The organism is Desulfoprunum benzoelyticum, from assembly GCF_014201505.1.
Taxonomy (GTDB): domain Bacteria; phylum Desulfobacterota; class Desulfobulbia; order Desulfobulbales; family Desulfocapsaceae; genus Desulfoprunum; species Desulfoprunum benzoelyticum.
The window spans coordinates 57,672-287,450 of record NZ_JACHEO010000001.1; the positions used below are offsets into that span (position 1 = coordinate 57,672).

Sequence of the window (229,779 nt, forward strand, 5' to 3'; positions counted from 1 at the left end):
ATCCGCGGCAGGCGGATGTCGGTGATGATCACCGGGAACCGGCTGTCGATGCCGGACGGCGGTGGATTGCCGGTCAGACGGGCAAAGCCGATCTCGATGACCTGGCCGACCGGGATGTGGATGTATCCGAGTCCGGTGGCAATGGTGACGAGGCCGGCAAGCAGCAGCAGGAGCAGTAACAGAATGGTGAGTTGCCTGGTCATGTCAGTGCAGCACGATGCCATGGTCCGTCGCGGTCTGCTGCAGGTGGTGGAGGTAGACATCGGCAAAGGCGTCGATCTCACCCAGCCCCTTCGCAACGGTCATGACCTCGTATCCCTTGGCGCTGAGGATCGATTTCCATGCCTCCGGCTCATCCCCGGCCATGTCGTTGACGGTGTGATCGCCGGCGACGGTCATGAAGGGTTTGAGCAGCAGTTTACTGACCCCGGCATGTTCGAGCAGCGGCAGGGTGTCGTCGAGTGAGGGGTAGCCCTCGACCAGGGCGATGTAGGTCTTGACCTGCGGATAGAGGCGGTTCATGATCGATGCGAATTCAAGATAGGCGCTGCCGGAGGGCATGTAGGTGTTGCCATGGGCCATGTACAGAAGGGCCGCATTGGCTTTTTCGGCCTGGACGGCATCGTCGGCCAGGGCTCTGGCGATGAGGGCGAGATCCTCACTGTAAGGGTGCTGCTCGCCTGCCGTGCCCATTGCCGGCCTGCCGACCGCCAGTTTTTCAAACGGCCGGAACTTCGGCTTGATGGTCCTGATCGAATTGAGGCCGTCGATAGCGGCGACCAGATCCAGGTATTCCTCGCCGGCGCTGATATGGCCAGGTTGGACGATGATCGTCCGGTATCCCTGGTCCTGCAGGTTGGCGATGGTCGCCAGCGGCCCCTGGACAGTATACACGTCCGCAGGCACCGATGGGTTCGCCGTGATGAAGGCGGCATCGCCGCGTCGCCCCTGCCAGATCCTGCGGATGATGTTCGAGGTGAAGGCGATCTTCACCGGCGTCTGCGGGTATTGCCGCTGGAGGCGGTCACGGATGTTGAGGATCCCGGGCAGGGCCTTGGGAACGGTGGTGCCGAAGGCGGCGAGCACGACGGCCTGGCGGTCGGCATCAGGATTGTCGCCGGCCTGGGCCGGTTGGCAGAGAAGGAACAGGAGAAAAAGGGCGCAGACGGAGTGGATGAAACTATGCATAATCAACCTCATCGTTTCCGGTCCGGAAAAAACAGATCCCGGACCAATCGAGTCATTGATCCGGGATTCCCTGGTTATCCGTATCATCGCCATGCCATCTGTCCACGAGGCATGACCCTTCAATTCAGGCAGGTCTTCTGACTTCCGGATCACTCCTTCCCCGAGCCTTCCCATCATGAGCTGACAGTGGCGATCGTTCAGGGGCAGTCCCCGGTCACAGCGGCGGGCCCGTCTTCGAATTACACGAAGTTCCCTCTTTCACCTGCATTTTCTGGCAGAAACTGCAGGTACCTGAATCGTTTTCTCCCTATTCGATACCTTTCCCTCCTGCTGTTGTCAAGCAGGAAACGCTCCGCAGACCGGCGTCGGTCGTGAACCTCCATCCGTCGAGCCCGCATCTTCCTGATACAGCGGATGAAGATGATTGACGTCCTTAATCCTTGTCCGGCTGCCGTTTTCTGCTCAAAACGCGTAGATGAAATAGGCCGCCGCCACCAGAACAAGGCTGAAGACCCGGAAGGCCTGGTTGCAGACGATCAGTTCGGTGGCGACCTTCGGCTTGAAGATGCCTGCGTAATAGGGAAACTGATGCCGCACCGCCCGCAGCGGAGAAGAGAGGATGTTGCCGACCAGCAAGGCCAGGATGATCTCGCGGTATTCCATTTTGCCGTCCTGCAGCAGGGCACCGGCGGCGGCGACGCCGGCGGTAAGTTCGGAGGCCATCTGCAGGGTGATGATGCCCATCGCATGGGGAGTCAGTCCGGGGATGAAGGAGAGATAGGCGGCTGACGCCTGCTCGAGTTCGGTGAAGAAGCCGATGCGATTCATGATGTAGACGATGATGTAGATCGGAACCGTCACGAAGAGGATTTTGCGGATTCGCTTTTTGAATCTCAACCAGCTTTTGCGCATCGCCTGGCGCCAGTCGACGGCAGTCCCGGCGCCAGCGGGTGCCGGCCCTTCGTGAGTGTCCGGCTTCGACAGCAGGAAGCGGCTGACGATGACGATGGAGAATGTCCTGAGCAGAGCTGCCATCAGGGTCAGGCCGACATAGACGAAGGCGGCGCCCTTGATCAGCGGCACGGTGATGAAGAACATGGTCGGCAGGTGCACGAAAAAGGTGGGCAGGCTGTTGAAGAGATTGGCCAGCACCAGTTCGGCCTTGCCGATCTTCTCCTGATCGTAGGCCTCCGCCAGCAGGGTGTTGGCGGAAACGCCGGAGAAAACGGCCAACGAGAACGAGGCGCCGGTGGTGTCGGAGAGATGGCCGAACCTGATCAGCGGCCGGGCGAGAAAGGCGATCCGGCGGGTCCAGTTCAGCGACTCGATGAAATTGGCGATCATCAGACCGACCGAGATTGAGGCGATCAGCCGGAGCAACGGCCAGATGAGCCGATCCCAGAGGGTCAGGAAAGTGTCAGCGGAGAGGGTCATGTCCAGGGGCTGGTGATTGCCGATGCGCAGGCTGGTTGATCATCACAGACTGCCGGTGAGAAAACAGTACGCATAGAGGCCGCTGGGGTCGGTCAACAGAGAAAGGGGGCCGATGGTCGCACTGAATCGGCGATGCAGATCCTTCACCACTTCGGGGATGAGGGGGGAGAGGCTGGTCCAGGCCTGCTGCTCGGCGGCGAGTTTCTCCAGTATCCATTCGCCGAAGGAAGGCGTTCTGCGGATGGGGTAGGGCTCGAAATCATCGGCGATGCCGGCCAGTCCGGCGGCGGCGGCGACCGCCTCGTCGAGACCGCCGAGCTCGTCGACAAGACCGATTTCCCGGGCTGTCCGGCCGTCGAAGACCCGGCCCTCGGCGATACTCTCCAGCTGCTGCCGGTCAATCTTTCGTCCCTGTTGAACGATGGCAAGAAACTGGCGGTAGCCATGATCGACCGACAACTGGATCGTCGCCTTTACCTGCGGGCTGAGGGGCCGGGAGAGATTGAGGCCGGAGGCCAGCGGAGTCGTGCCGATGCCGTCGCTGTGGATGCCGAGTTCGGCAAGGGTGTTCTCAAAGGTCGGGATGGCACCGAAGATGCCGATCGAACCGGTGAGGGTGGTCGGGGCCGCCCAGATCTGATCGGCATCGGCGGCAATCCAGTACCCGCCCGAAGCGGCCATCGTCCCCATCGAGACGACCAGGGGCTTGCCGCTTTTCTTCAGTTCGAGCAGTTCCTGGCGGATGACCTCCGAGGCGAAGGCCGATCCGCCGCCGGAGTTGATCCGCAGCACCACCGCCTTGACCGTTGCGTCCTCCCTTGCCACCTTGATCAGTGCGGCCAGCGTATCGCCGCCGATGACCCCCGCCGGCTGCTTGCCGGGCAGGATATTGCCCTGGGCGACCAGGATGCCGATCTTGTTCAATGCCGGGCTGCCTTTTTGTGCCGTCGGACCGATCAGGCGGAGATAGTCGGCGGACGAAATCGAGGTGTAATCGCGTTCGGAACTGGTGCCGGCGATATGGGCGAGGTGGGACTGAACCTGCGGCCGGGTCCAGATCCGGTCGACCAGCCCCGTCTTCAGCGCCAGCTGTGCCGTATCGCCGTCGGCGGCGGCGAGAAGACGGTCGATGAAGTTGGTGTAGGTGTCGATACTGGCCCGTGGAATCTTCCGTTCTTTGGTGACGTCGGCGACGTAGCTGTCCCACAGCGAAGAGAGCCAGAGAGCGTTCTGGCGGCGGGCCTCGGGGGACATCGAGTCGCGGGTGATCGGTTCGATCGCCGACTTGTAGGTTCCGACCCGGAAGACATGGTAATTGATCTTCAGTTTATCGAGGGCTTCGCGGAAATAGAGGGGATAGGTGCCGAAACCGTGGAGGTCGACTCCTCCCATCGGGTTGACGGCGACAAGGTCGGCATAGGCGGCGAGGTAGTACTGTTTCTGGGTGTAGAGGTCCTCGGCGGCAATGACCTGTCGGCCGGTGGCCCGGAAGCGCTTCAGGGCAGCGCCGATGGCCTGGAGCTGATCGATGCCGGCGTCACCGAGATCCTTCAGGTCAAGCAGGATAGCGGTGATGCGGTGGTCTTCCGTCGCCTGGTCGAGGATGTGGAGGATATCCTGAAGCAGTGTTTCCGCATCTTTCGCCGGTTCTCCCTGCATTTCCTGAAACAGTTTTCCGGCGGATGAAACAGGTTGTTTTTCCTCGACAATATCTCCGGTCAGGGAGAGCACGAGGATGCTGTTGTCCTCCAGCCCGGGGCTGCCGCCGGTGAATATGGCGATGCCGGCGATAAGGATAACCAGGAGGAAGAGGAGATTGAAGGCGGTATTGCGGACAAACGTCAGCAGACGTCCGGCGAACCGGAAGATGCCGAAAATGGAACGGAGAAGGTCTCTCATGAGCGTAGTCGAAAGCTGGTACAGGGTGAATGGAGTGGTTTGCCGTCAGACTGTAAGTCATCCGCCGGCAGATGCAAGGGCAACGGTTGCCGATCCCGCTCTTGTCGGCGATGCCGGCGACGGCGGGAGAAAGGGAAGCGGCAGCTGGCGCGGAAGTCGTCTGTCTCTTGGCGTCAGCTTTGAAAGGGAGACCCCGAGAAGCCGGATCTTCCGCTTTCCGGCCTCGGTGGCATGGAGCAGGCGCGGGATATGGTCGACGATTGCCTGCCGGTCATAGATCGGGGCGGACAAGGTCAGGGAACGGGTAACGGTGACAAAATCATGGTAGCGGACCTTCAGGGTGATGGTCGATGCGCCCTGCCGGTGACGGGACAGGGCGGTTTCGATGCTTGTCGCCAGGGAGTGAAGGATGGCGAATATTTCCGTCAGATCGGCGGTGTCGCGATCGAGGGTGACCTCGCTGCCGATCGACTTGCGGAGCCGTGACGGCTGGACCGGGCGATTGTCGCGGCAACGGACGATATCGTAGAAAAACTCCCCAGCCTTGCCGAAATGCCTGATCAGTTCCTCCCGGCTTATCTGCCGCAGGTCATATCCGCTCTGGATTCCGAGCCGCCGCATCCTGTTCTCGGTGACCTGGCCGACCCCGTAGAACGTGCCGATCGGCAGGGCGTCGAGAAAGTCCTGGGCCTGATGCGGCAGAACGACCGTCAGCCCCCGCGGTTTCTCGTATCCGCTTGCCACCTTGGCCAGAAACTTGTTGCAGGAGACGCCGGCCGAGGCGGTGAGTCCGGTTTCATTATGGATGCGGCGGCAGATCTCGCGGGCGATCAAGGTTGCCGAACCCTGGCACCGTTGGCACAGCGAGACGTCGAGAAATGCCTCGTCGAGGGAGAGCGGCTCCACCAGGTCGGTATAGTCTCTGAAGATTGCCATCACCTGCCGGGAGATTTCCTTGTAGCGGGCCATCCTCGGTCTGAGGAAGACGGCCTCGGGACACAGTTGCATCGCCCTGGCGCTCGGCATCGCCGAGTGGATGCCGTGGCGGCGGGCCTCATAGGAACAGGCGGCGACGACCCCACGCCGGTCGGGAGAACCGCCGACAATGACTGCCTCACCCCGCAGTTCGGGATTGTCGAGCTGCTCTACCGAGGCGTAGAAGGCATCCATATCGATGTGGATAATCTTGCGGTGGCGGGTTGCTGTCTCGTTCACCATTATACGATTCGGAGGTGCTGGTGAGTTATGGCCTGAATGTTTGCCTCCACTATACGACACACGGCATTTTTTCTCATCACTTCAATATGGTGCTGAGAAATCGGATTATCTGGTATATATCGCTGAAAATAGGCCGGTGACGGTCATAAAGTGACATGCTAAAGGAGAAGAGATGAAAGCAAATCAGGTGATCGGCGCCAGTGTACTTTTTCAGGGACTGCCTGAGCATCAAATCAAAGAAATTGTCGACATCATTATTGAACGGACGTACGGCAAAGGGGAGTCGATATTCTTCGAAGGCGATCCCGGACACGGCTTCTACATGGTCGGGGAGGGCAAGGTCAAGATCTTCAAAATGTCGCTTGGCGGCAAGGAGCAGATCCTCCACATTTTCGGCGAGGGCGAACCTTTCGGCGAGGTCTCGGTCTTTCACGGTCATCCGTTCCCGGCATCGGCGGAGGCTCTTTCGCCCACAAAAGTGTTGTACTTTCCCCGCGACAAGTTTGTCGCCCTGGTCTCCAGGAACCCATCCATTGCCCTGAATATGCTTGCCGTCCTGTCGTTGCGGCTGCGGCGCTTCACCGTGCAGATCGAAAACCTGTCGCTCAAGGAGGTGCCGGCCCGCCTCGCCGGCTATATCCTTTATCTGCTGAAGGAACAGGGACGGGAAGACAGCGTTGAACTGGAGATCTCGAAAGGGCAGTTGGCCAGCCTGCTTGGCACCATCCCGGAAACCCTGTCGCGTATCTTTGCCAAAATGACTGAGGAGGGGCTGATCGAGGTGGTGGGCCGGAGGATCAATATTCTCGACCGCCGGGGGCTCGAGGCAAAATAGCGATGGAACTACGCCGCTGAATCGGGGACCTGGTTGTTGAGGACGATGTTTCTCAGGTGGAGGTAGCTATCGAGCTCGAGTTCGGTGAAACGAACGGCGACTCCGGCCTGGTCCTGCCTGACCGTTCTGCCCTTGATCTGCATCGACAGGGTGCTGGAGGTTCCGGAGATGGTGATGGTGACCCGGCAGGGGACGTTGATCGGCACCGGTTCGCTGGTCCGGATAAAGATCCCGTCGAGACTGATATCCCGGGACAGGGTATTGCCGGCCAGGCTGCGGTCACTGATCTGCAGGTTGGCCGAGGTCTCCAGTTTGACCCGGGTCTTGGTGCGCTGGTCTGGTCGTTCCATGGTATTATCGCCTTCTAAGGCTGTCGGGCAAGTTCGATGGTTGTCGCTTTGAAGATATACCGATCCCGGTTCACGGTCACTTCCGGCGGCGTCGCTGTGCGTTCAAAAATGTCGTAGCCTTCCTTCAGGTTGCCCCAGAAGCGCTGCCACCTGCCGTCATGGTGTCGACGCATGTTTTCCGCCGTCATCCGGAAGGGGAAGATATGGACTGCAAAGGATTCCTGGCCGTTGGCCAAGGCGGCGTCGGCGATTGTGTAGATCTCCTCCATCCGGTAGTCGGTCATCGCGAAGCAGCCGATCGATGAGCAGCGGCCGTGCACCATCAACGCGTTCCCGGTCCGGCCGTTGCACCGGTCATAGTCGTTGGGGTAGCCGAGGTTGAACGCCAGGTGAAATCTGCTCCAGGGATTGAGCTGGGCCGGTCCGACCCGGTAGAATCCCTCCGGACTCTGTTTGTCCCCCTCCTTCTCCTTGGGACCGAGGCCTCCCGAATAGTCGCAGATCGTGTAGGTCTTGAAGTGCACAAAACCGTTGTCCCGCAGGACCCAGATCTCGAGCTCATCGGATTCCTTGAAGATTCGCATGAAGATCGGTGCCCCGAGATGAAGGGCTTTTTTTGCCATGGCTTGAGCGATTTCCGGGGCCATCCGCGTCACCACTTCCAGAGAGGTCTCGCTTGCCGGAGTCTCGACAATGGTGTCGGAGTGGCAGATGCGGGTGTTGATGATTATCGTCAAGATCAGGACGCCGCAGCAAATCGAAGGTTTCATCGGTTCTGCTCTTCACCTGGTGAAAACTGTACGGAAAAATCGCGTGGAGAGGCGGAGAAAACAGCTAACAGGTTCTTAATAGAGCAAAAAATTACGTGAAAGTCCAGCAGGAAGAGGCTGAGCGACAGAATCTACCTATGTCACCGAAGATCTTTTCATCATGGATCCGTACAGGTCGGCAGCCTTATATGCATCACTTTCCAAATGCGGAAGACATCTGGAGCTGGTTCATATCTTGGGTTGTCGTGGAATCAATTGAAGTTCAACCGGTATCATGGAGAAAATCGTGACCAAGGTCGACGGTGGAGGAGGTGAGCAGGACCGGCGGTTGTCACTATTCACTTGCTCAGGAATCGGTCTGCAGGTAGTGTCAGAGCCGAATCCACGGTGAAATCATTTCATTCTGTTAAAGGAAGCAACCACGCGATGGCCCTTGATCTCCATGTCCACAGCACATTTTCGGACGGCACGATGTCACCTGCCGAGTTGGTTGAGTTGGCGCGGGTCAAGCGGCTGGTTGCCATCGCCCTCACCGACCATGATACGGTCGACGGATTTATCCCGGCGCAGCAGGCCGCTGCCGGCATGTCGCTAGAAGTCATTGCCGGTCTGGAGTTCAGTGTCCTCCACCAAGGAACCTCGATGCATATTCTTGGGTACCTGATGGATATCGCTCATGCCGATCTCAACCGGATGCTGGCTGATCTGCAGAAGGGGCGAATAGAGCGCAATGCGAAAATCCTCGATAAGCTTCAGGGGCTTGGAATATCAATTGAACCTGACGAATTGCGGCAGGTATCGGTAACCGGCCAGACCGGACGACCGCATATTGCCCGACTGCTGTTGGCGAAGGGTGCGGTCGGCAGCATGCTCCAGGCCTTCGAGCAGTATCTTGGTCGCAAGGGGTTGGCATATGTGTCGCGACCGGTACCGACTGCGGAGGACGCCATCGCTGTCCTGCGCGCCGCTGGCGGTCTCTGCGTCCTTGCCCATCCGCAGCAGATGGATCCGGACCTCAAACAATTGCCGGCGTTGCTCGATGAACTGGTGCCGATGGGGCTCGATGGTCTCGAAGCCTATTATCCGACCCATTCGTCCAGAACACGTCGCAAGATTATCGCCGCGGCCGAACACTATGGGCTGGTGCTGACGGGCGGCAGCGATTTCCACGGCGATATCCGACCGGGAACGACGCTTGCCGGCGGCCGCAATGTCTACGTTCCTGATGAATTGTTGAGCATCCTGAAAGATCGAGCGGCATCCCGGTGACCACAGCAGGCCGGATCGGGATGTCGAACTTCAACCATCCCGACAATGTTGTGGTCCGGCAGGATGTCTGCGCGATATGGTGGCGAATGGTCTGTCTTTCTCGATTCGGAAAATTTTGTTCGACATTGATTGTCCGAAGGAATTCAAGTAATTTTTAGCCTTAACAACTTTTTTGCGCATAAGGGTGGGCGTTTCATATGTATTCAATCCTGATCGTCGATGATGAACCCAATTATCTGATTGTCCTGTCGGAGTTACTACGGGACGAAGGCTTCGAGGTCTTCACCGCTGCAAACGGCCGGGAAGGGTTGCAGGTGGTCAAGGATGTCGATCTCGATCTCGTTATTACCGACATGCAGATGCCGGAGATGGATGGGATGCAGCTGCTCAATCATGTCAAGGCGCTCAACCGCGAATTGCCGGTCATAATGATCACCGCTTACGCCCAGGTGGAGAAGGCCGTGGCGGCGATGCAGGCCGGCGCTTTCAGCTATCTCGCCAAACCGTTTTCCAATGATGAACTGATTGTCACTATCCAGAAGGCGGGACAGCACTACTCGCTGGTTCGGGAAAACACCCGCCTGCGCAGTGAAATCCGTGGCAAATCAGGGTTCAGTGGCATGGTCGGTAAGAATCCGCGCATGCTCCAGGTCTACGAGCTGATCGAAAAGGTGGCGCCGACTCCGGCCTCCGTATTGATCTCCGGCGAGAGTGGCACCGGCAAGGAATTGGTGGCTAAAGCCATTCATATGAACAGCCCGCGAGAGGACAAGGCCTTTATCACAGTCAACTGTGCCGCACTGGCCGAGAACCTGCTCGAGAGCGAGCTTTTCGGCCATGAGAAGGGGGCCTTCACCGGGGCGGTGGCGATGCGCAAGGGAAGGTTCGAACTGGCCGACGGCGGCACGATCTTCCTCGATGAGGTTGGTGAGATACCGTTGGCCCTGCAGGCGAAACTCCTCAGAGCTCTGCAGGAAAGAAGTTTCGAACGGGTGGGTGGGACCAAAACCCTGACTGTCGACGTTCGGATTATCAGTGCTTCGAACCGCGATCTGAAGGAAGAGGTCATGCAGGGCCGTTTCCGTGAGGACCTCTTCTATCGTCTCAATGTCATTCACGTTACCCTCCCGGCCCTGCGCGAGCGCATGGATGATATGCCGTTACTGGTCGATTTTTTTATCGATAAATTTTCGCAAAAACTGCAGAAGAAAGATCTCGCGATCACGAAGGAGGCGTTGCGGCTGCTTATGACCCTGCCGTGGGAAGGCAATGTCCGCGAACTCGAAAATACCATCGAAAGGGCGGCGATTCTCTGCAACGGCAACTGTATCGAGGCCGAGGATGTTCAACCGGAATCGGTCAACCTGGACAACCAGGCGGCCTGGAGTCGGGAATTGGATCTGCATCAGATCATCCCTGAGTCAGCCAGTCTCAATGACGTTCTTTATGCCGTCGAGGAAAAGATGTTGGTGGAAGCGCTTGAAGAGGCGAATTTTGTTCAGGCCAGGGCGGCCGACCGTCTTGGGATAACCAAGAGTCTGCTCCAGTATAAGATGAAAAAGTACGGAATCAAGAAAAAGAAATGATTGCTTCCGGCATGGCAACGATGCATGTATGGCAGCGAACTGGAGTTGTTGTGCTTCTGTCGTCGTTTGGCAACAGGGGCCAAGAAGTTTAAGCGGTACGGGGCGACAGCTCTGTGTCAAGGGAGGGGCCAAGGTGTGGTCAGCTACCACCCTGGCTCGAAGTCTCAACCAGCAGGTGACACTCCGCCAAGGCCGACGACTCGTGATGTCGTGATAAGGAGAATTTGTCCTCGAAAAGATCGTAACCTCTTCAAGAGATCCAGATTGTCTCCGGGCTCAACCGGGGTTGAGTCGAAAAGCCCAGTCTGCTTCGGTCACGACCTCAGCCGTGTTTCTCCTGTTGCCGCAACCCTTTACTGATGCATAACCGCTCTTATGGACTATTACCCAGAGGCAATGACGATCTTTGGATGCGGAATAATCGATAGAACCTGCAGTGAAAAATGTCTCGCCCCACCAAGACGTAGCTCAAACTCCCAGTATCGCGTTTGCTCTTCGCGCTTTCAGGCCGGGTACTTCCCTTCCATGTACTCCTTCAGATACTGGTTTTCAACGTCCCTTACCTTCAGTTGCGCGTTGACCACGTCGCCGATGGAGACAATGCCCTGCAATTTGCCCTTTTCAATGATCGGGATATGCCGGATCCGGTTTTCCGTCATTACGGCCTGAATATAATCGATATTGTCATCCAGTTTGGCGACAATCATGTTTGTGCTCATAAACTGCTTGACGCTGGCGTGACGGATATTGTCCGGATCTGTGCTGACGGCCTTCAGGACATCATTGGGGGCAAAAATCCCTTTGATATCGTCATTATGATCGACAACGATCAAGGATCCAACACGATTGGCAAAGAACATACCAACGGCATCCATGATCCTGTTGTCCTGATGGATTGTAATTACCCTGCTTCCTTTGACTGCCAGAATATCCTTCGCCTTCATTGTGCTTTTCTCCTTATCTGGATTGGACTCGTATGATCAATGTCATTTCTTGTCGTTAAATCGCTACCGGATAGAGGCTCAATGCCAATACGCAAATGGCGAGTATAAAGGCGCAGACTGGGGCTGATCGCGAGCCGCTGGTTTCAAACAGGTCATCTGCCTCATGGAAATACATGGCGATGATAAGACGAAGGTAATACCACATCGAGAGGATGCTGCTGACAATACCGAGGACGGCCAGGATGACATGACCTCCCTGGTAGGCAGTAACGATTATGTAGAGCTTGCCCATAAATCCTGCGGTTGGCGGAATCCCGGCCATTGACAGGAGGAAGATGGTGATGGCCGCAGCCGAATAGGGACGTACTTTAGCCAATCCACTGAAATCGTTAAATTCCTTTCGCTTTTCGTCGGTACCTGAAAGATAGGACAGTGAAGCAAAGATTCCGAGGGTGCTGGCAGCATAGGCAGCAAGATAGTAGAGGATCACAGATCCGCTGAACTGGTCGCCGGAAACGGCAATCAATGCGATCAACAGATAACCAGTATGGACGATGCCGGATGCGGCAAGCATTCGCTTAAGACTGTTCTGGCCGATGGCGATAAGGTTCCCTGCAAACAGGGTCAGAACGGTCAGATAGAAGAGCATGTCGAGCCAGGACTCGCGGATGTCGCCAGCAAGCAGCAAGACATTGGCAAGCACGGCGATAATGGCTGTCTTCAGTGCCGTCGCCATGAAACCGGTGACGGGAATCGGTGCTCCGTCATAAACGTCAACAACCCATGAATGGAAGGGGAACACGGTGACTTTAAAGAACAGGGCGAAGAGAATGAAGAGCAGACCGCCTGCCAGGGCTGGGTTGTGCAACAAACCGTCTCTGCTGACGGATGCGGCGATTGCGGCAAAACCAGTATCACCAAGCGCACCGTAAACAAGAGCTATTCCCATCGCGAAAAACCCTCCAGCAAAAGCCCCGAGAATCAGATACTTAAGGACAGCTTCTGAGCTCAAAACGTTGCGGCGGTTGTAGCCGACCAGGACATATATCGAAAGTGAAACGGTTTCAAGGGCGATGAAAACGGTTATAAGTTCCTGGGCCATGGTGAGCAGCAGCATGCCGCTTACGGCGAAAGTCATTAGACTGAAAAACTCGAGCGACCCGAAGTTGTTCTGGCGAAAGTAGCTGATAGCGCTCATCGCTGTGAACAAACCGCAGGCGATGATGATCATTGATGCAATGCGGGTAAAATCACTGACTGCCAGCATGCCGTTAAAAATCGAGACGAACGGTAGAACGTCGGTCAGTCCGATCGGTACCAGTTGGACCAAGAATGCCAAGGCGAAGATGCCAACCGACAAGGCTGATGCCACCTCGAGACGGATAGATTCAAAGGCCGACAGCAGCATCAACAGGATGGCGCCGATGGTGACGATGAAGAGGGGGAGCAGGAATACGATATCACAGTTCATGGTCTGTCCATCCTCATTTCTGTGGCTGAATATGATCAAGAGCGACTTGGCCGGAGATCTGGCCGGTCCCCTGGACCGTGGCGATTTGAGATTGAGCTGCCGGTGTAATTCTGGCAATGAAGGGTTGCGGGAATACCCCCATAAACAGGATCAGCAGGATGACCGGCAGAAAGGCCAGGGTCTCGCAGATGCTCAGATCTGCAAAACCATTGGTCCTATCGTTACCTTTTTCAAAGAAAACACGCTGGAACATCCACAGCATGTAACAGACTCCAATGATCAGTGTGGTGGCGGCGAGGACACCTAGAGTGGTATCAAATTTGATCGCTCCCATTATGATCAGGAACTCGCCGATAAAACCGCTGGTGCCGGGAAGGCCGACCGAAGCCAGCAGGGCGATTGCAAAAAAACAGGCGAAGATTGGCGCCTGGCGGGCGATGCCGCCGAGGTCAGAGATTTCTCTTGTCTGCAATCGGTCTTCAATGATGCCGATGAGGAGGAAGAGTAGGCCTGTGCTCGTTGCGTGGGCCATGATCTGATATATCGAGCCGGTGAGCGCTTGGATATTAAGGCAAAAGAGGCCGAGGGCGAGGATGCCCATATGAGACGCTGAGGAAAAGGCGAGCAGGCGTTTGATGTCTTTTTGGCCGATGGCGGCAATGCCGCAATATATCAGGCCGATAACGGCAGCCCAGGCTAGCGGCATGGCATAACGAACAAGCTCCGGACCAAATATCGGCATGATGAAACGAATGACGGCGTAGATACCGATTTTAGCCATAATTGCAGACAGCAGAAAGGTGGCTGCGGCTGGTGCTTCCGTGTACGCATCGGGAAGCCAGGTGTGGAGAGGAAAGATCGGGATCTTGATGGCGAAGGCGATCATGAAGGCAAAGAATGATAATGCCGCAGCCTTGTCGCTGAGTTGAAGTCCGGCAAGACCGGCTGTATCGAACGACCAAACTCCGTACTGACCATGAAACGCGACGCCGAGATAGATGATTGCGGCCAGCATCAACAACGAGCCAGATACGGTATAGAGCATGATCTTGATAGTCGCAGCCTTACGGTTTGGACCACCGTAAATACCGATCATGAAAAAAATCGGCAGGAGCATAACCTCCCAGAAGGCATAGAAGAGCACCAGGTCGGCCGCACATATTGCTCCAGCCATCGCTCCCTGAGTGACCAGCAAGCTCCCGTAAAAGGCCCGTGGCCTGTCCTTGACGACTACAAAGACGATTGGAATCAGGGCAGCCCCGGTCAACAGAACGAAAAGGCTGATCCCATCGACACCGATCCGGTAAAAGATACCTACGGATTCAATCAGGGATCGAGTTTCAGTGAATTCGAGCTGTCCATTGCCAGTGAATCCAAGGTAGACCTTGATCCCGAAGAACAGGACGACCAAAGACACAATGAGTCCGATCCTTCGTGCGGTCGTGGAGCTGAACGGTATCAGCATTGCTGCCAGACCGATGACGATCGGCAGAAAAATCATGGTGGAGAGGACGTTTTCAAACATGCGGACCTCTTTCCTACTTGAATGATTGGGTGAGCAAATAGCTCATCACGCTCAGGCCAATGATCATGTAAATTGCGTAGACACGAACATAGCCAACCTGCAGCAGTTTGAAAGTGGAGCCGAACTGCCGGTAGAACCAGACGATCAACTGCACCGGCCCGTCGGTGACGTGAGCATCGATTAAGTTGCCGATCGCTGAACCTATAGCCTTGTAGGGCCGTACAAACAGTACATCATAAAGCTCGTTGATCCGGAAGGTATGATAGGCGAAACTGGAGAAACCACTGTATACCGGTTCCTCAGCCCCCTTGCCGAATTTTCGATAAGCGATGAATATGCCGATCGCGAAGGCGGCGACACTGGCGGCTATGGCTATGATCTCAATGCTGTGCGAAGCCTCGTGAGCATGCTCGGCAAGACTGGGTGCCAGCCAGTGGGTAACCTGCTGTGAACCGCCGAACAAGGAAGGAAGGTTGAGGAAACCGGCAAACAAAGCGCCGATAGCGAGTATTACCAGCGGTACAGTCATGACTGCTGGTGGTTCGTGGGCGTGCTCATAGGCATGGGCATCACGAGGACTGCCATGAAAAACGACAAAGATCATACGGAAGGTATAGTAGGCAGTCATGCCGGCAACCAGGACACCGACCACCCAGATTCCGGTATGGCCTGATGCCAGTGCCGAGTAGAGGATCTCGTCCTTGCTGAAAAATCCCGAGAAAGGAGGGCAGCCGGCAAGGGCTAATGACCCGATCAGCATCGTCTTGTAAGTCAGTGGCAGTTTGGTCTTAAGTCCACCCATTTTCCAGATGTTCTGTTCGTGGTGCAGGGCATATATGACCGAACCGGCGCCGAGAAACAGTAGGGCCTTGAAAAAGGCGTGAGTGAAGACATGAAAAATCCCGGCCGAATAGGCGGCAAGACCGACGCCGGCAAACATGTAACCGAGCTGGCTGACGGTCGAATAGGCCAACACCTTCTTGATATCATTCTGGAACATGCCGTAGATAGCCGAGACCAGGGCGGTGAGGATGCCGGTCCAGGCTACGATCAACCCGACAGTCGGGACGTGAACATAGAGAAAGCTGAAACGGGCCACCATGTAGACACCGGCAGTAACCATTGTGGCGGCATGGATCAAAGCTGAGACTGGGGTCGGACCGGCCATTGCGTCCGGCAGCCAGACGTAAAGCGGTATCTGGGCCGATTTTCCTGTGGCGCCGACAAAGAGCAGCAGGCACACCAGGGTAACGGTGGCCGGGGCCAGCATGTGCGCATTGGTTTTTAGTGAAATATAGTCAAATCCGGAATCTCCGATTGCCCAGAACAGGAAGGCCATGCCGAGGACAAAACCGAAATCACCGATACGGTTGACGATGAAAGCCTTGTTCCCGGCGAGGACGTTGCTTCGGTCCTCGCTATAGTAGCTGATCAGAAGATAGGAGCAGAGCCCGACACCTTCCCAGCCGACGAACATGACTACCGGTCCGTTACCGAGGACGAGTATCAGCATGCTGCCGAGAAACAGGTTCAGGTAGGCGAAAAATTTGGCGAAGCTTTCATCTCCGGCCATATACCCGATTGAATAAATATGGATCAGTGAAGCGGTGAAGGTGACGAAGAGCAGCATCAGGGAACTGAGAGGATCAGCGAGAAATCCCATGCTGATATTCATTTCACCGACCTCGAACCAGGTAAAGACCTCGTGTGTGAGGGCGCGGCCATCGACGGGCAAACCGTTCAGGTCGAAAAAGACCTTCACAGCCAGGACGAAGGTCAGGATCGGTGTGGAACAGGCTAGAACGGCGTAGAGTTGATCCGGTAAACGCTTTTTCTTGCAGGTAGCAAGGTGCAGGATTCCGACTACTGCCGCGCCGATGAGGGGCAACAGCGGGATCATGCCGAGATATGATACATTCTGGGCCATCTGGTCACCCCTTCAACAAGCTGAAGACATTTGTGTCGACCTTGCCGGTATGCTTGTGCAGCAGTATGACAACGGCAAGGGCGAGGGCCGCCTCCGCGGCAGCAACCGCCATTACCAGCATGGCGAGAACGTGTCCATCCATGTTCTCATGCAGCCGGGCGAGGGCGATGAAAGCAAGATTGGCGGCATTCAGCATCAGTTCGACCGACATAAAGACGGTAAAGACGTTGCGCCTCGAGATGACGCCAAGGATGCCGAGGCAGAAGAGCAGGATACTGAGGGACAGGTAGTCATGAATCATTGGGTCATCTCCTTTTTCCCGGCAAGAACAACGGCACCGACCAGGGCGACGAGTAGCAGGATCGAGACGATCTCGAACGGCAGCAGCCAGTCGCGGAACAGTACCAGACCGACCGACTTGACTTGTCCAAAGCCGTTGCCGACGATGTCGACATCTCCTTCCGGCAACGAGCTGACGATTTTCAGCAGGAGCAGGCCGATCGGAATGACCGCCAGACACCCGCCGAGGAGATAGGCCCACTTGCCTTTTTCGTCCGGGATGTCGGCAGGCTGGATATTGAGAAACATAATAATAAATATGATCAGGGACATGATCGCCCCAGCATAGACGATAAGCTGCAGGGCAAAGAGCAGCGATGCCGAGAGCAGAGAGTAGAGCCCCGCCAGCGACACCAGGGTTACCACGAACCACAATGCCCCGTTCATCGGATGCCGGCTGAGGATCAAACCAAGGGCGCCGAGCACCGACACGGTGGCGAATGCGTAGAACAGCCATTGACTGAGCATGGTATCACAGCCCCCTTTTTTTGTAGTCTTCTTCGCTGAACGCCCCTGGCGTGGCCAGCAGTTCGTCCATTCCTTTGACGACGGAACTACGCTCAGAGGAAATGACTGAGTAGATGCCGGTGTCCATACGGATGGCATCCATCGGACAAGCTTCGACACAATATCCGCAGTAAATGCATTCGAGCAGATCTATTTCAAAACGAATGGGCATCTTTTCCGATTTGCCGTCAACCCGTTCTCCCGCTTCGATCGAGATGCAGTGGGAAGGGCAATTGGTCTGGCACATGAAGCATGCGACGCATTTCATCGTCCCGTCCTCATGGGTTGTCAGCCGATGCCGTCCCCGCCAGCGCGGTGTGATTTCCGGTTTGACCTCAGGGTAGTGGCGGACATAGGATTTCGAGTTGTCGAGCAGGATCCGCCAAAAATGGCCAAAGGTCGTGCGCATCCCTCTGAACACTTCGACCAGATAGAGCTTCTCGATGAAAGTGGAACCTTGGCGTTCCAAGGTCTTGATTTTTACAGTCATGGAATTCCTCTTCAACTCAGAGCAACGACAACGGCGCTGGTGATAAAGATGTTCACGAGGGACATCGGCAGGAGAATCTGCCAACCGAGTTTCTGCAGCTGATCATAACGGAACCGCGGCAGCGTCCAGCGTACCCAGACATAAACAAAACACATTATTGTGGCTTTCAACAGGAAGGAGGCCATCTGCAGCAGCACTACAAAAATCCGAACTCCGTCTGCACTGGGGTTGATTACCACCAAGGTAAGAAGAATGAGTTCGACGGCAGCGGCGAGGATCCAACAGATCTTGATATAGACATTCGCTTCACGGACAAGGGGATCGTTTTGCCGATTGTAGTGGCTGACGTTGTTTTTCCGGATCCAGTTGGTGAAATAATAAGTTATGACCGGCAGCAGCAGCATCAGCACGATGGCAATGGGCTGGGCGTACGCGACCATGGTCTCGGTGGCGAGCCAGGGGATCTGGTAGCCGCCGAAAAAGAGAGTGACGATGATCGCACTCGAGACGAACATCGCGACATACTCACCAAGGAAAAACATGCCGAATTTCATTGAACTGTACTCTATATGGAAACCGGCGACGATTTCGCTTTCACCCTCGGCGAAGTCGAAGGGGGTGCGATTGGTCTCGGCAAAGGCAGCAACAATGAAAATGACAACGCCGAGTGGTTGGAGAATCACCCCCCACATTGGAATGAAGCCGAACAGCAGTTGTCCCTGAAATCTTGCGATCTCACTGAGATTGACCGTGCCGTAGACCACCAGCAGGCTGACAATGGCCAGACCCATCGGGATTTCGTAGGCGATAACCTGTGCAGCGGATCGTAATCCACCGAGGATGCCGTATTTATTATGCGACGACCAGCCGGCGAGGATAATTCCGTAGACTGCAAAACCAGTGCAAGCCAAGAACCAAAGTATGCCGATGTCGAGGGGGACGGTCTGCATAATGTAGCTTTTGCCGCCCAAAATCAGCGTATCAGCAAAGGGAATCACTGCGAATGAGACCAGGGCGGTGAAGAAGACCAGTACCGGCGCAAGGACAAAGTAGAACTTATGCTGTATATGCCCAGCGATCATATCCTCCTTGAAGATCAGCTTCACTCCATCGGCGAGATTCTGCACCAGTCCGCCGGCTCGGAAACCAAAAATATTGCAACGGTTTGGGCCTAGGCGGTCCTGAATAAATCCGGCACCTCGACGCTCCATCCATACCCCGATCGCGATGAAGCAGATCGGGATGAAGGCGCCGAAGGCGACCCGGAGGACGACCATGAGGATATCAAGCTGTGACATGATCAGTCTCCTTCTCCTTCAGATTCAATCCAGCAGTGGGAAAAGCGGTTGCCTCGATTCCGGCGAGGACCGGGATCGCATCCTGCATCGCCTTGGTGATAGTGACGTCATCGGTCACCGGTCCACCAAGCAGACGAACTACCTCAATCATGTTCGGAACTGGATCATTTTTAACTACCGCCGCCGTGAACCGTTGCAGTATCTGGTCCTGGTTTATGATCGTCCCGCCATATTCGCTGTATGAGGAGACAGAGAAGGCGACTGTTGCCTTGCGGGTAAGTGTGTTGTCATGGCTGCTGACGGCGATGACGGTCAAAGCAGAAAGCTTCTCAGTAAAAGTACCGCTCGCTTCGCTACGCAGCAGATCGTTGTTGAAGTTGACAAGCAGATCGGCTTCGTTCAAGGCCAGCCTGAATGCTTCCAGTGTGGTATCGATTCCAAGGGCGGCGAAGCCGGCCCTATTGGCAGACTTGTCATCCCGTATCAGGAAATCGTCTCCGTCTCCTTCCATGATATAGCTGTCGCTGTATCCCGAGACCCTCCCTTTACGGGCGGTGGCTAACCCCTTGATCGCAATCATCTGCTCGAGGGTACAATTCGGTGAGATCAGGAAAAGCGGTTTGCGGGCATTTTCGATCTTGCGGCGAGCAGTTTCCACAGCCTCGTCGATGGTGCAGTCTTTGCCGGCAAGTCGGGTGGTGCCCAGACGACCTTCATTCTCCTGATGATAACTCAATCGACCGGCGTCGCAGATGAAATAGCCATTGACCAGTCCATTATGGCGTGCACGGAAACGATAGATACGATCATCTCCACCTTTTTCGCGGTTATGGTCAATGAAAATATTGCAGCCTTTTGCGCAACCATGGCAGATTCCGGACGACCTTGACAGAAACCACGCCCGCTGTTTGAACCGGAAGTCCTTGCTAGTCATCGCCCCTACCGGGCAGAGATCGACGACATTGAGGGCGTAGCGGTTATCGAGTTTTCGGCCGGGAAACGTTGTTACCCGTGCTTCATCAGAACGATTAACGATACCGAGTTCACCGGTTTTGGTAATCAAGCGAGTGAAACGGACGCAACGGGCGCAGAGGACGCAACGCTCCTGGTCATGGATGACGCCGCAGCCGAAATCCATCTTTTTGCCTTTGAGCACCTGTGGCACACGCATTCGGCTGGCCTGGTGATCATAGGTCATATAGTAGTCCTGCAGGGTGCATTCTCCGGCCTGATCGCAGACCGGGCAATCGGTCGGATGGTTGATCAATTCCAGCTCCATGACATCATGCTGGATTTTCTTGATCTTCTCGGTGTCGAGCTGAACTTTCAGTCCCTCTGCGACCGGAGTCTTGCAGGCAGGGACGAGCGGCGGTCGGCCGTCTTCGATGCCGACCAGGCACATTCGGCAGTTGCCGTCCGCACCCAGGGCCGGATGATAGCAGAAGTGGGGAATCTCGACACCGATAACCTTGAAGGCATCGATGAGGTTCTTCCCGGATTCCACTTCGACCTCTTGTCCGTTGACAAAGAGTTTTACCGTCTCAGCCATGATGGTTCCTTCTCACGTGATTCATGCTTGTTCGGGCTTGGGCCGGTCCGTGGCGTAGGCCACAAATTCTGACCGGAATTTGTCCAGATAGCTGCGCACCGGCATAGTGCAGGCGGCCGAAAGGACGCAGACCGTCTTCATCTCGATATTGTCACAGAGTTCCCTGAGCAGTTCGATGTCGGCAATGGTCCCTTCACCACGCAGCAGCTGTTTGACAATCTTCAGCATCCAGCCGAGTCCCTCGCGGCAGGGAGTGCACTGGCCGCAGGATTCATGGTGATAGAAGTCGATGAGATTTTTTGTTAGTTCGACCACATCGACCGTTTCGTCGAGGACAACGATACCACCGGATCCGAACATCGTCTTGTGGGCCGCCATCGATTCGTAGTCAAGAGTCGCCGTTGCTGCCTCCTCCGGAGTCAGCACTGGAGTCGAACTGCCACCGGGGATGACGGCCTTCAGTTTTCTTCCCCGCCAGACACCGCCGGCCATCTTTTCGATAACTTCAAGAAGAGGCAGACCGAGAGGCAGTTCGTACATGCCAGGTTTCTCAACGTGGCCTGAGATCCCGAAGAGATGGGTTCCCGGGCTTTTTTCAGTGCCATAGGCCTTATAGGCTGCAGCACCGTTGGCGAGAATGAACGGCAGTGAGGCAATGGTCTGAACGTTGTTGATGATTGTCGGGCAGCCATAGAGTCCGGCTACGGCTGGAAACGGCGGTTTGCTGCGGGGTTGTCCTTTTCGCCCCTCGATCGACTCGAGAAGGGCGGTTTCCTCGCCGCAGACATAGGCGCCGGCGCCGCGGTGGACGGTGACGTCGAGCTTGAAATCATGACCGGCGACCTTCTCCCCGAGATAGCCGGCGGCATATGCCTCATCGATGGCGAACTGCAGAGCCTTGCGCTGAGTCGTATACTCGCCGCGAATGTATATATAGCAGTCATGACAGCCGATGGCGTAACAGCAGATGATAATGCCTTCGATGAGGAGATGGGGGTCGCGGGTGAGGATATATCGATCCTTGAATGTCGCCGGTTCCGATTCATCGGAGTTGACGGTAAGGTACACCGGTTTATCCACTCCTTTCGGGAGGAACGACCATTTGAGGCCCGCCGGAAACCCGGCGCCACCACGCCCACGCAATCCACTGTTTTTGACCTCGTCGGTGACATCAGCTGGCGGCATCGCAAAGACCTTGTCGAGCGTGGCGTAGGCGCCATGCTGTTTGGCCACTTCCAGAAGGTGGGCATCGGCGATGTCGAATTTTCGGCTGAGAATCCTTACTTCCATCGATGCTTCTCCTTTACCGCAGCCCTGACAAGAGCTGTTTCAGTTTTTCGACATCCATGTTTTCATGGAATTCGCCGTTGATCTGGACAACCGGCGCAGTGCCGCAATGGCCGAGACATTCAACCTCTTCGAGGCTGAATTGGCCGTCTTCACTTATCTCTCCAGGCCGGATGCCGATCTCATTTGCCAGATAATCAACAATTTCCTGTTTGCCCCGCAGCCAGCAGGACAGTGTCCGGCATATACAGATGTGATTTCTGCCGACCGGATGGAGATTGTACATGGTGTAGAAGGTCGCTGCCTCGTAGACCTGGCTGGCGAAGGTGCCAATCCGGTCGGCGATATAGGCGATAGCCTCTCCCGGAACCCATCCTTCCTGTTCCTGGGTCAGCCAGAGCGCCGGCAGAATCATCGATTCTCTGCTCGGATATCGTTTGACGAGGTATTCAAATTCGGCATCGCGCTCGGCGTCGAATTGAAAGGGTTTTCCGGTAAAGATCAGGTGTGAACGATCACTCATCGGTCGAGTTCCCCTCCGATAATGTTGATGCTGCCGAGATTGATGACGACGTCGGCGATCATCGACCCCTCAACCATTTCATGAAACCCACTCATGATATAAAAGCATGGTGGGCGTACCTTGACCTTATACGGTCGACCGGAACCGTCAGAGACGATATGGAAGCCGAGTTCGCCGTTGGCGGCCTCGAAGGAGTCGTACCATTCACCAGCCGGCGCCTTCACCCCATCAAAGATCAGCTTGAAGTGATTGGCCAATCCTTCGATATTATTGTAGACATTTGACTTAGGCGGCAGGCAGACCAAAGGGTTGTCGACGAAGACAGGGCCTTCCGGAATCATCTTGACTGCCTGCCGGATGATCTTGATGCTCTGAAAGATCTCCTCGAAACGGATCATCAGCCGGTCGTACAGATCGCCGGTCGATCCGATGGGTACCTCAAAATCGAAGAGATCGTAGTGATAGTATGGAGCATCCTTGCGCAGATCGTAGGGAACGCCACTTGCGCGCAGGCAGGGTCCGGTATACCCGTACGACAGGGCTTTTTCCTTGGGCATGATGCAGATGCCCTGGCTTCGGTCGTGGACAATGCGGTTTTTCAACACAAGTTTGAGGGAATCGGCGACGCCGCGCTCGATGTCCTTGAGCTGGTTCTCCAGGTCGGTTTCCCACCCCTCGTAAAAATCGCGGTACATTCCTCCTATACGGGTGAAAGTGCTGGTTAGACGGGCGCCTGTGAGGCGGCTGATGAAATCATAGGAGGCTTCTTTCTCGTCGTAAAGATAAAAGTAGTTGGTGAGTCCACCCATGTCGACCAGATTGGCGGCAAGGCAGACGAGATGATCGAGGACACGGTAGAATTCCGTGAGAATGACCCGCATAAACTTGGTCCGCTCGGTGATCTCAACTCCGAGCCATTTTTCGACCGCCTTGACATAGGCAATGTTATTGATCAGCGATGAGCAATAATTGAGACGGTCGGTAAGCGGGATCACCTGGTTATAGGTCAGGTTCTCGGCGGTTTTCTCGAACCCTCGGTGGAGGTAGCCGATTTCGTTGACGTTAGCGAGAACGGTTTCGCCGTCGAGTGCCGTCAGGATGCGGATCGCCCCATGGGTTACAGGGTGAGCGGGACCGATGTTGAGAAACATGATCTCGGTATTGAAATCCTTGAGGACAGCTGTATCAATGCCATTTACCTTCAGTCTGGCTCTGATCTCTTTTTCCAGGCTGTCGTTCTCGTAGCAGATATGACTGCGGCCGACAGGGTAGTCCTTGCGTAACGGATGTCCTTCGAACTGCCAATGGTTGAGAATCCGCCGCAGGTCGGGATGGCCTTTGAATGGGATACCGTATTGATCGTAGGCCTCGCGCTCTCCCCAGTTGGCTGAAGCCCAGATCCCAGTGGCACTGGGAATTCCCGCCTCAGGATCACTAACTGCCACCCGGACCTGCGCCACCATGTTATGCGGCAGGCTCCGCAACGTATAAACGACCACAAAGCGCTTGGCTTGGGCAACAGCGTAGTGGAGATAGTCAACGACGGTGACATCCAGCAGGAGATCGAATTGGAGGTCTGGATCGGTCCTCATCAATCCCAGGACATCGAGCATCTGTTCCTGGGGCACGTCAACAACCAGATTGCCGAGTGATTCTGAGCAAGTCGTCCCGGCAAAGGCGGTGCCAATTTTTTCCAGTACGTGAGCCTTCATCTTAACCGAGTATCCCCTTGAAATCTTTATGACGATCATGCAGTATCGTCTCGCTCGCAATTTTCTCCTGAATTTTCATCAGGGCATCGAGTATTGCTTCGGGTCGCGGCGGGCAACCGGAAATATAGACATCGACCGGGATGATGGTGTCGATACCCTGCACAGTGCAGTAATTGTCGTAAATACCGCCGGATGAGGCGCATGCACCGACAGCGACAACCCATTTCGGTTCAGCCATCTGTTCGTAGATCCGTTTCAGCGTCGGGGCCTGTTTGTAACTGACCGTACCGCAGACAAGGAGCAGGTCCGCCTGACGTGGTGAATAGCGGATAACCTCGGCGCCGAAACGCGAGATGTCGTACTGGGCGGCGGCGGTGCTCATAAACTCGATCGCACAACAGGCGGTGCCGAAGACATATGGCCAGAGTGAGTATTGCCGTCCCCAGTTGATGATTGCATCAAGCTTGGTGGTAATGACAGATTCCCCGAGTTGGGATTCGATTCCTAGCGCCAATTGAGTACCCCCTTCTGGAGAATATAGATGAGGCCGGTGAAGAGGAACAGCATGAAAACGACCATTTCGATAAAGCCGAACCATCCGAGTTCACGGACACTGACAGCCCACGGATACATGAAGACGGCCTCGATGTCGAAGATCAGAAAAAGAATGGCGAGGAGGTAGAATTTGACACTGAACTTCTGGTCGACCACACCGATGGTCGCACCGATACCGCTCTCATAGGCCTCGTCTTTTATTTTGCCCTTGGCTCTTGGCCCGAATATGGCAGTAACGAGCATCAAGGCTGGGATAAGAACAGCAAGGCCAATGAGCGCCGCCGCTGAAAGAACAAGTTCTAGATCCATCCTCCCCTCCTCTTTGATACCGTGTATGGTGTGATCTTGACCTTGGGTACGTGTATCAGTCAAGAAATGCTACAAGATTGTCCATCGATAGCAGGTTGGGGAGCTTTGTGTCAAGAAAAGAATTTTATCGGTTGCGGCAGATATTGTTAGCAATTCAAAGAGGATAATCGAAAGATAATTTTGTGCATAGTGTGCTTAGGGGGAGGTGTTGTCAGCAGGTGTTCACAATAATAATTTTTCGTCATACATGCATGTCAGAAATTAACTAAGTAATTAAATTAATATATATAAATATGACAATGAGGACTGATTCATTCCTCAGAAAACAGGAAAGCCGATTGTAGTTTATGGGTAAGTGATATGCATTGCATGCACAACATGAACTTCATTGTTATCAAATCAGGATATGAGGTTTACGTTAGATAGAGATTTGAGAAATAATCCCAAATTTCAAAAAATAACGGAGTATCGATAAAATATTACAATCTTTTGTTTTTATTCATTCGTTTGAACAAGATGATCAGAGATAATTATGGATGATGTTTGATAAAAAGAAAATAGAGCCTTTAGCAAAATGACGAGAACAAGCAACAACCGACAGGTCAATCTGCTGCAGTTTTTCTATTTTAACAACTTGAAATAATTGAGCTTCATGGCATTTTCTGGTAAAATCCTGTATCCAGCAAAAAAGAACCGAAGGAGACGCCATGAAGCTCACGGAAAAGATATCATGGTTGATGGGGCGTGTCCAAAGAAGTCCGTTTGCGCATCTCAACAATTGTTTGCCAACGCCGCTCACTGAGCAGGAACAGCGGTTGGTGTCGATTCTAGAGATCGTCGAGGTTGAGAGACATGTCCCCAGAATCGTTACCCGGTATCGATATCCCGGTCGTAAACCTCGTGACCGGCAGGCGTTGGCCCGTGCGTTCGTGGCCAAGGCACTCTATCGTTACCCGACGACCAGCGACCTGCATCGAGCCCTGCAATCGACAGCCAACCTGCGCAGGATATGTGGATTTGGAACTGCAGGTTCCTTGCCATCGGAGGCCACCTTTTCGCGGGCTTTTTGCCACATTTGCCGCCGGCAATCTGGGCAACGTGGTGCATGCATTGGTGGCAGAATACCTGTCGCAGGAGCTTGTCGGTCACATAAGTCGGTATTCTACGGCGATTGTTGGCCGCGAGAAGCCGGCAAAGAAGGCCGCCAAAGAGCCCAAGCCTCCTCGCAAACGAGGCCGGCCCGCCAAGGGCAAACAACGGGAGACGGCGACTTTGAAACGACTGGATCGCCAGGTGCACCAGACTGCTGAGGAGGCTATTGGCGAACAGCCGACGATCTGTGACCGTGGGACCAAGCAGAATGCTAAGGGCTACAAAACATCATGGAACGGCTATAAGCTGCATCTGGATACCAATGATATCGGCCTGCCGATCAGCGTCCTTGTCACCTCAGTCTCGTTGCATGATAGCCAAGTGGCTATTCCGCTGATCAAAATGACCAGCGAAAAGGTAACCTACCTATACGACCTGATGGATGCCGCCTATGACGCCCACTTGATTGAAAAGACCAGCCGGAAATTTGGTCATGTCCCGATTGCCGATAGAAATGGACGAGGCAAGGAGGTTGTCCCCATGGCGCCTCACGAAGCAGAGCGCTACAAGATTCGATCGTGTGCGGAGCGGGCGAACAGTCGGTTAAAAGAAGACTTCGGCTGGCGGCCGGATAGAATGTCAAAGATCAAAGAGAGCAGCTTGCATCCAACTTGGTCCGCTGTTCATTTTGCACGAGGCTCAATAATAACCAGAAAAAGAACGCTCCAAACTCATTCATATGATTTTGTAGATAAAAACGTAAATACGGGGTTAGTCTCGGTTAGGTGTTCCTTGAAAACCCCAATGGAGCTTAGTGCGCAGGATGGAGAAATAATCGCGTCTGGCGGAGGTGACCAGGCGGAGGGGAAGAGAGGCGGATTTGATTTCGAGGATGTCACCCTGGCGCATATCCCAGGTCGGCTGCCCATCAACGATAATTTTGGCCCTGGCGCTGTCTGAGCGGCTGTCGAAGCTGGTGGTGATGATCCGGTCGGCAGGCAGGATGATTGGACGGCTGCCGAGCATGAAGGGACAGATAGGGGTAACGAGGATTGCCGCCAACCCCGGATGGACGAGTGGCCCGCCAGCTGAGAGGTTGTAGGCCGTGGACCCGGTCGGGGTGGAAAAGATCAGGCCGTCGGCTTTGTAGGTAGTAATGGTGTTGTTGTCGGCCCTGGAGGCCAGATTAAGGAGGCGATCCTCAGCTTTCTTGTTGATGACGACTTCATTGAGGGCATATCGGTTGCCGCTGCTGACGCCACCCGATAACAGCCGAACCCGCAGCATCTGCCGGTTTTCGATGGTTACAGGCCCGGCAAGGAGTGAATGCAGGACGTTTTCCGTTTCCGTAGCCGTGAATTCTGTAAGGAAACCGAGGTAGCCAAGGTTGATACCGACTACCGGAATTGCATGGAGAGCTGCATTCTCAGCGATATGGAGCAAAGTTCCATCGCCGCCGAGCACGATCAGGATGTCGAGATCGGACGTTATGCAGTCAACGGTTGTCTCTATCTGCCGTTTCCCGAACCATTCGCCGAGACGTCCCGCATATTCAGCCGATTCCTGGTCGTCCGGTTTGGTTATGATCCCGGCCCTGCGGATGGTTATCGACGGCAGGATGCGAACAGGGGGGTAGAAGTCGCTCATCTTTTGCCGCCCAACTCCAGCGACCGCCGGGTCGCGGCCTCGACCGCATCGATGATGATACCTGAAAAACCGGCTCGTTCCAGGACATGCAGTCCGGCAATGGTCGTTCCTCCCGGCGAAGTCACCCTGGCGCGCTGAACTGCCGGATGTTCCCCGCTCTGCCGCAATAGATTGACTGATCCAAGAATTGTTTGAAGAGTGAGGGCTTCGGCGACATTGCGAGGCAGGCCGCACTTGACTCCGGCGTCGATCATCGCCTCGGTGAAAGTGAAGACATAGGCCGGTCCCGAGCCGCTGAGGCCTGTTACGGCGTCAAGATACTCCTCGGCGACGACGATCGCCTTGCCGACGGAGTTGAAGATCCCAATTGCCTGTTGCAGATCGGTTGCGGTGACGTTTTCGTTACCGCTGAGGGCCGATGCCCCTTCGAGAACGAGGGCAGGGGTGTTCGGCATAACCCTGATAATCCGGTATGCCCGTGCGTTGAGACAATCGTTGTAAAAAGACAGGGGCAGACCGGCGGCGATCGTGATGATCAGGTGCCTTTCGCTCACATGGTCTTTGTCCCGGCGGAGCAAACGGCCCATGACCTGGGGCTTGACGGCAAGGATCACCGTATCGCTTGTCAACCATACGTCGGCGCTGTTGCCGCTGGTTGCGACGGAGTAAGTCTGCTCCAGGAACTGCCGCCGATCGGCATCGGGGTCGGCGACGACGATCTGTTCCTTCGGATAGAGACCTGACTGGAGGATGCCCTTGATCAGGGCCTCTCCCATCTGTCCTCCACCGATACAACCGAGCTTGTTGGTCATTGGCTGATTTCCGAGAATTTTATGGGCTGCCTGCCCGAAGCGGATGAGACATCCTCTTGATTTCCGTCTCCAGCAGGAGGATGATCAAATTCAATTGATTATTGCACTGTACCATGTATCTTTGACGCAGTCCATACACTCAACTGTAAGTAAATCGATGATATAAGAACAAGGTACACGGCATGGATATGAAAGAACTCGCCGAGATTCTTGCCTGCCCTCAGTGCAAGGGGCCGGTGAAACTGGTGAACGAAGAAAAGGGGCTGCTCTGTGAAAAGTGCGGTCTGCTCTATGAGATAAAGGACGGCATTCCGGTGATGCTGGTCAGCGAGGCGCGGAAAGTGACACAGTAAATGCGGGCAGGCGGGGACAGACCGATGTGCCGGCCGTCCCCGCCTGTCAGTCATGGAGTGATGCCGAGTTCCTGTTCCTTCTTTAGAACCCGTAGTCTGGTCTTGACCGCCGAATCCGGAATCAGGCTGATCGAATCGATGCCGCATTCGACGAGAAATGTGGCGAATTCCGGGAAATCGGAGGGGGCCTGGCCGCAGATTCCGATCTTGCGGCCCCGCCTTTTGGCGGTGTCGATGGCCATCTTGACCAGGGTTTTGATCGCCGGATTGCGCTCGTCGAAAATGTGGGCGACCAGATCGGAGTCGCGATCGAGGCCGAGGGTCAGCTGGGTCAGATCGTTCGACCCGATCGAGAAGCCGTCGAAGATGTCGCAGAAGGCGTCGGCGGAAATGACATTCGACGGGATTTCGCACATGACGTAGACTTCGAGACCGTTCTCGCCTTGGACTAGGCCGAATTCCTTCATCGTTTCGATAACTTTTTTCCCTTCCTCAGGAGTCCGGCAGAACGGGACCATCAGCTTGATGTTGGTCAGTCCCATGTCGTTGCGGGCCTTGAGCAGTCCCTTACACTCCAGTTCGAAGGCCGCCTTGTACTTCGGGTCGTAGTAACGCGAGGCCCCGCGCCAGCCGATCATCGGGTTCGATTCCACCGGCTCGTAGAGTTTGCCGCCGACGAGGTTGGCGTATTCATTCGACTTGAAATCGGAAAGACGGACGATAACGTCCTTGGGGTAAAAGCCGGCGGCGATGCGGCCGACCCCCTCCGCCAGTTTGTCGATGAAAAACTGCCGTTTGTCGTGGGGGTAGGCGGTGGTCCGTTTGTCGATCTCGGCGACGATCTCGGCGAGATCGTCATCACCGTCTGCGGCTTTTTTCCGCAGGTCATCATAGTTATAAAGGGCGAGCGGATGGATGCCGATGTGGGCGTTGATGATGAACTCCTCCCGGGCCAACCCGACGCCGTCATTGGGGACCTGGCATTCGAAGAAGGCCTTCTCCGGGATGCCGACGTTGAGCATGATCCTGGTCCTGGTTTCCGGGACTTCGTCGAGATTGAGTCGCTCTATCGTGTATTCGAGCCTGCCGGCAAAGACATAACCGGTCTCACCCTCGGCGCAGGAGACGGTGACCTCCATCCCCGGGGCGATGCGCTCGGTTCCGTCAACAGTGCCGATCAGGCAGGGAATGCCGAGTTCGCGGGAGATGATCGCCGCATGGCAGGTCCGCCCGCCGCGGTTGGTGACGATTGCTCCGGCCCTCTTCATGATCGGTTCCCAGTCCGGGTCGGTCATATCGGTGACCAGGACCTCGCCGGGCTGGAAATCATTGATGCCGCCCACCGTACCTATTACTCGGGCCGGGCCTTGGCCGATCTTGGCGCCGACGGCCTGCCCCTTGACCAGGATCTTGCCATGGTTCTTGAGCAGGTAAGTTTCGGTGATATTTTTCGACGTCTGGGAATGGACGGTCTCGGGCCGGGCCTGGACGATGTAGAGCTGACCGTTGCCTTTGGTGACCCCGTCGCCGTCCTTGGCCCATTCCACATCCATGTTGCAGCCGTAGTGCTCCTCGATGATCATCGCCCAGCGGGCGAGCTGCAGCAGTTCGTCGTCGCTGAGAATATAGGAGTTGCGCTCGCTATCGGTCGTCGGGATATTGATCACCGGATGCCTGGCGTCGGGGCGGTTGTCATAGATCATCTTGATCTCCTTGCTGCCGAGGCGCTTGGAGACGATAGGCCGCTTGCCTTCTACCAGGGTCGGCTTGAAGACGTAGTACTCGTCGGGGGTGACGGCTCCCTGGACGATATTCTCCCCGAGCCCCCACGAGCCGGTGATATACACCGCGTTCTGGAAACCCGATTCGGTGTCGAGGGTGAAGAGCACCCCGGAACAGGCGCTGTCGGAGCGGACCATTTTCTGGACCACAATCGACAGGTAGACGTCGAACTGGCCAAAGCCCTTGTCGTGACGGTAGGAGATCGCCCGGTCAGTGAACAGACTGGCGAAGCACTGGCTGCAATAGTCGATTACCGCCTCCGCCCCCCGGACGTTGAGGTAGGTGTCCTGCTGACCGGCGAAGGAGGCGTCCGGCAGGTCTTCGGCGGTGGCCGAGGAACGGATGGCGACATCGACATTGACACCGTATTCGTCCTCCATCTTTTTATAGGCGGTGGTGATGGCCTCTCGCAGATCGGTTGGAATAGGGGCGTTCCTGATGATGCCCCGGACCTTTTTGCCCCGTTCCTGCAGATTCCGGAGGTTGTGGGTGTCGAGCCCCGCCAGCGCCTCTGTGACCGCGTTCTGCACCCCGCTGGTCTCGATGAGATGGCGGTAGGCGGAAGCGGTGATCGCAAATCCGTGCGGCACCTGGACGCCGCGGGAGGTCAGGTACTGATACATCTCGCCGAGTGATGCGTTTTTGCCGCCGACAAGGGCTACATCATCGATGCCGATGTCGTCGAACCACAGGATCAGTTCCTTTTCATGATTATGGGCCATGTATTGCTCCTGGCTGTTGGGTGAGGTGGGATTGGGGGAAATGTTGACGTGTCGATAACGGGCCTGAAAGGTCATGCAGCTGAATTTTCGCTGCGGCCGTATGAGGTTGGCGTTACGATCAGTATTGCTGTTAAAATATAGAAGAGACATTGATATCTGTCAAGCACCAGGGGGACTGGAAAAGGATGGCAACAAAACGAAAAACAAGGGAAAAATCTGTACAACTGGATGTTTCTGCCGTTAAGATACTGTACTGAGAGCGGCTGGCTGGCGGGGTTGGCTTGGAGCCCGATGTGTCAACCGCGGCAACGTCAATTCAACGGAGGACTGAGGATGGCGGCGATGGACACGACCGGGCAGCTGTTCGCCCGATATCTGGTTGCAGGAGATCATGGCGCCAGCGACTACTTTGCACTGCTCAAGGAACTGGTTGCCCGAAGAAACAGCGAAGGCCTCTCCTGGCAGCAGGAGATCGACAGAGTCTATGCCCTGGTGCATCGGGAGATCCTCGAAAACCAGGGGCAGCCGACAGAACCGGTGACCTTTGGGACCTCCGGCTGGCGCGGCCGTCTCGGCAAGGACATATTCGTCAGGTCGGTCATGGTGGTGACCGCGGCGATCGTTGAACTCTATCGGGATCTCGAACGTGACAGCGAAAGCGGTCTGTATCTCGGCGTCAACAGTTTCGACGAGGCTCAGCTGCGTGGCTGTGTCCTCGGTTTCGACAACCGCTTCGATGGCGGGGTCTTGGCGGCGGCAGCCGCCAATGTCCTGCTGGCGGCGGGGTTTACGGTCCACTACGCCGGCGAATCGACCACCGGTGTCCTGTCGGCGGCGGTCCTCGAACTGGGTGCCGCCTTCTCGGTCAACCTGACCCCTTCGCACAATCCCCTCGAGTACGGCGGATACAAATACAATGCTGCCGATGCCGGACCGGCGGCGACGATGTTAACGGAACGGATCACCGTCAATGCCAGGCGGCTGATGGCCACCGATATCTGCGCCACTGCCGGCGGCGATTTTTCCTGGCAGGTGAAGGAGTCCGCCGGGCTGCGACCGTTCGATTCGCTGGCCGCCTGGAAAAGCCTGGTCCGCCGGAATAAGGGTACGCATGGTCTTGACCTCGACCGGATCATCGAAGAATTTCACCGCCGCGACGATATCGTCGTTGCCGTCGATTCGGTCCATGGCGCCAGCCGTCTCCACATCCGCAGGCTGTTTGCCGACACGACGAGCGATCGCCTCATAACCCTGCGGGACACTGCTGATGTGACCTTCGGCGGCATCGCTCCGGAGCCCTCCAGCGCCAATATGAGAGGGGTGGTAGCGGCGATCAACGCCCGTCCGCAACGGTTGAAGCTGGGGGCGATCATCGATCCGGATGGGGACAGGATACGATTTACCGATGGCCGCAAAGAAATCGGCATGAATCAGTTTGGCGCCATGGCCTACCATTTTCTCCATGAATATCGGGGCAAGAGGGGGATGGTCGCAAAAACGGTGGCCACCTCGAATATGGCCAACCGGCTGGCTGAGGCCTTCGGCGAGGAACTGTTCGAACCGAAGGTCGGATTCAAGGAGTTCAAACCGGTCATCGGTCGTGCTCTGGTCATCTTCGAGGAGTCGGACGGCATCTCGATAGTCGGCCACACCCCGGAAAAGGACGCATATATCGGCCTCCTTCTGGCCCTCGACATGGTGACCGCAACCGGCAAAAATCTGAGCGAGTACCTGCAGGATATTGAAGATCTCTACGGCGCCTACCATCCCGACCGTGACGGGGTGGCCGTGCGGATCAAGGGAAAGGAACTGCTCGATACCCTCGCCCGCCTCGAAAAATACGCTCCCGGCGTGACCATCAACGTTGGCGGGGAGCCGAAGAGGATTACCGAAGTCATCACCCTCGATGGCCGCAAGATGATCCTCGACGACGGTTCCTGGCTGATGATCCGCCCCTCGGGGACCGAACCGAAGATCCGTTTCTACGTCGAATCGAGGACGGCCGACGGCACCGCCGACCTGGTGGCCACTGCCCGGGCGATGCTGGCCGAGATCGGGTTGCTGTAAATGCCGAGACCCGTCCTTCGCTTGCTGCCAGGGCCGTCGGCAACGGATAAAACCCGGTTGCTTTTTGCGCCCCAGGTATTATTGTCACTCTGAAAAGGCTTTTCTGATAAACAATATTCAGGAGTTACTCTATTATGTGGGAATATACGGATCTGGTAAAAGAACATTTTTTGAATCCACGCAACGTCGGCGAGGTGGAGCAGGCCGACGGGACAGGCGATGTCGGTTCTCTGGCTTGCGGCGACGCTCTGAAACTGACGATCAAGGTCGATGACAAGGGGATCATCACCGACGCCAAATTCAAGACGTTCGGCTGTGCCAGCGCCATCGCCTCTTCATCGGCGCTGACGGAGATGGTCAAGGGGATGAGTCTCGACGAGGCGAGCAAGATCACCAACGAGGACATCGCCGACTATCTCGGCGGCCTGCCGAAGGAGAAGATGCACTGTTCGGTCATGGGGCGGGAGGCTCTCGAGGCGGCGATCGCCGATTATCGCGGTCTGACGCTGCCGATGGCGGAAGGAGAGATCGTCTGTGAATGTTTCGGGGTCACCGACCTCGAGATCATCCGGGCGATCAACGAGTCCAACCTCCGGTCCGTCGAAGAGATCACCAACTTCACCAAGGCCGGCGGCGGTTGCGGAAAATGCGAGGACAAGCTCCGGGAGATCCTGCAGCGGACGGTGGAGGGCAAGCTGGAATGGATCAAACCGATGGAAAAACCGAAAAAGATGACGACGCTGCAGAAGATCAAGAAGATCGAGGATGTTCTCGAGCGGGAGATCAGACCGGGCCTGCGCAAGGATGGCGGCGATATCGAGTTGATCGACGTCGATGGCGATTTCGTCAGCGTTTCGCTGCGCGGGGCCTGCAAAAGCTGCGCGAAATCGCAGACCACGATCAAGGAATACGTGGAGAAGAAATTGCGCGAGCTCGTCCTGGATACCCTGATCGTGGAGGAAAACTGATGGAACTGCATAACGATGCGGTTATCTACATGGATAACAACGCGACAACCAGGATTGCTCCCGAGGTCCTCGAGACGATGATGCCTTTCCTGGCTGATTATTATGGCAATCCGTCGAGCATGCATACCTTCGGCGGCCAGGTCGGTCACGCGCTGGCAAAGGCCCGTGACCAGGTGGCGAATCTGATTGGTGCCGAACCGGAGGAGATCACCTTTACCAGTTGCGGCACCGAGAGCGATTCGACCGCGATTCTGTCCGCTCTCCAGACCTACCCTGAAAAACGCCATATCGTCACGACCCGGGTCGAGCATCCGGCGGTCAAGAACCTCTGCGAAAACCTTGATCGCCTGACCGGGCACAAGCACAGGGTGACCCGACTGAAGGTCGATGCGGACGGCATGCTTGACCTGGGCGAGTATGAGGAGGCGCTGACCGATGATACGGCTATCGTCAGCGTCATGTGGGCCAACAATGAGACAGGTGTCATTTTCCCGGTTGCCGAAATGGCGAAGATGGCCAAGGAGCGGGGGATTCTCTTCCATACCGATGCCGTCCAGGCGGTTGGCAAGGTGCCGATCAATCTCAAGGATCTGGAGGTCGATTTCCTCTCCCTGTCCGGTCACAAGCTCCATGCGCCGAAGGGGGTCGGGGTGCTGTACGTACGCCGGGGAACGATGTTCGTGCCTTTTTTGACCGGCGGGCATCAGGAGAAGGGGCGCCGTGGCGGCACCGAGAACGTCGCCTCGATCATCGCTCTGGGAAAGGCCTGCGATCTGGCGGCGGAGAGGATGGATGATGAAAACACCAGGGTCAGAGCCCTCAGGGACAAACTCGAAGAGGGACTGCTCGCCGCCGTGCCGAGATCGATGCGCAACGGGCACCAGACCGAACGACTGCCGAACACCAGCAATATCAGCTTCGAGTTCGTGGAAGGGGAGGCGATCCTGCTGCACATGAATCGCTATAACATCTGCGCTTCATCCGGTTCGGCCTGCACTTCGGGGTCCCTTGAGCCTTCCCATGTCCTGCGCGCCATGGGCGTCCCCTTCACCGCTGCCCATGGGTCGATCCGCTTTTCGTTGAGCTCGTACAACACCGAGGCTGAAATCGATTTCGTTCTGGCAAAGATGCCGGGCATCATCGAATCCCTCCGGCAGATGTCGCCCTTCTGGAAAGGAAACTGAGCCTATGAAAATTGTCGAACCTTCGTTTGAAATCCAGGATGATCTCGATCGATCCTCCCTGGCCGTACGCCTCGAGGCCTGCGGCAGGGTCTGTTACAAGAGCGAGGACAAGATCACGGAGGATTCGGCAATTCCCTTTGTCACGAAGGTCTCGGCCCATGGACATAATTCGGTGCTCGAGATGGCCGTGGCGACGTTTGACGTTACCTGTCGTCCGGCCCTGCTGGCGCAGCTCTTTGCCTGTCAGCCCAGGTTCCTGATAATCGACCCGACACCGGCCGGCTGCATCGTCACCGGCTCCATCAGGGCCTATCGCGAAATTTCCCTGCAGCATTGCGACAATCCGATCGTCAACGGTATCTTGGCCGTTCTTCACGGCAAGACCTCCTATCTTTTTGAAGGTGTTTTCTCGGCCGACAAGGTCCTGCCACGGGAACCGGGGCTGGATATCCGCAAAATGAGTCTCTCCGAGGTCGAAAACATGCCGATGCCTCTCCTGCGTCGGCATCGCCATGTCGGGGTCAGGTTCATCGTCAACAGGGCGGTTACCCATGAGCTGGTTCGGCACCGCCCCTGTTCCTTCCTGCAGGAAAGTCAGCGCTACTGCCGCTACAGCCAGGACAAGTTCGGCAATCAGGTGACCTTTATCAAACCGGTGTTTTTTGAGAAGGGCACAGCCGAGTACAGCCTCTGGCAGCAGGCAATGGAGGAGACCGAACGGCTGTATCTTCAGCTCCTCGAGACATCGACGCCTCAGGCGGCGCGTACCGTTCTCCCCAATTCCTGTAAGACCGAGATCATTATGTATTGTAATATTTCGGAATGGAAGCATATTTTCTCTTTGCGAACCACCCAGGCAGCAGAGCCGTCTATGCGGGAGATCATGATCCCGCTTGCCGCAGAGTTCAGAAAAAGATACCCGTTGTTGTAGATTGAGCGGGATACCAGAGGTCCTTTTATCTCGAAATGAGATGAAAGGACCTTTTTTGCCTTGCCTGACCCCTGAAAGCAATGGGCATACGGACTCATTAAATGTAATAATCAATTTCATTTTCCATGGATAAAAGGTATTTTACAGGTTTAAGGCTTTCCGGAACATAGATCGGAAGAAGAGAAGAATATACCCATTCAGGATGAATGCGAATATGGCTGCGTTAGCGAGTACGGCAGGTCGTACCGGAACTTCGATGAAAAAAACCGTCAAAGATCAGTCTGGTGCGGGTAAACTGAAGATCGGCGAGCTGTTGAGCAAGGCCGGGTATATAACGCCATCACAGTTGGAAAACGCCAAGAAGGAAATGCAGAAAACCGGTGGACGGTTGAGCACTATTCTTCGTCAACTCGACTACATCGATGAGAATACGGTTTTCAATTTTCTCAGTCGACAGCATAATTACCCTCCGGTTGTCATTCAGAACGAACCACCTTCCAAGGACGCGCTGAAACTCCTTTCTTACGAGACCGCCAAGCAGTATATGGCCTTTCCCTTACGGATGGCCGGAAATACATTGCAGATCACCATGTCCGAACCGACCGATGCCATGGCCGTGGAGGAACTGCAGAATGCCTTGAACAAGGAACTGTCGGTCTGTGTCTCGACAGAAAAAGATATCGTCGAGGCCTACAGGAAGCACTACGGTATCAGTGACGAAGAGGCGAAGAGTTTCTTCCTGGCGAAGGAAGAGTCGCACGAGGATGACAAGGTCACCGAGGTTGATGATTTCGGCTCGATCCTGGCCGAAGCGGCGGATGATTTTGAGATTGATTCCAGTGGCAACGAAGAAAATTTCGATCAGTTTGCCGCTTCCGATGCCCCTATTATCAAACTGGTTAACGGCATCCTGATCAAAGCGGTACAGGATGGGGTCTCGGATGTCCATGTCGAGCCCTATGAAAAGAACATGCAGGTTCGGTATCGCAAGGACGGCTCCCTTTTCAAGGCCATGAATCTGCCGCTGACCATCAAAAATGCCCTCGTCGCCAGACTCAAGATTCTCTCCGGTCTCGATATCACCGAACGGCGGGTGCCGCAGGACGGGCGTATCAAGATGCGGGTCGGGCGCAACCGATCGGTCGATTTTCGAGTCTCTTCCCTGCCTACCCTTTACGGTGAATCCGTCGTCCTTCGTATCCTGGACAAAAGCTCACTCAATGTCGATCTGACCAAACTGGGGTTCGAAGACAAAACCTTCGAGATGCTCAAACGCTGTCTGGCAAGACCACAGGGATTGCTGCTGGTTACCGGGCCGACGGGTTCAGGCAAGACGGTGACCCTGTATTCGGCCTTGAACTCGTTGAACAGCGAGGATATCAAAATTCTGACGGCGGAAGATCCGGTTGAATTCAATTTCAAGGGCATCAATCAGGTCAATGTCCACAACGAGGTTGGAATGACCTTCGCCGCTGCTCTCAAGGCCTTTCTCCGCCAGGATCCGGATATCATCATGGTCGGTGAGATCCGGGACATGGAGACAGCCGAGATCGCGATCAAGGCGGCCATGACCGGCCATCTGGTGTTCTCCACCCTGCACACCAACGACAGCGCCGCCACGATCGCTCGTCTGGTGGATATCGGCATCCCTCCTTACATGCTGGCCTCATCGGTGACCATGGTACTTTCGCAGCGATTGGGCCGGAGACTCTGTGCGAATTGTAAAAAAGTCGTCAAACATTCGAGAGAAGAATTGCTGCGGGCCGGCTTTCGCGAGGAAGAAGTGGATACAGTCGTCACCTACGGACCGACCGGTTGTTCGGAATGCAACGGGCTCGGCTACAAGGGACGGGTCGGATTTTTCGAGTTGATGGAAATGACCGATGAGGTCTGCAAGGCGGTCAGTGCCGAAGTCCCTGAGGATCAACTGCGCAAGGTCGCCATCCAGGAAGGAATGACGCCGCTGCGGGAAGCTGCGCTCGCCAAGGTTCGGCAGGGAATCACCAGTATCGATGAGGCGTTGCGCCGCACGGTCGCCCATAAGGAGAGCCTGCCAGCCTATCTGATCAATCCGGATGTCGAAAATTATGAAGACGGGGATATCATTATTCGGGAAGGGAACACCGATATTGATTTTTTCAAACTTATCCGCGGTGCCCTGGCGGTCATCAAGGGAGGAAAAAAGATTGCCGAGTTGACCGAACCGGGCGAATACTTCGGGGAAATGGCGTCCATCTCCGGCGAACAGCGGACGGCAACGGTCGTTTCCCAGGGACGGAGTACCATCAAACGCTATCCTGGGAACAAGATCGATGAAATAATCGAAAAATACCCGCATATTTCCAGTCATCTTTTCAAGACGATGACGAACAGGTTACAGAAAACCAGCCAGATCATTGTCAAGCTTGCCGGTGGTGGGGCACGTAAGCCGTCCTCCGGCCCTCCCCCTCAATCGCGGTAGTCCGAGGATATTTTTCTACAGTTTCATCGCCAAATCTACACCACCTGTTGCCGCCGATTGCCGTAAAAATCGAGCTTGCACGCACAACGTGAGAGTGTAAGCTGCATTCCATGACTGAAAATAAACAGCCGATGAAAGTCCTCGCCTACTTTGATGGTCGGCCGGGGCATGAGAAACAGACCAGGGGCATCCTGTATGAACTTGGCAGGCTTGTCGACCTGGAAATCATCGAGATCAAGATCAAGCGCAAGGGGGTGCCGGGCAATATTGCCGAACTCGCCGGACTTCTTGTGGCACGGGCGGCGAAAGAAACGAAGGACCATCATGGTATCGACCTGCTTATCGGCACCGGTTCTTCGACCCATGTACCGATGCTCAGGAAAAAGAAGATCGCGGGTGTTCCAGCCGTGACCTGTATGACTCCGGCCTCCTACCTGCGACCTTGTTTTGATCTCTGCTTTGTCCCACTCCATGATGGAGCCAGAGACGGCGGCAACATCGTGACCACCATCGGTCCTCCCAACTGCTCGCGACCGTGCGGTGACAAGGATCCGTCCCGCGGACTGATCCTTATCGGCGGCGTTGACAAAAAAAGTCATCGCTGGCATTCGGCAGAGACGGTCGGGCAGGTCCGGGAGATTGCACGGCGGCGACAGGATGTTTATTGGACCGTCGGTTCATCGCCGCGAACTCCCATGGATACGGTCGAAATGCTGATTGCGGCGGCACGTGCGTCCGCCAACATCGAATTCGTCAGATATGAGGCGACATCTGCAGGATGGATTGAACAACAATACGCCCGGAGCCTGCATGTCTGGGTTACCGCCGATTCGATGTCGATGGTGTACGAGGCGCTGAGCGCCGGATGCAAGGTTGGGATGTTGCCGGTGGAATGGTTGAACTCTGTCAATAAATTCAAAAAAAGTGCGGACTACCTGACAGCACACGGCATGGCCGTCGTTTATGCGGACTGGCTCTCAGGGCGAGAGGCGGTGGGGTCTGAAAATGACGAGCCTTTACATGAAGCCAGGCGCTGTGCTGAAGAGATCGTGAAGAGATGGCCTCCAAAAAACTGAATGTCGTACAGATTGTTCCCGAACTGGAAGAAGGCGGGGTCGAGGGAGAAACGGTGGAACTCGCCATCCATCTCGCCCGATGCGGTCATCGGTCGATTGTCATTTCCGGAGGGGGACGATTGGTTCCGCTGTTGGAACGCAATGGCTGCGAGCACCTGCTCTGGCCCTGCATCGGTGAAAAAAGTGCGAGATGCTTGAAATACATCAAGAAACTTCGTCATCTGTTTGTCGAGGAAAAAATTGATGTCGTCCATCTCCGCTCAAGGTTACCGGGCTGGATAGGATATCTGGCCTGGAACATGCTTCCGGATGACTCCCGTCCCGCCCTTGTTACCAGTTTCCATGGTTTTTACTCGGTCAACCAGTATTCGACGATCATGACCAAAGGCGAGAAGGTTATCGCCGTCTCGAAAACGATTCGTGACCACATCCTCCAGAATTATCATGTCGAGCCTGATAGAATCGAGTTGATTCACGGTGGGTTTGAGGTCCAATGCTTCGATCCCGACCTGGTTGAACCGGATCGGGTTGACGCCCTGCGACAACAATGGCAGCTCGTTGGCAATCATTTCCCGGTGATCGTTCTTCCAGGGCGGCTCACCCAATGGAAAGGCCAGGAGGTTTTCATCGACAGCCTCAACCTGATAAGAGATCTGCCGTTTATTGCCCTGTGTGTCGGAGATATTGATGAAAATCAGTCATTCACCAGAAGACTGCGGGACAAGATCGCCAGCTACGGTCTTGACGACAAGATACGACTGGTCGGTCACTGCGCCGATATGCCGGCGGCCATGCTGGTGGCAGACGTCGTGGTTTCCGCCTCATCCAGCCAGCCGGAGGCCTTCGGCAAGGTGGCCATCGAGGCGATGGCGATGGGACGGCCGGTCATTGCCACGGCCCATGGCGGCAGCCTGGAGACCGTCGTCGACGGGACCACCGGATGGCTGGTGCCGCCTTCCGACCCGCAGGCAATGGCCGAGGCCATACGGCAGGCACTGGCCGATCAGGCTCGGTTGCGGCGAATGGGTGCGGAGGGGAAGGAATGGGCCACCCGACATTTTACCGCGGCGCTGATGTGCAGCAAGACAGTCGATCTGTATACCCGCCTGCTCGAGGAAAAAGAGGCAAAAAGGACAGGGCGTCGTTTCACTGTCGTGCAGATGCTGCCTGAACTCGAGGGTGGCGGCGTCGAACGGGGGACCCTCGAGGTTGGCCGCTATCTGGCCGGCAAGGGGCATCGCTCGATCGTCGTCTCTGGTGGTGGACGGCTCGTCGTTCAACTCGAAAGAGAGGGAAGCCGTCATGTCACCTGGAGTGTCGGCAGCAAGAGCCCGTTGTCCCTGCGATATGTCCTTCCCCTGCGCCGTCTGTTGCAGAAGGAGAAGGTGGATATCCTGCACCTGCGCTCCCGCATGCCGGCCTGGGTCGGCTACCTGGCCTGGAAATCGCTGCCGCCACACCGGCGGCCGATTCTGGTGACGACCTTCCATGGTTTTTATTCGGTGAACGCCTACAGCGCCATCATGACCAGAGGCATGGAAGTCATCGCCGTATCGGAAAGCATAAAAAAGCATATACGGGAACGTTATGGCCGGAAAGAGGGGGTGACCCTAATCTTTCGGGGGGTCGACATCCAGCAGTTTGCCGCCGAACACGTTGATCCCATGCGCGTCGAAAGCCTGCGCCAGCAATGGGGGATAGCTGCCGGACAACCCCTCGTCATGCTGCCGGGACGGCTCACCCGGCTGAAAGGGCAGGACGTGTTCATCAAGTGTCTCGCTATGCTGCGCCATCAGGATTTCCAGGCGGTACTGGTCGGGGACACCGACGAAAATCCGGGATTTGTAGAGGAACTCAAGCAGTTGGCGACCAAATCCGGTCTGGCCGGCAAGGTCATGATGGTGGGGCATTGTTCGGACATGCCGGCAGCCTATGCTCTCGCGGATGTCGTTATTTCAGCTTCTTCCAGCGAGCCGGAGGCCTTTGGCCGGACGAGTATCGAGGCAATGGCGATGGGTAAACCGGTCATCGCCACCGCGCATGGCGGCAGCCTCGAAACCGTTGTCGATCAGGAGACCGGTTGGCTGGTGCAGCCATCCGATCCAGTTGATATGGCTCGCGCCCTTGATGAGGCGCTGTCGATGGAATCACCCCGGCTTGCAGCATTTGGTGAAAAGGGAAAACGTCGTGTTCGGGAGCATTTCACCACCGAGTCCATGTGTGAGCAGACGGAGACCCTGTATCGACAGCTGCTTGGCGAGAGGAGAGCCCTGGCGCCGGCATGAACTCAGGGAACCGGCGGTTCCGGCGGCGGGAGCATGACTGCGGGTGATTGACCGCGTTGCTGCGCCAAGCCTGGGCCGCCGACGGAGAGGGCTCCGGGCTGTCCGCTTGGATCTGTTACACTTTGTTTGCCGAAGAGGCGGAAAATCTTCCTGAAGACGGTGACGATGGCCTTCCAGAGTTGAGGAATGAGCCAGATCGCCAGCATGATAAACAGGACAAAGAGGGCAAGAAAGAGCATGGGGGAATGGAGTGCCAGCCAGAGTCCACCGATTACCGCCACATCTTCGGTGAACGAGGCCCCCCAGTTCGAGAATGGTTCGGGGGAGGTGTTGATCAGGACCCGGGTACCGGCCTTGATCATGTGACTGGTGGCGGCGACGGATCCGCCGATGATGCCGGCCGCAATTGCCAGGGCCGGATTCACCTCGCCGACGGCGCCGGCTGCAAGCATGATCCCGGCCGGGATTCTGATAAATGAATGAATCGCATCCCAGCCGGTATCCACCCCCGGGGTCTTGTCGGCGAAAAACTCGACACAGTACATCAGGGAGGCGGCCCCTATGATGAGAGGATCCTGGAGGATGACGAGGGATGAAGGCAGAACGATATTACCGGTGCTCCCCAGGATGCCGAGCATGGCGATCGTGGCATAGAGATTGATGCCGCTTGCCCAGGCCGTGCCCATCATTAGCGCGATAGTGGCGATTATCTGGCTGTACGCGTCCATCGGCAATTTCTCATGGTCAGATTTTGGTCTTCCATATCAACCAACGGCAGGTCGCGACGGAAACCTCGTTGTCCGCGCTGTTGCCATCCTGGCCGAATGAGCGCAACTGAAAGCTGGCCCACAAAAACCTATTTTCCTTCCTCCAGGATCTGACGGTTGAGAAACTCGCATTCGAGCGGGGTCAGATCGAATCTGGTTTCAACCATTTCCAGAAGACTGCGTCGATCACGTTCCGGGTGATTTTGCTTCATCTCGCAATAGGCCACGAGCGCCTTTTTTACTCTTTCTCCGGGAAGTTGTGTCGGGAGTGCGGTCATCTGTCTTGCTCCGGATAATGGTGATGGAGGGGCATCAATCAGCATGGTTTGAGGATGACGCCGGCAAGTGGCGGAATCTTCAAGGTGGTACGATACTCGGCCTGGGCATACGGATCGGCGACAGGGGTATAAATCACATCTTCATTAGCCCCGCTGCCGCCATAGACGACATCGTCCGAGCAGAAAATCTGCCGGTACGGCCTGTCGCTCGGCAGGCCGATGGTGTACTTGAAAAACGTCTGTGGGGTGAAGTTGAAAACCCCGACCAGGTGGTCTTCACGATTGCGGGCATAGCGGACGAACGAGATGATCGAGTTGTTCCGGTCATCGAGATCGATCCAGCGAAAGCCATGGGGCGAAAAGTCCTGTTGCCAGAGTGAAGGATTTCCCAGATACATCGTATTCAACGCTTCGACAAAGTCCATGGTCTGCCGATGCAGGTCGTTTTCTTCGAGAAGGTGCCAGTCGAGACTCCGTTTGCAGTACCATTCCGACCATTGCCCGAATTCCCCACCCATGAACAGGAGTTTCTTGCCCGGGTGCATCCACATGGTCAGCAGGAGAAGACGGAGGTTGGCAAATTTCTGCCACAGATCGCCCGGCATCTTATCAATGAGCGATCGTTTCCCATGCACGACCTCGTCGTGCGACATCGGCAGAATGAAATTCTCTGTGAAGGCGTACATGATCGAGAATGTCAGGGCGTTATGATGAAATTTCCTGAACAGCGGATCCTTTGAGAAATAGCTGAGGATATCGTTCATCCACCCCATGTTCCATTTGAAACCGAAGCCGAGTCCGCCGACGTCGGCAGGCTTCGAAACACCATAGAAACTGGTCGATTCCTCGGCGATCATCAGCGTGTTGGGATAATGGTTGAAGACCACGGAGTTGGTGTGGCGGAGAAATTCAATCGCTTCAAGGTTCTCTTTGCCGCCATAACAGTTCGGCAGCCATTCACCCTCGCGCCGAGCGTAGTCGCGATAGAGCATCGAAGCGACAGCATCGACCCGAAGACCGTCGATATGATATTTGTCCATCCAGAACAAGGCGTTGGCAATCAAATAGTTGCTGACTTCCTTACGCCCGTAATTGTAGATGAAGGTCCCCCATTCGGGATGGGATCCGAGCCGGGGATCCTCGTGCTCGTAGAGGGATGTGCCGTCGAAATGTCCGAGGCTGTGGTCGTCTTTGGGAAAATGGGCCGGAACCCAGTCGAGGATGACCCCGATCCCGTTCAGGTGGGCCTGGTCGACAAAGTACATGAAATCTTCCGGAAGCCCGTAACGGCTGGTGATGCTGAACGGTCCGGTCACCTGATAGCCCCAGGATTCATCGAGTGGATGTTCCATCACCGGCATCAATTCGATATGGGTGAAGCCGAGTTTCTTGACGTAGGGAATCAGCTTTTCCGCCAGTTCTCTGAAGGTGAAAAAACGGTCCGGATCATCGGGATCGCGCTGCCACGACCCTGGATGGACCTCATAGATCGACAGCGGTCGATCATAGGGCGCCACGGTTCGTTTATTCTCCTGCCATTTGTCATCCTGCCATTGGTAACGGTTGAGATCGCGGACGATCGATGCGGTTTTCGGCCGGATTTCACCATAAAATTGAAAAGGATCGGATTTGTCTATAAAATTCCCGTCGCTGGTCCTGATTCGGAATTTATAGACTTCATTCTCCTGCAGACCCGGAATGAACAATTCCCAGATGCCCGAACTGCCAAGTGAACGCATGGGGTGGATTCTGCCGTCCCAGCCATTGAAATTGCAGATGACGGCGACTGCTTCGGCGTTCGGGGCCCAGACACGGAAGATGACTCCGGCGACATGCCGTATAACCGCGCAATGACTGCCGAGGTGATCGTACAGTCGATAATTGGTTCCGAAGTTGAAAAGATACTGGTCGTCCGCGTCAAGTTGAGGGAGAAATCGATAGGGATCGTTGATGGTCTCCACGAACCCGCTGTGATAATGAATGGTAAATCGATAAGTATAGGGATCGAGATTGGTATCGGCAAGGGTGGACCGATCAATAACGGCCTCGAACATCCCTTCCTCCCGGGTCCTGGTCATCTCGGTGCTCCCGTTGCCGATCAGCAGTTCCACCTTTCGGGCATGGGGCTGAAAGGTCCGGATTGTTGCCGTCTCTTCATTCTCGCCGGAAAAGTGAACCCCAAGGACCTGAAAAGGATCGTAATGGGCGGAATGGATGATACGTTCTATGTGTTGATCAATATCCATGTTGGTTGCGGCCTGCGCTGAGGAGGGAATATTACCGGAGTGTTGTTCGCTTTTTAGAAGTGTATGGCATTGGCGTCCATTTGTCATGGTCATTTTCCCGTTCCCCTCCAAGAATCGAGAACAACAGGCAAGGCAAAACCCTGGTGAAACGGAGGGCAGGACCGGTTGACTTGACGAGTGGGAAGTTGGTCTGATACTATGCAGGGAAGGATGTTGACGACAGGAATGGCTGCAAAGTTCTGCGAACCCATTTTCACGAAGAGGGGAACACAATGTCAACGCACAGGGCCCCGATCATTGATACGCTCACCGGTTCCTTCCTGGTTTCGACGCCAAGGATGCCCGATCCCCGTTTCGAAGAGCAGGTGATTCTGGTCTGTGCTCATAACAATGAGGGGGCAATGGGAGTCGCGGTCAATAAACCCAACCCCGCCTTCAGTCTGTCGGAAATCCTCAACGGGGCGCACCTGCCGATTCCTGAAAAAAAACTCCCTCCGGTCTATGTTGGGGGGCCGGTTGAACTGGAATCGGCTTTTATCCTCTACCAATCAGATTATCAGACTGATTATCGGCTGGAGATCAGCCCTACCATTTCGTTGTCACGAGAATCCAGGGTCCTTGAGGACATAGCGCAGGGCAGGGGACCCGAGAAGTTTCTCTTTCTGCTTGGATATACCGGCTGGGGTCCCGGTCAACTCGAACAGGAACTGGTCAGTGACGGTTGGCTGACTGTTCCTGCCAGTGATCATATCATCTTCGACACCCCTGATGAGTTCAAATGGAAGGCGGCGGCGATGCAATTCGGTATCGACATTTCGACCTTTGGAGATTATATCGGCTACGCCTAGTGACGGGGCCGATCCTCTTCTCATTCCCTCGTTTCACCACAGGTCCATAGCTCAACGAAGTTGCGTCAATTTACGGTGTGACTGATACCAGTATTTTTGCGAGATATTCATGTCGGAAATTGAAAATATTTTTATCTGCCAACGCTGCGGGTTCTGCTGCCACGGGGAGACCACCGTGTCACTGGACGAAAATGACCAGCGGCAGATGGTTCAGTGTCTCAACCTTGATCGCGAAGAAGTCACGTCGAAATACTGGCGGATCACCGGGACGATCGTGCAGATGCAGACGGTTGAAGGCCATTGCATTTTTTACAGCCAGGGATGTCTCGTCCATGCCGGACGTCCCTGGCGATGCCGTCAATGGCCCCTCCATCCTTCGATTCTTGATGATGAAATGAATTTTCACATTATCGCCGAATCCTGTCCCGGGATACGGGCAGAGATCGGCTACGAGGAATTCTGTCGCATTCTTCGCCGGATCATGGCCGACACAGCCAAGGTCAGTTGCTGATTGCGATTCGACCGCTGGCTGGGCAGTGCATGAAAGAAGGGCCGATCGCTGGCAATGAAAGAGGCAAGCCCGGTTTGTCAGGAATGCAGATAAATGAGAAATTCCCTGTTTCCCTTGGGACCCAAAACAGGGGAGGGGACGGTGCCCTCAGTCTTCAGACCCAGGCCCAGAGCATAATCGGTGACAAGCTCAATGGCCTTCTGGTGCATTTCCTTCAGAAGGACGACTCCCCCGTGCGGGATATCCTCCTTCGGCAGTTCGAATTGCGGTTTAATCAGCGCCAACAGGGAAAATGGCCTGGTGAATAAAGGTAGCAGGACGGGGATGATCTTGGTGATGGAGATAAAGGAGACGTCCATTACCGCCAAATCGATCGGCTCGGGGATCTGTGCCGGTGTCAAAAGGCGGGCGTTGCACCGTTCAAGAACGACCACACGGGGATCCTGGCGGATTTTCCAGCTCAGCTGTCCATAAGCGACATCGACGGCATAGATCTTGTCGGCACCGTGCTGGAGCAGGCAGTCGGTAAATCCGCCACTCGATGCCCCGATGTCGATACACGTCAGGCCGCTTGGATCTGCTCTGAAGTGATCGAGCCCCGCCGCCAGTTTCAAGCCTCCTCGGGAGACGTAGGGGCAATGTGTTCGAAGCCGGATAGTTGCTCCGGGGTCGCAGAGGTGCCCAACCTTGTCAACCACCCTCTCGTTTACCAGAACTTCACCGGCACCGATCAACGCCCTGGCCTTGTCCTTCTGCTGAACGAGGTTTCTCTCGATCAAGAGCGCATCGAGGCGGATTTTCACGACGAGATCAACCTCTCCCTACATTTTGTTGAGTTTTTCCTGAGCCTGCGCCGCCTCCGGCGATGAGCCATAACTGGACAGGATTTTCTGGTAGATGATTTTGGCGGTTTCGTTGTCGGAAAGCTTTTCGAAGGCCATGGCCTGACGCAGCATCGCCGACGCTGCCTTCGGATGTTTGGCCTGTTGGGCGATAATCTTTTGATATTGTAGAATTGCCTGATCGAATTCTTTCTGCTGGAACAGACACTCTCCCATCATGTAGCGGGCATCGATGGCATCGTTGCCGGTGCCGTTGTCCCTGACAACCTGTTCGTACAGTGCGTAGGCTTGTTGGTATTTGCCGCTGTCGTAGAGATTTTTGGCCTCGGCCAGACTGCCACCCGTCTTGACGGCGGCAGGGGCGGGCGAAGGAGGAGGCGGCGGTGCAACTGGCTGTTGCGGAGGTGGTTCAGGCGCAATGCGCTGCTGGACCTCGGTCTGGACAGCGGCCGGTGGCGTCGGCGGTGCGACTGATGCCGTCAAGGTCGGTTTCGGCGCCACGGCGGTGGTTTCCGGCAGCGTTGAAGAGGAGAGGATTTTTTTCTGCTGCGCCGCCCCGATCTTGACGACTCCGGCGCCACCGGTCGCCAGGGCGCTGCCGGCTGCCTGTGTCCGTGCCTTGGCCTTTTCTGCCGCAAGTTTCGCTTCCCGGGCACGGCGTTCAGCCTCCTGTACCCTCGCCTCCTGCATCGCCTGGACACTTTCCTGCTGCACCTTCAGTTTTTCGGAGAGTTCGGCCAACTTGGCTTCCTTGGCTTTCTGCTCCTCCTCCATCCGCCGTATCGCCTCGTCACGTTTGGCGGATTCCTGTTGGGTGTAATTAGAAAAAGTATTCTCGAGCTGGGTGTTTTTTTCCTTCAGCTGGGAATTGAGCTGTTGCGTCTCATCGAGCTGACTTTTGAGGGTCATAATCTCCTGCTCGAGCTGGCTCATCTGGCCTGACGAATCGGCCTGCCGTTTCTGGAGATCGCTGACGGTATTGACCTTCATGTCCTCCAGTTTCTTGTTCATGATGCGCAGCTGGTACTGCAGGTTCTGAACCTCGTTCTGGGTCGCGCACTGCAGAAGGAACGGGGAAACGGCGATCATCAGTGCGAAATGGAGGATGGTTTTTTTCATAGCATTGCCAGGCTGAATTAGGGTTGAAGGTCGTTACCGCGACCACCGGGGATAGGTGTTGCTGCCCGGGAAAGAGAAGATAGGCCGCTGGAAACTGCCGTTTTTCATGATGGCATGGATCTGGTGCCTGTTGCCGCCACGTTTTGCAAAGATAATCTGGTTCCCGTCCGGGGACCAGCTCGGCATTTCATGATGACTGAGATCGGTAGTGAGCTGCTGGGCTGCACTGCCGTCGGGTTTGATCGTGCAGATCTGATACACGCCATTACGCAGGCTGGTGTAAACGATGAGATTCTCCGTAGGGGACCAGGATGGTTCGGAGTTTTCAGATCCCTCGAAGGTGAGGCGCTGAACCTGACGAGTAGAAAGATTCATCATATATATATGAGGCTTGCCGGTACGATCGGAGACGAAGACAATCTGGCTGCCGTCCGGCGACCACGACGCGGATACGTTGATTCCGGAGCGGTCGGTCAGCTGTTCAATGATTTTGGCATTGCTGTCACAGAGATACAGGTCGGGATTGCCATTGATCGACAATGTCAGAATCATGTACCGTCCGTCCGGCGACCAGGCGGGTGCGAGGTTCAGTCCCTTTCTTTTTGAAATCAAACGGGTCGTCTTGCTCTGGCTGAGATCGGTAATATAGAGGTTCTGGTTGCCGGAATGGTATGAGGTGTAGCTGAGCTTCTTGCCGTCGGGCGTAAAACGTGGGGAAACGGCGAGATTCCGGTGACGGGTCACCTGCCGCAGTTTGTGGCCCAGGATGTCGGTGAGATACACTTCCTTGGCGTTACGCGTATAGGAAACGAAGGCGATCTTGGTGGAGGCGATGCCTGGCTTGCCGGTCAGGGCTTCAATCACGCTGTCGCAGAATTTGAACAACATTTCGTCCTGCTGCTGGACCGTCCCGGTGTAGGATTTGCCGAGGAGAATCTGATTGGTTGCGATGTCGAGGACACGGATCTCTAAAGAGAGGTTCTTGCCGGACAGAGCGAACTGACCGAGAACGGCATAATCAACGCCGAGTTGCCGCCAGTTTGCCGACTGGGTACCGCCGTACTCGGCAGTGGGGGAAATACCGATGACACCGTGAAATTCGAGGGCCTTGGCCAGGGTGTCGGCCAGTTCCTTGCCCTTGCTCTGGTCCTGACCAGCCTGGGCGTTGGCGAACCACGGGACGGCAAAGTTGATCTTGCGGGTGCTGGAAGCGGTGATATCGACATATACCCGGTCGGCGGCCTGAGATGGAGATGGCAGGCTGAAGCACGACAGAAGCAGAAATATGAGCGCAAATGCTGATTTGTTCATTGTCATGGGTACACGCTGTAGGGCTGAGGTCTGGGTTGATCGGCTAATGGATTCCGCCGGGGCTGAATTTGAGCCCCATTTCAATGCGTTGCTTCCGCAAAGCAGGCGGGATCGGCGGTAATGGATTGGCCGCTTCTATACTCTTGATCACGAACTGGTCGTACAATGCGTCGCCGGAACTGGATTCGATCTGGGTATCGGCGACTTCCCCGCTCTTGCTGATGGTAATAATGACGACCGTGAGCAGGGCCGGATCGAACGTTTTGATCTCCGGCAGCTGGAAGAACGGCTGAATCCGGGCGGCCACAGCAGCATAGTACTGGGCGTCAAGGGCGCTGGTCGACCCGCCGCCCTGGGTTGCCGCGGGGCTTGACGAGGTCGAGGTGCTTGACGTGGTCGAGGAGGCGCTGCCCTGAACCGATGAGCGGATCTGCGACAGCCGTTGCCTCGTCTGTTCCATCCGATTGCGTTCGGCTTCGGCCGCTTCGGCTGCCAGCTGCGCCTCTTCGGCGGCAATCTGCTCGGCCCTCAGACTTTCGGCCAGCTGCTGACGCGTCTGTTTTTCGATCTCCCGATTGCGTTTCTGTTTCTCGATCTCTTGTTCGCGCCTTTCCGCTTCCCGTTGCACCGTATCATCCGGCGGCACCTCTTTCTTTACCTTTCGCTTGATCGGTGTCAGCGATACCGCTTTCGGCGGTGCCGGCGGAGCGACTTCTGCCGGCTGCACGACTTCTGCCGGCTTTTCGGCGGCAACTGGGACCGCCGCTTTCGGCGGAATCTTGACCGGGGCCGCGGTTTTTTCAATGACCTTGGGCGGCGCTGCCGGCGGCGGTTGAGACTGCGTCTTGGCCGGCGCCGGCGCTGGCGCTGGAGCTGGAGCCGCTGGCGCTGCCGGCTCTTCCATATTTACAAGATTGACCGAATAGATATCAACAAATTCCGGTTTGCTTTTGAAGACCATCGGAAACAGGATCGTCGACAGGGCCACCAGAATATGGAAACCGATCGCCAGATTGAGCGGCAGTTTCCAGTCGTTGTTGCTGCTCATGTATGTTACTCGGTATTCCTGGTATGTCATGCCTATTCAAGTTTTTCTGATGGCTTGGTGATCATGCCGAGCTTGTCGAAGCCGGCCGCTTTGATATCCGCCATGACCGTAACCACGCTCCCGTAGGCTGCATCCTTGTCGGCCTTCAGGTAGATAGGTTCTTTCTTTTTTTCTTCGGACATGCCATCAAGTTGCTCTTTAAGCTTTGCCGGGGCCATCTCCAACTTCCCTAAAGTGATCTTCCCCTCCTTGTCGACGGTGACGATGAGTGGCTCATCGTCCTGCCGCAGGGCCTTTGACGTGGTCTCAGGCAGGTTGACGTCAAGTCCCTGGGTCATCATCGGCGCCGTCACCATGAAGATGATCAACAGCACCAGCATGACATCAACCAGTGGCGTGACGTTGATGTCTGCGACCAACCCTTTTCGGCCTCTACCGTTCAATGGACCCATAGAATTATCTGCAATATTGGTGTGATATGATTTGAAACAGAATTACACCCGGCTTATAAAATCACGTTCGACCAGGTTGAGGAAATCGGTCGTGAAATTCTGCATGTTCCCATCGATATCGTTTACTCTGTTCGAGAAATAATTAAAGAAAATAACTGCCGGAATGGCCACGGCCAAGCCGGCGGCGGTGGCGACCAGAGCTTCGGAAATGCCGGGGGCGACGACCGCCAGGGAGGCGGAACCACGCTGGCCGATATCGTGGAAAGAAGCCATGATCCCCCAAACGGTACCGAAAAGACCGATGAACGGTGTGGCGCTGCCGGTTGTTGCCAGAAAGGCGAGCGCACTCCCGAGTTTGGTCAGTTGCTGGGCCTCGGCCTTCCTGACCGCTCTCTTCAGGTTGTCCATGGTTGCAAGCTGCATCTCCAGGGTTTCGGCAGCGGCATTCTCGTCTTTCCTGCTGCGGATCTTGTTGATCTTCTGCAATTCCGCAAACCCGGCGGTGAAGACCGACGCCTCTGGGCTGTACTCGTACTCGGTCGCTGCCTTATGGGCCTCGTTCAGGTTCGTTGAGGCCCAGAAAGTTTCGAGAAAGTCCTCGCTGTCAATGCGGACCTTGCGGAACAGTCGAGTCTTCATGAACACAATGGTCCATGAAGCTACTGAAAATATAAGTAATGTCAGCATAACCAGTTGTCCTACCGGTCCTGCGTGAAAAATCATGTCGGTGATTGAAAGCTGCACGGGTGATACCTTGCCTTGTGAAGTCAGTGCCTGGAATCCTGTGAGGGATGTCGCAGGATCCGATGTTCCATGAGTTAAAAAAATGAAAATAAATCAATGGTTATATTAAACCGATCAATTTACTTCTTCTCGATGAAAAGATCAATATTTGAGTGTTGGCGCCGTGCACTTTCCTGTTCAGGCGGGACGAGAAGGTTGAGGTGCGGCTCAGACTGTTTTCTGGAGGGTGCAGGAAAAATCGATCTGGAGGGCGAGTTTCTCCCGGACATGGAGTCTCGCTGAAAAAAACCAGGCTGAGGAGAGCATTTCGGTGAGTTTGACCGTCATGACAATGGTATCTCCCGGATACACCGATCTCTTGAATCTGGCGCCGCCGATTCGGGCGAGAACCGGGACGCAGGCTTCGATTCCCGCTTTCCCGCGTTCCTGCATTTTCGCCAGCAGCAGGGCCCCTGACTGGAATACCGCCTCGCAGAGCAGGACCCCGGGCATGATCGGATGGCCGGGATAATGTCCCAAGAAGATGTCCAGATCGGTAGGGATCATTTTTTCGGTGACGATGGTATCATCCTGATAGTCGACGATCCGGTCGACCCAGAGAAACGGCGGACGATGAGGGATAAGGGCATGTATTTCCGGATCGGGAGAAAGCATCACAGGCCTCCGTTGATTTCCAGCACTGCGCCGGTGATATAGCCGGCGTTCCTGCCGGCGAGAAAGAGAACGGCATCGGCGACCTCGGCGGTGGTGCCGAAGCGGCGCATCGGTACCAGGGCCTTGTAGCCGTCGAGTTGCTCCTTCGGCAGGCCGTGGAGGAAATCGGTCTCGATGAAACCGGGGGAGACGCAGTTGACGGTAATCTTTTTTTTCGCCGTTTCCTTCGCCAGCGACCTGGTCATGCCGATTTGCCCGGCCTTGGAGGCGGCGTAGTTGGCCTGACCGGCAAAGCCGAGATACGATATCGGGGAGGTGATGTTGATGATGCGGCCGTATTTTTTCTTCATCATCAGCAGGACCGCCTGCTTCGCCATCAGGAAGGAACCGGTAAGGTTGATGTCGATGACGGATCGCCAGTCCTCGCTCTTCATCATCGCCAGCACGGCATCGCGGCGGATTCCGGCGCAGTTGACGAGGATGTCGATGGCTGAGAATTGCCGTTCGACGGCAGCGAAGAAGGAATTGACCTGGGTCTCGTCGGCGACATCGCATTGAAAGAGATGGAGCTTGTTCGTCCCGCCGCTTTCCTGCCGCAACTGCTTCACCGCCTGATGGTTGCTGTGGTAAATGCCGGCCACCGTTGCCCCCTGCTGCAGCAGGGCAAGGGTAACCGCCTTCCCTATGCCGCGGGTTGCACCGGTGACCACGGCGACCTGGTGCAGAAAAGTATCCATGCAATTATCCTCGCAATGAACGCAGGTAGCCATCGGCGTCATTGGCGACGATGACCCCGTAGTTGATGGCCCCCAGCCAGCCGGACATGATGATCCCGACGGAGCCGACGTGAAACAGTCCGCCGATCTCCTTGAAGATCGTTCGGGAAATGTCGAGACCTTCGAATTTGGTTCCGAACGAAGTCCCGCAGGTATGCAGGGTGTAGTGGTTGAACGTGCGCGGGGTGGCCGCCTCGACCCAGTCGACCTTGGTCCGGATGTCGGGGAGATAGCGTGTGAGGTCATCGAGCGTCCGTTCTATCAGCAGCTCCTTTTCGCCGACGTACTGTTCGTCATCCATGTTTTGCCAGTCTTCGAAGCGACTGTTCATCGAGGCAACAATGGTATAACGGTCATGGCCGGGCCGGGTTTTTGGGTAGTAGAGGGAAAAGGTCTTTGACCTCGTGTGCAGATCGAGCAGTTCCCGGGAATCGAATTCCGGCGCGGACGAGGTGAACAGCAAATCGCCGATATCGTTAACCTGCTCACCCTTCCTGATGCCGATATAGACCTGGCAGCTGGAGTTGTTGACCCGGATGGCCGCCGCCTTCTCGAGAAAGGCCTCGGAAAAAGCGCGCCTGTCGGTGAGGTTGTTGATGGTATTGGTGATGCCGCTATTGGAGACCACCGCCTTTGCCGCAATGACCCTGCCGTTGGCCTCGACCCCCTTGACCCTGCCTTTTTCGACGACAATCCTTTCGACCTTCGACCTGGTGCAGATCGTCACCCCGTTTTTTTCGAGCTCGGCAGTCATCATGTCGATCAACCTGTCCGTCCCGCCTTCGAAGGTGAAAACGCCTCGACTCATGAAATTGGAGAAAACAATGCCGTAGGTGATCGCCGGGTCGTCCAGGGTCGAACCGTTGGCGTAGGTGATGGGTTCCATCAGCAGCCTGTGGATATCGGTCCGGCCGGGGAAGAACTGTTCGAACAGCTCCCGGGTGGTCATCGTCTGGTCGTCGTAGAAATTCATCGACGAGACTGCGGAGAAGAACGCCTCTATCGTCTGCCGGGGGATGCGGAAACGGTTTTCGAGAATCGAGGTGAAATCCTGCCGGTCAAAGGTCGTCTCCAGGGAAAACTGGGGATTGTCAAAAACGATTTTTTTGAGCTGGACGATGGAGTTCATGATCTCGCGGTTCCAGTACTTCTTGCAGGTCTTGACCATCCCATAAGGAAAACCGTGCAGTGACACATCGAAGATATGGCCGCGGCGCTTGAACCAGGCGGCGAGCCCGCCGAGCTTGTGGTGGTATTCGAGCAGCAGGACTTTGTGGCCGCAATAGGCAAGGCGATTGGCGGTCGTCAGTCCCCCCAGTCCCGAGCCAATGATGATCGCATCATAGGCATCGGATGCTTCAGAAAATGGCACAGGCATTGAAATAATCTGATTGCTTGCTTGAGGTTGAATGCCGGAACGAATCAAAATTTGTTGAGAATATGCTGATTTACCATGGATACACCACTGAGCATCGAGCCGACGATGCCCAGGAATCCCTGATCGGTTCCGGCAAGGAAGAGGTTGTCATAGCCAAGGTCCCCATCCTTTATTTTTTGCGGATTTCCATAAATTGCGCCTTCTTTCTTAGCAGTGTAGCGTTCGATTGTCAACGGGGTGAAGGTGTCCTGAAAGACGATCGCCTGGCCGAAATTGCCGACGATGTCCTCGAGCACCAACCTCGATCGTTCGGCTGTTTGCGTCTTCAGGGACTCATAGGCCTGGCGGTCGGCGGCGATCGTCTGCCATTGCTCGTAACTGGCGAGATGGGTGGATCGGACTTCTTTTGTGGTCGTGGCCTGGAGCCCTGCGAAATTTGACGGCAGGCAGATGACTCCACTGGAGAAGTCGACCGCCTGATCGGGGCGTCGATATCGGAACGACTCGCTATTGTTGAAGAAGATGATGGTCCGGTCGGTGGGGAGGGTCGGACCGCGGCAGGTCTGGATCTGATAGATGGTCTCGACGAAGCCGAGACGCGTCGAGTCGCTGGACAATGGCGGGCGGTGGAGCAGGGCGAGGGTCTCGTCAAGGCCGATGGTCGAAAGGATCGATCCGCAGTGGATTGTCTCTCCCGTGGTCAGAACGACGCCTTGGACCTTGCGGCCGTCGTGGAGGATCTCCCGCACTCCGGCGCTCGTGCGGATCGAACCACCGAGACCTCGGTAATGGTCGAGCAGGCGGTCGAGCAGGGTCTTGATCGATCCGCCCGGCCTGAACATCCCCTCTTGAAAAATCGACCGGAACATGATGGCGAACTGGCTGAGGTCCATATCGTCTTCGACACTCGAGCCGTAATACATCAGGGGGCAGAGCAGCATGTCGACCAGCAGGCGATCGGGGAGAATGTCGAGAAGGAACAGCCGGGCGGAGCGAAACGGGGCGATCGTGAAGGGATCGAAGCTGTCGAGCAAGGACACGAGCCGGTCGAACCCATCGCTGGAACGGGGGAATTTCGAGGCGATTTCGTCCTTGATCAACATGAAATCATTGGAGAATAAAAGACTCTCAACTCCTTTGAAGACGATTTCACTGCAGATCTGCTGATGGATATCGAGATGATCGCGATTGAACTTGAGTTGTCGCAACAGGCGATTGAGCGGCGCCCTCCTGTTGCCTGCATCGGCATAGTTGGTAATCGCGTGCAGCCCGGTTTCGAAGATTCTGTTGTTTCTGTAGAAATACGAGTTGAGACCGCCGATGCGGCTGTGTTTTTCGAGGAGGAGAACTTCGGGGTTGAATCGGGCAAATCTGATGGCGGCGGCAAGCCCGGAGAGCCCGCCGCCGATGACGAGGAACGGAACCTTCACCCCTCAGGCGTCTTGCAACAGGGGTTCCAGGTAGTCCGCGCAGCTGTTGAGGGTGGCGAGACGGGGGTAGTCGGATTCGGGGATCTGCAACTGGTGACGCTTGCGGAGTTCCATGACGATGTCGAGAAAATCCATGGAATCAAGGTCGAGTTGATCGCGGAGCGGTTTGTCGGGATCCAGATCGTCAAAATCCGCCTCGTCATCTATGTCGTGAATAATCTCCAGGATAAGAGTTTTGATATCTTCTCGCGTCATGAGTGTCTCCAGATAATATATTGATCAGTAGCGTGTGTTTGCAGGGTCGGAAGTGCTGCCGCTTTTGCGGAAAATACAATCGGCAAAGGTATCTGTATACCATAGATGCTAGAACTTTTTCATTCTTTTTTTGTCACGATCGATTTTCAGCGCCAGTGCTCACGGCTCAAATTTCTTGACGATGAGGGCCGAGTTGATGCCGACCATACCGAAGGAGTTGTTGAGGATAACTGAAATCGAGCCGGCATCGACCGGGGTATTGACGACAAGATTGGGGAGACTGCACTCCGGATCGAGTTCGTCGATGTTGATGGTCGGATGGACCAGGTGATCGTCGAAGGAGGGGAGATTGCCGGCCAGTTCGAGGACCCCGGCTGCACCCATCGCGTGGCCGATGTTGCTCTTGGTGTTGTTGACGTATGTCGATGCCGAATCTCTGAAGACCTCGCGGATCGCCTTGCACTCTTCGATATCGCCCTGCCTGGTGCCGGTGGCGTGGGTATTGATCAGATCCACATCTTCCGGTCGCAGTCCGGCCCGCCTGAGGGCAAGCCGCATGCACTCGGCCTGCCTCGGTCCGTAGGGCAGCACAAAGTCCCGGGCATCGGAGTTCATCGCGTAGCCGACGATTTCCCCAAGTATCCTGGCGTTCCTGGCAAGTGCCCGGTCCATGGATTCGATGACGTAGATGCAGCCTCCCTCGGAGATGACAATACCGTTGCGGCCGAGATCGAAGGGTCGTGACGCCCGTCGGGGATCGGTGGCCTCGGCGAGGGCGTTCTGGGCCTTGAAGCTGGCGAAGATACCGAAGGATCCGACTGATTCGGAGACACCACCGGCAAGCGCCATATCCACCTCGCCGAGTCGAATCATCTGTGCCGCCTGGATCAGGGCGGCGTTGCCGGCGGCGCAGGCGGCCCCGATCGAGTAGTGGGGACCGGTGATGCCGAGGCTCATCGTGATCTCGCCGGCGGGGTTGTTGAGGACGGTTCGCGGGTTGTGGTGGTGGGTCCAGTAGTTGGTGTCGTAGTTGTATCTGCTGATGTTGAACACTTCGTTTTCGGTCTCGACGGTGCCATGCTCGGTCAGGCCGATATAGACGCCGATACGGGCGGGATCACAGGACGAAATCTCAATTCCGGCGTTCACCAGGGCCTCGTGGGCACAATAGACACCGATACAGCCGGCGCGGGTCCCACGTTTGTTTTCCTTGTTTTTCCGATGTTTGGTCTCTGGAAAGGTGCATAAACCTGCCGCCGCCTTGCCGAAGTAGCGGAGATCGATTTCCTGGATCTCGCTGATCCCGTGCAGCAGTTTACGGCGAAACTCGACAGGATTGTCGGCATTCGGGGAGACTAGGCCGACACCGGTGATTACGATTCTGCGATCGAGGGGATTATTCATGAGTTGGATCTCGAATGTGAGGATAATGATGGGAAAAAGGTGTTATACTCTTCCGGATTTGAGGTTGCGGCGCTATTGAATCCGGCTTTTATCTTGAACCGGGAAGTGGTCGCCTGGGCAAAATGAAGCATGATCCTGTCGTCCGAAAGGCTCCCTTGAGGAGAAAGCCAATATACCTGTTGACTGGTTTTCAATAGGAGTATTTCGCCTTCTTCCTGCTGAACAGCTTTCCCGAAAACATGCCGCCAAGAAAGACCAGTGCGCCTGCCATGAACCAGTAAATAATCGTTTTTTCAGCAAGTTTATCGTTTTCTGCGGTAAGCACGGTTATCCGTTGATCCTTCGCTCGATTATCCGCAACCAGTCTTTCTTTTTCCTGAACCAGGGCGTCGATATCGATCCGGCCGTCATTGAGGCTTTCAATCTGGGCCCTGAGAGCGGTAATTTCCGTTTCCAGTTGGGTCCTTTTTTCAACCAGGACCATAATTTCCGAGGATAGAGCTTCAGGATCAGGCGGAGCGGGGGCCTCTGCCGGTTGCGCTGCCTGTGCCTGCAGCTCGGTAATACGGGTCCGGGCGGTCTCCAGTTCAAGCTGGAGTCGGTCACGTTCTTTGCGCAGTTCCGAATCCACCGCTGGTGGAGTGGCGGTACTGCCGGACTGCGGGATCTGGGTCCGCAGCGCAGCGATCTCTCTCTGCAGCCGTTCGATCACCACCGTCTTCGGCACCGTCGTGGTCAGATACTGCCTGGCAATCCACCCAATCTGCCTGTCTGCCGTTTGTATCCGGGCGTAGCCATCGTTTTCTTCCAGGACGTTGACCGCCTCGTTTGATCGCACCTTGGCTACCACCGTGTAGGGTTGTTCGAGATTGTCCTTGACGTTGATGGTCAGCTGATCGGAGACATATCGTGTTTCCGCAGGTGAGTTGGTTGCAGGCAGGAGAAAGAGGAAAAACAGCACAGGAAGGGCAATGCATTTTCGAAAATACTTTCCGGTATACTGAAAAGGAACCATATCCTGCTCCGATGTGTGCTCGAATCGTCTTTACCTTGAAGAAACCTTTGCTGCCGGGGGGAGATCGCTGACCAATCTATACAACATGAGCATGTTATGTCAATAAATTGCCGGATATCGTGATAGCGTCCGGTGAACCTGGTGCAGGTCTCCTGCTGTTTCCCGCTTGTCGTTTGAGCTGCGAGATGAGCCTGATGTCGTCCCGACATGGACTGGTAAGGACCGGTAATAAAACCCGGGTCGAATTGGCTTCGGAAAATTCCGCTGGAATCCTCTTCCACTGGTATCCGTTTACAATAATTGGGAAATGATTTGTGCGTGGTGGCAGGTCAAGGGTATAATGAACCTGTCGGGGCACCGTGCCTCGGGTGGATGTTCAGAAGCGAGTCGGAAGCGCGGACATTGAGTGACTGTGGTGGAGAGGTCGTCTGCTGATCGGCGCGAATTTCTCTATTATTCGCTGTCGATGATCATCGAGGCGATGCCGCTTCACTGCGGCATTCATCCCAGGAAAATATCTTCAAAAAGGAGATGATGGGTATGGCAGAAGGGGGGATCGGGGTGGCAATCACAAACAGCTTGGCCCTGCGTGGTCTGACGATAGCTCCGCCGCTCGCGCTTGCCCCGATGGTCGGTCTTTCGCACTCGGCCTTGCGGACGCTGGTGGTGGAGGAAGGCGGGGCAGGGTTGCTCTTTACCGAGATGCTGGCGGCACGGAAACTGCCGCAGGAAAGCGACCAGACCTCGCCCTATCTCATCCGCGGGAAAGAAGAACGGCCGCTGTTCTATCAGCTTTTCTTGACGGAAAAGGAGGATATCGCCCCGGCCGTTGACCGGCTGCATCAGCTTCATGCCCAGGGGATCGATCTCAATCTTGGCTGTCCGGCTCCACAATTGCGGCGTCATGGCGCCGGGGTTTTCCTGACCGGCGATCCACAACGGGTTCGGATCCTGATTCAGACCTTGCGGGCGGCGACCAACCTGCCGGTCAGCGCCAAGATCCGCCTCGGAGAATGTCTCGACGAGGGCAGGCTGTTGGCGTTCTGCCGGATGCTCGAGGGAGAGGGGGTCGATCTGCTGACCGTTCACGGCAGGCTGGACAAAGAGAAATTCTGTCGGCGTCCGCGCTGGGATTGGATCGGTATGGTGAAGGGGGCCGTCACCATCCCGGTTCTGGCCAACGGCGGAATCTTTTCGGTCGAAGATGCGCGGCAATGCCTGCAGGTATCAGGGGCTGACGGCCTGATGCTGGGCCGGGGGGCGGCATGCCGGCCGTGGCTGTGCGCCGAGATTGCGCGGAGGGTTTACGGACAGCAGATTGCCCCTACCGGCAGGACGGCGCAGGAGGTGTTCAATCGTTTTGCAACGCTGCTCGAGGAGCGCTTCCCGCTGGAACGCCGGCTCGGGCGGTTGAAGCAGTTCAGTCACTATTTTGCCCAAAATTTTCAGTTCGGGCACATTCTGGCGACATCAGTCCAGAACAGTCTGACGATGGATGAGGCGAAGCGGCAGGCTGAGGAATTTTTTCTCCATTCTACGGTATGACAATCGAAAAAACAGGAGGGGTGGCATGTTTGAATTGATCAAGAAAGCGATGTTTACCGGCATCGGCATGGCAGCGATGACCAAGGACAAGGTCGAGGAACTGGCCGCCGATTTTATCAAGAAAGGGAACCTCTCGGAACAGGAGGGGCGAAAGCTTGTCGACGAGCTGATGAAAAAATCGGAGGAATCCCAGACCGAGTTCAAAAAACAGCTGGACGAAATCGTCTGCTCGACCTTGGAAAAGATGGAGGTGGCGCGCAGGGGCCAGATCGACGAACTGCGGGAAGAGATCATGCAGCTTCGGCAGGCTGTCGAAAAACTGCAGAACGCCTCTGGCGCCGATCAGTTCTGAGGGCTGAGCCTTGACCTGATTCTGGCCACGGCGTCGTCGAGCTCGGGCATGCCGAGCTTGAACAACATCACCCCGTAGATCAGGGTTCCGCTGAGGATCAGGGAAAAGGTGGCGACAAGCTGCTGGAAGACGTTGCCCACCAGCCAGGCGGTCACGGGCATCCTTCCCAGATAGAGCCAGAGCGACATGATGGCGGTGGCGATGAGAATCTTGATCAGGCCGGTAGCCAGCCGGCCAAGGTTGAACCCTCCCATTTTCCAGTACAGCACGGTCGTCAGAAAGACGAAATTGAGCAGCATCGTGCACGAGGTCGAAAAGGCGATCGCCAGGTGCTGGAAACGATCGATGGTCACGGTGATGATGACGATGTTGAAGAGAATGGCGAGAAAGCTGGCGATGACCGGATATCTCGTCCTGTTGATGGCGTAGAAGGCCGGGACCAGGACCTTGTTGGCGGAGTAGGCAAACAGGCCGATGGCATAGAGAGACAGGGTGCTCGCCGTCGCCACGGTGTCGGCGGCGGTGAAGGCCCCGTGCTCGAAGATCAGGCGGATGATCGGATCTGCCAGCAGGATCAGCCCGGCGGTCGCCGGCAGGGTGAGGCAGAAGACGATGTTGAGCGAGGAGGCGAGGGTGCCCCGCATCGCTCCAATGTCCTTGTTGGCGGCATGCCGGGCCAGGACAGGCATCATCGCGATCGACAGGGCGACCCCGAACAGGCCGATCGGCAGCTGCACCAGGCGGAAGGCGTAGTTGAGCCAGGAGACCGACCCCTCGGCGCAGGACGAGGCGAAATTGGTGTTGATGAAGATGTTGATCTGGGTCGCGGAGAGGCCGATGGTCGCCGGCGCCATCAGCAGCAGGATCCGGACCAGACCGGGGTCGGTCAGGCGCAGGGCGGGACGAAAGCGGAAACCGGTGGCGGCCAATGCGGGCAGCTGGACCGCCAACTGCATGATCCCGCCGATCAGGGTCCCGCAGGCCATGCCGACAATCGCCGGCTGACCGAAGCGTGGCATCAGCCAGGCCAGGCCGACGCCGCCGATGATCGAGCCGAGATTGAAAAAGCTCGATGCCATGGCCGGAACAAAAAACCGCCCCTGGGTGTTGAGCATCCCCATCACGACCGCCGCCAGCGAGATAAAGACCAGGAAGGGGAGCATGATCCGGGTGAGCTGGACCGTCAACGCCGTTTTGCCAGCCACCAGGCTGAAATCGGGAGCGAGCAGCGCGACCACGGGTTCGGCCAGATAGATGCCGATCAGCGAGATCAGGCTGAGGGCGATGGCGAAGAAGGTCAGCACGTTCGAGGCCAGCCGCCAGGTGTCCTTTTTCCCCCTGTTGGTGTCGTAATCGGCGAAGACCGTGACGAAGGCCGCCGAAAGAGCTCCTTCGCCGAAGAGGTCCCGCAGCAGGTTGGGAATGCGGAAGGCGACGACGAAGGAATCGTAGGCAAGCCCGGCGCCGAACATCGCGGCGAACACCTGCTCTCTGATCAGGCCGAGGATGCGGCTGCACAGCACCGCCACTCCGACTGTCGCTGCCGATCGGGCAATACCCCCGCTGGTTGTTTCTGTGTTTTTCAATGAATATTGTCGGAAGTGGAAGTCTGGAACAGGAAAAATGCACGGCAACAATACCTTTTCCACACCTTTTTTTCCAGTCATTCATCTGAATTCGAACTGCAGCAATTTCCTTATGGGGTTATTTATTTTCCCGGCTTCCGGCCGATGTCGTTCATCCTTGACTTTGTCTTTTGGAATTGAATATATCTGATGTGTTTCGTTCGGAGTCAGGAGATCCTTTGATAGTGTGTTTCGGAGATTTGGAGAGGCTATTGAATAACCGTCGATTTTGAGGAGATACAGATGCAGGATACAAATTTAGTCAGGAATATCGCAATAGTAGGGCACGGAAACTGTGGTAAGACATCGCTAGCCGAGGCCATGCTGTATACTGCCGGCAAGATCAGCCGGCTCGGCAAGGTTGATGACGGCAATTCGGCAATGGATTATGACGACGAGGAAATCAGCAGAAAGATCTCCATCAACTCCTCCTTCCACAACTATTCCTGGAAAAAACACGATATCTATCTGATCGACACCCCCGGTGACGACAACTTCCTCAACGAAACCCTTTTTGCCACCCATGTCTGTGATGCCGCCGTTTTTGTCACCGATGCCATCCTCGGCGTCAAGGGACAGACGATAAAATTCGCTACCATGGTCGCCGAGCGTAACCTGCCCAGCATGATCCTCATCAATAAGATGGATCGGGAACGTGCCGATTTTTCCCGAACGCTTGGGGAGATCAGGGAATCGCTGCCGTTCAAGCCTGTCGTCATGCAGATTCCGATTGGTGCGGAAGAAAACTTTCGCGGGATCGTCGATGTCTTATCCGGCAAGGCCTATCACTTCGAAGATGGGAGCAAGGGGACGCTGAAAGAGACGGCGGTGCCGGACGATCTGGCCGACGAGCTGACATTGTACCGCGAGAATCTGATGGAGAGCGTCGCCGAGACCGATGACGATCTGATCGAAAAATTCCTCGAGGAAGGGGAGCTGACCGACGAGGAAATCCTCGACGGGCTTCGGGCAGGTATTGCCAAGGCCCTGATCACACCGGTCTGCGTCTGTTCGGCTCTGCTCAACAAGGGGACGGCGGCATTTCTCGACACCATCAACCTGTATCTCCCGTCCCCGGCTGATCGTCCGGCGCAGATCGGCACCGTTCCCGGCAGCAACGAAGAGGCTGAGAGAAAACCGTCGGTCGATGCACCATTTTCGGCCCTGGTCTTCAAGACCATGGCCGACCCCTATGCCGGCCGTCTGACGATTTTCAAGGTCTGGTCCGGGGAACTGAAGGGGGACAGCTTTTTCAACGCCACGAAGAATACGGCGGAGCGGTTCGGCCAGCTGTATGTCCTCGAGGGGAAAGAACAGAAACCGGTCGAAAGTGCCGGTCCGGGCATGATCGTCGCTGTTGCCAAACTGAAGGAAACGACGACCGGCGACACCCTCTGCGCCGCCAACGCCCCCATCGTCTACGAGGCCCCGGAGGCGTTGCAGCCGGTGATTTCCTTTGCCGTCAGCGCCAAAAAAGGGGATGAGGAAAAGCTGTTCTCGACGATCACGAAGATGCTTGACGAGGACCTGACGCTCAGGCTGACCAGAGAACAGCAGACCAAACAGGTCCTGATCTCCGGGATCGGCAAAGTTCATCTCGAGGTCGTCGGCTCGCGGATCAAAAAGAAATTCGGCGTCGAAATGGAACTGGCCCTGCCGAAAATCCCCTATATGGAGACGATTCGCGGTTCCGCCAGGGTTCAGGGCAAGCACAAGAAACAGAGTGGCGGCCGCGGCCAGTATGGCGACTGCTGGGTCGAGATTTCTCCGTTGCCCGGCGGTGGCTATGAATTCGTCGACCAGATTGTCGGCGGCGTCATCCCGCAGCAGTATCGGCCTGCCGTTGACAAGGGGATTCAGGAGGCTATGGAGAGAGGGGTTCTCGCCGGTTACCCGGTGATCGACGTCAAGATCGCCCTCGTCGACGGTTCTTATCACAACGTCGACTCTTCGGAAATGGCCTTCAAGATCGCCGGTTCGCTGGCATTCAAGAAGGGGGCCCAGGAAGCTGGGCTGGTCCTGCTCGAACCTTATATGAACATGGTGATCAAGGTCGGTAAAGACCATGTCGGTGATGTCATGGGCGACCTGAATTCGCGAAGGGGCAAGGTCATGGGGATGGATTCGGATGCCAAATCCGAGATCATCAATGCACAGGTGCCTATGGCGGAGATCCAGACCTACGCCACCGACCTGACCTCGATGACAGGTGGGCTCGGCAGCTTCACGGTATCTTTCTCCCACTACGAAGAAGTACCGGCGCAGATCGCTGAAAAGATCATCGCCGAGCGCAAGAATGAAGAATAACGGCAACGACCGGCAACTGGCGGGGCCGGTCCCCGCTCCGGCGTACTCCTTCGCGGTGCTGACCTTGAGCGACAAGGGATCCCGTGGCGAGCGGGAGGATACCAGCGGTCCCTATCTGGTGGAACGCCTGACACGGGAAGGGTATGTGCTGCAGTCTTATGCGATCATTCCCGATCAGTTGCCGGTCATTGTCGATGCCCTGATCGCCCTGGTCGACCGTCAGGCGGTAGATCTCATCGTCACGACCGGCGGCACCGGGGTGGCGCCGACCGATGTGACTCCCGAGGCGATGCTCCAGATTATCGACAAGGAAGTGCCGGGGATGGCCGAGGCAATGCGGGCCGAAAGTCTTCGGAAAACCCCGCATGCCATGCTGTCGCGAGGGAAGGTCGGAATCCGCGGCCAGACCCTGATTGTCAACCTACCCGGCAGCCTGAAGGCGGCGAGGGAGAACATCGAGGTGGTCCTGCCTGTCCTGCCGCATGCCCTGGAAAAGATTGGCGGCGGCACCGCCGACTGCGCCAGCTGAAAAAACAAGGCCTTTCATCATCGATGAAAGGCCTTGACACTGTTGCGACAACCCGTTTTTTAGTCGACCAAATCGACGTCGATGGTCTCGTTGGGGTCTCTCTGCACAATCTCTCCGATGATAAAGGCCTGTTCACCGACGGCGTTGAAATGGTGACAGATGTCGGTCGCCTGACTCTCGTCGACCATCGCCATCAGGCCGATGCCCATATTGAAGGTGCGGTACATTTCCGCGACCGGCACATTCCCCTTCTCGGCCAGAAACGTGAAGATCGGTGGTTGCGGCCAGCGGGTTGTATGGATGACGGCCTTGCAGCCGGGGGGGAGAATCCTCGGGACATTGTCGATGAATCCACCGCCGGTGTTATGGACCATCCCGTTGATCTTGTAATTTCGGAGAACCTTGAGGACGGACTGGACATAGATCCTGGTCGGCTTCAACAGTTCCTCGCCGAGGGTGCAGCCCAATTCTTCCAGGTAGTGGTCGACGGTGAGACCGACCTCGTCGAAACAGATCTTGCGCACCAGTGAATAGCCGTTGGAGTGGAGGCCGCTGGAGGCAAGGCCGATGATGGCGTTGCCGACACGAATATCGGACCCGTCGATGATGGAGTCGCGATCGACGATTCCGGTAACGAAGCCGGCAAGATCATAATCATTGCCGCGGTAAAGGCCCGGCATTTCGGCAGTCTCCCCGCCGACCAGCGAACATTTGGCCTGGCGGCATCCCTCGGCGATCCCTTTGACAACCTCCGTGGCCATTGCCACATCAAGGCGGCCGATGGCAAAATAGTCGAGGAAACACAAGGGAGTCGCACCACCGACGATGATATCGTTGACGCACATCGCCACCAGGTCGATACCGATGGTGTTGTGTTTGTTGCAGAGATGGGCAATGGCCAGTTTGGTCCCAACTCCGTCTGTCGAGGTGACGAGGACCGGCTGTCGATATTTGTTGAGGTCGATGGCGTAATGGGCGGAGAATCCGCCGATGTCGTTCAGGACCCCGGTCTGGTGAGTGGAGGCGACGATCTCTTTGATCCCTTTGACAAAGGCATTGCCCTTGTCGATATCGACGCCGGCTTCACTGTATCTGGACGGATGTGTTTCGGTCATGATGTGCGTCTTGAAAGTAAAATTGAAACCCACGGAATATGGAACAGATTATTGAAGTTTTGCAACATAGTATTAGCCCTTTGGCGAAAATGCAATGCAATTGCACCGGGTCGCGAAAAGACGGGGACAAGCCCCCCTCTCTCTTGAATTCCCTTTCCGGCTCTGGTAGAAAGCGGCCATGAAACTGTTTCTTCTCCTTGTCGGCATGGTCTTTATCCTAGAGGGACTGCCCTATGTCGCCTTTCCCGAGGCAATGCGTGGCTGGCTTGCCAAACTCAGCCAGACCCCGGCCGGCCAACTCCGGGTTGTCGGCCTGGTCGTCATGGTCGTGGGATTTTTACTGTGCTGGGTGGTCCAGAGAACCGACCTGTTTGTAGAGTAAAACCCTGGCACCGTTTTCTGGCCATCTTCATCGACCTCGTCGAATCAGCTTTGTCTCCCGCCGGTTTCGTCATACAATAAAAATAAACCAAAGGTTACGTAACCACTCTACAGATAAACAAATTTTGTCGCAGAAGGGGAAGGATATGCTAACAAAAGGGGCCTTGACCGGTATCCGGGTGCTCGATCTGTCGAGATTGCTGCCTGGTCCGTACTGTTCGATGATTCTGGCCGATCATGGAGCCGATGTCATTGCCGTCGAAGGAAAAAAATTCCAGTCCGACGGGATGTTCTTCAAAGAGATCAGCCGCAACAAACGGCATGTCTCGCTCAATCTCAAGACCCGGGAGGGAAAAGCCATTTTTCTGGCCCTGGCGAGCAAGACCGATGTCATCCTCGAAGGATTCCGTCCGGGGGTCGTCAAGACTCTCGGGGTCGATTACGAGACCGTCAAGGCCGTGAATCCAGGCGTTATCTACTGTTCGATCACCGGCTACGGCCAGACCGGGCCGATGTGGGACCGGGTCGGTCATGATGTCAACTATCTGAGCATTTCCGGGGTCCTCGATCTGATCGGCGAAAAAGGACATCCCCCTTCCATCCCCGGGGTCCAGTTCGCCGATATCGCCGGCGGCAGCATGAACGCGGTGATCGGCATTCTGCTGGCCCTGTTCGCCCGAGAAAAAAACGGCAAGGGCCAGTATATAGATATTTCGATGACCGACGGGATGATCGGCTATCTGACCCTGCCCTCGTTTTTCACCAAGCTGACCGGGCAGCGTTACGAACGATCGGAGACCAAGCTCTCGCATCGCTTCGCCTGCTACAATACCTACGAAACCTCAGACCACAAGTACATCGCCATCGGAGCGGTGGAAGAGCGGTTCTGGCGCAATCTCTGTGAACATCTGGGGGTTCCGGAATATACCAGCCTCCAGTATGACGAGGACAGGCGGCAGGAGCTCATCGCCTTCATGCGCAAAACCTTTGCCGAAAAGAGTCTGGAGGAGTGGGAGGAAGAGTTTCTCGAGGTGGAGGTCTGTCACTCACGGATCCAGGGGTATGAGGAGGTGCTGCGCGATCCGTTGTTCCTCGAGCGGGAGATGATCGTTCCGGTGCTGCAGCGTGACGGTACCCTCAGCAAGTCGCTCGGCATCCCGGTCAAAATGAGTGAGACCCCCGGCTCGTTGCGAACGCCGCCTGTCGATTTCGGGGAGCATACCCGGGAGGTCCTGGGCGAACTGGGATATACCGACGGGGAAATCGATGATTTTATGACACGAGGAATTGTCTGATCCCCAGCCGGCCGAAACCGGCCTTTCCCGCTCGAGGAAAGGCCGGACTGCCGGTAATTTCCGCTGTTACATATTCCTGCGATAGCGGCCGCCCACCTCGTAGAGGGCGCCGGTAATCTGGCCGAGGCTGCAGTGCCGTACGGTCTGCATCATCTGGGCGAAGATATTGCCGCCCTCAAGGGCCGTTCTCTGCAGTTGCCGCAACTCACCCGGCGCCTGATCCCGATGCCGTTCGTGGAATTGGGCCAGCCGCCGCAGCTGTTCGTCCTTTTCCTCGTCTGAAGAGCGGGCGAGTTCCAGTTTGGCGTTTTCCTCATCAAAGTTGGCGTCCGGATTACGGAAGGTGTTGACACCGATGATCGGATACTCGCCCGAGTGTTTCAGGGCCTCGTAATACAGCGATTCCTCCTGGATCTTGCTGCGCTGGTAGCCTGTCTCCATCGCCCCCAGCACGCCGCCGCGTTCGGTGATCCGGTCGAATTCGGCGAGGACGGCCTCCTCGACCAGGTCGGTCAGTTCCTCGACGATGAAACTTCCCTGGTTCATGTTTTCGTTTTTGGCCAGGCCCCATTCCCGGTTGATGATCAGCTGGATCGCCAGGGCCCGGCGCACCGATTCCGCACTAGGGGTGGTGATGGCCTCATCGTAGGCGTTGGTATGGAGACTGTTGCAGTTGTCGTAGATCGCGCAGAGGGCCTGGAGGGTCGTGCGGATGTCGTTGAACTGGATCTCCTGGCTGTGCAGCGATCGACCGGAGGTCTGGATATGGTACTTGAGCCGTTGGCCGCCTTCATCGGCGCCGTATTTTTCCCGCATGGCGACGGCCCAGATCCGTCGTGCCACCCGGCCGATGACGGTATACTCCGGTTCCATGCCGTTCGAGAAGAAGAACGACAGGTTGGGGGCGATCTGGTTGATGTCCATGCCCCGGGCGAGATAGTACTCGACGTAGGTGAACCCGTTGGAGAGGGTCAGGGCCAGTTGGGTGATCGGATTGGCGCCGGCCTCGGCAATATGGTAGCCGGAGACCGAGACCGAATAGAAATTGCGGACATTGTTCCTGATGAAGAACTCCTGAATATCGCCCATCATCCGCAACGCGAAATCGATCGAGAAGATGCAGGTGTTCTGCCCCTGGTCTTCCTTGAGGATATCGGCCTGCACCGTCCCACGGACATTGGAGAGCACGGTGGCGCGGATCTGCTGCAGTTCGTCGTCGTCGGGGCGGCGGCCTCTTTCGTGGACAAAGCGATCGACCTGCTGGTCGATGGCGGTGTTCATGAACATTGCCAGGATGATCGGGGCCGGGCCGTTGATCGTCATCGATACCGAGGTGGTGGGGGAACAGAGATCGAAGCCGTCATAGAGCTGCTTGACGTCGTCGAGGCTGCAGATGCTGACTCCGGATGTCCCGATTTTGCCGTAGATATCGGGGCGGATATCGGGGTCCCAACCGTACAGGGTCACAGAATCGAAGGCGGTCGACAATCGTTTGGCCGGATAGTTTGCGGAGAGCAGTTTGAAGCGCTGGTTGGTCTGCAGCGGTCCCCCCTCTCCGGCGAACATCCGGGTCGGGTCCTCGTTGGTCCTTTTCAGCGGGAAGACCCCGCCGGTGAAGGGAAAATATCCGGGGAGATTTTCGTTGCGCATCCAGGTGAAGATATCCCCCGGATCCTTGAATTTCGGCAGAGAGATCTTGGGAATACGGATGTGCGAGAGCGACTCGGTGAAGAGCGGCACCCGCAGTTCGTTCCCACGCACGGTATAGATGTAGTCGTCGCCGGAGTAGGCCTCCTGCACCTTTGGCCATGATTGCACGAGGCTGGTGGTTTCTTTGTCAAGCTCTTCGGCAATCGAATCGGCCTTCTGTTTCAGAATGGTTGTCAGCTCACTCCCGTTCTCTCTCTCTTCTTGATCTAAAATATCTGCGCTTTCAAGCAGATGCCAGCGTCTGCGGACCTTGTTCGCCTGCTCTGCGGTCTGGCGATGGTATTTCCTGATCGCCTCGGTGATCTCGGACAGGTAGCGGGACCGGTCCGGCGGGATGACAATGGCCTTCGACGACGAAGTTTTCAGGGGCGGTTTGGCGATATGCGGTTTCAGGTCGCAGCCTTTTTTGCTGTTCAGCTGCTCGACGATGCCATGATAGAGAGCGGTGACCCCATCATCGTTGAATTTCGAGGCTATGGTGCCGTACACCGGGAATTCTTCAGGCTTGATGCCGAAGGCCTTGCGGTTGCGCTGCACCTGTTTACGGATATCGCGGATTGCATCGTCGCTGCCCTTTTTCTCGAATTTGTTGACGACGATGATGTCGGCGTAGTCGAGCATGTCGATCTTCTCGAGCTGCGAAGGGGCGCCGAACTCGCTGGTCATTACGTAGATCGAGAGGTCGGCGAGCTCGGTGATCTTCGAATCCCCCTGGCCGATGCCGGCGGTCTCGACGATGATCAGGTCGAAATCGGCGGCCTTGGCGACCATGATCGCCTCCGGCAGGGCCTCGGAGATTTCGGTCGATGATTCCCGGGTGGCCAGGCTGCGCATATAGACCCGGGACGAGGTGGAGATCGAATTCATGCGGATCCGGTCGCCGAGGAGGGCGCCGCCGGTCTTGCGCCGCGACGGGTCGCAGCAGATGACGGCGATGGTGAGGTCCTGCATGTCGTGGAGAAAGCGGAGGATGATCTCGTCGGTCAGCGACGATTTGCCGGCCCCGCCGGTGCCGGTGATGCCGATGACCGGGGGATTGTGTTTGTCGGCCAGGGGCCTGATCGATTCGATCAGGCCGTCGATACCGATAACCTGGCCGGCCTTGATCTGCTGGACGGCGGTGATGAAGCCGGCGATGACCATCTCGTTGGCAGTGTGGAGGTTGTTGACATCAAAGTTATGGTAGGGCAGGGTCGAAAAGTCGAGCAGACTGATCATGTGGTCGGCCATCCCCTGCAGGCCCATGGCCGCGCCGTCCTCGGGAGAATAGATCTTGGTCACACCATAGGCCTCGAGCTCCTTGATCTCGTCGGCGACGATGACCCCGCCTCCCCCTCCGAACACCTTGATATGGGATGCTTTCTTTTCGCGCAGGAGATCGATCATATATTTGAACGACTCCATATGCCCACCCTGGTAGCTGGACATGGCAATTCCCTGGGCATCCTCTTCGATCGCGGTATCGACGAGTTCCTGCACCGAACGGTTGTGGGCGAGATGGATCACCTCAACGCCGCTGTCTTGCAGGATCCTGCGGATGATATTGGTGGAGACGTCGTGGCCGTCAAAGAGCGAGGTGGCGGTGATGACCCGGATACTGTTTTTTGGTCTGGAGGTTGTGACTTCGGTGCTCATATGCTCTCCTTGATGCAAGAGAAATTCGTGGAAACGACTGGGTTCACGGAACCTGTTGCTGGGCTTGTGCAAGTTAGAAGGCATAGCGTGACGCTTGATGACGACCCCACGGGGGCCGACATTGTCCGTTCCATTCCGGCCCGCGTCAGCTTTTCTTTTTGTCGAGATAACACATTATGAATTCAGTCTGTTGTTCGATATACTGATCTATCGTGAAATGTTTTGCGAAATACCATCGCCGGAATGCCCAGGTGTGGCCGAGGACGGAGATATTGTGACTCATCAGGTTGATCGTCGCATCGTCAAGGTGCGGGAGTTTGCCACTGCTTTTGAGTTCGGTGAGGGCTTCGACGAACAGGCCGGTGATCCGCATCTCCGCTTCGGTGACTTTCTTCTGCCATTTCTTCGGAAGAAAATGGGTCACCTGATACATCAGCAGCACGTGGTCGCTCATCCGGTCGCAAACCAGGAAATGCTCGCGAATGATGTTGGCCAAGGCCTCACGTCCATGCAGTGATCGGGCCAGGACCTCTTTCAGACCCTGTTCGACCTCAGAGTGAATGGCAATGCAGACGAGATAAAGAACGTCGTCCTTGGTCGTGACATACTCATACAACGAACCGATCGAAAGGCCAGTCGCCTTGGCCAGCGCCCTGGTCGTGGTCTTGTGGTAACCACGCTGAATGAACAATTGGACTGCGGCATCGACAATCTGCCTTCGGCGTTCTTTGACGAGTTCCTTGTTCTTGATCTGGGTCTCGACTTCACGCGAATAATCTTTTTCAATTGCCATTACCAATCGCTCCGTACAGGGGTAATTTGCCTCGATGTATTCAAAAAAATAGAAGTGAACAAAGTAACAAAATTCTTGATGAACAAAAGAAAATTATGAAAGAGCAGACCTCTCCTTCAGGGCCGTCTTCCCGGACCCGCCGGAAATTCGCGGTTCGGCTGCGATTGTAATACAGCCGTAACCGGCTAATACAACAGGAACTTACCGGCAGAGAGCCGTACCGATCACAAGGCGCTGAATCTCGCTTGTCCCCTCGTAGATTTCAGTTATCTTGGCGTCCCGCATCATCCGCTCAACAGGGAACTCGCGGGTATAGCCGTAACCGCCATGGATCTGCACGGCCTGGGTGGTGACCTTCATCGCCGTCTCGCTGGCGAAGAGCTTGGCCATCGCCGATTCGGTAGAGTAGGAGAGGCCGGCGCTGGCCCGCCATGCCGCTTTGTAGATCAGTATTCTGGCGGCCTCGACCTGGGTTGCCATGTCGGCCAACTGGAACTGCACCCCCTGGAATCTGGCGATCGGCAGATCGAACTGCTGGCGCTCCTTGGCATAGGCGACCGAGGCGTCAAGGGCTCCCTGGGCGATGCCGAGGGCCTGGGAGGCGATGCCGATGCGCCCGCCGTCAAGTGTCTTCATCGCGACCTTGAAACCGTTGCCGATCTCACCGAGAAGATTTTCGGCGGGAATACGGCAGTTTTCAAAGACCAGTTCGAAGGTGGGGGAGGAACGGATACCCATCTTCTGTTCTTTCTTGCCGAAAGAAAAGCCGGGCGCCCCCTTTTCAACGATGAAGGCGCTGATGCCGTGATGTTTCTGGGCTTCCTTGTCGGTTCGGGCGAAGACGACATACGTATCGGCCTCGCCGGCGTTGGTGATGAAGATCTTCGTCCCGTTGAGGATCCAGCTGTCGCCGTCACGGACGGCGGTCGTCCTGGTGCCTCCGGCATCGGACCCTGCCGAAGGCTCGGTGAGCCCGAAGGCCCCGAGTTTTTCCCCCTCGGCCATGGGGCGCAGGAACTGCTGTTTTTGATCTTCGGAGCCGAACAGGTAGATAGGGTTCGAGCCAAGGGATATATGGGCCGAGAGAGTTACCCCGGTCGAAGCGCAGACCCGCGACAGCTCTTCGACGGCAATGGCGTAACTGATGTAATCACTGCCGCCGCCACCGTATTGTTCGGGAAAGATGATGCCGGTAAGGCCGAGTTCTCCGAGTCGGCCGAACATCAGATCGCGGTCGAAATGTTCTTCCTCGTCTCGAATGCGTGCCGATGGGGCGATTTCCTTCTCGGCGAAATCACGGACCATGTCCCGGATCAGGTTCTGTTCTTCGGTCAGGGCAAATTGCATGATGATGGCTCCAAAAGAGAATAGCGTTGAGATAAGGAAAGAGAGCAGCAGTACGTTGCTGCTGTAATTCAACTACATGTTGTGCAGAAACCGGCCTCCGTAACTACGCTGCGAGAATATGGCATCCTGCTGTCCGGAGGCCGTGATACAACCGAATCGTCAGGATCGCAGCCCATCCTCAGTCCGGTCTGGCGGTTGAGGTGGGCTGCGATACAGCCGGCATGTGGAAGATTATTTCTTCTTCGAGCTCAGTTCGGGGAAATCCCAATAGAAATACTCGTTTTTATTCTGCTCCTGGTGTTGTTCCTTCTTGGCGACTTCCATTTCCCGCAGTTCGACCCTTCTGATCTTGCCGCTGATGGTCTTCGGCAGTTCCGGGGTGAACTCGATGATCCGTGGAATCTTGAATTTGGCGAGAATTTCGATCGTATGTTTGAAAATGGAGAGGGCAAGTTCGCGGGAAGGCTCATACCCTTCCTTGAGAATGACGCAGGCCTTGACCAACTGGTGCCGTTTGGGATCGGGGACACCAATGACGGCGGCCTCGCGGACGGATTCATGCTCGATCAGGGCGCTTTCGACCTCGAAGGGGCCGACCCGGAAATCGGAGGATTTGATGACGTCGTCGGCACGACCGACGAACCACCAGTATCCATCACCGTCGAACGAAGCGCGGTCGCCGGTATAATAATAGCCGTCCCTGAACACGCCGGCCATCTTTTCCGGGCTGCCGATATACTCGGTGAACAGGCCGATGCTTCTCCAATTGGTGAGGCGGACGGCGATGTGGCCGGGCTCGTCGGCGGTAGAGATTTCCTTGCCTTCATCATCGAGGAGGACGACGTCGTACATATAAGAGGGATAGCCGAACGAACCGCTGCGCATCTTGCCTTTGATCCATGGCGGGTTGCCGATCATCGCGGTCGATTCGGTCTGGCCGTAGAAATCTCTTATCTCGGTGCCGGTCAGTTTTTTCCACTGGGAGATGACTTCCGGATTCAGCGGTTCACCGGCGCCGATCGACTGGCGCAGCGAGGAAAGGTCATGCTTCGACACATCCAGTCCGATAAACATACGCCAGGCGGTCGGCGGGGCGCAGAATACCGAAATCTTGTTGGTGGCGATGGCCTCGAGATAACTGTTGCCGTCGAGAACCTTGAAGTTGAAACCGGTGGCGGTGGCCCCGATGTTGAGGGGGGCGAAAAAACTGCTCCATGCCCACTTGGCCCAACCGGGGGCGCCGAGGTTGTGATGGATATCGTCCGTACGGACACCGGCAATCACCGAGGTGGAAAGATGACCAACGGGGTAAGATGTCGCCGTGTGACCGACGCGTTTCGGTAGACCGGTCGTTCCGGAGGTAAAGAAACAGAACAACAGGTCTGAGGATTTTGTCTGGGCGGCGTCGGCCGTGGTGGCCTCCTTCTCCAGTTCACTGAAACTGGTCCAGCCTTTCTTGGCGCCAACCACCAGCTTGATTTTCGGTTTGGCCCCGGTCAAGGCGAGCGCCTCATCGATCAGATCGGTGAAAACTTCGTCGGCAACGATACTATCCGGGGCGTAGGTCTGGAACCTGAACTCGAGTTCACGCATCGTCATCGTTGTCGCTGTCGGTACAATGACAAGTCCGCCTTTGACGCAGGCGTAGCTGGTAAACCAGGTCTCGGGGATGATCGGGAGCATCATGTAGAGGTTGTTGCCCTTGTCGACTCCGGCCTGCCGCATGCTGTTCAGACATTGGTTGCCGCGGCCTGCGAATTCTTTGTAGGTATAACTTTTTCTTTCCTTGGTGTGGATGTCGGACCAGATCAGGGCGGTCTTATCACCACGTTCCTTGATGTGGAGCCCTTCGAATATTTCTTCCGCCCAGTTGAAATACTCGGGCATCGCCATGGCGTTCAATTTGTCGAAGAAAGCCTTGGCGGCAGCGGCTTTCTGCTCGTTGTCTTCCATCATGTTAAGGACCATTACTTCTTTGTATAGACTTTCCATACCCATAAAATGACTCCTTAATTTTTGCTTTTTGTTTTAACAGCGCCGATTTACGTCTTCCCTGCCGTTGACTTTTGCTACTGAGCGCTCGGTCGGTTTTTTGTCGACATCTTCTAGCGAGCGCTCGCTCGGACAGTCACAGCTTAAGTCTCTTTTTTTCTGTTTGTCAAAGTATTTTTCACTTCTGCGTGAAGAAATTTTCGGTATCATCACCATCTCTTTATCGATACTGCTGTTTGTAGAAAAAGAACGGCAACCCCGGAAGGTATGGTTTTGTTGCGGTTTATTGAGGTTGTTTGCCGTTTGGTAGGAAAAAAGACCAGGAAAAGAAAAATGATTGACAAAATCCGGTCAACGGTTAAACATCGCAGAAATGATTGAGCGCTTGTTCGGCAATCATTAAAGACAGTTTTACTCATTCAATATCTCTTAAACAGGAGGAATTAAAAAGTAATTAAAAATTGACTGAGCGCTCGGACACAACGGCATGACCCCCAGAAAACTGAGTTACAAAAGTATGATCATCACGGGGAAATATGGAGGAGAGTATCCGGATATCCCTGGACCAGAAGTGAAACATCTACTCACGTTTTACGAAAGGAGGAGTGTATGGCCGCAGGAGAATTGAAAGCGAAATGGGGACAACCCCTGACCGGTATTATTTCGTTTTGTGTGTTTACCGGCATTGCCTGGGTCCTCTGGTATCTGTTAAGCGATCCACGAGGCCCGATCCATAGTTTTCCCTATCCCTTCGTCATGTATCTTGCCATGATGATCCTTGTCGGTCTATGGCAGCACATGTTCCTGGGCGACTGGCCGTTCGAGAACATTCCCCAGCCGGCTAGAGGGATAATCGAAACGATCGTCAATCTTGCGCTTGTCTGGTTCGTCATCCACGTCGTCTTCTACAGGATACTCGGGCTTGGTTTTAATTTCCTGAGCCAGAGCAACCTGGAAGCGCTGGCCGCCGGCGGTTCCTATATCGCCCAGTTTACGGATGCGGCAGGTGCCGCCGTCACCTGCGGCAAGGAAATCGTCCTCGAAAAACTGGTCGCCGGCTCCGCCCGTTACGCTGAACGCGCGGTGGTCTGTTTTGTTCTGATCGGCTTTTTCAGCTACCCGTTCATCACGATTATTTTCGGCAAATGGCCGGTCCGTCCCAGTGATCTAAAGCAGCCGGCAGCCGGGCTGGCCGAATTCGCCTGGGCCTCGCTGTGGACCATGATCTTCTATACCGTACTGATCGTTCCTTTCTGGGGCCTGCTCTACGGCAAAATGTTCGGCACCTCCATCGGCCTGAATTTCCCCTGGTGGGCCAACCTTGGCGGAACACCCCATGTCCACTGGGTATTCGGCTGGTGGGAATGGATGATCGTTCTCCTGTTCATGACCGCCAACGTCTGGCGGATGAAACCCTGGTCGGCAATCAACCTGCCGCAGCCTTGGAAAGGTCTGGTATCGTTCTTCATCATTTTTGTTCTCGGTTATGCCATCGCCCTGACCCTGGTCAAACTCATTCCGGCCTGGATCCCCGATATGACCGCTGCCCTCGAGCACAACAATAAGGACAGCCTGATGCGGTTCCTGTGGTACCATGCCGCCGAGATCGCCGGCATGACCCTGACTCCCTTCCTGATCTGGCATCACTATTTCGACGACATGGTGCCGATGGATGACAAGGATTCCTGGGCCGCCTTCTGGTTCCGCACCGTCGGCGTCGGCATCGCCGCTATAGTTCTCTACATTTTCTACTATTACATCAACTTCGGTCACTGGGGACTCGGCAATCACCACATGGAGCACGATATCGCCGACAGGTTGATCCACGGCGAATCGTTGATCTGGAATTTCTGGTGGATCATCCCGTTGTTGTGGAATGAGTGGTTCTTCCATAAATGGCCGTTCTACAGCCATGAACATTGAAATAGAGCAGTAGCGACAAAACTCGGGGGGATGGATGTCGATCGATGAGATCCATCCCCCCGGGGCCTGTTGGTGTAGATGAAAATCAGTCGGCAGCGCTGGCTGGATATAACAGAGAAGAGGAGTGGTATGAGAACAGCGGTCATCGTCAGTGCGGTGCGCAGTCCCCTGGCCAGTTTCGGCGGCGCCCTGAGCACCTTCGGCGCCACCGATCTCGGGGCCCATGTTATCCGAGAAGCGTTGAATCGGGCCGGGATTGACGGAAAAGTCGTCAACGAATGCATCATGGGCATGGTCCTTCCCTGCGGCTATGGCCAGAACCCGGCAAAACAGGCCGCGATCAAGGCCGATTTGCCGCAGGAGGTCGAGGCCATCACCGTCAACAAGGTCTGCGGTTCCTCGCTCAAGGCAGTGATGCTGGCCGCCCAGGCAATCCAGTGCGGCGATGCCGAGGTTGTCGTCGCCGGCGGCATGGAAAACATGAGCATGGCCCCATATTATATTGACAAGGCCAGATGGGGTCTCCGTATGGGACCGGGGAAAATCGAGGATCACATGGTGCATGACGGCCTGTGGGATATCGTCAACGATTTCCACATGGGTATGTCGAATGAACTGATCAGCGATAAATGGCAGGTCAGCCGGGAAGACCAGGACCGCTTCGCCGCCGAGTCATACCGTCGGGCGCTGGCGGCATCGACAAGCGGGCTGTTCGACGAGGAAATCGCCCCGGTTCCGGTTCCCGGCAAGAAGGGAAGTGTAAAAATTTTTGCCCGTGACGAATGCCCGGTCGATACTCCTTATCAGACCCTGGAGAAGATGCGGCCGGTGTTCAGAAAGGATGGCATGGGGACTGCCGGTAATGCCTCGATCATCAGTGACGGCGCGGCGGCAGTAGTTGTCATGAGCCGGGAAAAGGCGGAAGAACTCGGATGCCCGATCATGGCCGAGATCGGTGCCCAGGCCTCGGCCGGCATCGAGCTGCAGTACGTGTTGATGGCCCCGATCCTTGCGATTCCTAAAGTACTGAAAAAAGAGGGGATAACGATCAATGACGTGGACATTTTCGAAATCAACGAGGCCTTCAGCGGCTCCTCCGTCGCCATCAACCGGGTACTGGGCCTCGATGATGCCAGGGTTGACGTCAACGGCGGCAGCGTCGCCCTCGGTCATCCGATCGGGGCCAGCGGCGCCCGGCTCCTGACGACCCTGCTATACCAGATGCGGCGTCAGGATGCCCGGACGGGTCTGGTGTCGCTCTGTCTCGGCGGCGGCGAGGCGGTGGCCCTCGTAGTCAAACGTTGAAATCGACCCGCACAGAGTGGTATTGCTGGTAATTTTATAACCGACAGGGGATATGCGATGGAGATCAAGACATTCGGGGTAATCGGTGCCGGCCAGATGGGCAACGGCATCGCCCAGGTGGCGGCGGCAAGCGGACTGCAGGTTGTCATGAGCGATATCAAGGAGGAGTTCACCGCCAAAGGGCTGGCCAATATCGCCCGCAATCTCGCTCGCAGTGTCGAGAAGGGGAAGCTCGATGATGCCGGCCGCGACGCCATCATGGCCCGGATCAGGACCACGACCGATCTCCAGGACATGCAGACGGTCGATTATGTCGTCGAAGCGGCGGTCGAACGTGAGGATTTGAAGTTCAAAATCTTCCGGGATCTCGATGCGATCTGCCCTGCCCATGTTATTCTGGGCTCGAATACCTCGTCGATCCCGATCGGCAGGATCGCCGCCCAGACGAGACGGCCGGAAAAGGTTATCGGCATGCACTTCATGAACCCGGTGCCGGTCATGAAGCTGGTGGAGGTCATCCGGGGGCTGGCGACGTCGCAGGAAACCTTCGACGTGACCTGGGAGCTCAGTCTCAAGTTCGGCAAGACCCCGGCCGAGGCCAACGATTATCCCGGTTTCATCGCCAACCGGATCCTGATGCCGATGATCAACGAGGCGGTGTTCTGCCTGTACCAGGGGGTTGGCAGGGCCGAGGATATCGACACCGTCATGCGTCTGGGGATGAACCATCCGCTAGGTCCTCTGGCCCTGGCCGACCTGATCGGACTCGATACCTGCCTGGCCATCATGGAGACACTCTATGACGGGTTCAAGGATTCGAAATACCGTCCATGTCCACTGCTGAGAAAGTATGTCGAGGCCGGCTGGATGGGAAGGAAAACCGGCAAAGGCTTCTATTCCTATTGAATTTCCGTTGTCACTGAGAATCATGGCGATGAAGGGACATCATGGACAGCTATGAGCAGATAACACCGGCGGTCGAACTGCAGGACCGGGTCACCGCATTCCAGGAATCGCTGCGGCAAGACGGCGTAGATGGCGCCCTCATCGTCCAGAAGACCGATCTCTTCTATTTCGCCGCCACCGCCCAGCAGGGATGGCTGTATGTTCCGGCTGCCGGGGCACCGATCCTGATGATCTTCAAGGAATTCGAACGGGCGCAGGCGGAATCGACCCTGGAGGACATCGTCTCGCTGGGTAGTCCGAAGAAAATCCCCGACATTATCAGAGAGCGGGGGCATCAACTGCCGGCGCGGCTGGGAATGGAACTCGATGTCCTGCCGGTCAACCTGTATCGCCAGTTTGACAGCATCTTCACAGACAGCACGATCGTCGATGTGTCGACGGCGATACGGTTGATCCGGGCGGTCAAATCCCCTTACGAGATCCAACTTCTCCGCAACGCCGCGGCCTGTTCCGATGCCGTGGCGGGCAAGGTTCCCGAACTGCTGCGGGAGGGCAGGACGGAGATCGAACTTGCCGGGGAACTCGAGGCCTATGCCCGCAGTCTCGGCCATCAGGGGATAGTCCGGATGCGGTTGTGGGGGAGTGAGTTGTTCTATGGCCATCTGATGGCCGGGCCAGCGGCGGCGGTACCGAGCTACCTCGCCTCACCGACCGGAGGCGCCGGTGTCAATCCTATGATCGGCCAGGGTCCCGGTTTCAGGAAGATTCAAAAGAACGAACCGGTCCTGGTCGACTACGTCTTCGCCTTGAACGGATACCTCTCCGATCATTCACGGATATTTGCCATCGGCGCCCTGCCGGACGAACTGATGCGGGCGCATGCGGCGATGCTGGAGATCCAGGAAGAGGTCAAACGGTTCGCCGTGCCGGGAGCGATCTCCGGCGAGATCTACGAGCAGATGGTGGCGTCGGCTGAAGAGAAAGGTTATGGTGAATGGTTCATGGGGGCAGGGGAGAGAAGGATACGATTTACCGGCCATGGAGTCGGTCTGGAGTTGGATGAGTTTCCCTTCCTGGCCAAAGGGCAGCAGCTGCCTTTGACCGAGGGCATGATCATCGCCCTCGAACCCAAGGTCATTCTCCCCGGTAAAGGGGTGGTGGGGATTGAGAATACCCATCTTGTCACAGCCAGCGGCCTTGAACCGCTGACAAAAATGGAGGACGAAATTGTGATACTGGCCGGTTGAGCCGGTAGAGCTCGGGAGAAACACATGCTCAAGAATGCCAACAGTCCGGATGAACTTGATAAAAAAGAAACAGCGCGCCTGGTTGTCGACCTTTTCCATCGGACGATAGTCCATCATGCCTTGTGGTTTGCAGAGGTCAAACATCAGATGGGGATGGACAGGGCCCTGGAATTTCTCCATGCGGCGACGAAGAAGAGTTATGACGTGCAGATGCATCATCTGTCGAAGCTGCTCGGGTTTTCTATGGATGATGGAATTCCGGGACCACTTCTCGCCATGGAGGACAAGGACTTGATCGCGCTTCGGGACCGGGCGGCCAAAAACTGGTTGGCAGGAGACGGTATCTGGTTCCAGACCATCGAGTCGGCTGAAGGGCTCAACGAGGCTAAACGCTGCAATGATTCCTGCTGGGCCCAGTTTTCTCCGTTTGAGGCCTCGTCGATCAAAAAGCTGCTTGATCTGCCGGAAAGCCCGGGCTTGGAAGGATTGAAAAAGGCCCTGGCCTTCAGGGTGTATGGTTTCGTCAACGAGCAGTCGTTTAACGATGAAACCCCTGACAGCTTTGTCTTCCAGATGAACGATTGTCGAGTCCAGAGCGCCAGAAAACGAAAGGGATTGCAGGATTATCCCTGCAAGTCGGCCGGTCTCGTCGAATACAGTTATTTTGCCAGGGCCGTCGACAAAAGGATCACGACCGAGTGCATCGGCTGTCCACCCGATCCGCATCCCGACGATTGGTTCTGCGCCTGGAAATTCACGCTTGGCAAGTGATCGCGCCCTGGAGAGAGCTATCGAATCCTTTTCGCTGCAGTTGAAGAAGAAACGAGGAGTTTATGGACTACGAAACAATTCTGTTTGAAAAAGATGGGGCCATTGCCACGGTGACGATCAACCGTCCGAAGGTCCTTAACGCCCTGAATCGTGCCACCCTTGAGGATCTGGATCGTTGCTTCCAGGCGATTGCCGATGACCCGGCGATACGGGTGGTGATTCTCACCGGTGCGGGGGAAAAATCCTTTGTCGCCGGTGCCGATATTGCCTATATGCAGCATCTCAATCCATTGCAGGCCCGTGAATTTGCCACCCTGGGCCAAAAGGTGATGAATGCGATCGAACAGCTCGATCGGCCGGTCATTGCCGCCGTCAACGGGTTTGCCCTGGGCGGCGGTTGTGAGCTGGCCCTCGCCTGTGACATCCGTATTGCCGGCGAAAACGCCCGCTTCGGTCAGCCGGAAGTCGGTCTCGGGGTTATCCCGGGTTTTGCCGGAACCCAGCGACTGCCGCGTCTGATCGGCAAGGGATACGCCTGCGAATTGCTGTTTTCCGGCGATATCATCGATGCCGGCGAGGCCGCCCGGATCGGTCTCGTCAACCGGACTGTGCCGCGAGAGCAATTGATGAGCTCGTGTCGGGAAATGGCTGGCCGAATTGCCGCGCGTGGCCCGATCGCCGTCAGGTTATGCAAGGATGCGGTCAATAACGGCATCGAGATGGATCTCGGCCGGGCCTGCCGGTACGAAGCCGATCTCTTTGCCATGTGTTTTTCCAGTCCCCAGCAACAGGAAGGCATGAAGGCCTTTACTGAAAAACGACCGCCACTCTTTGACAGCGACAAGGATTGAAAACATGAATCTTGATCTGACAGCGGAACAGAAGCTTATCCAGGATACAGCTCGAGAATTTGCCGCCGCTGAACTGGCGCCCATTGCCGCCGATCTGGACCGTGGTGAAAACAATGAAGCTTTTTTCTCCAATTTGAAAAAATTGGCGGAACTTGGTTTCATGGGACTCAATATTCACGATCAATACGGTGGGGCTGAGGCCGGTGCGGTTGCCTTCAGTGTCGCCGTCACTGAAATCGCCCGCGCCTGCGCCTCGACGGCGGTGACGGTGTCGGTCAACAACATGGTCAACGAGGTCATCCAGGCCCTTGGCACCGAAGAGCAGAAAAAGCGATATATCCCGATGATCTGCAGCGGTGACAGCCTCGCCGGGGCCTTCGGCCTGACCGAGACCGGAGCTGGTTCGGACCCGGCGGGGATGACGACGACGGCGGTCCTTGATGGCGACCAGTGGGTGTTGAACGGGTCGAAGATCTTCATCACCAGCGCCCCCTACGCCGGGGTGTTCGTGGTGTGGGCAGTGACAGATCAGAAGGCGCCGAAGGGCAAGGGTATCAGCCTGTTCCTGGTCGAGGCGGGGACCAAGGGGCTGACGATCGGCAAACGGGAGGCGAAGATGGGGCAGCATGCCTCATCGACCAATGAGATCCTGTTTGAAGATTGCCGGATCCCGAAGAGCGCGTTGATGGGTAAGATCAACGATGGTTTTCGGGTCGCGGTCGCCGAACTTGGCGGCGGGCGCATCGGCATCGGTTCCCTCGGGCTCGGGGTCGGCCTGGCGGCGATGGATTTTGCGACCCGCTATTCCCTTGAGCGGGTCCAGTTCGGCCGCAAGATCTCTGAGTTCCAGGCGATCCAATGGAAGATCGCCGATATCTATACCGCCCTCGAGGCCGCGCGGTTGCTGCTGATGAACGCCGCCTTCCGCAAGGAGCAGGGACGCTCCTTCGCCAAGGAGGCGTCGATGGCGAAGGTGTTTGCAACCGAGACCGCCAACCAGGCCTGCTACCAGGCGATGCAGATTCTCGGCGGCTACGGCTACACCCAGGATTTCCCGATTGAGCGCTACGCCCGCGATGCCCGTATTACCACGATCTACGAGGGAACCAGCGAGATCCAGCGCCTGATCATCTCCAGGGAAATTCTGCGCGAGCTCTCGTGATAGAAAGATTGTGCGTCAGATGCACATGGAAGTCAGCTGCAATTTCATCCACCGCAACGATTGAGGACCGATGATGCTACAACAGGAGCTGCTGCGGGCAATCAAAGAGAGAAGGAGTATCCGCCGTTTTCAGGAACAGGCCATCGAGCCCGAGAAACTTCAGGAACTCTTCGAAGCGGTGCGCTGGGCGCCATCCTGGGGCAACACCCAGTGTTGGGAGATTGTCGTCATCGAGGCCCAGGCCGACAAGGATGGGCTGGTCGAACTGCTGACCCCGAAAAATCCGGCCACTCGGGCCATTTCCCAGGCTCCGGTGGTGCTCGGGATTTGCGGACAGAAGCATAAGGCCGGGTACTACAATGGCGAACGCAAGACCAAGTTTGAGGACTGGCTGATGTACGACCTTGGTCTTGCGACCCAGAATGTCTGCCTTGCCGCCCATATCCTTGGCCTGGGATCGGTGATTGTCGGTTCCTTCGACCATGCCCGCGTTGCCGGATTGCTTGGCCTCCCTGATTCCTATGATATTGTCGCGTTGATTCCGATCGGCTATCCCGCCCATGCCCCTTCACCGCCTCCACGCCGCCCCATTGCCGAATTTGTGCATTATCGGCATTTCTGAAGAGTATCGCGTCAACGCCTCGGCGCCGGTTTATTTTGAGATTTGATCAACCGCATCACGAGGGTGAGCCAAGGTCTGCATGAATGGCGTCATTGTTGCCATCGTCATTTATATCCATCTGAATTATCTTGCTATTCATTAGCTGTGCGGTTTGGTTTTGGACCGTTGGAAATAGTTCCGACGGAAAAGTTCCGGCTGAGCGGGAAAATCGCGCGGCTTTCTTCCATGAGGGAAAATGATTGTAGCATCGCTTTGCTATAGCAGTATAATGACGTGACTTTGCCTTGAACCAGGTGAGATGCCGTAAATCATCAATCGTCGGGAATGGTTATGGAAGAAAAGGGAAAAAAAGAACTCGTCGGTAACGAGGGGATGGTCCTTTTCGATATGGTCCGCCGCCTTGCCAGGAGGGGGGCCAACGAGCATTTGATGAAGCTCGTTTCAAAAACCCATCCTGCCGATATCGCTTGGGTGTTTCGTCATCTAACCGAGGAGGAGCGCTCCAAGATCTTCACTATCATCGCCCAGACTGAACGTGTCGGGGAATTTCTGAGCGAACTCGATGATTCGCTGGTTGTCGATCTGGTCAAGGAGATGCCGCCACAGAACATGGCCGATATCCTTGCCAACATGCCGTCCGATGATGCCGTCGACCTGCTCGAGGCCCTGCCGGAGGAGATTGTCAACGATATCCGCAAGCACATGGAAAAACAGGATCGGGAAGAGATGGAGGAACTGCTCCAGTATCATCCCGAGACTGCCGGTGGACTGATGTCCCCTGATTTCATGAGCCTTGACGGAGAGCAGACCGCCGGGGAGGCGATTACCAGCATCCAGAAACGAAGCGAAGAAAAGGAGATGGTATTCTATCTCTATATCACTCACGGCGACGGCAAACTCGCCGGAGTGGTGTCGCTGCGCGAACTGCTGATGCATCCGCCGCACCGGCAGTTGAAAAACATCATGAACCCCAACGTCATCTCGGTAACGACCGATACTCCCCAGAATGACGTCGCCCATGTCGTCTCCCAGTACAACATTCTGGCCGTACCGGTCGTCGATTCCAACTATAAACTGCTGGGGATCGTCACCGTCGACGATATCATCGATGTCATCCGCGAGGAGGCGACCGAGGAGTTCCTGCAGATGGCCGGTGCCGGCAAGGACCGTGAGATCCTGCTCAAATCGATCAAGGAAAATTCCATCATCCGGGCCCCATGGCTGCTGGCGACATTCATCGGCGGGGTCATGTCGATGCTGATCGTCGGTTTTTTTTCCCACGAATTGAGCCAGATTATCGCCCTGGCCTCGTTCATGCCGATTATTGCCGGCATGGGCGGCAACATCGCCACCCAGTCGTCGACCATTATCGTCAGGGGGATCGCCACCGGCCGGGTCAATATCAACGAGTTGTTCCGTATCGTGTTCAAGGAGATGCGCGTCGGCCTGATCCTGGGCGGCCTTTATGGGATACTGCTCGGGGTGGTGTCCTATTTCGGGTATGCCGAGCCCAGGTTGCTCGGCCTCGTCGTCGGTCTGTCGATCTTTTTTTCAATGGTCATGGCGGCGACGGTCGGCTCCCTTGTCCCATTGATCCTGAAGCGGTTTGATGTCGACGCCGCTATCGCTACCGGTCCGGTGGTCACGACCTTGATCGACGTCCTCGGTGTATTGGTGTATCTGTCGGTGGCCAAACTGCTGCTGCAATTATAGATTGCCTCGATAGCGATCCGGATCGTCGCCGGTGATGTCGGCCCGGATCGGAGGCATTGATCGAACTGCCATGAAAAAACTCTCCCCCTTTCTCGTCCTTTTTCTCCTGTTGTTCGGGTTGTGGCTGATATTCGGCCAGCCGGTGCGTTCACCTCTGAATCCGGAGGCGATACCGCGAAGCGTGACCGCCCGCGGCGATCTTGCCGCCGACGAACAGAACACGATCGAGATCTTCAAGAAAAATTCCAGTTCGGTTGTCTATGTCACCAGTACCGCGTTGCGGCGAGGGTTGTTTTCACTCAATGCGGTCGAGATTCCGCAGGGCACCGGATCCGGTTTCGTCTGGGACAACGAGGGAAGGATCGTCACCAATTACCATGTGATCAGCGATGCCAACAGCGTCCAGATCACCATGGCCGATAATTCGACATGGAAGGCGGTGCTGGTTGGCGCCTCTCCCGACAAGGATATCGCCGTCCTCCAGATCAACGCTCCGAAAAAACTGCTGCAGCCGATCACGGTCGGCGAATCGGCCAATCTTCTCGTCGGTCAGAAGGTGTATGCGATCGGCAATCCCTTCGGTCTCGACCGGACCATCACCTCCGGAATCATTTCCGCCCTCGGCCGCCAGATCAAGTCTGTCAGCGGCCGCATGATCCATGGCATGATCCAGACCGATGCGGCGATCAATCCCGGAAATTCCGGGGGACCGCTGCTTGACAGTGCCGGCCGGCTGATCGGAGTCAATACCGCCATCTACAGCCCTTCCGGGGCCTACGCCGGTATCGGTTTCGCCGTCCCGGTTTCCGAAGTCAATCGGGTTGTCCCCGAACTGATCAAATTCGGACGGATTATCCGACCAGGCCTCGGGGCAACGCTGGCCGACGAAAATCTCAACGCCAACCTCGGCGTCGACGGGGTGCTGATTCTCGGTCTGGAGAAAAACGGCCCGGCCGACAAGGCAGGGTTGCGAGCCACCACCCAGTACATGGGGGAAATCATCCTCGGCGACATCATCGTCGCGATCGCCGGCAGCAAGGTCGATTCCTATGATGCCATACGCACCGAACTCGAACGGTTCAAGGTCGGAGACGAGGTCACGGTGACGGTGGTGCGGGACGGGTCTCCGGTCGATGTGCCGGTACGGCTCGGGGCGGTGGAATAATCAGGAGCAGCTTTTTCTCCTGGACGCCGATTGAAGATTTTTGGCCCGAGCGAATTCTCTCATGTCTTTGGCTCGATCGGTCTCGTCGACGATCTCCCTGCCGACGATCTCCTCGATGATGTCCTCCAGTGAGACTACTCCGGTCACCGATCCGTATTCATCGACGACGACGAAGAGATGCTGGCGCCGATCGAAAAATTCGACCAGGACGCGGTTGAGCGGTGCGGTTTCCGGCACGAAATGGACCGGATGGAGCATGCTGGAAAGAGTGTTCCCTGTTTTTCCCTCGGCTGCCGCCTGCAGGACATCGCGGCGGAGGACCATTCCGGTGATATTGTCAGGATCATGATTGAAGACCGGGAGACGGCTGTGGCTGCCAATGAGGGTCACCTTCTTCATCGCCTCGTCAACGGTCAGCTGTTCGTCAAGGGAAAAGGTCACGGTGCGGGGGGTCATGACCTCGCGGACAATCTTTCCTTTCAGGTTGAGGATGTTGATAATAACCTTCTCCTCGGCCTTTTCGATCGCCCCGGATTCAAGGGAGAGTGTGGCAATGGTCTGCAGTTCCTCAGCGCTGATGTTGCCATCCCGGGCATTGGATGGCAGGAGCCGGGTGATCAGACGGCAGAACCAGACGATGGGTTTGAGGATCAATACCATCCAGCGGATGGGGTGGGCGATGATCGGGGCGAGTCGGTAGGCGAAGCTCACGCCCAGAGTTTTGGGTATGATTTCAGAGAAGATAAGAATGGTCAGGGTGAAAATGCCGGAGAACAATATCAGATTTTCATCGCCAAAGAGCCTGGCCGCTGCCGCACCGGCAATCGCGGCGCCGACGGTGTTGGCGATGGTGTTCAGCGTCAGGATGGCGGTGATCGGCTCATTGATGTCCGCACGCAGATCCAGAAGGGTTCTGGCAGATGGATGACCGGAATTTTTGAGCAGCTCAAGTTGGCTTGTGGTCACGGAATAGAGGACGGCTTCACAGAGGGAGCACAAAGCAGAAACAAGGACCGCTGAGACGGTGGCGGTAATAAATGATTGCAGCACGAAAAAATCTCCGTTGTATCATGGAAATGTATTTATTGGCGAGAGCGCAATCGGTTCCCCATCCCGGGCAATCGATTGGGCGACTTTCCTGTGGTGAAAAATCATACCGTACCTGTCTGGTGAATAACCAGATAATTGTACACAATAGAGTGTGTTGCGAGAGGATCAGATGGATACAACAAAATTTTCGGTGAGTGGCAAGGATATTGCCGTCTATAGCGGCGACCTGCTGGTGATCTGTATGGTACAGCCGGAACAAGGTCTGCCTTCCTGTGACGAACGGTTGCGCCCCCTGGTGATCAACGCATTGGAACTTGGAGATTTCAAAGGCAAAATGGAAGAGACCCTGGTCTTGTATCCGGATCCGGCGATGGCGATAGCGTTCAGTGCCAGACGTATCATGCTGGCTGGCATGGGTAAAATTGCCACATCTGCAGACCCCGGCGATTTGAAGGAGACCTGCCGGATCGTCGGCGGTAATATCGCCCGTCACTGTGCCAGGATACAGGCTGGATCGATAATGATCAGCCTTCCCACTCTCTTTCCCCTCGAACCTGGCGGCGTCGCCGAAAGTCTGGCGGAAGGGGTGGTGCTTGGCGATTATCGTTTCCGCAAATACAAGACCGAAGATAAAAATGAGCAGCCGTATCCGGGGTTGAAAAAGGTTGTGTTCCACACCTCATCCAGGACGGGAGAGGTGCGCAAGGGGGTTGAACGCGGGGAGCGGGCTGCCAGGGCCGCAAATGCAGCGCGGGATATGGCCAATGAACCCGGCAGCGGTTGGACGCCGTCACGGTTTGGCGAATACGCCCAGGGGCTCGCCGACCGTATGGCGATGCAGGTGACGATCCTGGAGAAAGAGGATATGCAGCGCCTTGGGATGGGGGGCATCCTTGCCGTCAGCCGAGGGTCGGCCGAACCGCCGAAAATGGTCATCCTTCAATACCGGCCGGACCAGCCGGCGGAGACGATCCTCCTGGTCGGAAAAGGGCTGACCTTCGACTCCGGTGGGGTGTCGCTGAAGCCGGCGACGGGGATGCAGGACATGAAATACGACATGTGCGGCGGCGCCGCAGTCCTGTCTGCCATGCAGGTTATCGGCGAAGAACGGCCGGATGTCGGAGTGGTGGCGATCATCCCGGCCACGGAGAACATGGGCGGGGGGGCGGCAGTCAAGCCCGGCGATATCATCGCTCACTATGGCGGCGTTACATCGGAGATCGTCAATACCGACGCCGAAGGCAGGCTGATCCTGGCCGATGCGCTGGCCTACGGGATTGAAAAGTTCTCCCCCTGCTGCGTCATCGACCTGGCGACCTTGACCGGAGCGGTCATCATCGCCCTCGGCCATCATTATACCGGGATCCTAGGGAACAATGACGAACTGACGGAGAGGGTCAGGGAGGCCGGTCGCTGCAGCGGTGAACCGATGTGGCGGTTGCCCTTGGGACCGGAGTACAGCAAGCAGATCGAATCCGAGGTGGCGGATATCAAGAATACCGGCGGCAAGCCGGCGGGAACTATCACTGCCGCCGCCTATCTGCAGAAATTCGTTCAGGATGTCCCTTGGGTTCACCTTGATATCGCCGGAACGGCCTGGGAATTCACCGAAAAATCGTATATTCCGAAAGGTCCGTCAGGTATCGGTACGCGATCCCTGATCGAACTGATCAGGAACTGGTCGGCATTTTCGCCGGAAAAATAACAGAGGGGAGAAACAGCGCAACGCTTACCGGGGTCTGGGCTAAGCTGCACCACCGGTGATTGCTGTTGTGCCGATCTCTTCATTGATATCTCTGAAGGCAAGGAGCAGGTTTTTCAAATCCGTCAGTGCCGGGCAGTTGTAGACTGCCCGGCGGATATCACTGCTGCCCGGCAGGTTTTTAAAATACTTGCCGATGTGGTTCCTGATGACACTAATCGGCCGGTTGGCGCCGAGAAACTGTTCAACCAGGTTGAGGTGGCGGAGAGCCCCATCGACGATCGCCCCGAGATCACCCGGCCGTCCGGCAGCGGAGAATACCCAGGGGTTGCCCAGGGCGGCCCGGCCGATCATGACCCCGTCGCACCCTGTTTCCTCCAGCATCTCCATCGCTTCCTGATAGGTTTGGATGTCGCCGTTGCCGATGACCGGGATCGTCAGGGCCTGCTTGATCGCGGCAATGATGGTTCTATCCGCCTGGCCCGAAAACCCCTGGGCCCAGGTGCGGCCATGGACGATGACCGCGGATGCCCCCGAACCCTGAGCCATTCTGGCGAATTCCGTTCCGTTGACTTCGGAGGCCTTGATCCCGGCCCTGATCTTGACCGTCACCGGCAGAGACGTATTGGCCACGACCCGCAGGATTATTTTCTCGGCGAGTTCGGGCGAGGCCATCAGGGCGGCCCCGGCCCCGCGTTTTGTGACTTTTTTGACAGGACATCCCATGTTGATGTCGATCATGTCCGGACCAAAGGTCGAGATGATCGCCGCGGCTTCCGCCATCCGGTCGGGGTCGGCGCCGAAAAGCTGAAAGGCGACGGGGCGCTCCGCAGGTGTTGACAGAAGCATATCTATGGTCTTTTGCTGCCGATAGCACAGGCCATGACAGCTGATCATCTCCGAGACACAGAAACCGGCGCCATACTCCCGACAGAGAAGTCGAAATGGCAAATCGCTGTATCCGGCAAGTGGAGCGAGGACAAGAGGTGAGGGGAAGGCGAGCGAACCGATTGTCAGCATGGAGATAAAAAACAGGCCGATATCATCGACGATACCGGCCTGGGAAAAAAAGAGGAGATAAGCCGATTACAGTTTGGGAATCTGCACCAGCGTTCTCTGGTAAATCTTCTGGGAGAGATCTTTGATTATTATTTCCAACGCCTGCTTTTTGTTTTCCTCCTCAACCGCAGAAGAGGACGAGGTCAGAAACGATTCGGTGTAATACTCGCTCGGGGCTTCGACCAGCACCTTGCCGGTAGCGATATCCTTGAGGATATATCGTACACGGAGAGTGAGCTTGACCTCGGCCGCATCGCGGTTCGACCGGTAACTCAGACTCGGCAGAGATATCGAAACAATCTCGCCAGCAAGTATCAGATCAGATCCTTCTTTCTTTTTCGTGACGTGCAGCGATCCGGATTTCTGGTACCAGCGGGCCAGTGAGCGATAGATCTGTGAGTCAAGCCCCAGCTCGCTGGTGCGATTCTTCCATTCAGCGATGTAGATCGATTTCTCAGGACCTGAATAGACGTAGGGGTTGTGATAACCGCATGAGGTCAGGAACAGCAGCAGAAACGCTGTGACGAGCGAAGGTATGAGCCGAGGTTTCTTCAACGAAGTTCTCCTTGACAAGAAATGATGAGGCTTTCCAGATGTCCAATCTGCGGCCGCACTGGCACTATCAGGATACAGAGTATAGTGTTATATAACGATATTAACAAGTTTCTTCTTGACGACAATGGTCTTTTTCACCTCTTTGCCGCTGATGAATCTGGCGACATTATCATCAGTAAGAGCCATATCGATAAGCGGCCTGTCCTCGATATCTGCAGGAGCTTCAAGGCGGCTGCGCACCTTGCCGTTGACCTGAACCACGATCGTGAGCCGTTCTTCGGCCGCAGCCTCCGCATCCCATTGCGGCCATGAAACGGTTTCGATCGACCCTCTTTCCAGCCGTTCCCACATTTCAGAGCAGAAATGGGGGATCATCGGCGAGAGCAGCAGCAGCACGGTGTTCATCGCCTCTTTGACATAGTATGGATCAACCGTATTCCTTTTTTCCTTCTCGGTGGCGTTCGACAGGACATTGAACAGTTCCATGACGGCGCTGATAGCGGTGTTGAAATGGAAGTTGTTTTCGATATTCTCCGTCACCCGCCGTATGGTCTGGTGGGTCCGGCGGTGGAGATTGCGGTCCGCCTCGCTCAAGACCTGACCTGGGGAAGGGGTGTTGGTCAGGCTCTGGCTGTTGTTTTCAACGAACCGGTAAATCCTGTTGATGAATCGGGATGCCCCTTCAACCCCCTGTGCATTCCATTCCAGATCCTTTTCCGGAGGGGCGGCAAAAAGGCTGAACAACCGGACGGTATCGGCGCCGTATTCAGCGACGAGATCATGGGGATCAACGACATTTCCTTTTGATTTCGACATCTTGGATCCGTCTTTGATGACCATTCCCTGGGTCAGGAGATTGGTGAACGGTTCATCGATGGTGAGATAACCGAGATCCCGCAGCACCTTGGTGAAAAATCGGGAATAGAGGAGATGGAGGATGGCATGCTCGACTCCGCCGATGTACTGATCGACCGGGAGCCAATGTGAGGCCTTGTCCCGATCAATCGGCGCCTCGGTGAGCCGCGGGCAGGTGTAGCGGGCAAAGTACCACGATGATTCGACGAAGGTGTCCATCGTGTCCGTTTCCCGGCGGGCCGGGCCGTTACAGACCGGGCAGGTGGTGGTATAGAAGGATGGTCGCTGATGCAGGGGATCGCATCTGCTGTTGCCGGAATCGACATCTTCCGGGAGTACGACCGGCAGCTGTTCGCGGGGGACCGGCTGCACACCGCAGCTGTCGCAATGGATCATCGGAATCGGGGCGCCCCAGTACCGCTGCCTGGAGATGCCCCAGTCGCGGAGCCGGTATGTTACGTGGGGGGCGCCGAAACCGTGATCGACGGCATGGGCGATGATCCTCCCTTTGGCCTCCTCCGACGGCAGACCGGTAAAATCTCCCGAATTGGCAAGGGTTCCGGGGCCGGTGTAGGCCTGATCCAGTGATTCACCGATCAGCGTCATCCCTTCCGGCATGATGACCGGAATGATGTCGAGCCCGTATTTCCTGGCGAATTCAAAATCACGTTCATCATGGGCCGGTACGGCCATGACGGCGCCGGTGCCGTATTCCATCAGGACAAAATTGGCGATATACAGCGGTATCTTTTTGCCATTGAATGGATTGATACAGTATCTGCCGGTGAAGATGCCCTTTTTCTCCGGTTCTTCTTCGTTGCTCTTGCGCTGTTTCTCGGTGATGATCTGATCAATGAATTTCCGGATCTCGTCCTCATTTTCACCGCCCGGCAGAAGGGCGTCGAGGAGGGGATGCTCAGCGGCGATCGACATGAAGGTGACCCCGAAAATGGTGTCGGGACGGGTCGTGAAGATGGAGATTTTCTCGTCGCGTCCGTCGACCGGGAAATCGCAGGTGAGACCGGTCGATTTGCCGATCCAGTTGCGCTGCATCGTCACCACTTTTTCCGGCCATCCTGTCAACTTCTCGAGATCGGCGAGCAGTTCCTCCGCATAATCGGTGATCTTGAAGAACCAGCCGTTCATCTTCCGTGGCATGACCGGTTGGTCGCAACGCCAGCAGCAGCCCTCTATGACCTGTTCGTTGGCAAGGACGGTCTGGCAGGATTCACACCAGTTGACGGTCGTGACCTTCTGGTAGATGATGCCTTTTTCCCACATCTCGATGAAAAAAAGCTGCTCCCAGCGGAAATAGCCGGGATTACAGGTGGCGATCTCACGCTGCCAATCGTAGGAAAGACCAAGCTGCCGCAGCTGCTCGCGCATGTAATCAATATTGGCGTAGGTCCAGGTGGCAGGGTGGCTGTTGTTTTTCTGGGCGGCATTTTCTGCGGGCAGGCCGAAGGCATCCCATCCCATCGGGTGGAGGACGTTATAGCCCCGCATTCGCTTGTACCTGGCGACCACGTCGCCAATGGAGTAATTCCGGACATGTCCCATGTGAATTTTTCCTGAAGGATAAGGAAACATTTCCAGGACATAATATTTCTCTTTTGTGGCGTCTTCTGTAGTTCGATAGGTAGCGTTTTCGCTCCAAAAACGCTGCCATTTGTCTTCGATTGTCTTGAACTCGTATTTCTTGCCGCTCTGGCTGGTGGTCATGGTGTTGCCCCTATGCGTTTGCCTGTGCCTGGTTAGGCATGTGCGAACAGAAGATCGTTTGCATTATATTGTTTCGTATTCACTTTTTGCACTCATGTTTTCAAACATAGTGAATTCTTTAAGGAATGTCAATTTTACCATGCCTGTCGGACCGTTTCTCTGTTTGCCTATGATGACCTCGGCACTCCCCTTGTTGGGGTTGTCCTCACCTTTGTTGTAGACCTCGTCACGGTAAATGAAACAGATGACATCGGCATCCTGTTCGATGGCCCCGGATTCGCGAAGATCGGCCATCATCGGCCGCTTGTCGGTCCTGCTCTCCAGTCCCCGGTTGAGCTGGGAGAGGGCGAGGACGGGGATGTGGTGCTCCTTGGCCAGGGCCTTCAGTGATCTCGAGATATCGCTGATCTCCTGGGTCCTGTTTTCAGAGTTGCTGCGTCCCTGCATCAACTGGAGATAGTCGACGACCACCAGGCCGATATCGAACTGGGCGGCAAGACGCCTGACCTTGGCGCGCATCTCGAGCACGGAAACGGCCGGGGTGTCGTCGATGTAAATCGGGGCCTCCGAGAGCATGCCAACGGCTCTGGTCAATTTCGGCCAATCATCGTTCTGCAGCCTGCCGGTACGGATCCGCTGCGAATCGATCTTGCCGACGGAGCTGAGAAGGCGCATGACCAGTTGTTCCTTCGACATCTCGAGGCTGAAGATGGCGACGCCGATCTTCTCGATCATTGCCGCGTGCTGGGCGATGTTCATCGCGAAGGCGGTCTTGCCCATCGACGGGCGGGCAGCGAGGATAATGAGGTCAGAAGGCTGGAGACCGGCGGTGATGCGGTCGATATCATAATAACCGGTTGGAACTCCGGTGATCAGTTCCTTACGTTTAAACAGATTTTCAACCGTTTCAAATGCCTTGGGAACAATGTGTTTGACAGCGATGAAGTGCTGGTTGCTCTTGGCGCCGGCAATGTCGAAAATAGCCTGCTCCGCCTCATCGACGAGGGTATCGATGTCACCCTGTTCCTCATAGCATCTCGAGGCGATATCGGAGTTTACCTGGATCAGTTGGCGCAGGATCGATTTCTGGCGGATGATTTTGGCATAGCTGGCAATATTTGCCGTTACCGGGACGATGGAGGTCAGGCTCGTCAGATAGGCGATTCCGCCGATTTCTTCGAGTTTGTTCTGGTCATTGAGAAGGTTGGAGAGGGTCAGAAGGTCCTGCGGTTCGTTTTTCTCAAACAGATCGACAAGAGCTTCGAAGATGATCCGGTGGGCAGATTTATAAAAATCGTTCCCTTCGATGATTTCAAGAACCGTCGTGAACGCCTTGTCCTTTAAGAGGATGGAACCGAGAACGGCCTGCTCGGCTTCGATATTCTGGGGAGGGACGCGTATGCCGATTCCGTTCTGGGCCAGGATGTTCATCGATGATATGTCCGATTGGAGATGGTGTACGGATAGTGGCCGCAGTGTAAACAAAAACACACCAGGAAGGCAAGGCCCATCCTGGTGTGTCGGTGAAGAGACCAGCTCAGCCGGCGCACTCTCCGCCGAACATGCCGCCAACTGATTTCTTATATCAGATACAACTACCCCTTGGTGGTGGGAACGACATTGACCGTAATGTCGGTCGTCATCTGGAATCCGACCTTGACGGCAATGGCGGTTGTCCCGAGAGTCTTGATCGGATCGACGAGGAGGATCTGCTTCCGGTCGATGTCGATATTGTTTTCGGCCAGTTTGGCGGCGATATCGGCACTGGTGACCGAACCGAACAGTCGTCCGTCATCCCCGGCAAGTTGTTCGATCACGATCTCAAGACCGGAAATCTTTTTCGACAATTCTTCGGCAATCTTGCGCTCCGCTTCTCTTCTGGCTTCGATCTCCGCCTTGTTTTGCTCAAGAAGAGCCTTGTTAGCCGGGGTGGCCAGAACCGCTTTTCTCTGTGGAAGGAGATAATTGCGTCCATATCCCGACTTGACGGTGACAATATCGCCCTCTTGCCCCAGAGTGCTGATGGTTTGCTTGAGTATGAGTTCCATGTGTGACTCCTTGTTGATAACTCTTTCTTATCATTCTGCAGGAAAGTCCTGCTGCAGCAATATATTTTACGTATCTGCCGATTCAGTATCGGCCGGTTTTCTGATCTTTCTGAGATCGAGCCAGACATCGGCAAGCCCGGTCCCAACAAGAAGTATTGTTCCAAACGACTGAAAAACTACCATCACATAGAGGAATGAGCGCAGAAGCATCGGCAGATTCCATCTGTGCAGGAAAAAGGAGAACACCGCCAGCCCTTGAAGACAATACAGTATTCCCCCAATGATCAAGGCATTGATGCCGACAATCTGTAACCGACCGCTCGGAACGAGAGCTGCCAGGGCCGCAACGATCATCAACCAGATCAGCCTGTCCGGGATCTTCCACAATCTATACCGTGGCCACGGAGAATTTCCGGTGAATTGATACGCCATCCGGTTGCCGGCAGCCAGAGTGAACCATATGGTCAACAGTACAATGCCGGTCAATATTGACGGCATGATCAAAGGCAGAATTCTTTTTATCTGATAGAGGCTCGTTTCGAGAATGAGGAGCGTATCAGCAGGGACGGTGTCACTTTGTCGGTAGTATACCAAAGCCTCAGCGATCCCCTGATCAAGAGCCTGCAGAAATTCGACATATGGATTCATCCCATATATCGCCGCGAAAACAGCGATAAGGAGAAGCCAGCAACCACCCAGTACCGCTATCCCTTTAAGACCGGCACGTGCCGGTGAGTCCTGTCGGCGTGCAGACCAGGTGATTGCGTATCCGGATGGAATCATCGAAAACGATATCAGCAGCGGTTCCATGCGTGCCAATGCGAGTCCCGCAACTACCGCCAGTAACCCTCCCGTCAGAATCATCTTGTTGCCAACGTTCAGGCCGAAAATATACAGCAGCATAAACGCGAGCAGGGGAAGAACCCCATTCAACCAGCCGAAAACTGAAAAATTAAGTGCTGGAAGAAAAGCGGCAAGGAAGAGCAGGAAAATGTTTCGAAACACTTTTCCCAACTCTGGACCGGCTTGTTCCTCACTTGCCACCCTCTTGCCCTCTTGCAAGTTTATCCTTGGGCTGCACCGGAATAGGGCAACAAGGCAATATGCCTCGCAAGTTTGATTGCCTCGCAGAGCTGACGTTGATGTGTCGCACAGGTGCCAACAATGCGCCGCGGAATGATTTTCCCACGTTCTGAAACAAAGTTACGAAGTGTTTTTACATCTTTATAATCGATCACTGCTTCCTTGTCGGCGCAGAATCGACAAACTTTTTTACGGGAAAACAATTTTCTCTGTGGTTTTTGTGCCATGATTGAATCTCCAGTTTCAGGAAAACGCGGCGACGCGCTTATTCTTCATCGGTAGTTTCTTCTGTAGTCTCATTTTCTTCGACCACAGCAGGATTCTCATCTTCCGAGGTCTCTTGGGCCAGTGCTGCCTGTTTGGCGTCGGCGTCGGCAATCGCCTTGGCGATTTCTTCTTCAGAGATGGTATCTGCGGTCTTGATCGTCAGATACTTGAGGACGGCATCGTCAATCCGGAACTTGCGTTCGAACTCCGCAACAGATGCCGGTGTGCCGGCAAAATCACAGAAGACATACTGTCCCTGAATCTCTTTTTTGATCGTATAGGCCAGCTTTTTCATTCCCCATCTATCAAGATCGATGATGCTGCCTTGTTCGTTGAGAATGATATTTTTTGTGTTTTCAATGATTGCGTTGATCTCATCCTCGCTCTGACTGGGGCGAAGAATAAAGACCGTTTCATACCTGCGCATGGTTCCTCCTCGTGGACTCATGGTGTTTGGGCTCATGCCCTGTTGGCCCCGTCATCGCGTCAGGGGCGAGAAGGTAGATGATCCTGCAAGCAGGATCACCGGCTCCGTTCATAGTCAGTATGGAAACTGATTACGAAACAAAGCCGCTACAACGAAAACAAGCAGTATATTCTTTGAACGATATAGTGTCAATTTTATTTTGATAATTTCTCTTGCGATTTGATGGCCAGCCATTGTTGTCGCAATTCGTCATCGCTCAATATCGAAAATTTTTCGAATACATGGGGGTGGCGACGCACAAGTTTGGAGTCGACGGCATGGATGACATCGTCGATGGAAAAAAGACCATTCCTGCAGTTGATTTCGGATACCAGCAGGATGAGATACAGAAGGTCGCCAAGCTCTTCGCAGATATTCTCATGATCGCCATTGTCTATCGCGGCGATGAGTTCGTCGAGTTCGGAAGTGAGATATTTTTTCAGGGAAGTATTCGTCTGGCGTTTGTCCCATGGACAGCCTTGCTCGCCAAGCAGTTTCCTGACTGTGCCGAGGAGCTGGGCGAAGTGGCTCGATGTTGATGACATAGGTCTTGAGACGTACAATAACGATTATTGGCGAGTTGATTGAAAGCGCGTACTTCTGGCGTGAATCTTTGTGCCGGCTTTGGCGCTCAAAAAAAGGTTGACATGAATACCTGACTAAGCTAAGTAGCGTGCCCAGCGTCTATGACGCTGTGGTGGCTAAAAAATCTGCCCTTTTTATGATAGCAGTCAAAGCTTACTTTTTTCTTACACTGTTGTCATCTGGATACTTTTGTTGGATGTAGGCCGGAGAGGCCGAAGACGAGGTTGTATATGGAAGATGAGAAAAAGCAGAAGTTGCTGTTGGAAAAACATAAGGATATCGCAAGAATTGACCAGGAATCAAAAAGAACCCACGGATGGTACGTGCGTGTTCGATTCGTTGGCAAGACCCATTCAAAATTTTTCTCGGACAGAAAATGCGGTGGGCGCTATTCAAGTCTTCTCTCAGCCATTTCATGGCGTGACAAAATGGAGAAGAAACTGGGCAAGGTACGAACCAACAAGCACATGGTTACCGTCAGCAACTCCGGCACCGGTGTTGTTGGCGTGCGGTTGAACGAAAAACTCAACAGGTACGAGGTAAGTTGGGTGACGCATCAGGGGAAACAAGGGAAAACATCAGTTTCTATCAGCAAACATGGAAAAAAAGCGGCGTTCGCCAAAGCATGCGCCATTCGCCAGGAGAAAGAAAAAGCACGTCTGGAAGGGTCGGCTTGAACGCGACGCAATCGACCTCGCGATTTTCACACCATTTCATAGGCATTCATTTCAATAGACGTTTGTAAAACTGCTTGACATCTCACGAGAAAGAATGTCTAATTCCAGATTCAAAAGTATATTCAGTTCTTTGCTGAAATCGAAAAGATCTTTATAAAAAGAGGTTTATATCAATGTATGCAATAGTACGAACCGGCGGGAAACAATATCAGGTTGCCTGTGGAGATCAATTGCGTGTCGAAAAGCTGGATGGGAATGTCGGAGACGTCGTCAATCTGAACGAGGTCCTGATGGTTGTCGATGGCGATGATGTCAAGATCGGCCAGCCAGTACTTGAGTCGGCCAAGGTCGTGGCTAAAATAGCCGAACAGGGTCGGGCCAAGAAGATCATCGTGTTCAAGAAAAAACGGCGCAAGGGCTACCAGGTCAAGCGAGGTCATCGGCAGTCTTTCACTGCTCTGATGATAGAAGAAATTTCGGCATAATATTTTCATAGAATCAGGATAAAGTTCATCCTGGAAGACAAGGAGCAGGAAATGGCGCATAAGAAAGCGGGCGGCAGTTCACGAAATGGTCGTGACAGTTCCGGTCAAAGACGAGGAATCAAGCGCTTCGGTGGACAGGAAGTCAAGGCTGGCAATATTCTTGTCCGCCAGCTCGGCACCAAAATTCATCCTGGCACCAATGTCGGCTGTGGCCGTGATTACACTCTGTTCGCCACGGTTGACGGGATTGTTACATACGAAGAATTTGGAAAGGATAAGAAGAGAGTAAGTGTATATCCTGCAGTCTGATAGTGGTCAGACTCTTCTTTCGACAGCAGCAGAGGTTCAAAAACTCGAATACCGTCCAGAGGTATTCGAGTTTTTTCTTTTCTACTGAAACAATAATAAACACCATATCTTCTGACTGTGATTGACCATGGCCTTCATCGATGAAGCGAAATTTTTTGTCAAAGCCGGTGATGGCGGTGATGGATGTGTCAGTTTTCGCCGTGAAAAATACGTTGCCAAGGGTGGGCCCAATGGCGGCGATGGAGGAAAGGGCGGCGATGTAATCGTCAAGGCCAGCAAAAGGATACAATCCCTCATCGATTTCCGCTTCCGCTCACATTTCAAGGCGGATCGAGGCCGTGGCGGTCAAGGTAAAGACATGCACGGCAAAAAAGGTGAGGATTGCATCATCGAGGTCCCTGCCGGGTCGGTGATCAAGGATGACGAGAGTGGAGAGACTGTCGCCGATCTTCTCCATGATGGAGATACCTATATTGCCGCCCATGGCGGTGATGGCGGATTGGGCAACACCCGTTTTGCCACTGGGACCAATCGGACGCCGCGATTTGCATCGAAAGGCGTTCCCGGCGAGGAGCGCTGGCTCAGAATCGAACTCAAACTGATCGCCGATATCGGCCTGGTAGGAATTCCGAACGCCGGCAAATCGAGCTTGTTGTCAAAGCTCTCGGCCGCTGATCCAAAAATAGCCGATTATCCCTTCACAACCCTGGAGCCGCAGTTGGGCGTTCTCCATTTCAAGTTCAGCGAGCCGGTGATTATCGCCGATATCCCGGGTCTGATTGAAGGGGCCCACACCGGGGTCGGGTTGGGGCACAATTTCCTGAGGCATATCGAGAGGACCAGGATTCTCCTTCATGTCATTGATCTGTCTGATGACAATTTCAAAAAAAACTTTTATACCATTGAGAAAGAATTACAGGCGTACAAGGAAGAACTCTTTGAACGCACGCGCTTCCTGGTGTTGAATAAGATCGATCTGCTCGATCCGGCAAATGTGCAACGTCGAGCGAAATGGTTTCGCGAAAAAGGTCTTGCGCCTTTGCTGCTCTCGTGCTTGACGGGCCACGGTATTGAAGAACTCAAGCAGGTGCTGGAGGACTATCTTGATGCGGTCTCACGCGCCGACCTGTTGGCTGCGGAGGTCAAGGACGCTCCCTGAGTCAACAGCTACACGAAGAATCTCTACTCTGCTCTGAAATCATGACTATTCAGATGCAACGCGATGATGGGCTTTATTTTCGTCAGACATTGTTTGATAAGGCCAGAAGAGTCGTCATCAAAGTTGGCAGCGCCATCCTCACCGACAAAAATGGCATCAACCGGGCAGTCGTTCAGAACCTCGCCAGGGAGATCAGCTTTCTCCATGGCAGCGGGCGAGAGGTCATACTCGTTACCTCCGGGGCGGTGGCCGCCGGCAAGAAAAAAATCTCCTTTGTTCCCCATGGCTATATAAGTCTTCCGGAAAAACAGGCATTTGCTGCGATCGGACAGTCGTGTCTGATGCAGACCTACGAAGATGCCTTTGCCCGTCACGGCAAAAATATCGCCCAGATTCTCCTGACCTACTCTGACCTCGCCGATCGCGACAGGTTTCTCAACGTCCGCAACACCATCATGACCCTGTTCCGCTTCGGCGTCATCCCGATCATCAACGAAAATGACACCGTTTCCGTCAAGGAACTGCGGTTCGGCGACAACGACACCCTCGGCGCCCTGGTGACCAATATCATCGAGGCCGATATGTTCATCTGTCTGACCGATGTCGACGGCCTGTACAACGGCGATCCCACTGTCGATAAAGACGTCGCACCGATATATACCGTCGCCGAGATCACCCCGGAAATCGAACAGATGGTCGGTGGCAGCAGGAGCGATGTCGGGACGGGAGGCATGACGACCAAACTGAAGGCCGCGAAGATGGTGACGATTCGAGGGGGAAGCGCCTTTATCGGTCCCGGCAGACGGCAGGATATCCTCCAGGGGTTGTTCGGCGGGGAAATGGTCGGGACCTTTTTTCTTCCTCGCCGGGAAAAGATGCATAGCCGCAAACACTGGATCAGCTTTGTGTTGAAGCCGAAAGGCGCCCTGGTCCTCGACGACGGGGCAGTCCAGGCCATTGCCGGCAAGGGGAAGAGCCTTCTCCCGTCCGGAATTCAGGCGGTGGAGGGCGAATTCGGCGTCGGTGATTCTGTCCGCTGTCTCGCCGCCGACAGGACTGCCGTCGCAGTCGGGCTGATCAACTATTCTTCGCGGGATGTTGAAAAAATCAAGGGTCTGAAATCAGACCAGATCATTGGAGTCCTTGGTTTCAAGGACAGTGACGAGGTCATCCATCGCGACAACCTCGTTATCCTGTGAACCGGTTTCGCCATTATTGAGGATAAAAAAAAATGGACAGCTCCTCTCTCGTACCGATTATCGACACAATTGCCCGTCAGGCCCGTCAGGCCTCGTTTTCGCTGATGTCTCTCTCTACCGCGAAAAAGAACGCCGTGCTGCTGCGGATCGCCGCTCTCCTCGAGGCTGAAAAAGAATACATCCAGACGGAGAACGACAAGGATCTCCGGCTGGGAAAGGAGAAAGGCCTGTCGACGGCGATGCTCAATCGGCTTGAGCTTTCCGAGGCGGTCATCGCCTCGATGATAGTTGGGTTACGCGAAGTCTGCGCCCTGCCGGACCCTGTCGGTGCGATCAGAGACATGGTCAAGCGGCCGAACGGCCTGCTGGTTGGCCGGATGCAGGTGCCGCTGGGGGTCATCGCCATGATCTACGAATCACGGCCAAATGTCACGATTGACGCCGCGGCCCTGTGCCTCAAGGCCGGCAATGCCGTCATCCTGCGCGGGGGATCGGAGGCCCTGCACAGCAATATCGCCCTGGCGAGAATTCTCCAGCGGGCCTTTGCCGAGGAGGGGGTCGATGAAAACGCTGCCCAGGTCATCCCGATAACCGAGCGCAAGGCTGTCAATATCATGCTTCAGCAGGAGCAGTATATCGATCTTGTCATCCCGCGAGGAGGGGAGGGGCTGATTCGGTTCGTTACCGAAACATCAAAAATTCCGGTGCTCAAGCACTACAAAGGCGTTTGTCATATCTTTGTCGACAAGGATGCCGATCTTCACAAGGCGACCCCGATCATTCTCAATGCCAAGGTACAGAGACCAGGGGTTTGTAATGCCCTGGAAGGTCTCCTGCTGCATCAGGCTGTCGCCGAATCATATCTCCCGGTCATCGCCGATGAATTAGGTAAAAATGGTGTTGAGTTGCGCGGATGCCCCCGATGCCTGCGGATCCTGCCGCAGCTGACCGCCGCCGGGGATGACGACTGGGGGCGAGAGTATCTGGATCTGAAACTCGTGGTGCGGATCGTCGACAGTCTCGATGAGGCACGAACATATATCCAGCAGTACGGGTCGCAGCACACCGAGGCGATTATCACCGAGAACTACTCGACGGCGCAGGAGTTCATCACCACCATCGACGCCTCGGCCGTCATGGTCAACGCCTCGACGCGGTTCAACGATGGCGGACAACTGGGGCTGGGCGCGGAGATCGGCATCAGTACGACCAAACTCCATGCCTATGGTCCGATGGGACTGGAGGAACTGACCACCCGGAAATTTGTCGTTTTCGGCCAGGGCCAGGTTCGAAGTTGAGAGCAAGGATCGGCCTGTTCGGCGGGACCTTTGACCCGGTGCATTACGGACATCTTCGCCTTGCCGAAACAGCATTGATCGAATGCAGTCTCGACAGGATAGTCTTCATCCCGGCCGCGATGCCTCCGCATAAGCTGGCATCTGAACTGACTTCGTTTCACCATCGGGTCGAGATGCTCAGGCTGGCCCTGCGACATCGGCCCGAATTCGAATGTTCGTCGGTGGAAGCACACCTTCCGACTCCGACCTACACCATCGAAACCTTGCGGCATTTGTGCCGACAGTATGCCGCGGATACTGATTTCTTCTTTCTCACCGGCCTGGACGCTTTTTTAGAGATACAAACCTGGAAGGAATACAATCAACTGCTGGCCATGGCTACTTTTATCGTCTCGGAACGGCAGAGAGAACAACTCTCCCCGTTCAAGGCACAACTCGCCGGCGAACTGGGATATTCGACGGCAGGCACTATATGGAAGAGCAATGATGGCAGGTTGCCGGTCCACTTCCTGACCCAGGCCCCGCTCACAGTATCCTCATCGACAATCAGGGAAAAAATTCGCCAGGGAGAACCGATTGATGATATGGTTCCAGAGGTCATCCGCCGGTATATTCTGGAGCATCAGCTCTATCGAGGAGAAGCTGGGCGATAATCAACAGTCGAAGTTGCAGTTGGACGCGGGAATTTGGTGGAGATTGGAAAGGTTGAAACCGTAGCATGCGGCAACAACCGGTCGTGCAGACGGTTCCGGATCGGGGTGGAGAAGGGTTTTCCTTGGTATCATCAAAGTGGTTGAGCTATGGAAAAGTGAAATACTATGCAACTGTCGAGAAAGATATCGGTTCTGATCGCTGATGATTCTCTCGTTTTCCGGCGTTATCTCAGAGCCATATTTGAAAATTCAATCGGTATCGAGATCATCGGTGAAGCGAGGAATGGGATCGAGGCACTCGAACTCGTGCTGAAACTGTCGCCTGATGTCATACTCATGGACCTGGAAATGCCGGTAATGGATGGGATGACGGCCCTCCAGCATCTGATGGTCCATTGCCCAACCCCCACCATCATGTTCTCCAGTCTTACCATTGAAGGGACAGCCCGGTGCTTCGACACCCTGAAAAACGGCGCCGTCGATTTTATCTGCAAAGATTGCCTGTTCAAGGAAAAAAATGTGGAGATCTATGAACAGACACTCATCCAGAAGGTGATCAACGCCGCCGCCAACACGGTACGATCAATCGAGCCGGTTTTTACCCTGCAGAAAGGTCTTCAGGCCAGGCTGTCGCTGGAAAAGCGGATTGTTTTCTGCGAGGAATGCGGGACCCGGCAGAGTATTGACGGCGACAGGTATCTGTTCATGCGGGAGATCAGTTGTCGAAACTGCGGCGATACCATCGAAATTGGCAATCATCTTAAAAAATTCAGGAGAAACAATTTTATTTCGATTCTTGCCGGTGGTCCAGGCTGCTTTCGCAACCTGCTCGGCATTGTTTCGAGGCTGGATGCGGATATGGGGGGAGCGTTGATCGTTGTCATCATGGACGAGGATGAGGCGGTTAACTCCTTTACCGAATACCTGAACTCGATAAGTACAATGAGGGTGGTTCGGGCCCGGGAAAACATGCGAATCGATGGTGGAAATTGCTATATCGTTTCGGGAACGGAGTCGTTTGGCCTCAAACCCTATAGCGCCAATGTCAGTTTTCAGCAGTTGTCGAGCGATGATGGCAAAGACCCCCTCGATCTGCTACTGTCGTCGACCGCGACTGTCTTCAGAAACCGGACTGCGGCAGTGATCCTTTCCGGTGATGCCCATGGCGGCGTCGCGGGCGTGCAGGCGATTCTCGAGGCCCAAGGCACGGCGTTGATGCTTGATCCTGCCGAATGCTATTATAAAGGTTTGGGTACCATGATCCGCGACAGTTGTCCGTCAATCATATCGTTGGGGGAAAATGATCTGGTGGCGCAGATCCAAGCACTTCACTATGGCTCAAAGACAACGGTTACAGCAGTCTGATCATGCCCCTTCTCAAGTGATCGATACGACCCGGGCGGCGCTGCGGCGATCGGGGCCGTTATTTGGTAGAGGCTGGTGAGTAAATTGCTTTGGGAAGAACAGGTCCCGCTGATGCGGCAGGGTGTGCACAAGGAACTGGTCCAGAAGGCCTATGGACCGGCGGCCTCTGGAGAGCCGGTGTATCCTCCGCGTCAACACGTGTTCGATGCGATGCGGGTCACCAGTCTCGAGAGTGTCAAGGTGGTTATAATCGGTCAGGATCCGTATATCAATGCCCATCCCGGGAAAGGGCCGGAGGCCCACGGTCTCTGCTTTTCGGTGAGAAACGACGTTCCCCAGCCGCCGTCGCTGCGCAATATCCTCAAGGAGATCAATGCCAGCATGTACCAGGGGAAAGCCGTCAGTGTCGATAGTGATTTGACCAGACTGGCCCGACAAGGGGTGCTGCTTCTCAATGCCAGCCTGACCGTCATCGCCAAAAAGCCCAACTCCCATGCCAATCTCGGCTGGCATGAACTTACCGACGATATCATCCGGACGGTGTCACGACTCAAGGAGCACGTCGTCTTCATGCTCTGGGGCTCCTTCGCCCAGAAGAAGGAGCCGCTGATCGATCGCGGAAAACATCTGGTGCTGAAGACCAGCCACCCCTCACCCCTTTCGGCCCACAGGGGCTTTCTGGGGTCGGGTGTATTCGTTCGCTGCAATGAATATCTGATCCGGCACGGCCGGCAACCTGTCATCTGGTAGGGCCGACAGTAACCGTCCCAGCCTGTCCCGGATTAACCGGCGATAGTTTTGATGATATCTTTTTTTCCTATGATCCCTTTTATTTGCCCATCATCGACGACGGGGAGGGTGTGAACGTTTTTTTCCGACATGATGGTTGCGATCTCATCGACGGGGGTTTCAACTGAAACGGTGACCGCCGGCGAGCTATAAATATCGGCAACGGTCGCCCCGGCTATTTTCCGCATTTCCTGTTCCATCTTGTCCGGATTTTCAAGGAAGAAAAAGGAGTCGAGGATCGTGACGACCGTCGGGATGTGAACCTTCTTGTTCTGGTCGATCAGATCGCTTTCCGTCACAACCCCGAGAACCTTGCCGTCCTGGTCGATAACCGGCGCACCGCTGATCCCGTGGGCGGACAGAAGTTGCGCCAGTTGCTGAACGGTGGTTTCCAGCGTCACGGTGATAACTTCTCTGGTCATGATATCAGAAGCACTCTTCATTGCTTTTCCTCTGGCGGATATGAGTGTGGATGGTTGAGGGCAGGGTGTCGGCAAGTTCACTGGCACTGTACCCTACCCCTTGCTGCTGCAAAAGCTCATCGCCTGCCGCTCCATGCAGGTAGACCGCCATAGCCGCTGCCTGCAGCGGCTCAATGCCCTGGCAGATCAGGGCGCCGATGATCCCGCTCAATACATCTCCCATGCCGCCGGTTGCCATGCCGGGATTGCCGGTTGTATTGATCATGGCCATGCCATTATCAACGGCAACGATCGTTCCGGCTCCCTTCAGGACGACGATGATCTGATGATCGTTGCGCTTGAACAGCGTGCAGGCCTTGCGGGTCGCGGCGAGACGGTTATCCTGGATTTCCCGGACCGTGACATTGGCCAGACGGCCGAGTTCCCCGGGATGGGGGGTGAATATCCGTGGTCCGGCAGGCTCGCCGACCTGGTGGGGATGGCTGGCCAGGATGTTGAGCGCATCGGCATCGATGATCAGCGGCTGGCGGAGTTGCTGGTACAGGAACAGAACCAGTTCGGCGGTCGCAGGATTGGTGCCGAGGCCCGGTCCGAGCACGATCGCTTTTTTGTTTATAGCCGCCTCGAGAATATGGTCACGGTCGGCGATACCAATAAAAGATGGGCTGTTGCGAAGCGGGATCGTCATCGCCTCGAGCAGGGCGGTCTCGAAGATGGCGTTCAGCAGGTGCGGCACACAGAGGCTGACCAGACCACACCCGCTGCGGAGTGCCCCCCTGGCGGCCAGCAGCGCCGCCCCGGTCTTACCGGGTGATCCGGCAAGGATGAGGAGATGACCATGACTTCCCTTGTGTGACGCCTTGTCGCGGCGCAGAGGTTGCGACCACTGCCGGCATGTCGATTCGGTGATGAGCTCCGTAGCGATATCCGCCTTCTTTACCGCTTCCGGGGGGATGCCGATATCGACGATCCGCAGGGCACCGCTCATGTCCGAACTGCCGTGGATAAAGTGGCCGGGCTTGGGGCAGCCGAAGGTTATGGTGTAGTCGGCCCTGATGCATTTGCCGAGGATTCGACCGCTGTCCGAATCAAGCCCGGATGGAATATCCACCGATACGACCGGAACGGATCGGGCGAACCCGGGCTGATTGATGAGGTCGATGACGTCGGCGAAACGGCCGTCGATGTCGCGGCCGAGACCGGTCCCGAAGAGGGCGTCGACAACGGCAAAACAGGGTAGACCTCGGGATTCGATCTGCTTGAGGAGGACCGGGATGGTGCTGACCCGCACCGTGCTGTCGATGATATGGAAGGGCAGTTTGAGTTTTTCGACGATCTGGAAGTTGACCGCGGCATCGCCGGTGAGAGCATCAGGGTTGACCATGATGAAAAAGATCGGTTGGCAGCCACGCTGGTGGAGGTGACGACCAATGACAAAACCGTCGCCGCCGTTATTGCCGGGACCGATAAAGATCAGGGCGAAGGAGTTTTCGCAGGGGCCGAGATCCCTGATCATCTCATGGACGGTTCCGAGCCCGGCATTTTCCATCAGGACGATCCCGGGAATCCCGAAATCTTCGATGGCGCTGCGATCGAGAGCCCGCATTTCAACGGCTGTTGGCAATTTCATGATAATTTCCTGAAGTTGGGCAGGTCGCAGGTGAAAAAATCATCACCCTTTATGATGTATATAGGCTGCTCAACGGGTGTGTCAACGCTTGAAACAGGCAAATCGGTTCCGGGGCAAGGTTGACTTCAGTTTATTGCCCAGACTTGGCACTCCGGGCAAGTTCAATACGCTTGCGGCACGACTCGCATGGCTTGAAGCCGGCAGCGATCGCCACCTCGATATCCCTGAACTCAAGGGTGCAATGGTCGTCGTTATAGTCCTTGCAGCCGGCCAGGTGAAAGATCCGGTTCCTGGCGTCACCATGAAGCGGAAGCGGCTGGGCCGTCGAGGGGGCGGCGCCGGTCGGCGTCGCGGTCCTGATCGGTTTTATTCTCTCGATAAAGGCAATGATCGCCGACTGCAGGCGATTGAACAGAGGGGAGAAGACCTTTTTCAGGTTGATCACGATGAAACTGGTGATTTTTTCCGGAATCAGCGGCTGTTCATTCGAAACCTGGCGGATAAAGAAGAGGGCCATCAGTAGAATGACGGTGTTTGGGCCCCACATCGCCGGTCCGATCGGCAGAGTCTGATCCTTGGCCACCATTTTGGCAAATGTGAAGAGGACATAATAGAGAATAAATACTGCCAGCCCCATCGGGATGCCGATGGCCCGGCGACCGGGACCGGCCTGCAACCCGAGCGGCAGGCCGAGCAGGCAGAGGATGAGACAGCCGGTGGGCAGGACCAGACGTTTATGGTATTCAATTATCAGCACTCTCCCTTTCTCGGTCGAACTCCCCCCGAACTCTCTGGCCTTGGCGAGCAGTTCGGGCATCGTCAGGGTTCCCCGGCTGAAGGAGTTGGCCGCCGCAGCGGGGGGCTGGAGGGGGATGTTGAGCTGGTACCGGTCAAACTGGACGACCTGGGAATTGGGGGTGTCCGGCCGGTGGAGGCTGCCGTTGCGGAGGATGATGGTGACCTTCATCCGCTCGACATCGCTATTCATCTTGCCGGAGGAGGCCATGGTTATGGTCGGAATGACCTGGCCGCGCATATCGGATACCCAGACATCCTGCCATTCTCCGGTCTCCTGGTCGATTTTGCCGACGTAGACCACCAAGTCGCCCAGGGCCTCGGTAAACTGGTGTTCCTGAATCCCCTTGTCGATTTTTTCCTTGAGGAGTTGATAGGTAAGTTGTTTCATGGCAACTTCGCTCACCGGGATCAGAACGATGGAGAAGTAGCTGGTCAGCAGGGCGATAAGGAAGGCGACCACGATGACCGGCGGCAGGATCTGGTATATGCTGATCCCGCCGGCCTTGAAGGCGAGGATCTCCGAATCGTTGGCGAGCCGCGAAAATCCGATGGTGATTCCCATCATCGCCGCCATCGGAATGGAGTAGAGGAACATGTTGGGAAAGAGGTAGGAAAAGAGACGGACGAAGTCGGTGAATCCAATCTTCAGGTCAAGAACAAAATTGAGGAAGGGGATGAGCTTGACCAGGAAAAACACGCAGTTCATGATCAGAAAGCTGGCAAAAAACGGGGCCAGCATTTCGGTCGCAAGATAACTGTAGAGAAGGAACGGAAGGCGCAGTGAAGGTGATTTCATATCCAGGGAATATCAGGCTTGCTTGATCACGGTGGCCAGGAAACAGGCTGCCACTGGATCGGACGGGGAAGTATCTGGAGGACATTACTGAAAAGTGCTTTCACAAACAAGCAGTAAGTTGTCGGGGGTCGAGTTTTTGTACTCCGGCATAACAGAGATGGAACAACTATGGATGCAAGAGGCGTAGAAGCCGCTCTGCTTCAGGCCTGGGCCAGACAGTTGCAGGACGAGTTCGGTCAGATCTGTTTCCAGTATTCCCTTCATCTGGTTCACCCGGTCATCGAGATCATTGAATCAACCGAAATCCTTGGACGCTGGCAACGGCATACCAGGACCATCGGTATCAGCCGTCATATCGTCGTCAACCATGGCTGGGATGTAACCATCAACGCCCTGAAACACGAGATGGCGCATCAGATCTGCGATGAGGTCTTCGGCTGTCAGGGGGCGCCGCACGACGACCGGTTTCGCCAGGCATGCGTCATGCTCGGGCTGCCGGAGGGATTCAGCCGGGCCCGCCTTGATCCCGCCTGTTTCCATGCCCCGATGGCGGCCGCCACGAGTGGCGATGACCGCCGGAGAAAGCTGATCGAGCGGGTCCGCAAGGTCCTGGCGCTGTCTCAATCGGCCAATGAACATGAGGCCCGGTTGGCCCTGGAGACCGCGGTGCGGCTCATGAACCGGCACGACCTGGAGAGGGACGAGATTGAAAGCCCCCTCAACGAGGTCACCTACAGGATTGTCTCGCTGGCCCGGCAGCGGGTCCATCTCTACCAGCGGCTGATCGCATCGCTGCTCTCCCGCCATTTCAATGTGCGGCTCATCCATTCCCGAATCTATGATCCTGAAGTCGACGTGGTCTACAGGTCGTTTGAAATTTTAGGTCGGCGCGACAATGTGGAAATTGCCGAGTACTGCTACCATTTTCTTGAAAACAGGCTGGCGGCGCTGTGGAGTGCCCACCGCAAGGGCCTTTCCGGGATGGCGCGAGGGCTTAAAAACAGCTATTATTGCGGCGTCCTGCAAGGATTCGAACAGAACCTGACCCGGAATCGAAAAGAAGAAAAGGGGGGAGAAGGGGGGAAGGCCGGCAGCAGGGATCTCGACGAGGTTCAATCGCATCTCGTCGTCGGCGATCGCGAGGTGGAGGCCCTGGTGGCCAGAAGGCACCCGCGTCTGCAGAAGCAGGGCGGCCGAAAAACCCGGGTCAATCCAACACTGTTTTCCCAAGGTATCGATGCGGGACGGGAGATAACGCTCAGGACCGGGATCAGGGAAGGGGCGACCGATGGTTGTGGCCCCAACCTGCTGTCGGAACATTAATTATCGAGGACAAGGAGTCAACATGCACCTGTTTGAGACGAAGGATGGAGATCGCTGGGTGTGCATCACCTGTGCGGAAGAGAAAAAAGAGATCATCGAGGAGAATGGCTGGGAATGGATCCTCGATCGGGACGACATGGTCCTGCGCTGCTTCCTCTGCGGGCACCCTGATTACGATTTCGATGATTGATCGGTCACTTGCGGTAGACGTACCGTCATGGCCACGGTTTCCCGCGGTCACGACGGTACATTGCCGGCATCAACCTTTTGTTCCCGACAGCGGGGATTCGATGGTGACATCGAGCCAGTGCTCGTCCCACCATTCCTTCGGCATGGAGAAGACCCCGTTGATCAGCATCGAGAAGTGCAGGTGATCGCCGCCGGCCATTCCTGAGGTGCCGGTCAGACCGAGGATTTTGCCCTTCTCCAGGGTGTCGCCGACGGCGACGTTGATCTGGCTCAGGTGCGAATAGAGACTGAATACCCCCTGGCCATGGTCGAGGATTACCATGTTGCCGTAGATGCCGAGGTAGTCGGCGTAGACGACCCTGCCGGTGTTGGCGGCCTGAACGCCGACGCGCTCGGTCGAGGCGATATCGACGCCGAGGTGGACCTGCTTGTCGATCTCACTGTTCTGATAATAGTAGGTGCGGTGGTCGGCGAAACCGGCCTTCGGGCTGCCCAGCATGCGCAGGAATCTCCCTTTCCACAGACGATCCGGCGTCGATTTGATACAGGTCTCGGAGATGATCCTGTTGTTGGCGTCCCGGATCGCATTGTTGATGTAGAGATATTTCTCGATCGGGGTGCCCTGCATTTCCGGATAATGCTGTTCGAACTCGGGAATCTTGGCGTTGAGGAAGCCATCGCTGATATTGATGCGGTCAGACCGCTGCACGACCTTCTGGAAAACCGGGGAAAATCCCATGACCGCGGTGTTGCCTGCCTTGTCGGTGGCGCTGACCCTGGCTTCGGTGATTCCCTCGGCGTCATAGGGCAGGGCGAAGTAGGCGATGTAGGTGTTCGGGCGCTCGGGGCCGACAGGATAGCCGGGATTGGCCTGACCGTTGATGGTGACGCCATGGGAACAGTCGGGTTCGGAGACTTTATAGATGGCGATACCGGTGCCGCCGGGAGAGATGTAGCGCTCACCGTGGAGCAGTTCGACCGCCGGCGGTTTGAGATCGAGGGTGATGTCCCTGGTCACCTTCGTGCCGTTGCCGGCCAGCAACCCACGGAACGAGAAGTCCCGCGCTTCGAGGGTAACCTCGATCTTTCCTTCCTTGAATCCGAGTTTCTGGGGTTCGAAGGTGACCTCCTCCTTTTCTTCGGCGGGACCGATCCTGCCGAGATAGCCGACTCGGGGATTTTCTTTCAGCGACAGTTGTTTCGTCGTCTCGCCCTGAACGGCGGTGAGGGTCACCTTGCGGATACCGCTTTTGCCATCGGTGACCGTATAACCTATTTTTGCCTGCTTTCCTATGTAGTTGGGTTCGTCGCTGAACGAGGCGACGGGCTTCTCTCCCTCAAAAAAGAGAAAGAAGGCGGCGGCGCCGGCAACGAGCAGGACGACAGAGAAAAAAACGACAATAAATTTTACGATGTTGTGGGAACCGCTGGTCTTCTTTTTCAGTCTTCTGGTTTTCATAATCTGGGAATTTCCTTGAAACAGATCTAATGGGAAATCGAAACACGATCAGCGCTGCCAGATGATCTCGTATTTTTCGATATGGAGGTCCTTCGCCGGGGTGATGACCAACCGCTTGGAGATTTCCTGCTCCAACTGGAGGATGGTCAATTCCTCTTCCTTCAGCAGCATATCGGCGATGCGTGGATGGACCCTGATGGTCACGGTGTTGCCGGAGGCCTTGGCCGCGTTGCGGCTGAGCTTCCGAAAAATATCGTAGCAGATCGTCCGCCGCGACTTCAACATCCCTTCGCCGGCGCAATAATGACAGGGCTCGCACATCATCTGGTGAAGGTTTTCACTGTTTCTCTTCCTGGTCATCTGGACCAGGCCGAACTCGGAGAGCTTGAGGATATTGATCCTGCTCTTGTCCTTCTTGACCGCCTCCTTGAAGGTGGTGAACAGTTCCTCGCGATGGAACTCATCCTCCATGTCGATGAAGTCGATGATGATAATCCCGCCGATGTTGCGCAAGCGCAGTTGGTAGGCGATTTCCTTGGCGGCCTCGATGTTGGTCTTGAAAATCGTCTCGTTGAGGTCGTTCTTGCCGACAAACCGACCGGTGTTGACGTCGATGACGGAGAGGGCCTCGGTGCTCTCGATGATGATATACCCGCCGGAACGGAGCCAGACCTTTTTCTCTATGGCCCGGTTGATTTCGACCTCGATGCCGTGGGCCTCGAACAGGGGGCTGTCGCCCTGGTAGAGTGATATCCTGTCCTGCAGTTGGGGGGCGAAGGCGCGGACGAAATGGAGCAGCTTTTCATGAGCGGCCTTGTCGTCGATGATCAGCCGGTCGACATCGTTGGTGAACAGGTCGCGGACGGAGCGGAGGGTGATGTCGAGGTCTTCGTAGACAAGGGCAGGGGACTTCGAGCTCCTGGCGAGATCCCTGATCTCGTCCCAGAGAAGCATCAGGAATTCCATGTCGGCCTCGAGTTCCTCCACTTTGGCGTGCTCGGCGACCGTTCTGACGATGAACCCAGTGCCCTGCGGCCTGATCTCCTCGATCTGTTCCTTGAGGATGGTGCGGATTTCCTCATTTTCGATTTTCCGCGACACCCCGATGTGATCGGTCAGGGGGATGAACACCAGGTTGCGGCAGGGCAGGGTGATATGGCATGTCAGTCGGGCGCCCTTGGTGCCGATCGGATCCTTGCTGACCTGGACCAGTACGTCTTGGCCTTCGGTGAGAAGATCCTCGATATTGGAGCCGTGCACTCTGCTGCTGATTTCACCGGGCACGGGCGACAATTCGTCAATGACCGGGAACGAGTCCCGGTCGAGCATCCGATTCTCGATATCCTTTTCGGTGATGTGCACATCATCGACGTAGAGAAATCCAGTGCGTTCGAGGCCAATGTCGACGAAGGCCGCCTGCATTCCCGGCAGGACGCGGACGACACGGCCGCGGTAGATATTGCCCTTGAGACCTTTTTCCATCGGTCGCTGCATGTGGAACTCGGTCAGGACACCATTTTCGACAAGGGCCAGACGAACTTCATAGCTCCTTGAATTTATGAGAATATCAATGCTCATTGGCTGGGTAAAGCATCTTTTATTTAAACTTCTTGAGAAGAAAGGTTATAATTTTGAACTTCTCAGTATACAGCATCTCATATCTGAATCGCCATAAATATTGAAGATATAATATATTATTAAAACTGATAATCGATGCAATCCCGTATTCTCCCCGTCTCGGTCATTGTCCCGACCTACAATCGTCGGGACTTGCTTTTACGAGCGCTGCGCTCGGTCAGCCGTCAATCGGTACGATGTGAAGAGGTTGTTGTGGTCGACGACGCATCGACCGATGGCAGCAGAGAGCTCGTCGAGTCCTGCTTCGACCGGGGTGCGACCCCCGCCATCCGCTGGTTCCGACTCCCGTCAAACCGGGGCCCGGCCGCAGCGCGGAATTTCGGGATACGGCAGGCCCGGTGCGAGACCATCGCCTTTCTCGACTCCGATGATCACTGGCAACCGCAGAAACTCGAACGTCAGGCGGGAACGATGGAACGTTTTCCAGAATATCTGATCAGCCACACCAGGGAAAGGTGGCTGCGGCGGGGGCATCGTATCAACCAGAAATACAGGCATATTCCTCGTCACGGAGATATCTTTTCCCATTGTCTCGAGCTCTGCGCAGTCGGGATGTCGACGGTCATGGTCCGCCGCGGGATCTTCGCCGCGATTGGTCTGCTCGATGAAGGAATGCGCTGCTGTGAGGATTATGATTTCTGGCTGCGGGTCAGCTGTCGATACCCCTTCCTTCTCGTCGATGAGGAGTTGACCATCAAGGAAGGCGGGAGGGAAGACCAGCTTTCCCATCAGCACCGGGTTGGGATGGACCGTCTGCGCATACACTCCCTGCTTCGGCTTCTGCAATCCGGTGCCCTCAACGGCGAACAGCAGAGGCAGACCCTGCAGCAGTTGCGGCAAAAATGCGAAATCTACGGCAAGGGCTGCCGCAAGCACGGTAAAGAACAGGAAGGCCGGCGGTACCTCGCCCTTGCCGCCATGATTTCCGCAGCGGACGATAAAGGATGGACGCTATGACTGCAAGCCGATCCTGGCAGGATCCATCCCGTTACATTCGGCATATCCACGTGGAGGCGGACTGTGTCGATCTGCCGGTGACCCGGGAGATTCTCGAACGGGCACAGCTGCCATGGTCGGTTGTCACCGGGCGTCAACTCGGCGTTGATCTAGCCGGCGATTATCCGTTCAGCCTGCATCAGGGCAAGCAGCATCTCTACCTCTGCCGCAACCGCGGGCAGTTTTTCAAACCGTGCCCGGGGACGAAGGAATACCTCTGCTGCAAATACGAGGTCCTCGGTACCGGCATGAACTGCCCGATGGACTGCGTCTACTGCATTCTCCAAGCCTATCTGAACACTCCTTGGATTACCCATTATGTCAATACCGATGACCTGCTGGCGGAACTGGACCAGGTCCTCGACGCCGATCCCGGGCGACTGCATCGCATCGGCACCGGCGAGTTCACCGATTCTCTTGCCCTCGACCGCCTGACCGGGCTGAGCGGGACCCTGGTCCGATATTTCGCCGGCAAACCGAATGCCGTCCTTGAATTGAAGACCAAGAGCGCCGTCGTTGACAACCTGGCGGCGCTGCATCATCACGGCCATACGGTCATTGCCTGGTCTTTGAACAGCCCCCGGGTCATGCAGCGGGAGGAGTTGCGCTCGGCGACCCTGGAGGAGCGGATCGATGCCGCCTGCCGCTGCGCCGGCTGGGGATACAAACTGGCCTTCCATTTCGATCCGATCATCGATCATCCCGGCTGGGAGGAAGGCTACGCCGAGACGATCCGGCTCCTGTTCTCCCGGGTGCCGGCGCAATCGATCGCCTGGATTTCCCTCGGCGCCCTGCGGTTTCTGCCGAAGCTGAAGGAGATCGGGATCGGCCGATTTCCCCAATCAAGAATGTATTTTCAGGAGTTCATCGATGGACTCGACGGCAAATGCCGCTATTACCGTAAGCACAGAGTCCGATTGTACCGCTATATTTATAATCAGCTCAGGCTCTATGCCGATCCTCGGACCTGTATCTATTTCTGCATGGAGAGCAGGGAAATATGGCGCGAGGTCATGGGCTTCGATCCCGAGGAGTTCGGCGGCATTGCCGCCATGCTCGACCGGACGGTTTTTGAAAATCACGACCGGCCGCAGTGATAGCCGTTGTTTTTCGCCGACCGACGGAAAACCGATAATCACTTGTCCTTTCGGAATTCCATCGTATACTGCACCTCGGAATATATGTCACAACATCATCAGTTAAGGAGAATACACCATGTTGAATAAAGTCATGCTCATCGGCAATCTCGGCAAGGATCCTGAGATCCGCTACACCCAGGCGGGGACAGCTGTCGCCACCTTCAACGTCGCCACGACCGAGCGGTTCAAGGGCAAAGATGGACAGACGCAGGACCAGACCGAGTGGCACCGAGTCGTTGCCTGGGCCCGTCTGGCCGAGATCTGCGGCGAATACCTCCACAAAGGATCGAAGGTCTATATCGAGGGGCGATTGCAGACGAGAAAATGGACCGACCAGAACGGCAACGACAAATACACGACCGAGATCGTCGCCAGGGAGATGAAAATGCTGAGTCCGCGCGGCGGCACCGACCAGGATTCGTATGGCGGCGGCTACCAGGAACCGCCTTTTCCTGATTCCCCTCCCGGCATGATGGGAACCGGTGAGGATGTCCCGTTCTGAGATGCGGCAAGGGCTCTGTCGAAAAAAGATGGGTTGAAATGAATGAGGACGGGGACGTTGCTTGAAGGCGGCCTCTTGACCGGAGGCCCGGTCATTCCTATTGTCATTGGATAAGACCGGCCTTCGGGGGCCGCCCTCCTGCAGCGGGCAGGATCCCCTTAATCATCATGTCTGATTGTTGAATTGCAATGGATTATTACGAAACACTCGGTGTCTCCAAAACGGCTAGTCCTGACGAAATAAAGAAAGTGTATCGGAAGCTGGCCTTGAAGTACCATCCTGACCGGAACAACGGCGACAAGTCCGCTGAAGAGCGGTTCAAGCAGATCAGCGAGGCCTACGCCGTGCTCTCCGACCCCGAGAAGAAACGGCAGTATGACACCTTCGGGTCGACCCAGTTCCATCAGCGGTACTCGCAGGAGGATATTTTCCGCAATTTCGACATCAATGAAATACTGCGGCAGTTCAACTTCGGTCGCGGCTCGCAGAATTTTCAGTCACACTCCAACATGGGCGGCGGGCACGGGACGTTTTCTTTTTTCGGCAATGACATGCGAGGAGGATGTGGATCGGGCGGTTGCGGTCAGCAGGTCAAAGGACAGGACCTGACCTATCAGATCACCGTCACCCTCGAGGATGTCATGCACGGGGCTGAGCGCAATATCACCCTGCGGACCAACGGCACCCCCCAGAACGTCAGCGTCAAAATCCCGAAGGGAATCGAGGCCGGCAAGAAACTGCGGCTCAAGGACAAGGGTGCGGCCTCGCCGACCGGAGGACCTTCGGGCGACCTGTTCCTGAAGGTGGAGATCGCCCCGCACGAGCGCTTCGTCCGCGAGGGCGACGATCTGGTGATCGAGAAGCTGGTCTCGTTCAGCGAGGCTTGCCTTGGAACCAAGGTCGAGGTCGAAACGATCGAAGGCAAGAACTTCGTCGTGACGATCCCGCCGGGTTCGGTCAATGAGTCGCGCCTGCGGTTGAAGGGACACGGGCTTCCCGTGGGACCGATCGGCGATCGCGGCGACCTCTATGTCAAGCTGGGAGTGGCGGTGCCGAAGGAATTGAACCAGGAACAGGAAGACCTCATCCGCGATCTCCAGAAGGTCGGACTGTAGGCTGATAGCGGCAAAAACGAAAGGCCTTTACCTAATCCACTCGCCGGGATTGGGTAAAGGCCTTTTTTGTTGGTACGGACAGATCTGTCAATCTGTCAATATCGCTGATCGGCAAAATTGAGCCAGCCGCCGGCGGCGACGAGGTCGCGATCGAGGCTGTTCAGTGTGAAGGTGCAGGACACCGGGGACTGGTCCGCCGCGTCGGAGACGGCTGTCATTGAGTTCTGCCGCAGATCGACCCTGACCTCGATATTGCCTTCCATCGCGAACAGCCGGTCCAGATCGTTCTTGCCCAATTCGATGGCGAGGATGCCGCAGTTGAACATGTTCTGCCTGAAGATCCGGGCAAAGCTGCCGGCGATGATGAGGTTGATATCGTTGACCTCGAAGGCCCAGACCGCATGTTCCCGCGATGAACCGCAGCCGAAGTTGTCGCGGGTGATCACGACCCTGGCGCTCTGCATCGCCGGCGATCGGTTGTCAAAGGACACGCCGTCGAGCAGCAGGTCTTCGAGGAGATGCGGCTTGAGTGCCGATTTGGTTATTTCGGTAAGGTATTTCGCCGGAATTATTTCGTCGGTATTGATATCGTTTCTGTCCAGAAAAATTGCTGGACCGCCGAATTCTTTCATTGTTTTCGCCTCTCTTGCAGTATCAAAGGAATGTCCGCGGATCGGTGATCGCCCCAGTGACGGCGGCGGCGGCGGCGGAGTAGGGGCTCATCAGGTGGACCATGCCACCCTTGCCCATCCGCCCGTTGAAGTTGCGGTTGGTCGTCGAGGCGCAGACCTCGCCCTCGGCCAGAACACCTGAACTCATGCCGAGACAGGCCCCGCAGGTGGGGTTGAGGACACAGAACCCGGCATCCATGAAAATCTTGATGATGCCCTCCTGTAGCGCCTCATTGAAGATCTTCGGCGTTGCCGGGGTGACGATGCCCCTGACCCCCGCCGCCAGCCGGCGGTCCTTGAGCAGCGCCGCGGCATCGCGCAGGTCTTCGATCCGGCCGTTGGTGCAGGAACCGATATAGACCTGGTCGATCGGGGTTCCGGCCATCTCACCGATATCCTTGACCTGATCGGGCTTGTAGCCGAAGGTGACCTGGGGGGGAAGATCGGTGACGTCGACCTGTATCGTCCCGGCATAGACGGCATCAGCATCGGAATGCCATCTGGTGAAATCGGCAACCGCGGCATCGATATCGGCATACTGGTCTTTGATGAAGGGCCACAGGTATTCGGCCGTCACCCGGTCGGGCAGGCAGATGCCGCAGGTGGCGCCGGCCTCGACCGCCATGTTGCAGATCGTCATGCGTGCCGCCATGCCCATCGCGTCGATCACCGGACCGACAAACTCGATGACCTTGTCGGTGGCGCCGTTGACGGTCAGTCGCTTGATGATCGCGAGGATGACGTCCTTGGCGGTGACGCCGGGCTGGAGTTTGCCGTCGATGGCAATCTTCAGCGTCTGCGGCAGGCGGAAGGAGCAGACGCCCTTGTATATGCCGACCTGAAGATCAGTGGTGCCGACCCCGGCGGCGAAGGCGCCGAAGGCGCCATGGGTGCAGGTATGGGAATCGCCCATGATGACAGTGTAGCCGGGGCGGACAAAACCCTTTTCCGGAAAGAGGGCGTGACAGACGCCGTTGGCGCCGACGTCGAAAAAGTCCTTGATGCCGTGCCGCCTGGCCCAGTCGCGCATGATCTTGCCCTGGGTCGCGGTCTTGGAGTCCTTGGCCGGGGTGACGTGATCGATGACCGCCTTGATCCTGTCAGGGTCAAAGACCTTGTCCATGCCCTTGGCCATCAGGTCCATGATGGCGATCGGGGTGGTGATCTCATGGCACATCACGACATCGAGATCGAGCACCATGTTTTCGGCGGAGGGGGTGTCTCGAAGGTGGGCCGCGAAAATTTTTTCAGCAATGGTCTTTCCCATTGATCAGCTCCAGAATGAAAATGATAGAAATGTATGCAGGATAGGTTGGATTTGCTTCTCGTGACGAACATGGTAGAATGGCTGCTGCCCCGGCAGTGTGCCAGCGCTGCCGGCATCGCCAAAGACTATATATTCTACTCGAAAAACAGCATGGTTGCGAGTCCTTAATTGTTCCGGCCGCCATGGATCTTCGCCGCCTTCAATCTTCCTTCGTTGAGGAGCCACCACCATGACCGCGCTTCGCCGCATCCTCCTGTCCGCGCTTCTTCTCCTCCTCCTGCCGCATACCGGTCAGGCGGCGCATGGCATCTCCCTCTCCGAGACCCTCAAATACCCGCCGGGCTTCACCCATGTCGACTATGTCGATCCGGACGCGCCGAAAGGCGGCAGGCTCATCCTCCACAGCATCGGCAGTTTCGATCAGATGAACCCTTTCATCCTCAAGGGAACGGCGCCGCTCGCCATCGACAGTCTGGTCTTCGAACCGCTCGCCGAGGGCAGCCTCGATGAACCGTTTGCCCAGTACGGCCTGATCGTCAAGGATATCGAGAAGGCCGCCGACAATCTTTCGGTGATCTTCACTCTCAACGACAAGGCTGAATTTTCCGACGGCAGTCCGGTCACCGTCGACGACATCGCCTTCTCGCTCGAAACACTGAAGAGCGACAAGGTCCACCCCTTCTATTCGTATTATTACAAAGACATCGTCGGCGCCGATATCGTTGACAAGCAGCGTATCAGGTTCCGGTTCGCCCAGAAAAACCGGGAACTGCTGATGATCGCCACCCAGATCCCGGTGCTTTCCAAGGCATACTACACGACCTACGGTTTCGGTGACGAGACCGGGAGCGGGGATATGCTCCGACCGCCGGTAGCCACCGGACCCTATACCATCGCCGCCGTCAATCCGGGCAAATCGATCACCTACAAGCGCAATCCCCGGTACTGGGGCCAGGATCACCCGATGCGTAAAGGGATGTTCAACTTCGACGAGATCACCGTCAAGTACTACAAAGACCCGGTCGTGGCGCTCGAGGCCTTCAAGGCCGGGGAATTCGATTTCATGATGGTCAATATCGCCAAACAGTGGGTGCGCGACATGCAGGGGGAAAAATTCGGCCCCGAGGGGATAGTCAAAAAGATCTATCCGCACTCGAACAACGCCGGAATGCAGGGTTTTCTGATGAATACCCGCCGGCCTTTTTTTGCCGACTACAGGGTCCGACAGGCGATGGGGCTGGCCTTTGATTTTGAATGGACCAACGCCTCGCTGTTTTTCGGCCAGTACACCCGCAGCACTTCGTACTTCAGCAACTCCTATCTGGCCGCGACGGGTTTACCGTCCACAGCCGAACTGGCGCTGCTCGACACGTTTCGCAACGATGTACCGCCGGAGGTGTTCACGACCCCGCTGCAGGCGCCGGTCGTGCAGGGCAAGGCCGGGCTGCGCGACAACCTGCGCCGGGCCAAAGACCTGCTGACGGAGGCCGGCTGGACCATCCGTGACGGCAAGCTGGTCAACGGCGAGGGCAAGGCGTTCAGTTTCGAGATCCTGCTGTCGTCGGCGACATTCGAACGGGTCATGGCCCCGTATGTGAAAAATCTTCAGAAACTCGGGATGGATGTGCGATATCGGACGATCGATCCCGCCCTTTATGAACAGCGGATGCAGAAGTTCGATTTCGACATGATCGTTCATGTCTATGGGCAATCGCAATCGCCGGGAAACGAGCAGCGCAATTTCTGGCATTCAGAATCCGCCAATCGCCCCGGATCGAGCAACTATGCCGGTATCTCCTCGCCAGTCGTCGATTTCCTGGTGGACAAGATCATCTACGCTCAATCCCAGGAAGAGCTGACCGTCGCCTGCAAGGCTCTTGACCGGGTTCTGTGGTACGGCTACTATCTCGTTCCGAACTGGTACATGGCCGGCCATCGGCTCAGTTATTATCAAAAATTTTCACAACCTGAGAAACATCCCTTGTATTACAATTATCTTCAACTCCTGATGACGTGGTGGAGCAAGACCGATAAATGACCGATACTGTTTATGATTACGCGACATTGTCTCGCTCGGGGACTGGCCGGGTTCTGCATGGGGGCTAAATAACTGTTTCTTGGTGAGAAATTGTTCTTTTCCCTTGACTACCGGAAATTCAATCTGATAAAAATGAAACAGGTTCTCCGAAGCCGGGAGAGATGTACTGCGGGGAGGTGCACGTTTTTTCATTGACAGGAGCATGTTTCTTGTCGCTACGCTGGAGGTTGGTTGGTATGTCTGAACGTGTTCAAGGAAAGGTCAAATGGTTCAACGCGAGCAAGGGATACGGATTTTTGGAAAGACCTGATGGAGAGGCCGATGTTTTCGTCCACTTCAGCGCCATCCAGGGAGAAGGGTTCAGGAGTCTTGAAGAAGGTCAGGCCGTAGAGTTTTCCGTGACCAAAACGGACAAGGGACTGCAAGCCGAGAATGTGGTCAAGCTGAGCTGACCGCAGGAACGTGAATTGTCACAACCCGACCGACAGTCAGCTGTTGGTCGGGTTTTTTTATGGAATCGGAAACAGGCTGTCAACTGCCCGGGATGGACAAGGGTGATGGCGTGAGCGACATGGGCGGACAGATCAGCATCTATTTGAAGAACCTGGAAGAAACACGATTATTCGGCTGTGAATTGGGGAAATTGGCACTCCCAGGCGACGTGATCTGTCTCGACGGCGACCTCGGGGCGGGGAAAACGACCTTGACCCAGGCTATCGCCCAGGGCCTGCAGGTGCCGGATTCCGAGTACGTGACCAGTCCCTCCTTCGCCGTTCTGCATCAATATCCAGGCCGCATTCCCCTCTACCATATGGACTTTTACCGCCTGCACGATGCCGCGGAGATACTCGATCTCGGCCTCGATGAGTACTTTTCCCTGTCTGGGTTGACGGTGATCGAATGGCCGATCCGGGCGGCCGGGATTCTGCCGGCCCATCGTCTGGACCTGACGCTTGAAAATCCGGGCGACGACAGCCGGATCATCCGCTGCACCTGCCCGCCCGAATGGGAAGCGCGACTTGCCGTGCTGTTCAGCCAACATCCCGGTCTTCTGCCTGCATCAACTCCGGAGCACTGACGTTGGAACGGCTGCCCCCGACGGTCGCTTCCCTCCTCGTTTTCGCTTGACGCCGGCAAGGAAACTGCTATGCTGCAGGGCCGCGCGTGCCACCAATCAGACCACCGTTTTCTTGCCGATAAACATCATAATTCATATAGATAAATGAAAAAATCAAACATAGTTCTCAAGGATTGTCCAAAGACCTTCACGGTCGATCAGGACAAGGCGATCCGGCCTGAGGATACGCTCGCCAGATTTTATGCCCAGGTCAACAAACTTGACTGCGTCATCGTCAACGAAGTGAAGAGGATCGACAACGGCCGGCTCGACATCCCCGTCTATTTCAGCATCTGCGGCGAGGCGGCAAGCAGGCTCACCGGAACCAGGAAACAGATGGGCAAAGGTGCGCATCCGGTGCAGGCCGAGGCTTCGGCCTGCATGGAACTGGCCGAGCGTTTTTCGTTCTTCGCGTTCAAAAACAACGCCGAACATTTCATCACCGGTGATTACAAGACGATGCGGGAGCAGGGCTATCCACTGCTGGATATCCGGCTGCTGCTGAAATCGGTCCATGACGAGAAAACGACGACGGCGCAACTGGAGTCGCTGCTGGAAAATATCCCGATGCAATGGACCTGGGCCACCAACATGACCAGGGGAGAGGAGGTGCTGGTCCCGTTTTCCTGGTTTTTCGCGATCAACGAGTTCAACGGACCATCGGCCGGCAACACCTGCGAGGAGGCTGCCCTGCAAGGGGTCTGCGAGATTGTCGAGCGTCACGTCTGTTCCCGTATAAATCGTGAACAGATAGCGACGCCGGCCATCGATCCCGATTCGGTGCAGGATCCGGTCGCCAGGGAACTGCTGGCAAAATTCGCCCGCAACGGCATCGAGCTCTACCTCCACGATTTTTCCCTTGATACCGGTATCTGTACGGTCGGGGCGCTGGCGATCGACCGCTCGACCTTCCCGGAAAAAAGCGAGATCGTCTATACCGCCGGGACCACCCCGAATCCGGAAAAATCGCTGATTCGGGCGGTGACCGAGATCGCCCAGCTGGCCGGCGACTTCAACAGCGGCTCGAACTACGTCGCCTCCGGCCTTCCGAAACCGCTCGACATGAAAGAGGTGGCATACCTGACGCAATCGACCGCAAAGATCAGCATCGAAGAGATGGTCGATCTTTCCGACGACAATATCCGGGTCGAGGTTGAGCGTTGCGTCGCCGCCCTCAAAAATATCGGCATGGAGGTCTATATGATCGATGTCCGCCATGAACAGCTGGATATCCCGGCATTGTACACGATCGTTCCCGGCGCCCATTTCCGCGAACGATCGATGATTCGGGATGCCGGACTGTTCTCGGCCAAACTGGTCGAAGAACTGATCAGCGATCCCTCCCGCAAGGAAATGAAGTTCCGGCAGATGGAGGAACAGCTGCCCGGCGCCTATTATCTTTCATTTTACCGGGGAAAAAACGCCGTTGATGCCGGAAATTTTGAGGCGGCGATCAGCTATTTCGATCGCGCCCTGGCCCTCGAACCGGAAGCGGAGGATCTGCCGTATATCTTTTCCTACAAGGGCAGTTGCCTGAAGGAATTGGGAAAATACGAAGAGGCGATCGCCGTCCTGGGCCAGGGACTGGCCGAGGACGAGGAACGACCGGATATCCACAACCTGATCGGGGTCTGCATGTTCAAGCAGGAGCGATACGACGAGGCCATCGGCCATTTCAAGCGCGCCGTTGCCCTCAACCCCGCCTCCGGCATTGATTATGCCAATATCGGGGTCAACTACAACCGGCTGGGAGAGCGGGAGCAGGCGATCCATTTCTTTACCATCGCCTTGACCATCGACCCCTCGCTTCATTTCGCTCAGGAACAGCTGGCCGGGTTGCTGGAAAGCGATGGACAGTGACCGTCCGCCCTCGGACGACCTGGGGAAATCGTTGTCAACTGTCCCCGTCTCCGATTGCAGTGGCGGGAGGGATGGTCTGTCGCGCCCGTTGCCAGGATTCCCGGGCCGGGATGCCGGTCAACGCCCTGCTGTCAGGCCGGAATCAGGCAGGCCAGCCCTGCCTCGAGGCTGTCAAAGACGAGAACCTTGTTGACGTGTTCCTGATCAGGTTCTCCCGGGAATTCCTTGCCGCCGCCTGATTCGTTGATTACTCCGAAGCGTTTGAGGATATCCTCGACGGCCGGTTGCAGATTGCAGAGGCAGAGGAGGCGGATATTCCGGTCCATGATGATCGACCCGAATATGCCGATGAGAGTGGAGTTGATTCTGTTGAACCGGGCAAGATCGACAAAAAGATAGGTGTCAAGATCGCTCTCCTGCCGTCTGCTGCTGGCGATGAAATCGATCAGGGTGCTCTTCATTGTCTCGAGGCCGTCCTTGATAGCCTCGAGTTTCACCACTTTGACAATACATACTCTTCCATTGCTGATTTTGATCTCGGCCATTTCCCCCCCTTGTTTCTGAACAACAAATCTCCGATTGTTCTCCTTCCACTTCAAGCTGTATCATGATCCCACCGAAGGGGATTGAATCGAATCGGCAACGCTGTGTGCAGTTCATCGCCATACTGTCATGCACTGTCCTTCGCTTCCCTGGTGCGTTTGCCTCCATCCCGTGCAGAGACGATATCATGCCGTGGAAAAGACCATCACGGATGATTTGAGACGCGATCGAACCGGGACAGAGACCGCATACGACTATCCTGCCTGGTTTTATTGAGCATGTATTCCTGAAAATAGCAAGCCGTGAAGTGGTCGACCATCGTAACGACCCGCCATCGCTTTGAGCCGATCGACGCAGGACAACAAGTGGCGATGCCGTTAATTGACGTTTGCCTTCAATTCCGCTCTGTGCTATCCTCGTCGTTCTGGTGTGGTTGTCAACCGGTTTTCAGTCGTATCCATACTGTGACAGAATGAAAATATCAATTTTTTCGGTATCTTCCGGAGGCGGGATGCTGGCGGCGCATCTCACCGCCGCCCTTGGTGACGAGGCCTGCCGCCATCCCGAAAAAGCGACGCTGGAGATCCTGCGCCAGGCCTTTGTTTGTGCCGATGCCCTGGTCTGCATCATGGCCGCCGGCATCGTGGTGCGGGCCATCGGCCCGATCTGCCGGGACAAATGGGTTGACCCCTGTGTCATCGTAGTCGACGAGCGCGGGGAGTACGTCATCAGCCTGCTCTCGGGCCATCATGGCGGCGGCAACGACCTGGCAAGGCGGATCGCCGCGATCACCGGCGGCCAGGCGGTGATTACGACTGCCTCCGACGTCCTCGGCCGGACGGCGGTCGATCTGTGGGCGGAACGCAACGGCCTCCTGGTTCGTTCACAGCGGAAAAAATTGACGACGGTCGCCGCCCGGCTGGTCAACCATGGCGTGATCAATTTTTTCTCCAATTGCCGGTGCACAGAGGTGCCGAAAGATTTCCATGTCGTCGACAATCCGGCCGAGGCCGATATTGTGCTGACCTGCAACGAACACCTCCCCGCCGGCGCCCTCTGTTTCTCCCCTCGCAATCTCGTCGTCGGCATTGGTTGCAACCGGGGAACGTCGGTGGAGGAGATCGGTGCGGCGGTGACTCAGACCTGCCGGCAGCACGACCTGCACGAGGGATCGATCGGAGGGGTAGCGACCATCGACGCCAAGATCGGGGAAGAGGGATTGGTGCGCTTTGCAGCGCGTAACGGGCTGCCTTTACACTGTTTTTCCAAGGAGCGGCTCAACCGGATTCCGGGAATCAGCGAATCCGTCCATGCCCTGGCCGCAGTCGGGGCGAAAGGGGTGGCTGAACCGGCGGCGATGCTCGCCGCGGCAAGCGGGGAAGTTCCCGGACAATTGATCGTGGGGAAGATGAAATGGAGCAATGTCACGACGGCCGTAGCGGTCAGAAAGATAGAATGCATGGGATGATAACTGTCGTCGGCACCGGCCCCGGCAGTACCGATCATATTACACCGGCGGCACTCAGGAGCATCTGTGAAGCGGATGTCGTCATCGGCTACAGCACCTACCTCGATCTGCTGCCCGATCTCCTCGTCGGCAAGGAGGTTATCTCCTCGTCGATGATGCAGGAGGTCAACCGCTGCAGGGCGGCCTTCGATGAGGCCGAAAAGGGCCGCCGGGTGGTCATGGTCTCCGGCGGTGATCCGGGAATCTATGCCATGGCCGGGCTGATTTTCGAGATTGCCGCCGAAAGAAATTCTTCGATCGAAATCGAAGTCGTTCCCGGCATCGCCGCCGTCAACAGTTGCGCCGCCCGTCTCGGGGCGCCGCTGATGCATGATTTCGCCACCGTCAGCCTTTCCGATCTGCTGACTCCCTGGGAGACCATCGAACGACGGCTGCATGCCGTGGCGGCCGCCGATTTCGTCATCGCCATCTACAACCCGAAATCGAAAAAGCGGGCCGAACATATCGCCCTGGCGCGGGACATCCTGCTCCAATACAGGAATCCCGAAACGCCGGTCGGCATCGTCAAGGCCGCCACCCGCAGCGACGAACGGATCATTCTCTCTGACCTTGGGCATATGCTTGACGCCGAGATCACGATGCAGACGACGATTATCGTCGGCAACAGCCTGACCTTCACCTGGCACGGCAAGATGATCACGCCGCGGGGCTACAGAGGAAAGTACAGGTTGGGCGAAGAACAGCCGAAATCAGAATGACGATGAGGCAACGGCTCTATCTGCTGCGTCATGGCAGCACCGGCGCCGGCAACCGTTATATCGGCTCGACCGACCTGCCGCTGAGCCCGGAAGGGGTGGCCGACCTGGAAGGCGCGGCTGACCTGCTGCAGCGGCAGGAACTCGATGCCGTGTTCTGCAGCCCGATGCGGCGGTGCCGGCAGACTCTTGACCGCCTCGGTCTTCACCTCCGGCCGGAAATCGTCGACGACCTGCGCGAGATCGATTTCGGCCGCTGGGAGGGCCTGAGCTTTGCCGAGATCTGCGCCACGGACGGCGATCTGGTCGATCGCTGGGCGCAAGGAGAAAAGGATTTCGCCTTTCCGGAGGGAGAATCGCTCCGGGGTTTTCTCCTCCGGATCGACAGGATCCGCTTGATGCTGACGACAATGCCGGCCCGGCGGCCGCTGCTGGTGACCCACGGCGGCATCATCCGCCATCTGGTCTGTGCCTGTCTCGGCATCGAGCCGGAAAAATCGCTGCTGTTCGCGGTTAAGCCCGGCCGCTGCACCGTCATCGACCTCCACTCGGCCGGCGGCGTACTTGCCGGAATGAACCTGGGAGAGCGCTGATGGGGACCTTGATTCTGGTCACCGGCGGGGCAAGGAGCGGCAAGAGTTCCTATGCCCTGGCGCGGGCCGAGGCGGTGTCGACAATCCGGCACTTTCTGGCCACCTGCCCGGTTACCGACACCGAGATGGGACAACGTATCGACCGCCACCGCCGGGAGAGGGAAGGGCGCGGCTGGACCAGCTGCGAGGAGGAAATCGCCCTCGTTTCCCGCATCGCCGCCCTCCAAGGCCCGGGGGTCGTCCTCGTCGACTGCCTGACCCTGTGGGTCAACAATCTGCTGTTCCAGGCCGACCGCCACGACGAGGTTTTCGACGAACAGGCGCTGCGACGGGAGATCGGCCAGTTGCTGGCAGCGATCAGCGGATATCCGGGAACGGTCATCGTCGTCAGCAACGAAGTCGGCATGGGGATCGTCCCCGACAATCAACTCGCCCGCCACTACCGGGATCTCGTCGGCACCTGCAACCGGCTGATCGCCGCCGCCGCCGACGAGGTCGTGCTGGTCAGCTGCGGTCTGCCGCTGTTTCTGAAAACGGCGCGACCGGGCGGGATTTAAATATATTAAAGACAACAGGAAACAACGATGGGAGCTCTGGAGAGAACGCTGAAGGATATTTTTCCGCAGGATACCGATTACCGGGTAAAGGCCAAGGCCCGCCTCGACCAGCTGGCCTTGCCGCACTGGGCCCTGGGCGATCTGATGGACCTGGCGATCGACCTTGCTGGCATGACCCGGTCGCTGACGCCGCCGGTCGGCCGCAAGGCGATCGTGACGATGGCCGGCGACCACGGGGTGACGGTCGAGGGGGTGAGCAAGTTTCCCAGGGAGGTGACGCCGCAGATGGTCGTCAACTTCGTCAACGGCGGGGCCGGCATCAACGCCCTCGCCCGCCAGGCCGGGGCCAGCGTCTTCGTCGTCGACATGGGGGTCGATGCCGATCTGCGTAACCTTGCCGATGCCGGCAAGATTATCAACAAGAAGGTCGGCATGGGAACCGCCAATATCGCCGCCGGTCCGGCGATGAGCCCGGCGATGGCCCGGCGGGCGGTCGAATCGGGCATCGATGTGGCCGAGATGCTGGCCGACGACTACGATATCTTCGGCACCGGCGATATGGGGATCGGCAACACGACGCCGTCCACCGCCATCGCCGCCGTCTGCACCGGCCGCTCGGCCGAGGAACTGACCGGCCGGGGAACCGGGCTCGACGACGGCCAGTTGCAGCAAAAGGTCAAGATCATCGAGCGGATCCTCGCGGTCAACCAGCCTGATCCCAAAGACGGCCTCGATATCCTCGCCAAGGTCGGCGGATTCGAGATCGGCGGCATCGCCGGCCTGATCATCGGCGCCGCCGCTCGACGCAAGCCGGTCCTCATCGACGGTTTCATCTCCACCGCCGGGGCCCTCATCGCCTACAAGATCGAACCGTTTGTCCGCGATTATCTGATCTTCGCCCATCGTTCGGTCGAGCGCGGCCATCGCTACATGCAGGAGATGCTCGGCTGCAAACAGCCGCTGCTCGATCTCAACTTCCGTCTCGGCGAGGGAACCGGGGCGGCGGTGGCGATGAATCTGGTCGAGGGCGCCGTCGCCATCCTCACCGAGGTGGCGACCTTCGCCGAAGCGGCCGTCGCCGCCGCCGACAAGTAAACCGTAATCGGGAAATCCTCCGATGCTGACAACTCCTCCTCTGCTGGCCCCGCTGCTGGCGGCACTGCGATTTCTGACGGTGTTGCCGATCCGCCGGGGCGCCGAATTCGACGGCCTGCATTTCCAGGCCGGGTTATTTTTCTTCCCACTGATCGGCCTGGGGATCGGTGGTGTCGCGCTGATGGTGGCTGCGCTGCTCGGTTGGATCCTGCCGCCGTCACTGACCGCCCTGACCGGGATGGTCGTGCTGGCGGCGATTTCCGGCTGCCTCCATCTCGACGGCCTGGCCGACAGCGCCGACGGCATGCTCAGCAGCCGGGCCCGGGCGGAAAAACTGGTCATCATGCGCGACAGCCGGACCGGGGCGATGGGAGTGATCGCCATCGTCATCATCCTGCTCGGCAAATATGCCGCCCTCAGCACCGCACCCCCGGCGCAGCTGGGCGTGCTGTTGCTGCTGATGCCGCTGGCCGGCCGCTGCGCCATTGTCCTGACGATGGCGCAGTTGCCCTATGCCCGGCCGGAAGGGGGACTGGGCACCCTGTTCTATTCGCCCGACACCCGCCAGGCGGCGCTGCTGGCGGCGGCGCTGTGGCTGGTGGTGGTGATCGTCGTGGTTCCGCTGGCGGGACTCGGTTTACCGGCGCTGCTGGCGACGCTCGTGGTTCCGGCCGGAACTGTGCTGCTGTTTGCGGCCTGGTGCCGCCGCAGCCTTGGCGGCGCCACCGGCGACACGCTCGGGGCGGTGTGTGAATTAAGCGAACTGATGGCTGCCGTGGCGTTGACCGTCGGCAGTTGAGCGCTCCGGTGACTCGCCCGGAACGCAAGATACAACGGCTGAAATATGTCGGAGAGGAGGGTGAGGATGAGCAACGTCGCCGATAACTGCCTATTGACCGGATCAGGACACGGCGGCAACGTCCATGCCTTCCGCCGCCGGGTGCAGGCCGCCGGGATCATCGACTTCAGCGCCAATATCAATCCGCTGGGGCCGCCGGAATGGCTGCGCGGGGTGATCAGCCGCAGCGTCGAGGACCTGGGCCACTATCCCGATCCCGAATGCCACGATCTCGTCGCCGCCATTGCCGATCGCGGCGGCTATCCGCTCTCGTCGATCGTGGTCGCCAACGGCTCGACCGAACTGCTCTATCTGCTGAGCCGCATCCTGCTCAACAGCCGGGTGCTGATCCCGGTTCCGGCCTACATCGACTATGCCCGGGCGGCCCGACTCGCCGGTAAGCCGGTCGAGACCGTGGCGATGCGCGAGGAGGGCGGCTTCCGCCTCGATCCGGACCTCATCGCCGCGCGGATCCAGCCGGAAGACCTGGTGATCATCGGCAGCCCCAACAACCCGACCGGGGCGATGCTGCCGGCCGCCGCCATCCTCGACCTGGCCGATGAATTCCCGGACTCCGATTTCCTGGTCGACGAGGCCTTCCTCGACTTCGTCCCGGACGGCATATCGGTGGGCGGCTCGCGCGACAACATCTCTACCCTCAATTCATTGACCAAGTTTTATGCCATTCCCGGCCTCCGCCTCGGCTTCGGGGTGTTTCACGAGACGGTGGCGGATGCGCTGCGCGAACTCCTGCCGCCCTGGACCGTCAACACCCTGGCCCAGGCCGTCGGCGCCCGGGCCCTGCGGGACCGGGAGTACCAGGAACACTCGCGGACCGCCTGCCTCGCCTTGCGGGAGAGTCTGGCCCGGGGTCTTGCCGGCTTCAACCAGATCCAGGTCTTTGCCGGCGCCGCCAACTATCTCTTCCTCCGTCTGACTGGATCGACCACTGCGGTTCAGCTCGCCGGGGCGCTGGCGGACAAGGGCATCCTGATCCGTCGCTGCGACAACTATGCCGGCCTCGATTCGAGCTACGCCCGGGTCGCCGTCCGGACCGAAGAGGAAAACGCCCGGCTTGTCGCCGCCATCGGCGAGATCCTGGAACCCGGGACCGCCCGGCCGCGGCCACAGCGGAAGACCGCCGCCCTGATGTTCCAGGGAACCTCGTCGAACGCCGGCAAATCGGTGCTGACCGCCGCCCTGTGCCGGATCCTGCTGCAGGACGGGGTGCGGGTGGCGCCGTTCAAGGCCCAGAACATGTCGCTCAACTCCTTCGTCACCCTGCAGGGCGAGGAAATGGGCCGGGCCCAGGTGGTGCAGGCCCAGGCCGCCCGCCTCGATCCCGATGTGCGGATGAATCCGATCCTGCTCAAGCCCAGTTCCGACACCGGCAGCCAGGTCATCGTCCGCGGGAAGCCGGTGCGCAACATGTCGGTCGGGCAGTACCACGCCTACAAGGACCAGGCCTGGGCGGCGGCCACCGCCTGCTACGACAGCCTGGCTGCTGAGTACCAGGTCATCATCCTCGAGGGCGCCGGCTCGCCGGGCGAGGTCAACCTCAAGCGCCACGATATCGTCAACATGCGGATGGCCCGGTATGCCGGCAGCCCGGTGCTGCTGGTCGGCGACATCGATCGCGGCGGGATTTACGCCTCCTTCGTCGGCACCATGGAAGTCCTGGCGGAGTGGGAGCGGCGGCTGGTCGCCGGTTTCGTCGTCAACCGCTTCCGCGGCCAGTCCTCGCTGCTGGCCGCGGCCCACGACTATGTCGCCGCCCACACCGGCCGCGAGGTCTTCGGCGTCGTGCCTTATTTTCACGATCTCGATCTGCCCGAGGAGGACTCGGTGTCGTTCAAGGAGGGGATCTACCGGCGGCCGCAACCGGGACAGCCGCATGTCGACATCGCCGTCGTCAGTCTGCCGCATATCTCCAATTTCACCGATGTCGAACCATTCCTGGCCGAGCCCGATGTCCACCTGCGGGTCGTGTCCCGGGTCGATGACCTCGGCACCCCCGACGCCCTGATCCTGCCGGGATCGAAGAACGTCATGAGTGATCTCCGCTTCCTGCACGATTCCGGCTTTGCCGCCAGGATCGCCGGGTTGGCCGGCCGAGGCTGCACCATTGTCGGCATCTGCGGCGGCTACCAACTCCTCGGCCGCGAGATCGCCGACCCGCTGGGGCTGGAATCGCCGGCCGGGAAGACGGCGGCCGGCCTCGGCCTCCTCGATATCGCCACCGAATTGAAGGGGGACAAGACCCTGCTGCGGCGGACCGGGATCCATATCGCCTCGACGCTGCCGGTTGCCGGCTACGAGATCCATCACGGCATCTCGACCGGACCGCTGCCGCCGGCGCTGCGGTTTGCCGACGGCAGCGGCTGCGGGGCGACGGCCGGTGCCGGCCGGATCTGGGGCTGCTACCTGCACGGGATCTTCGACGAGGACCGTTTCCGCCGCCATTTCATCGACGGCCTGCTGACTCACAAAGGACTGCCGGCGAAGCAGATCATCCTTGCCCCCTACAATCTCGAGGCGGCCTTTGACCGGCTGGCGGCCCGGGTCCGCGCCAGTCTCGACATGGACCGGATCTACGCCCTGTTGCGCTTGTAGCCCCTCAACCAATGCGATTTCAATCACGATGTATACCCTCCAGGTTCTGACCGCCATTGCCGCCGATTTTCTGTTCGGCGATCCGCGCTTCCTGCCCCACCCGGTGCGGTTGATCGGCCGGTTGTGCACTTTTTCTGAAAAGCAAACCCGCTCGTCAATTACTAGTCCAGCCACCGCCGGGACCCTGACGACTGCCGCGGTCCTGCTGGCCACCGGACTGACGCTGATGCTGGCGCTGTGGGCCTGCGCCGCTGTCTCGCCGCTGCTGGCCGATATCGTCGCGGTCATCCTGCTCTACACCACGGTCGCCGCCCATGACCTGGCGAGCCACAGCCGCGCTGTTTATCGCCGCCTGATCGTCGACGATCTCGACGGGGCGCGGCAGGCGGTGGCGATGATCGTCGGTCGCGACACGACCCGGCTCGACCGCCAGGGAATCTGCCGGGCGGCGATCGAGACGGTAGCGGAGAATACGGTCGACGGGGTCACCGCGCCGTTGTTCTGGGGAATCGGCTTCAGCCTGCTGGCGCTACCGATCGGCGCCGATCCCATCGCCCTGACCGCGCTCGGGGCGATGCTGTATAAGGCGATCAACACCATGGACTCGATGTTCGGCTACAAAAACGAGAGGTACCTTGAGTTCGGCCGGACCGCGGCCCGGCTCGACGATCTCGCCAATTTTCTGCCGGCCCGGCTGACCCCGGTCTTTCTGATCTTCGCCGCCGCCATCCAGCGGCTGGACTGGCGGGCGGCGGCCCGGATCTGCCGCCGTGACCGGCTGCGCCATGCCAGTCCCAACTCCGGCCATCCCGAGGCGACAGTGGCCGGGGCGCTCGGCGTCCGCCTCGGTGGGCCGTCGGTCTACTTCGGCACGATCATCGACAAGCCCTGGCTCGGCGACGAGCGGCGGGCCATCGACGCCGAAGACATCCTCCGCACCAACCGGCTGATGTACCTCGGCGCCCTGCTGTTTGTCATTTTCCTGCTGGGATGCAGGGCAGTTGTGATGGAGGGGTAAATGAAAGAGCGATCGGCCTTTGTCATCGCCGCCACCAAGAGCGGCTCCGGCAAGACCCTGCTGGCGCTCGGGCTGCTGGCCGCCCTGGTCCGACGCGGGCTGGCGGTTCAACCGTTCAAGTGCGGCCCGGACTTCATCGATCCGACCCTGCACAAGATGGTGGCGAACCGGATGTCGCACAATCTCGATCTGTTCATGATGGGGGAGGAATGCTGCCGCCGGATCTTCGCCCGGGCCGAGGCTGAGGCCGACGTCCGCATCGTCGAAGGGGTCATGGGGCTGTTCGACGGCGGCGTGGCCAGTACCGCCGCCCTGGCCCGGGTCCTCGACCTGCCGGTGCTGCTGGTCGTCGACGCCCGCTCGGCGGCCGAGAGCGTGGCCGCCGTGGTCAAGGGCTTCGAGGTCTACGATCCGCAGATCCGTCTGTGCGGGGTCGTGCTCAACCAGACCGGGTCAGCGCGGCATGTCGAGCTGATCCGCGGGGCCCTGGCCCAATCCTGCGCCACCCCGTTGCTCGGCGCCTTTCCGCGCGAGCAGCAGTTCGCGATGCCGGAGCGTCATCTCGGCCTGCACATGGGCGAGGAGAATCCGTTGTCGGCGGGGCAGCTTGCTCGGCTGGCGGCGGCGGTCGAGAACCATATCGACATCCCGGCGCTGCTGGCCGCGACCGTCCGTCCGCTGCAGCCACCCAGCCAGGTTCCGCCCCCGGTCCGCCCCGTCCAGCCGCGGCTGCGCCTGGCGGTCGCCCGCGATGCCGCCTTCTGCTTTTACTACCAGGAAAATCTGGCGCTGCTGGCCGCCGCCGGCTTCGATATCGTGCCCTTCAGCCCGCTGTCCGACCTGACACTGCCGCCGGCTATAGCCGCCGTCTATATCGGCGGCGGCTATCCCGAGCTGCACGCGGCGGCGTTGACAGCCAACGAGTCGATGCGGACGGCGCTTCGGCAGTGGGCAGAGAAGGGCGGTCTACTTTACTGCGAGTGCGGCGGTCTGATGTACATGGCCGAAGAGTTGACCGACACCGAGGGTCGGGTGCATCCGATGGTCGGGGTCTTTGCGCTGCAGATGGCCATGCGGCCACGCTTCAGCCGGCTCGGCTACCGCCGGGTGCGTTTGCGGCGCGACTGTTTTCTCGGCCGGCAGGGCGATGAGCTCTACGGCCACGAATTCCACTATTCGGAACCGGCCGGGAAGGCCCCGGCAATCGAATGCCTCTACGATCTCGACGACGGCCGGCAGGAGGGGTACACCCGGCACAACGCCATCGGCAGTTACGTCCACCTCCACTTCGGCAGAACGACAGGCAGTGTGGACCATTTTTTTCGCCATGCGCTCAGCATGCAGACCAGAAGGGAGGAAAGGGAATGATTCAGGATATACGACCGGAAGACATCGAGCGGGAGAGCTTCCGCATCATCGAAGAGGAGTTTTTCGCCCGCACCGGCCGCCACCCCGTGGACTTCGACGCCCGGGAATTCGCCATTCTCCAGCGGGTGATCCACGCCACCGGTGATTTTTCCCTGACCGACAGCATCCGCTTCCACCCGCAGGCGATCGACCGGGGTCTCGCCGCCATCCGTGGCGGCCGCAACCTCTACGCCGATGTCGGAATGGTGGCGGCGGGGATCGGCAGCAAACTGCAGAGCGCCTTCTGCGGCCGGGTGCTCTGCCGTGTCGGCGACGCGGAGGTGGCACGACGGGCCCGCGAGACCGGCCGGACCCGGTCCGAGACCGCCCTGGAGATGGCAAGCGGCGACAACGTCGGCATCGTCGCCGTCGGCAACGCCCCGACGGCCCTGCTGGCCGCCATCGACCTGGTGCGGCAAGGGACCTTCGCCCCCGACCTGATCGTCGGCGTCCCGGTCGGTTTCGTCAACGCCGCCGAATCGAAGGAGCTGCTGGTGGCCGCCGGCATCCCGGCGATCACCGTCCTCGGCCGGCGGGGCGGCAGCCCGATCGCCGCCGCCATCGTCAACGCCCTGTTGAAGATGGCCTGACGAACGGCCGCGCCGGTCCTTGACTTTTTGCCGGCGTGATGCTACTGATGAGCCGGTTTTTCACTACTCACCCATTGCCGAGAGGATACCCGTATGGAACGAACATTTGCGATCATCAAACCGGACGCCTTCGCCGCCGGTCATGCCGGAAAGATTCTGAGCCGGATCTATGAGGAAGGCTTCACCGTCGTCGGCCTGAAGAAGCTCTACCTGAGCAAGATCGAGGCCGAGGGCTTCTATGACGTCCACAGGAACCGGCCGTTCTTCGGCGAGCTGACCGATTTCATGAGCAGCGGCCCCTGCATCGTCATGGTCCTCCAGGCCGAGGGCGCGATCAAGAAGTGGCGGGACCTGATGGGCGCCACCAATCCGGCCGAGGCCGCCGAAGGGACGCTGCGCCGCCAGTTCGGTTCCTCCGTCGGCGAGAACGCCACCCACGGCTCGGACGCCCCCGAGACCGCCGCCTTCGAGATCGGCTACTTCTTCTCCGGCCTCGAACTGCTGTAATCCTCCCTGTACCCTGTCGTTCCGTCCCGTGATGGGGGCGGAACGGCGGCTCCCGTTTCTCCCGCCCCATCTCTTCCCCCTTGTGCCCGGTGCGACACCGGCATTTCGTCCGGGCGATCCATGCCGGATGCAAAAATGTATATTGACAAATCCTGTTGTACATGTACATTTACAGCAAATGTCCATATACATTGGAGGAGCGATGGAGCTGAGCGGAACCCAGAAACGGCTGTACGATTATCTCGCCGAGCGCCTTGCCCGGAACGGCAAGGCCCCGAGCCTGCGGCAGACCGCCGCCGACCTGGGGGTCAGCCACACGGCGATAGCCCAGCTGCTCGGGCAACTGGAGAAGAAGGGGGCGGTCGAGCGCGACGGCCGCTACAGCCGGTCGCTCCGCCTCGTTACCGGCAACGATCGCCGGCAACAAGGCGACCGCAGCCGGGAACTGCCGATCATCGGTCAGATTGCCGCCGGCCTGCCGATGTACGCCCAGCAGGAATGGGACGGCTCGGTGGTCGTCGATCGCCGCCTGTTCCCCGGCGACAACCTCTTCTGTCTCCGGGTCAGGGGCGAGTCGATGCAGGGCGCCGGCATCCTCCACGGCGACCTGGCGATCTGCGAGCCCCGCCAGTACGCCGCCAACGGTGAGATCGTGGCGGTGCTGATCCAGGGTGAGGAGGCGACGGTCAAGCGTTTCTTCCTCCAGCCCGACCATATCGAACTGCGGCCGGAGAATCCCGGGTTCCCGGTCATGCGCTACCCCTTCGGCGAGGTGCTGGTGCAGGGCAAGGTCATCGGGGTGATCCGAGGGTCCGGCGGCATCCTCGCGACGGGGCAGCGAGTGGCATGAACCGGCTGCCGGCGATACTGACCGTAGGCGAAACCGACGATGCCGGCCGGGGCAGGGACTGCCGCCTCGCCGTCGGCACCTGCGGCTATTCCTATACCGAATGGGTCGACAGCGGCTTTTATCCGCCCGGCACCAGGACCGCGACGATGCTGCCGCTCTATGGCCGTTCGTTCTCGGTGGTCGAGCTCAACTACACCTGGTACCAGATGGCCCGGGCCGAGGCGATCGCCCGGATGATCGACAAGGCCCCGCCGCACCTGCGCTTTGCCGCCAAACTGACCCGGACGATCACCCATGAGCGGGATCAGGACTGGCGCGACCAGCTGCAGCAGTTCCGCCGCGGCATCGCCCCGCTCGGGAACCGTCTGCTCGCCGTGCTGATCCAGCTGCCGCCGGATTTCGAGCGCAGCCCCGACAACCGCCGCCATCTCGCCGTCCTCCTCGACGGCCTGCAGGGCCTGCCGGTGGCGGTGGAGTTCCGTCACGGTTCCTGGGCCGTCGATCGGGTCTTTGCCGAGCTTCAACGGCGGGCGGTGAGCCTGGTGACGGTCGACGCCCCGTCGCTGCCCGGCCTGTTTCCGCCCCTCGATGTGGTCACCAATCCGCAATTGCTCTATGTCCGCCTGCATGGGCGCAACGGCGCCGGCTGGCGCTCCGGCAACATGCAGAGAAAATTCGATTACGACTACAGCCCCGCCGAGCTGCGGCAGTGGAGCGACGCGATCCTGCGGCCGATGGCGACCCGGGCAGCGCGGGGAGTCGTTTTCTTCAACAACCATGTCCGGGCCCAGGCGCCGCGCAACGCCCGACTGCTGGTCGAGATCCTGGGCGGGGCAGCCGCCTGAGACGAGGCTGTCATGTTCAGGGAACGTTCGATCCTCCACCTCAACATCACCGATTTCGCCGTCGCCGTCGAGCAGGCGGCCGCGGCGCCGCGGCGGGGGCGGCCGCTGATCATCGCCCCGGCCGGCACCTCCAGGGCGGTGGTCTACGATATGAGCGAGGAGGCCTATCGGGCCGGGGTCCGCAAGGGGATGGCGCTGTCGCAGGCGACCCGTGTCTGCCGTGGTGCCGAGCTCCGGCCGCCGCGGCCGGAGCTGTACCGCCGGGCGATGGAGAACTTCCTGCGGCAGGTGCGGAGCTATTCGCCACGGCTGGAGCATGGCAGCGAGGATGGCCATGTCTTCGTCGACCTCACCGGCACCCATCGCCTGTTCGGGCCGGCGATGGATGTCGGTCTGCGGCTGCGGCGGGAAGTGCGACGGCAGCTCGGCTTCAATCCGATCTGGACCCTGGCGACCAGCAAGCTGGTGGCCAAGGTCGCCTCGCGGCTGGTCAAGCCGATCGGCGAGTATATCGTCAGTGCCGGTGACGAGATCGATTTCCTCGCCCCCCTGCCGGTTTCTCTGCTGCCGGGACTGGCGCCAGGGGAGATGCGGCGGCTGGGCGAGTTTCGGATTGTCACGGTCGGCCAACTAGCCGGCCTCAGCCGGGGCCAGCTGCTGGTACCGTTCGGCCGTCGCGGCGACTATCTGTACGAGGCCAGTCGCGGCATCGACACCGCCCCGGTGTCGGCCGGAATCGGGACGGCAACAGTCGCGGTCGAGCATGTCTTTGCCGGCGACACCAACGACCGGCAGGAGGTCACGGCGGCGATCGCCGACATGACCAGCCGGGTCGGCATGGAGCTGCGACAGCGACGGCAGGAGGCACGCCGGGTCGGAATCTGGATCCGCTATGCCGACGGTCTTCAGGTGGTCCGTTCGGCTACGGCCCGGCGGCGCACGGCCAGTGATTTCCAACTGCAGCACCTGGCCGACCAGGCCCTGTCCCGGGCCTGGCTGCGGCGGGGGCGACTGCGCTCCTGCCGCCTGGTCTGCGACGATCTGTGCCGGCAATCACCGCAGCTGCCGCTCTTTGCCGAAACGCATCACCAGGAACGGCGGCAGGCCGGATTGCTGGCGGCGATGGACACCATTCGCAACCGTTACGGCCATGCCCTGATCGCCACCGGTCGGCAGCGGTTGTCCCCGGCGCCGGCCGGGGAGGCCGCCTGAGACCGGCAACCGCCGCCCCGAGACCGCCCCATGTTTCCTCTCCGTGTCCGTTCTTCCTACTCCCTGCTCGAAGGTACTGCGCCGCCGGCAACCCTCTGTCGTCTGGCACGGCAGCACGGCTATCCGGGTCTGGCACTGACCGACGGCGACAATCTCTACGGCCTGTGGCCTTTTCTCGCCGCCTGTCGGGGGGAGGGCCTGCGGCCGGTGGTCGGGGCCGAGATCTCCGAGCCCGGCACCACGCGCCGGGTCACCTGCCTGGTCGAAGACGAGGCAGGTTACCGCAGTCTCTGCCGGCTGCTGAGCCGGCGCCACGCTCCTGCCGGTTTTGATCTCGCCGCCGCCCTGGTCGCCGGGAGCCAGGGGTTGACCATCCTTGGCGAGGATCTGCCGCTGCTCGACGAATTGCGGGAAGGCGGGCTGCAACCGGTCGTCGATCTCGGCCCGCAGCCGACCGCAATCGGCCGCCGGCTCAGAAACTGGGCCCGCAGCCGGGGCGTGACGGCCGTCGCCACCCCGGTCAGCCGGCTCGCCGGCGACGATCAGCGCGAACTGTATCGCCTGCTGCGGGCGATCGCCCGCAATACCACTCTCAGTCGCCTGGAAACGCTGGAGTCACCGGTCGGGGTCCAGCCGCTGTGGGGGCCGGAGGTGTACCGTCGCCGCTTCGCCGTGTGGCCGGAGGTCGTGACGGCGACGATGGCGGTGGCCGAGCGCTGCACCTTCACCGGGCCGGCCTTCGGCATCGTCATGCCGCCCTGGCGAGGAGGGGGGGATAACGAGGCGGGCCGAGTACTGCGGCAGAAGGCCTACGCGGGGGCCCGCCGCCGCTACGGCGACGACCTCGGCGAAACGGTGGTCGATCGGCTCGAGCATGAGCTGCGGATCATCGCGGCGATGGGCTATTCCGCCTACTTCCTGGTCGTCCGCGACATCGTCCACCGCAAGGGGGCGGACGGCCGCCGCCACAAGCGACGGATCTGCGGCCGCGGTTCGGCCGCCGCCTCGCTGGTCGCCTACTGTCTCGACATCACCAACGTCTGCCCGATCCGCTACAACCTCTACTTCGAGCGCTTTCTCAACCCCGGTCGCCGCGATCCCCCGGATATCGATATCGATTTCGCCTGGGACGAGCGTGATGAGGTCCTGGCCGACATCCTGAGTGACCACGGCGGCCAGGCGGCGATGGTCTGCAACCATATCCGCTTCCAGCCGCGGATGGCGATCCGCGAGACCGCCAAGGTCTTCGGCCTGCCGGAGGGCGAGATCGCACGGCTGACCCGCCGCCTGCCCTGGATCTCTCGCGGCGACGGCGAAGGGTTGCAGCAACGGCTGCAGGGTCTGCCGTCGCTGGCCGGCCAGGATTTCTCAGAGCCTTGGCCGACGATCCTCCGTCTGGCGACGCGGCTGATCGGCCTGCCGCGCCATCTGTCGGTCCATTCCGGCGGGGTAATCATCACCCCCGGGCCGATCACCGACTATGTCCCGGTCGAATACGCCGCCAAGGGGGTGCCGATCATCCAGTGGGACAAGGACGGCGCCGAGGAGGCAGGACTGGTCAAGATCGACATCCTCGGCAACCGCAGCCTCGGCGTCATCCGTGACTGCATTGCGGCAGTGCGGCAAAACGGGGCGCCGCCCCCCGAGTCCGGCTGGAACCCGGAAGACGATCCGCCGACCCGGGAGACCATCGCCTGCGGCCGGACCATGGGCTGTTTCTATATCGAGAGCCCGGCCATGCGCCTCCTGGAGCAGAAGGCCGGCAGCGGCGACTTCGAGCAGCTGGTGATCCAGTCGTCGATCATCCGCCCGGCCGCCAACGAGTTCGTCCGTGAATACGTCCGGCGCCTGCATGGCGGCAGCTGGCAGCCGCTGCATCCGGCGGTCGGCGACATCCTCGACGAAACCTACGGCCTGATGGTCTATCAGGAGGACGTGTCGCGGGTGGCGGTGGCCCTGGCCGGTTTCAGCCATGCCGATGCCGACGGCCTGCGCAAGGTCATGGCGAAGAAAGACAAGGCGCTGCAACTGAGGGACTACGAACAGCGTTTCCGGGACGGCTGCCGGCGGCGGGGCGTCGAGGCGGCCGATATCGACCGGGTCTGGGAAATGATGCTGAGTTTCGACGGCTACTCCTTCTGCAAACCCCACTCCGCCTCCTACGCCCGGGTCTCGTTCCAGGCCGCCTATCTCAAGCGCCACCACCCGGCCGAGTTCATGGCGGCGGTGATCTCCAACCAGGGCGGCTACTATTCGACCTTTGCCTATGTCTCCGAGGCGAAACGGCTGGGGCTTGCGGTCCTGCCGCCCGACGTCAACGCCAGCGACTGGCGGTGGCGGGGACAGGGCGGGTGGGTGCGGGTCGGCCTGCAGTCGGTCGCCGGGTTCTCCGCCGCCTGTCTCGACCGGCTGCTGGCGGCCCGGCGGCAGGGGCGGTTCACCACTGCCGCCGACTGCTGGCACCGGACCCGGCCGGCCGACGACGAGGCCCGGGCCCTGATCCATGCCGGGGCGCTGGACAGCCTCGACGCCGGCGGCAACCGTACCACCCTGCTCTGGCAATGGGCGGTGTTCATGCGCCGGCGGGAGATGGCGGCAGCCGCTTCGCTCTTCCCGCCGGTGCTGCCAGAGCCGCCGATCCTGCCGCCACCGGACCGATTGACCCTGTTGCGCCGCGAGTTCGCGGTGCTCGGTTTTCTCTGCAGCGAACACCCGGTGACCCTGATCGGCCGCTTGCCGTCGGGCCTGGTCAAGGTCGCCCGGCTCGGCGATCATGTCGGCCGGCGGGTGCGCTGCGCCGTCTGGCTGCTGACCGGCAAACTGGTCTCCACCAGAAGCGGCGAGGCCATGGAGTTCCTGACCTTCGAGGATGAAACCGGGATCGTCGAGGCCACCTTCTTTCCACTCGTCTACCGCCGCTACGCCCACCTGCTGCAGAGCGGCCGGGCCTATGTCCTGGCCGGCGCCGTCGACCAGGATTACGGGGCGATCACCCTGACGGTGGAGCAGGCGGCACCGCTTGGGATCTCAGGATGACGGCGACCATCGTCTGCTCACTCGGGTGTTTCCGGGTCTGACCGCTCGCCGGGGGGAAAACTTTGCCGTTCATCGGTTGCCCTGTCCGCTTCAGGCGGGATATCCGCCCCGGGTGGAGGCAATCCGGCGGTGGCCGCGACCACCTCGCAGATCAGGCCGCCCTTGCCGAGCAGGATGTCCAACCGGTCGCCCCGAGCCACCTCGCCGCTTTCCGTAACGACGGTCCAGCGCAAGGTCTCGCTGTCCTTTTTCCTGACAATCGCGTAGCCTCTGGCGAGGGTCGCCAGCGGGCTGACGGAATGGAGCAAGGCCGCCGCCGCGGCAAGGCGGGACTCCAAGGTGTCGAGGATGGCGGCGATGCCGCGCGTCAACCGTTGCCGCAGATGTTCGAGGCGCAGGCTCTTGAGCTGCAGCTGGTGCAATGGCGTCTGGGTCTCGAGACGGGCGAGAAGCTGGGCCAGCCGCCGCTCCCGGAAACGGAGAAAGGCAACGGCGGCCCGGCTGAAGCGATGGACGGTGAGGTCGAGTTGGAGGGCCAAACGTTCGAGGTTGTCGGGAAATGCTTTCAGTGTCTTGCGGCATGCGGCCAGACGCTGTTCTTCGACGGCGAGATGGCGGATCAGCAAGTGCCGCAGCCGACTGTGCAGGGCATCGATTCTTTCGAGCAGGAGGGTGCAGTCGGGTATGATCCGTTCGGCGGCGCCGGTCGGTGTCGGGGCGCGCAGGTCGGCACAGAAATCGGCAATGGTAAAATCAATTTCGTGACCGATGCCGGTGACTATCGGGATCGAAGAGCGGACAATCGCCCGGGCGACGCATTCTTCGTTGAAGGCCCACAGGTCCTCGATCGATCCGCCGCCGCGGCAGAGGACGATGAGGTCGGCGGCGGCGAGACGGTTCGCGGTATCGATGGCCCGGGCGATCTCCTCGCCGGCGCCCTTGCCCTGAACCCGGACCGGCAGCAGACGGATCGCGGCGACCGAACGGCGCCGGCGCCAGACCGTCAGGAAATCATGGATTGCCGCCCCGGTCGGCGACGAGATCATCACGATCGACTCCGGGAAGGCCGGAACCGGTCGTTTGCGCCCCGGATCGAAGAGCCCTTCGGCGGCGAGCCGGTTTTTCAACTTCTCGAAGGCAAGCTGCAGCGCCCCTGAACCGGCCTGTTCGACGGTGTCGACGATCAGCTGATACTCGCCGCGCTGTTCGTAGACCGAGATCCGCCCGTGGCAGATGACCTGCTGTCCGTCCTTGATCGGCCGGTCGAGGTAGCGCTCCTGCTGCTTGAACAGCACCGCCCGGAGTTGGGCGGTGCTGTCCTTGAGAACAAAATAGCGGTGGCCGGAATAGGGGATGCGGAGGTTCGAGATTTCTCCCCGGATATGGACAAAGCGATAATTCCCCTCGAGCAGGTCCCTGATCGATTGGGTAATCTGGGTGACGGTCAGAACTTCATCGGGATGGGGGATGGACATGGAGTGATCGCCGATCAGCGGCTGGACGCTGAGAAAGGGGGATTGTGGATGGACAGCAGCCTTGGCATATATTATACTTTACGGCTTGATTTGGAAAGTTTACCGCACCGGGAAATGAAAAGAGCAAGGAGATATTGAATGGGCGGAGAGAGCGTTTTCGACAAAAAACATGTGGAACCCAGCGCCATGGGTGATGTGGAAGGGCTGTTGGAACATTTCAATCTGCCGCCGGCCGTCATCAGCTATATCCGCAGAAACAAAAGGGTGATCCAGGTGACTGTCGCCGCGATCCTGATCACCGTCGTTGCCCTGGCCCTGTATGACTCCTATCGCCAGAAACGGATCGAAGAGGCGACATCGGCCCTCACCACGGCCATGCAGAAGGCCGGTGACGACAAGGAAAAGGCCCTTGGCGCAGTAGCGGCGGAATTTGCCGGAACAGCCTCGGCCCGCTGGGCGGAAGTCGAACTGGCCCATCTCACCATGGCCGGATCCAAGTTCAAGGAGGCGGCTGAACAGTATCGCCGTATCCGCAACGATCTTGACAGGTCCGATCCGCTCTATGCCTTGACATCCTTCGGCTTCGCTCAGGCCAAAGAGGCCGGCCATGAATATGACGAGGCCTCGGCCGCCTATCAGGAATTAAAGGACATCGACGGCTATCAGGCCATCGGCTACACCGGGATCGCGAGAATTCTCGAATCTCAGGGAAAAACCGACAAGGCCATCGAGACCCTCACAACCTATCTCTCGACCCTGGCCGACAAGGCCCCGACCGATCCTGGAAAACGGATTATCGAAGATAGAATCGCCCGTCTGAAGGTCAAACAGTGAAACTGATAAAGAAGAGTGAGGAGGTCGTCCAGGTCACCGGCGGCTGGAGAGAAGAGGGGCAGCGCATCGTTCTCGTGCCCACCATGGGATGGTTCCACGAAGGGCATCTGTCGCTGATGCGGTTGGCGCGATCGCTCGGCACGAAAATCATTGTCAGTCTCTTTGTCAATCCGATCCAGTTCGGGCCGCGCGAGGACCTCGCCGCCTATCCGCGCGACCTTGACCGGGATCGCCGACTGGCCGAACAGGAAGGGGTCGATGCCCTGTTCGCCCCGGCGGTGGAGGAGATGTTCGAACCGGAATTCCAGACCAGGGTGGTGCTGAGCAAGGTGTCCCAGGGGCTGTGCGGCGCCGGTCGGCCCGGGCATTTCGATGGGGTGGCGACGATCGTCACCAAGCTGTTTCATCTGATGGTTCCCCATGTCGCCGTTTTCGGCGAGAAGGATCTGCAGCAGCTGGCACTGATTCGGCGGATGGTCCGCGACCTCAATTTCCAGATAGAGATTGTCGGCCATCCAATCGTCCGGGAGCACGACGGTCTGGCCCTGAGTTCCAGAAACAGCTATCTGACGGAGGTGGAGCGGCAGACGGCCCTGTGTCTGTCGCAGGCGATCGGCCAGGCCCGTGACACCATCCGAGACTCGAGCAACACAGCCTCCGTCGTCGACCTGATTGCCGCCGCCACTGCCTACATCGAGGCCCATGAAGGCTGTCAGGTCGACTACGTCAGCATCGTCGACCGGTGGACCCTTCTCCCCGGCACGGCAATCGACCAGGACAGCGTCATGGCGCTGGCAGTGAAGATCAACGGCAGGGTGCGCCTGATCGACAACGGCCTGCTGCTGTAAGACACGGCCAAGGTTTTCGTTCCCGCCGGGATCACGATATTTTTCAGATACAGCCAATTTTGAGAGGGTGATATGCCAGGATTCGAGGTCTTCGGTGAAGAGGAAAAACGAGAGATTCAGGATGTGCTCGATACCGGGGTGCTGTTTCGCTATGAGTTCGCCGAGCAGCGCCAGGGTGTCTACAAGGTCAGGGAGTTCGAGGAAAAATTTGCCGGCTATTGCGGCGCCAGCTATGCCCAGGCGGTGACCTCGGGGACCGCGGCCCTGAAGGTCGCCCTTGCCGCCCTTGGTATCGGCCCCGGCGATGAGGTCATCACCCAGGGATTCACCTTCGTCGCCACCTGGGAAGCGATATTGGAACTGGGGGCCATCCCGGTATTCACCGAGGTCGATGCGACAATGAATATGGACCCCGAAGATCTGCGGAAAAAAATCAACCCGAAGACCCGCTGCATCGTCCCGGTCCATATGCTCGGGGCCCAGGCGCGGATCGCCGAGATCGTCGAGATTGCCGACAGCCATTCCATCCCGGTCCTTGAGGATACGGCCCAGGCGGCAGGCGGCCGGATCAAGGGCCGCCATCTCGGCACCTTCGGCAGATGCGGCACCTTCTCTTTCGATCCGGTGAAGACCCTGACGACCGGCGAGGGCGGCATGGTCATTACCGCCGACGAGGGGCTGTGGCGAACGATGTCGGAGTACCATGACCATGGCCATGACCATGTCGTCAATCCCGGAGGCAGGGGCGGCGAGGGGCGCCGATTCATCGGCTCCAACTACCGGATGATGGAGATCCAGGGGGCGATCGGTATTGCCCAGTTGGCCAAGCTCGATATGATGCTCGCCGAACAGCGGAAGAACAAGGCCCGTCTCAGGGAGGCGGCCGCCGCGATCCCCGGGGTCAGCTTCCGGCAGCTGGTCGATCCGGAAGGCGATACGGCCACCCACTTCAGTTTCTTCCTCCAGGATCAGGAGCACTGCCGCCGGGTCAATGCCCTGCTGCAGGAGAAAGGCTGCGGGGCGATCTGTTTTGCCGACAATACCTGGCATTACTATCCGCAATGGGAGCATCTGTTGCACGGCCGGTCGGTGGCGGCCGGCGGCTGGCCGTTCACCGGGCCCGACGGTCGGCGACGGGTCGTCTACGATTCCGCCGCCCTGCCGGCCTCGGCCGCCCTGATGAACCGCAACCTGGTATATCCCGTCTCGATCAAAATGCCGGAAGAGCGGTTGACCGCCATCTGCGACGCCTTGACCAAGGCGGCAGCTGTCTGACCGGCCGGCAAAACCTCGCAACGGTCAAGGGTCGATGCGGGGTTTGTGTTGCAATGGTTGAATTCGTCGGGGCGGATCGGGTTACCGGCCGATAGCGACGATGGAACCGAGGCGAATACAGTCGGAGACCCGATGAAAAGCTACCGCAAGGAGTTGTGGTTCGAGATCCCCGCCCGCCGCGGGTTCAGAAATATCACCGGCCAGGTGGAGGAGTGCCTGCGGGAAAGCGGAATCAGAGAGGGCCTGCTGCTGTGCAACGCCATGCACATCACGGCCTCGGTGTTCATCAATGACGACGAATCCGGCCTGCACCACGATTACGAGGTATGGCTCGAAAAGCTCGCTCCCCATGCCCCGGTCGCGCAATACCGCCATAACGGCTATGAAGACAATGCCGACGCCCACATGAAGCGCCAGATCATGGGCCGTGAGGTCGTCGTGGCGATCACCGGCGGCAAACTCGATTTCGGGACCTGGGAGCAGATCTTCTACGGTGAGTTCGATGGCCGGAGGAAAAAACGAGTCCTGGTCAAGATCATCGGCGAATAGCGACGAGGGGGCATTGTCCCAATCCCCGGGCCGCAAGGGTTGCGGCGGGTGCAGGCAACCCGTCGCTCGGCTCATCTCATTTCAAATCGATCGATGCTCCTCGCGGCCAGGAGCGATCCCCAAGGTCTGCCGGAGATAAACAGGTAAGCCGTCATCGGTGTCGAATCGAGTTTTCAATGGCAGCAGCGGCAGCGCCGCCTGCAGCCGTTCGAGCTTGATCATATCCTTTTCGGTCGTGATCAATGCCCGTGCTCCGGATGCCTCCGCCCGCCGGCAGATGGCATCGACATCGTTCTGACTGTAGCGATGATGATCCCGGAACCAGGTCTTGCCGGTGACATGCAGGTTCATGCCGTACAGGGTGGTGAAAAACCGATCCGGATGGGCGATGGCGCAGAAGGCGAAGAGGGGCGGCAATGAATCGGCCGTCGGCTTCAGATTGGGTGGGGCTGGGAGATCAGCCGCGATGGTCGAATAATATACCGATTTTCCTTGAAAACGATTGGAAAGTAGTGCGGCGAATCGTTCCGCCCGCCCCCGGTTGCCGTCGTCGACGCCGGTGAGCAGGAAGGCGGTGCAGCGGTGCAGGGCGGCGACCGGTTCCCGCAACTCACCGCCTGGAAATACGCGGCTGTTGCCGGCCAGGGTGGTGGCGTTGAACAGGACCAGGTTGATATCACGGGCGATGGCGAGATGCTGAAAGCCGTCATCGAGGATCAGGATCGTGCTGCGCAGGCGTTCAATCGCATGCCGGCATGGATGCAGACGGGTTTTTCCTGTCAGGACCGGGATTTCCGGGAGCTGCCGGGCGAGCATCGCCGGCTCGTCACCGGCCTGTTCGGCGTTCAGCAGCACCTGGTTGCCGTCGGACACGAGATTGACGGCGTCCCTGGCTGTCCCGCCGTACCCCCGGCTGATGATCGCCGGCCGGTGCCCTGCTGAATGCAGGAACCTGGCGATCCAGGCGACGGTCGGGGTTTTACCGGTACCACCGAGGGTCAGGTTGCCGACCGAGATCACCGGAACGGCGAGACGATGGACGGTGAGGATATTTTTGCGATACAGATTCTGCCGTATCGACATCGCCAGGCTGTACAGCGGGCTGAATGGTCGGCCGATGGCAAAGAGGGTGGAGGGCGATGGTGTCATCGAATGTCGAAATGATTGACGATAAGCATGATGAGGAAGATTTTTCACTTCCAATTTTACGCAATGCTGCGTAATAAAAGACTACTATCATTTTTAACTGGTTTCAGCCCGTTTTTTCACGTTTTCGACAGAAGATCTCGAGCGGGCGGAGGCACCATTCAATCTTTCCGATGGAGGAAAAATGAAACTGATGAGAAGCAAAAAAATCCTTGCGGCAGCAGCAATCATGATGCTGGCTTTCTCGGCTCCTGTAGCCGGCATGGCGGCCGACACCATCAAATTCGGGGTCGCCGGAGCCCACAGCGGCGACCTGGCCTCTTACGGCCTGCCGACAGTCAACGCCGCCAAACTGGTGATCGACCAGGTCAACGCCAAGGGCGGCATCAACGGCAAGAAGATCGAACTGCTGATCGAAGACGATGTCTGCAAGCCCGAAGTCGCCACCAATACCGCTACCAAGCTGGTGTCGCAGGGGGCCGAAGTCGTGCTCGGACATATCTGCTCCGGCGCCACCAAATCAGCCCTGCCGATTTACACCAACGCCAATATTCTCGTCATGTCGCCATCGGCCACCAATCCCGATCTGACCTACAGCGGCGAGTATCCCAATTTCTTCCGTACCATCGCCCCGGATGACATGCAGGCCAAGGTCGATGTCGACTATGCTCTCGACAAGCTCGGCCACACCAAGATCGCGGTTATCCACGACAAGGGTGATTATGGCAAGGGTTTCGCCGAGTTCGCCAAGTCGTTCGTCGAGAAATCCGGCAAGGCCGAAGTCGTTCTGTTCGAAGGCGTCACCCCGGGGGCGGTCGACTACTCGGCCATCGTCCAGAAAATCAAGAAATCCGGGGCCCAGGCCGTCATATTCGGCGGATATCATCCTGAGGCGGCAAAGATTGTCGGCATGATCAAAAAGAAAAGACTGAAGGTCGACTTCCTCTCCGATGACGGCGTCAAGGACGACACCTTCATCAAGGTCGCCGGCGCCGATGCCGAGGGTGTCTACGCCTCGGGACCGAAAGATACGACCGGCAACCCCCTGTCCAAGGCCGCCTTCGCCGAACACAAGAAGGTCTTCAACGCCGATGCCGGCGCCTTCTTTGAAAATGCCTATACCGCAACCTTGGCGATGGTCAATGCCATCGAGAAGGCCGGGTCGACCGATCTGGCGGCGCTGAAGAAGGCCCTGCAGACCGAAAAAGTCGACACCCCGTTGGGAAACATCTATTTTGATGACAAGGGCGATGCCGTTGGTATCGGCTTCTCCGTCTATCAGGTCCAGAACGGCGCTTTCGTCGAGATGAAATAGATTTCTTTCTTTTTGATTCAGAACACCTGGAGCAGGAGAAACGGCCTTTGTGGCCGCCTGCTTCAGGTTCTTTTTTCGTGATCCCGGTATGGATTATTTCATCGAACTGTTCTGCAGCGGGCTGACCCGCGGCGCGATCTACGCCCTTATCGCCCTGGGCTATACGATGGTCTACGGCATCATCGGGCTGATCAACTTCGCTCACGGCGAGATCTATATGATCGGGGCCTTCACTGCGTTCATTGTCGCCACGGTGCTGTCGATCTATGGCTTCCCGCTGCTGGCGATCGTCATACTGGCGGGCTTTGCCGCAGTCATCTGGTCGAGCGCCTACGGCTACACCGTCGAGAAGATCGCCTACCGGCCGCTGCGCCACGCCCCTCGGCTCTCCCCCCTGATCAGTGCCATCGGCATGTCGATCTTCCTGCAGAACTACGTGCTCCTGGCGCAGACCTCCAATTTTCTGCCGTTTCCCGAATTGATCCCCGAGTTCGCCTTCATGGAACCGATAGCCCACATCGTCGGCTCCACCGATATCGTTATCCTGATCACCACCGCCGTCATTATGCTGATCCTCACGATCGTCATCAAGGGAACCAAGGTCGGCAAGGCCATGCGGGCGACTTCACAGGACCGGACGATGGCAATGCTCGTCGGCATCAACGTCAACCGGATCATCTCCGCCACCTTTATCATCGGCTCGGCCCTGGCGGCGGTCGGCGGACTGCTGATCGCCTCCCATATCGGCCAGATCAATTTCTACATCGGCTTTCTGGCCGGGATCAAGGCCTTCACCGCCGCCGTCCTCGGCGGCATCGGCTCGATCCCCGGGGCGGTCCTTGGCGGCCTGGTGCTGGGGCTGACGGAAAGTTTCGCCACCGGCTATGTTTCGAGTGACTATGAAGACGTCTTCGCCTTTTCCCTGCTGGTCCTCATCCTGATCTTCAAGCCGTCCGGCCTGCTCGGCAAGGCGGAAACCAAGAAAGTCTGAGACGGTGGCACTCATGTTGGGTTTCAAAGAGATAAAAAACGGCCTGCTCGTCTCGCTGTGGTTCGTCTTCCTGACCTTCCCGCTGATGGTCGTCAAGGTCGATCCGGTTGAGCGTATCGTCAGGTGGCGCTGGGAAAATTCGCTCTACGTCGCGATCGGGACCTTTGCCGTCTTTCTTCTGGTCAAGATCATCATTCAGCGCCGGAGCAGAAACGCTGCCGTCGACAAAGAGGCCGAACAGAAAAAGGAATCGTTCATCCACCGTGTCCTGGCATCGCCACGGCAGAAATTTACGCTGATCGCGCTCCTGCTGGCCGTGGCCATCGTCTTTCCGCTGTTCTCCTCGTCCTATCAGACCAATGTCATGACCACCGCCCTGATGTATGTCGTTCTCGGCCTTGGCTTGAACATTGTCGTCGGCATGGCCGGTCTGCTCGATCTCGGCTATGTCGCCTTCTACGCCGTCGGCGCCTATTCCTATGCGCTGCTCAATCATCATTTCGATCTCGGCTTCTGGGCGGTGTTGCCGATCGGCGGCGGACTGGCGGCGATCTTCGGCATCCTTCTCGGTTTTCCGGTATTGCGCCTGCGCGGCGATTACCTGGCCATCGTCACTCTCGGTTTCGGCGAGATTATCCGCCTGGTCCTGGAAAACTGGAGTGAATTTTCAAAGGGGCCGAGCGGCATCTCCAATATCTCCCGCCCGGGCCTGTTCGGCATCGAGTTCGGTCTGGACGGAGCAATCATTTATATTTATTACCTGATGATCGTCTTCATGATCGTGACGATCTTCATTGTCAACCGCCTCCAGGATTCACGACTGGGCCGGGCCTGGATCGCCCTGCGGGAAGATGAAATCGCCTGCCAGGCGATGGGGATCGACAAGCGCAAGACCAAACTGGTCGCCTTCTCTCTGGGCGCCTTCTGGGCCGGAATCATCGGCGTGGTCTTCGCCGCCAAGACGACCTTCATCAACCCGGCCAGTTTTACCTTCCTCGAATCCGCCATCATCCTGGCCATCGTCGTTCTCGGCGGCATGGGCTCGATCGTCGGGGTCATCTTCGGCGCCCTGATCCTGATTCTCCTCCCCGAATACCTGCGCGCCCTGTCCGAATACCGGATGCTCGCCTTCGGCGCCATCCTCGTGGCGATGATGGTATTCCGGCCGCAGGGACTGATCTCGAATATCCGCCGAACCTATCATTCCGATAAAAAGTTTCCTTCTCCGACACAGCAATGATGGCTACTCCAATTCTCCAGATCAGCGGTTTGACGATGGATTTCGGCGGGATTCGCGCCCTCAACCGGCTCGATCTCGAGGTCCATGCCGGCGAGATCGTCGCCCTCATCGGGCCGAACGGGGCGGGAAAAACGACCTTTTTCAATTGTCTGACCGGAATTTATACGCCGACGGCGGGAGAAATTCTTCTTACTCCCCCCGGCAGCACGAAAAACGTCAGTCTCAAGGGGCTGAAGCCAAACCATGTGACGGAAAAGGGTCTGGCCAGAACGTTTCAGAATATCCGTCTCTTTTCCCAGATGACGGTGCTGGAAAATGTCATGATCGGCCGCCATTGCCGCACCAAGGCCTTCATCCTCGGGGCGATACTCCGCAATGCCGCGACCCGGCGGGAAGAACGGCAGATTGTCGAGATGAGCTACGCCATTCTCGACAAGGTCGGCCTTGCCCATCTGGCCAATGAATTCGCCAGGAATCTGCCGTACGGGGCCCAGCGGCGGCTCGAAATCGCCCGCGCTCTCGCGACCGAGCCGTTCCTCCTCCTCCTTGACGAACCGGCGGCCGGCATGAACCCCCAGGAGACACAGGAACTTGATCGGTTAATCAAGGAAATCTCCACCGATGGCCACTCCATCCTCCTCATCGAACATGACATGAAGCTGGTCATGAGCCTGTCCGACCGGATCTTCGTGATGGACTACGGCAAGAAGATCGCCCAGGGAAAACCTTCAGAAATTCGTTCAAATCCAGCCGTTATCAAGGCGTATTTAGGTGAAGATGTCGATGCTTAAACTCGAAAACATCCAGGCCGGGTATGGGAATATCCTGGCCATCAAGGATATCGATCTCGAGATCAACGAAGGGGAGATCATCACCCTGATCGGCGCCAATGGGGCAGGGAAGAGCACGACCCTGATGACCATTTCCGGCATCGTGCCGAGCCGCTCCGGCAGAATTCTTTTCGACGATCGGGAGATCCAGCGGAAAGAACCTGATGAAATCGTGCGACTGGGGATCTGCCAGGTACCCGAGGGCCGCCACATCTTCCCGGAACTGACGGTGCAGGAAAATCTCGACATGGGGGCCTTTCTGCGCCGCGATAAAAAGGAGATCAAACGCGACATCGACTACGTCTTTTCTCTCTTTCCGATCCTTGCCGAGCGGCGGGGGCAGGATGGGGGGACGTTGAGCGGCGGTGAGCAGCAGATGCTGGCGATGTCGCGGGCCTTGATGGCCCGGCCGCGGCTGCTCCTTCTCGATGAGCCTTCGATGGGTCTGGCCCCGCTCGTGATCAGACAGATCTTCGAGATCATCAAACAGATCAATGCCGAAAACCGGACCACCATTTTCCTGGTCGAACAGAATGCCAACCAGGCGCTGCATATTGCCCACCGGGGCTATGTCATCGAAAACGGCCGGATCGTATTTTCCGGAAAGGCTGAAGAACTCCTGAAAAACACCGATATCCAGAAGGCCTATCTCGGCATCTGAGTCCCTTGGCAGCATCCCCTGAATGACGTGTTCTCCGGCCAATTGCCGGTAACTGACGGCAAGACTTTGCCGGTCGAAAACTGAGATTATATATAAGTGAACAACGCAATGAAGAATATCAGAGCAGGTGTGATCGGGGTCGGCTATCTCGGTCGATTCCACGCCCAGAAATATGCGGCGATGGACGGGGTCGAACTCGTCGGCGTCGCCGATATCGATCCCCGGCAGGGACAGCGGGTCGCCGAAGAATGCAGGTGTACATACTACGACGACCATCAGGCCCTGTTGCAGGAGGTCGATGCGGTATCGATTGTCGTGCCCACCAGCCTCCATCACCGGATCGCCTCGGACTGTATCGTCGCCGGGGTCGATATCCTGCTCGAAAAGCCGATGACCGTCACCCTCGCCGAGGCCGACGACCTGATTGCCCGCTGTGCCGAGAAAAACCTGGTACTCCAGGTCGGGCACCTCGAGCGCTTCAATCCGGCGATTGTGGCGCTGGAGCCGTATCTCAGCCTGCCGGTCTTCATCGAGAGCAACCGGCTCTCGACCTTCAAGAACCGTGGCGTCGACGTCGACGTCGTCCTCGACCTGATGATCCATGATATCGACATCATCCTCAACATCATCCAGTCGCCGCTGCAGTCGATCCACACCGCCGGGGCGCCGGTGGTGACCGCCACCACCGACATCGCCAACGCCAGGCTGATCTTTGAAAACGGGGCGACCGCCAACGTCACCGCCAGCCGGATTTCGCGCACCAACGTCCGCAAGATGCGGATATTCCAGCCGGGATCCTATATCAACGTTGATTTCGCCCAGAGAAAATTCATGACCATCACCCTGACCGATGAACTGCTCGAATCGGGAATGCCGCGCCAGGATATCCATGTGCATTCGTTTGCGGCCGGCGATGCGTTGCGCAGCGAGATCGAACACTTCATCGGCCATGTCCGCAACCGCACCCGGCCGCTGGTGTCGGGACATGAAGGGCGCCGGGCCCTCGAAGTGGCCCTGCAGGTCATGGCGCAGATCCGGGAACACAAGGATCTCGAGGTCTTCCGCAAAGTCTCTGAAGTCTTTGGGAAACAATGACGATGGAGGTAATGATCGTCGCCGGCGAGGCCTCCGGCGATCTTCATGCCGCCAATCTGCTGCGGGCCATGCAGCGGCAGGATTCCAGTCTCGCCTTCTGTGGCATGGGTGGCAATGAACTGGCGGCCGCCGGCATGGAGATCCTCTTCGACGCGGCGAAGGTTTCCGTCGTCGGCCTTACCGAGGTCTTTTCCCATCTCGGCGATATCATCGCCGCCCAGAGCACCCTGCGCCGCCGGCTGCAACGGCGGCCGCCGGCCCTGCTGATCATCGTCGACCTGCCCGATTTCAACCTGTGGCTGGCAAAAAAAGCCAAAGTCCTCGGCATCCCGGTTTTTTACTACATCACCCCGCAGGTCTGGGCCTGGCGCAGCGGCCGGGTCAAGACTATCGGCGACCGGGTCGACAAGGTCGGGGTGATCCTGCCGTTCGAAGAGCAGTTCTTCCGACAGCGGGGAGTTAATGCCCACTATGTCGGCCACCCCCTGCTTGATTCCGTCAGCGTCAGGATGACGCCGGAACAATTCTGTGCCAAACACGGCATTGCCCCGACAAGCCGACGGATATGCATTCTTCCCGGCAGCAGAAAGCGGGAGATCACCTGTCTGCTGCCGCGCTTTCTCGGGGCGGCACGGCTGCTGCAGCAGGCCGTGGCCGACGATCTGGTGTTCCTGTTGCCGCTCGCCTCGACCGTCAGCGCCCGGGATCTGTACGCCAACGGCCTGGCGGAGGCCGGCGATCTCGATGTCAGGATCATTGCCGATGAACGCTACGAGGTCATGGCCGCCAGTGACATGGCAATGGCCGCCTCCGGCACGGTGACGCTCGAACTGGCGCTGCTCGACGTGCCGATGGTCGTCGCCTACCGATTTTCACCGCTGACCTATCGTCTCGGTCGCCTGCTGGTCAGGCTTCACCATTTTTCACTCGTCAATCTCATCGCCGGCCATGAGGTCGTGCCGGAACTGCTGCAGGATCAGGTGGAACCGGAACCCATTGCCGGGCTGCTGCAGCGGTTGCTCGACGATGACGGCTACCGGCAGGGTATGATGTGCGGTCTGGCGGACGTCAGGAGGAGTCTCGGCGAGCACGGGGCATCGGAGCGGGCCGCCCGGCTGGCCCTGACCATGCTGCAGGAAGGAATGCAAAATGGATGATGAACTGTTCGACGACGGCGAACCCGTCGAGGTGGAGATCAACGGGGTCCTCGATCTGCACGCCTTCTCTCCCAGGGATATCAAGCACCTGGTTCCCGACTATCTCGAGCTGTGCCATGCCGCCGGAATACTCCAGGTGCGGATCATCCACGGCAAGGGGATCGGCAACCTCAGGCGGACGGTGCATGCCATCCTCGCCGCCCACCCACTGGTCAAAAGCTACCGGTTGGCAGGTGCCGAGGCCGGGTCCTGGGGAGCGACCCTGGTCGATCTGCTGGATCGCAGCTGAGCACATTTGCCGACCCGTCATTGTCGAGGGAGTAGCGGCGCTGCCGGCCGGTGAAGGGGCAGATGAAGGCCAGCGACCAGGCGACCAGCTGCAGTTCGGCGCTGTCATTGCCGGCGCCATAGCGGCGGTCGCCGACCAGGGGGTGGCCGAGCGAGCTCAGATGACGGCGGATCTGGTGATACCTGCCGGTCTCGAGGACGATATCGACCCGGCTCGTCCCCCGCTCCGCGCAGATCTCCTGCACCGTCACCACGGTGCGGGAGGTCTTGCCGTCGAGCGGGGCGTCACAGACCATGACCTCTCCGACAGGACCGAGGATGCCGTGAATCTCGGCCCGGTATCTCTTTTCGATCTCCCGCGTCTGAAACATACGCGAAAGGGCAGCGGCGGCCGACCGGCCATGGGCCAGCAACACCAGGCCGCGCGCCTCCCGGTCAAGGCGGTGGAGAAGACGGGCGGCCGCCCCGATCTCCTTGAGTTTTTCCGCATGACGGAGCAGGGAACAGTGGTCGCCGAAACGGCTGCCCTGACTGAGAAGGCCTGCCGGCTTGTACCAGACGCTGTAGTACCGTTCGGCGGCCAGCAGGAGCGGTGGGGGCGGAGCGAGGGCGAGAATCGCCGGATCGTAGTACAGGGCGAGGTGGTCACCAGCACGCAGGGCAACGGCGGCCTTACGGATACGCCGTTCTTTGCTGCCGGAGCGCTGCAGCCACACGGCCCCCTTGGCCATCGCCTCCTTGACCGCGGTCTTCGACAGACCTGTCGCCGCCGCCAACAGGTCAGGAGCGGTGGCGGTCGTCTCGGCGACCGTCAGCCGTGCAATAATGGGCGCCGGATTATTTGCCAAAGCTGCAGGCAGGGTAATGACAGGTCGGACAGTTGCGGCACAGGCCGCCGTGACCGAGGGCCGCCAGTTCCCGCCGCCCGATCGGTTCGCCGGTCAGGATCCGCGGCAGCACGAGATCGAGGACGGTGATCTTGTGATACATGCCGCAGGCGGGAACGCCGAGAACCGGCACGTCACCGATCCGGCCGGTGAAGAACATCGCCCCCGGCAGCACCGGGCTGCCGTAGGCGGTGTCGACAGCCCCGGCGGCGAGTATGCCGGTCCGGGTGACATCGTCGGGGTCGACCGACATGCCGCCGCTGGTGACGATGAGGTCGGCGCCGCCTGCCAGCGCCCGGTTGATCGCCGCGGTAATGGCAGCCGGATCGTCGGGGGCGAACTCCACCGACTGAACGGTCGAACCGAACTGGTCGAGTTTCCGGCGCAGCACCTCCTCGAAGCGGTCCTTGATCCGGCCGTAGTAGATCTCGCTGCCGGTGATCACCAGCCCACAGCGAGCCTGCCGCAGCGGCAGGACCTGGAGCACATGGCCGTCCCGGCCGGCGATCGCCGCCGCCTGGTCGACGACGGCGCGCAGACCGACGAGTGGAATGAGGCGGGTTCCGGCAATGATATCCCCCTCTTTGACCGGGGTGTTGTCATGCAGAGTCGCACACATGACCTCACCGAGGAGGTTGAACTGGAACAGGGTTTCGATGTTGACCCGCAGCAGTCCGTCCCGGGCCGCAGCGAGGGTGATTTTACCCTCGTCGGGGGCGGCATTCAACCGCACCCCCCGGCCGGCCAGGGCCTGGGCAAGGATGGCGGCCGCCTCGTTCTCGTGGATTTCGTCGGCTGTAAGCGACAGAATATAGATATGATCCTTGCCCAACCTTTTGAGGTGGGGAATGTCCTCGGCACGGATGATATGGCCTTTCTTGAAGGCGCTTTTCTTGTGGCTGTCCCGGACTATTTCAGTGATGTCATGAGGCAGGACCATGCCGACGGAATCCTCAACGGGGACTGTTTTCATCATTTCAGCAACCGCCTTACCTGAATCGATCAGAGACAGCCGTCGGCCAGGCCGACGGGCAGGATGTTCTTGACATCGTAGATGACGGCATTGCCGCGGCAGAGTCGGCGGAAATCGGCGGCCTGCATGGCCACGAACTGCCGATGGGCGACGGCGACGACAATGCCGTCATAGCTCTGCTCTGACAGCGTGTCTGTCAGTCTGATCCGATATTCCCGCAGGGCCTCCGTGCCATTGACCCACGGGTCATGGACGTCGACGGCCATGCCGTACTCCTCCAGTTCGCCGATAATGTCGATGACCCTGGTGTTGCGCAGGTCCGGGCAGTTCTCCTTGAAGGACAGGCCGAGCACCAGAACCCTGGCCTTCGAGGTGTCGATCCCCTTGCGCGACATCAACTTGATCATCGACGCCGCGATATGGTGCCCCATATTGTCGTTGACTCGTCGTCCGGCAAGGATCATATCCGGGTGGAAGCCGACCTCCTGGGCCTTGTGGGTGAGATAGTAGGGGTCGACGCCGATGCAGTGGCCGCCGACCAGCCCCGGCTGGAACGGCAGAAAATTCCATTTGGTTCCTGCTGCCTGCAGCACTTCACGGGTGTTGATGTTCAGACGATCGAAAATGAGGGCGAGCTCATTGACCAGGGCGATATTGACGTCGCGCTGGGTGTTTTCGATGACCTTGGCCGCCTCGGCGACCTTGATCGAACTGGCAGGGAAGGTGCCGGCGGTGACAATCGTTCCGTACAGTCGGTCAACGAAGTCGGCGATTGCCGGCGTCGATCCGGAGGTGATTTTGACGATATTGGGGAGCCGGTGTTTTTTGTCCCCCGGATTGATCCTCTCCGGGCTGTAACCGCAGTAAAAATCCGTATTGAAGACCAAACCGGAGATCTGCTCCAGCACCGGCACGCAGACCTCCTCCGTCGCCCCGGGATACACGGTCGATTCATAAACGACGACATCACCTTTTTTCAGCACCGAGCCGACGGTTCTCGAGGCGCCGACCAGCGGTTGGAGATTGGGGCGTTTCGAGGCATCGATCGGTGTCGGCACCGCCACGATAAAGACATTGCAGCCGGCGATCGCCGCCGGATCGGTCGTGTAGCGCAGGTACGGACAGGCGCGAAGCTCGTCCTCGCCGACCTCCAGTGTCGAGTCCCGCCCCTCCGCCAGTTCGGCGATGCGGGCGGTGTTGAGATCGAAACCCATTGTGTCGAAGTATTTTCCAAATTCAACGGCCAGCGGCAGCCCGACATAACCGAGGCCGATGACGGCAATCCGTGTCTGTTCGCGTGAAAGCATGGTAATTTCCGGTAAAGGGATGACGGTAACGGCAAAAAATCAGCAAAATACCGAGATGATGTTCAATGGTCTAGCCGGCACTTCAGAAAAAGTCAAACCCCTCGTGTCTGCTCGGGCCAGATGAGGGTATGCAGCTGCAGCTGCAGCCGGACGGGCAGGCGGTCCTGAAGAACGGCTGCGGCCAGGGCTGCCGGCGTTATCCGGCTGCGAACCGGGGAAAAAAGCACGGGAGCATGGGTCGACAGATCATGTTCGCGTATAAAGTCCCTCGCAAACCGATAATCAAGCAGGCTGCTGACAACAAACTTCACCTCCGTACCATTCGGTCTCTGGGCAGCCCGACGGCGAATCGCGGTCAGATTGTCCGGGAGCCAGGAGGCGGCCATGCCGCTGTCCGGACACTTGACATCGAGGATGACGTGAACACCGGCGGGAAGATCGGCGATCGGCAGGGAACCGTTGGTCTCCAGAAGAACGGTGCGGTTCCTGGCCACCAACCTGTCGAGCAACTGCAGGCTGCCGGCCTGCAATAAAGGCTCGCCGCCGGTCAGTTCGACCATGGTGGCCGGGTATTCATCAACAAAGTCAAGGAGACTGTCGATGGACACCTTGCGTCCGGGTTCCTCGTAGCTGTAGGCGGCGTCACAGTAGCTGCAGCGCAGGTTGCAGCCGGCAAGGCGGATGAACACACAGGGCATCCCGGCGAAGGTCGATTCTCCCTGGATCGAGTAGAACAGCTCCGACACCAGGAGCTGTCCATCACGGACCATAGTAGGTCAGGCCCGAGGAATCCGTTTCGAGGACGGTGACGCTGTACAGTGAGTAGCGGTCATGGGTGAGCGGTCCCTTGAGCTCGCTGAACAGAAATTTGGCGATATTCTCGGACGAGGGGTTGACGTCCTTGAAGATCGCCATGTTGTTGAGATCCCGGTGATCGAGTTTATCGATTGCCACTTTAACGATATTTTTCAATATCTTGAAGTCAATTCCCATGCCGAGCTCGTCGAGTTCGGTGGCGCGGACCGCAACTTCGACCTTCCAGTTATGACCGTGCGGATTTTCGCATTCTCCGGGATAATCGCGCAGATGATGGGCTCCGGCAAAATGGGTCTTGACGAATATGTCGAACATTATGAACTCCTGGGGATTCTAAAGAGATTTATGAAGGGGGTGGTGACCGGTAAAATGTTATGGACAGATGAATGATTGAGCTTTATTTCATAGATTGAACGCGGCACACCGATTGCTTTTCAAGCATCGCAGCCGTGTTGCGTAGTTCAAAAAGAATATAGGTATTTGATTCGCTTTAGTCTAGCAGGAAAGGAGTAAAAGAGCATGGCTTTTATTGCACCGTTGAAGGGGGTCCGTTTCAACACCGACAAGGCCGGGAGGCTGGACGACATCGTCACTCCACCCTATGACGTGATCAGAGAACAATCGGTCGAGGCGTTCCTGTCCAAAACGCCCTACAGCATGGTTCGTCTCGATATCACCAAATCCCCCGGGACCGGGGCTGCCGAGCGCAACAGATATGTGGCGGCGGCAGACCTCTTCAAGCAGTGGCGGGAGGAGGGAATCCTGATCCGTGACCAGGAGGAGGCCCTCTACCTCTATGAAACCAGGTACACCCTGCATTCGGGGAAAAACCTGGTGCGGCGGGGCCTGCTGTGCCTCGTCGGCCTGGCCGAATTTTCGGAAGGAGTCGTCAAGCCTCACGAACATACCTTCGACACGGTCATTGCCGATCGGCTGCAGCTGCTCCAGCACTGCAGCGCCCAGTTCAGCCAGATCTTTTCGCTCTACTCCGACCGCGACAACACGGTCATCACCCTGCTCGAAAGCGCCGACTCGGAGCCCGCCGGATCGGTCACCGATGCAGACGGCTGCGTGCACAGCATCCGCCGGGTCACCGATCCGACGGTCATCCGCCAGGTTCAGCTTTTTTTCAGGGATCAATCGCTGTATATCGCTGACGGTCATCATCGCTATGCCACCGCCCTCGGGTATCGCCGCTACCTGCGCGAGCAGAAGGGGCAGTTGCCGGAGACCCACCCGGCCAACCATATCATGATGTATCTCTGCCCGATGGAGGACCCGGGACTCTCGGTGCTGCCGACCCACCGCCTGCTGTACTGGCCCGGCGTGCTGAATGTGGACGAATTGACCACGCGGCTGCAGCCGGGATTTGATCTTCAGGAGATCCATGCCGGCAGCCGCGAGAGCCTGATCGAGGAGGCCCTGTCGCGGATGGATGAGATAGAGCGGCGGACGAAGGAAAAGTCATCAACGAGTTTCGGCGTGTACCATCCCGGAGAAGATCGCTGTTTCGTCATGACGATGAAAGATCAGGGATATGACCAATTCGAGATCGACGACCCGTGTCTGAAGGATCTCGATGTCGTCGTTTTGTCAGAACTCATCGTTAAGAAGTACTTTGGCCTTGACCACAAACGATGTGAAAACGAGAATCTCATCCACTTTTACAGTGATCCTGATGAAGCTCTCGATACGGCCGTCAAAGACAGTGCCGAAGATGATGACATCACGCCGCTGCTGTTTCTGATGAATCCGACCCGGGTCGAACAGGTCAAGAAGGTGGCCGACGCCAATCACATCATGCCGCATAAATCCACGTATTTCTACCCAAAAATAATGACCGGGCTGCTCTTTTACCAGCTTGTCGACAACGAGGTGATCAACCGTCTTGATTGAGCAGGAACGCCGGCTGGCAACCGATGCCGTCACCCGTGACAGCCTCTTCGACGGCCGTCTGTCATGTCTCCAGCACCGACAGGGGTACCGGTTCTCGGTCGATGCCGTGCTCGTCGCCCATTTCCTTCCGCCGGCGCGGGGAGCCGCCATCCTCGATCTCGGCGCCGGTTGCGGCATCATCGGCCTCATCATGATGTATCGTTGGGGCGAACGGATCAAGGAGTTGACGGCCCTCGAAATCCAATCACGTCTGGCCGACCTTGCCCGACGCAACTTTGAGGCAAACGCCTTCCAGGACAAATGCCGCGTCGTCGAAGGCGACCTGCGGCAGATCACCGCCATTCTTGCGCCGGAATCCTGCTCCCAGGTGGTCTGCAACCCACCTTTCTACCGGCACGGGTCGGGGAGAAGAAGCGTCAACCAGGAAACCCTCGCCGCCAGGCATCAGATCCTGTGTGGACTCGACCAGATTATCGGCGCCGCCGCGTTCGCCCTGAAAACCGGAGGCAGCCTGGTGCTGATCTATCCGGCGGAGGGCCTGGCCGAACTGACGGTCGCCCTTGCCACGAGTAAGCTTGAGATCAAACGGCTGCAATGCGTCTACAGTTATCCCGATCCGGAAGCGCCGGCGCGGCTGGTTCTGATCCAGGCGGTCAAAAGGGCCGGCAAGGGAGGACGGATCCTGGCGCCATGGTATATCTATACGCAAAAACATGGCGGTTATAGCGAGGAAATGCGACAACTGTATCAGGACCGTGACAACGATCCGGGCCTGAACCCAAGGCCTGCGACGGGGAAAAAATAGCAATGCTCTCCTTTATCAGGAGTTGCACGGTCTTCGGCATCGATGGCATGCTGGTCGAGGTGGAGGTCGATGTGGTCCACGGTCTGCCGATATTTTCCACCGTCGGTCTTCCCGATGGGGCCGTCCGGGAGAGCCGCGAGCGGGTCCGGGCGGCGATCAAGAACTGCGGATATGATTTCCCCCAGGAGAAAATCACCGTCAACCTCGCCCCGGCCGACATCAGGAAAGAGGGCACCGGGTTCGATCTGCCGATCGCCATCGGTATCCTCGCCGCGGCCGGACTATTCAACAATCGCGAACTGTCATCGTTCTGTGTGGTGGGGGAGCTGTCGCTGGATGGCCGGATCCGCAGGGTCAACGGGGTGCTGCCGATGGTCCTCGCCGCCGCCGAGGCCGGCATCAAGGCGATCATCATTCCCGCAGAGAATGCCGCCGAGGCCTCTATCGCCGCCGCCGGAATCAAGGTTTACCCCGCCGCCTACCTGCCGGAGGTCGTGGAATTTCTGCTGGGAATGGCGGAGATTGCGCCGCTCGAGCCCTATCGCCTCGATGACCTGCGCCAGTCCCGGCAGTGTGAAGTCGATTTCTCCGATGTCCGAGGTCAGGCCCATGTCAAGAGGGCACTGGAAATCGCTGCCTGCGGCGGCCACAATATACTTATGAAAGGGCCGCCGGGATCGGGCAAGACCATGCTGGCGCGGCGTCTGGCGACGATTCTGCCGGCGATGAGTTTCGACGAGATCATCGAGACAACCAAGATCTACAGCATTTCCGGTCGGCACCATGGCGTCCAGGTCTTCCGGCCGTTCCGCGCCCCGCACCACACCATCTCCGATGCCGGCCTGATCGGCGGCGGCAACACCCCGCGTCCGGGCGAGGTGTCGATGGCCCATAACGGGGTTCTTTTTCTCGACGAACTGCCTGAATTCAAAAAGCATGTGCTCGAAGTCCTGCGTCAGCCGCTCGAAGACGAGTCCGTCACCATTGCCCGGGCCAATATGACCCTGACCTTCCCGGCCCGTTTTGTGCTCGTGGTGGCGATGAATCCCTGTCCCTGCGGTTTTCTCGGCGACACCCGTAACAGCTGCAGCTGCAACCCGGCCCAGATCCAACGATACGAAAGTCGAATTTCCGGGCCGCTCCTCGACAGGATCGACATGCATCTCGAGGTCCCGGTCGTCCCCATCGAGGATATGCGCGGGACCCGAACCGGGGAACCATCGGTCGTCATCAAGGAACGGGTCGACCGGGCCAGGGAGATCCAGAAAAGCCGCTTCACGGCCCACAACCGGATCTATTTCAACAGCCAGATGGGGCCGAAGGAGATCGAACGCCACTGCAGCCTCGATCCCCCCAGTTTGTCGCTGCTGGAAAGAGGAGTAAAGAAGCTCGGCCTCTCGGCCCGGGCCTATCACCGCATTCTCAAAATCGCCAGGACGATAGCGGACATGGACGGCGCGGAGAAGATATCGAGCGCCAATATCGCCGAGGCTATCCAATATCGGCGTTTCGACCGAAAGCCGCCCGCCTCCTGATCTTTTTCTCCCCAGTGCCACTGAATCCGGAACCGGTTCCCAGCCTGCGATCGACCCCGGTGCAGGGGGAATTCCTTGCCGCTCTGAATCGTTCATGATAAATATGGTTGTTCGCCACCTCCACTTCCGCCCAGATATCCGTTCGAAGGATGCATCTATGAAAATCAAATATCTCGTCGGCCTCACCGGCTGTCTGCTGCTCGTTGTCCTTTGGTACATCTGGGGCAGCGGGCGGTTCGAGAAACAAGTCGACCCCGCGGCACTCGTTTCTGACAAGGCCCTGCTGTATGTCGAGCAGGACGATGTCGGCAGGCTGATCGATACCATCAAGGCCTCGCATTTCGGCAAGACCGTGGCCGCGATGGACATCGGGAAGATTGCGGCCGGCCTGGAATTGAATGCGGATCAGACCCGGACAATTGAACAGGCGGTCGAATCCGTTGCCAAACTCGGCAATGATCCGGTCTTCAGAGAGCTGTGCGGGAGATCGTTGTCTGTGGCACTCCTGCCCGGAGAGGGCGAAATCGTCGTGGCCGACGCCAGACAGGTTCCTCCTGTTCAGCTGCTGCTGGTCGCCATTCCCGAACACAAGGCCGAACTGCTGGAAGTGCTGTCCCGCGCCTTTACCGGCAAGATCAAACAGAGTGTGATATCCCATGGCGACATCGAGATCATCCAGTTCGACCTCGATGGAACGACCTTTTTCGCGGCGGTGTCCGACGGGCTGTTCGTCTTCAGCCTGAACCAAAAGACCATTGAGACCGCCCTCGATCTTCAGAGAACCTCACAGGGGTCCCTGGCGGCGCTGGAGGAGTTTGCCGAACTGAAACAGCAATTGCCGATGGTAGATTTTTTTGCCTTTTCCGCTCCGGAAAAACTGGGCGCCGCAATGGCGGCAACACTAGGGGAGCAGCAGACCGCTGCAAAACTCGCGGGACTGCGCTACAGCATCTATGGAATCTGGCACGAGGGCTCGGGATTCAAGGACCGGACGATCACCCTGATCGATCGGAACAGACTCGATCCACTGCTCGGCAGGGTTCTGGCAGTGCCATCTGAGGACAATGATTCCCTCGCCTTTGTCTCTCCCGATGTTCAGATCTATACCTGGACGAATGCCCTTGCCCTCGACGCCATCTGGGAGAGTATCAACAGGGAGGGCGGTGAAGAGGCGGTCTCAACCGAGCCGTTCACCCGTAAATTCAGAGAATTGACCGGCAGCGATATCGAACAGGTCCTCACCCTGTTCGAACCGGGGATCAGTCTGCAGATCCAGAAGGGCAGCGTCAATGGCCTCATTCCGCTGCCGCGGATCACGCTCATGTTCAAGGTGAAGGACAGGGTGTCACTGGAGAAGGTTCTCGAACAGGGAGTGACCGGTCTCGGTATCCGGATGGAGGACCAGCAGTACCGGAACATTGGCTACAGGTCCTACAATCCGGGCCTTCCCGGCGATATCGAGGCCCTCTACGGTTTTTACGACCACTATCTCCTGGTCGGCAACAGCCGGAAGATGTTAGAACAGATTATTGATGCCGCCGAAGACCACAGCGGATTCAGGCAGAGCGAGAAGTATGCCGCCCTCGGCATGGATCTGGAGCATGGCAGCAATTCGGTGTTTTTCATCAAGGTCGCCGATATCGCCGATGGGGTTATCGAACTGGCGACCTGGACCGGGGCGATACTGGCGCTTCAGGACCGCAATCTGGCGCTGCGATCGCAGGTGGCGATCGAAGAGGTCATCAAACCGCTGCTCAACGGTATGACCACGATCTCGTCGGTTGCGACCAGAACCTTCTTTGCCGAGGACAGGGTCACGGTGGAATCAACGATTGAAGTCAGACCGGACCAGCTCGCAGCAGCGGGGCGGTGAAATTATGGAAAAAATCGTCAACGAATTGAAAAAACTGGTGGATTTCAAAGATACGACCGATATCGGCGATATCGTTCTTATTGCCGCAAAAGATCCGCAATTCGTCGTTTTCGCCGTGGTGACCGATATCGAGAGGGATTCGAGCCGCAAGGACGAATGGTGGCATCTTTATTTTTCGGTACTGTCGATCCCGATCCAGAAAATGACCTGGACCCTGCGGACGCCGCAGATGAGCGGCATGGAAATCTTCACCATGGACGGCAAGGAGCGCTTCGTCAAAGCCGTCAATATGGGCGGACCGCAGCTCAAGCCGGTCGCATCGATAACGGTGCCGCGGCCCGGAGGTCTGAAGCGGATAAAATAGGGTTATTTTTCCCCGGGCGGGACGAAATGAACAGTAAGAAATTCCAGCGAAGTCTGCATCTGCCGATAGGTGATATTCGGTGATTTGTCGAGCATGATCCTGGCGGCTTTGACCTGATCGGTCTCCCGGTACTTGTCGGAGAGGTAGATGATCTCCGAAATCCCCGACTGGATGATGACCTTCGTGCATTCATTGCAGGGAAAAAGGCCGACATAGATCCGACAGCGGCGCAGGTCGGTGGTGATTGCGTTCAGGACCGCATTCAACTCGGCGTGACAGACATAGGGATACTTGGTGTCGAGATAGGCCCCTTCGCGGTCCCAGGGAAGTTCATCGTCCGAACAGCCCCAGGGGAAACCGTTGTAGCCGACCCCGACGATCTTGTTCTGGTCGTTGGCGACGCAGGCCCCGACCTGGGTGTTGGGGTCCTTGCTGCGCTGGGCCGAGAGAAGGGCCACAGCCATGAAATACTCATCCCAGGAAAGATAGTTTTGCCGCTTCATCAGTCTCGATTGTTTTGGTTTTCCTTGAATTGCCTGCGCCGCTTTCTCCAGGTGTTGAGGCCGCAGATCTCGTCGATAAACTTCCTGATGCATTGAAAATACTGGACGCCGGCCATGGCGATCAGGGAATTGTGATCGGCGCCGGGGATCAGCAGAAACTGCTTGTTTTTCGCCCCGCTCTGCATCTGCAGTTTTTCCGCCTGATAAGGTGGAATCAGTTGATCCTGTGCCCCGTGAAGGATCAGGGTCGGCAGTTTGATATCGGCGATCTTGCCACCGTTGTTGAAACAATCTTCTTCCCGCACGTCGAGTCCGTCAAGGCCGATCCCCAGCGCCGCGGCGAGGGGCAGGGTGTCGGCGAAACCACTTTCGAGGATCATCCCCTTGTAGTGTTGCCCATGGTGAAGGGCGATTTCGATGGCGCTGGCCGAACCGAGCGACCTTCCCATGACAATGAGGGGGCCGCCGAACTTCTTTTCCGCCAGCCATCCCGTGACAAAGCTGCTGATGGCGAGGGCATCGCCGAACATCGCCGCCACGGTCGGAGTCCCATCGCTCCAGCCATAGCCGCGGTAGGTGGCGACGAACAGGTTGAGCCCCTGGCGGCGATAGTCGTCGGCTATCTCGTCATAATCGCTGACCGCCTCACCGTTGCCGTGAAAATAGAGAATGGTCGGACTGTCCGGTTCAACCGCATACAACCGGCAACCGAGCCGGACTCCATCGGTCATCGTGATGAACACGTCCTCGGCGTTTTCCGGCAGGGGGGACCTGGCGGCCGGCATCGGAGAAAATATATGGGCGAGGTATTCGGGACGGTCGAGAAGGCTGTGTTCTGTCATGGTGATCGCTGTCGTACCGGTTGTTGGTGTTGGTGATCGAGACGGGCAGTGTAATTGATGTCGATGAAAAACGCCAGCACCGGGAACGCAGCCGGACAAGGCACTGGGAAGACTGCAGCGGAATGGACCCGCCGGCACGGGGGACCTGGCAGACAATAAAAAAGGTTGCAGACCTACGCCTGCAACCTCGAAATGAATGGGGTGGACAATGGGACTCGAACCCACGGCCTCCTGGGCCACAACCAGGTGCTCTAACCGACTGAGCTACGTCCACCACCTGTATCACCTTGAAAAAACGCCCTCCTTATACCCACTCGCCTCCGGTTTTGCAAGCGCAAAGTTATTTCAGGATCTCACCGCAGTGCATGCATTTTACCGCCTGGGCCTTGACGATCTCGAAGCAGGAAGGGCATTCCTTTTTGAAGTTCGCCTTGAGAATACTGTTTATTGCGAGATTGCACTCGTTTTCGAAGGCGATGTCCCGGAACGCATGGTTGCGGAGCGGGTCGATACACTGAAGGTCGTTGAGCTTGACCATGAATTCCAGAGCCCGGGTGCGATTCGCCCGGTCGGCCGCCTCGTCGAGCAGCAGCACCATGACCGGTTCCAGATTCTTGTCGGCAACGCAGGTGTCGAGCGCCTGGACGGCCTCTTTTTCCTTCTGGTAACGGAGGTTCTGGCTTCTCAAAACCTCCGGATTGATGACCGCGGCCTTGAACGCGTCGACATTGCCGACCATCATGACATTGCGTTCCTTGCTGCCCGGCAGTTCCATGTAGCGATACGAGGCATGATGGCCGTACTGGTTTTCAATCTGCGCCCAGCCGTTCAAAAACAGCGGGCACTCGTCATTGAGACAGATGAAGAGGATTTCCGACCCCCAGCCAAGTCCATCGCCGACATGGATCGGTGGCGATTCGCAACAGGACATCCGCTGCGAACAGTGCGGACAGGTATGTTCCTCTTCGATGAATTTCTCTACTTGTGGATGCATATATTCACAGCTCCTTACTGCACATTAATTGCCTCTGGCGTACCGCCAGGGGATGACGTTGTTTCTGCAGCTAACAATACACCTGATGGGAAAGAAGGTAAAGATGTACCGGTTGCCATGACCTCAACTGTCCCAATCTCCCTTGAGAGCGGAGAGGGAGAGCATTTCGTCGACCGCCTTGGCCTGTTTCATCCGCTTCTGGAGGAAGGCCGGCGGCATGAAATTCCTGTTGGCCTCCATAATCCGACACAGCTGATCGATATCACCTGATTCGGCGAGGTCGATCAGGTGAAGAAGATTCTCGGCGAAACTGCGCACGATCTTGCGGCCGTCGCCGGAGGTCGCCATGATCTCGGCATAGGTCCTGGGATTCTGGTTGTGGACCCTGGCCATCGCCAGGATGCCGTAGAGCGAGGTCAGGGTCGAATGACTGCTGATGTCGAGGCAGTCGATCTCGTGCCGGGTGAGGGTCATCGCCAGAGCCACCGAGATCGTCGTCGGCAGTTTCTGCCCCACCCCCATCAGCAGGTCATGTTTGGACGGACTGTCATGAAAGATATCGGCCCCATGCTTATAGAGAAACGCCTCGAACTCGCTGCAGAAGGCTCCGCTTCTGGCAGTCCGTACAACGGAGGCGTTCTTGTCTTTCATGGTCAGAGCCTGGGGGCCCCAGAGGTTGTGGACCAGCATCAGCTCGACGCCCGGGCTGGTGGCGGCAAAGGCGGTGTTGATGGTGTTTTCCGATTCCCCGGCAAGCAGGATCAGGGCCTGGCCGTCATGCAGGTGCCGGCCGTATTGCCTGATGGTATCGGCGGTGACCGAGATCGGGACGCAGATCACCACCACATCGACCATCTCGATCATCGCCTCGGGGCGAAGGGCTGAGGTTCTCCCGGTCAGGTAGGTCGTGTAGCCCTCGTTTTCAAGGCGACTGGCAAACCACCGGCTCATCGCGCCGGAGCCGATGAAACCGAAGGCCTTGATCTGCTTGACCCGCATGTCGACCCGGGGGAAAGAGCCAAGCAGCTTGATCGCATTGTCCTCCTGGATGACGCGCTTTTCCAGTCGGGTCAGGGCCTCGCGCAGCAGGGTGTCGTCGATGTGCCCCTCCGCCTCGATATAGATCCTGAGCTTCTGGGTCTTGATATCGTTTTCGGTCTGCAGATCGAGGATGTTGATCCCCCGGCGGGTGAATTCGCCGAGGATATCGGCGAGCATCCCGACCCGGTCACGCAGCGGCCTGGTGATGATCGCCGTCGCATCGTATCCGGAGGACTTGGCGAGATCCTTGCCCAGGACGGCGAACCGGGTACGGTTATGGGGTACGACCTCCCTGGCGATCAACGGAATGCCGTGCTTCTTCAGCAGTTCTTCAGATTCTATGACCGCATGGCTGGTCCGGTTGCTGCTCCGGATATCGGCCAGCGCGGCTTCGATATCCTGCACCGCCATCATGGTGGCCAGGGGAAAATGGCGGTCAAGGTATTCGTCACACTGCCGCAACACCGAACTCCTGCCGACGATGGTCTTTATCGTCGACAGATCGAGACCGCCGCCGGAAACCGCTCCCAGCGAGAGATGAATCGGCAGGACGACGTTGTCGATCCAGTACCCCTGTTCCAATTGTGAAACGAGCCTGAAGGACTCCTTGATCTCTCCTTCGCGGGTATTGTAGACCGGGACCAGGGCCTGGTCGGCCTGGCCGCTGAGGAAGGCTTCAAGGATGTCGGCGATCCGGTTGAACAGAAGGAGGCGGGCATCGGGAGCATACTGTCGTGCGGCCTGGCAACTGTCGGAACCGGCGGGCCCCTGGGTGGCGATGCTGATCATTTTTTTCTGCGGCTGTCCCGGGGAAAAACCGGTACTATCTGTGTATCGACTGCATGTCTGCAATCAATTTCGCCGGCTGCGGAGAAGATCTCGCAAGTGCCGGCGCCAAAAGGGCAACAAAGGTTTTTATTATACATTTTTTTGTGTGAAAGCAAGAAATTAAATCGGAGATCATGTCTGCATCCCATGATCCTGTCGCAGGAACGGGCAGTATCGTTGAATATCTCGCCGCCCTGGAGAGTTCGAGGAAATTCGGCCCTCAGGTCGTATGCCATCGTGTCTTTCCCGCCACGGCGCAACGTCTTGCCGCCGCTGATCCGGCACTGAGCCCGGCAACGCTCGAACTATTGCGCACCAGGGGCATAGATCGTCTCTACACCCACCAGGCCGAAGCGATCGGCCACCTCCTGGCCGGCAACCATGTCGTTGTCGCCACGCCCACCGCCTCCGGCAAGAGCATGATCTTCAATCTTCCGGTCCTCGACGGCATAGGCGCAGGCTCCGGCGACCACGCCCTTTATCTCTATCCGCTCAAAGCCCTGGCCCAGGACCAGTTGCGGGTTGTCGAGGATCTGGCAGGGCAGTTGCGAGTTGGGCCGGCGGACAGCGGCGGAGAGATTGCGGCGATCTACGACGGCGACAGCAGCAGCTATCAACGGCGACGGATCAGGGACCACCTGCCGCCGATCCTGATGACCAATCCCGATATGCTGCACCTGTCGATCCTGCCCTATCACGGCAACTGGTCGACCCTGTTCAAGGGGCTGAGGTATGTCGTGATCGACGAGATCCATACCTACCGCGGGGTGTTCGGATCGCACATGGCCTGGGTCATTCGGCGGCTGAAGCGGATCGCCGAAAATTACGGCGCTGCCCCCCGATTCGTCCTGCTCTCCGCCACGATCGGCAATGCCGGAGCATTCGCCCGGCAACTGATCGACGCCGAGGTCGAGGCCGTCTCCGTCTCCGGGGCGCCCCAGGCGGAAAAACACTTTCTCTTCCTCAACCCCTGGGACAATGCGGCGACGATCGCCAGCCAGCTCCTTGAGGCGGCGCTCAAACGGGGGCTGCGCACCATCGTCTACACCAAATCGCGGCGGATGACCGAACTGATCCATCTCTGGACCGCCCCCCGTCTCGGTCCGCTGCAGGGCAAGCTCAGTTCCTATCGGGCCGGTTTTCTGCCGGAAGAGCGGCGGGAGATCGAACAGCGGCTCAACTGCGGCAGCCTGCTCGGAGTGGTCTCGACCTCGGCCCTGGAACTGGGTATCGACATCGGCGATCTCGATCTCTGCATCCTCGTCGGCTACCCCGGCTCGATCATGGCCTCGTGGCAGCGCGGCGGCCGGGTCGGCCGGCAGCAGCGGACCTCGGCGATCATCATGATCGCTCAGGAAGATGCCCTCGATCAGCACTTCATGCGCCAACCCGAAGATTTCTTCAGCCGGGCGCCGGAGTCGGCGGTCGTCAATCCACTCAACGAGTCCATCCTCCACCGCCATCTCCATTGCGCCGCCGCCGAACTGCCGCTGGCGGCGGCGGAACCGCTGCTGCAAAACCCGGATGTGACCGCCGCCGTCGATGCCCTGGTTCGCTCGGCGACTCTGCTCCAGGACGCCGACGGCCGGTTCTGGCATGCCAGCCGCAAGTATCCGCAACGGCACGTCAACCTGCGGGGCGGCGGGCTGCAGCTGGCCCTGATAAACTGCGACAGCGGCGAGATCTTCGGCGAGGTCGACAGCGGCAGGGCGCTGAAGGAGTGCCACCCCGGGGCGGTGTATATCCACCGGGCCACCTCCTGGCTGGTCGAAGATCTCGACCTGGTGGCCCGGGAGGTCACCTGCCGGCGCCAGACCCCGCCGTACTATACCCGCCCCATCTCCGGCAAGGAGACGGAGATTCTCCAGGTCCTGGACCAAAAAACCGCCTTCGGCTGCCGGGTGTCGTTCGGCCGGCTTAAGGTCACCGAAAAGGTCACCGGTTACCAGCGGCTGAATAACGCCACGCGCCGAGTCATCGCCACCATGCCCCTGGACCTGCCGGAGCAGATCATCGAAACGGAAGGGCTGTGGCTGGAGATAGCAGAGGACCTCCAGCGCCGGCTGGAGACCCGGCAACTCCACTTCATGGGCGCAATCCACGCCCTCGAACACGCGATGATCTCGCTCTTTCCCCTCCTGGTCCTGTGCGACCGCAACGATATCGGCGGGATCTCCTGCCCCCGCCATCCCCAGACCCCGTGGGCGGCCGTTTTCATCTACGACGGCCACGATGGCGGTATTGGCCTGGCGGCGGAGGCCTATCGCAACATCGATGAACTGCTGACCCAGACCGAGCGGACGATCAGGCTTTGCTCCTGCGACAACGGCTGCCCTTCCTGCGTTCATTCCCCGAAATGCGGTTCCGGCAACCGGCCGATCGACAAGGGGGCCTGTCGCGCCCTCCTTGAAATGATCCTCGCCGGGAACCAGTTGCAGGCATCGGTCAAGAGCCTGGCAGCACCGGAAGCAAGGGCAGGGGACGAGCCTGTGGCAGCAGAAAACGTCGGCGCAGTCGGCCGTTCTTCCGGGGAGCGCTTGGGGATCGGGGCGTTGCCGCGCCATTACGGCGTGTTCGACCTTGAAACGATCCGGTCGGCGGCGGAGGTCGGCGGCTGGAACAGGTGTGAGCGGATGGGGATCTCGGTGGCGGTGGTCTGGGATTCAGTGCTCGGCGAGTGCGTCACCTATCTCGAACATGAGATTGACGGCCTGGTCGAGCATCTGTTTGCTCTCGACCTGGTGGTCGGCTTCAACTCGCGCCGGTTCGATTACCGCGTCCTGAACGGGTATAGCCCCCGGGACTTCAGCCGTCTGCCGACCCTCGACCTGCTGGAGGAAGTCTCCAACCATCTCGGATATCGTCTCAGCCTCGACCGGCTGGCCGAACATACCCTGGGAGAAAAGAAGAGTGCCGACGGTCTGCAAGCGCTCAAATGGTACCGGGAGGGCAGGATCGATCTGATCGCGCAGTACTGCAGAAAAGATGTGGAGATTACGCGGGATCTGTTGCACTTCGCCCTGGAGAAGGGCTATCTGCTTTTCCAGAACAAGGCGGCAAAGACCGTCCGGTTGCCGCTTGCTCTGGAAAAGATTATCGGTGCGGAAAGCGCCAAAGGCGATCAGGGCCAGATCAGCGGCTGAAAGATCCAGCCGACGGTGCCGCCGCTGTGTTTGACCTTGACCCATTGGCCCTCGGCCGACAGTTTGGTCAGCACGACCCCCCGTTCGACATCGGCGACTATCGGGGCCGTGGTGTTCGGTTCGGAGCGCATATTGGCACTTTTCTTGGCATTGACGATGACCGTATCGCCCTTTTTCACCAGGGACGAATGAATGAATCCGGTATCATTCTCATAGTCGGTTACCTTCAGCCAGACACCTTCCTTTCCCTGCACCTGCAGCGGGTAGCCCTGGAACAGTTCCATCAGGATCGGAGAATCGGTGGTCGGAGCCGTCCTGACATTGACCCCATCTTTGACAACACTGACATATTCGGCGGCGATGGCCGGAGCTGCAAGCATGGTGCAGAGGGAACCGGCAACGATGATCGTACGAGAAAATTTTTTCAGGTTTTGTATAAAAGTCATAGCAATATTTTATGGTTGAATTGATAAGAGAGAGGTGGAGCGTGGTGTCTTCTCAACGGTTTCGACTCTCATCTATAGCACTATTGGCGGTTGAAGTCAAAGGCTTCGCACCCCAAAATCCATCGCTTTCCCATCCCTATTACCCGATACGACAAGAAAATTTAACAAAAGAAGAGGCTCCTGCGATTGCTGTTGACGACAACGTCGGCGCCGATCGGCAGGGTCAGGTTTTCGGGTCCGTGTCCTGCCGGCAGACCGGCCCAGACGGGTATCCCCGATGCCGCGGTCAGATCGAGGACCCTTTGCCATAGCCATTCCTGATCGACCGGGCCGGTATCGTACAGCCTGGCGTCGGCAAGGGAAAAATCGCCGAGAAGGATCGCCGCCGCTTGATTGAATTTGCCGGCGATGGCGAGTTGGGTCAGCATCCGGTCAAGACGGTACGGGGGTTCATTGACATCCTCGAGGACAACGACCAGCCCCTGCCAGGAAAAGTCGTACGGGGTACCGAGAAGGGACGCCAGACTGGTGAGATTGCCGCCGGCCAGGATTCCCTCGACCTTCGCCCCTCCCCGGAGGATTTCGATACCGGGAAGGGCGAAGGCATTGCGCCATGAACCGGTCAGGCAGCGATAGAGGCGCATCACGGAGTCCGGGGTCGAGGCGGCGAGGGAGGTCAGGACCGGGCCGTGCAGACCGACCAGGCCGAGCGAAGCCAGGAGATGGTTGTGGATGACCGTGATATCGGAAAAGCCGACGATGATCTTCGGATGGGCCCGCACCAGGTCGAGATCGATACCGCCCAGGATTCGCAGGCTGCCGTAACCTCCGCGCACGGTCATGATGGCGGCGGATCGATCATCGGCAAAGGCCCGGTTCAGTTCCTCCGCCCGGGCGGTATCACTGTCGGCGAGGAATCCGCTGCCGGGCCACAGCCGCTCGGGATAACGGACCACGAAACCCATCTGCTCGAGGACGGCGAGTCCTGACCGGAACGGCTCGACTGCCGAAGGTCGACCGGCGGGGGCGACGACCTGAATCACATCGCCCTTGTGCAGAGCGGGTGGGATGATCCGGGCCCTCATCGGTTTCTTATCTTTTCATAGATGATGCGTAGTCCTTCCAGGGTGAGATTGGGCTCGATATGGGTGATCAATTCGGCGTAGGGTGAGATGAGCTCGGCCATGCCGCCGGTGGCGATCACCTCGACCGTGTTTCCCTCCCCGGCCATTTCCCGGCCGATCCCTTTGACCAGGCCGTCGATCATCGCCCCATAGCCGAAGAGAATGCCGCTCCGCATCGCCTCGACGGTCGTGGTGCCGATGAGTTTCTCCGATCTCGCCGCCACGTCGATGTGCGGCAGTTTGGCGGTCCTGGTGGCCAACGCTTCGAGCGAGATGCCGATCCCCGGGAAGATGATGCCGCCGATGTATTCACAGCGGGCGGTGACACAGTCAAAGGTGATGGCCGTGCCGAAGTCGATGACGATCAGGTCGCTGCGGTAATGGTCCCAGGCGGCGATGCCGTTGACGAGCCGGTCGGCCCCGACTTCACCGGGGTTGTCGGTCCGGATGGTGATCAGACCGCCAACCGTTGCCGCTGAAATGATCAACGGCGACTGACGAAGGTTTGCCGCCAGATGTTCACGACAGCAATTGACCCAGGCGGTTTCGAGTTTGGGGACGACGCTGGCGATGACGATGTCGGTGATACGGCGGGCATCGATGCCGGCCATGGCAAAGAGCGTGCTGTAGCTGATCGCCAGTTCGTCGGCGGTGTTGTTCCGGTCCGATTTGAGCCGCCATTGACCGACGAGCCGATCATCTTCGTACAGACCGGCCACCGTATGTGAGTTGCCGATATCGATTACAAAGAGCATGGGATTCCTGTGCTGATGGATTGAGGATGGTTCATGCGATCATTCCGTTTCGCCACAATAGACCAAGGCGGTGAAAAAGAAAAGATACAGCGATTGGTGGAGCGAAAAAGTCTTCACCACCCCTCTACTGCGGCACATCGTCGGCGGGAGAAAACCGCACCGTATTTGATTGTCAATGCCCCAAGGATATTATAATATGTCGGCATGTCACGGTTTTCGTGACAAATCCGGAAAGCGGCATCATATCAGAAGGAGGGAGTCATCATGACAGTGCCGAGGCTGGTCGCCAAAATTGAGTCAGAGGAGCCGACCCTGCGACTGGCGGTGCTGATCGATGCCGACAACGCCCAGGCCGCGGTCATTGAAAACCTCCTCGCCGAGATCGCCCGTTATGGGGAGGCGACCGTCAAACGGATCTACGGCGACTTCACCGCCCCGACGAGCGCTTCCTGGAAAAAAGTGCTGCAGCGCTACGCCATCAAACCGGTGCAGCAGTTTGCCTACACGACCGGCAAAAACGCCACCGACAGCACGCTGATCATCGATGCGATGGATCTCCTCTATACCCGGAAATTTGATGGCTTCTGCCTGATCACCAGTGACAGTGACTTTACCGGCCTGGCGATGCGCCTGCGCGAAGAGGGTCTTACGGTGCTTGGATTCGGGGAGAAGAAAACCCCGGAAGCATTCCGCAACGCCTGCCACAAATTCGTCTTTACCGAGGTGCTCCGCCGTGATGCGGCGGTCCATGGCGAAAAGCAACACCCTGCCGACCACGATAAAAAGTCAGGAACGACCGCCAAAGCGGCCGCCCCCAGCGAGCCCACGAGTGATGGGGCCGGTCCGACAAGTGAATTCCCGAGGGATTTTGTCCTGGCGGCGCTGGAGCAGTCAACCGACGATGCCGGCTGGGCCCAGCTCGGCACCTTCGGCAGCTATCTCACCAAACTCCAGCCTGACTTCGATTCCCGGCTCTACGGATACAAAAAGCTCTCCGACCTGGTCAAGGCCAGAAGCGATCTGTTTGAGACGGAAGAGCGGAAGGTCAGCGGCGCCACCCAGAAGGTTCTGTACCTCCGGGCCAAATGATACGGGATTCCGGCGGTCACGCTGATGCCGTGTGCTACTTACATCAAATCAAATGTTTATAATACAATGGCGACCCCGATCCTGATCACGACAACCTTCGAAAACGAACCTGACGCCGAGAGGCTCGCCAGGATGCTCTTGGAACAGCGACTGGTCGCCTGTGCCCGGATTTCAGTTGTCGGCAAAAGTATGTACTGGTGGCAGGGACAGATCAGCGAGACGAAGGAGTACGAGCTTGGGCTGAAAAGCACCCGGGACCTGTATCCGGAGATCGAGGCCCTGATTCGCACTGAACACCCTTACGAGACGCCGGAGATCGTCGCCACCGCCTTTGTTGCCGGCAGTGCCGCCTATCTGGCCTGGCTGGAGGAGGAACTGCGGCGATGACCGACAAGCCTCAAGGCCCACGCCCGGCCGGCTACCGCAAACGCAAGCTCGGCGAATACCGGTGCCATTGCTGCAAGGAAAAAAAACCGTTCTGTTGGAGCTGTCCCTGCGGTTTTCAGATCTGCGACGCATGCTTTCAGGAGAACAAATGGGGGATCAGCAACGGTCCCACCTGGATCTGTCCCGACTGCGAGCGCATCCGGATGACCTGATCCGTAACGACCTCGCAACACCCCTCGCCGGTCCCTGTCGTTGACAAACGATCTCGCCCCGGATTGGGCCATTCATAGCAGTCGATGCCGCTGAAATCGAGCTGAAAGCCTGGAACCGGACCCGCCGGATAGAGCGGATTTATCGCGGTTGCCAAACCGGTTGAAATGAAATAGTATGGCTTCCACATCTCAACCAAGCCCTGCGCCAACAGCAAAATATGAACGTATCTACGCATAATTACGACGAAAGCAAAATCAAGACCCTGAGTTCTTTGGAGCATATCCGCAAGCGTCCGGGGATGTATATCGGTCGCCTCGGCGACGGCTCGAATCAGGACGATGGGGTCTATATCCTGCTGAAAGAGATCGTCGATAACGCCGTCGATGAGTTCATCATGGGGTTCGGCAAACGGGTCAACATCACCATCGCCGAGGATGGACTGGTCAAGGTGCGCGATTTCGGCCGCGGCATCCCGCTCGGCAAGATCATCGACTGCGTGTCGGTCATCAATACCGGGGCCAAATACAATACCGACGTCTTCCAGTTTTCCGTCGGCCTGAACGGGGTCGGAACCAAGGCGGTCAATGCCCTGTCCGAACATTTTCAGGTAACGGCCTATCGGGAAGGCCAGTTTGCGTCGGCACGGTTTTGCCGCGGAATTCTTGCCGGACAATCTGAAGGGGAGACCGCGGAGAAGAACGGCACCATGATCGAGTTCCTGCCGGATCGGCAGATCTTCCCTGGATTTGTCTTCGATCCTTCTTTCATCGACAAGAGAATGTGGCGCTACGCCTACCTCAACGCCGGATTGAAGATGTACGTCGGCAAGAATCTCTATCACTCCGCCAACGGCCTCCTCGATCTGCTGGCAAAAGAACTGGCGGAGGAGAACCTGTACACCCCGATCTACTACAAGGACGAGACCCTCGAGTTCGCCTTCTCCCATACCGATTCCTACAGCGACAACTACTTCACCTTCGTCAACGGCACCTTCACCAGTGAAGGCGGAACGCACCTCTCCGCCTTCCGCGAAGGGGTGTTGAAAGGGATCAACGAGTACGCCAAGAAGGTGTTCGTCAATACCGATGTCCGCGACGGTCTCGTCGGCACCCTGGCGATCAAGGTCAAGGAACCGGTGTTCGAATCGCAGACGAAGAACAAACTGGGCAACACCGAGGTGCGGTCGTGGATCGTCGCCAAGGTCAAGGACGCCGTCTGCAGTTCGCTGTACAAGGATACCGAGGCGGCGGAAATCCTGATCGACAAGATCCATCGCAACGAAAAAGTCCGCAAGGAACTGCACAGCGTCAGGCTGGAGGCGAGGGCCAAGGCCAAGAAGGTGGCGCTGAAAATCCCGCAGCTCAAGGACTGCAAGCATCACCCAGCGAGGGGCAAGCCGTCGCCGGAAGGGCGCCGGAACATGATGTTCATCACCGAGGGCCAGTCGGCCTCCGGCTCGATCGTCTCGGCCCGCGATCCGATGACCCAGGCCGTCTTTTCCCTCAGGGGCAAGCCGATGAACGTCGTCGGCCAGAAGATGGCGATGCTCTACAAAAACGAAGAGTTGTATTCGCTGATGCGGGCCCTCGATATAGAGGAATCGATCTCCAATCTCCGCTTTGACCAGGTCATTCTGGCCACCGATGCCGATGTTGACGGCCTCCATATCCGCAACCTGCTGCTGACCTATTTCCTGCATTATTTCGAACCGCTGGTCAAACTGGGGTACGTCTATATCCTCGAAACCCCGATCTTCAGGGTCCGCAATCAGCAGCAGACGATCTACTGTTATTCGGAAAAGGAAAAAATCGAGGCGACCAGACTGCTGAAAGGGCAGGGGAGCCGGCAATTGGCGGTCGAGACCACCAGGTTCAAGGGTTTGGGCGAGATCTCGCCGAAGGAATTCAAACAGTTCATCGGTCCGGATATTCGCCTGAAAAATGTCACCCTCGATTCCATCAGCGAGGTCAACAAGGTGCTTTCCTTTTATATGGGCAAGAATACACCGGACAGAAAACAATATATCATGGACAACCTGCTCTGATCAGACTGGCCATGCCTTGCCTTGTCCCAACGAGGCCCATCGTTCAATCAGTGTGCAAACTCAGCCATGGAATTCAGTCCGGGAAAACTGCAGAAGCTCTTCGAATACAATTTTCTTGAATATACATCGTATGTTATCAGGGAAAGGGCGATCCCATCGATCGAGGACGGGCTGAAGCCGGTTCAGCGCCGCCTCCTCCAGACCTTGATCAATATGGAGGACGGCCGTTATCACAAGGTCGCCAACGTCGTCGGCGAAACGATGAAGCTGCACCCGCATGGCGACGCCTCCATCTTCGCCGCCCTGGTCAATCTTGCCAACAAGGGCTATCTCATTGATCGCCAAGGGAATTTCGGCAACATCTTTACCGGCGACCAGGCCTCGGCGGCCCGGTATATCGAATGCCGGTTGTCGCCGTTGGCCAAAGAGGTCATCTTCAATAAAGATCTCACCGAATTTATCGATTCCTACGATGGGAGAACGGTCGAACCGGTGACCCTGCCGGCAAAAATTCCGCTCCTCCTGCTGCAGGGAGCCGATGGAATCGCCGTCGGCATGGCGACCAAGATCCTGCCCCATAATTTCTGCGAACTGCTCGAGGCCCAGAAAAAAATCCTGCGCCACCAGGATTTCGTTATCTATCCGGACTTTCAACAGAAAGGATTCATCGATGTCACCGACTACGACGACGGCAATGGCCGGGTCCGTTGTCGGGCGAAAATCGAAGAGGTCAATGACAAGACCATCGTCATCCGCGATATCCCGTACTCCACGACCACCCAGTCTCTGACCGATTCGATCGAACGGGCGGCCAAGGCCGGGAAGATCAAAATTGTCTCGATCAACGACTATACCGCCGAAAATGTCGAGATCGAGATCAAACTGGCGCGTGGTGTTTACGCCAAAGACACCATCAAGGCATTGTACGCCTTTACCGACTGTGAAATCCCGATTTCACCAAATCTGACGCTGATCCGCGGCAATACTCCTGAAACATCGACTGTCAGTGAAGTTCTCAGGTACAACACGGAAAAACTTCAGACCGATCTGACCCGGGAGTTGACAATAGACCTGGGGCGCCTGCAGGAAAAATTGCATGCCCGGCTGCTCGAGCAGATCTTCATTGAAGAGCGTCTTTACAAGAATATCGAAGAAGAGACGAGTTATGCGGCGGTTATAAAGTCTGTGGAAAAATCTCTGACGCCGTTCGCCGGGGAACTGGTGCGGGCAGTAACGAGGGAGGATGTTGAGAAACTGCTGGAAATCAGAATCAAGCGCATCTCGCGATACGATATCAATCGGCAACAGAAAGAGATCCGGGATATTCGCAAGGAAATTGCATCGATCGAGAAAAGCCTCAAGGATATGGTGGCGTATACGATCTCCTATCTCGACCGACTACTGGAAAAATATGGCCCTCTCTACCCCCGCAATACCGAAATCCGTGCCTTTTCCGAGGTCAGTGTGCGCAAGGTGGCGCCTGCCAATCTGCTGGTCAGCTACAACCGTGAATCCGGCTTCATGGGCCATCAGATCAAGAACGAGGAGGAAAGCCAGGACCAGGCGATTGCCTGTTCCGAATACGATCGCCTGCTTCTTTTATTCAGCAACGGCGTGTACAAGGTTATTCCGGTGACGGACAAACTCTTTGTCGGCCATGAATTGCAATGGTTCGGCAAGGTTGAAAAGGATCTCATTTTTAATGTAATATATAGAGATGGCCAGGAAAATCTCGTTTATGCGAAACGATTCAAAACTCCAAGCTTTATTCTAGAGAAAGAATACCGGATATTTCCCGAGCATAAACGATCGAAGATCCTGCTGCTGACGTTCGGCGAAGGGAAAAACGCCCATATCAGCCTGATGTCGTCACCACGTGCGAAAAGCAACGTCCTCGATGTCTGTTTTGATGATTACCTCGTCAAAAATCCTTCCGCCCGGGGAAAGAGGATATCAAACAGAGTTGTCAGAAAGGTTGTCGAAGGAGCACCCGACCAACGAATCGATGAGGTGAAGAGGCAGATGCCCACACTGCCTGGATTCGCCATTGAACCGCCCGAGGACGCTGACCAGACGGACGATGAGTTCGTGGGCGACAGGGACGGGGAGGATATCATCTGATTCGCTGCGATCAATCCGCTGGTCGACATGCGGCAGCAAATCATTAGCAGATAAATTGTGATCATTAAAACGATAGGTTGTTGCCAACACTTAATGCATTGAATCAACTTTTCCCTTAAGGGAATGCTGCCCCGCATGAACTATCTCAACCTCTAACAGATCTCCGGGGGCGAGATCTGTTTTCTCGTCGACATGGACAATGTGGTTGGTTCCGGTCCTGCCCTGAAAAGCGTTTTCGCTCGTCCTTTCAATCATTATTTCCAGAAGTGATCCCACATAGGCGCTGTTGCGCGCCAGGCTGATTTCATCCTGCCTCCTCTGGAAGATGGCGAGGCGTTCAGATTTCACTTCTTCGCTGATTTTTCCATCGAAATCACATGAGCGAACACCTGGACGATCCGAATACTTAAAGGAAAATGATCCGTGAAAGCGGACACGTTCCAGCAAGTCCATGGTCAAGGCAAAATCATCATCGGTTTCACCTGGGAATCCAACAATGATATCGGTCGTCAAAGCGAGATCCGGCCGGCAGGAAAATAGAGCCTCGACCCTTTCGAGATAATTGGCGATCGTATAATGCCGGTTCATCCGCTTCAACACCGCGTCTGAACCGGATTGGACGGGAAGATGAAACTGCGGACAAAGGATGGCGATATCACGGAAACATCCGATCAGTTCATCTGACAGATCCTTGGGATGGGAGGTCGTGAAGCGCAACCGTTGCAACCCTCTGATTTCGGCAACTTGATGAAGAAGCTCGGGGAACGTGCAGGGGAGGGCGGTTCCGTTGAGCTTCCGGCCATAGGAGTTGACGTTTTGGCCAAGCAGGGTGACCTCCCTCACCCCCTGAGCGACGAGTTTTCTGACCTCCTCAACAACATCCTGCGCACGACGGGAAATCTCCCGTCCCCTGGTGTATGGCACAACGCAGTATGAACAGTAGTTGTCACAACCCTGCATAATCGTGACAAAGCGCTTGAAGGAATACAGCTCGTCCGCCGGCTCGCTGTTCTTCCTGTCAGCGGGAAGAAACGCAGGTATCCGGAATGCCTTGCTCATGGTGGTCGCAACCACCGGTCGATCGGTCCCGGCAACACGGTCGATATATGTGCCCAGATCATAGATGTTCTGAGTCCCCAGAACCAGATCGACATGAGGCATACGCTGCAGGAGGTGATCGCCCTCCTGCTGGGCGACACAACCGGCTACACAGATCTTCATCCCTGGTCGCTGTACCTTGATCTTCCTCAAGGCGCCGAGCATGCTCATTACTTTCTGCTCAGCCTTGGCTCGAATCGTGCAAGTGTTGAGAATTACGAGATCAGCCGATTCCATGTCATGGCTTTCAGCATAGCCATGGGTCGAGAGAATCTGGCTCATGATCTCCGAATCCCGCTCGTTCATCTGGCAGCCAAATGTCTTTATGAAAACTTTTTTCACCATTATACTAGACACATAATTAAAGGTATTAATGCTTTTTCAATACTTCAGAGAGACTTCCAAGCAATTCCAGGATCTCCTTTTTCAAACCGGGGCTGAATCGCAGTACAACCACTCCATGCTTTTCAGGGCAACTCGTGAGAACACCGAAATTGTCGTAGCCCTCGAGGATGCTTTTTAAATAATGAAATTTTTCCTCAGAGATACGGAGAAACAGCTGGTCCAATGTGTTAAGATTTGGCTTCATCGTTATACGGTAATTATTGAATCCTGCGTCCCGAATTGCCCCTCGTACCTGTCAAGAAGAGGGTAGACCGCTTCTCTGAGATATTCTTCGGTCTGCTCGGGAGCGCGCCCGATAAAGCCACTCTGATCAGCAATGATATCTTCGAGTTCGTCGATGGAAAATGGAACCCGATCGTCATCTGCCAACCGCTGCATCAAGTCATTGTCCCTGCCTTGTTCCTTCACTGTTCTTCCAGCAGCAATGGAATGTTCTTTGACGATCTCATGAATATCCTGTCGGCTCATACCTCGGCTCACTGCCTCCATCAGGATTTTCTCAGTGGCCATAAACGGAAGTTCAGCCAAAATATGACGACTGGCTTGTTTCGGAAAAACAACCATATCCGAAGTTATATTCATATACAGCTTAAGTATTGCATCAGTCAGCAGAAAACACTGGGGGATGTCCATTCGGCGGATCGCGGAATCGTCGAGGGTCCGTTCAAACCACTGATTGCTGAAGGTAACTCCAAAATTCGGCGCCAGTCCCATAAGCTTTCGGGCCAATCCGGTCATCCGTTCCGCCCGCATCGGGTTTCTCTTGTAGGCCATGGCCGAAGAACCGGTCTGATTCTTTTCAAACGGTTCCTCCAGAACTTTGAGATTTGAAAGCAAACGGAGATCGACGGCAAATTTATGGGCCGATGCGCCGATCCCGGCCAATGTCTCCGCCATCTTCATGTCCAGTTTGCGGGTATAGGTCTGGCTGGTGACGGCAAAAGTATCGCTGAATCCGAGCTTTTCCGCCACTCTCTGATCCATGAGGCGAACTTTTTCGTGATCTCCCTTGAAAAGTTCAAGAAAGGTCGCCTGAGTGCCAACAGTCCCTTTCGCGCCCCTGGCCTTCAACTGGGACAGAAACATCTCGATATAGTCAAGATCCATGATCAAATCTTGAATATACAAGGTCATTCTTTTGCCGATCGTGACCGGTTGAGCCGGTTGGTAGTGGGTGTAGCCAAGAGTCGGTAATTGACGATACTTGTAGGCAAAATCGGCCAGGTTTTTGATAACTTGGAGCAGGGCGCTCCTGATGAGCGCAAACGCTTCCCGCTGGATGATCAGATCGGTATTACAGACAACAAATTGCGACGTGGCCCCAAGGTGGATGATGCCACTGGCCTTGGGGCATTTAAGTCCGTACTCGTAGACATGGGCCATAACGTCGTGACGGATCTCACGTTCCTTGGCAGCGGCGATGTCATAGTCGATGTTTTCGCAATTGGCACGCATTTCGTGAAGCATTTCGGCAGTGATGATATCAGTCAGGCCGTACTCATATTGGGATTCCGCCAAGGCTATCCAGCATTTACGCCAGGTTGTGAACTTCTTTTTTTCAGAGAAGAGCTGCTGCATGGCCTTGCTGGTGTATCTGCTTACAAGGGGTTCCTGGTAGATATCCCTGTTCATGTACGACTCCTTGAAGTATGCCAAAACGGATGATTTGTTTTGTCTATCTTACTGAAAATGCGTTATTCATCAATCGCCATAAAGACCCAACCGATGTCCTCGAAGAGAAATATGCTTATACCATTTTTCCTGCCAAAGAAAAACCTTCCACTAATTTTCACGATATTTTAAATGTCGCATAATGTATATTATGTTTACCAATGTAATATGCTGTTTTTCATACTGATTTCCATTCAAATCTCTTTTCCTCTCAGTGATTTGGAATTTTTAAATCAAGAACCAGCACCTGCCATCGCAGATTGCCGTTGAATCTGTTCGGGGCAAGCGAATACACCACCTCACACCCCCTGCCCTCTCTGGCGATCTTGATCTTGTCGCCGAGGTGAAAACCGATACCCTTGCATGGCCTGCCATTTGTCCTGAAGGAAATCTGCAGATGTTCCTTTCTACTGCCGACCTGTCGTACGTCTATTATGACAGCTTCTTTGTCGACAAAAATGGGTCGTTCATTTCCCTGACCGAACGGTTCACAAAGAGAGAGGATATTCAGATAGCTTGGGCTGAAGATTTCCTGGATTGAAATTTCGTCTTCAGGAACGACTTCGGTGATCGATTTTTCAACTGGCGAGGACTTCACAGCCAAATAAACTTTGTTCTTAAATTCCTTTAAATTACCTTCCTTTAAGGACAGTCCGGCAGCCGCCTTGTGACCTCCGTAGGACTCCAAAAGATCCTTGCAAAAATGCAAAATATTCGTGATATCGATATGTTCAGGACTTCTACAGGATCCCTTCAAGACCTTGTTATCACCGCAGTCACCACCGTCAATGTCAATCGCCGAAAGAACGATAGTCGGCGTCTTGAACAATTCCATCAATCTTGACGCCAGGATACCGAGAATACCATGATGAAAATCACCATTGACGATGCAACAACGCGTTGATTCAACTTCAAATTGATCGATCAAAGCTAAAGCTTTTTCTAGATCTTTTTCGCATGTTGATTTTCTCAACGTATTTAATTGATCCAGTTTTCTTGCCATTTTTTTTGCTTCAAGCTCCCCTCTGCAGGTAAGAAGCTCAACCGCAAGTTTTGCGTTCGCCATTCGGCCCGCCGCGTTGAGCTTGGGTCCAAGCTGAAATCCGACATCATCGGCAAATATTTTTCCATCGGCAATACCCGAGGTCTCGAGCAGTGATCGCAAACCTGGAAACTCTGTTTTTCCCAGTACTTCTAGACCGGCTCTAACCAGTACCCTGTTCGATCTCCGTAACGGCACCATATCGGCAATCGATCCCAATGCGGCAAAAGAGAGAAAATGTTTCAGATTCGGCACTGCTTGATTCTCGAAGTAGCCATGCTCTCTCAGGAAGGAGCGCAAGCCTGCTGCCAGATAGAAAGCGACGCCGACTCCGGCGAGATGCTCACCACAAAAACCACAGTCTGGTTGATTGGGGTTGATGACGATACAGGGCGGCAGGCTGTCGGATGAAATCCGGTGATGATCCGTTATGATCGCCGCAGCACCCCATCGTTGCAGTTCGACAATTTCGCTGCTATTCGCTATCCCGCAATCGACTGTTATCAATAGGTAACTGAAATCATTGATTGTCTCGCCAATTTTTCGCAGATTTTGAATATTCAGGCCGTACCCTTCCGTCAGGCGATCGGGGACATGCCAATACACTTCCTTCCCAAGGCAACGGAAGAACGAAATCAGCAGGGCGATGCCGGTCGTCCCGTCGACATCGTAATCGCCCCACAGGACGATGTTGCGGTTGGTATCGAGGGCGGCGACGATGCATTTGACCGCTTCCTCCATTCCCTTCATCAAAAACGGGGATGGAAGATCACTGAGATGCGGGTAGAGAAAGCCCTCAACCTGGTTTTTGCCTTCGAGCCCCCTTCTCTCCAGGATGTTAACCAGGGCCTCGGGGATATCTTCGTAACGGATGGAATTATTTCCGGCCATCGGTGCTCAGCGATACGTTGTTGCGCGTGGTGAAAGTTCATCGCGCCAGGAGGCGATCCTCTCGATTATTGGTGCGCCAGTTGCAACCTCGTACCACTCGATCTGATCCATACCGTTGAACCAGGTGAACTGCCGCTTGGCGTACCGCCGTGTATCCCTCGACAAATAGGTTAGCATCTGTTCCGATGTCCATGTACTATCGATATATTTGATCATATGTTTGTAACCGATGGATTGAAGGGACGGCAGATCTTGACGGTACCCACGCGCCAGCAATCCCCGTACCTCCTCCTCCAGGCCATCGGCGATCATCTGCCGGCAACGTTCGTTTATCCGGGCATACAGCGTTTGCCGATCGCACCTGAGGCCGAGCAGCAGGATGCTGCCCCAGACCGCCGGGCCGGTCCGGCCTCGTTGTTCGCGCAGGTGTGAAGACCAGGGAATGCCGGTGGCCTGATAAATCTCCAGGGCCCGGAGCAGCCGCTGGCTGTCGTTGACATGAATTCGTGCCGCCGACGGCGGGTCGCAGGAGGCAAGCTCCCGGTATAACCGTGCAGGCCCTTCCACGGCCAATCTCTGCTGCAGTCTCGTCCGTATCTGGTGATTCACCGGCAGGCATTCGAAGATGCCGTCAACCAGGGCCTTCAGGTACAATCCGGTGCCGCCGGTCAGCAGCGGCAGTTTTTTTCGCAGGTGAATGTCGATGATTGCAGCGGTGGCATCCCGGACAAATCTGGCCGCATCGTACTGTTCGTCAGGATCGGCGATGTCGATCAGATGATGCCGCACCCTGGAGCGCTCGGCGACGCTGGCTTTGGCCGTACCGATGTCCATATATCTGTAGACCTGCATCGAATCGACGCTGACGATCTCGCAATCAAAGCGTTCCGCGATCTGCAAGGAAAGTGCCGTCTTGCCGATCGCCGTGGGACCGACGAGAACCAGTACCGGCGACATTGACTGGGGAATGGTTTTCATTGCGATCCAGCGAAGGAAAATTGCGATTCGAGTTGACGGACCCGTTTGTGACCGATGCCGGGAACCTGCAACAGATCTTCACGGCTCCGGAAAACGACGCCTTGCTCACGGACCCGGATAATCTCGGAGGCCAGATGCGGCCCAATGCCATCGATGGTCTCCAGCAATTTGGCATCAGCATCATTGACGGGGATCGGTTGAAAGAAAAATGGCGCCAAGCGCGGTTCGACGTGGTCAATATCCGAACGAACCCGGCAGTCCCGGCCGCTGCAGACCGCAAGCACACCCCCGTCCCAGCGCAACTGCACGGTTTCCGGGTCGGCGGCAGCCTTGGGCGGCTTGGCCGGCCACAGCATCCTGCCGGCCACGGCAATATGGAGCAGCGCCGCCAAGACCAAAAGCATCACTATGCGTCTGTCGAGTTCAGTTGCTGGCATCGGATTTGTTGGTTTTTCTCCCCTGGGAACCTGATCCGTCCGGTCGTTCCAACCGTGAATGTAGCCGCAGGGAATCAAAATGCAAGGCTAGCAATAGCCGGACTCCCTGGCGTCGGCCAGTTTTCCCTTGTTTTCATGGCCTGCATTCAGTATAGCTCCTGTGCCTTACGAATAACGTCTCGCCAACTGCCAGGAAAGAACATGCAACAACAGGATCGTTTTCACATCGTGCTCGTCGAACCGGAAATCCCACCCAACACCGGCTCGATCGCCCGTCTGTGCGGAGCCACGGACTCCGTCCTGCACCTCGTGCACCCACTCGGCTTTTCCACCTCCGACAAACATCTCAAGCGGGCCGGCCTTGATTACTGGGAACATGTCAATATCGTCCATTGGGACAACCTGGACGCGTTTCTCCGGGCCCAGGATGAGCGCCGACTCTTTTTCTTTACGACCAAGGTCAAAAGGTCGTATATTGAAGCCTCATTCCAACCTGGGGATTATCTCATATTCGGCAGGGAGACCAAGGGCTTGCCGGAGGAAATTCTCTCGTTGTACAATGACCGTTGCTACACCGTGCCGATGAGAAACTCAAATATTCGCAGCCTCAACCTTGCAATGACCGCCGGCATTGTCTTATATGAGGCGATCCGTCAGATAGGCCTGCACGGAGAGTGCCTCTGAGTACACTGTTTCCGTCAGCAGTGCAACATCATCCCCCTTCACCATTATTTATCAAAGGAGATATATCCATGGTCGAGCGTGCTTTTAATTTCAGTCCCGGTCCTGCCGTCCTTCCCTACGAGGTGCTGGAGCAGGCCTCCCGTGACGTTGTCAACTTTCAGGGCCTGGGCATGGGGCTTATCGAAGTAAGCCATCGATCGAAGCCGTTTATCGCGGTTATGGATGAGGCCGAGGCCCTGTTGCGTGAACTGATGGGGATTCCTGAGAACTACAAGGTGCTGTTCCTCCAGGGCGGCGCCTCGAGCCAGTTTTTCATGGTGCCGATGAATCTTCTCGGCCCCGGCAAGAAGGCCACCTACCTCAATACCGGAACCTGGTCGAAGAAGGCGATCAAGGAGGCCAAGCTGTTCGGCGAGGTCGATGTCGCCTATTCGAGCGAGGACAGCAAGTTCGTCCGGGTGCCGGCGCAGAACGAGTATACGGTCAGCGCGGACTCGGAATACCTCTACCTTGTCTCCAACAACACCATCTATGGCACCGCCTTTCCTGAGTTTCCGGTGGTCGACACAATGCTGATCAGCGATATGTCCTCGGACATTCTTTCCCGCCAGTTCGACGTCAGTCGCTTCGGCCTGATCTTTGCCGGCGCCCAGAAGAACCTCGGACCAGCCGGGGTCACGGTCGTCGTCATCAGGGAAGACCTGCTCGATCGCGCCCCGGCCACCACCCCGACCATGCTGAACTACAAGACCCACGCCGAAAAAGGATCGATGTTCAACACCCCGCCCTGCTTCGCGGTCTATGTCGTCGGCCTGGTGTTGAAGTGGCTGAAAAAAATCGGCGGCGTGCCGGCGATCGAGAAGATCAACCGCGAAAAGGCGGCCATGCTCTACGCCAAGATCGACGAGAGCGGCTACTACCGCGGCCATGCCGAACCGGCCTCGCGGTCGCTGATGAACGTCACCTTCAACCTTGCCACCCCGGAACTCGAGGCCAAATTCATCGCCGAGGCCACCGCCATCGGATTGAACGGCCTGAAGGGCCATCGTTCGGTCGGCGGTTGTCGGGCCTCGATCTACAACGCCTTCCCCATTGAAGGGGTCGTCAAACTGGTAGAGTTCATGCGCCAATTCGAACTCGCCAATCCGGCCTGACCCATTCTTCGCTGATGCACTATGAGGGAACCATCATCCGGCCGCCCAGCGAGGCCATGTCGATCATCCTCCAGGTGACGGTCGGATGTTCCTATAACAAGTGCACCTTTTGCGGAGCCTTCAAAGACAAACCGTTCAGGGTCAAGACCGAAGCGGAGATCGACGACGATCTCCGCTTCGCGGCGCAACACTGCCGGTGCCAGAACCGCGTCTTCCTCGCCGACGGCGATGCCCTCTTCCTTCCCAAACGTCGTCTGTCGGCACTGTTTGCCAGGATTCGATCGTTCCTGCCGTGGGTGAAGAAAATATCACTGTACGGCAACGCCCGCTCCATCCGCTCGAAAACCGCCGCCGATCTCGCCACCCTCAAAGACCAGGGACTCGACCGGATCTACATGGGGCTCGAGAGCGGTTGTGACGCGGTACTTGAGCGCGTCCGCAAGGGGGAGACCGCCGCCACCATGATAAAGGCGGCACGGCGGGTCAACGACAGCGGTCTGTTCCTCTCCGTCACCACCATCCTGGGCCTGGGCGGTATCGAGTTGTCGGAGGTCCATGCCCGTCAATCCGCCGCCGTCCTCAACCGCATGGCGCCGCGCCAGGTTGCCGCCCTCACCCTGATGCCGCTGCCGAATACGCTGATCGGCCGTCAACATCAGAGCGGCCTGTTCCGTCTCCCCGACCAGCTGGGGATCCTCAGGGAACTGCAGACCCTCGTCGCCGGGCTGGAATTGTCGCGGTCGATGTTCCACGCCAACCACGCCTCGAATTACCTGCCGATTGAAGGGGTGCTGCGCAAGGACAAGCGGAAGATCCTCACTGCCATCGAATTCGCCCTCGCCGGACAGACCCCACTGGTACCAGACAACATGAGGGCGCTGTAATGGAAATGCGAACCGATCTGCGCAATCTCGACCAGCAGGGGCTGATCAGATTTGTCGAGGAGCTCGGACAACCGGCCTTTCGCGGCCGGCAGATGATGCCCTGGCTCTATCGCCCTGGGATCACCGACATCGAGGAGATGACCGACCTCGCCAAGGACTTCCGGCGGATTGTCGCCGAGCATGCCTACATCTCGCGGTTCGATGACCCGATTGTCGAAAGGGCGATGGATGGCACGGTGAAGTTCGGCTTCCGCCTTCACGACAACAACATCATCGAGTCGGTGCTGATCCCCGAGCCGGACCGCAACACCCTCTGCATCTCCTCCCAGGTCGGCTGCGCGATGCACTGCGCCTTCTGCCTGACCGGGACCATGGGCATTATCAGGAACCTCTCCCCGGCCGAGATCGTCAACCAGGTCTGTGCCGCCCGCGATCATCTGCTCGCCGAACCGGCGGCGACCCTGATGAGCCCCCGGGCGGTGACCAACCTGGTGTACATGGGGATGGGCGAACCGCTCAACAACCTCGAAAATGTCCTGACCTCCCTCTCCATCCTGACCGAGCAGAAGGGGCTCGACCTGACCGGCCGTCGCATCACCGTCTCGACCTGCGGCATCGTCCCGAAGATGCACGCGCTCGGCGAGCGTTCCACCGCCAATCTGGCGGTGTCGCTCCATGCCGTCGATGACGAGACCCGGAACAGGCTGATGCCGGTGAACCGGATCTATCCCCTCGATGATCTGTTCGAGGCCTGCCGCACCTATCCGATGCCGAAACGGCGCCGGATCATGTTTGAATACCTGATGCTCGACGGGATCAACGATTCCGCCGCCGAGGCCCGGGAACTGGCGCGGCGGCTGCGCCTGATCCCCTGCAAGATCAACCTTCTCCCGTACAACAATTGTCCCGACCTCCCCTATCGCAGTTCCCCGATGGAAAAGATCCTGGCCTTTCAGAAGACCCTGATGGATGCCAATTATTCGGTTTTCATCCGCAGTAGTCGCGGTGCCGATATTCTCGCCGCCTGCGGCCAGCTTGCCGGCGAGCGCAACCCGAACCAGAGGAGCGCATGATGCCGGAACTGAACGATACCCTTGCCTGGGAGTATCTGGAGAAAAGCAGCCACGACAGGGCGACCATCAGGCATCGCCGTCGGGTGCAGATCGCTGAAACCGCCTCCTACAAAAACTATCCCGAGGCGGTCAAGATCGAACTGCCGCTGGACTGGTCGCTCCAGGGAGCACGACTGCAATCGCTGCTGCAGCAACGGCGCTCACTGCGTCGCTACCACGCGTCCAACGGGCTGAATTTGAACGAGGTTTCGTTTCTGCTGTGGGCCTCTCAGGGGATCACCGCGAAGATGGGCGGGCATCTGCTGCGGACCGCGCCGTCGGCCGGGGCCCTGTATCCAATCGAGACCTACCTGGTGATCGAAAAAGTTGCCGACCTGAGCCCCGGCCTCTATCATTTCGATGTCGGGCGGTTTCAGCTGGAACGGCTTGTCCCTGAGGTGCGCGGCAAGGATGCCGCCCGTGTCTGCCTCAACCAGGACTTCATCGCCGAGGCCAACCTGACCTTTTTATGGACGGCGATCTTCCGGCGCTCGATGGCCAAATACGGGGAACGCGGTTTCCGATACCTCTTTCTCGATGCCGGCCATATCTGCCAGAACCTGCTGCTGGCGGCGGAAGCGATCGGGTGCGGCGGCTGTCCGATCGCCGCCTTTTACGATCAGGAGGCCAATCGCCTGCTCGGACTCGACGACCGCAACGAGCGGTTGCTGTACGCCGCCAGCATCGGCAGAAAATAAACCCGGATTTTCAAGACGATCCACCGCATATATCATCTGATGGTCGAGTTCCCGTTTCGTCCGGAACCGCGGCAACATTGGATATTGCGGCGGCATGCCGCCGGCCGGTCCGGCCCTGGTCACCGTCAGGAAACGTCAGAGGGTGACTACGATATTGATGCAGCCGATCAGAAAGCCCAGGATTGCCCCGAACAGGTTGATATACTTGAACTGCTCCTCCATGATCGAGAGCAGCAGGCGTTCCAGGCGCAGCAGGTCGAGAGAGTTGATCTTCTCGGCGACGATCTGCCTGATCTTGAGAGAACCGACCAGTCCCGGGACCTCCATCGCCAGCATGTCGGACAGCATGGTCCGGATCGAGTTGCAGATCCCGTCACGGACATCGACCGGCAACAGGCTCGAAAGTCTACCGATCGGTCGGTTGAGGAGGGCGGTGAGCATGATTTCGATCATCGAATCCAGGGTGGCGAGGGTTTCCTTGCTGCGCAGCAAGGCCGTCCCCTCCTCCTTGAGCCACGATTTTCCAGTCTCGAGTCCCGCTTGGCCGACGAAGTCGACAATCGCCCCCCGGACCGAGAGCTGGCCGCTATCGATCGCGGTCTCGATATTGGTCTTCAGCATCGATGACAAGGCAATGTGGAACTCTTTTTCCCGCAGCAAGGGCATCATCCGTTCAGCCAGACCGTGGCAGAAGCGTTCGATCTTTTCATCGTCCTCGAGGGTGACGAAGGAACGGACCGGCTTGTCGAACAGCGCCCAGCAACGGTCGGCGAGGACCTCGGCCACTCTGGTGCGAAGATCTTCACTCTGGAGCCAGGCGGCAATATCGTCTTCCTTGGCAATGAGATACTCACGGATCTTCTGCTCCACCGTTTCCATCTTCAGAAAGCCGCGGGCCATGGCCGCCATCGGCCCCAGCGAGGCGATGAAGCTTTCCACCCCCTCTCTTGCCCCCTGAACGACGCGGTCACGAAGATCCGGTTCCTGCAGCATGGTTGCAAGACGTAACAGCAGCCCCGGGGTTTCCTGTCTGACCAGCGTGACAATCGTCTCCTGCAACGGCGGCGGCAGGACATCCCGCAGGAGCTTGTCCTGGCTGATAATCCCGTAGATTTTATGCTGCAGAAACTCCTCGAGCCACTGCTCCATCGCCGAACCCGACAGCATCCTGGCCAGGCTTTCCTCGACGAAGCGGTACGTCGTTTCACGCTCTTTTCCTGCGAAGACATCCCCTATGTCGCGGCCAAGAAAGTGCTCCATCCGTTTGTCGAGCGAAGCGGCGACCCTAGCGGCGAACTCCGGCGATTGAACGAAGACATGGACATGATCCTTGACCTGGAATCTGATGGTCTTGACGGCGATGTCGAAATACACCTGGAATTTCCGCGGGATGATCGATGCAACGGGGCCGAGATCGCGGTGCAGCAGGCTGCCGACCCGATCCTCGATCAGGGTCTGGAGGTGGCGCTGGAAGGACGGCTGGGTCAGGGCATGACCGATCTCCCGGCTGGTCAGGAGATGGTCGCCGACCATCTCCCCCATATTGGCGGCGAGCTCACGCCGTTTCGCCGGAATGACGCCGGGAGTCATCGGCACCCGGATACCGAGAATACGCCAGGGCCTCAGCGGCCTGAACAGCATCTTGATCGCGACCTTGTTGGTGACATAACCGATAAAGGCCCCCAGCAGCGGCGGGGCAACGTATTGAAGGTAGGGCGGCAAGTCAACGGCAGGCAAGGGCATGTTCGACAATCTCCATTGGATCGCTGACGATCAAGTCAGCATGATGTTCCTGCAGTTCCCGACGATCGCGGAATCCCCACAGGACCCCGATGGTGAACATTCCCGCCGACCTGCCGGTCTCCATGTCGACGGCGGTATCGCCGACATACAGGCATTCGGCAGGCTCAACGTTCAGCAGTGCGGCGATTTCCAGGGCTCCGGCGGGACTGGGTTTCTTCTCGATTCCGGGACGCTGGCCGAATACGGCATCGAACTGCTGCGCCGGGAAGAAAAATCGAATAAACTCGCGGGTGAATTCATGGGGCTTGTTGGACAGTACGGCGAGCTTCAGACCGGCATTTTGCAGGCCGGACAACATAGCATGGATTCCGGGATAAGGGCAACTGTTTCTCTGCCATCTGGCGGCATAGGTCTGGGTGAAATCGGCAAGACATCGCGCACTCTCGGTTTCCGGAAGTGAAGGCGGAACGATCCTGCGGATCAGGGTCGCCATGCCGTCGCCGACAAAATACCGGTAGGCCGCGACGGGATGCTGCGGATAGCCGCAAGCTGCGAGCATCTCGTTGGCGGTATCGGCCAGATCCTGCAGGGAGTCGACCAGGGTGCCGTCCAGGTCGAAAACTGCGGTTCGATATACCATGGATAAATCTCCCCAGTTGAAGGAAATTCCCGGACACCCATGCCCGGGCAGTTCATTCCGTCTGTGGTTTCGCATATGCAAAACTGCTCCAATATAACGGAAACCTGAGGAAATAGTCCTTTCTTTTTTAAAGCGATCATATACAATTGATGAGGTCAACGTGGCATTTCAACCAGGTCTTTTCCCGTAGAGGTGCGCTATGTGGTTTGTCAGGTTTGTGTCGTCATCGATTGGCAAAAAATTGATCATGGGATCGACGGGGCTGCTGCTGCTGCTCTTTCTCTGCTCTCACGCCGCCGGCAATGCCACGATCTACATGGGCAGCGAGGTCTTTCAGAGCTATGCCGACGAGCTGCACAGCCACCCGCTGATTGTCCTCGTTTTCAGCACCATCGTGTTGTTGCTCTTCGTCATTCATATCGCTTTCGGGCTCTACCTCTTCTTTGAAAACCGTCTCGTCACCCCTTCACGGTATGCGGTGGACAAAAAACAGGCGAAGAATGCGTTTGCCGCCAACACCATGCCCTATACCGGGCTTCTCATCCTGTTGTTCGTCCTGGTCCATGTCTTCGGTTTCACCTTCTCGCCGGAGGAGATCCCGATCAGCGTGACGGTCAAGTCGGCCCTCAGCGGCATATTCTACGGGATGTTCTACCTCTTCTCCTTCGCCGTTCTGGCGGTCCATCTCAGCCACGGCTTCTGGAGCATGCTGCAGACGTTCGGTGTCAATCACCCGCGATACAACATCCTGATCGCCCGGTTGACCTATATTATCCCGGCTTTTTTCCTCCTGCTCTTCGGAGGTATTCCCCTGTACTTCATGTCCGGTGCAGGCGCTTCGTTCTAAAAGCAGCACGTTAGCGATCTCCCCCGGCGCCCGTCGCCGCAAAATCGGTAAAATAGGATCAGACGATGAAACTCGATGCCCGCATTCCTTCCGGAGATCTGGCGCAGAAATGGGATAACTACCGCTTTGCCAGCAAACTGGTAAACCCGGCGAACCGCCGGAAGTTCACGATCATTGTCGTCGGCACCGGTCTGGCCGGCGCCTCGGCCTCGGCCACCCTCGCCGAACAGGGCTACAACGTCAAGACCTTCTGCATCCAGGACAGTCCGCGCCGGGCCCATTCGATCGCCGCCCAGGGCGGGATCAACGCCGCCAAGAACTACCAGAACGACGGCGATTCGGTGCTGCGGTTGTTCTACGATACGATCAAGGGCGGGGATTTCCGGGCCCGTGAGGCCAATGTCTACCGTCTGGCCCAGGTCAGCGGCAACATCATCGATCAGTGCGTTGCCCAGGGGGTGCCCTTTGCCCGCGAGTACGGCGGCACCCTCGCCAACCGCTCCTTCGGCGGGGCCCAGGTGTCGCGAACCTTCTACGCCCGGGGCCAGACCGGTCAGCAGTTGCTGCTCGGGGCCTACGGCGCCCTGTCGCGACAGATCCACAGCGGCAGGGTGACAATGTACAACCGCCGCGAGATGATGGATCTCGTCGTCATCGACGGCCGGGCCCGCGGCATAACGGCGCGCAATCTGATGAACGGCGAACTTGAGAGCCACGCCGCCGATGCCGTGGTCCTCGCCACCGGCGGCTACGGCAACGTCTATTTCCTCTCGACCAACGCCATGGCCTCCAATGTCACCGCCGCCTGGCGGGCCTGCAAACATGGTGCCGGCTTCGCCAACCCCTGCTTCGTCCAGATCCACCCCACCTGCATTCCCGTCCATGGCGATTACCAGTCGAAGCTGACCCTGATGAGCGAGAGTCTGCGCAACGACGGCCGGGTCTGGGTCCCGATCCAGAAAGGCGACCAGCGACCGGCGGCGGCGATCCCGGAGGCCGAACGCGACTACTATCTCGAAAAGAAATACCCCAGTTTCGGCAACCTCGTCCCCCGTGATGTCGCCTCGCGCAACGCCAAGGAGCAGTGCGATGGCGGCAAGGGGGTCGGCAGCACCGGCCTCGCCGTCTATCTCGATTTCGCCGAGGCCATCAAACGCGACGGCGAGGCGACGATCCTGAAAAAATACGGCAACCTGTTCCAGATGTACGAGAAGATCACCGCCGCCAATCCGCTCCACGAGCCGATGATGATCTATCCGGCGGTCCATTACACGATGGGCGGGCTGTGGGTCGATTACAACCTGATGACCACCATCCCCGGCCTCTTCGCCCTCGGCGAGTGCAACTTCTCCGACCACGGCGCCAACCGGCTCGGGGCCAGCGCCCTGATGCAGGGGCTGGCCGACGGCTATTTCATCATCGCCACCTCGATCGCCGGTTATATCGGCGCCTCGTCGCTCCAACCGGTGGCGGCAACCGATCCGGCCTTCGACGAGTCGCGCAAGAACGTCGCCGACCGGATCCACCGGCTGCTGCGCAACAGCATGCGGGGACCGGCCGGCAAGGTCACCGTCGACGAGGTCCACAAACAGCTCGGGCGGCTGCTCTGGGATAACTGCGGCATGGCGCGGAACAAGGCCGGTCTCGAAGCGGCCCTGGAACAGCTGCCCGCGATACGCGATCAATTCTGGAACGATGTCTACATTCCCGGCAATGCCACCGATATCAACCAGTCCCTCGAACGGGCCGGTCGGGTCGCCGATTTCCTCGAATTCGCCGAGATCATGATCCGTGACGCCCTGGCCCGGGAGGAATCGTGCGGCTGTCACCTGCGGGAGGAGAGCCAGACCGCGGAAAACGAGGCGCAACGCGACGATGCCAACTATTCCCACGTTTCGGTGTGGGAATACCAGGGGGAAGGCGAGCCTCCGGTCATGCACAGGGAGCCGCTGGTCTTCGACAACGTCACTCCGAGCCAGCGCAGCTACAAATAAACCGGGTCTCCGGCCGCCCTTTACGAGAACAATCTCCATGGAATATGACGATGAGCAGCATTGACCTGACTTTGCAGATCTGGCGCCAGAAGAATAACGATTCCCTCGGTCATCTCGAGACCTATCCCTTGAGCGGCATCAACACCGATATGTCGTTTCTCGAAATGCTCGATGTCCTCAACGAGCAGCTGACGAGGGCCGGCAAGGAACCGGTGGCCTTCGATCATGATTGCCGGGAAGGGATCTGCGGCATGTGCGGGGCGGTCGTCAACGGCATCGCCCATGGCCCGGAGCGGGAGACCACCCTCTGTCAGCTGCATATGCGCAACTTCCGCTCCGGCGACACCCTGGTGATCGAACCGTTTCGCTCCCGTGCCTTTCCGATCCGCAAGGATCTGATGGTCGACCGCTCCGCCTTTGACCGCATCATCCAGTCAGGCGGCTACGTTTCGGTCAACACCGGCGGCACTCCCGATGCCAACACCATCCCCATCCCGTCCCAGGTCGCCGAACTGGCGATGGACGCCGCAGCCTGCATCGGCTGCGGGGCCTGTGTCGCCAGCTGTCCGAACGGGGCGGCAATGCTGTTCACCGGGGCCAAGATATCTCAGCTCTGCCTCCTCCCCCAGGGCCAGCCAGAACGGCGGCAACGGGCCCTGGCGATGGTCGAGACGATGGACCGGGAGGGGTTCGGCAACTGCACCAACGCCAGGGAGTGTGAGGCGGTCTGCCCGAAAGGCATATCCATCCGCAATATCGCCCGTCTCAATCAGGAATTTCTTGCCGCCAGTCTACTTGAAGGCTAATGTTACCCATTTGGGGACAAGGTTCCGGTATATCCGGTTCTCTTAGGCAGGTTCCCTTGTCCCCTTCCACTCGCTGACCAATCCTCATGACCCATGAAGTCGTCATCGTCGGGGCAGGTCCGGCCGGGCTTGCCTGCGCCGGGATTCTTGCTCGCGGCGGTCTCAAGGTCCTGGTCCTCGAAAGAAAACCGCATCCGGGGCCGAAGGTCTGTGCCGGCGGCATCACCGGGAGCGGGTTGATCAACCGGATCCCCGGCTGCCTCGAGGAAAGGCGTTTCCACCGGCAGTACATTTTCACCCCGTGGCAGAAGGTCCGCCTGGCCTCGACCGCGCCGATGATCGCCACGGTCAACCGGGAAAATCTCGGCCGGCACATGGCAGAGGCAGCGGCGGCGGCAGGGGCCGAGATCGTCGCCTCGGCCCAGATCGAAAGGATCGACGACGACAAGGTGATCTTCACCGCGCGGCCCGGCAGCAAAAAACACCACGCCCATTTTCGCCGCCTGGTTGGAGCGGACGGCTCCGCCTCGCTGGTCCGGCGGCATCTGCGGTTGCCGACGAAGCACCTCGGCATCGGCATCAATTATCAGATTCCCGGTACGCTTACAGAGATGGAATGGCATCTCGCGCCCTCGCTGTTCGGCAACGGCTATGGCTGGATCTTCCCCCACCGCGACACGACCTCGATCGGCGCCTACGCGGCAGCGACGGTCATGAAGGCCGGCGACCTGCACCGCGGGCTGCGGACCTGGGCCACCGGCAGGGGCATCGTTCTCGACGGCACCAGGCAGCGTGCCGGATTCGTCAATTTCGACTACCGGGGATGGAACTTCGGCAAGGTCTTCCTCGCCGGAGATGCCGCCGGTCTGGCCTCGGGCCTTACCGGCGAAGGAATCCTCCCGGCGATGATCTCCGGCGAGGCGATCGCCCGTTACATCCTGCATCAGGGCTGTGATCTAACGGATCTGCAGCGGCTGATCCAAAGCCACAACCTGCACCGGCGTGCAGTCCTGCTGACAGCCAGGAACAGGCTGCTGACGGCGCTCACCGCCGAGACCGTCGTGCTGGCCCTGCGCCTGGGTCTTCTCTACTTCACACAACTCGAGATGTCCCATCAGCCATCTCGATAGCCCTGAGGGCGGTATATGAAATTCACTGCAAAAACGACGATCCTCAACATCCTCTTTCTCCTGGTCGGCGCCGCCATCCTCCTGTTCCTGCTGAAGGCCCCGGAAGAGACGACCTCGCGGTTGCCGATGGATGACACCCACCGCAAATTCCAGTCGGGCATCAGCAAGAAGGCGGCGGAGAAACAGTGCGGTCAATGCCACGGACCTGGGGGCGAAGCCCAACTGCCGCCGGACCACCCTCCCCCCTATCGCTGCCTGTTCTGTCACAAACGGCAGATCTAAGGGAGGAGAGGGAGAGCAACCGGGCCTCAGCCGGCCTGCAGGCTCTTCCTGGCGATCTCGTAGACATCGCCGGAGAGATTGTCGACGGCGAGGATCCGTTCCAGCTGACGACGGATCAGATCCTGCCGGACCGGATCGTAGCGCTTCCAGACCGTCAGCGGCGACAGCATCCGGGCCGCGATCTGGGGATTGGTCGCGTTGAGCTCGATGATCCGGTCGGTCAGGAAGGCATAGCCCGCCCCCGAGACGTCATGGAAGCGGTAATGGTTACCGGAGCAGAAGGCGCCGATCAACGCTCGCACCTTATTGGGATTCTTCATTGAAAATGATGGGTTGGCCAGTAGCCGGGTGACCTCGGCGAGGGTATCGGCAAGTGGCGAGACGGCCTGGAGGGTGAACCACTTGTCGAGCACCAGCGGGTCGGCCTGCCACCTGGTGTAGAAATGGTGAAGGATCTCCTGCCGGCGCCGGCCCTCGATCCGGGTGACACAGGACAGGGCGGCAATCGCGTCGGTCATGTTGCCGGCCTCGGCATACTGCCCGCAGCACAGGGCGTAGATCTCCTCATCGGTCGGCACCCGCGCCATCAGATAGGCAAGCGCCACGTTCTTCAAACTCCTCCGGCCCATCGCCTCGGGGGTGATCCGGTATTCTCCCTCCTCATTGTTGTCATCGTAGATTCGTCTGAACTCATCGGCCAGCAGCGACGATAACTGTGATCTGACAAACTCACGGCCGCGATGGAGATTGACGGGATCGACCGTATCCATCTGCTGGGCCAGGTAGGTCTCGGCCGGCAACTGCAGGGCCAGGGCGAGCAGGGCCTTGTCGCTCGCCGGCCGCTGCAGGTTGGCCCTGACCGCCGCGACAAAGTCCGAATCGAGCACCGGCTGGGCATTGGCCTGCAGCCGCGCCACCGTCTCCATAACCACGATTTCGGACAACTTGCTGGCGGCGTACCAGCGATTGAAGAGGTCGGTATCATGGGCGAGGAGGAAGGCCAGCTCCTCCCGACTCTGGTCCAATTCCACCTTCACCGGGGCGGAAAACCCGCGCAGAAAGGACAGGACCGGTTTTTCTCCAATGTCCGGAAAACTGAAACTCTGCTCCCGCTCGCGGAGTTCGAGGACCCGGGTTCCGTCCCTGTCTCCGTTCAGCATATCCCGGCCCCGGCTGTCGAGCAGGCCGACGGCGATGGGAATATGGAACGGCTCCTTGCCGTCCTGGCCGGGGGTGGCGGGACACGACTGCCGGAGTCTGAGGACATAGCGCCGCTTCTCGGCCAGCCACTGACCGCTGACCTTCACCACCGGGGTCCCGGCCTGGCTGTACCACCGCTTGAACTGGCCAAGATCGACGCCGGAGGCATCGGCCATCGCCGCGACGAAATCATCGCAGGTCACCGCCTGGCCGTCATGCCGGGCGAAATAAAGGTCCATCCCCTTCCTGAAATCGGCGGCCCCGAGGAGGGTGTGCATCATCCGGATGACCTCCGCCCCCTTGTTGTAGACGGTCACCGTATAGAAATTGTTGATCTCGACATAGGCGTCGGGCCGCACCGGATGCGCCATCGGCCCGGAATCCTCGCGAAACTGGAAGTTGCGGATGAGCTGGACATCGTCGATCCGCTGCACCGCCCGCGAGTTCATGTCGGACGAAAACTCCTGGTCACGGAAAACGGTCAGCCCCTCCTTCAGACTGAGTTGAAACCAGTCGCGGCAGGTCACCCGGTTGCCGGTCCAGTTGTGGAAATACTCATGGGCGACGACTCCTTCGATGCCGAGAAAATCCTGATCGGTCGCCGATTGCGGCGAGGCGAGAACGCAGCGCGAGTTGAAGATGTTCAACCCCTTGTTCTCCATCGCCCCCATATTGAAATCATCGACGGCGACGATCATGAAGACGTCGAGGTCGTATTCGAGTCCATAGACATCCTCGTCCCACTGCATCGCCTTCTTCAGTGAACGCATGGCATGATCGCACAGATCGCGATTGCGCGCCTCGACGAAGATCCGCAGGGCGATATCGCGGCCGGAGCGGGTGGTGAAGGTGTCGTCGATCGCCACCAGCCGGCCGGCAACGAGGGCGAAGAGATAGCAGGGTTTGGGGAACGGATCCTGCCAGACGGCGTAATGGCGGCCGTTGCCCAGCTCGCCCGACTCGATCAGGTTACCGTTCGACAGCAGCACCGGACAAGTCTGCCGGTCACCTTCGATCCGCGTGGTGAAACGGGCCAGGACATCGGGACGGTCGGGGAAATAGGTGATGCGGCGGAACCCTTCCGGCTCGCACTGGGTGCAATAGTTGCCGTTCGAACAGTACAGGCCTTCGAGGGCGGTGTTGGCGACAGGATCGATCCTGGTCACGACCTGCAGTTCGAAGCGGTCTTTTCCCGGAACAAGGATCAGATCCATGGCGCTGACCTCGAATTCATCTGCCTCCAGTCTTCTGCCGTCGAGCCGGACTTCGACCAGTTCCATGTTCTCGCCAGAGAGTTGCAGCCGCCCGGTACAATCAGTGCTCTGCTGGTTGACGGCATAGACCGTATCGGCGGTCACCACGGTGGATTCCGCATACAGTTGGAAGGTCAGACGGATCTCTTCAACCAGATATTCCGGGACCCGGTAGTCTTCCCGGCGTCTGGTGGCATGTTGCTCAGTACTCATGAATTCTTATCCTTGCGCAGATGGTTGTATGGCGGTCCTGCATCAAACACACAGCGGTCATGGCGACGGAAGTGCGACACCCGCACTGCCGACATTGATGGTTGACAGTGACCAGCATTTCATTATATTCAAAAAAGTTTATACAAAGCCCCCTGAATGAAATCAAATTCAATATACTATCCCTCGTCCGAACGAGAAGTGGCAGATGATTACAATCAACGAACATTATTTGAAACTGCAGGCCTCCTACCTTTTCTCCGATATCGCCAAACGGGTAGCGGCGTTCCAGGAACAGAACCCTGAAATCGAGATCATCAAGCTCGGCATCGGCGATGTCACCAGACCGCTGCCGAGGGCATGCATCGACGCCTTCCACAAGGCTGTCGAGGAGATGGCATCCGAGGCCAGTTTCAGGGGCTATGGCCCCGAACAGGGCTATGCCTTCCTGCGGGAGGCCATCGCCGCCAACGATTTTCAGGCCCGCGGGGCCGACATCCAGGCCGACGAGATCTTCGTCAGCGACGGGGCGAAATGCGATACCGGCAATATCCAGGAACTGTTCAGCCAGGATATCAAAATCGCCATCCCCGATCCGGTCTACCCGGTCTATCTCGATACCAACGTCATGGCCGGACGGACCGGCGCTTACGTCGACGGCCGCTACCAGGGCATCGTCTATCTCGATTCGACCAAAGAGAACAACTTCGTCCCTGCCCTGCCCCGGGAAAAGGTCGACCTGATCTACCTCTGTTTTCCCAACAACCCGACCGGTTCAACCATCAGCACGGCGGAGTTGAAAACCTGGGTCGATTACGCGAGAGAGCACCAGGCCCTGATCCTGTTCGATGCCGCCTACGAGATATTTATCCGTGACCAGAGCCTGCCCCACACCATCTACGAAATCGAGGGGGCGAAGGAGGTGGCGATCGAGTTCAGAAGCTACAGCAAGAGCGCCGGCTTTACCGGCACCCGCTGTGCCTACACGGTCATCCCGAAAGAGTGCACCGCCTACGACCGCAACGGCGGGCGACAGCCCCTGCACTCACTGTGGAACCGCCGTCACTGCACCAAGTTCAACGGTGTATCCTATCCCGTCCAGCGGGCTGCCGAGGCCGTCTACAGCGAGGAGGGGAAAACCCAGACCAGGGAACTCGCCGACTACTATCTGCACAACGCCGCCAGTGTCCGTCGGGCAATGCAGGACCTGGGCTTTTTCTTCGTCGGCGGCGAAAACTCGCCCTACGTCTGGATCAACGGTGGCCGTGATTCCTGGGATTTCTTCGACATGCTGCTGAACAAGGCCGGGGTCGTCTGTACCCCGGGGGCCGGTTTTGGCCGGTGCGGCAACGGCTACATCCGCATCTCCGCCTTCAACAGCCATGAAAAGGTTGAAAAGGCGATGAAGAGACTCAAAGACGCACTGTCGTAATCCCTTCCGCCGCTGGAGGCAAGACGATGGAGCAGCATTACTCTGTCGTCTTGCAATCACTCCCGTTCAATAACGACTGCGGGATCGAAATGGACATGCTCCTTCTTTCCCCCCATCTCCGCGATGGTTGCCCCCCGGCGCTCCTGAATCCAGTCAACCACACCCCTGACCAGACGTTCCGGCGCCGACGCCCCGGCGGTAATACCGATCTTTCGCTTCCCATCGAACCACCCGAGTTCCAGGTCGCTGCTGTCGTCGATCAAATGGCCGTGGGTGCCGTGACGTTCCGCCACCTCGCGCAGCCGGTTGGAATTCGAACTGTTTTTTGAGCCGACAACGAGGATGAGATCGGTCTGTTGCGCCAGTCGCTTCACCGCGTCCTGGCGATTCTGAGTGGCGAAACAGATATTCGAGGCCGGGCCGCGAATATCCGGAAACCGTTCCTTGAAAATCTCGACGATGCCGACGATATCCTCCCGGCTCAGCGTGGTCTGGGTGACATAGGCGACTTTCCCTGGATCGGCGACGTGGCATTGCCGTGCCTCATGCTCGGACGAGATGACATGGACCCGATCGGCCACCCGTCCGGCCGCCCCGATGACCTCGGGATGACCATGATGGCCGATGATCAGCACATCGCAGCCCTCGCCATGATACTTTTCCACCATCCGGTGGACGCTTCCGACCAGGGGGCAGGTGGCATCGACGGTCTTGAGCCCGAGTTGCCTCGCTGCCAGCTCAACCGCCCGCGACACCCCATGAGCGCTGAAGATACAAATCCCCCCCGTCGGGATGTCGGCCAGATCCTCGACGAAGACAGCGCCGAGCTGCTCAAGTTCATTCAGGACATGCAGGTTATGAACGATCTCGTGGAGCACATACACCGGCGCCCCATAGCGTATCAAGGTCAGGCGGACGGTCTCGATCGCCCGCTCAACCCCGGCACAGAAACCTCGGGGTTGAGCGAGTATGATCTCCAGCGAAGTGGTCGGTTGAATCATGGCAGACCGCTTGCCCCCGGCCGGGATCCTGGAAAAAACATCGCTGCCATCAGATATTGGGGACAATGAGGATCGGCACCTTCGTCAGCCGGGCCACCCGTCTGGCCGAAGAGCCCATGACCTTGCTCCCCAGGACCTTTTTCGACGATTGGCCCATGACAATCATGTCGGCATTGTATTTTTCGGCCGCCAGCAGGATCTCCTCACTCGGCCGTCCGGCGACGACGACGATATCCTGCAGCGGTATTTCGTCGACACCCGCCCCGCCGCACTCCTCGTCACAGAATTTTTTCACCCTTTCCTTCATCGTGGCGATGATGTTCTTCATCCCGTCCTTCTGCACTTCTTCAATCGCCGTTTCCGGCATATACCCGGAGATGATGGCCCTGGCGGTCTCGGTCAACGGCTCGACCACATTGAGCATGATGATCCTGGCGTTGTGGACGTTGGCATGGGCCACGGCCTGGCGGAACACCGGCCTGGTGAATTTACCGAGGTCGGTCGCATACAGAATCGTCTTGATCTGTGGGATGTTCTTCATCTTCTCGCTCCTGTTCATTAAGATATGGGGATACTTCCGGCTGCAATATTGAGTTCACGGGTCAACGCCCGGGTATATTCAATATTGTAGGGCCGCAATGGCGAAAAGACCATAGCCCGACGAGCACTATTGTGAAAAACTTGAAAGATTCTGGCGCAGAAATTGATTTCGCTCATTTATAGTCACTTTTCTCCAGTCCGTGCTTGCGCATCTTGTCGTACAGGGTCTTGCGCGGAACCGCCAGGGCCTCCATGACATCCTTGATACTGCCGTTGCTTGCCACCAGGGCCTGTTCGATGAGACTGCGTTCAAAACAATCGACCTGTTGGGGCAGGCTCCTTTTCTGGCCGAGCTCAATCCCGGAAAGCAATTTTTCCAGCGACCACTCATACTGGCTCCCAAGCAGAACATACCGTTCAGCCAGATTCCGCAGCTCCCGGACATTGCCGGGCCACGAATAGGCCATCAGGGAATTGAGCTGGGCCGCTCCCGGCAGCGGCACCTCCTGCTGATAACGATGGCCGGCGACGAGCAGGAAGTGATGAAAGAGCAGCGGGATGTCCTCCCTCCGCTCGCGCAGCGGCGGGATCTCGAGACATACCACGTTCAACCGGTAGTACAGATCTTTCCTGAAATCTCCCGCCTCCGCCAGCTGTCGCAGATCAACTTTGGCGGCGGCGACGATCCGCAGGTCGAGGGGGATCAGTTCGTTCGAGCCGAGCCGCTCCAGCGACCGCTCCTGCAGCACCCGGAGGAGATGGATCTGGATCCGCAGCGGCATCGACTCGATTTCATCCAGCAGCAGCGTCCCGCCGTTGGCATGTTCGAATTTGCCGATCCTCCGGGTTTTGGCGTCGGTAAAGGCGCCGGCCTCATGGCCGAAGAGCTCGCTCTCGATCATCGTTTCCGACACGGCGCCGCAGTTGACGGCGACAAAATTGCGGGTCCGCCGCTTGCTGTGCTCATGCAGCGATCGAGCCACCAACTCCTTGCCGGTCCCGGTTTCGCCCATGATGAGGACATCGGCGCCGGTATCGGCGACCTGGGCGATCATCGACCGCAGGTGTTCCATGGTCGGCGTCTTGCCGAGGATACGGGGACCAAGGGCGCTGTGGGCCTCGAGTTCACGGCGCAGGCTGCGGTTTTCCAGGGTCAGGGCGCGTTTTTCCAAGGCCCGCTGGACGGTCTTGACGAGCCGTTCGGAGGAGTAAGGTTTTTCGATGAAATCATAGGCGCCGTCGCGCATGGCCTGGACTGCGGTCGAGATATCGCCATGGCCGGTGATCAGGATGACCGGGAGGTTGGGGTCGATTTTCTGGGCCTTGACGAGAAATTCCAGGCCATCCATGTTCGGCAGCCGGATATCGCAGATCACCACCCCCGGCCATTCGGTGGAGAGGACGGGGAGGGCCTCTTCGGCGCAATCATGACAGGTTACGACCAGATCCGCCAATTCCAGGGTCTGCTTGTTGGCCTGGCGGATATGTTTTTCGTCATCGATAAAGACAACCTGGTTCAATGGCTCCATAGATCAGGCCTTTTCGAGCGTAATTGTGAAACGGGCGCCGCGCTGGGTGTTGACGGCGGTGATCTTGCCATTCATATCGAGGAGGATCCGGTCGCTGATGGTCAGTCCCAGCCCCAATCCCTGACCCGATTTTTTAGTGGTATAGAATGGTTCAAAGATGTGGGGGAGGTGTTCCGGGGTGATCCCGACCCCGCAATCATTGATCACGATCGCAACGAGATCCGATTGAAGCTTCACCTCGATGGCAATTTTCTTCTCCTGGCAACCCTCCATGGCCTGGATACCGTTGCTGATGACATTGACCAGCACCTGCTGGAGCAGGACATTGTTCGCCTTCACCCGCAGATCCTCAGGAACGATCTTCACCTGGACCGTAACCCCTGATTTCTTTATCGCCGGACCGACAATTTCCAGCGCCCCATCAATGACCCCGTGGACCGGCACCACGGTCATCTGCCCGCTCGACTTGCGGGAAAACAGCTTGAGCTGAGCACCGATCTGGGCCATCCGCTCGGTGAGTTCCCCGATCTGCTGAAGATTCCAGCGGGTGTCGGCCAGCCGTCCCTTGTCGAGCAGCCGGCAGCCGTTTTCGGCATAGCTGCGGATGGCGGCAAGCGGCTGGTTGAACTCGTGATTGATTCCTGCCGACATCTGGCCGAGGGCGGCCAGTTTGGCCGCATGGATCAGTTCGGAACGGGTCTTCTTCAGGGCGACTTCCGTTCTCTGTCTGTCCGCTATTTCCTTACGCAGCAGCAGGTTGGTCTCGGTCAGTTCCCGGGTCCGATCGAGCACCCGCGTTTCCAATTGCTCGTTCGCCTCCTCCAGATTTCGCCGTGCCGTCTCCTCGAACCTGTTCAGTTCACGGAGCCGGTGCTGCCGCTGCGAGAAGAGCAGGAGCAGGAAAAAGGCCAGAAACAGTCCGGAGCAGACGAGGATATTGTTGATCAGGATGTCCCGTCTCAGGTTTTGAATGTCGGTGAGAATGTTGACATTCCATTGCGCTTCCGGCATGAAGTGGAATTGACGCAGATACGTTTTGGGCTCACTTTCCTGGGGTGGCGTCAACCTGATGATCTGGCGGCTGTCGGCGATCACCCCTTGTTCGCTGCTCAGCGCCTCGAAACGGGTATTCGGGTAGCGTTTGCTGGCAATGATCTTGTTCTGCACCTCCGGCTCCAGCGGTTCGAAGGTCCGATAACGCCATTCGGGGGTCGAGGTGATGAAGATCACTCCGTCGGGATCGGAGATGAGGTAGCTTTCATCACGGTGGGCCCAGTTCCGCTCTACCGTGTCGATATTGACCTTGACCGTAACTACGCCAAGGATTCTGGCCTTGTCCCGCACGGGAAAGGCAAAATAATAACCGCGCTTGGACGAGGTTGTACCGAGGGCGAAATACCGGCCGAGGCGGCCCTGCATCGCCTCCTGAAAATAGGGGCGATAGCTGAAATTGTTGCCGATAAAGGGGTTCTCGTCCTTCCAGTTGCTGGCGGCAATCGTCAGGCCGTTCTTGTCCATCAGATAGATATCGGCCGTGTCACTGATGCTGTTGATGGCCTCGAGATAGCGATTGAGGGTTTCAATCCGGTGATAATCGGAAGGATCCTGTAAGGTTGCCACCAGTAGACGATCAGTGGCCAGCAGTTCCGGCAGGCTCTCGTATTTTTCCAGAACCCCTGAAAGGTAGGTTATATAAAGTTCAAGCTTGACCTTGCCCTGGTCGACCAGCTTTTCAAAGCCCTGCGTGTAGGTCCATCGGCTGGTCAGGTAAACCACGCCGCCGAGAAAAAGGATGAAAAGCACCGCTCCCTTGACAATGGACCACTGCCAGGGGCTGATCCCCTTCACCCCCGGCTTCGTATCGGTCGTTACAGCTTGAGCCATTGCGTTTCTTCGCTGAAAAGAAAAGAAGGGTACGGCAATCTGTTGTCAATCAGAAAAAACAAATAAACCGACGAATTACCGCCGTACCTCGATACCGGCATCGGCGACAGCCTTCTTGACCTCGTCAATCCCCACCTCGTGCCGATGGAAGATGCCGGCGGCCAGGGCGGCATCGGCATTCGTCGCCGTGAAGACCTCGATGAAATGCTCGGCCCTGCCGGCCCCGCTGGAGGCGATGACCGGAATGTGCACCGCCTTCTTCACCTGGGCGATCAACTCGAGGTCAAAGCCGCTGTTGGTGCCGTCCCGGTCAATACAGTTGAGCAGGATCTCACCGGCGCCGAGCAGCTCACACACCTGGGCCAGTTGGACCACATCGATGTCTCTCCCCTCCCGGCCCCCCTGCACCGTACACTGATACCAGCAGTACCGTTCCCCGTCCGGACCGGGGAACCGGGTGGCGATGGCCGCATGCGGAGTGTCGTCGGGCGAGGCGACATAGACCCTTCGCGGGTCGATGGAGATGACGACTGCCTGGGCCCCGTAAACGATCGATATCTGTTCGATGGCGCTGGTCCCCGACTTGACGCCCTCGGCCAGATAGCGCTCGACCTCGTACACGGCATCGCTGCCGATCGATATCTTGTCGGCCCCTGATCGAAAGTATTCCGAGGCAACATCGAGGGCCGAATAATACCGGCCATCAGCGGCGGTGAACGAACGGATCCCGCCGCCGATCGTCAGCGGAACGAAAACGTTCTCCGAGGTCCGTTTCAGGACCTCGAGCATCGGCTGATCCTCAAGGGGAAAGTCGCGGAAGCCGGTGATATTGAGGAAGGTGATCTCGTCCGCCCCTGCCTCGTAATACCGCCGCGCCAGATCGACCGGTTTGCCGAGATTGCGGACCTCACCCTGCTCTCTGACATCGTACTGGTCGCCCTTGGTGACGACCAGGTCGCCGGCATCGTTGCTGCGGACATCGAGACAGGCGATGATCCTCTTGGCGAGGCTGGTCGTCCCGCCCTTTTCCACCCGGGATGGGACTCCGGAGACGGCAAGGCCCTCCTGGCGACACAGGAAATTGTTGAGGATGGCCAGGCCCACCCGACCGCTCTTTTCCGGGTGGAACTGAAAGGCGGTGACGTTGCCCTTCTCCACCGCCGAGACAAACTCGCTGCCGTAGCAGGTCGTGGCCAGGAGCCAGTCATCGCAGTTGTCGTCGACTTCCGCATGGTAGGAATGGACGAAATACAGTTTCTCGCCTTTATAATCGGCCAGAAGCGGCGAGTCTTTTTTGGGGAGAATGCCGTTCCAGCCGATCTGCGGCACCGACAGGCCCGGAGTGGCAAACCGCCGGATCATTCCCGGGATCACCCCCAGTCCCGGGACTCCGGGGGATTCCTCACTGCCGTCGAACAGGGCCTGGAGGGCGACACAGATCCCGAGCAACGGCCGGTTGAGGCGGATCCGCTCCTGCAGCGCCTTGTCGTAGCCGTCCCTGATCAACCGTTCCATGACGGTGCCGAAGCTGCCGACACCGGGAAAAACCAGTTTATCGGCGGCCACGATATCTGCGGCACAAGTGACATCCTTGACCGTAAAGCCAAGCTTTCTAATGGCATTTCTGACACTGCGGACATTGCCGGCGCCATAATCGAGAAGTGTTATCATCGCTTCAACTCTTGCTGTTCCGGACCGGTGCCTCACCCCCCCAGGTTTTTAATCACCTGGACATCGGAGAGGCCGCCGGATTATCATTCGGCGGTCGCAACCACCCGGTAATATCTGCCAAAGGCACAACTGCGGCAAAGCAGTTCCCCATCCCGTTCGATCTCCCGGGCATCCTGCACCCAGTCGTGGCACCGACTGCACTGCACCCGTTTCAGCGGTCGCCCGGGGAGGTTGACGGCAGGAATATCGACGGTCACGTCCTGGACCACGAACAGCTCATCCTCCGCCATGACCTTGTAGGCCTCGAGCTGGCGGCTGTACTTGTCGCCACCCTCCCGGCAGTACTTGTCGGCAAGGTCCCGGGCCTCTTCCCTGGCCGTGACCCTGACCGCCCGGCCGGTCTCGAGATTGACATAGGTGGCCGCCATGACGCCGAAATCGTGGAAATACATCGATCGTTTTCCCAGGCTGCAACCGGTGACCGCCTGGATGGCGTCGGTGGCGCAGCGGTCGATTTCAACCAGCACATAGAGTTTCTTGCGATCGGCGCCGCGCGGGTCATCGATTCCGATCCGCTGCAGGGCCAGCATCGACATGCGGACGCCGATGACCTGACCGGCGCAGAGGTGACCGTGAACCGTGACCGATTCGGCCAGCAATGTCTCAAAATCTTTCATATTTCCGTTTCTCGAGTGAATTGTATCGGTGGTGCGCCGAGCCTGGCGAGGAGGTCGTCAGAACTCAAATCCCTTCTGGGCGGCGATACCGTTGGCGTAGGGATGCTTGATCTCGATCATCTCGGTGACCAGATCGGCCATCTCGATCAGTTTGTCGCTGGCATGTCTGCCCGTCACCACCACGTGCATTTCAGGCGGACGGCGTTGCAACGCCTGGAGCACCTCGTCTTCGGAGACCATATTATACCTGATCAGATAGGTGAGTTCATCCAGGATTACGAGATGGTGCCGGTTGCCGGTGATGGTCTGAACCGCGAGATCCCAGCCTTTCCGGGCAAGAGCCGTGTCCTCGGCGATATTTTCGGATTTCCAGGTGAACCCTTTCCCCATGACGTGAAATTCAATGAGGGGGGAGATATTCTTGGCGAACAGGTGTTCGCCGCTCGTCCAGTTTCCCTTGATGAACTGGATCACACTGACCTTGTGCCCATGCCCAAGCGCCCTGAAGGCAAGGCCAAGGGCCGATGTCGTCTTGCCCTTGCCGTTGCCGGTGAAAACCGCCAGAAGTCCTTTAGTCATCTTTCGCCTCTCTCGTTCCATGACTGAAATGCCGATCATATAATTTGGACACCGCCTCCGGGGGGTGCTGGTCGAAGACCCTGCCGACACAGATCATCGCCGTCTTTCTGATCTGCCGGGCCGCCGCCACGGCGCCGATGGTCGCCAGCGTTCCCCTGACAATCTTTTCATTCTCCCAACTCGCCCGCTCGACGATGACCACCGGCGTATCGTCGGGATAGCCGCCGGCCTGAAGCTCCTCGACGACGGTGGCGAGAAGGCTGGCCGACAGGAATATCAGCATGGTGGTCTGATGACTGGCCAGGAGGCGGAGCTTTTCCCGGGCCGGCACCGGCGTCCGTCCTTCCTGGCGGGTGATGATGACCGTCTGGGCGACTTCCGGCAGGGTCAGCTCGGCCTTCAGGCTGGCGGCAGCGGCAAAGGCGGAACTGACGCCGGGGATGACCTCGCAGGGGATGGACTCGGCCTCGAGCCGCACCATCTGTTCCCGGATCGCCCCGTAGATCGAAGGATCGCCGGTATGGAGGCGGACGACGCGCAACCCTTTGTGCCAGGCCCGCACCATCAGTTCGACGATTTCATCGAGGTCGAGGCCGGAGGAGTCGTGAATTTTCGCCGTGCATCCGTTGAGCAGCTCCGGATTGACCAGACTGCCGGCATAGATGATGACATCGGCATCGTCAAGCAGTCTTCGCCCCTTGACGGTGATGAGCTCGACATTACCCGGCCCTGCCCCAACAAATGAAACGGTATATCTATTATTTGGATTCATTGTGTATTATTTACTTTAAATATTCTTGTCGCCGGTGATCAAGGTGATGGGGTTGAGACGGGTTGGATGCGGATCCGGGTAGGACCGGCGCTCGACCGCTACGGTCGTAATCTCGACCGCCAGCCCCTGGGCATGGAGCAGTTCGGGAGCCGAGTCGCGGGTCGCGTCAAGGACCGCACTGATCACGATCCGGCCGCCGGCCTTCAGCCTGGTGCAGGCGGCGGCGACGATATCGGCCAGTCTCCCACCGCTGCCGCCGACGAACACCCGGTCCGGCGCAGGAAGCTCCTGCAGCGCCGCCGGCGCTTCACCGGTGACGATCTCGATGTTCCAGGCCCGGAAAGTTTCCCTGTTGCCGGCAATATGCTCAAGCTGTTCTCTATTTTTCTCCACCGCAAAAACCTGCACCCCCCGGGCCAGACGGCCGCACTCGATGCTGATCGAACCGGAACCGGCGCCGATATCCCAGAAAATCCCGTGCGCCGGCAGTCTCAGGGCATGGATGACGGCGGCCCTGATCTCGTTTTTGGTGATCAGCCCCCGACTGTGCTCGATTTCCTGCTCCCCGAGGCCGAAGATCGGATAGGCGATTTCCCCGGACCAATCCTGGAGGACAAGAACGGTGTTCGGCTGCGCAAACTGCTGGTCGGCAATCTCCTCCAGCGATCCGGCGATTATCCGTTCCCCCGCCCCCCCAAGCCGTTCTCCGACGAAGAGCGAAAAACAGGAGCGCTGCCGGGGTGAGATACGGTGCAGTATCTCAGCGGCGATGAATGCGGGATCGTTTTCCCTGTCGGTCAACAGGCACACCTTGGGAGACGCGAGGATATCCGGGATCTGCGGTCCCGCCTTGCGGCCGTGGAGACTGATGAATCGGGCATCATGCCAGGGGACATTGAGGCGGGCAAAGAGGAGCTGCATCGAAGAGACGGCGGGATGGACGACGATTTTATCCGTGCCGAATTGTCGTGTCAGCGCCTCGCCGATCCCGAAGAACAGCGGATCACCGCTGGCCAGCACGGCGATATTCCCCTTCTCGGCATGGAACGCGATGGTCTGTAGCGCCGCCGACAAAGGGGTTATGGCAACGATTTGCGCCCGGGGGTAGCCCGACAGCTGTTCCTCGAGCAACGGTTGCATGGAACCGGCGGCGACGATCAACCTGCAGTTTGCGACCATGGCAACCAGGTGTGGAGCAACTTCACCCTCGGCCACGCCTACGATATGGATCTTGAAATCATGCATCGCTGCTTAGACCGCCTCAAGAATTCTCCCGGTGGCGAGAACGAGATAGACATTGACCGGCAGCCCGGAAACAGACTGACAGTAATCGCGGGCGGCGAGACAGGCTCCCCGGATGACCGCATCGGCGCCGTGGCGCTGCAGACGTTCAAGGATTTCTCGAGCGGTATTCGAACCTTGGAGAAAGTCGAGATTTACCGTGTTGCCGGCGAGATCTTCCAGAAAGGCCCTGGCACTTTCGGCATCAAGGGCCCCGTGTCGGACGTGAGTCTGGGGGATCGCCATCGCAGCCTTGAGAATCTTGGCCCACATGCCGCCGAGATGGATCCGTCGAAAATGGTGGACCGCTGCCTCCCGCAACGAAAACTCGAGGTAGTCACCCATCATGACATGGGCCTCTTCCGGCAAGCGACAGCGTCCCTCCATTGCCCTTTCCGAGGTGCGGCCGGTGGAGAGTACGATTTCCCCGACACCCATCTCCTTCGCCACATCCATCGAAGCGGTAATGGTGGCGGTCCAGGCGTCGGAAGAGATCGGAACGACGACGCCGGTCGTGCCGAGTATCGATAAGCCGCCGATGATTCCCAACCTTCTGTTCAGTGTGTGCCTGGCCAGAATCTCCCCGTTCGGGATGGAGATCTTCACCTGGACCCTGTATTTCCCGATTTTTTGCCCTGAGTCGGCGAAGGCCTCTTCAATGGCCTCCCTGATCATGGCGCGAGGGACTGGATTGATGGCATGGCTGCCGACCGGGAGAGAGAGACCCGGTTTGGTCACCATCCCGATGCCCCGCCCGCCGGTGATGACGAATTCTCCACCACCTCCGGCCTGCTCTTCGATGGCCATTACTTCGGCGACGATTTCGGCCCCATTGGTGACATCAGGGTCGTCGCCCGCATCCTTGATCACCGCGCATGCCGCCGACCGCCAGGTTCCTTCGATGAGACGGCAACGGCACAGGTCGAAATCGACCCTTTTCCCATTGGGAAAGGGGATGGCGATCCGTGACACGAGGACGCCGGTAAGGGCGATCAGGGCTGCACCTTTGGCCGCCGCCGCCGCACATGCACCGGTAGTATATCCAGATCTGAGTCGTTTCATGAATAAAAAAAGGCCGCCCCTTTCAAGGAACGGCCCTTAGACAAATTTTCCCAGGCATATCTTCTCCGGTTTTCCAATATCTCCGGTTTAAGTAAAAAGAAAGCCCTTCATCCCTCTGTTATGCACGGTCAAATCGTTTATTATCAGCAGTAGAATCACATCCGCACCTCCACGTATCGGCCGGATACGCAGATCCAGTGCGTACAACTATGGGAAGAAACTAATTGACAGCCTCAGACAGTTTGCTGCCTGCTTTGAATTTCGCTACTTTTTTCTCCGCAATCTTGATGGCCTTACCAGTCTGGGGGTTTCTCCCCTGACGTGCTTCCCGTTTAGATACTGAAAACGTTCCGAACCCGACGAGAGTAACCTTGTCACCTTTTTTCAAAGCCTCAGCAATTGCGGACAACGTACCGTTCAATGCTTTTTCGGCAGCAGCCTTGCTTATATCTGCAGCACCTGAAATGCTCTCAATAAGTTCCTTCTTGTTCATGTAATCCTCCCTGCTCAGATCTATCGTTACGTAGTATCAGGACTCTGTGTCCCTTCTCCTGTGTTGATGCTTTAATCAAACTGATTTCAATTGTCAAAAGAAAAAGCGGCACAATTATCTTTTGCCCGACAGCGGCTCAACAACCTACAGCCCTTTAGATTCGGGGTATTACGCCTTCTGGTGAGCAGGATAATTGAATCATGCTTCAGACGCAAGCACTAAATCGGAATCATTGATAAAATTTGAAAGGCAAGAACAACAATCGTCTTATCGTCCAGCTATCTTAATGAAATCAAAGCAGAAACCGAGGTCGGCAACATAGGACTGAAAAACGCGGCGGATATCCCCGCGATGGAAACGTTCCACGTCGCTGTAACAGAGTTCGAGGTGAATGCCATTCTCGACCAGCCTGAACCGTGATCCCGGAAAACCTGCGCGTTGGAGGAAATCCTCTGCCTGGTCGATTCGCTGCAGCAGGTCGGCCTCGATCTTCCGACCGGTCCCAATTCTCGTGGCCAGGCAGGAATTGGCGGGTTGGGCATGATTGGGCAGTCCAGCCTGTTGGGCCAGCGATCTGATCTCAGACTTGTTCAGGCCGGCATCGAGCAGCGGCGTCATCACCTGCAGTTCCCGAATCGCCTGCATGCCTGGGCGGTGCTGGAGCACATCGTCGGCATTGGTACCATCGACCAGTCGACACCCGGGATCGGCGGAAAACTCGGCTGTAAAACGCCGGTACAATCTTTTCTTGCAGAAGTAGCACCGCTGATCGGTATTGGCGACAAACTCTTCCCACGCCAACGGCTCGACGGCGATTTGCCGCAGTTCAACTCCTGTGGGAAAAACAGAACGGAACAGAGCTTGCGCCTGTTCCCGTTGCCTCCTGCCGTTGAGGCAGGATACGGCATGAACGGCAATGACCTGGTCCGGTCCGAGCGCCTGGACCGCAGCATGGAGCAGGAGCGTCGAATCGACCCCACCGGAGTAGGCGACCGCGACCCTCTCCAATTTCCTGAACGATGCGTGCAGCAAGGCACGTTTGCCTGCTGTCTCCCCGGAATTATTCGGATCCATCCGGAAGTGTTTCGGCGGGGTGGTTCAGCAGGAATCGACCGGAGGCAATCCATTCCTTCAGCATGCAGGCGATCTCCCTGGCCTTGACGACACTGGAGAGCGGCGCCGTCTGCACCTCCTTGCCGTTGACGATGATGGACCCGGATTTCAGCTGGGCGTAGCTTACCTCGCCGTAACTTCGAACGATGCCGTTGGTATAGTCATGGCCGTAGTCGACTATCTGGGTATAGATATCCTTGTCCGAGACGCCGGTAAAGGTCGCCATCTCAGCGTTGAGAATAGGGATCGGTATGCCGAGACCGACCGCCAGGCTGTTGCCGTATCCCAGGATGGACACCCCTCTCAGCCAGTCAGGGGACATCTGTTTGAGATCGCCCTGCACCATCAAGGTCCCGGCCGCCTTGCGCGGCACCCCGCCCGGGGTCCGCGGCACGGCTGGGTTGTGCTGGGTGCCGTGCCAGGTGACATAACCGATGCCTCCGCCGAGAAAGATCCTGGTGCCGATGCCGATGGTTTTGTACAACGGGTCGTTCAGCAACGGACTCAGTTCGCCGGCGCTGCAGTAGTTGGCGTTGCGGCAATGCGGTTTCAGCATCCCCATATAGGTATAGACCGCCCTGTCCGAAAGATTCACTGCACAGTTGTAATTCTGATAGCCATTGCGTGGGTTGCAGAGCAGGGCGAAAGAGAGGTCGTCGAGACATACCTCTTTCTTCATTTTTCTTCCGGCATAGCAATCAGTGCCGTAGGCCTTGGCCTCGAGCAGGACCTTTTTGCCGCGGAGAAGGTCCTCGATGACATGGCCCCCGCCATAGCGGAATTCGCCAGGATAAATCTTGTTGAGCGGATCATCCTCACATGGTTCGGTTGCGCCGATATAGGCATCGACTGCGGCAAGCCCGGCATAGGCCGGAACCTTGTTGACCCAGACCCGGGAGGCCTTGATGGTCGGGACCATCTGCCCGAAATTGAAGAACATGCCGGAGGAGCACATCGGGGCGAAAGTGCCGGTGGTCACCACATCGACTTCTCTTGCCGCCTGTTCGGCACCTTTTTCCCGGACGATCCCCACCATTTCCTCGGCAGTAACGACAACGGCCTCTCCAGCCTTGATACGGGCGTTGATTTCTTCGTAGGTCTTGCTTATTTTCTGTTTTGTCATGAACGTATTGATATTATTCAAAGGTTAGGATAAAACCGTCGCAACTGAAGACAAGGCCTCGAGCAAGCAACAGAATAAGGGAAGCTGTCGCCTGTCCGCATTTTTTTTCCGCCTTGACAGAGTTTTTTCTTTTTCCTAAGCTGATCATCCACCTGCGGAACAGGCGGACCAGTTGTCTTTCCCTGCATTCCGCATGAATCTAACAGGACAGACCATGGTTGACGAGCAGAAAAACGAAATTCACCACATACGGAAAAATATTGATGCGCTCGACAGTGAAATTCTCACCCTGCTCAAACGACGGATCGGTTTTGCCCGGGAAATCGGACGGCTCAAGGACGAAAACAATCGCGCCAAGTGGGATCCGCTGCGCGAGAGACAGATATACGAGCGTCTGCTGAAGGAAAACGGCTGTTCTTTTCCGGAGGACTCGCTGCGGACGATCTTCCACGAGATCATTACCGCCTGCCGGCTGTCGCAGCGGAATATCGAGGTTGCCTATCTCGGTCCCGAGGCGACCTTTTCACATCTTGCCGGCGTCAAGTACTTCGGTCACTCGGCAACGTACAACCCGCAGGATGCGATTGACGATGTCTTTTCCGAGGTCGAAAAAGGCCGGACTCCTTACGGGATCGTGCCGGTGGAGAATTCGATCGAAGGCTCCGTCGTCTCGACACTCGACTCCTTCATGAAATACAAGGTGCAGATCTGTGGCGAGGTGCAACTGGAAATAAGCCACAATCTGGTCTGCAGATCGGGCAATATCGAGGATATCCAGACAGTGGCGTCCCACGCCCAACCTCTGGCGCAATGTCGGGAATGGCTGCGGAAACACCTGCCGAACATCCCGACGCTGCCGGTACTCTCCACCGGCGCCGCCGCCCAGATGGCGGCCAACAACCCCAATATCGGCGCCATCGCCTCGTCGCTGGCGATCAAGCGCTACGAACTCCAGGTCGTCGTCAAGGGTATCGAGGATTATCGCGGCAACACTACCCGATTCCTGGTCATCGGCAAGAAATCGCCATCGGCCAGCGGCCAGGACCGCACTTCGCTGTTGGTCGGCACCATGGACCGCCCGGGGGCGCTCAATGAAATCCTGACCGTTCTCTCGGAAGAGGAGATCAATCTGACCAAGCTCGAGTCGCGGCCGATCAAGGGCAAACAATGGAAATATTTGTTCTTCCTTGATATGATCGGCCACATTGAGGATGAGAAGATTTTCAGGGGCTGCGAGCGACTGCGGCCGCTGTGCTCGTATTTCGAGTGGCTCGGCTCCTACCCGCAGAGCAACTATCTACCCTCCGATACGTGACATCTGCCCGGGACACTGCATGGTTTGACCATTTTCCAGGCGTTGCTGCAGCTGGTGACCTTTCGGCTTGTCGAGAACGGTATCGCGGATCACAGCCATCAGTTTCTCGTCTGTCGCCCCACCACGCAGCAGTGCCTTGATATCCCGTTCGTTGTCATTGAGCAGACAGGAACGCAATTTCCCTTCGGCGGTCAGCCGCAGGCGGTTGCACTGGTCACAGAAATGATGACTGATCGGGCTGATAAAGCCGACCGACCCCTGCCTGCCGTCGCGGGAATGGAGATGGTACACCCTCGCAGGACCTTCGAATCTTTGGGACTCGCATGGAATGAATTCCCCCATGTCGGTCAGCATCGCCAGAATATCGGAGGCCCTGATGAACTGCTCCAGTTGCCAGCTGCTCTTTTCCCCAACCGGCATGAATTCGATAAACCGCACCTGGAAGGGCTGATTGAGGGCCAGTTCGGCGAAATCGCCGAATTCGTCATCATTGATCCCCCGCATCGCCACAACATTGATCTTGATGCGGAACCCGAGATCTCGGGCCGCGATGATCCCACGCCAGACCTGATCAAAGCAATCGCGTCCGGTGATCCGGGCGAATTTCTGCGCCTGCAGGCTGTCGAGCGAAACATTGAGCTGCCTGATGCCGGAATTGTACAATGACTGCGCATACTCTTCGAGCAGGACGCCGTTGGTCGTCAGCCGGACCTCACGCAGTCCTTCGATTCTGGTCAGCCTGTCGATGAACTGGAGAATATCCTTGCGCACCAAGGGCTCGCCGCCGGTCAGACGAATCTTGTTCATTCCGAGTTCGACAGCCAGGCAGACCACCCGCAGCAGTTCCTCGTAAGTCAGCAGGTCGACATGCGGCAGGATGACGCTGTTTTTTCTCCGGCATCCGCTGTCGCCATCATTTTCCGGCATGCAGTACATGCAACGGAGGTTGCAGCGATCGGTCACGGAGAGACGGAGATAGGAAATGGTCCTCGAGAAGTTATCAACGAGAGGCGTTTTTTCGGCTCTGAAAGGGACTGTCTTCGACACGGCTTCCTGCTACTGTTATAGGAAAGAGTACTGAGGAGGGCCAGTCATTGACTTTAGCCCCGTGAGCATATATATTCTAACACTTTTAACCGAAAACACTACACCGTGACAATCGAAAATCTGTCGTTCCCCCTTTCCCATACCGCAGACTTCAATGCTAATCCTCGGAATTGAAAGTTCCTGCGATGACACCGCCGCGGCCATCCTGGAAAACGACCGGACCCTGCATGCGAGCGTGTTGAGCAGCCAGGACGGCATCCATCGCCCCTTCGGCGGGGTGGTGCCCGAACTTGCCTCGAGAAAGCATCTCGAATCGGTCTATCCTGTCGTCGCCGAGGCGTTGCAGAGGGCAAGGATCACCCTTGACGATATCGATCTTATCGCCGTCACCCAGGGGCCGGGACTGATTGGTTCGCTTCTTGTCGGGTTTTCCTTTGCCAAGGCGATTTCGGCGGTAACGGCCATTCCCTTCAGGGGAGTCGATCACATGGCCGGCCACATCCTCTCCGTCTTTCTGGAGGAAGAACGGCCGACCTTTCCCTATATCGCCCTGATCGCCTCGGGCGGGACGACCTCGCTGTACCTCGCCGAAGGATATACCAGCTTTTCCCATCTCGGCAGAACCCGGGATGATGCCGCCGGTGAGGCCTTCGACAAGGTCGCCAAGCTCCTCGACCTGCCGTATCCCGGAGGGCCGCACGTCGCCCGCCAGGCAGCCGGGTGGAAAGGTGATCTCATCAGTTTTCCCAGGGCCTGGCTCAACGAGGAATCCCTCGATTTCAGTTTCAGCGGCCTGAAGACGGCCGTTCTCAACCATTGTCGCCAGCAGAGCCAGGCGGGGTCGGAACTGGCGGTCGGTCAGGTCTGCGCCTCCTTCCAGGAGGCGGTAGTCGATGTCCTGGTCGAAAAGACGATGCGTGCCGCCCGCCGGCACGGTATTGGAACGGTCGTCCTCGGCGGCGGCGTTTCCGCCAATGCGCGACTGCGACAGGCACTGGCCACCCGGGCCGGCGAACAGGGTCTGAAATGCTTCATGCCGCGACCGGCCTTCAGCACGGACAACGCCGCAATGATCGCCCTGGCCGGATATCATGGTTTCATTGAATCCGGCCCTTCTGCGATCGACAGCGATGTCTACTCGAGATCTTCCCTCGGTTAATACGGCCTTCCATGAAGCTTGACCGGATCAGGAAATACTATTATCTCCGCTTCATCCGCCTCAAGGGGGACCCGCGGTCACTGGCCTTCGGCACCGCCATCGGTGTTTTTGTCGGTTTGACCCCGACGATACCACTGCACACGATCGTCATCCTCCTCCTCGCTTTTCTCACCAGGACCTCGGCGATCGCCGGCATACTCGTCAGTGTCATCGTCTGCAATCCCTTGACCTATATCCCGATCTACTATTTTTCGACAATCATCGGCAATGCCGTGACCCCTTATGAGCTGAACTGGGAAAAGGTCCAGGCTGTCGTCGACGCTCTTTCCTCATCCCCGGGTTTTGTCGAATCCTTCAACCTCCTGGCCGGACTTGGCCGGGAGACCGTTGTCGTGCTCCTTGCCGGCGGGGTCATCTTCGCCTTGCCGTTTGCCGTTGCCAGCTATTACCTTGCCCTGCGCATCTTCGTCAAAATCAGGGCCAAACGGCAGGCAAAGCACATCCTCAACTGACCCCAGACAGGGCCGGCTCCCCCTCCATCATTCATCGGGTATACCAATGTCAGTTTACGGCAAGACCAGATCCGCGCTGCAGCAACACCATCTCGCCCCGAAGAAAAAATTCGGACAGAACTTCCTCGTCCACCGCCATACCGCCGAGGCCATCGTCCGGGCCGGAGAAATCGGCCCCGATGACGTCATCGTCGAGGTCGGCGTCGGGCTGGCGGCCCTGACCCTTCCTCTTGCGCAAACGGCCCGCCGTGTCGTGGGGATAGAGATCGACAGCGGCATCATCCGGTTCCACCAACAGGAACACGACCTGCCGGACAACGTCATCCTGCTCCATCGGGACATCCTCAAGACCGATTTTGACGAACTGGAGCAACAGTGCGGAGGAAGGCTGAAGATCATCGCCAACCTCCCCTACTCCATCTCCAATCCTTTTATTTTCAAACTGATCGAAAACCGCCGTCATGTCGAGAAGGCCACGATCATGCTGCAGAAAGAGGTGGCCGACAGACTGCTCGCCGCTCCCGGCTCCAAGGACTACGGCATCCCCTCCGTGCTGCTGCAGCATTGCGCCCGCGTCAGGAAGATGCTGACCCTCAGCCCGGCCGAGTTCCACCCGCAGCCCAAAATCGATTCGGTCGTTATCCAGATCGCGTTCCACCTTCAGCAGGACCGGTCAGACGTTCTATCCCCTGAAGAGATGGAGCTTTTCACCAAAATCGTCAGGGCGGCATTCAGTCAGCGGCGCAAGACCATTCTCAACACCCTGTCCTCGGCCAATTTTTTCCCGGCTCTGCCTGACCGGAACGATGTCAAGAAGCTGACCGAAGACGTCATCATCACCGCCGGCCTTTCCCCTCAGGTTCGGCCCGAGACCCTCCCGATCAAAGCATTTGAAGATCTGAGCCGATCCTTTCACCGATTTTTGACAGGAACTGCCTGATTCCGTGATTTTCGCGGGGATTGCCGTTGCAATCGATCCGCCGTTCGGCAAGCCGTAGAAATAGTGATCACCATCCGGTGAGAAACTGCCGGCATCGCAACCGCAGGAGATGGGGCGCGGGTCAGCGCCACTGACGGATCCACGGCGCAGGACACGAAAATGACACGATGTGGATATCTGCAAGGAAACTGGCGGCGTGGCGGGATGAGACCGAACGGCCACAATCCGCCACGCTGTTGAAAAGGAGGATCGAACAGACTACGCGGGGAAGTTGTACGGTTGATCCGCTACATGGTCGGTTCGCCAAAGGGATTGACGTTGCCCGAGGAACTGAGATCAGCCGTTACGTAGAGGGTGGCGTGAGTCTTGCCAAGGGGGCCGCCAAAGCCTTCGGCCAGGACGACCATGCAGGTCTTGTTCGGTTTGGTGAAGGCAAGCAGGGTGTAGTCGTAGGAGGCCTCGCCGACCAGTTTCCACTTGTTGTTGCGCATCGAAGCGACGATGAAATCCTTCAGCGAATTGACTTCGACCCTGCCAGTGTAATGAAGGATGCCGCCTTTGAACGATTCGGTATTGATCGACATCGTCTTTTTCTGATCAAGTTTCATTTCGACAGGAAGTTCGAGGTCACCGAAACTGCCGACAGAATTCGCCAACGGGGGAAGATCGCCGATCCCGACGGCCGATTGATTCTGACTCTTGCCGGAACAGCCACCAACAACCAGTGCGAGTGATGCAATAACAACGAGTGTCGATATTCGTTTAACGATATGAGCCGTATTCATTGTTCATCCTCCAATTTTTTTTAAAATGAAATCGTGCACATTTTTTCTATGCGATTTCTGATTTCGATGCGCCGGGTATCCAACCGCAATGACCGCCATGAGATCGTATCTCGCACTGACGCCCAATTCAACGTTGACGTCATGCTTGTTTTTGAGGATCTGGCCCAGCCAGACTGCTCCCAGGCCTAAAGATTCAGCCGCCAGCAGGATATTCTGGATGGCGGCGCCGGCCGACTGGTGGTCCTTGACTTCGTCATATATGGCCTCCGTGTCAAGGAACACCACGATCAGGCTGTTGCAATTGGCGACGATGTGACGATACAGGGTCAGATCGGCAATATGGCTCCTGACCTTTTTGTCGGTCAGGATCACAAAGCGCCACGGTTGATTATTCTTGCCGGATGGAGCCCAGATCGCCGCCTCCACCAGGGTCACCAGATCTTTTTCAGAAACGGCCTCGGTGGTAAATTCACGGATGCTCCGCCGTTCTTTTATTGCCTTCAAGATACTGTTTTCCATATCACTTCAGCATAAATACGTGTAATCGCACATCACCAGTCAGATAAACGCGATTTGTGGTATCCCGCCAAGCATCAAGCCATCATTCATAAACTAGTTTAATTTTAAATGGTTGTCGAGAACAAATGCACCCTGCCTCAACAGACTGACCAGTCAAGTCCACCAAGACACATATATTTTATCTCCAGATATTCGTCCATCCCGTATTTCGAGCCCTCTCTGCCAATCCCCGAATCCTTCCTGCCGCCGAAAGGAGCGGCTTCGGAGGAAAGGATGCCGGTATTGACGCCGACCATGCCATATTCGAGATTTTCGGTGAACTTCCAGGCCCGCGTCAAGTTCTTTGTAAAAAAATATGCCGCCAGCCCATAATCGGAGCTGTTGGCAATCTGCAGAGCCTCATCCTCGTACCGGAAACGGAAAAGTGGCGCAACCGGGCCAAAGGTCTCCTCGTGGGCAATCAACATCTCACTGGTCACATCGAGCAGGACCGTCGGTTCAAAGAAAAACCCCGGTCCTCCCCTCCTCCTGCCGCCGGTGGCAATGCGCGCTCCTTTGGCCACGGCGTCTTCGATCTGCCGTTCCACCTTGACGATTGCCTTGTCGTCGATCAACGGCCCCATATTGCAGCCGGCACACGACCCCGGTCCGAGAACAAACCGGCGATTGACTTCGTCGACCAGACGCGTCGCGAAGGCATCATAGATCGGCTCCTGAACCAGAAAACGATTGGCGCATACGCACGTCTGCCCGGAATTACGGAATTTCGAGGTCATCGCCTCCTCCACCGCAAGGTCGAGATCGGCGTCCGCAAAGACAATGAACGGGGCATGACCGCCCAATTCAAGGGACAGTTTCTTCAGTGAATCACCGCACTCCCGCATCAGCGCTTTCCCGACCTCCGTCGATCCGGTGAAGCTGATCTTCCTGACGAGCCGACTGTGCGACAGCACTCTCCCGATGCGTTCGGCCTCACCGGTGATGACATTGAACACCCCGGGCGGCAACCCGGCCTTCTCCGCCAGCGCCGCCAGGGCCAGGGCCGAGAACGGAGTGTACGAAGATGGCTTGACGAGCACCGTGCAGCCGCAGGCAATCGCCGGTGCCGCCTTCCTGGTAATGGTCGAAAGCGGGAAATTCCAGGGAGTTATCGCCGCGCACACGCCGACCGGCTCCTTGAGAACAATGATACGTTTACCCTTCTGGGACATCGGGATTGTATCGCCGTAGACCCGTTTCGCTTCCTCAGCATACCATTCGACGTAGGAGGCACAGGAGGCGACCTCACGCATTGCCTCCTCCAGCGGCTTGCCCTGCTCCCGCGACATTATCGCCGCGAGATCGGACTGGTGGTCGAGAATCAGATTGTGCCAGCGCCGCAGCAGGTTCGATCGTTCCTTGGCGGTCAGGCTCTTCCACCGCGGAAAAGCATCGTCGGCAGAGGCGATTGCCGCCAGTATCTCCTCTTCGTCTAACGCAGGAACATGCCCCACGAGTTGCTGCGTCGAGGGGTCGACGACATCGAAACTCTGCGCCGAAGTTTTCCATTTCCCATCGATATAGCACTGCTGCCTGAACAGATCCGAATCCTGAATAATCACGTATTCCCTCACAGAATAAAAAAAGCCCTGTTGTGCATGCAGCACACAACGCGAGCTCTCTTTTCAGCCTTGCATCCAGATACGCAGGTACTATACTCGAATTCTTTACCGAATGTCAGAAAAACAATACCCGGGTTTGATCAAACTTTTTCCCTCAGGGGTAGAATGCAACGCGAAATTACCAACGTACCCGTTGTGCGGACACCGATCCGCCTCGGCCAGTTTCTCAAACTCGCCAACCTGGTTCAGGATGGAGTCGAAGCCAAGATCCGTATTCAACACGGGGAAGTCCAGGTCAACGGCATGAAGGAAACACGACGCGGCCGGCAGCTGGCGATGAACGATGTGGTCGAGGTCAACGGCCTTGCCTGCAGGGTGAGTCTGCAGCAGGAATAGCGATTGCAGTTGCCGCCGGGCCAGCCGACTGCCGACATGCGCCTCCCCGATGACGGGATCGTCGGTATGCAGCTGTTCCCCAACGCATGATTCGGCAATTTTATCAGTCTCATTCGTAGAGGTCACGATGACGTACACCGCTTTTCTTTTCAGATCGATACTTCTTGCTTTGATGGCGCAGGTCATGCTGATCACTTCGGTGTCTGCCGCCGCAACGCCTCTGCAGCATACGCTGCTGCTCTTCTATTCCGCCAATGTACTCGGTGAGATGGAACCGCGCGGCGGTTGAGGAGCAAACCGGCTGGGCGGTCTGTCCAGAAAAGCGTTTCAGATTTCAGCTCTTTCAACGCAAATCGATGCGCCGGCCGTCATCGTCGACGCCGGTAATCTTCTCTTCAAGCCGAAGGCTGCCCCCGCCACAATCGACGAAAAGATCACCGCCAACGGGATCATGGACATCCAACAACTGATGGCCGTCGATGCGGTCGCCGTTGGCCCGTACGACCTGACGGCGGGGATCGATTTTCTCCTTGCCGCCGGCAGCAAAGGATTTCCCTGGCTATCGGCCAATATTGTCGACCGCAACCGCGCTCCGCTCTTCGCTCCCTCGCTGACGATCACCAGATCCGGAATCGATATCGGCATCCTCGGCCTTACCGGCTCGAACGCCCCTCTGCCGCAGGGAACACACCTCGCCGATTGGAGGGAGATTCTGCCCCGGCAGCTGCAGGATCTCAAGCGCTCGAGCGCTATGGTCATCATCCTGTCCTCCCTCTCGTCATCCGAAAATCTCGAGATGATCAGACTGTATCCGGAAATCGATATCCTCATTACCGCTGACCGCAGCCAGGGCAACATCCCGCCGACGATCACCGGCGGGACCCTGATGACCCAGACCCAGAGCCAGGGCAGGTATCTCGGGCAACTGATCATAAACTGGCAGCCCGGATATCCCTGGGGCCATGACCTGTCTCAGGATCAGGCCCGCTTGCAGCAACAGCTGGGGATCATCGAGCGCCGTCTGTTGCGGGTGGAACGACGAAAAAACACGTCAACCAATATCGATCCCGAATATATTCGACGCCTGGAGCGGGAGAAGGAGGAGATCACGAAACAACTCGACGGGATTGTTGCACAACAGGAGAAAATGAAAACAGGCGAGAGCCCGCTCAACCGGTATACCCATTCGTTTATCGGATTGAGCAGCAACCTGCAGAATGAGCCACGGGTCACTGACAAAATCAACCGGGTCAAGGCGAGTATTGCAGCAAGCCATCTCCGCCGTCAAACCGGGGAATCCCCGGTCTGCAAATAAAGACGCTGCGCAATTGATAAAAAAAAGCGGGTCCAAATCCTGGACCCGCCACATGCCTGGTGCTGCGGCAATCAACCGCAGCACCTCTCTACCTTCTTCGTCTCAACAGCCGAAAGCCTTCTGCAGATTGGGAATGGTCTGTTTTTTACGGCTCATCATGCCGTCAACCCACATGGAAGAACCCTGGAGCTTGCCGTTGAAGGCGTTCTCGATCAGGGCCGGGTCGTCGGAGAGAAC

The 229,779-nt window shown here is 57.5% G+C and carries 211 protein-coding genes, 1 tRNA gene, 2 pseudogenes and 1 riboswitch (2 of these 215 running past the window's edge); of the genes and pseudogenes, 108 read left to right on the plus strand and 106 right to left on the minus strand.

Features of this window, described 5'->3' with window-relative positions:
- The 5 genes from HNQ81_RS00225 to dinB all read right to left on the minus strand — a co-directional run.
- A protein-coding gene (locus HNQ81_RS00225; RefSeq protein WP_183347098.1) for a FecCD family ABC transporter permease crosses the window boundary here: on the minus strand, positions 1 to 203 show its beginning. 826 nt of this gene lie to the left of the window's left edge; the window shows 203 of its 1,029 coding nt (coding positions 1–203); its start codon is at positions 201 to 203; the stop codon falls past the left edge of the window.
- A 1-nt stretch (position 204) separates the two neighbouring features.
- Positions 205 to 1,188 carry a sirohydrochlorin cobaltochelatase gene (locus HNQ81_RS00230; RefSeq protein WP_183347100.1) on the minus strand — a complete coding sequence of 328 codons (984 nt, stop codon included), beginning with the start codon at positions 1,186 to 1,188 and terminating at the stop codon, positions 205 to 207.
- Between the two features lie 110 nt (positions 1,189 to 1,298).
- A riboswitch (cobalamin riboswitch) is annotated at positions 1,299 to 1,498 on the minus strand.
- A 152-nt stretch (positions 1,499 to 1,650) separates the two neighbouring features.
- Positions 1,651 to 2,622 carry a hypothetical protein gene (locus HNQ81_RS00235; protein ID WP_183347102.1) on the minus strand — a complete coding sequence of 324 codons (972 nt, stop codon included), beginning with the start codon at positions 2,620 to 2,622 and terminating at the stop codon, positions 1,651 to 1,653.
- Positions 2,623 to 2,664: 42 nt separating this feature from the next.
- Positions 2,665 to 4,521: a signal peptide peptidase SppA gene (gene sppA / locus HNQ81_RS00240; protein ID WP_183347104.1), complete on the minus strand. Its 1,857-nt coding sequence runs from the start codon at positions 4,519 to 4,521 to the stop codon at positions 2,665 to 2,667.
- A gap of 57 nt (positions 4,522 to 4,578) precedes the next feature.
- Entirely contained in the window at positions 4,579 to 5,739 is a 1,161-nt protein-coding gene (gene dinB, locus HNQ81_RS00245; RefSeq protein WP_183347106.1) for a DNA polymerase IV, read from the minus strand.
- Positions 5,740 to 5,911: 172 nt separating this feature from the next.
- On the opposite strand from dinB, the gene HNQ81_RS00250 reads away from it, so the two are divergent.
- Positions 5,912 to 6,574, plus strand: a complete 663-nt coding sequence (locus tag HNQ81_RS00250; RefSeq protein WP_183347107.1) for a Crp/Fnr family transcriptional regulator — start codon at positions 5,912 to 5,914, stop codon at positions 6,572 to 6,574.
- A gap of 8 nt (positions 6,575 to 6,582) precedes the next feature.
- Here the strand turns inward: HNQ81_RS00250 and HNQ81_RS00255 are convergent, their stop codons facing one another.
- Positions 6,583 to 6,924, minus strand: coding sequence for a PilZ domain-containing protein (locus tag HNQ81_RS00255; protein ID WP_183347109.1), 342 nt, complete (start codon positions 6,922 to 6,924; stop codon positions 6,583 to 6,585).
- 14 nt (positions 6,925 to 6,938) lie between these two features.
- On the minus strand, positions 6,939 to 7,694 hold the full coding sequence (locus tag HNQ81_RS00260) for a L,D-transpeptidase family protein (protein ID WP_205240118.1): 756 nt from the start codon (positions 7,692 to 7,694) through the stop codon (positions 6,939 to 6,941).
- A gap of 426 nt (positions 7,695 to 8,120) precedes the next feature.
- On the opposite strand from HNQ81_RS00260, the gene HNQ81_RS00265 reads away from it, so the two are divergent.
- Together HNQ81_RS00265 and HNQ81_RS00270 are read left to right on the plus strand one after the other, a co-directional pair.
- Complete coding sequence (locus HNQ81_RS00265; RefSeq protein ID WP_183347111.1) at positions 8,121 to 8,963, plus strand: PHP domain-containing protein; 843 nt, start codon at positions 8,121 to 8,123, stop codon at positions 8,961 to 8,963.
- A 197-nt stretch (positions 8,964 to 9,160) separates the two neighbouring features.
- Positions 9,161 to 10,549 (plus strand): sigma-54-dependent transcriptional regulator, encoded by a 1,389-nt coding sequence (locus tag HNQ81_RS00270; RefSeq protein WP_183347114.1) that lies wholly within the window; start codon positions 9,161 to 9,163, stop codon positions 10,547 to 10,549.
- A 503-nt stretch (positions 10,550 to 11,052) separates the two neighbouring features.
- Here the strand turns inward: HNQ81_RS00270 and HNQ81_RS00275 are convergent.
- From HNQ81_RS00275 to HNQ81_RS00340, 14 genes are read right to left on the minus strand one after another with little or no spacing between them, the layout of a single operon-like run.
- Positions 11,053 to 11,493, minus strand: a complete 441-nt coding sequence (locus HNQ81_RS00275) for a CBS domain-containing protein (protein WP_183347122.1) — start codon at positions 11,491 to 11,493, stop codon at positions 11,053 to 11,055.
- Between the two features lie 55 nt (positions 11,494 to 11,548).
- A complete protein-coding gene (locus HNQ81_RS00280) occupies positions 11,549 to 12,964 on the minus strand; it encodes an NADH-quinone oxidoreductase subunit N (RefSeq protein WP_183347123.1) in 1,416 nt (471 codons plus the stop codon).
- Between the two features lie 13 nt (positions 12,965 to 12,977).
- Positions 12,978 to 14,489 carry a complex I subunit 4 family protein gene (locus HNQ81_RS00285; protein WP_183347124.1) on the minus strand — a complete coding sequence of 504 codons (1,512 nt, stop codon included), beginning with the start codon at positions 14,487 to 14,489 and terminating at the stop codon, positions 12,978 to 12,980.
- Between the two features lie 13 nt (positions 14,490 to 14,502).
- Entirely contained in the window at positions 14,503 to 16,416 is a 1,914-nt protein-coding gene (nuoL, locus tag HNQ81_RS00290) for an NADH-quinone oxidoreductase subunit L (protein WP_183347125.1), read from the minus strand.
- A gap of 4 nt (positions 16,417 to 16,420) precedes the next feature.
- The gene (gene nuoK, locus HNQ81_RS00295) at positions 16,421 to 16,717 is read right to left on the minus strand and encodes an NADH-quinone oxidoreductase subunit NuoK (protein WP_183347126.1); all 297 of its coding nucleotides are present in this window, start codon (positions 16,715 to 16,717) and stop codon (positions 16,421 to 16,423) included.
- Positions 16,714 to 17,223 carry an NADH-quinone oxidoreductase subunit J family protein gene (locus HNQ81_RS00300; RefSeq protein WP_183347127.1) on the minus strand — a complete coding sequence of 170 codons (510 nt, stop codon included), beginning with the start codon at positions 17,221 to 17,223 and terminating at the stop codon, positions 16,714 to 16,716. The genes nuoK and HNQ81_RS00300 overlap by 4 nt, the downstream gene beginning before the upstream one ends.
- Before the next feature lie 4 nt (positions 17,224 to 17,227).
- Positions 17,228 to 17,752 carry a NuoI/complex I 23 kDa subunit family protein gene (locus HNQ81_RS00305; protein ID WP_183347129.1) on the minus strand — a complete coding sequence of 175 codons (525 nt, stop codon included), beginning with the start codon at positions 17,750 to 17,752 and terminating at the stop codon, positions 17,228 to 17,230.
- An 11-nt stretch (positions 17,753 to 17,763) separates the two neighbouring features.
- Positions 17,764 to 19,050, minus strand: coding sequence for a complex I subunit 1/NuoH family protein (locus tag HNQ81_RS00310; RefSeq protein ID WP_183347131.1), 1,287 nt, complete (start codon positions 19,048 to 19,050; stop codon positions 17,764 to 17,766).
- Positions 19,037 to 20,599, minus strand: a complete 1,563-nt coding sequence (locus tag HNQ81_RS00315; protein WP_183347133.1) for an NADH-quinone oxidoreductase subunit G — start codon at positions 20,597 to 20,599, stop codon at positions 19,037 to 19,039. The genes HNQ81_RS00310 and HNQ81_RS00315 overlap by 14 nt, the downstream gene beginning before the upstream one ends.
- A 21-nt stretch (positions 20,600 to 20,620) precedes the next feature.
- Positions 20,621 to 21,889, minus strand: coding sequence for an NADH-quinone oxidoreductase subunit NuoF (gene nuoF, locus HNQ81_RS00320; protein WP_183347135.1), 1,269 nt, complete (start codon positions 21,887 to 21,889; stop codon positions 20,621 to 20,623).
- 13 nt (positions 21,890 to 21,902) lie between these two features.
- Positions 21,903 to 22,409, minus strand: coding sequence for an NADH-quinone oxidoreductase subunit NuoE family protein (locus tag HNQ81_RS00325; RefSeq protein ID WP_183347136.1), 507 nt, complete (start codon positions 22,407 to 22,409; stop codon positions 21,903 to 21,905).
- The gene (locus HNQ81_RS00330) at positions 22,406 to 24,121 is read right to left on the minus strand and encodes an NADH-quinone oxidoreductase subunit D (RefSeq protein ID WP_183347138.1); all 1,716 of its coding nucleotides are present in this window, start codon (positions 24,119 to 24,121) and stop codon (positions 22,406 to 22,408) included. The genes HNQ81_RS00325 and HNQ81_RS00330 overlap by 4 nt, the downstream gene beginning before the upstream one ends.
- Position 24,122: 1 nt before the next feature.
- A complete protein-coding gene (locus HNQ81_RS00335) occupies positions 24,123 to 24,635 on the minus strand; it encodes an NADH-quinone oxidoreductase subunit B (RefSeq protein ID WP_183347140.1) in 513 nt (170 codons plus the stop codon).
- Positions 24,626 to 24,985 carry an NADH-quinone oxidoreductase subunit A gene (locus HNQ81_RS00340; protein WP_183347142.1) on the minus strand — a complete coding sequence of 120 codons (360 nt, stop codon included), beginning with the start codon at positions 24,983 to 24,985 and terminating at the stop codon, positions 24,626 to 24,628. Before HNQ81_RS00340 ends, HNQ81_RS00335 begins: the two co-directional genes overlap by 10 nt.
- A 737-nt stretch (positions 24,986 to 25,722) precedes the next feature.
- Between HNQ81_RS00340 and HNQ81_RS17975 the strand changes: the two genes are divergently transcribed.
- Both HNQ81_RS17975 and HNQ81_RS17980 read left to right on the plus strand, forming a co-directional pair.
- Positions 25,723 to 26,295: a transposase gene (locus HNQ81_RS17975; RefSeq protein WP_353740476.1), complete on the plus strand. Its 573-nt coding sequence runs from the start codon at positions 25,723 to 25,725 to the stop codon at positions 26,293 to 26,295.
- Positions 26,279 to 26,710: pseudogene (locus tag HNQ81_RS17980) on the plus strand (transposase); the annotation flags it as partial. The gene HNQ81_RS17975 and the pseudogene HNQ81_RS17980, both read left to right, overlap by 17 nt.
- A gap of 138 nt (positions 26,711 to 26,848) precedes the next feature.
- Here HNQ81_RS17980 and HNQ81_RS00350 read toward each other — a convergent pair.
- Together HNQ81_RS00350 and proC are read right to left on the minus strand one after the other, a co-directional pair.
- Positions 26,849 to 27,724 (minus strand): NAD(+)/NADH kinase, encoded by an 876-nt coding sequence (locus HNQ81_RS00350; protein ID WP_183347146.1) that lies wholly within the window; start codon positions 27,722 to 27,724, stop codon positions 26,849 to 26,851.
- The gene (gene proC / locus HNQ81_RS00355) at positions 27,721 to 28,536 is read right to left on the minus strand and encodes a pyrroline-5-carboxylate reductase (RefSeq protein ID WP_183347148.1); all 816 of its coding nucleotides are present in this window, start codon (positions 28,534 to 28,536) and stop codon (positions 27,721 to 27,723) included. Before proC ends, HNQ81_RS00350 begins: the two co-directional genes overlap by 4 nt.
- A gap of 182 nt (positions 28,537 to 28,718) precedes the next feature.
- Between proC and HNQ81_RS00360 the strand changes: the two genes are divergently transcribed.
- Positions 28,719 to 28,889 (plus strand): Trm112 family protein, encoded by a 171-nt coding sequence (locus HNQ81_RS00360; protein ID WP_183347150.1) that lies wholly within the window; start codon positions 28,719 to 28,721, stop codon positions 28,887 to 28,889.
- Between the two features lie 50 nt (positions 28,890 to 28,939).
- On the opposite strand, the gene ppsA is transcribed toward HNQ81_RS00360, so the two are convergent.
- On the minus strand, positions 28,940 to 31,393 hold the full coding sequence (gene ppsA, locus HNQ81_RS00365; RefSeq protein ID WP_183347152.1) for a phosphoenolpyruvate synthase: 2,454 nt from the start codon (positions 31,391 to 31,393) through the stop codon (positions 28,940 to 28,942).
- A gap of 333 nt (positions 31,394 to 31,726) precedes the next feature.
- On the opposite strand from ppsA, the gene HNQ81_RS00370 reads away from it, so the two are divergent.
- The 7 genes from HNQ81_RS00370 (at position 31,727) to HNQ81_RS17435 (ending at position 42,365) form a co-directional block, all read left to right on the plus strand.
- Positions 31,727 to 33,460 (plus strand): phosphohexomutase domain-containing protein, encoded by a 1,734-nt coding sequence (locus tag HNQ81_RS00370; protein ID WP_183347154.1) that lies wholly within the window; start codon positions 31,727 to 31,729, stop codon positions 33,458 to 33,460.
- A gap of 134 nt (positions 33,461 to 33,594) precedes the next feature.
- A complete protein-coding gene (gene nifU / locus HNQ81_RS00375; protein WP_183347156.1) occupies positions 33,595 to 34,428 on the plus strand; it encodes a Fe-S cluster assembly protein NifU in 834 nt (277 codons plus the stop codon).
- On the plus strand, positions 34,428 to 35,612 hold the full coding sequence (nifS, locus tag HNQ81_RS00380) for a cysteine desulfurase NifS (protein WP_183347158.1): 1,185 nt from the start codon (positions 34,428 to 34,430) through the stop codon (positions 35,610 to 35,612). The genes nifU and nifS overlap by 1 nt, the downstream gene beginning before the upstream one ends.
- A gap of 4 nt (positions 35,613 to 35,616) precedes the next feature.
- Positions 35,617 to 36,543, plus strand: a complete 927-nt coding sequence (locus tag HNQ81_RS00385; protein WP_183347160.1) for an FAD-dependent thymidylate synthase — start codon at positions 35,617 to 35,619, stop codon at positions 36,541 to 36,543.
- A gap of 256 nt (positions 36,544 to 36,799) precedes the next feature.
- Positions 36,800 to 39,004 carry a type IV-A pilus assembly ATPase PilB gene (pilB, locus tag HNQ81_RS00390; protein ID WP_183347162.1) on the plus strand — a complete coding sequence of 735 codons (2,205 nt, stop codon included), beginning with the start codon at positions 36,800 to 36,802 and terminating at the stop codon, positions 39,002 to 39,004.
- 110 nt (positions 39,005 to 39,114) lie between these two features.
- Complete coding sequence (locus tag HNQ81_RS00395) at positions 39,115 to 40,080, plus strand: mitochondrial fission ELM1 family protein (protein WP_183347164.1); 966 nt, start codon at positions 39,115 to 39,117, stop codon at positions 40,078 to 40,080.
- Positions 40,062 to 42,365 carry a glycosyltransferase family 4 protein gene (locus tag HNQ81_RS17435; RefSeq protein ID WP_240191556.1) on the plus strand — a complete coding sequence of 768 codons (2,304 nt, stop codon included), beginning with the start codon at positions 40,062 to 40,064 and terminating at the stop codon, positions 42,363 to 42,365. The genes HNQ81_RS00395 and HNQ81_RS17435 overlap by 19 nt, the downstream gene beginning before the upstream one ends.
- A 2-nt stretch (positions 42,366 to 42,367) precedes the next feature.
- Here HNQ81_RS17435 and HNQ81_RS00405 read toward each other — a convergent pair whose 3' ends face one another.
- The 3 genes from HNQ81_RS00405 to glgB all read right to left on the minus strand — a co-directional run bounded on the left by HNQ81_RS00405 (position 42,368) and on the right by glgB (position 45,656).
- Positions 42,368 to 43,093: a DUF4126 domain-containing protein gene (locus HNQ81_RS00405; RefSeq protein ID WP_183347166.1), complete on the minus strand. Its 726-nt coding sequence runs from the start codon at positions 43,091 to 43,093 to the stop codon at positions 42,368 to 42,370.
- A gap of 128 nt (positions 43,094 to 43,221) precedes the next feature.
- A complete protein-coding gene (locus HNQ81_RS00410; RefSeq protein WP_183347168.1) occupies positions 43,222 to 43,410 on the minus strand; it encodes a hypothetical protein in 189 nt (62 codons plus the stop codon).
- Between the two features lie 38 nt (positions 43,411 to 43,448).
- The gene (gene glgB / locus HNQ81_RS00415; RefSeq protein ID WP_183347170.1) at positions 43,449 to 45,656 is read right to left on the minus strand and encodes a 1,4-alpha-glucan branching protein GlgB; all 2,208 of its coding nucleotides are present in this window, start codon (positions 45,654 to 45,656) and stop codon (positions 43,449 to 43,451) included.
- 272 nt (positions 45,657 to 45,928) lie between these two features.
- Here glgB and HNQ81_RS00420 point away from each other — a divergent pair, with 272 nt between their 5' ends.
- Positions 45,929 to 46,504 (plus strand): YqgE/AlgH family protein, encoded by a 576-nt coding sequence (locus HNQ81_RS00420; RefSeq protein ID WP_221270801.1) that lies wholly within the window; start codon positions 45,929 to 45,931, stop codon positions 46,502 to 46,504.
- A 109-nt stretch (positions 46,505 to 46,613) separates the two neighbouring features.
- Positions 46,614 to 47,015: a YkgJ family cysteine cluster protein gene (locus tag HNQ81_RS00425; protein WP_183347172.1), complete on the plus strand. Its 402-nt coding sequence runs from the start codon at positions 46,614 to 46,616 to the stop codon at positions 47,013 to 47,015.
- 77 nt (positions 47,016 to 47,092) lie between these two features.
- Here the strand turns inward: HNQ81_RS00425 and HNQ81_RS00430 are convergent, their stop codons facing one another.
- The 13 genes from HNQ81_RS00430 to HNQ81_RS00490 all read right to left on the minus strand — a co-directional run bounded on the left by HNQ81_RS00430 (position 47,093) and on the right by HNQ81_RS00490 (position 59,443).
- The gene (locus tag HNQ81_RS00430) at positions 47,093 to 47,818 is read right to left on the minus strand and encodes a TlyA family rRNA (cytidine-2'-O)-methyltransferase (protein WP_183347174.1); all 726 of its coding nucleotides are present in this window, start codon (positions 47,816 to 47,818) and stop codon (positions 47,093 to 47,095) included.
- Positions 47,819 to 47,836: 18 nt separating this feature from the next.
- On the minus strand, positions 47,837 to 48,976 hold the full coding sequence (locus HNQ81_RS00435) for a tetratricopeptide repeat protein (protein ID WP_183347175.1): 1,140 nt from the start codon (positions 48,974 to 48,976) through the stop codon (positions 47,837 to 47,839).
- A 33-nt stretch (positions 48,977 to 49,009) separates the two neighbouring features.
- On the minus strand, positions 49,010 to 50,287 hold the full coding sequence (gene tolB / locus HNQ81_RS00440) for a Tol-Pal system beta propeller repeat protein TolB (RefSeq protein WP_183347177.1): 1,278 nt from the start codon (positions 50,285 to 50,287) through the stop codon (positions 49,010 to 49,012).
- A 43-nt stretch (positions 50,288 to 50,330) separates the two neighbouring features.
- The gene (locus HNQ81_RS00445; protein ID WP_183347179.1) at positions 50,331 to 51,335 is read right to left on the minus strand and encodes an energy transducer TonB; all 1,005 of its coding nucleotides are present in this window, start codon (positions 51,333 to 51,335) and stop codon (positions 50,331 to 50,333) included.
- Between the two features lie 32 nt (positions 51,336 to 51,367).
- On the minus strand, positions 51,368 to 51,754 hold the full coding sequence (tolR, locus tag HNQ81_RS00450) for a protein TolR (protein WP_240191555.1): 387 nt from the start codon (positions 51,752 to 51,754) through the stop codon (positions 51,368 to 51,370).
- Positions 51,755 to 51,829: 75 nt separating this feature from the next.
- Entirely contained in the window at positions 51,830 to 52,510 is a 681-nt protein-coding gene (gene tolQ, locus HNQ81_RS00455; protein WP_221270808.1) for a protein TolQ, read from the minus strand.
- A 228-nt stretch (positions 52,511 to 52,738) separates the two neighbouring features.
- A complete protein-coding gene (locus HNQ81_RS00460) occupies positions 52,739 to 53,185 on the minus strand; it encodes a 3-hydroxyacyl-ACP dehydratase FabZ family protein (RefSeq protein WP_183347185.1) in 447 nt (148 codons plus the stop codon).
- A complete protein-coding gene (gene fabG, locus HNQ81_RS00465; protein ID WP_183347187.1) occupies positions 53,185 to 53,922 on the minus strand; it encodes a 3-oxoacyl-ACP reductase FabG in 738 nt (245 codons plus the stop codon). Before fabG ends, HNQ81_RS00460 begins: the two co-directional genes overlap by 1 nt.
- Positions 53,923 to 53,926: 4 nt before the next feature.
- Entirely contained in the window at positions 53,927 to 55,339 is a 1,413-nt protein-coding gene (locus tag HNQ81_RS00470) for a phytoene desaturase family protein (RefSeq protein ID WP_183347189.1), read from the minus strand.
- 44 nt (positions 55,340 to 55,383) lie between these two features.
- The gene (locus HNQ81_RS00475) at positions 55,384 to 56,769 is read right to left on the minus strand and encodes an FAD-dependent oxidoreductase (RefSeq protein WP_183347191.1); all 1,386 of its coding nucleotides are present in this window, start codon (positions 56,767 to 56,769) and stop codon (positions 55,384 to 55,386) included.
- A gap of 3 nt (positions 56,770 to 56,772) precedes the next feature.
- Complete coding sequence (locus tag HNQ81_RS00480) at positions 56,773 to 57,024, minus strand: acyl carrier protein (RefSeq protein WP_183347193.1); 252 nt, start codon at positions 57,022 to 57,024, stop codon at positions 56,773 to 56,775.
- Positions 57,025 to 57,183: 159 nt separating this feature from the next.
- Positions 57,184 to 58,428 carry a beta-ketoacyl-[acyl-carrier-protein] synthase family protein gene (locus HNQ81_RS00485; protein WP_183347195.1) on the minus strand — a complete coding sequence of 415 codons (1,245 nt, stop codon included), beginning with the start codon at positions 58,426 to 58,428 and terminating at the stop codon, positions 57,184 to 57,186.
- Between the two features lie 190 nt (positions 58,429 to 58,618).
- Positions 58,619 to 59,443 carry a TIGR04211 family SH3 domain-containing protein gene (locus HNQ81_RS00490; protein WP_183347197.1) on the minus strand — a complete coding sequence of 275 codons (825 nt, stop codon included), beginning with the start codon at positions 59,441 to 59,443 and terminating at the stop codon, positions 58,619 to 58,621.
- A gap of 540 nt (positions 59,444 to 59,983) precedes the next feature.
- Between HNQ81_RS00490 and HNQ81_RS00495 the strand changes: the two genes are divergently transcribed.
- Positions 59,984 to 60,988, plus strand: a complete 1,005-nt coding sequence (locus HNQ81_RS00495; protein ID WP_240191554.1) for a tRNA dihydrouridine synthase — start codon at positions 59,984 to 59,986, stop codon at positions 60,986 to 60,988.
- A gap of 25 nt (positions 60,989 to 61,013) precedes the next feature.
- Positions 61,014 to 61,340, plus strand: a complete 327-nt coding sequence (locus HNQ81_RS00500) for a phasin family protein (protein ID WP_183347202.1) — start codon at positions 61,014 to 61,016, stop codon at positions 61,338 to 61,340.
- On the opposite strand, the gene murJ is transcribed toward HNQ81_RS00500, so the two are convergent.
- Positions 61,331 to 62,926, minus strand: coding sequence for a murein biosynthesis integral membrane protein MurJ (gene murJ, locus HNQ81_RS00505; RefSeq protein WP_240191553.1), 1,596 nt, complete (start codon positions 62,924 to 62,926; stop codon positions 61,331 to 61,333). The genes HNQ81_RS00500 and murJ overlap by 10 nt on opposite strands.
- Before the next feature lie 282 nt (positions 62,927 to 63,208).
- Between murJ and fusA the strand changes: the two genes are divergently transcribed.
- Positions 63,209 to 65,272 carry an elongation factor G gene (gene fusA, locus HNQ81_RS00510; protein WP_183347206.1) on the plus strand — a complete coding sequence of 688 codons (2,064 nt, stop codon included), beginning with the start codon at positions 63,209 to 63,211 and terminating at the stop codon, positions 65,270 to 65,272.
- On the plus strand, positions 65,262 to 65,801 hold the full coding sequence (locus HNQ81_RS00515) for a MogA/MoaB family molybdenum cofactor biosynthesis protein (protein WP_183347208.1): 540 nt from the start codon (positions 65,262 to 65,264) through the stop codon (positions 65,799 to 65,801). Before fusA ends, HNQ81_RS00515 begins: the two co-directional genes overlap by 11 nt.
- Positions 65,802 to 65,860: 59 nt before the next feature.
- On the opposite strand, the gene purM is transcribed toward HNQ81_RS00515, so the two are convergent.
- Positions 65,861 to 66,916 (minus strand): phosphoribosylformylglycinamidine cyclo-ligase, encoded by a 1,056-nt coding sequence (purM, locus tag HNQ81_RS00520; RefSeq protein WP_183347210.1) that lies wholly within the window; start codon positions 66,914 to 66,916, stop codon positions 65,861 to 65,863.
- Between the two features lie 178 nt (positions 66,917 to 67,094).
- On the opposite strand from purM, the gene HNQ81_RS00525 reads away from it, so the two are divergent.
- Positions 67,095 to 67,298: a DUF2065 domain-containing protein gene (locus HNQ81_RS00525; RefSeq protein WP_183347212.1), complete on the plus strand. Its 204-nt coding sequence runs from the start codon at positions 67,095 to 67,097 to the stop codon at positions 67,296 to 67,298.
- 145 nt (positions 67,299 to 67,443) lie between these two features.
- Positions 67,444 to 68,592, plus strand: a complete 1,149-nt coding sequence (locus HNQ81_RS00530) for a CaiB/BaiF CoA transferase family protein (RefSeq protein WP_183347214.1) — start codon at positions 67,444 to 67,446, stop codon at positions 68,590 to 68,592.
- Between the two features lie 66 nt (positions 68,593 to 68,658).
- On the opposite strand, the gene icmF is transcribed toward HNQ81_RS00530, so the two are convergent.
- The 4 genes from icmF to HNQ81_RS00550 all read right to left on the minus strand — a co-directional run bounded on the left by icmF (position 68,659) and on the right by HNQ81_RS00550 (position 76,075).
- Positions 68,659 to 71,937 (minus strand): fused isobutyryl-CoA mutase/GTPase IcmF, encoded by a 3,279-nt coding sequence (icmF, locus tag HNQ81_RS00535; protein ID WP_183347224.1) that lies wholly within the window; start codon positions 71,935 to 71,937, stop codon positions 68,659 to 68,661.
- A gap of 145 nt (positions 71,938 to 72,082) precedes the next feature.
- Positions 72,083 to 72,730 carry a TetR/AcrR family transcriptional regulator gene (locus tag HNQ81_RS00540; protein WP_183347226.1) on the minus strand — a complete coding sequence of 216 codons (648 nt, stop codon included), beginning with the start codon at positions 72,728 to 72,730 and terminating at the stop codon, positions 72,083 to 72,085.
- 201 nt (positions 72,731 to 72,931) lie between these two features.
- A complete protein-coding gene (locus tag HNQ81_RS00545; RefSeq protein WP_183347228.1) occupies positions 72,932 to 74,077 on the minus strand; it encodes an acyl-CoA dehydrogenase in 1,146 nt (381 codons plus the stop codon).
- Between the two features lie 231 nt (positions 74,078 to 74,308).
- Positions 74,309 to 76,075, minus strand: a complete 1,767-nt coding sequence (locus HNQ81_RS00550; protein ID WP_183347231.1) for an acetate--CoA ligase — start codon at positions 76,073 to 76,075, stop codon at positions 74,309 to 74,311.
- 603 nt (positions 76,076 to 76,678) lie between these two features.
- On the opposite strand from HNQ81_RS00550, the gene HNQ81_RS00555 reads away from it, so the two are divergent.
- The 10 genes from HNQ81_RS00555 (at position 76,679) to HNQ81_RS00600 (ending at position 87,734) form a co-directional block, all read left to right on the plus strand.
- The gene (locus HNQ81_RS00555; RefSeq protein WP_183347233.1) at positions 76,679 to 77,992 is read left to right on the plus strand and encodes a hypothetical protein; all 1,314 of its coding nucleotides are present in this window, start codon (positions 76,679 to 76,681) and stop codon (positions 77,990 to 77,992) included.
- 129 nt (positions 77,993 to 78,121) lie between these two features.
- The gene (locus HNQ81_RS00560) at positions 78,122 to 79,297 is read left to right on the plus strand and encodes an acetyl-CoA C-acetyltransferase (protein ID WP_183347235.1); all 1,176 of its coding nucleotides are present in this window, start codon (positions 78,122 to 78,124) and stop codon (positions 79,295 to 79,297) included.
- Between the two features lie 57 nt (positions 79,298 to 79,354).
- Positions 79,355 to 80,203 carry a 3-hydroxybutyryl-CoA dehydrogenase gene (locus tag HNQ81_RS00565; protein ID WP_183347237.1) on the plus strand — a complete coding sequence of 283 codons (849 nt, stop codon included), beginning with the start codon at positions 79,355 to 79,357 and terminating at the stop codon, positions 80,201 to 80,203.
- 41 nt (positions 80,204 to 80,244) lie between these two features.
- On the plus strand, positions 80,245 to 81,450 hold the full coding sequence (locus tag HNQ81_RS00570; protein WP_183347239.1) for a M24 family metallopeptidase: 1,206 nt from the start codon (positions 80,245 to 80,247) through the stop codon (positions 81,448 to 81,450).
- A 24-nt stretch (positions 81,451 to 81,474) separates the two neighbouring features.
- Positions 81,475 to 82,221 carry a DUF6125 family protein gene (locus HNQ81_RS00575; protein WP_183347241.1) on the plus strand — a complete coding sequence of 249 codons (747 nt, stop codon included), beginning with the start codon at positions 81,475 to 81,477 and terminating at the stop codon, positions 82,219 to 82,221.
- A 62-nt stretch (positions 82,222 to 82,283) separates the two neighbouring features.
- On the plus strand, positions 82,284 to 83,072 hold the full coding sequence (locus HNQ81_RS00580; RefSeq protein ID WP_183347243.1) for an enoyl-CoA hydratase-related protein: 789 nt from the start codon (positions 82,284 to 82,286) through the stop codon (positions 83,070 to 83,072).
- A 4-nt stretch (positions 83,073 to 83,076) separates the two neighbouring features.
- A complete protein-coding gene (locus HNQ81_RS00585) occupies positions 83,077 to 84,234 on the plus strand; it encodes an acyl-CoA dehydrogenase family protein (RefSeq protein ID WP_183347245.1) in 1,158 nt (385 codons plus the stop codon).
- A gap of 70 nt (positions 84,235 to 84,304) precedes the next feature.
- Positions 84,305 to 84,856, plus strand: coding sequence for a nitroreductase family protein (locus HNQ81_RS00590; RefSeq protein WP_240191552.1), 552 nt, complete (start codon positions 84,305 to 84,307; stop codon positions 84,854 to 84,856).
- Between the two features lie 330 nt (positions 84,857 to 85,186).
- Positions 85,187 to 86,569: a magnesium transporter gene (gene mgtE / locus HNQ81_RS00595; RefSeq protein ID WP_183347247.1), complete on the plus strand. Its 1,383-nt coding sequence runs from the start codon at positions 85,187 to 85,189 to the stop codon at positions 86,567 to 86,569.
- A 70-nt stretch (positions 86,570 to 86,639) separates the two neighbouring features.
- Positions 86,640 to 87,734, plus strand: a complete 1,095-nt coding sequence (locus HNQ81_RS00600; RefSeq protein WP_183347249.1) for a S1C family serine protease — start codon at positions 86,640 to 86,642, stop codon at positions 87,732 to 87,734.
- Here the strand turns inward: HNQ81_RS00600 and HNQ81_RS00605 are convergent, their stop codons facing one another.
- A complete protein-coding gene (locus HNQ81_RS00605; protein WP_183347251.1) occupies positions 87,735 to 88,784 on the minus strand; it encodes a CNNM domain-containing protein in 1,050 nt (349 codons plus the stop codon).
- A 169-nt stretch (positions 88,785 to 88,953) separates the two neighbouring features.
- On the opposite strand from HNQ81_RS00605, the gene HNQ81_RS00610 reads away from it, so the two are divergent.
- Positions 88,954 to 90,489, plus strand: a complete 1,536-nt coding sequence (locus HNQ81_RS00610; RefSeq protein ID WP_183347253.1) for a leucyl aminopeptidase — start codon at positions 88,954 to 88,956, stop codon at positions 90,487 to 90,489.
- A 39-nt stretch (positions 90,490 to 90,528) separates the two neighbouring features.
- Here HNQ81_RS00610 and dusB read toward each other — a convergent pair whose 3' ends face one another.
- The 9 genes from dusB to HNQ81_RS18245 form a co-directional block, all read right to left on the minus strand.
- Positions 90,529 to 91,506, minus strand: coding sequence for a tRNA dihydrouridine synthase DusB (dusB, locus tag HNQ81_RS00615; RefSeq protein WP_183347255.1), 978 nt, complete (start codon positions 91,504 to 91,506; stop codon positions 90,529 to 90,531).
- Positions 91,507 to 91,572: 66 nt separating this feature from the next.
- The gene (gene lptE, locus HNQ81_RS00620; protein ID WP_183347257.1) at positions 91,573 to 92,100 is read right to left on the minus strand and encodes an LPS assembly lipoprotein LptE; all 528 of its coding nucleotides are present in this window, start codon (positions 92,098 to 92,100) and stop codon (positions 91,573 to 91,575) included.
- A gap of 87 nt (positions 92,101 to 92,187) precedes the next feature.
- A complete protein-coding gene (gene leuS / locus HNQ81_RS00625; RefSeq protein WP_183347259.1) occupies positions 92,188 to 94,677 on the minus strand; it encodes a leucine--tRNA ligase in 2,490 nt (829 codons plus the stop codon).
- A gap of 63 nt (positions 94,678 to 94,740) precedes the next feature.
- Complete coding sequence (dnaB, locus tag HNQ81_RS00630; protein WP_183347261.1) at positions 94,741 to 96,108, minus strand: replicative DNA helicase; 1,368 nt, start codon at positions 96,106 to 96,108, stop codon at positions 94,741 to 94,743.
- 164 nt (positions 96,109 to 96,272) lie between these two features.
- Positions 96,273 to 96,725 carry a 50S ribosomal protein L9 gene (gene rplI, locus HNQ81_RS00635; RefSeq protein WP_183347263.1) on the minus strand — a complete coding sequence of 151 codons (453 nt, stop codon included), beginning with the start codon at positions 96,723 to 96,725 and terminating at the stop codon, positions 96,273 to 96,275.
- Between the two features lie 66 nt (positions 96,726 to 96,791).
- Positions 96,792 to 97,769, minus strand: a complete 978-nt coding sequence (locus HNQ81_RS00640) for a DUF2232 domain-containing protein (protein ID WP_183347265.1) — start codon at positions 97,767 to 97,769, stop codon at positions 96,792 to 96,794.
- 20 nt (positions 97,770 to 97,789) lie between these two features.
- Positions 97,790 to 98,035: a 30S ribosomal protein S18 gene (rpsR, locus tag HNQ81_RS00645; protein WP_183347267.1), complete on the minus strand. Its 246-nt coding sequence runs from the start codon at positions 98,033 to 98,035 to the stop codon at positions 97,790 to 97,792.
- A 38-nt stretch (positions 98,036 to 98,073) separates the two neighbouring features.
- The gene (gene rpsF / locus HNQ81_RS00650) at positions 98,074 to 98,502 is read right to left on the minus strand and encodes a 30S ribosomal protein S6 (protein WP_183347269.1); all 429 of its coding nucleotides are present in this window, start codon (positions 98,500 to 98,502) and stop codon (positions 98,074 to 98,076) included.
- Positions 98,503 to 98,696: 194 nt separating this feature from the next.
- Positions 98,697 to 99,086 (minus strand): MazG nucleotide pyrophosphohydrolase domain-containing protein, encoded by a 390-nt coding sequence (locus tag HNQ81_RS18245; RefSeq protein ID WP_183347272.1) that lies wholly within the window; start codon positions 99,084 to 99,086, stop codon positions 98,697 to 98,699.
- A gap of 270 nt (positions 99,087 to 99,356) precedes the next feature.
- Between HNQ81_RS18245 and HNQ81_RS00660 the strand changes: the two genes are divergently transcribed.
- From HNQ81_RS00660 to ung, 10 genes and pseudogenes are all read left to right on the plus strand, one after another.
- Entirely contained in the window at positions 99,357 to 99,803 is a 447-nt protein-coding gene (locus HNQ81_RS00660; RefSeq protein ID WP_183347274.1) for an AP2 domain-containing protein, read from the plus strand.
- Positions 99,804 to 99,976: 173 nt separating this feature from the next.
- Positions 99,977 to 100,288 carry a 50S ribosomal protein L21 gene (gene rplU / locus HNQ81_RS00665; protein ID WP_183347276.1) on the plus strand — a complete coding sequence of 104 codons (312 nt, stop codon included), beginning with the start codon at positions 99,977 to 99,979 and terminating at the stop codon, positions 100,286 to 100,288.
- A 51-nt stretch (positions 100,289 to 100,339) separates the two neighbouring features.
- Positions 100,340 to 100,597 carry a 50S ribosomal protein L27 gene (gene rpmA, locus HNQ81_RS00670; protein ID WP_035229099.1) on the plus strand — a complete coding sequence of 86 codons (258 nt, stop codon included), beginning with the start codon at positions 100,340 to 100,342 and terminating at the stop codon, positions 100,595 to 100,597.
- 127 nt (positions 100,598 to 100,724) lie between these two features.
- Positions 100,725 to 101,756, plus strand: a complete 1,032-nt coding sequence (gene obgE / locus HNQ81_RS00675; protein ID WP_183347278.1) for a GTPase ObgE — start codon at positions 100,725 to 100,727, stop codon at positions 101,754 to 101,756.
- 41 nt (positions 101,757 to 101,797) lie between these two features.
- Positions 101,798 to 102,955, plus strand: a complete 1,158-nt coding sequence (proB, locus tag HNQ81_RS00680) for a glutamate 5-kinase (protein WP_183347280.1) — start codon at positions 101,798 to 101,800, stop codon at positions 102,953 to 102,955.
- 32 nt (positions 102,956 to 102,987) lie between these two features.
- Positions 102,988 to 104,253 (plus strand): glutamate-5-semialdehyde dehydrogenase, encoded by a 1,266-nt coding sequence (locus tag HNQ81_RS00685; protein ID WP_183347282.1) that lies wholly within the window; start codon positions 102,988 to 102,990, stop codon positions 104,251 to 104,253.
- Positions 104,250 to 104,906, plus strand: coding sequence for a nicotinate-nucleotide adenylyltransferase (gene nadD, locus HNQ81_RS00690; RefSeq protein ID WP_183347284.1), 657 nt, complete (start codon positions 104,250 to 104,252; stop codon positions 104,904 to 104,906). The genes HNQ81_RS00685 and nadD overlap by 4 nt, the downstream gene beginning before the upstream one ends.
- 165 nt (positions 104,907 to 105,071) lie before the next feature.
- Positions 105,072 to 105,347 (plus strand): annotated as a pseudogene (locus HNQ81_RS17985) (response regulator); the annotation flags it as partial.
- A 111-nt stretch (positions 105,348 to 105,458) separates the two neighbouring features.
- On the plus strand, positions 105,459 to 106,271 hold the full coding sequence (locus HNQ81_RS17445; RefSeq protein WP_337833404.1) for a chemotaxis protein CheB: 813 nt from the start codon (positions 105,459 to 105,461) through the stop codon (positions 106,269 to 106,271).
- Positions 106,272 to 106,346: 75 nt separating this feature from the next.
- Positions 106,347 to 107,021, plus strand: a complete 675-nt coding sequence (gene ung, locus HNQ81_RS00700; RefSeq protein ID WP_337833405.1) for a uracil-DNA glycosylase — start codon at positions 106,347 to 106,349, stop codon at positions 107,019 to 107,021.
- Positions 107,022 to 107,053: 32 nt separating this feature from the next.
- Here the strand turns inward: ung and HNQ81_RS00705 are convergent, their stop codons facing one another.
- The 3 genes from HNQ81_RS00705 to lptF form a co-directional block, all read right to left on the minus strand.
- Positions 107,054 to 107,503, minus strand: a complete 450-nt coding sequence (locus HNQ81_RS00705; RefSeq protein WP_183347288.1) for a CBS domain-containing protein — start codon at positions 107,501 to 107,503, stop codon at positions 107,054 to 107,056.
- On the minus strand, positions 107,487 to 109,112 hold the full coding sequence (locus tag HNQ81_RS00710; RefSeq protein ID WP_183347290.1) for an NAD(P)H-hydrate dehydratase: 1,626 nt from the start codon (positions 109,110 to 109,112) through the stop codon (positions 107,487 to 107,489). The genes HNQ81_RS00705 and HNQ81_RS00710 overlap by 17 nt, the downstream gene beginning before the upstream one ends.
- Before the next feature lie 130 nt (positions 109,113 to 109,242).
- Positions 109,243 to 110,706, minus strand: coding sequence for an LPS export ABC transporter permease LptF (lptF, locus tag HNQ81_RS00715; protein WP_183347292.1), 1,464 nt, complete (start codon positions 110,704 to 110,706; stop codon positions 109,243 to 109,245).
- Between the two features lie 168 nt (positions 110,707 to 110,874).
- Between lptF and HNQ81_RS00720 the strand changes: the two genes are divergently transcribed.
- Both HNQ81_RS00720 and HNQ81_RS00725 read left to right on the plus strand, forming a co-directional pair.
- Positions 110,875 to 112,029, plus strand: a complete 1,155-nt coding sequence (locus tag HNQ81_RS00720; RefSeq protein WP_183347294.1) for a DUF2786 domain-containing protein — start codon at positions 110,875 to 110,877, stop codon at positions 112,027 to 112,029.
- Between the two features lie 22 nt (positions 112,030 to 112,051).
- Positions 112,052 to 112,219: a hypothetical protein gene (locus HNQ81_RS00725; protein ID WP_183347296.1), complete on the plus strand. Its 168-nt coding sequence runs from the start codon at positions 112,052 to 112,054 to the stop codon at positions 112,217 to 112,219.
- 69 nt (positions 112,220 to 112,288) lie between these two features.
- Here HNQ81_RS00725 and HNQ81_RS00730 read toward each other — a convergent pair whose 3' ends face one another.
- Positions 112,289 to 113,677, minus strand: coding sequence for a M23 family metallopeptidase (locus HNQ81_RS00730; RefSeq protein ID WP_183347298.1), 1,389 nt, complete (start codon positions 113,675 to 113,677; stop codon positions 112,289 to 112,291).
- Positions 113,678 to 113,725: 48 nt separating this feature from the next.
- Positions 113,726 to 115,255 (minus strand): Rne/Rng family ribonuclease, encoded by a 1,530-nt coding sequence (locus tag HNQ81_RS00735; protein WP_183347301.1) that lies wholly within the window; start codon positions 115,253 to 115,255, stop codon positions 113,726 to 113,728.
- 135 nt (positions 115,256 to 115,390) lie between these two features.
- Between HNQ81_RS00735 and HNQ81_RS00740 the strand changes: the two genes are divergently transcribed.
- The 4 genes from HNQ81_RS00740 to HNQ81_RS00755 all read left to right on the plus strand — a co-directional run bounded on the left by HNQ81_RS00740 (position 115,391) and on the right by HNQ81_RS00755 (position 119,067).
- Positions 115,391 to 116,272 carry a glycosyltransferase family 2 protein gene (locus HNQ81_RS00740; RefSeq protein ID WP_183347303.1) on the plus strand — a complete coding sequence of 294 codons (882 nt, stop codon included), beginning with the start codon at positions 115,391 to 115,393 and terminating at the stop codon, positions 116,270 to 116,272.
- The gene (locus HNQ81_RS00745) at positions 116,269 to 117,408 is read left to right on the plus strand and encodes an SPL family radical SAM protein (protein ID WP_183347305.1); all 1,140 of its coding nucleotides are present in this window, start codon (positions 116,269 to 116,271) and stop codon (positions 117,406 to 117,408) included. Before HNQ81_RS00740 ends, HNQ81_RS00745 begins: the two co-directional genes overlap by 4 nt.
- A gap of 118 nt (positions 117,409 to 117,526) precedes the next feature.
- Positions 117,527 to 117,952 carry a single-stranded DNA-binding protein gene (locus HNQ81_RS00750; protein ID WP_183347308.1) on the plus strand — a complete coding sequence of 142 codons (426 nt, stop codon included), beginning with the start codon at positions 117,527 to 117,529 and terminating at the stop codon, positions 117,950 to 117,952.
- A 188-nt stretch (positions 117,953 to 118,140) separates the two neighbouring features.
- On the plus strand, positions 118,141 to 119,067 hold the full coding sequence (locus tag HNQ81_RS00755; RefSeq protein WP_183347310.1) for a DnaJ C-terminal domain-containing protein: 927 nt from the start codon (positions 118,141 to 118,143) through the stop codon (positions 119,065 to 119,067).
- A 95-nt stretch (positions 119,068 to 119,162) separates the two neighbouring features.
- Here the strand turns inward: HNQ81_RS00755 and HNQ81_RS00760 are convergent, their stop codons facing one another.
- Both HNQ81_RS00760 and HNQ81_RS00765 read right to left on the minus strand, forming a co-directional pair.
- Positions 119,163 to 119,699 carry a 3-isopropylmalate dehydratase small subunit gene (locus tag HNQ81_RS00760; RefSeq protein ID WP_183347311.1) on the minus strand — a complete coding sequence of 179 codons (537 nt, stop codon included), beginning with the start codon at positions 119,697 to 119,699 and terminating at the stop codon, positions 119,163 to 119,165.
- A gap of 22 nt (positions 119,700 to 119,721) precedes the next feature.
- Positions 119,722 to 121,005, minus strand: a complete 1,284-nt coding sequence (locus tag HNQ81_RS00765) for a 3-isopropylmalate dehydratase large subunit (protein ID WP_183347314.1) — start codon at positions 121,003 to 121,005, stop codon at positions 119,722 to 119,724.
- A gap of 229 nt (positions 121,006 to 121,234) precedes the next feature.
- Here HNQ81_RS00765 and HNQ81_RS00770 point away from each other — a divergent pair, with 229 nt between their 5' ends.
- The 4 genes from HNQ81_RS00770 to HNQ81_RS00785 all read left to right on the plus strand — a co-directional run bounded on the left by HNQ81_RS00770 (position 121,235) and on the right by HNQ81_RS00785 (position 126,020).
- Positions 121,235 to 123,043 (plus strand): extracellular solute-binding protein, encoded by a 1,809-nt coding sequence (locus HNQ81_RS00770; protein ID WP_183347316.1) that lies wholly within the window; start codon positions 121,235 to 121,237, stop codon positions 123,041 to 123,043.
- 236 nt (positions 123,044 to 123,279) lie between these two features.
- On the plus strand, positions 123,280 to 123,495 hold the full coding sequence (locus HNQ81_RS00775; protein WP_183347318.1) for a cold-shock protein: 216 nt from the start codon (positions 123,280 to 123,282) through the stop codon (positions 123,493 to 123,495).
- A gap of 59 nt (positions 123,496 to 123,554) precedes the next feature.
- Complete coding sequence (gene tsaE, locus HNQ81_RS00780; RefSeq protein ID WP_240191549.1) at positions 123,555 to 124,121, plus strand: tRNA (adenosine(37)-N6)-threonylcarbamoyltransferase complex ATPase subunit type 1 TsaE; 567 nt, start codon at positions 123,555 to 123,557, stop codon at positions 124,119 to 124,121.
- 144 nt (positions 124,122 to 124,265) lie between these two features.
- On the plus strand, positions 124,266 to 126,020 hold the full coding sequence (locus HNQ81_RS00785) for a YcaO-like family protein (protein ID WP_183347320.1): 1,755 nt from the start codon (positions 124,266 to 124,268) through the stop codon (positions 126,018 to 126,020).
- A 131-nt stretch (positions 126,021 to 126,151) separates the two neighbouring features.
- Here HNQ81_RS00785 and HNQ81_RS00790 read toward each other — a convergent pair whose 3' ends face one another.
- Positions 126,152 to 126,565, minus strand: coding sequence for a hypothetical protein (locus HNQ81_RS00790; RefSeq protein WP_183347322.1), 414 nt, complete (start codon positions 126,563 to 126,565; stop codon positions 126,152 to 126,154).
- A 470-nt stretch (positions 126,566 to 127,035) separates the two neighbouring features.
- Between HNQ81_RS00790 and HNQ81_RS00795 the strand changes: the two genes are divergently transcribed.
- From HNQ81_RS00795 to HNQ81_RS00865, 15 genes are all read left to right on the plus strand, one after another.
- The gene (locus tag HNQ81_RS00795) at positions 127,036 to 128,031 is read left to right on the plus strand and encodes a cobalt-precorrin 5A hydrolase (RefSeq protein ID WP_183347324.1); all 996 of its coding nucleotides are present in this window, start codon (positions 127,036 to 127,038) and stop codon (positions 128,029 to 128,031) included.
- The gene (gene cobJ, locus HNQ81_RS00800) at positions 128,019 to 128,789 is read left to right on the plus strand and encodes a precorrin-3B C(17)-methyltransferase (protein WP_183347326.1); all 771 of its coding nucleotides are present in this window, start codon (positions 128,019 to 128,021) and stop codon (positions 128,787 to 128,789) included. Before HNQ81_RS00795 ends, cobJ begins: the two co-directional genes overlap by 13 nt.
- Positions 128,786 to 129,379 (plus strand): histidine phosphatase family protein, encoded by a 594-nt coding sequence (locus tag HNQ81_RS00805; RefSeq protein WP_183347328.1) that lies wholly within the window; start codon positions 128,786 to 128,788, stop codon positions 129,377 to 129,379. Before cobJ ends, HNQ81_RS00805 begins: the two co-directional genes overlap by 4 nt.
- Positions 129,379 to 129,936, plus strand: coding sequence for a bifunctional adenosylcobinamide kinase/adenosylcobinamide-phosphate guanylyltransferase (gene cobU / locus HNQ81_RS00810; RefSeq protein ID WP_183347330.1), 558 nt, complete (start codon positions 129,379 to 129,381; stop codon positions 129,934 to 129,936). Before HNQ81_RS00805 ends, cobU begins: the two co-directional genes overlap by 1 nt.
- Before the next feature lie 27 nt (positions 129,937 to 129,963).
- A complete protein-coding gene (gene cobT, locus HNQ81_RS00815; protein ID WP_183347331.1) occupies positions 129,964 to 131,031 on the plus strand; it encodes a nicotinate-nucleotide--dimethylbenzimidazole phosphoribosyltransferase in 1,068 nt (355 codons plus the stop codon).
- Between the two features lie 22 nt (positions 131,032 to 131,053).
- The gene (gene cobS / locus HNQ81_RS00820; protein ID WP_183347333.1) at positions 131,054 to 131,830 is read left to right on the plus strand and encodes an adenosylcobinamide-GDP ribazoletransferase; all 777 of its coding nucleotides are present in this window, start codon (positions 131,054 to 131,056) and stop codon (positions 131,828 to 131,830) included.
- Positions 131,831 to 131,896: 66 nt separating this feature from the next.
- Complete coding sequence (locus tag HNQ81_RS00825) at positions 131,897 to 134,482, plus strand: cobyric acid synthase (protein ID WP_183347335.1); 2,586 nt, start codon at positions 131,897 to 131,899, stop codon at positions 134,480 to 134,482.
- Between the two features lie 28 nt (positions 134,483 to 134,510).
- A complete protein-coding gene (gene cbiB / locus HNQ81_RS00830) occupies positions 134,511 to 135,500 on the plus strand; it encodes an adenosylcobinamide-phosphate synthase CbiB (RefSeq protein ID WP_183347337.1) in 990 nt (329 codons plus the stop codon).
- A complete protein-coding gene (locus HNQ81_RS00835) occupies positions 135,501 to 136,868 on the plus strand; it encodes a cobyrinic acid a,c-diamide synthase CobB (protein ID WP_221270802.1) in 1,368 nt (455 codons plus the stop codon).
- On the plus strand, positions 136,865 to 137,497 hold the full coding sequence (locus tag HNQ81_RS00840) for a precorrin-8X methylmutase (RefSeq protein ID WP_183347339.1): 633 nt from the start codon (positions 136,865 to 136,867) through the stop codon (positions 137,495 to 137,497). Before HNQ81_RS00835 ends, HNQ81_RS00840 begins: the two co-directional genes overlap by 4 nt.
- 93 nt (positions 137,498 to 137,590) lie before the next feature.
- The gene (ndk, locus tag HNQ81_RS00845) at positions 137,591 to 138,004 is read left to right on the plus strand and encodes a nucleoside-diphosphate kinase (protein WP_183347341.1); all 414 of its coding nucleotides are present in this window, start codon (positions 137,591 to 137,593) and stop codon (positions 138,002 to 138,004) included.
- 202 nt (positions 138,005 to 138,206) lie between these two features.
- On the plus strand, positions 138,207 to 138,854 hold the full coding sequence (gene lexA / locus HNQ81_RS00850; RefSeq protein ID WP_183347343.1) for a transcriptional repressor LexA: 648 nt from the start codon (positions 138,207 to 138,209) through the stop codon (positions 138,852 to 138,854).
- Positions 138,851 to 139,699 carry a DUF72 domain-containing protein gene (locus tag HNQ81_RS00855; RefSeq protein WP_183347345.1) on the plus strand — a complete coding sequence of 283 codons (849 nt, stop codon included), beginning with the start codon at positions 138,851 to 138,853 and terminating at the stop codon, positions 139,697 to 139,699. Before lexA ends, HNQ81_RS00855 begins: the two co-directional genes overlap by 4 nt.
- Before the next feature lie 12 nt (positions 139,700 to 139,711).
- Entirely contained in the window at positions 139,712 to 140,911 is a 1,200-nt protein-coding gene (locus HNQ81_RS00860; protein WP_183347347.1) for a DNA polymerase Y family protein, read from the plus strand.
- 30 nt (positions 140,912 to 140,941) lie between these two features.
- Complete coding sequence (locus HNQ81_RS00865; RefSeq protein WP_183347349.1) at positions 140,942 to 143,947, plus strand: DNA polymerase III subunit alpha; 3,006 nt, start codon at positions 140,942 to 140,944, stop codon at positions 143,945 to 143,947.
- Positions 143,948 to 143,964: 17 nt separating this feature from the next.
- On the opposite strand, the gene xseA is transcribed toward HNQ81_RS00865, so the two are convergent.
- Entirely contained in the window at positions 143,965 to 145,422 is a 1,458-nt protein-coding gene (xseA, locus tag HNQ81_RS00870; protein WP_183347351.1) for an exodeoxyribonuclease VII large subunit, read from the minus strand.
- A 138-nt stretch (positions 145,423 to 145,560) separates the two neighbouring features.
- Between xseA and HNQ81_RS00875 the strand changes: the two genes are divergently transcribed.
- From HNQ81_RS00875 to HNQ81_RS00890, 4 genes are all read left to right on the plus strand, one after another.
- On the plus strand, positions 145,561 to 146,256 hold the full coding sequence (locus tag HNQ81_RS00875; RefSeq protein WP_183347353.1) for a tetratricopeptide repeat protein: 696 nt from the start codon (positions 145,561 to 145,563) through the stop codon (positions 146,254 to 146,256).
- Positions 146,253 to 147,104, plus strand: a complete 852-nt coding sequence (panC, locus tag HNQ81_RS00880) for a pantoate--beta-alanine ligase (RefSeq protein WP_183347354.1) — start codon at positions 146,253 to 146,255, stop codon at positions 147,102 to 147,104. The genes HNQ81_RS00875 and panC overlap by 4 nt, the downstream gene beginning before the upstream one ends.
- Positions 147,105 to 147,176: 72 nt before the next feature.
- Complete coding sequence (locus HNQ81_RS00885) at positions 147,177 to 148,379, plus strand: DegT/DnrJ/EryC1/StrS family aminotransferase (RefSeq protein ID WP_183347356.1); 1,203 nt, start codon at positions 147,177 to 147,179, stop codon at positions 148,377 to 148,379.
- Between the two features lie 132 nt (positions 148,380 to 148,511).
- Entirely contained in the window at positions 148,512 to 148,928 is a 417-nt protein-coding gene (locus tag HNQ81_RS00890; RefSeq protein ID WP_183347357.1) for a secondary thiamine-phosphate synthase enzyme YjbQ, read from the plus strand.
- Between the two features lie 81 nt (positions 148,929 to 149,009).
- Here HNQ81_RS00890 and lpxK read toward each other — a convergent pair whose 3' ends face one another.
- Entirely contained in the window at positions 149,010 to 150,077 is a 1,068-nt protein-coding gene (gene lpxK, locus HNQ81_RS00895; RefSeq protein WP_183347358.1) for a tetraacyldisaccharide 4'-kinase, read from the minus strand.
- 181 nt (positions 150,078 to 150,258) lie between these two features.
- Between lpxK and HNQ81_RS00900 the strand changes: the two genes are divergently transcribed.
- The 8 genes from HNQ81_RS00900 to HNQ81_RS00935 all read left to right on the plus strand — a co-directional run bounded on the left by HNQ81_RS00900 (position 150,259) and on the right by HNQ81_RS00935 (position 157,652).
- A complete protein-coding gene (locus HNQ81_RS00900; protein ID WP_183347359.1) occupies positions 150,259 to 151,389 on the plus strand; it encodes a branched-chain amino acid ABC transporter substrate-binding protein in 1,131 nt (376 codons plus the stop codon).
- Between the two features lie 88 nt (positions 151,390 to 151,477).
- The gene (locus HNQ81_RS00905) at positions 151,478 to 152,380 is read left to right on the plus strand and encodes a branched-chain amino acid ABC transporter permease (RefSeq protein ID WP_183347360.1); all 903 of its coding nucleotides are present in this window, start codon (positions 151,478 to 151,480) and stop codon (positions 152,378 to 152,380) included.
- A 13-nt stretch (positions 152,381 to 152,393) separates the two neighbouring features.
- Positions 152,394 to 153,620: an ABC transporter permease subunit gene (locus tag HNQ81_RS00910; RefSeq protein ID WP_183347361.1), complete on the plus strand. Its 1,227-nt coding sequence runs from the start codon at positions 152,394 to 152,396 to the stop codon at positions 153,618 to 153,620.
- On the plus strand, positions 153,620 to 154,411 hold the full coding sequence (locus tag HNQ81_RS00915) for an ABC transporter ATP-binding protein (protein ID WP_183347953.1): 792 nt from the start codon (positions 153,620 to 153,622) through the stop codon (positions 154,409 to 154,411). Before HNQ81_RS00910 ends, HNQ81_RS00915 begins: the two co-directional genes overlap by 1 nt.
- Complete coding sequence (locus tag HNQ81_RS00920; protein ID WP_183347362.1) at positions 154,404 to 155,111, plus strand: ABC transporter ATP-binding protein; 708 nt, start codon at positions 154,404 to 154,406, stop codon at positions 155,109 to 155,111. The genes HNQ81_RS00915 and HNQ81_RS00920 overlap by 8 nt, the downstream gene beginning before the upstream one ends.
- A gap of 108 nt (positions 155,112 to 155,219) precedes the next feature.
- Complete coding sequence (locus tag HNQ81_RS00925; protein WP_183347364.1) at positions 155,220 to 156,206, plus strand: Gfo/Idh/MocA family protein; 987 nt, start codon at positions 155,220 to 155,222, stop codon at positions 156,204 to 156,206.
- The gene (lpxB, locus tag HNQ81_RS00930; RefSeq protein ID WP_183347366.1) at positions 156,203 to 157,363 is read left to right on the plus strand and encodes a lipid-A-disaccharide synthase; all 1,161 of its coding nucleotides are present in this window, start codon (positions 156,203 to 156,205) and stop codon (positions 157,361 to 157,363) included. Before HNQ81_RS00925 ends, lpxB begins: the two co-directional genes overlap by 4 nt.
- On the plus strand, positions 157,356 to 157,652 hold the full coding sequence (locus tag HNQ81_RS00935; RefSeq protein ID WP_183347368.1) for a Smr/MutS family protein: 297 nt from the start codon (positions 157,356 to 157,358) through the stop codon (positions 157,650 to 157,652). The genes lpxB and HNQ81_RS00935 overlap by 8 nt, the downstream gene beginning before the upstream one ends.
- On the opposite strand, the gene HNQ81_RS00940 is transcribed toward HNQ81_RS00935, so the two are convergent.
- From HNQ81_RS00940 to queD, 5 genes are all read right to left on the minus strand, one after another.
- A complete protein-coding gene (locus tag HNQ81_RS00940; protein ID WP_205240135.1) occupies positions 157,576 to 158,499 on the minus strand; it encodes an RluA family pseudouridine synthase in 924 nt (307 codons plus the stop codon). The two genes, HNQ81_RS00935 and HNQ81_RS00940, sit on opposite strands and share 77 nt — an antisense overlap.
- Entirely contained in the window at positions 158,489 to 159,514 is a 1,026-nt protein-coding gene (locus tag HNQ81_RS00945; protein WP_183347370.1) for a molybdopterin-binding protein, read from the minus strand. Before HNQ81_RS00945 ends, HNQ81_RS00940 begins: the two co-directional genes overlap by 11 nt.
- 26 nt (positions 159,515 to 159,540) lie before the next feature.
- Positions 159,541 to 160,818: a Vi polysaccharide biosynthesis UDP-N-acetylglucosamine C-6 dehydrogenase TviB gene (gene tviB / locus HNQ81_RS00950; protein ID WP_183347372.1), complete on the minus strand. Its 1,278-nt coding sequence runs from the start codon at positions 160,816 to 160,818 to the stop codon at positions 159,541 to 159,543.
- A 92-nt stretch (positions 160,819 to 160,910) separates the two neighbouring features.
- Complete coding sequence (locus HNQ81_RS00955; RefSeq protein WP_205240134.1) at positions 160,911 to 161,564, minus strand: radical SAM protein; 654 nt, start codon at positions 161,562 to 161,564, stop codon at positions 160,911 to 160,913.
- A gap of 13 nt (positions 161,565 to 161,577) precedes the next feature.
- Positions 161,578 to 161,949: a 6-carboxytetrahydropterin synthase QueD gene (gene queD, locus HNQ81_RS00960; protein ID WP_183347376.1), complete on the minus strand. Its 372-nt coding sequence runs from the start codon at positions 161,947 to 161,949 to the stop codon at positions 161,578 to 161,580.
- A gap of 204 nt (positions 161,950 to 162,153) precedes the next feature.
- On the opposite strand from queD, the gene HNQ81_RS00965 reads away from it, so the two are divergent.
- From HNQ81_RS00965 to HNQ81_RS00985, 5 genes are all read left to right on the plus strand, one after another.
- Positions 162,154 to 163,530: a DUF1015 domain-containing protein gene (locus HNQ81_RS00965; RefSeq protein ID WP_183347378.1), complete on the plus strand. Its 1,377-nt coding sequence runs from the start codon at positions 162,154 to 162,156 to the stop codon at positions 163,528 to 163,530.
- The gene (locus HNQ81_RS00970; RefSeq protein WP_183347380.1) at positions 163,523 to 164,335 is read left to right on the plus strand and encodes a tRNA1(Val) (adenine(37)-N6)-methyltransferase; all 813 of its coding nucleotides are present in this window, start codon (positions 163,523 to 163,525) and stop codon (positions 164,333 to 164,335) included. The genes HNQ81_RS00965 and HNQ81_RS00970 overlap by 8 nt, the downstream gene beginning before the upstream one ends.
- 2 nt (positions 164,336 to 164,337) lie before the next feature.
- On the plus strand, positions 164,338 to 165,870 hold the full coding sequence (locus HNQ81_RS00975; RefSeq protein ID WP_183347382.1) for a YifB family Mg chelatase-like AAA ATPase: 1,533 nt from the start codon (positions 164,338 to 164,340) through the stop codon (positions 165,868 to 165,870).
- Positions 165,871 to 166,027: 157 nt separating this feature from the next.
- Positions 166,028 to 167,743 (plus strand): hypothetical protein, encoded by a 1,716-nt coding sequence (locus HNQ81_RS00980; RefSeq protein WP_183347384.1) that lies wholly within the window; start codon positions 166,028 to 166,030, stop codon positions 167,741 to 167,743.
- A gap of 4 nt (positions 167,744 to 167,747) precedes the next feature.
- Positions 167,748 to 168,107 carry a hypothetical protein gene (locus HNQ81_RS00985; RefSeq protein WP_183347386.1) on the plus strand — a complete coding sequence of 120 codons (360 nt, stop codon included), beginning with the start codon at positions 167,748 to 167,750 and terminating at the stop codon, positions 168,105 to 168,107.
- Between the two features lie 2 nt (positions 168,108 to 168,109).
- Here HNQ81_RS00985 and HNQ81_RS00990 read toward each other — a convergent pair whose 3' ends face one another.
- The 5 genes from HNQ81_RS00990 to HNQ81_RS01010 all read right to left on the minus strand — a co-directional run bounded on the left by HNQ81_RS00990 (position 168,110) and on the right by HNQ81_RS01010 (position 172,276).
- Positions 168,110 to 168,610: a deoxycytidylate deaminase gene (locus HNQ81_RS00990; RefSeq protein WP_183347388.1), complete on the minus strand. Its 501-nt coding sequence runs from the start codon at positions 168,608 to 168,610 to the stop codon at positions 168,110 to 168,112.
- Complete coding sequence (locus tag HNQ81_RS00995; protein WP_183347390.1) at positions 168,610 to 169,452, minus strand: alpha/beta hydrolase; 843 nt, start codon at positions 169,450 to 169,452, stop codon at positions 168,610 to 168,612. Before HNQ81_RS00995 ends, HNQ81_RS00990 begins: the two co-directional genes overlap by 1 nt.
- Before the next feature lie 197 nt (positions 169,453 to 169,649).
- A tRNA-His gene (locus HNQ81_RS01000) sits at positions 169,650 to 169,726 on the minus strand.
- A gap of 66 nt (positions 169,727 to 169,792) precedes the next feature.
- Positions 169,793 to 170,446 (minus strand): zinc ribbon domain-containing protein, encoded by a 654-nt coding sequence (locus HNQ81_RS01005; protein WP_183347393.1) that lies wholly within the window; start codon positions 170,444 to 170,446, stop codon positions 169,793 to 169,795.
- Between the two features lie 123 nt (positions 170,447 to 170,569).
- Positions 170,570 to 172,276, minus strand: a complete 1,707-nt coding sequence (locus HNQ81_RS01010) for a prephenate dehydratase domain-containing protein (protein WP_183347395.1) — start codon at positions 172,274 to 172,276, stop codon at positions 170,570 to 170,572.
- Positions 172,277 to 172,449: 173 nt separating this feature from the next.
- Here HNQ81_RS01010 and HNQ81_RS01015 point away from each other — a divergent pair, with 173 nt between their 5' ends.
- The gene (locus tag HNQ81_RS01015) at positions 172,450 to 175,458 is read left to right on the plus strand and encodes a DEAD/DEAH box helicase (RefSeq protein ID WP_183347397.1); all 3,009 of its coding nucleotides are present in this window, start codon (positions 172,450 to 172,452) and stop codon (positions 175,456 to 175,458) included.
- Here HNQ81_RS01015 and HNQ81_RS01020 read toward each other — a convergent pair.
- The 3 genes from HNQ81_RS01020 to HNQ81_RS01030 all read right to left on the minus strand — a co-directional run bounded on the left by HNQ81_RS01020 (position 175,437) and on the right by HNQ81_RS01030 (position 177,783).
- Positions 175,437 to 175,904: an SH3 domain-containing protein gene (locus HNQ81_RS01020; RefSeq protein WP_183347400.1), complete on the minus strand. Its 468-nt coding sequence runs from the start codon at positions 175,902 to 175,904 to the stop codon at positions 175,437 to 175,439. The two genes, HNQ81_RS01015 and HNQ81_RS01020, sit on opposite strands and share 22 nt — an antisense overlap.
- A gap of 161 nt (positions 175,905 to 176,065) precedes the next feature.
- Positions 176,066 to 176,989 carry a S66 peptidase family protein gene (locus HNQ81_RS01025; protein ID WP_183347402.1) on the minus strand — a complete coding sequence of 308 codons (924 nt, stop codon included), beginning with the start codon at positions 176,987 to 176,989 and terminating at the stop codon, positions 176,066 to 176,068.
- Positions 176,986 to 177,783: a type III pantothenate kinase gene (locus HNQ81_RS01030; RefSeq protein WP_183347404.1), complete on the minus strand. Its 798-nt coding sequence runs from the start codon at positions 177,781 to 177,783 to the stop codon at positions 176,986 to 176,988. Before HNQ81_RS01030 ends, HNQ81_RS01025 begins: the two co-directional genes overlap by 4 nt.
- Before the next feature lie 264 nt (positions 177,784 to 178,047).
- Between HNQ81_RS01030 and HNQ81_RS01035 the strand changes: the two genes are divergently transcribed.
- The 5 genes from HNQ81_RS01035 to HNQ81_RS01055 all read left to right on the plus strand — a co-directional run bounded on the left by HNQ81_RS01035 (position 178,048) and on the right by HNQ81_RS01055 (position 183,637).
- A complete protein-coding gene (locus HNQ81_RS01035) occupies positions 178,048 to 178,872 on the plus strand; it encodes an NYN domain-containing protein (RefSeq protein ID WP_183347406.1) in 825 nt (274 codons plus the stop codon).
- Between the two features lie 66 nt (positions 178,873 to 178,938).
- On the plus strand, positions 178,939 to 179,259 hold the full coding sequence (gene cutA / locus HNQ81_RS01040; RefSeq protein WP_183347408.1) for a divalent-cation tolerance protein CutA: 321 nt from the start codon (positions 178,939 to 178,941) through the stop codon (positions 179,257 to 179,259).
- Positions 179,256 to 179,471, plus strand: a complete 216-nt coding sequence (locus tag HNQ81_RS01045; RefSeq protein ID WP_183347410.1) for a hypothetical protein — start codon at positions 179,256 to 179,258, stop codon at positions 179,469 to 179,471. The genes cutA and HNQ81_RS01045 overlap by 4 nt, the downstream gene beginning before the upstream one ends.
- Positions 179,472 to 179,689: 218 nt before the next feature.
- Positions 179,690 to 181,516 (plus strand): DNA topoisomerase IV subunit B, encoded by a 1,827-nt coding sequence (locus HNQ81_RS01050; RefSeq protein WP_183347412.1) that lies wholly within the window; start codon positions 179,690 to 179,692, stop codon positions 181,514 to 181,516.
- Positions 181,517 to 181,582: 66 nt separating this feature from the next.
- Positions 181,583 to 183,637, plus strand: coding sequence for a DNA topoisomerase IV subunit A (locus HNQ81_RS01055; RefSeq protein WP_183347415.1), 2,055 nt, complete (start codon positions 181,583 to 181,585; stop codon positions 183,635 to 183,637).
- Between the two features lie 90 nt (positions 183,638 to 183,727).
- Here the strand turns inward: HNQ81_RS01055 and miaB are convergent, their stop codons facing one another.
- The 6 genes from miaB to HNQ81_RS17995 form a co-directional block, all read right to left on the minus strand.
- Positions 183,728 to 185,080, minus strand: a complete 1,353-nt coding sequence (gene miaB, locus HNQ81_RS01060) for a tRNA (N6-isopentenyl adenosine(37)-C2)-methylthiotransferase MiaB (protein ID WP_183347417.1) — start codon at positions 185,078 to 185,080, stop codon at positions 183,728 to 183,730.
- 25 nt (positions 185,081 to 185,105) lie between these two features.
- Positions 185,106 to 185,324, minus strand: coding sequence for a DUF4911 domain-containing protein (locus HNQ81_RS17990; protein ID WP_183347419.1), 219 nt, complete (start codon positions 185,322 to 185,324; stop codon positions 185,106 to 185,108).
- A gap of 2 nt (positions 185,325 to 185,326) precedes the next feature.
- Entirely contained in the window at positions 185,327 to 186,772 is a 1,446-nt protein-coding gene (gene purB, locus HNQ81_RS01070; RefSeq protein WP_183347421.1) for an adenylosuccinate lyase, read from the minus strand.
- 250 nt (positions 186,773 to 187,022) lie between these two features.
- Positions 187,023 to 188,744 (minus strand): single-stranded-DNA-specific exonuclease RecJ, encoded by a 1,722-nt coding sequence (recJ, locus tag HNQ81_RS01075; protein WP_183347422.1) that lies wholly within the window; start codon positions 188,742 to 188,744, stop codon positions 187,023 to 187,025.
- 6 nt (positions 188,745 to 188,750) lie between these two features.
- The gene (miaA, locus tag HNQ81_RS01080; RefSeq protein ID WP_183347425.1) at positions 188,751 to 189,722 is read right to left on the minus strand and encodes a tRNA (adenosine(37)-N6)-dimethylallyltransferase MiaA; all 972 of its coding nucleotides are present in this window, start codon (positions 189,720 to 189,722) and stop codon (positions 188,751 to 188,753) included.
- Positions 189,719 to 190,159, minus strand: a complete 441-nt coding sequence (locus HNQ81_RS17995) for a ComEA family DNA-binding protein (RefSeq protein ID WP_353740477.1) — start codon at positions 190,157 to 190,159, stop codon at positions 189,719 to 189,721. Before HNQ81_RS17995 ends, miaA begins: the two co-directional genes overlap by 4 nt.
- A gap of 201 nt (positions 190,160 to 190,360) precedes the next feature.
- Between HNQ81_RS17995 and HNQ81_RS18000 the strand changes: the two genes are divergently transcribed.
- The 5 genes from HNQ81_RS18000 (at position 190,361) to HNQ81_RS01110 (ending at position 194,691) form a co-directional block, all read left to right on the plus strand.
- Entirely contained in the window at positions 190,361 to 190,843 is a 483-nt protein-coding gene (locus HNQ81_RS18000; RefSeq protein WP_183347429.1) for a tRNA (cytidine(34)-2'-O)-methyltransferase, read from the plus strand.
- Between the two features lie 68 nt (positions 190,844 to 190,911).
- A complete protein-coding gene (gene serC / locus HNQ81_RS01095) occupies positions 190,912 to 191,997 on the plus strand; it encodes a 3-phosphoserine/phosphohydroxythreonine transaminase (RefSeq protein WP_183347431.1) in 1,086 nt (361 codons plus the stop codon).
- A 14-nt stretch (positions 191,998 to 192,011) separates the two neighbouring features.
- Positions 192,012 to 192,881, plus strand: a complete 870-nt coding sequence (locus HNQ81_RS01100; RefSeq protein WP_183347433.1) for a radical SAM protein — start codon at positions 192,012 to 192,014, stop codon at positions 192,879 to 192,881.
- Positions 192,881 to 193,954: a dual-specificity RNA methyltransferase RlmN gene (gene rlmN / locus HNQ81_RS01105; RefSeq protein ID WP_183347436.1), complete on the plus strand. Its 1,074-nt coding sequence runs from the start codon at positions 192,881 to 192,883 to the stop codon at positions 193,952 to 193,954. The genes HNQ81_RS01100 and rlmN overlap by 1 nt, the downstream gene beginning before the upstream one ends.
- Positions 193,951 to 194,691: a SagB/ThcOx family dehydrogenase gene (locus HNQ81_RS01110; RefSeq protein ID WP_205240133.1), complete on the plus strand. Its 741-nt coding sequence runs from the start codon at positions 193,951 to 193,953 to the stop codon at positions 194,689 to 194,691. Before rlmN ends, HNQ81_RS01110 begins: the two co-directional genes overlap by 4 nt.
- A gap of 135 nt (positions 194,692 to 194,826) precedes the next feature.
- On the opposite strand, the gene HNQ81_RS01115 is transcribed toward HNQ81_RS01110, so the two are convergent.
- Together HNQ81_RS01115 and HNQ81_RS01120 are read right to left on the minus strand one after the other, a co-directional pair.
- Positions 194,827 to 196,434 (minus strand): DUF445 family protein, encoded by a 1,608-nt coding sequence (locus HNQ81_RS01115; protein WP_183347438.1) that lies wholly within the window; start codon positions 196,432 to 196,434, stop codon positions 194,827 to 194,829.
- Positions 196,415 to 197,074 (minus strand): HAD family hydrolase, encoded by a 660-nt coding sequence (locus HNQ81_RS01120; protein WP_183347440.1) that lies wholly within the window; start codon positions 197,072 to 197,074, stop codon positions 196,415 to 196,417. The genes HNQ81_RS01115 and HNQ81_RS01120 overlap by 20 nt, the downstream gene beginning before the upstream one ends.
- A 199-nt stretch (positions 197,075 to 197,273) precedes the next feature.
- Between HNQ81_RS01120 and HNQ81_RS01125 the strand changes: the two genes are divergently transcribed.
- The 5 genes from HNQ81_RS01125 to HNQ81_RS01145 all read left to right on the plus strand — a co-directional run bounded on the left by HNQ81_RS01125 (position 197,274) and on the right by HNQ81_RS01145 (position 202,133).
- Positions 197,274 to 197,921 carry a succinate dehydrogenase cytochrome b subunit gene (locus HNQ81_RS01125; RefSeq protein WP_183347441.1) on the plus strand — a complete coding sequence of 216 codons (648 nt, stop codon included), beginning with the start codon at positions 197,274 to 197,276 and terminating at the stop codon, positions 197,919 to 197,921.
- A 65-nt stretch (positions 197,922 to 197,986) separates the two neighbouring features.
- The gene (locus HNQ81_RS01130; RefSeq protein ID WP_183347442.1) at positions 197,987 to 199,915 is read left to right on the plus strand and encodes a fumarate reductase/succinate dehydrogenase flavoprotein subunit; all 1,929 of its coding nucleotides are present in this window, start codon (positions 197,987 to 197,989) and stop codon (positions 199,913 to 199,915) included.
- A gap of 44 nt (positions 199,916 to 199,959) precedes the next feature.
- On the plus strand, positions 199,960 to 200,721 hold the full coding sequence (locus tag HNQ81_RS01135) for a succinate dehydrogenase/fumarate reductase iron-sulfur subunit (protein ID WP_183347443.1): 762 nt from the start codon (positions 199,960 to 199,962) through the stop codon (positions 200,719 to 200,721).
- 86 nt (positions 200,722 to 200,807) lie between these two features.
- A complete protein-coding gene (locus HNQ81_RS01140) occupies positions 200,808 to 201,851 on the plus strand; it encodes an NAD(P)/FAD-dependent oxidoreductase (RefSeq protein ID WP_183347444.1) in 1,044 nt (347 codons plus the stop codon).
- A gap of 15 nt (positions 201,852 to 201,866) precedes the next feature.
- Complete coding sequence (locus tag HNQ81_RS01145) at positions 201,867 to 202,133, plus strand: hypothetical protein (RefSeq protein WP_183347445.1); 267 nt, start codon at positions 201,867 to 201,869, stop codon at positions 202,131 to 202,133.
- A 26-nt stretch (positions 202,134 to 202,159) separates the two neighbouring features.
- Here the strand turns inward: HNQ81_RS01145 and pepN are convergent, their stop codons facing one another.
- Positions 202,160 to 204,799, minus strand: a complete 2,640-nt coding sequence (gene pepN, locus HNQ81_RS01150) for an aminopeptidase N (protein ID WP_183347446.1) — start codon at positions 204,797 to 204,799, stop codon at positions 202,160 to 202,162.
- A 205-nt stretch (positions 204,800 to 205,004) separates the two neighbouring features.
- Here pepN and HNQ81_RS01155 point away from each other — a divergent pair, with 205 nt between their 5' ends.
- On the plus strand, positions 205,005 to 206,228 hold the full coding sequence (locus HNQ81_RS01155) for an LL-diaminopimelate aminotransferase (protein WP_183347447.1): 1,224 nt from the start codon (positions 205,005 to 205,007) through the stop codon (positions 206,226 to 206,228).
- A gap of 56 nt (positions 206,229 to 206,284) precedes the next feature.
- On the opposite strand, the gene ispH is transcribed toward HNQ81_RS01155, so the two are convergent.
- The 13 genes from ispH to HNQ81_RS01220 form a co-directional block, all read right to left on the minus strand.
- The gene (gene ispH / locus HNQ81_RS01160) at positions 206,285 to 207,229 is read right to left on the minus strand and encodes a 4-hydroxy-3-methylbut-2-enyl diphosphate reductase (RefSeq protein WP_183347448.1); all 945 of its coding nucleotides are present in this window, start codon (positions 207,227 to 207,229) and stop codon (positions 206,285 to 206,287) included.
- A 49-nt stretch (positions 207,230 to 207,278) separates the two neighbouring features.
- On the minus strand, positions 207,279 to 207,770 hold the full coding sequence (locus HNQ81_RS01165; RefSeq protein WP_183347450.1) for a universal stress protein: 492 nt from the start codon (positions 207,768 to 207,770) through the stop codon (positions 207,279 to 207,281).
- Positions 207,771 to 207,942: 172 nt separating this feature from the next.
- Positions 207,943 to 209,298, minus strand: coding sequence for a sigma-54-dependent transcriptional regulator (locus HNQ81_RS01170; RefSeq protein ID WP_183347452.1), 1,356 nt, complete (start codon positions 209,296 to 209,298; stop codon positions 207,943 to 207,945).
- A 3-nt stretch (positions 209,299 to 209,301) separates the two neighbouring features.
- On the minus strand, positions 209,302 to 211,182 hold the full coding sequence (locus HNQ81_RS01175; RefSeq protein WP_183347454.1) for a sensor histidine kinase: 1,881 nt from the start codon (positions 211,180 to 211,182) through the stop codon (positions 209,302 to 209,304).
- Positions 211,183 to 211,257: 75 nt separating this feature from the next.
- Positions 211,258 to 212,853 carry an imidazole glycerol phosphate synthase subunit HisF gene (gene hisF, locus HNQ81_RS01180; protein ID WP_183347456.1) on the minus strand — a complete coding sequence of 532 codons (1,596 nt, stop codon included), beginning with the start codon at positions 212,851 to 212,853 and terminating at the stop codon, positions 211,258 to 211,260.
- An 83-nt stretch (positions 212,854 to 212,936) separates the two neighbouring features.
- The gene (locus HNQ81_RS01185; protein WP_183347458.1) at positions 212,937 to 213,530 is read right to left on the minus strand and encodes an FmdE family protein; all 594 of its coding nucleotides are present in this window, start codon (positions 213,528 to 213,530) and stop codon (positions 212,937 to 212,939) included.
- A gap of 57 nt (positions 213,531 to 213,587) precedes the next feature.
- Positions 213,588 to 214,109: a cob(I)yrinic acid a,c-diamide adenosyltransferase gene (gene cobO, locus HNQ81_RS01190; RefSeq protein WP_183347460.1), complete on the minus strand. Its 522-nt coding sequence runs from the start codon at positions 214,107 to 214,109 to the stop codon at positions 213,588 to 213,590.
- Positions 214,102 to 214,881 carry a precorrin-4 C(11)-methyltransferase gene (gene cobM, locus HNQ81_RS01195; RefSeq protein WP_183347462.1) on the minus strand — a complete coding sequence of 260 codons (780 nt, stop codon included), beginning with the start codon at positions 214,879 to 214,881 and terminating at the stop codon, positions 214,102 to 214,104. Before cobM ends, cobO begins: the two co-directional genes overlap by 8 nt.
- 15 nt (positions 214,882 to 214,896) lie before the next feature.
- The gene (gene cbiE, locus HNQ81_RS01200) at positions 214,897 to 216,126 is read right to left on the minus strand and encodes a precorrin-6y C5,15-methyltransferase (decarboxylating) subunit CbiE (RefSeq protein ID WP_183347464.1); all 1,230 of its coding nucleotides are present in this window, start codon (positions 216,124 to 216,126) and stop codon (positions 214,897 to 214,899) included.
- A 6-nt stretch (positions 216,127 to 216,132) separates the two neighbouring features.
- Complete coding sequence (cbiD, locus tag HNQ81_RS01205; RefSeq protein ID WP_183347467.1) at positions 216,133 to 217,224, minus strand: cobalt-precorrin-5B (C(1))-methyltransferase CbiD; 1,092 nt, start codon at positions 217,222 to 217,224, stop codon at positions 216,133 to 216,135.
- A 220-nt stretch (positions 217,225 to 217,444) separates the two neighbouring features.
- Positions 217,445 to 217,717 (minus strand): HU family DNA-binding protein, encoded by a 273-nt coding sequence (locus tag HNQ81_RS01210; RefSeq protein ID WP_183347469.1) that lies wholly within the window; start codon positions 217,715 to 217,717, stop codon positions 217,445 to 217,447.
- A 267-nt stretch (positions 217,718 to 217,984) separates the two neighbouring features.
- Positions 217,985 to 218,749 carry an ATP-dependent sacrificial sulfur transferase LarE gene (gene larE / locus HNQ81_RS01215; RefSeq protein WP_183347472.1) on the minus strand — a complete coding sequence of 255 codons (765 nt, stop codon included), beginning with the start codon at positions 218,747 to 218,749 and terminating at the stop codon, positions 217,985 to 217,987.
- A 28-nt stretch (positions 218,750 to 218,777) separates the two neighbouring features.
- Positions 218,778 to 219,953 (minus strand): homocysteine biosynthesis protein, encoded by a 1,176-nt coding sequence (locus tag HNQ81_RS01220; protein ID WP_183347473.1) that lies wholly within the window; start codon positions 219,951 to 219,953, stop codon positions 218,778 to 218,780.
- Positions 219,954 to 220,167: 214 nt separating this feature from the next.
- Between HNQ81_RS01220 and pheA the strand changes: the two genes are divergently transcribed.
- Positions 220,168 to 221,268, plus strand: coding sequence for a prephenate dehydratase (gene pheA / locus HNQ81_RS01225; protein ID WP_183347475.1), 1,101 nt, complete (start codon positions 220,168 to 220,170; stop codon positions 221,266 to 221,268).
- On the opposite strand, the gene moaA is transcribed toward pheA, so the two are convergent.
- Positions 221,251 to 222,315: a GTP 3',8-cyclase MoaA gene (gene moaA, locus HNQ81_RS01230; RefSeq protein WP_183347477.1), complete on the minus strand. Its 1,065-nt coding sequence runs from the start codon at positions 222,313 to 222,315 to the stop codon at positions 221,251 to 221,253. The two genes, pheA and moaA, sit on opposite strands and share 18 nt — an antisense overlap.
- A gap of 154 nt (positions 222,316 to 222,469) precedes the next feature.
- On the opposite strand from moaA, the gene tsaD reads away from it, so the two are divergent.
- From tsaD to rsmA, 3 genes are read left to right on the plus strand one after another with little or no spacing between them, the layout of a single operon-like run.
- Positions 222,470 to 223,474, plus strand: coding sequence for a tRNA (adenosine(37)-N6)-threonylcarbamoyltransferase complex transferase subunit TsaD (gene tsaD, locus HNQ81_RS01235; RefSeq protein WP_183347479.1), 1,005 nt, complete (start codon positions 222,470 to 222,472; stop codon positions 223,472 to 223,474).
- Positions 223,475 to 223,485: 11 nt separating this feature from the next.
- Positions 223,486 to 223,986, plus strand: a complete 501-nt coding sequence (locus HNQ81_RS01240) for a DUF2062 domain-containing protein (protein ID WP_183347481.1) — start codon at positions 223,486 to 223,488, stop codon at positions 223,984 to 223,986.
- Positions 223,987 to 224,032: 46 nt separating this feature from the next.
- Positions 224,033 to 224,926, plus strand: a complete 894-nt coding sequence (rsmA, locus tag HNQ81_RS01245; RefSeq protein WP_183347483.1) for a 16S rRNA (adenine(1518)-N(6)/adenine(1519)-N(6))-dimethyltransferase RsmA — start codon at positions 224,033 to 224,035, stop codon at positions 224,924 to 224,926.
- Between the two features lie 287 nt (positions 224,927 to 225,213).
- Here rsmA and HNQ81_RS01250 read toward each other — a convergent pair whose 3' ends face one another.
- The 3 genes from HNQ81_RS01250 to HNQ81_RS01260 form a co-directional block, all read right to left on the minus strand.
- Positions 225,214 to 225,711 carry a hypothetical protein gene (locus tag HNQ81_RS01250; protein WP_183347485.1) on the minus strand — a complete coding sequence of 166 codons (498 nt, stop codon included), beginning with the start codon at positions 225,709 to 225,711 and terminating at the stop codon, positions 225,214 to 225,216.
- A gap of 3 nt (positions 225,712 to 225,714) precedes the next feature.
- On the minus strand, positions 225,715 to 226,230 hold the full coding sequence (locus tag HNQ81_RS01255; RefSeq protein ID WP_183347487.1) for a nitroreductase family protein: 516 nt from the start codon (positions 226,228 to 226,230) through the stop codon (positions 225,715 to 225,717).
- Positions 226,231 to 226,367: 137 nt separating this feature from the next.
- Positions 226,368 to 227,831: a succinate-semialdehyde dehydrogenase gene (locus HNQ81_RS01260; RefSeq protein WP_183347489.1), complete on the minus strand. Its 1,464-nt coding sequence runs from the start codon at positions 227,829 to 227,831 to the stop codon at positions 226,368 to 226,370.
- A gap of 165 nt (positions 227,832 to 227,996) precedes the next feature.
- Here HNQ81_RS01260 and HNQ81_RS01265 point away from each other — a divergent pair, with 165 nt between their 5' ends.
- From HNQ81_RS01265 to HNQ81_RS01275, 3 genes are all read left to right on the plus strand, one after another.
- Positions 227,997 to 228,227 (plus strand): RNA-binding S4 domain-containing protein, encoded by a 231-nt coding sequence (locus HNQ81_RS01265; protein WP_183347490.1) that lies wholly within the window; start codon positions 227,997 to 227,999, stop codon positions 228,225 to 228,227.
- A gap of 127 nt (positions 228,228 to 228,354) precedes the next feature.
- On the plus strand, positions 228,355 to 228,516 hold the full coding sequence (locus HNQ81_RS01270; protein ID WP_183347491.1) for a hypothetical protein: 162 nt from the start codon (positions 228,355 to 228,357) through the stop codon (positions 228,514 to 228,516).
- A gap of 162 nt (positions 228,517 to 228,678) precedes the next feature.
- The gene (locus HNQ81_RS01275; RefSeq protein ID WP_183347492.1) at positions 228,679 to 229,542 is read left to right on the plus strand and encodes a bifunctional UDP-sugar hydrolase/5'-nucleotidase; all 864 of its coding nucleotides are present in this window, start codon (positions 228,679 to 228,681) and stop codon (positions 229,540 to 229,542) included.
- 102 nt (positions 229,543 to 229,644) lie between these two features.
- On the opposite strand, the gene HNQ81_RS01280 is transcribed toward HNQ81_RS01275, so the two are convergent.
- Positions 229,645 to 229,779: the end of a manganese-dependent inorganic pyrophosphatase gene (locus HNQ81_RS01280; RefSeq protein WP_183347493.1), read on the minus strand. 795 nt of this gene lie beyond the right edge of the window; the window shows 135 of its 930 coding nt (coding positions 796–930); the start codon falls outside the window, past its right edge; the stop codon is at positions 229,645 to 229,647.

Bases quoted from the DNA above. Each gene is read 5' to 3' on its own strand.
- ndk (WP_183347341.1), top strand. From the start codon at position 137,591: ATGGAACGAACATTTGCGATCATCAAACCGGACGCCTTCGCCGCCGGT.
- HNQ81_RS17975 (WP_353740476.1), top strand. From the start codon at position 25,723: ATGGGGCGTGTCCAAAGAAGTCCGTTTGCGCATCTCAACAATTGTTTG.
- HNQ81_RS00915 (WP_183347953.1), top strand. From the start codon at position 153,620: ATGGCTACTCCAATTCTCCAGATCAGCGGTTTGACGATGGATTTCGGC.
- pepN (WP_183347446.1), bottom strand. From the start codon at position 204,799: ATGAGTACTGAGCAACATGCCACCAGACGCCGGGAAGACTACCGGGTC.
- HNQ81_RS00405 (WP_183347166.1), bottom strand. From the start codon at position 43,093: ATGGACGCGTACAGCCAGATAATCGCCACTATCGCGCTAATGATGGGC.
- HNQ81_RS00340 (WP_183347142.1), bottom strand. From the start codon at position 24,985: ATGGATCTAGAACTTGTTCTTTCAGCGGCGGCGCTCATTGGCCTTGCT.
- recJ (WP_183347422.1), bottom strand. From the start codon at position 188,744: ATGGCCGGAAATAATTCCATCCGTTACGAAGATATCCCCGAGGCCCTG.
- HNQ81_RS00775 (WP_183347318.1), top strand. From the start codon at position 123,280: ATGTCTGAACGTGTTCAAGGAAAGGTCAAATGGTTCAACGCGAGCAAG.
- pheA (WP_183347475.1), top strand. From the start codon at position 220,168: ATGGTTGACGAGCAGAAAAACGAAATTCACCACATACGGAAAAATATT.
- HNQ81_RS01130 (WP_183347442.1), top strand. From the start codon at position 197,987: ATGAAACTCGATGCCCGCATTCCTTCCGGAGATCTGGCGCAGAAATGG.
- HNQ81_RS01100 (WP_183347433.1), top strand. From the start codon at position 192,012: ATGCACTATGAGGGAACCATCATCCGGCCGCCCAGCGAGGCCATGTCG.
- nuoL (WP_183347125.1), bottom strand. From the start codon at position 16,416: ATGGCCCAGAATGTATCATATCTCGGCATGATCCCGCTGTTGCCCCTC.
- lpxK (WP_183347358.1), bottom strand. From the start codon at position 150,077: ATGACACCATCGCCCTCCACCCTCTTTGCCATCGGCCGACCATTCAGC.
- tolB (WP_183347177.1), bottom strand. From the start codon at position 50,287: ATGAACAAATCAGCATTTGCGCTCATATTTCTGCTTCTGTCGTGCTTC.
- HNQ81_RS00580 (WP_183347243.1), top strand. From the start codon at position 82,284: ATGGACTACGAAACAATTCTGTTTGAAAAAGATGGGGCCATTGCCACG.
- HNQ81_RS00425 (WP_183347172.1), top strand. From the start codon at position 46,614: ATGTCGGAAATTGAAAATATTTTTATCTGCCAACGCTGCGGGTTCTGC.
- HNQ81_RS00660 (WP_183347274.1), top strand. From the start codon at position 99,357: ATGGAAGATGAGAAAAAGCAGAAGTTGCTGTTGGAAAAACATAAGGAT.
- miaA (WP_183347425.1), bottom strand. From the start codon at position 189,722: ATGAAAACCATTCCCCAGTCAATGTCGCCGGTACTGGTTCTCGTCGGT.
- HNQ81_RS01135 (WP_183347443.1), top strand. From the start codon at position 199,960: ATGACGATGAGCAGCATTGACCTGACTTTGCAGATCTGGCGCCAGAAG.
- HNQ81_RS00790 (WP_183347322.1), bottom strand. From the start codon at position 126,565: ATGGCCGAGATCAAAATCAGCAATGGAAGAGTATGTATTGTCAAAGTG.
- proC (WP_183347148.1), bottom strand. From the start codon at position 28,536: ATGACCAACAAGCTCGGTTGTATCGGTGGAGGACAGATGGGAGAGGCC.
- HNQ81_RS00575 (WP_183347241.1), top strand. From the start codon at position 81,475: ATGCTCAAGAATGCCAACAGTCCGGATGAACTTGATAAAAAAGAAACA.
- queD (WP_183347376.1), bottom strand. From the start codon at position 161,949: ATGTTCGACATATTCGTCAAGACCCATTTTGCCGGAGCCCATCATCTG.
- HNQ81_RS00985 (WP_183347386.1), top strand. From the start codon at position 167,748: ATGGAAAAAATCGTCAACGAATTGAAAAAACTGGTGGATTTCAAAGAT.
- cbiE (WP_183347464.1), bottom strand. From the start codon at position 216,126: ATGCATGATTTCAAGATCCATATCGTAGGCGTGGCCGAGGGTGAAGTT.
- tolQ (WP_221270808.1), bottom strand. From the start codon at position 52,510: ATGATTTTTCACGCAGGACCGGTAGGACAACTGGTTATGCTGACATTA.
- HNQ81_RS00500 (WP_183347202.1), top strand. From the start codon at position 61,014: ATGTTTGAATTGATCAAGAAAGCGATGTTTACCGGCATCGGCATGGCA.
- HNQ81_RS01145 (WP_183347445.1), top strand. From the start codon at position 201,867: ATGAAATTCACTGCAAAAACGACGATCCTCAACATCCTCTTTCTCCTG.
- dinB (WP_183347106.1), bottom strand. From the start codon at position 5,739: ATGGTGAACGAGACAGCAACCCGCCACCGCAAGATTATCCACATCGAT.
- HNQ81_RS00990 (WP_183347388.1), bottom strand. From the start codon at position 168,610: ATGAAGCGGCAAAACTATCTTTCCTGGGATGAGTATTTCATGGCTGTG.
- HNQ81_RS00260 (WP_205240118.1), bottom strand. From the start codon at position 7,694: ATGAAACCTTCGATTTGCTGCGGCGTCCTGATCTTGACGATAATCATC.
- HNQ81_RS00410 (WP_183347168.1), bottom strand. From the start codon at position 43,410: ATGACCGCACTCCCGACACAACTTCCCGGAGAAAGAGTAAAAAAGGCG.
- proB (WP_183347280.1), top strand. From the start codon at position 101,798: ATGACTATTCAGATGCAACGCGATGATGGGCTTTATTTTCGTCAGACA.
- HNQ81_RS00885 (WP_183347356.1), top strand. From the start codon at position 147,177: ATGCCAGGATTCGAGGTCTTCGGTGAAGAGGAAAAACGAGAGATTCAG.
- HNQ81_RS00350 (WP_183347146.1), bottom strand. From the start codon at position 27,724: ATGAGCGACTTCTACCCCCCTGTTCGCATCCTGCCGTCGATAACCATC.
- HNQ81_RS00545 (WP_183347228.1), bottom strand. From the start codon at position 74,077: ATGCAATTTGCCCTGACCGAAGAACAGAACCTGATCCGGGACATGGTC.
- cobM (WP_183347462.1), bottom strand. From the start codon at position 214,881: ATGAATCCAAATAATAGATATACCGTTTCATTTGTTGGGGCAGGGCCG.
- rpsF (WP_183347269.1), bottom strand. From the start codon at position 98,502: ATGCGCAGGTATGAAACGGTCTTTATTCTTCGCCCCAGTCAGAGCGAG.
- HNQ81_RS00555 (WP_183347233.1), top strand. From the start codon at position 76,679: ATGGCCGCAGGAGAATTGAAAGCGAAATGGGGACAACCCCTGACCGGT.
- HNQ81_RS00385 (WP_183347160.1), top strand. From the start codon at position 35,617: ATGAAAATTGTCGAACCTTCGTTTGAAATCCAGGATGATCTCGATCGA.
- HNQ81_RS00760 (WP_183347311.1), bottom strand. From the start codon at position 119,699: ATGAAAGAATTCGGCGGTCCAGCAATTTTTCTGGACAGAAACGATATC.
- HNQ81_RS01020 (WP_183347400.1), bottom strand. From the start codon at position 175,904: ATGACTTTTATACAAAACCTGAAAAAATTTTCTCGTACGATCATCGTT.
- HNQ81_RS00600 (WP_183347249.1), top strand. From the start codon at position 86,640: ATGAAAAAACTCTCCCCCTTTCTCGTCCTTTTTCTCCTGTTGTTCGGG.
- HNQ81_RS00360 (WP_183347150.1), top strand. From the start codon at position 28,719: ATGGATATGAAAGAACTCGCCGAGATTCTTGCCTGCCCTCAGTGCAAG.
- HNQ81_RS01115 (WP_183347438.1), bottom strand. From the start codon at position 196,434: ATGCCCTTGCCTGCCGTTGACTTGCCGCCCTACCTTCAATACGTTGCC.
- HNQ81_RS01175 (WP_183347454.1), bottom strand. From the start codon at position 211,182: ATGGCTCAAGCTGTAACGACCGATACGAAGCCGGGGGTGAAGGGGATC.
- tsaE (WP_240191549.1), top strand. From the start codon at position 123,555: ATGGAATCGGAAACAGGCTGTCAACTGCCCGGGATGGACAAGGGTGAT.
- HNQ81_RS01120 (WP_183347440.1), bottom strand. From the start codon at position 197,074: ATGGTATATCGAACCGCAGTTTTCGACCTGGACGGCACCCTGGTCGAC.
- HNQ81_RS00875 (WP_183347353.1), top strand. From the start codon at position 145,561: ATGGGCGGAGAGAGCGTTTTCGACAAAAAACATGTGGAACCCAGCGCC.
- rpsR (WP_183347267.1), bottom strand. From the start codon at position 98,035: ATGGCACAAAAACCACAGAGAAAATTGTTTTCCCGTAAAAAAGTTTGT.
- purM (WP_183347210.1), bottom strand. From the start codon at position 66,916: ATGACCGAAACACATCCGTCCAGATACAGTGAAGCCGGCGTCGATATC.
- obgE (WP_183347278.1), top strand. From the start codon at position 100,725: ATGGCCTTCATCGATGAAGCGAAATTTTTTGTCAAAGCCGGTGATGGC.
- HNQ81_RS00710 (WP_183347290.1), bottom strand. From the start codon at position 109,112: ATGAAATTGCCAACAGCCGTTGAAATGCGGGCTCTCGATCGCAGCGCC.
- hisF (WP_183347456.1), bottom strand. From the start codon at position 212,853: ATGATAACACTTCTCGATTATGGCGCCGGCAATGTCCGCAGTGTCAGA.
- HNQ81_RS00750 (WP_183347308.1), top strand. From the start codon at position 117,527: ATGTTGAATAAAGTCATGCTCATCGGCAATCTCGGCAAGGATCCTGAG.
- dusB (WP_183347255.1), bottom strand. From the start codon at position 91,506: ATGCTGACAATCGGTTCGCTCGCCTTCCCCTCACCTCTTGTCCTCGCT.
- ppsA (WP_183347152.1), bottom strand. From the start codon at position 31,393: ATGGCCCATAATCATGAAAAGGAACTGATCCTGTGGTTCGACGACATC.
- HNQ81_RS00300 (WP_183347127.1), bottom strand. From the start codon at position 17,223: ATGCTCAGTCAATGGCTGTTCTACGCATTCGCCACCGTGTCGGTGCTC.
- lptF (WP_183347292.1), bottom strand. From the start codon at position 110,706: ATGAAATCACCTTCACTGCGCCTTCCGTTCCTTCTCTACAGTTATCTT.
- xseA (WP_183347351.1), bottom strand. From the start codon at position 145,422: ATGTCCATCCCCCATCCCGATGAAGTTCTGACCGTCACCCAGATTACC.
- HNQ81_RS00540 (WP_183347226.1), bottom strand. From the start codon at position 72,730: ATGGCAATTGAAAAAGATTATTCGCGTGAAGTCGAGACCCAGATCAAG.
- HNQ81_RS00305 (WP_183347129.1), bottom strand. From the start codon at position 17,752: ATGACTGTAAAAATCAAGACCTTGGAACGCCAAGGTTCCACTTTCATC.
- HNQ81_RS01155 (WP_183347447.1), top strand. From the start codon at position 205,005: ATGATTACAATCAACGAACATTATTTGAAACTGCAGGCCTCCTACCTT.
- HNQ81_RS00995 (WP_183347390.1), bottom strand. From the start codon at position 169,452: ATGACAGAACACAGCCTTCTCGACCGTCCCGAATACCTCGCCCATATA.
- cobS (WP_183347333.1), top strand. From the start codon at position 131,054: ATGCTGACAACTCCTCCTCTGCTGGCCCCGCTGCTGGCGGCACTGCGA.
- nifU (WP_183347156.1), top strand. From the start codon at position 33,595: ATGTGGGAATATACGGATCTGGTAAAAGAACATTTTTTGAATCCACGC.
- HNQ81_RS01030 (WP_183347404.1), bottom strand. From the start codon at position 177,783: ATGCTCTTTGTAATCGATATCGGCAACTCACATACGGTGGCCGGTCTG.
- HNQ81_RS00235 (WP_183347102.1), bottom strand. From the start codon at position 2,622: ATGACCCTCTCCGCTGACACTTTCCTGACCCTCTGGGATCGGCTCATC.
- HNQ81_RS00840 (WP_183347339.1), top strand. From the start codon at position 136,865: ATGATTCAGGATATACGACCGGAAGACATCGAGCGGGAGAGCTTCCGC.
- HNQ81_RS01005 (WP_183347393.1), bottom strand. From the start codon at position 170,446: ATGCATCCACAAGTAGAGAAATTCATCGAAGAGGAACATACCTGTCCG.
- icmF (WP_183347224.1), bottom strand. From the start codon at position 71,937: ATGAGCACCGAAGTCACAACCTCCAGACCAAAAAACAGTATCCGGGTC.
- HNQ81_RS00490 (WP_183347197.1), bottom strand. From the start codon at position 59,443: ATGGTTCCTTTTCAGTATACCGGAAAGTATTTTCGAAAATGCATTGCC.
- HNQ81_RS01265 (WP_183347490.1), top strand. From the start codon at position 227,997: ATGCAACGCGAAATTACCAACGTACCCGTTGTGCGGACACCGATCCGC.
- HNQ81_RS00965 (WP_183347378.1), top strand. From the start codon at position 162,154: ATGGCTTTTATTGCACCGTTGAAGGGGGTCCGTTTCAACACCGACAAG.
- HNQ81_RS00905 (WP_183347360.1), top strand. From the start codon at position 151,478: ATGGATTATTTCATCGAACTGTTCTGCAGCGGGCTGACCCGCGGCGCG.
- HNQ81_RS00725 (WP_183347296.1), top strand. From the start codon at position 112,052: ATGCACCTGTTTGAGACGAAGGATGGAGATCGCTGGGTGTGCATCACC.
- HNQ81_RS00460 (WP_183347185.1), bottom strand. From the start codon at position 53,185: ATGCTTTCTCCCGATCCGGAAATACATGCCCTTATCCCTCATCGTCCG.
- tsaD (WP_183347479.1), top strand. From the start codon at position 222,470: ATGCTAATCCTCGGAATTGAAAGTTCCTGCGATGACACCGCCGCGGCC.
- HNQ81_RS00755 (WP_183347310.1), top strand. From the start codon at position 118,141: ATGGATTATTACGAAACACTCGGTGTCTCCAAAACGGCTAGTCCTGAC.
- HNQ81_RS00720 (WP_183347294.1), top strand. From the start codon at position 110,875: ATGGATGCAAGAGGCGTAGAAGCCGCTCTGCTTCAGGCCTGGGCCAGA.
- HNQ81_RS18000 (WP_183347429.1), top strand. From the start codon at position 190,361: ATGCAACAACAGGATCGTTTTCACATCGTGCTCGTCGAACCGGAAATC.
- HNQ81_RS01045 (WP_183347410.1), top strand. From the start codon at position 179,256: ATGACCGACAAGCCTCAAGGCCCACGCCCGGCCGGCTACCGCAAACGC.
- HNQ81_RS00280 (WP_183347123.1), bottom strand. From the start codon at position 12,964: ATGAACTGTGATATCGTATTCCTGCTCCCCCTCTTCATCGTCACCATC.
- HNQ81_RS00560 (WP_183347235.1), top strand. From the start codon at position 78,122: ATGAGAACAGCGGTCATCGTCAGTGCGGTGCGCAGTCCCCTGGCCAGT.
- HNQ81_RS00325 (WP_183347136.1), bottom strand. From the start codon at position 22,409: ATGAGTGATCGTTCACACCTGATCTTTACCGGAAAACCCTTTCAATTC.
- pilB (WP_183347162.1), top strand. From the start codon at position 36,800: ATGAAAAAAACCGTCAAAGATCAGTCTGGTGCGGGTAAACTGAAGATC.
- HNQ81_RS00745 (WP_183347305.1), top strand. From the start codon at position 116,269: ATGACTGCAAGCCGATCCTGGCAGGATCCATCCCGTTACATTCGGCAT.
- HNQ81_RS00250 (WP_183347107.1), top strand. From the start codon at position 5,912: ATGAAAGCAAATCAGGTGATCGGCGCCAGTGTACTTTTTCAGGGACTG.
- dnaB (WP_183347261.1), bottom strand. From the start codon at position 96,108: ATGAACATCCTGGCCCAGAACGGAATCGGCATACGCGTCCCTCCCCAG.
- HNQ81_RS18245 (WP_183347272.1), bottom strand. From the start codon at position 99,086: ATGTCATCAACATCGAGCCACTTCGCCCAGCTCCTCGGCACAGTCAGG.
- HNQ81_RS01240 (WP_183347481.1), top strand. From the start codon at position 223,486: ATGAAGCTTGACCGGATCAGGAAATACTATTATCTCCGCTTCATCCGC.
- HNQ81_RS00445 (WP_183347179.1), bottom strand. From the start codon at position 51,335: ATGAGCAGCAACAACGACTGGAAACTGCCGCTCAATCTGGCGATCGGT.
- HNQ81_RS01165 (WP_183347450.1), bottom strand. From the start codon at position 207,770: ATGAAGAACATCCCACAGATCAAGACGATTCTGTATGCGACCGACCTC.
- HNQ81_RS00835 (WP_221270802.1), top strand. From the start codon at position 135,501: ATGAAAGAGCGATCGGCCTTTGTCATCGCCGCCACCAAGAGCGGCTCC.
- rplU (WP_183347276.1), top strand. From the start codon at position 99,977: ATGTATGCAATAGTACGAACCGGCGGGAAACAATATCAGGTTGCCTGT.
- HNQ81_RS17990 (WP_183347419.1), bottom strand. From the start codon at position 185,324: ATGAAGCCAAATCTTAACACATTGGACCAGCTGTTTCTCCGTATCTCT.
- HNQ81_RS00685 (WP_183347282.1), top strand. From the start codon at position 102,988: ATGGACAGCTCCTCTCTCGTACCGATTATCGACACAATTGCCCGTCAG.
- HNQ81_RS00805 (WP_183347328.1), top strand. From the start codon at position 128,786: ATGACGATGAGGCAACGGCTCTATCTGCTGCGTCATGGCAGCACCGGC.
- cobT (WP_183347331.1), top strand. From the start codon at position 129,964: ATGGGAGCTCTGGAGAGAACGCTGAAGGATATTTTTCCGCAGGATACC.
- HNQ81_RS00900 (WP_183347359.1), top strand. From the start codon at position 150,259: ATGAAACTGATGAGAAGCAAAAAAATCCTTGCGGCAGCAGCAATCATG.
- HNQ81_RS01275 (WP_183347492.1), top strand. From the start codon at position 228,679: ATGGACATCCAACAACTGATGGCCGTCGATGCGGTCGCCGTTGGCCCG.
- HNQ81_RS00370 (WP_183347154.1), top strand. From the start codon at position 31,727: ATGGCGGCGATGGACACGACCGGGCAGCTGTTCGCCCGATATCTGGTT.
- cobU (WP_183347330.1), top strand. From the start codon at position 129,379: ATGGGGACCTTGATTCTGGTCACCGGCGGGGCAAGGAGCGGCAAGAGT.
- HNQ81_RS00910 (WP_183347361.1), top strand. From the start codon at position 152,394: ATGTTGGGTTTCAAAGAGATAAAAAACGGCCTGCTCGTCTCGCTGTGG.
- HNQ81_RS17435 (WP_240191556.1), top strand. From the start codon at position 40,062: ATGGCCTCCAAAAAACTGAATGTCGTACAGATTGTTCCCGAACTGGAA.
- HNQ81_RS01055 (WP_183347415.1), top strand. From the start codon at position 181,583: ATGGAATTCAGTCCGGGAAAACTGCAGAAGCTCTTCGAATACAATTTT.
- cbiD (WP_183347467.1), bottom strand. From the start codon at position 217,224: ATGAAACGACTCAGATCTGGATATACTACCGGTGCATGTGCGGCGGCG.
- HNQ81_RS01035 (WP_183347406.1), top strand. From the start codon at position 178,048: ATGACAGTGCCGAGGCTGGTCGCCAAAATTGAGTCAGAGGAGCCGACC.
- HNQ81_RS01170 (WP_183347452.1), bottom strand. From the start codon at position 209,298: ATGGAGCCATTGAACCAGGTTGTCTTTATCGATGACGAAAAACATATC.
- sppA (WP_183347104.1), bottom strand. From the start codon at position 4,521: ATGAGAGACCTTCTCCGTTCCATTTTCGGCATCTTCCGGTTCGCCGGA.
- HNQ81_RS00330 (WP_183347138.1), bottom strand. From the start codon at position 24,121: ATGAAGGCTCACGTACTGGAAAAAATTGGCACCGCCTTTGCCGGGACG.
- HNQ81_RS00735 (WP_183347301.1), bottom strand. From the start codon at position 115,255: ATGAGCATTGATATTCTCATAAATTCAAGGAGCTATGAAGTTCGTCTG.
- serC (WP_183347431.1), top strand. From the start codon at position 190,912: ATGGTCGAGCGTGCTTTTAATTTCAGTCCCGGTCCTGCCGTCCTTCCC.
- nuoF (WP_183347135.1), bottom strand. From the start codon at position 21,889: ATGGAAGTAAGGATTCTCAGCCGAAAATTCGACATCGCCGATGCCCAC.
- HNQ81_RS01025 (WP_183347402.1), bottom strand. From the start codon at position 176,989: ATGAGGGCCCGGATCATCCCACCCGCTCTGCACAAGGGCGATGTGATT.
- cbiB (WP_183347337.1), top strand. From the start codon at position 134,511: ATGTATACCCTCCAGGTTCTGACCGCCATTGCCGCCGATTTTCTGTTC.
- HNQ81_RS00255 (WP_183347109.1), bottom strand. From the start codon at position 6,924: ATGGAACGACCAGACCAGCGCACCAAGACCCGGGTCAAACTGGAGACC.
- HNQ81_RS01210 (WP_183347469.1), bottom strand. From the start codon at position 217,717: ATGAACAAGAAGGAACTTATTGAGAGCATTTCAGGTGCTGCAGATATA.
- HNQ81_RS00945 (WP_183347370.1), bottom strand. From the start codon at position 159,514: ATGATGAAAACAGTCCCCGTTGAGGATTCCGTCGGCATGGTCCTGCCT.
- HNQ81_RS00610 (WP_183347253.1), top strand. From the start codon at position 88,954: ATGGATACAACAAAATTTTCGGTGAGTGGCAAGGATATTGCCGTCTAT.
- rpmA (WP_035229099.1), top strand. From the start codon at position 100,340: ATGGCGCATAAGAAAGCGGGCGGCAGTTCACGAAATGGTCGTGACAGT.
- HNQ81_RS00485 (WP_183347195.1), bottom strand. From the start codon at position 58,428: ATGAATAATCCCCTCGATCGCAGAATCGTAATCACCGGTGTCGGCCTA.
- HNQ81_RS00550 (WP_183347231.1), bottom strand. From the start codon at position 76,075: ATGGGTATGGAAAGTCTATACAAAGAAGTAATGGTCCTTAACATGATG.
- HNQ81_RS00785 (WP_183347320.1), top strand. From the start codon at position 124,266: ATGAAAAAATCAAACATAGTTCTCAAGGATTGTCCAAAGACCTTCACG.
- nuoK (WP_183347126.1), bottom strand. From the start codon at position 16,717: ATGATTCATGACTACCTGTCCCTCAGTATCCTGCTCTTCTGCCTCGGC.
- HNQ81_RS00470 (WP_183347189.1), bottom strand. From the start codon at position 55,339: ATGCCTGTGCCATTTTCTGAAGCATCCGATGCCTATGATGCGATCATC.
- HNQ81_RS00975 (WP_183347382.1), top strand. From the start codon at position 164,338: ATGCTCTCCTTTATCAGGAGTTGCACGGTCTTCGGCATCGATGGCATG.
- HNQ81_RS00420 (WP_221270801.1), top strand. From the start codon at position 45,929: ATGTCAACGCACAGGGCCCCGATCATTGATACGCTCACCGGTTCCTTC.
- miaB (WP_183347417.1), bottom strand. From the start codon at position 185,080: ATGGTGAAAAAAGTTTTCATAAAGACATTTGGCTGCCAGATGAACGAG.
- leuS (WP_183347259.1), bottom strand. From the start codon at position 94,677: ATGACCACCAGCCAGAGCGGCAAGAAATACGAGTTCAAGACAATCGAA.
- glgB (WP_183347170.1), bottom strand. From the start codon at position 45,656: ATGGATATTGATCAACACATAGAACGTATCATCCATTCCGCCCATTAC.
- HNQ81_RS00865 (WP_183347349.1), top strand. From the start codon at position 140,942: ATGTTTCCTCTCCGTGTCCGTTCTTCCTACTCCCTGCTCGAAGGTACT.
- HNQ81_RS00585 (WP_183347245.1), top strand. From the start codon at position 83,077: ATGAATCTTGATCTGACAGCGGAACAGAAGCTTATCCAGGATACAGCT.
- HNQ81_RS00890 (WP_183347357.1), top strand. From the start codon at position 148,512: ATGAAAAGCTACCGCAAGGAGTTGTGGTTCGAGATCCCCGCCCGCCGC.
- HNQ81_RS00275 (WP_183347122.1), bottom strand. From the start codon at position 11,493: ATGAAGGCGAAGGATATTCTGGCAGTCAAAGGAAGCAGGGTAATTACA.
- HNQ81_RS00770 (WP_183347316.1), top strand. From the start codon at position 121,235: ATGACCGCGCTTCGCCGCATCCTCCTGTCCGCGCTTCTTCTCCTCCTC.
- HNQ81_RS00315 (WP_183347133.1), bottom strand. From the start codon at position 20,599: ATGGCTGAGACGGTAAAACTCTTTGTCAACGGACAAGAGGTCGAAGTG.
- lexA (WP_183347343.1), top strand. From the start codon at position 138,207: ATGGAGCTGAGCGGAACCCAGAAACGGCTGTACGATTATCTCGCCGAG.
- HNQ81_RS00310 (WP_183347131.1), bottom strand. From the start codon at position 19,050: ATGTCACAGCTTGATATCCTCATGGTCGTCCTCCGGGTCGCCTTCGGC.
- HNQ81_RS01140 (WP_183347444.1), top strand. From the start codon at position 200,808: ATGACCCATGAAGTCGTCATCGTCGGGGCAGGTCCGGCCGGGCTTGCC.
- nifS (WP_183347158.1), top strand. From the start codon at position 34,428: ATGGAACTGCATAACGATGCGGTTATCTACATGGATAACAACGCGACA.
- HNQ81_RS00495 (WP_240191554.1), top strand. From the start codon at position 59,984: ATGGCAGAAGGGGGGATCGGGGTGGCAATCACAAACAGCTTGGCCCTG.
- HNQ81_RS01250 (WP_183347485.1), bottom strand. From the start codon at position 225,711: ATGAATACGGCTCATATCGTTAAACGAATATCGACACTCGTTGTTATT.
- HNQ81_RS00825 (WP_183347335.1), top strand. From the start codon at position 131,897: ATGAGCAACGTCGCCGATAACTGCCTATTGACCGGATCAGGACACGGC.
- tviB (WP_183347372.1), bottom strand. From the start codon at position 160,818: ATGCTTTCACGCGAACAGACACGGATTGCCGTCATCGGCCTCGGTTAT.
- HNQ81_RS00525 (WP_183347212.1), top strand. From the start codon at position 67,095: ATGAAACTGTTTCTTCTCCTTGTCGGCATGGTCTTTATCCTAGAGGGA.
- cutA (WP_183347408.1), top strand. From the start codon at position 178,939: ATGGCGACCCCGATCCTGATCACGACAACCTTCGAAAACGAACCTGAC.
- HNQ81_RS00480 (WP_183347193.1), bottom strand. From the start codon at position 57,024: ATGACGCGAGAAGATATCAAAACTCTTATCCTGGAGATTATTCACGAC.
- HNQ81_RS00515 (WP_183347208.1), top strand. From the start codon at position 65,262: ATGAAGAATAACGGCAACGACCGGCAACTGGCGGGGCCGGTCCCCGCT.
- HNQ81_RS00590 (WP_240191552.1), top strand. From the start codon at position 84,305: ATGATGCTACAACAGGAGCTGCTGCGGGCAATCAAAGAGAGAAGGAGT.
- HNQ81_RS00570 (WP_183347239.1), top strand. From the start codon at position 80,245: ATGGACAGCTATGAGCAGATAACACCGGCGGTCGAACTGCAGGACCGG.
- ispH (WP_183347448.1), bottom strand. From the start codon at position 207,229: ATGATTCAACCGACCACTTCGCTGGAGATCATACTCGCTCAACCCCGA.
- HNQ81_RS01110 (WP_205240133.1), top strand. From the start codon at position 193,951: ATGATGCCGGAACTGAACGATACCCTTGCCTGGGAGTATCTGGAGAAA.
- HNQ81_RS01255 (WP_183347487.1), bottom strand. From the start codon at position 226,230: ATGGAAAACAGTATCTTGAAGGCAATAAAAGAACGGCGGAGCATCCGT.
- HNQ81_RS00285 (WP_183347124.1), bottom strand. From the start codon at position 14,489: ATGTTTGAAAACGTCCTCTCCACCATGATTTTTCTGCCGATCGTCATC.
- mgtE (WP_183347247.1), top strand. From the start codon at position 85,187: ATGGAAGAAAAGGGAAAAAAAGAACTCGTCGGTAACGAGGGGATGGTC.
- cobO (WP_183347460.1), bottom strand. From the start codon at position 214,109: ATGACTAAAGGACTTCTGGCGGTTTTCACCGGCAACGGCAAGGGCAAG.
- fusA (WP_183347206.1), top strand. From the start codon at position 63,209: ATGCAGGATACAAATTTAGTCAGGAATATCGCAATAGTAGGGCACGGA.
- cobJ (WP_183347326.1), top strand. From the start codon at position 128,019: ATGCATGGGATGATAACTGTCGTCGGCACCGGCCCCGGCAGTACCGAT.
- HNQ81_RS00565 (WP_183347237.1), top strand. From the start codon at position 79,355: ATGGAGATCAAGACATTCGGGGTAATCGGTGCCGGCCAGATGGGCAAC.
- HNQ81_RS01270 (WP_183347491.1), top strand. From the start codon at position 228,355: ATGACGTACACCGCTTTTCTTTTCAGATCGATACTTCTTGCTTTGATG.
- fabG (WP_183347187.1), bottom strand. From the start codon at position 53,922: ATGGATACTTTTCTGCACCAGGTCGCCGTGGTCACCGGTGCAACCCGC.
- HNQ81_RS00730 (WP_183347298.1), bottom strand. From the start codon at position 113,677: ATGAAAACCAGAAGACTGAAAAAGAAGACCAGCGGTTCCCACAACATC.
- HNQ81_RS00765 (WP_183347314.1), bottom strand. From the start codon at position 121,005: ATGGGAAAGACCATTGCTGAAAAAATTTTCGCGGCCCACCTTCGAGAC.
- HNQ81_RS01185 (WP_183347458.1), bottom strand. From the start codon at position 213,530: ATGAAAGATTTTGAGACATTGCTGGCCGAATCGGTCACGGTTCACGGT.
- lpxB (WP_183347366.1), top strand. From the start codon at position 156,203: ATGACGATGGAGGTAATGATCGTCGCCGGCGAGGCCTCCGGCGATCTT.
- HNQ81_RS00530 (WP_183347214.1), top strand. From the start codon at position 67,444: ATGCTAACAAAAGGGGCCTTGACCGGTATCCGGGTGCTCGATCTGTCG.
- HNQ81_RS00230 (WP_183347100.1), bottom strand. From the start codon at position 1,188: ATGCATAGTTTCATCCACTCCGTCTGCGCCCTTTTTCTCCTGTTCCTT.
- HNQ81_RS00265 (WP_183347111.1), top strand. From the start codon at position 8,121: ATGGCCCTTGATCTCCATGTCCACAGCACATTTTCGGACGGCACGATG.
- HNQ81_RS01015 (WP_183347397.1), top strand. From the start codon at position 172,450: ATGTCTGCATCCCATGATCCTGTCGCAGGAACGGGCAGTATCGTTGAA.
- HNQ81_RS00435 (WP_183347175.1), bottom strand. From the start codon at position 48,976: ATGAAAAAAACCATCCTCCATTTCGCACTGATGATCGCCGTTTCCCCG.
- HNQ81_RS00270 (WP_183347114.1), top strand. From the start codon at position 9,161: ATGTATTCAATCCTGATCGTCGATGATGAACCCAATTATCTGATTGTC.
- rlmN (WP_183347436.1), top strand. From the start codon at position 192,881: ATGGAAATGCGAACCGATCTGCGCAATCTCGACCAGCAGGGGCTGATC.
- HNQ81_RS00740 (WP_183347303.1), top strand. From the start codon at position 115,391: ATGCAATCCCGTATTCTCCCCGTCTCGGTCATTGTCCCGACCTACAAT.
- HNQ81_RS00860 (WP_183347347.1), top strand. From the start codon at position 139,712: ATGTTCAGGGAACGTTCGATCCTCCACCTCAACATCACCGATTTCGCC.
- purB (WP_183347421.1), bottom strand. From the start codon at position 186,772: ATGAACAGGGATATCTACCAGGAACCCCTTGTAAGCAGATACACCAGC.
- HNQ81_RS00395 (WP_183347164.1), top strand. From the start codon at position 39,115: ATGACTGAAAATAAACAGCCGATGAAAGTCCTCGCCTACTTTGATGGT.
- HNQ81_RS00935 (WP_183347368.1), top strand. From the start codon at position 157,356: ATGGATGATGAACTGTTCGACGACGGCGAACCCGTCGAGGTGGAGATC.
- HNQ81_RS01125 (WP_183347441.1), top strand. From the start codon at position 197,274: ATGTGGTTTGTCAGGTTTGTGTCGTCATCGATTGGCAAAAAATTGATC.
- HNQ81_RS00855 (WP_183347345.1), top strand. From the start codon at position 138,851: ATGAACCGGCTGCCGGCGATACTGACCGTAGGCGAAACCGACGATGCC.
- rsmA (WP_183347483.1), top strand. From the start codon at position 224,033: ATGTCAGTTTACGGCAAGACCAGATCCGCGCTGCAGCAACACCATCTC.
- rplI (WP_183347263.1), bottom strand. From the start codon at position 96,725: ATGGAACTCATACTCAAGCAAACCATCAGCACTCTGGGGCAAGAGGGC.
- HNQ81_RS00705 (WP_183347288.1), bottom strand. From the start codon at position 107,503: ATGAAGAGTGCTTCTGATATCATGACCAGAGAAGTTATCACCGTGACG.
- HNQ81_RS00795 (WP_183347324.1), top strand. From the start codon at position 127,036: ATGAAAATATCAATTTTTTCGGTATCTTCCGGAGGCGGGATGCTGGCG.
- HNQ81_RS00920 (WP_183347362.1), top strand. From the start codon at position 154,404: ATGCTTAAACTCGAAAACATCCAGGCCGGGTATGGGAATATCCTGGCC.
- HNQ81_RS00925 (WP_183347364.1), top strand. From the start codon at position 155,220: ATGAAGAATATCAGAGCAGGTGTGATCGGGGTCGGCTATCTCGGTCGA.
- HNQ81_RS00980 (WP_183347384.1), top strand. From the start codon at position 166,028: ATGAAAATCAAATATCTCGTCGGCCTCACCGGCTGTCTGCTGCTCGTT.
- HNQ81_RS01220 (WP_183347473.1), bottom strand. From the start codon at position 219,953: ATGACAAAACAGAAAATAAGCAAGACCTACGAAGAAATCAACGCCCGT.
- HNQ81_RS01050 (WP_183347412.1), top strand. From the start codon at position 179,690: ATGAACGTATCTACGCATAATTACGACGAAAGCAAAATCAAGACCCTG.
- HNQ81_RS01010 (WP_183347395.1), bottom strand. From the start codon at position 172,276: ATGATCAGCATCGCCACCCAGGGGCCCGCCGGTTCCGACAGTTGCCAG.
- HNQ81_RS17995 (WP_353740477.1), bottom strand. From the start codon at position 190,159: ATGCCAGCAACTGAACTCGACAGACGCATAGTGATGCTTTTGGTCTTG.